A 230,686-nucleotide genomic window follows, 5' to 3' on the forward strand; every position below is an offset into this window, starting at 1 on the left:
AACACCAACGCCATCATCTTTCAACAGAGGGGAAAAACATGACGTTACATCGCCGTGATCTCTTGAAGGCCGGTGCCGCGCTGACAGCGGCCAGCGCTTTCCCGCGCTTCGCGCAAGCTCAAACCCCCACGCCCCAAACCTTCGCGCCCAAGCCCGGCACGTGGCGGAAGTTCGAGATCGTCACCCGGCTCGAAATCGCCAAGCCCGAAGGCAAGGTGCAAGCCTGGATTCCCATTCCTTCCGTCAACGAGGCTAGCTGGTTCACCTCCGGCGGCAGCAAATGGGAGACCAATGGCACCGCGGCGCTGCAGCAGGATCCGAAGTACAAAGCCGGCTTCGTGCATGCCACTTGGGAGGCCGGACAATCGCCAGTCATCGAAGTGGTCAGCACCGCCTCGACGCAGGATCGCGCCATCGATCTGAGCAAGCCCGGGACCGCCGCCGCTCTCTCCGACGCCGATCGCAAACTCTACACCGGCGCCACCGCGTTGATCCCGACCGACGGCATCGTCAAACAGACATCCGACAAGATCGTCGGCAATGCCTCCACTGACACGGATAAGGCGCGGCGGATTTTCGAATGGGTGGTCGAGAATACGGCTCGCAATGCATCAACGCGCGGTTGTGGCATCGGCGATATCGCCGCCATGCTGACCAGCGGCAATCTCACCGGCAAATGCGCCGACTTGAACGCGCTCTATGTCGGCCTGGCGCGCGCATCCGGCGTGCCGGCCCGTGATGTCTACGGCATCCGCGTAGCGCCATCGCAGTTTGGCTACAAGAGCCTGGGCGCGGGCTCCGCCAACATCACCAAGGCGCAGCATTGCCGCGCGGAGGTTTATCTCGACGGCCTCGGCTGGGTGCCGGTCGATCCCGCCGACGTGCGCAAGGTCGCCCTGGAGGAGCCGCCGGCCAATCTGCCACTGAGCGATCCTAAGGTTGCCGCCGCCCGCGCCACCCTGTTCGGCGCCTGGGAGGGCAATTGGCTCGCCTATAATTTTGGGCACGACATCGCCCTACCCGGCGCCCAGGGACCGGCGGTGGAATTCCTGATGTATCCGCAAGCCGAAACCGTGGCCGGGCGGCTCGACTGTCTCGATCCCGACACGTTCCGCTACACGATCACGGCGCGGGAAGTCAGCGTCTAACGACAGCCGGCGGGCATCGCCGTGATGCCCGCCTTGGCATTTGTGATCCACATGGATGATCCAGGCGACATGGTTCTCGATCTGCGTGGCATACGCTGCCCGCAACCGGTGCTGCGCGCCAAGAAAGCCCTGCGCAACGTCCCCATTGGCGGTGCGCTCGTGTTGGAATGCACCGATCCACTGACGGTCATCGACATCCCGCATTTCGTCAACCAGACCGGCCATCATCTGTCGGATCAAAGCCAGCACGAGCAGCTCTACATCTTCCGCATCGTCAAACAGCGTTGAGTGGTATCGGATCATGAAGCCCGTCTATCTTGACTACAACGCCACCACGCCGATCGCTCCGGACGTGCTCGACGCCATGCTGCCCTATCTGCGGGGGGACTATGGCAACCCCTCGTCGTCCTATGAACTTGGGAAGCGCGCGCGCAACGCCATTGAAACCGCCCGCGCCCAGGTGGCGAGCCTGATTGGCGCAGCGCCAGACGAAATCGTCTTTACCAGCGGCGGCACGGAAGCCAGCAATATCGCCATTCGCTCGGGCGCGCGGCGCGATGGGGCGCGCCGTGGCATCGTCACCACCAATATCGAACATCCAGCGACCGATGCCTGCTGCGCACTGCTGGCGCAGGAGGGCTATGACATTCGCCGGATTAAGGCCAACACGGACGGTCTCGTTGATCCACAGCTATTCCACTCGGCGATAGATGCCACCACGGCGCTGGTGAGCGTCATCCACGCACAGAACGAGATCGGCACCCTGCAACCGATCGCCGACATCTCGGCCATCGCCAAGGCGCACGGCGCCTTGATACACGCCGACGCCGCTCAATCGGTCGGCAAGGTGAAGGTGGATGTTCAGACGATGGGCGTCGATCTGCTGTCGATCGCCGGACACAAGCTCTATGCGCCGAAGGGCATCGGCGTGCTCTATGTGCGGCGTGGCGTCGACGTGCCTTCGGTGCTTGTAGGCGCCGGACAGGAACACGGCCGCCGGCCCGGTACGGAAAATGTCGCCTTCATCGTTGCGCTCGGCGAAGCCAGCCGTCTTGCCGAAGCAAAGCTCGCCACCACCACGGCCCATGTGGCTGAGCTCGCCGACAGGCTGCTGACGCGGCTGCGCGCCGACATCCCCGATCTCCTCCTTGCGGGACATGCGACGCAGCGCCTGCCCAATACACTGAACATTTTGTTCCCCGGCGTTTCCGGCCGCCTGCTGCTGGAAGCCTGTCCTCGGGTTTTCGCCTCCACTGGCTCCGCCTGCCATGCCGATCGCGAAGATCCGTCCGCGATCCTGCTGGCGCTGGGGTTTGCACCGGAGCGCGCGCTGGGCGCTGTCAGGCTGTCCGTCGGCCGTCCCACAACGCTCAATGACATCGACACGGCCGTATCGGGCCTCGTGGCCGCCTGGCGGCAGTTGCGCCAATCCTCGTCGGCGCGCCTCGCATCGGTTCCATAGGAGAAGATGATGAATGTTCCCCAGGTTCGACTGACCAGCCTGGCCCATGGCGGCGGATGCGGTTGCAAGTTGGCGCCCTCGGTGCTGCAGCAATTGCTGTCGTCGGCGCCCAAGCACAATCCCTATCAGCAGCTCCTCGTCGGCATCGAAACCGGCGATGATGCCGCCGTCTGGCAGGTGGACGACAACACCTGCATCATCGCCACCACCGATTTCTTCATGCCGATGGTCGACGATCCCTTCGACTTCGGCCGCATCGCCGCGACCAATGCGATCTCCGATGTCTATGCCATGGGCGGCACGCCGGTGATGGCGCTCGCCATTCTCGGCATGCCGGTCGACAAGATCGCACCCGAGACCGTGCGCAAAATTCTCGAAGGCGGATCGGCGATCTGTACCACGGCTGGCATTCCCATCGCCGGCGGCCATTCGATCGATTGTCCGGAGCCGGTCTATGGCCTGGCCGTGATCGGTACCTGCCGGCCCGAGCACGTGCGGCGTAATGCCGATGCCAAGGCCGGCGATGTCCTCATTCTCACCAAGCCGCTTGGCGTCGGCATCTATTCCGCCGCCATCAAGAAGGACCTGCTGCCGCGCGGCGGCTATACCGACATGATCGCCACGACGACCCTGCTCAATCGCATCGGCAGCGAGCTGGCGCGCAACCCCGCCGTCCACGGCATCACCGACGTCACCGGCTTCGGCCTGCTCGGGCACGGGTTGGAAATGGCGCGGGGCTCACATCTGACCTTGGTTATCCGCGCCAGCGACCTGCCCTTCCTGGCTGCAGCAGCAGCGCTGGCGCAGGAAGGCTGCATCACCGGCGCGTCGCACCGCAACTGGGCGAGCTACAGCCACGAGGTCAATTTGCCTGTCGGCTATACTGACTGGCAGCGGCATCTCCTGACCGATCCGCAGACATCGGGCGGTCTGCTCGTCGCCTGCGCACCCGAAGCGGCCAGCGACGTGGTGCAGCAGATCCAAGCGGCCGGCTATCCCTTCGCCCGCATCATCGGCCGCGCGACAGCGGGGCCAGCGTCGATCACCATCGAAGCGTGAAGAATCAAAACCTGTCACCGTCCTTCAGGGCCTTGTTGATATTTTCGGTGGCGCCGGGAGCGTTCATCTCGCCCAGGCCCTTGGCCGCCATCCGCCGCACCCAAAAGCCGCAGAGAAACATGAAAGCGCCAAGGCCGCTCAGCGCCAGTGCGAAGGAGCTGGGGCCTGGCTCCAAATAGGACACCGCAGGATTTTGCGGATCATAGGCGATATCGGCTGTTGATCCGATCGGATGACGTTCCCGCATCTTCACCGCACCGGCTGAGTTCTGCATGCCGAGGTCGTAAGGTTCGACACCACCGGCGACATATTCCTGGTCGCCGACACGATAGTGGTAGAGGACACGGAACGTGTGCCAGCTTTCTTCCTCCGCGCGACCGTTGCTGCGCGTCTCGCGCGTCGTCCGCAGCAACAACTCGGCGCTGGTGATCGTCGCGCTGGTACGGGGCCACGACAAAGTCATGGCGCCGCGCACCGTGCCATAGGCGCCCAGCGCGAAGATAGCCGTCGCCAGAACCATCAGATTGCGCCCGAAAGCCATGCCGCCAAGATTGGGCGGCTTTACCTTTATCGCTCGCGCCAAAGTCCGTGCCCCCCGGTCAACCCCGCTCATCCTATCAGGATCACGAAACAGCCGGAAAGCCGCGCATTCTTATCGTAATGCGAAATGCTCAGCGTTGAACGAGCGCCACAAACAGGCTCGCGCCGGTGGCGATGATCGCGTCGTTAAAATCATATTCCGGGTGATGGACCATCGGGCTGTCCGGCCCCTTGCCCTGCCCGACCAAGATGTAAGCGCCAGGACGCTTTTGCAGCATGAAGGCGAAATCTTCCGCCGCCATCAGCGGCGGAAAGGATTTCGCCAATCCTGTGGGGCCCAGCACGTCAGTGATCGCCCGTGCCGCGTGTTCTGCGGCTTCGGCGTCATTCACCAGCACAGGGAACTCCCGCACGTATTCGATGCGCGCCGAGGCGCCATAGGCCTCCGCGACATGGGTGACGACGCGGTGGAAGCCAGCCTCAATCCGGGCGCGAGCCGCCTCGTTCAAAGCGCGAACCGTGCCAGCGATCCGACCTTCCGAGGCGATCACATTATGAGTGGTGCCGATATGCATTTCGGTGACACTGAGAACGGCGGATTCCATCGGATCGGTCTCGCGCGAAATCAGGGCCTGCAAGGCGAGCACCGTCTGAGACATCACAACAGCCGGATCGATGGTCTTGTGCGGCATGGCGGCATGGCCACCGCGCCCGGTGATCACCACATCGAAGCGATCGAATGAGGCCAGCGCCGCGCCGGCACGCACCGCCGCCTGTCCCACCGGCAGCAACGGCATGTTGTGCAGCGCATAGATTTCATCGCAGGGAAAGCGCTCGAACAGCCCTTCCTCGACCATGACACGACCACCACCGAGCCCCTCTTCGGCCGGTTGAAAGATCAGCACTACCGTGCCGTCAAACGCGCGCGTGCGCGCGAGATATTCAGCGGCCGCGAGCAGCATCACCGTGTGACCATCGTGACCGCAGCCGTGAAAGCGACCGGGGGTCCTCGATCTCCAGGCCGGCGTGCCGAGCTCATCCATCGGCAGCGCGTCCATGTCGGCGCGCAGACCAATGCGCCGGTTGCCCGGCCGTCCTTCGATAACACCGACTACGCCCGTGTTGGCCATGCCGGTGTGGACCTCGATGCCCATGGCCTTAAGCCGATCGACGACAAAGGCCGCCGTCTTTTCTTCCTCGAACCCAAGTTCCGGCATGGCATGCAGCATGCGGCGCCATTCGGCGAGGATGGGTTGGCGCGCGGCAATCTCGGCAATGACCGGCATGGTTGCTCCTATCGCTTGGCGTGTTCCCCGCCACCTTCAATGGCCTTGAAGGTGGCGGACATGCTGAACGTACCACGGCCGACGGCATAGACTTCGCCCTTGTCGTCCGTGATCTCGATATCGGCCACCGACACCGATTTACCGGCGCGGACTACCTTGCCAGTGGCAAGCAAATCGATCTTGGCCGGCGACTTCAGAAAATCGACACGGAAATTCGCCGTCGGCGTCGGCCGGCCCACCTGTAAGCCGCAGGCGACAGCACCGGCCACGTCGATCAGCGACGCGATAACACCGCCATGAATGACGCCGGCCTCGGGAAAAATACTCAGGCTTGGATGATAGGGCAGACGCAACACGGCAATGCCCGCTTCCACATCGGCACTCTCCAGCTTCACGCCGATCACCTGATGGAAAGCGGCTGTTTCGATAATGCGCTTGAAGGCTTCGACATCGAGCATGATCTATCCTCAATCTTTTGATGTGACGTTTGAACGAAAGGCGAAGGCCGACAGTTTCTCGCGCACCAGTACGACGGCTTGCGCTGGAACCTGCACATGCACTTCCAGCCCATGCAGGGCATGCGGTTGTGCCTCGACGCGCCTGTCGGAGATGATCTCCGCCACGGCCGCATCAGCAACCCGCTGGGTGATATCGAGCTTGAGCGCTTGCTTGTAGACCTTGCCAATCGCCGTCACTGGCAGCTTCGGCAGGATGACGATTTCTTTCGGCACAGCGGCGCGCTCAAGAATGCGCGAGCGGGCGAAGTCGAGCAGAACATCAGGCGCGATTTCGGCACCTGCCTGCAATTGCACATAGGCCATCGGCAGTTCGCCGGCATAGGCATCGGGCTTGCCGATGGCGGCCACGAGCACGACGCCGGGATGGGCGTTCAGCGCATCCTCGATCATCAAGGGATCGATGCCATGGCCGCCGCGCTTGATCAGCTCCTTGGCCCGGCCAGTCACCCAGACAAAGCCATCCGCATCGACGCGGCCAAGATCGCCGGTGTCGAGCCAACCATCCTCAAAGAACGGCTGCTGCTCGACGCTGCGGTTGAGATAGCCACCAAAGACCATCGGCCCGCGAATGGCGAGCACGCCGATCTCATCGGCGGCACAATCACCAATACGGCGGCCGGCGTCATCGACGCGTACCGCTTTCACCGCGCAATAGGGCAATGGAAGCCCGACGGAACCTTGCCGGTTGACGCCATCGCGCGGCCCGGACGTTACCGCCAATGTGGCTTCCGTCAGCCCCCAGGGTTCGACCACCCAGACGCCGGTGGCGGCGCTCAGCTTTTCGCCCAGCACCCGTGGCAATGCGGCGGCGCCATTGATGAACAGCCGCAGCCGTTTCGCCCGTTGTCGATCAGGTGGCCGCGTGGCGAGCTGCGCCATGATGGTCGGCGGCCCGACGACAACGCTGACGTCCAACTTCTCGATGGTTGACGGCAGCGCCTCGACGACACCCTTGCCGCGATAGCCCAGGGGACCGAGCACGACGACTTCGCTGCCGCCGATCAGCGGAAACACCGAGCAAGCAAAGAGACCACCGACATGAAACATCGGCATGGCGCAGAGCACGCGATCATCCGTCGTATAGCCATAGCCAAAGCACGAGATGATGGAGCCAGCGGCCAGATTGCGCGCGGTCAGCGGCACGAATTTCGGTAGACCCGTGGTGCCGCCGGTATGGAAGACCGTGATGATCTCGGACAGGTCGCGGCTCGGCGGATCGTCCCCCGTACCGGCTGGCAGCGTCGCCGTGTCAATCGCGATCACCGCTAGGCCGTCCGCCCTATCGGAACGGGCGATCGCGTTCAAGACATCTGCGAGCACAGCCGGCGCTTCTTTCGGCACCAACACCACCTTGGCGCCGCTCTCGTGCAGCAGTTTCTCGATCTGCCCCTGTTCGAGAAACAGATTGATTGGCGCCAGACGCGCCACGGCAACGGCGGCGAGCGATGCCGCAATGGTTCCCGGACCGTTGGGCAGAAGCGTGGCGATCACATCGCTCGGCGCAAGACCGAGTTTGGTGAATTGCGCGGCGAAGCCAGCGATGCCGGCCTGCAATTGCCGGCGTGAGAAGACCACCTCTTCCCCATCCGCCACGCCTTCAGGCAGATAGCGGATGGCAATGGCATCGCCATCCTGCTCGGCCTGCTGGCGCAACAGCGCCAGGATATCGGCGCCACCAAGGCGCGCCTCTAGCGACGTCGCCGCGAAAGCGGCGATGTCGTCACGGCCCGTAAAGCGCGGTGCGGAAGAAGCCGTCGGCATTACGGCTTCACGATGATCTTGCCGAACACGGAGCGATCCTCGATGGCGCGCACCGCTTCAATGCCTTCAGACAAGGGCACCACCCTGTCGATCGGCGGATCGAGCTTGCCTTGCGCCACCAGATCCAGACACGCCTGCTGATCTTCTACCGCCCAGCCGGTCGAACCGACAACCGTCATCTCCGACATGAACAGATAGGGGATGTCGGTGACGGCGGCATAGCCACCCGTTCCGCCGCAGCACAGCAGCCGGCCAAAGCGCTTGACGCAACGCATGGACGGCGTCCATGTGTCACCAGCGGTGAAGTTCACCACCACATCGACGCCGCCGCCGCGCAGCAGCGAACCCGTCGTCTCGCGGATATATTTGTCGATCTTGGTCGTCGCGTAATTGATCGTTTCGTCGGCGCCCAACAGCCGCAACCGCTGGCATTTCTCGTCGCTGCCGGCAGCAGCGATGACCTTGCAACCGGCCAGTTTCGCTAGCAGAACACAGGCCGTACCGACGCCACCGGAGGCGCCGAGGATCAGGATCGTCTCGCCCGCTTTGATCTGGCCGCGCGTATGCAACATGCGATGGGCGGTGCCATAGGCGCAGGGCAAGGCCGCCGCCTTCTCGTCCGACACATGGTCGGGAATGCGCATCAACTGACTGACACGCACGGTGCAATATTCGGCCATGGCGCCATTGCGCGTCTCGCCCAGCATTTCGAAATGGCCCGTATTCCACTCGACGTGATGGGACACTGGCAGCACGCGCTCGCCGACCCGCCAGCCCTCAACGCCCTCACCCAATTTGTCGATCACACCAGCACAATCGCCGCCGGTGATGCCCGGCAATTCGACTTTGATGCCTGGCATGCCGCGGCGGGAAAACACATCGAGGTAATTGAGCCCGCATGCCTTGACCTTGAGCCTCACCCAGCCCGGCGCCGGCTCCGGCAGAGGCAGATCGCCATATTGCAACACCGACGGATCGCCATGTTCGCGGAAGAAAACTGCCTTCATTTGTGTCCTCGATGCCCAAATAAATGTCTTGCATATTCTGCATATCCTTGCAGAATGTGCAACAGCACATAATTCAAGGGGGATACGATGTTGAAGGGAATTGCATTCGCAGTGGCATTCGCTCTGGCCGCAACGTCCACGGCATCCGCGCAAACGAAGCGCGTCGCCATCGCCGGCTGGGGCCCGCATCCGACGCTCGATGAAGCCATCACCGGATTCAAGAAAGGCCTGGCGGACGAGGGTTTTACATCCGACAAGGTGGCCTTCGACGAAAGCAACGTGAACTTCGATGCCGCGCTGATCCCGCAAATGCTGACGCGTCTCGCCGGGGCGCAGCCCGACCTGATGGCGACCATCGCCACGCCCGTCTCGGTCGCCGCGCGCAACCAATTGCGCAGCCGCACCTTCCCGCTGGTCTTCCTGCCGATCGCCGATCCGGTCCATGCCGGCCTCGTGCCCTCCTGGGATAAAGGCGACCGGCTGATCACCGGCTCATCGGTGGCGCTCGACTACGCCGCCGTGCTCGACTTCTTCAAGAAGCTATTGCCGAACATGAAGCGTGTCGGCCTGCTCTATGATACGGGCGACGACAGTTCGAAGGCCGCCGTCGATGGCATGGAGGCCGATGCGGCCAAAAGCGGCCTGACCTTCGTGCGCATCGGCGTCGACAATCCCAATGAGCTGGCGCAGCGCGTGCAATCCGCCGTCGGGCGCGTCGATGCCTTGTTTACCGTTGCCTCCGGGCGCATTCAGCAAGGCATGGCCGCCGTTTCCGCCACGGCCGACCGGGCGAAATTGCCGGTGATCACTTCCATTCCCCAAGCGGTGCAGCAGCGCTATGCATTGGCCGCCTTCGCTGTGTCCTTTGGCCAATCGGGTGAAGCGGCAGGCCGCATCGCCGGGCGTATTCTGAAGGGTGAGGACCCGGCCAAGATCGCGCCCTATCGCGCCACGGCATCCGAACACAAACCGATGATCAGCGGCGCCAAGCTCAAGACCCTCGGCCTGACAGTGCCGCCGGCGCTCGCCGATTGCAATTGCGTGATTGACTGAAGTCCGATGATCGTCGCCACACAGCTTCATAAAGTATTCAACGCAGGCACAGCCTCCGAGAAGATTGCCATCGCCGGGATAGACCTCAAGGTCGCCACAGGTCAGTTTGTCGCCGTCATCGGCGGCAATGGCGCCGGCAAGAGCACGCTGCTCAATCTGCTCGGCGGCGCCATTCTGCCTGATCGCGGCCGCATCGAAATCGATGCGACCGACGTGACGCAGATGCGCGAACATGCGCGCGCCGCCTTGGTTGCGCGCGTCTTCCAGGATCCGATGGTCGGCACAGCGCCGACGCTCACCGTCCAGGAGAATATGACGCTCGCCCTGATGCGGGCCGAAGGCCGCAGGCTGCGCCCGGCCCTTACCGCCGCCCGGCGAGAACGTTTCAAACAGGCGCTCGCTATCCTTCGGCTTGGTCTCGAGAACCGGCTCGAGGCGCAGGCCGGCGAGTTGTCAGGTGGCCAGCGGCAGGCTCTGTCGCTGGCGATGGCAACGCTCTGCCCGCCAAAATTGCTGCTGCTCGACGAACATACGGCGGCGCTCGATCCGCGCACCTCCGAATTCGTGATGGAAGCCACGGTCTCCATGGTGGCCGAAGGCGCGCTGACCACGATGATGGTCACCCACAATATGCAGCATGCGCTGTCCTACGCCTCGCGCATCATCATGATGGATGCCGGCCGTATCGTCGCCGACATCGGCGCGGATGAGATCCAAGGACTGACCGTCGGCGACCTAGTCGCCCGCTTTCGCATCAAGGACGACAGAATGGTGCTCAGCACATGATCCAGGCTTTCATCAACCTCATCCCCGTCACCTTGGCGCAGAGCCTGATCTATTCCTTCGTGGCGCTGGCGATCATGGTGCCGTTTCGCACCCTGTCCCTGCCAGATCTGACGACCGAAGGCAGCTTTCCGCTCGGTGGTTGTCTGGCCGCCGCAGTGCTGACCGCTGGGCTCGATCCCTGGAGCAGCATGGCGCTGGCCATCGTCGGCGGTTTTCTGGCCGGCATTTCCACCGCGCTCATCCACCAATATTTTAAGATCAATTCGCTGCTCGCCGGCATTCTGGTGGCGACGATGATCTGGAGCGTCAATCTGCGCATCATGGGCATGCCGAACAAATCGGTGCGTCCTGAACTCACGGCCTTCGACGCCATCTCGCCGGAAATCCTTCTCGGCATCTGGCTGCAGATCGCCCTGCTCGCGGCGCTTGTGGGCCTGGTCGTCGTCGGCCTGATTGCCTTCTACAAAACGGAAGTCGGCTTGGCCCTGCGCTGCGTCGGCGCCAACATGCGCTTGTCGCCGGCCATCGGCATCAATGCCCGGCTCTATTCGATCGTCGGCTTCGGCCTCGCCAATGCGCTGGCCGCGTTCGGCGGCGCCATCGTCGTGCAGCAGCAGGGCTATGCCGACGTGACAATGGGCTTCGGCATTCTCGTCAATGGACTGGCGGCGCTGATCATCGGTGAAGCGATCATCGGCCGCGCCACCATCCAGCGCCAGGTCATCGCGCCGGTCGTTGGCTCGATTGTCTATTACCAGCTCGTCTCGCTCGGCCTGTCCACCGGCCTGCATCCGTCCGATCTGAAACTGCTGACCGGCGCTTTCGTGCTGATCACCCTCGGCCTGCCGCTTCTGACCAAGGGACGGTCGGCGGCGTCGGCTGGCGTGTGAGGCTGACATGTCGGACCACATTCGCAAGCAGCGCCGGCGCATCGGCCTGATCGGCGGCATGAGCTGGCGCTCGACGATGCTCTATTACGAACGGCTGAACACAGCCATGGAGGGCGCACTCGGCGCCCACCATAGTTTTGAAGGCGCCGTCTGGAACCTGAACTATGCCGAACTGCTGTCACACGCCGCAGCCGGCGACATGGACTCGGTGGAAGGCATTCTGGTCGATGCAGCAAAGGGACTAGAAGCCAGCGGCTGCGACGTCATCGTCCTCACCGCCGTCACCGCCCATCACTGGCACGAGACGGTTCAGCAGGCGGTGAAGGCCGATGTGCCGCACGTTCTGGCCAGCGTCGCGCAGGAACTCGATAGGAGAGCGATCGGAAACGTCGGCGTTCTCGGCACGGGCCTGACCTGCGATTCCGACTTTCTCCCGGCGTGGCTCGCCCGTTCGTCCCTCAACGGCGCGCCGCGCCGACTGAGTTTGCTCGACGGCGGCGATCAACGGGAGATCGATGCCCTCATCCAGGATGTGCTGACCGCCGGACGTCCTCCGGCGGAAGGCAGAACTGTTCTGGAAAAGGCCGTTATGAAACTCCGCGGCCAAGGCGCCGAAGCGGTGGTGCTCGCCTGCACCGAACTGCCGCTGCTGCTGCCCTTACCCAACGCCCCTCTTCCCCTGCTCGACAGCGTGCAGCTGCATGTCGATGCCCTCCGCAATCTTCTTCTGAGTGAAAAGCATGTCCAAACCCATTGAACTCATCGATCATCTTCTGACCTATGTTCACGATCTCGGCGCCGCCGCATCGCTGTTCAAGCGTATGGGTTTCACCCTGTCTCCGATCAGCAATATCGAGGCGATGGGCATTTCCAACCATCTGGTGCTGATGCCGCCGGTCAAAAAGGGCTTCGCCAATTACATCGAGCTGATGGCGGCGCGTGACCGCAGCTTGCTGCCAGCCCCCATGGCGGCCATTCTCACCGAACACGAAGGCATCAAATCCATGGTGCTCGGCGCCTCCGATGCGCAGGCCGCCCATGACGCCATGATCAGGCAGGGGTTCGCCGCGCCGTCGCCGGTGCATGTGAAGCGTGAATGGGTGGTTGCACCAGGGCAATCCGTGTTTCCGGAATTCGACGTGATCCTGCCCTTCCCGGCGCCGCTCACTTTCAACGGCTGCCGCTATTTCAACGTCGAGCTGTATCTGCGCCCGGAATGGCTTGAACATGCCAACAGCGCCTGGCGCATTGCCGGCGTGTTCGCCGTCACCGACACGCCCGAGAGCTTGGCCGACACATTCGCAGCCCTCTTCGATGAGCCGAAAACAGCAACGCAGAACTCCGTCACGGTGACCGCCGGCATGGATTTGATCGCCTTGACGCCCGCCGCGGCAAAGGCGAGATATGGCGTTGACGCGAAGCACTCGACCAACGGCGCGGCCTATCTCGGGTATGTCATCAACGTCGGATCCCTGGACACGCTGAAAGCATCGCTGTGCAAAGGCGATGTCGCGCATCGCGTCGAAGGCGACACGATCATTGTTGATCCGGCGGTGGCGCTGGGCAATCTGATCGTGTTCAGACAAGTGACGAGGCCCTGACATGGCGAAAGCCAAGGCCGTGCGCGAAGCGCGGCCGGTGAAGAAAACAAGCGAAGCGCTGTCCTCTGGCGATAAGCTGCAAGGCATCCAGTCGGTCGAGACCGGATTTGCGGTTCTCGATGCGCTTGCCGATGGCGACGGCCCGCTCAGCCTGGGCGAAGTGGCGCGCAACAGCGATCTTTCGCCAAGCCAGGCGCGGCGCTATCTCGTCAGCCTGGTGCGCTGCGGGCTGGCGACGCAGGACACGGCAACCGGGCGCTATGATCTGGGCTCGCGCTCGCTGCGCATCGGCCTGGCGGCCTTGGCGCGCGTCGATGCGATCGAACTGGCCAGCTCGGCGCTGAAGGACATGGTCGCCAAAATCCACGAAGCTGGCTCGCTGGCGGTCTGGGGCGACGAAGGTCCCACAGTTATCCGCTGGCTGCGGGGCGGCGGCATCGGCGTGACGTCGCTCGGCCTCGGCACCATCTTCCCGCTGCTCTCCTCGGCAACGGGCCATGTCTTCCTGGCGCATCTGCCCAATGACATGACGCGCGACAAGCTGCGCCGGGAGGTCAGCGGCCCGGCGTTGTCGTCCGTCGAACTGCGCGAGCGGCTTGAGACGATCAAGAGCGGCGTGCTGAAATCAGGTTATGGCTGGCTGAAAGGCCATTTCGTCGACAATATCCGTGGCGCCGCCGCACCGATTTTCGATTCCCAGGGCGAACTGATCGCCGTGCTGGCGATCGCCGGCCCCGAGCGGCGCGATGCGAAAGGCCACGACAGCTCCGTGGAAGCGCTGGTCAATGCCGCCGCCCTGGTGTCGGAGCAATTGTGCCATCGCCCGCCGTCGCTGCTCGTCGCCGCCAACGGCAAATCCAAGGACAAGAAAAACGGGCGCTAGCCAAAAGCGCGCCAAGACCTCTCGGCCTTGATCTCGCCATTGGCTAGTCGAGCCCTGGTGACTTAGTGTTTGTGGCCGCACGCCCCTGTGGCGCAGTCGTGATCCAGCTTCGCCTTCAGCGCCATCATATGTTCGAAGAAGGGGATCGGATCGTGGCCTCCCTGATGGCCGCCGAACTCGTCATAGAGCGTCTGCACATTGACCACGAGCCGTTCGGCATCGCCCCACTGGGCATAATCGCCGAGCGCGATATCGAAGGCCGCCTCGATCACGCTCATGCCCTTGTCATAGCGCTTGCGCGTCTCTTCGGTCACATAGATCAGATATCCACGCATGTTGCGCACGGCGCTTTTGTCAGTGATGCCGCCATGGCCGGGAACGACGATATCGACATCGAGTTCGAGGATCGTGTCGAGCGCCTTGATCCAGTTCGACACCGGCCCGGCCCAGGAGATCGGCGTGCCGCCGTGGAACAGAATGTCGCCGGTGTAGAGAATTTTCTCCGAGGGAATATAGACCAGCGTATCGCCCTTGGTGTGGGCCGGGCCGACTTCGATCAGCCGCACTTTCTTTGATCCAACGGTCACTTCCATCTCGCCCGAGAAGGTCTCGTCGGGCGGCGTCAGCGTGATGCCGGAGAAATCGAAAGGCCGGAAACATTCGAGCACGAATTCGCCGGCTTTTCCGAACTGATGGACATTGTCCATGATCGTTTTGAAAGCGGCCGGCGTGACATGGCTGAACTCATCGTTCGTGCCGTTGGAGGCGATGATCTTGGCGCCCTTCACCAGCTCATTGCCAAAGGTATGATCGCCATTGGCATGGGTGTTGACCAGAGTGCCGATGCTTTTGGCCTGTAGCACCGCATCACGCATCGTCTTCAACATATCGGCGGTCAATTTCAGATCGAACAGCGTGTCGACCAGCAGGCTCGCCTCGCCGTCGGTGATCAGGCCGGCATTGCTCCAGCCCCAGCCGCCATCGGGCTGCAAATAAGCGAAACAGCCATGGCCGATATCGTGAAGCCCCTTGGTGAACTGCCATTTTGCCATCGACCACTCCCTGCGATGCAAGCGCTCCCACGCCAATGGCTCATGACGGTAGCAGATTTGAACAAGTTGACAATATTTTTGATATCTAGTTCAATTTCTCCAGATCGAAGAGACCACCGATGTCCATGAGCCCCCGCGCCCGCGCCGCCAAAACCAAGCAAGCTCCGCGCGCGCGCGCCGTTGAGCCAGCGGGCCCGCCGCCACGCGCGGCCGAGGCGACGCGCGCCAAAATCCTGCGCAGTGCTGAAGATCTGTTCGGCGAACATGGCTTCGACGGTGTCTCGGTGCGCCAGATCGCACTCGCCGCCGGCGTCCCCGTCGCCCTCATCAATTATCATTTCGGCGCCAAGGAAGGGCTCTATCGCGCTATCTTCGAGATGCGGTCTCCGGCGATCGTCGATGATCGCCTCGCCGGCCTGCGGCTGGCGGAGCTTGAGCCTGATCCCGATCGCAAGCTGGAGCTGATCATCCGCGCCCTCATCGTGCCGATGATCCACCTGCGCAACACCGAAAAGAATTCCAGCTATGCGCGCATCCTGGCGCGCGAAACCTCCAGCCCGAGCCGGCACAGCAAAGAGATCATCGGCGAATTTTTCGATCCGGTGGCGCGCAAAATGATCGAGGCCATGGGCCAGGCCCTGCCCGATCGGCGGCCGGAAGAGATTCACTGGGCCTATCACATGATGATCGGCGCCATGGTGTTCTTCATGGCGGACACCGGGCGCATCATCCGGCTGAGCGATGGCAGCTGCGATCCCGACGACGAAATGACGACGGCGACCCATATGGTCGCCCTGCTCCACGCAGCCCTGAAACATGGCCGCGTGCCCGAGCCACCTTCAAGGAAAGGCAATCTGTAACCAAGCACTCGCTTTTGGGGAGGGACCTATGAAGCTTGTCACCTATCAGCACAAAGGAAAGCAGCGCGCCGGCGCCTTTATCGACGGCGACAGGAAAATCATCGATCTCGCCGAGGCGCATAGCGAAGCCTTCGGCGAGAAATACAAAAGTTTCGCCTCGGTTCTGGCGATGATCGAGGCCGGCGACGCAGCGCTCGACCGGGCCTATGAGACCCTGAAGAAGAACAAGAAGAACGGCGCCATCGATCGCAAGTCGGTGAAGCTGCTAGCGCCGATCCAGCCGCCGCCGCAAATCCGCGACTGCCTGTGCTTCGAGCAACACCTCAAGCAAGCTTTCGCCGCCGCGCGGCAGGTACGCGCCAACGCCATGCCCGATCCGAAAGCCGCACTCGCCGAATTCGAGCGCAATGGCACGTTGCAAGTGCCGAAGATCTTTTACGAGCAGCCGATCTATTACAAAGCTAATCGCTTCTCGGTGATCGGCACGGAAGAGGATGTGGTCTGGCCGGCCTATTCCAAGCTGATGGATTTCGAACTTGAGTTCGGCTTCTACATCCGCAAGAAAGGCGTCGATATCAGCCGCGACAAGGCGCGCGACTATATCTACGGCTATACCATCTTCAACGACTTCTCGGCGCGCGACGCGCAGACCATCGAAATGGCTGGGCAGCTTGGCCCCGCCAAAGGCAAGGATTTCGACAATGGCAATGCCATGGGTCCCTGCCTCGTCACCGCCGACGAACTGAAGGACCCCTACAAACTCACCATGATCTGCCGGGTCAACGGCGAGGAATGGGGCCGTGGCAGTTCCTCCACCATGCACTGGAAGTTCGAAGACCTGATCGCCCATGTCTCGCGCTCCGAGACGCTCTATCCCGGCGAATTCTTCGGCTCGGGCACGGTCGGCAACGGCTGCGGCCTGGAGCAGATGCGCTTCCTCAAACATGGCGATGTCGTCGAACTGGAGGTCGAAGGCATCGGCGTGCTGCGCAATCGAGTGTTGACGCATAAGTAGAAAGGGAGAGGGAGATGATTCAAAAGATCAAGCGCTACGTCACCGGACATGACAAGGACGGCAAGACCATCGTCACCTATGACGATCATGCGCCCAACGCCGTGCCACTCAAGGGCTGGACCGGCGCCGGCGTCACCGAAGTCTGGGTGACGGGCGAAATGCCGGTCGACAATATGGGCGCGACAGACCAATCGTTGCGGCCGCTGCAACACGATCCGGTGCGGTCGGGCACGATCTTCCGCGTGGTCGAAATACCGCCGGAGGGCAGTTCCAAGATCAACACGGCTGAAACTTTTGGCCAGCTCGGCTCCGGCAACCAGCCCTCCGCCGAAGACCAGGCAAAACATCCGACCATGCACAAGACCAATTCGGTCGATTATCTCGTGGTCATCTCAGGCGAGATGTGGATGGTGATGGAAAAGGGTGAAGTGCTGCTGAAGGCCGGCGATTGTATCGTCCAGCGCGGCACCAATCACGCCTGGAAGAATGTCAGCGACAAGCCTTGCCTGCTGGCGGCCGTGCTCGTCGACGCGCATCCAGCACCTTAAGATCTACATTGAAGCAATTCGGCCGCAGGCTTTGCCTGCGGCCGTTTGCTTTCAGGCGTTTCCCCAAACCTTGTCGGCGGTCGCCAGCAGCGCCTCGAATTTGCGCCACTGGATATCCTCCGGCAATTGCACAAGCTCCATATCGCTTGAGAAGCCGCATTGCGGGCTGATGGCCAGTTGATCCATCGGCAGATGCTTGGCCGCGTCCTCAAGCCGGCGCAGCAGGAAATCGGGCTGCTCGACCTCCATCGATTTGGTCGTCACCAGCCCCAGAACTGCTGTCGTGCCAGCGGGCACGTAGCGCAGCGGCGTGAAATCGCCAGCGCGCGGGCTGTCATATTCAAGCAGCAGCCGCTGATGCTTGACGCTTGAGAACAATTGCTCGGCGATCGCATCATAATGGCCTTCGCGATGCCACTGCGCCACCATTTCACCGGTCTTGGGATCGATAGAGCGGGTATTGCCCCGGCACAGATGCAGGCCGAAGGTGACGCCCTCAAAACCGGCGATCACGTCATTCTCGGCCTTGATCGCGCGCTCCAGATTCTTCTGCGGGTCCTCGCCACGGGCGCGCATGCGCTCCAGCGACACCTGATCCATATAGGCGGTGAAGCCCGGCGCATCGATATGGATGTAGCGGCACCCGGCGGCGATCAGCTGGGTGATCATCTGCCGCTCGATGGCAACAACATCGGCGATGAAATCATCGAGGCCTTTGTAGACGGCCTGGGATTTCTCCCAGGCGAAACGTTGCGAGATGCGGTCAGGGCCGAGCAAAGCGACCTTAACCGGCGCGGTCGTCGCCAGCGGCGCCACCTGATTGTATTCGTCAAGAATGACATTGCGCTTCAAGGCCAGCCGCGCCACGGCCGGCCGACGCGTCCGGATCGCGGGGCCGGCCAAATCAAATTTCTGCTCGGTGCGACCAAGCGGATTGACGGCCTCGCGCCAATCGGTCCGCGCCTCGGCATTCTCCGGCACGTCAAAGCCGGAGACGGCATCGGCAAAACTGTCCTGAAAATTGGCGCGCCGGAACTCGCCATCGGTCAGGATCGGCAAACCGATTTTCTCCTGCTGCCGGATGCTTGCCGCAACAGCCTTGTCTTGCTCCGCGTACAACTGCGCCGCGCTGATCTCGCCGCGGGCGAATTGGCGATGCGTCTGTTTCAGCGCATCCGGCGGCACGAGGCTGCCGACCTGATCGACTCTCAGCTTGTCGAGCGTGGCGGCGCGGCTTTCCAAAATTGTCTCACTCATCTGCTTTGTCCTGGATCTATGCGTTTCGGATTATTGCTTTGTCAGTCCCGCCTGTTTCGAGGCCCTGTCATATTTGTCGATATCGCGGGAGATGAAGGCGGTGTAGGCGGCGGCACCCTGCTCGGGCGCGAAGGTCATCCCTAACGAGTCGAGCCGCGCGGTCATGTCGGGTTCGCGCAGCGCAGTGGCAACGGCCTTTTCGAGCTTGCCGACAACAGCAGGTGGAATACCCGCCGGCCCGACAAGGCCCATCATGGTGGCGATGTCGAACTGGCCAAGCCCCTCCTCCGCCAAGGTCGGCACATTGGGCAGCGTCGGCTGGCGTTCGGCCGTGCTGACGACCAGCGGCTGTAATTTGCCGAGACGGATCGGCTCCATCACATTGGGAATGCCCGACCAGGCCGCCTGAACCTCACGGCGCAACAGCGCATCGACCATGGGCGTCCCGCCGCGATAGGCGATGTGTTCAAGCTGAATGTTCGACTGAGCGAGAAAGACCGCCATGGTGATGTGATGCACCGAGCCAATCCCCGGAGAGCCGTAATTGGTCTTGTTGGGCGCGGCACGCATGGCGGCGATAAAGGACTTCACATCCTTGAAGCCGAGATCGGGATTGACGACGAGCACTGTCGGCACGCTCGCCAGAGCGGTGATCGGCGTGAAATCCTTGCGTGGATCATAGGCAAGGCCGGCGGTGGTGGCCAGCGCAATGGCCAGGCTGCCGGAATCAGCCACAAAGAGCGTATAGCCATCAGGCGGCGACTTGACGATGGACGTCGCTGCGACGACCCCGCCGGCGCCCGGTGCATTCTCGACGATGAAAGGCGCGTTGAGGGTGACGGTCAGCTTTTGCGCCAGCGCCCGTGCAATGATGTCGGGATTGCCGCCCGGCGCCGCCGCCACGAGTATTTTCACCGCCCGTGTCGGATAGGCCACGTCTTGCGCCTGCGCCAGGGACGTGGTCGCCAGAGCCACGCCAAGCCCGGCCAGAGCCAGCGTTAAACGCTGCATGTTGCGGAGAACTGGCACCTGTCCCTCCCATGGCCTGTTTCCTCTGTTCTGATCTTTCGATTGACGGCCTTCAATTGAAAGCGACAATATTGCAATTGTCTTTTTCATTTTCTGCAAAAATGGATGCCATGGATCGATTTCTCGCCATGCAGACCTTCGTCCGGGCCGCCAGCAGCCGCAGCTTCACGCGGACGGCGGCGCAGCTCGGCATCTCGCGCTCGCTGGTGACACGACACATCGCGGCGCTCGAACAAAACCTCGGCGTCACTCTATTCAATCGCTCGACGCGCAGCATCCGCCTCACCGAGGACGGCGCGTCCTATCTGCAATCTTGCGAACGGATCCTGCTTGATCTCGAAAGCTCCGAGCGCGCGCTGGCGCAGGGGCGCGGCAAGCCTTCCGGCACGCTGAGCATCGCCGCGCCGAAATCTTTCGGCACCATGTATCTCGGCGATGCCATCATTGATTTCGCGACAGTGCAGCCGGACCTGCGCGTATCATTGACGCTGGGCGACTTCACCTTTCGCGCTCAGGATTTCGTCGACAGCGGCCATGATGTCGCCATCCGCACGGTCGACATCCGCGATTCCTCGATCATCGCGCGCCGCGTCGGCACCTTCCCATTCGTGCTCTGCGCCTCACCGCGCTATATCGCGGAGATGGGACAGCCACGAGATCTCGAGGCGCTCGCCGCGCACCGCTGCCTGGTTCATTCCAACTCCAACGAATACGACCGGCGTTGGAACTTCACCGGTCCTTCGGGCGCTGCCACCGTCAAGATCAACGGCGACTTTCTGTCCAACTCCAGCCTCGCCCTGCGCAAGGCCGCCCTGGCGCATCTCGGCATCGGCCTCGTGCCGCATTATTGCATCGTTGAAGACTTGGCGTCAGGCGCCCTCGTCCAGGTGCTGCCGGCCTACCGGCCGTTGCCGCAGCCGATTCTCGTCGCCTATCCCCATGGGGTCGCACCGCCGGCAAAGGTGCGGGTGTTCGTTGCTTTTCTGGCAAAATGGTTCGCGCAACGGCCGGAATGGGCGCAACCGAAGGCGCGGATCAGGGACAATCGCCGCAAACGCTGACCCCTGCCCTCGCTTTGTCGCCCCCTGCCGGCTATGGTCGCGGTTCAATCGAGGCATAATAACGGGGATGGAAATGGACGACGCACGACAGCCGCCAGCACCGGTACAGGCGCTTTCCGCCAAGGAGGCGGAAGAACGGCTCGCGTTGCTGCGTCAATATCCGACCGCATTCGATCTGCGCGAACGGGCGCGCAAGCGGATGCCGCACTTTTCCTTCGAATATATGGACGGTGGCGCCGGCGAAGATACCGGCATCAAGCGCAACTGGGCCTCGCTCGACGGGATCGAACTGGTGCCGCGCTATAGCCGGGTGGTCAAACCACCGCCAGCCGACACGAAACTGTTTGGCCGTGCCTATGCGGCCCCCATCGGCATCGCGCCGATCGGCGGACCTGGCACAGCCTTTCCCGGCGCCGAGACCCATTTCGCCCGCGCCGCGCAGGCGGCGCGTGTTCCCTATACGCTGGGCGTTCTGTCTGGCATCGAAGTGGAAAAGGCGGCGGAGCTCGCGCCTGACGTGCTGTGGTATCAGCTCTATCGCTTCGCCAACAACGATCACAAGATCGGACTCGACCTGGTGCGTCGCGCCCAGGCCGTGGGTGTCCATGCCCTGGTGCTCACCATCGATACGCCGGCGCGCACCATTCGCCCGCGCGAAGTGCGCAGCGGCATCGTCAATCCGTTCAAGCTGACCATGCGTCTGCGGCTCGATGCTCTGACCTCGCCGGCCTGGCTCTCGGCTCTATCGCAAGCGGGCATTCCGCGCTTTGTCTCGCTCAAGAGATACATGCCGGAGAATATCTCGCTGGCCGATGCCGCGGCTTTCATCCGTCGTGAACAAGGTGGCGCCTTCACCTGGGACGAGATCGCCAAATATCGCGAGCATTGGAAGGGACCGCTGGTGCTCAAGGGCGTGTTGCATCCAGCCGATGCGGAACGCGCCGTGGCGATGGGCGTTGACGGGCTGTTCGTCACCAATCACGGCGGTCGCCAGATCGACGCTCTGCCGACAAGCATCGACGTCCTGCCCGCCATTCGCGCTGCTGTTGGTAAAAAGGCGACGCTCATTCTCGACAGCGGCATCCGCTCGGGCATAGACGTGGCGCGCGCCATCGCTTGCGGCGCCGACGCCGCTTTTGCCGGCAAGTCTTTCCTGTGGAGCCTCGGCGCGCTCGGCGCCAAGGGGCCTGGTCATCTCATCAATGTTTATGCGGATGACCTGCGCAACACATTGGGCCAGCTCGGCTGCGCCAACGTTGATGACCTCAGCCGCGTCACCAAGCGCCATCCGAGCGCGTGGAAACGCGAGGATTTCGGCGAATAATACATTCGGGGCCGGTTCTGATTTCATCAGAACCCGCCCCGATTTGATCTAACGCATTTTCTTCACGCGAACCCACTCGCTGGAAAATGCTTATTTGTTGGTGTCCTCGCTCGCCACCTTTTCGAGGATCGGACGCCAGATCTCCTGTTCCTTCTTGACGAAGTCACCAGCTTCACTGAGCGAGGTCTTGTTGACGTAGAGACCGAGCTTGACGAAGCGCGCCAGGAGATCGGGGCTTTCAAGCGCCTTGTTCAGATCGGCACTCACCTTCTTCAGGATGTCGTCTGGCGTACCGACCGGCGCGATCAGCGCGGTCCAGCCGCTGGCGAAGAAGCCCGGCAGCGTTTCGGAGATGGCTGGCAGATCGGGGAATTCCTTCAAGCGCTCCTGCGAGCCAACGCCAAGACCCTTGATGAGACCGCCTTCGATGGCGCCGCCAATGCCCGGGTAGCCATCAACGATGATCCCGACACGGCCGGTGGTCACATCGTTCATCGCTGCCGCCGGCCCGCCGGTATAGGGCACGAAGGTCAGTTTCACGTTGGCCCGGGCCTGAAACAATTCCATCGTCAGATGGGTGAAGCGGCCACGCCCCGTCGCCGCGAAGGCGATCTCACCCGGCTTCTCTTTCGCCAGCGCCACCAGTTCAGCAACGCTGTTGACGTTGAGCTTCGGCGAGACGCCAATCAGCATCGGCTGCACCGAGATGAAACCGACAGGCAGAAAATCACGCGGCATTTCGATCGGCAGGTTGGGCGCGACGCCAGCTGCGCCCTTCAACTGCAGGAAGGTCGAGTTCGACGGCGTGTAGAAGGTGTAGCCATCGGGGGTGGCGCGCGACGCCGCCCGCGCCGAGATGCTGCCGCCGCCGCCTGGCTGATTGATGACGACAACCTGCTGCTTCCACAGAACGGTCAATTGCTCGGCGACAATGCGGGTCGCCACGTCGCTGGACAGTCCCGGCGGCGCATCGGAGATGAAGGTGATCGGGCGATCCGGATAGGTGCTCTGCGCCAATGCGGCCGGAGCGGCCGCCAGGGTCAATCCGATGGCGGCCACGAGAGGTGTGCCGCGCGCTTTCAAAAACAGTCTCAACGATTTTTCCTTTCCGGAAAATCTCCCCACTAATTCGGTAGGCTATATCGGCTTTATGGGATCCAGTTCAAGCCCCTGACCTGGAGGCATTTCCCACGCCAATTCGACGCGGGAAATGCCAAAGCGTCAGCTTAACAGGAGGCTCATTTGCCGTCTTCGCTCGCCACTTTTTCAAGGATCGGGCGCCAGACATCCTGCTCCCGCTTCACGAAAGCGCCAACCTCATCGGCGGACATCTTGCGCGGATAGGTGCCGAGCTTTTCGAAGCGCTGGATGACATCGGGGTTGTCGAGGACCTTGTTGACGTCTTCGCTGACCTTTTTCACGATATCCGCCGGCGTCCCGATCGGGGCGACAACGATATTCCAGCCGCCGGCAAAGAAGCCGGGAACAGTCTCCGCAACGGTCGGCAGATTGGGGAACTGCGGCAACCGCTCGGACGTCCCAACACCGATGGCCTTAATGAGATTGCCGTCGATGGCGCCACCGAGGCTGGAATAGCCGTCCAGAACGATGCCGACGCGCCCTGTGGTGACATCGTTCATCGCCGCCGCCGGTCCGCCGGCATAGGGCACGAAGGTGAGCTTGATGTTGGCGCGCGCTTGCAGCAGTTCCATCGTCAGATGGGTGATGCGCCCCTTGCCGGTCGCGGCGAAGGAAATCTCGCCGGGCTTTTGCTTCGCCATGGCAACGAGCTCAGCGACGGAATTGACGCCGAGCTTCGGCGACACCGCGAGGAAAATCGGCTGCACGGAAACGAAAGCCACCGGGACGAAATCACGCGGCAGCTCGACGGGCAGATTGGGCGAAGTTCCCGGGGCGCCCTTCAACGCCAGGAAGACCGAGGCCGCCGGCATATAGAAGTTGTAACCGTCCGGCGTCGCTTGCGCGGCGGTTCGGGCCGAGATGCCACCGCCAGCGCCCGGATAGTTGAGGACGACGACCTGCTGTCTCCACAGATTACCCAATTGCTCGGCGACGATGCGCACGGACACGTCATTGGAACTGCCCGGCGCCGAATCGGAAATCAGATTGACCGGCCGGTTCGGATAATTGCTCTGCGCCGATGCGGTCGCGGCAGCCGCCAGCGACATCCCGATCGCGGCAGCCCACGACAGGCCACGCGTGCTCACATGAATCTTGGACATATTCCCCCCTCACTCGGCGGCCCGCGTTATCGCGACCGCCACTCAACACAAAGTCTCTTTGCTGCCGCAACAGGCAGACGAAACGCCCGGCACGAAGGCTAGGCTCAGCCGCTTTGGCATTGCCCCGCCCAGTTTACCCCATGGACCTGACGGTCCTCAACCACGCCGAGCCGTATCCAATAGCCACGCTGACCCCACTGTCGGGGATCGTCGGCCTATACATGTTTCCACGGACCTGCGCTTTGATCCCCCGCATCGCGGCGGACGGCTTCTAAGGCTGACGCTTAAGCTATGCAACCATCGGACGGCTTTAGCCGTTAAATCCCTATAATCAGGGGGCTCAACGGATGGCTGTTCAGACGACAGAAGCAATCGGCACGCACGGAGCCACAACCCTCCCTTCGGTGATCGTCGATAGCTACAACGCCGAAATCAAAGACGACGAGGGTTTTGTCGGCGACCGAGCAAGCCGGCGCGCCTTTCACGATCTGCTGGAAAAATGGCGCAAGCCGCTGCGCAAACTGGATGCGGACCCGTTCGGCGACGAGGCCAGCGACGACATCAGCCGTAAACGGCTGGACGAAATTTTGACCAGCGGAGACCAGGACGCCAGCGGCGTGGTGCAAAGCGCCATCGAGGACTTCGCGCAGGAACTCGCCGGCGTGGCGCAGCGATTCCTGAAACTGAAAGCCTGGAGTGACACACAACGCCTGGTCATCGGCGGCGGCTTCCGCCAGAGCCGCATCGGTGAACTGGCCATCGCCCGTGCCGGCCTCATCCTGAAGGCCGAGAAAATCAACATCGATCTCGTTCCCATTCGCAGCCATCCTGACGAAGCCGCGCTGATCGGCTGCGCGCATCTGGCGCCGGCGTGGATTTTCGAGGGCCACGACGCCATTTTAACCGTCGACATTGGCGGGACGAATATGCGTGCCGGCGTTGTCGAACCCAACGTCAAAAAGGCCAAGGACCTGTCCAAGGCGCGGGTGTGGAAGTCAAAGCTCTGGCGGCACGCCGACGACGATCCAAAGCGCGACGAGGCCGTGGGCGAACTCATCGGCATGTTGCAGGATCTGGCGTCACGCGCCCAGAAGGAGGGCTATAAACTGGCGCCGTTCATCGGCATCGCCTGCCCGGGGCGAATCGAGGATGACGGCTCCATCTCGCAGGGCACGCAAAACCTGCCGGGCAATTGGCAAAGCAGCCGATTCAATTTGCCGCAGGCGATCGCCGCCGCGATCCCGGAGATCGATGAGCACGAAACCCTGGTGATCATGCATAATGACGCTGTCGTGCAGGGGCTGAGCGAGGTGCCCTTCATGCAGGATGTGGAGGGATGGGGCGCTTTCACCATCGGAACCGGTCTGGGTAACGCCCACTTCACCAACCGGACTACGACAAAAAAAGCCTAGAGTTGGGAGCGACCTAGGATCTAAACGACCCCGAAAAGAGGATCTTGATTAAATAAGTCGTATCCCCCATATTAGATGTTCGAGCTTTTGGCCGAACGACTTGGCCTTGCCGCAACCGCGGACCTGTCTGACGACATTCCCTAAATCTCGAATACACCGGTTGCGGAATTTCTTTGCGACCAACCTGCACTTGCTAAATACGGAATGATACCTATGTCACAGGGAACCGTTAAGTGGTTCAACGATCAAAAGGGCTACGGATTTATCCAGCCCGATGATGGCGGCAAGGACGTGTTCGTTCACATCAGCGCCGTTGAACGCGCCGGGATGCGCGGCCTGAACGAAGGACAGAAGATTTCGTACGAGATCGTCGTCGACAAGCGTTCGGGTAAGTCCTCTGCGGACAATCTGAAGGCTGTCTGATCAACAGACTTCGCCAAGTCTCTAGCCTTGACCACGGATGTACTGGCAAGGCCTATGACTTTTTGGCCCCGCTGCGGCTCTGCCGCGCGGGGCCTTTGCTTTTTTAACGACCCGATCGCGCGGGCCTGCAGCGGCCTCGCACGATGACAAAAACCTGCCACATCGGCATGGAACTTTTTCCGCGCACCACGCGTTAAGTCCCTGGTGTCGCGAACGTTTGAATCCTAGCCGAGCGCCTCGCGATACCAGGCCGGCCCACCGAGTTCCTCGTTCCTATCGCTCGTCATGCCTTGGTCCTCATGCCTTGGCCTTCGCGCCGCCCATATCAGGAGATCTACCTATGCATTCTCTCGACCTTGCTGTGATCGGAAACTGTTCGATCGCAACATTGATCGACAAGCGCGCGCGCATGATCTGGTCGTGCTTTCCTCGGCTCGATGGCGATCCGGCGTTCTGCAATTTGCTGATGGGCGAAGATGCCGACAAGCAGCATGACGGCCTGTTCGAGATCGAGCTTGTTGGCGGAGTATCTTGCTCGCAGTCTTATATCGAGAACACCGCTGTCCTTGTTTCCGTCTTGTCCGACGCGGCCGGTAACTCGCTTGAGATCACCGACTATGCGCCGCGCTTCATGCAGTTCGATCGCATCTACCGGCCGCCGATGGTGGTGCGTCGCATCCGCCCGCTGAAAGGCCGGCCACGCATCAGGGTGCGGGCCACGCCGAAATTCAATTGGGGTGCCGACGAGCCTGAGGTGACGCGCGGCAACAGCCACATTCGTTTCGTCGGCCCGTCGATGAGCCTGCGCCTGACGACAGACGCGCCGGTCGCCTATCTCCTCGATAGAACCCCGTTCGTGATCGACCGACCGCTGGCCTTCTTCTTCGGCGCCGACGAACCGTTGCGTGCCGGCATCGATGTGATGGGCCGGGAATTCCTTGAGAAGACCATCGCCCATTGGCAGGATTGGGTGCGTTCGCTGTCGATCCCCTTCGATTGGCAGGAAGCGGTGATCCGCTCGGCCATCACCCTCAAAATGTGCAACTTCGAGGAGACCGGCGCCATTGTCGCCGCGCTCACCACCTCCATTCCCGAAGCGCCCTCAAGCGGTCGCAACTGGGACTATCGCTATTGCTGGGTGCGTGACGCCTATTTCGTCATTCAAGCGCTGAACCGACTTGGCACGACGCGCACGATGGAAACCTACATCGGCTACATCACCGATATCGTCGATGACGAGAATTCGCGCGGCGCCAAGGATATCGGTCCCCTCTTCAGCGTCTCGCGCCTGTCCGACCGCGAGGAACGGATCGCCGAAAAGCTTGCCGGCTATCGCGGCATGGGGCCGGTGCGCACTGGCAACGGCGCCTATACGCAGGTGCAAAACGATGTTTACGGCAGCATCGTGCTCGCCTCCATGCATGCCTTCTTCGATCACCGGCTGGTGCGCGACGGCAATGAAATCCTCTTCGAACGCCTTGAAGGTCTCGGCCGCCGCGCACTCGAGGTGTTCAACCAACCCGATGCCGGCCCTTGGGAACTGCGCACGATCGCCTCGATCCACACGTTTTCGAGTGTGATGTGCTGGGCCGCTTGCGACAGGCTGGCGCGCGCCGCCAAGCGGATCGGCCGGGATGACCGCAGTGAGTTTTGGCAAAAGCACGCCGAAACGATCCATGCCGAGATCGATCGACGCGCCTTCAACGCCAAGCTCGGGACGTTCGTCTCCGCCTTCGACGGTGAAGACCTCGACGCGACCTTGCTGCTCCTGGCCGAACTCGGCTTCGTCAAAGCCGAGGATCCCCGTTTCGTCGCCACCGTCGAAGCGATCGGAAAATCATTGCGCCTTGGCGACCTCTTGCTGCGCTACGCAACACATGACGACTTCGGCCATATGACCAATGGCTTCCTCATTTGCAGCTTTTGGTATGTCGATGCGCTTGCCGCCATCGGCCATCGCGAGGAAGCGGTGGCGCAATTCGAGCGACTGCTCGCCCTGCGCAACTCCTTCGGGCTTTTGTCGGAAGACGCTGACCATCAGACCGGCGAGCTCTGGGGCAATTTCCCGCAAACCTATTCGATGGTCGGCCTGATCAATTCAGCGGTTCGGCTCAGTCGTCCCTGGGAGTAAGCTTTAGGGCCTGTCGGCCGTCTTGATCGGGAGCATTTCAGGAGCATTGGATGTGAAGTCTTATTACCGTTATGGAGCCTTTATCATTGGCGTGATCGTCGTCCTCGTGCTCGGCTTTCTGCCCCTGACCTCCATCGTCGTCGATCAATGGTCGCGGCGCGATGTCGAATTGCGTTCGCGCCTTGTGTTCAATTCCATCCAAGACCAAATTCAGTCCGATATCGTCCGCAAAGACGATGGCGCCATCTCAAAACTATTCGATCGCCTGGCCGACGACGAGCGCCTTGTCGGCATCATGTATTGCGACGAACGCGACAACCTCGTTTACCAGACCAAGAGCCTGGGCAATGACGTCGCCTGCAAGGCCTTGGCGCGCAGCGACCGGCCTAATTTCTCGACTATCAATCACGCCGGCCGCCGGCTGTTCATTGCAACGTTCCCGATCACGACCGGCGCAACCAAAGGGCATGTCGCGGTCTTACATGATCTGAGCTTCATAGAAGCGCGCGCCTCGGAAGTGCGTTTCTACTGGGTGCTCGGCATCGTCGGTGTTGGCTTTGCCATCAGCCTGCTCGCCGCCGCGCTGATGTTCTTCCTGCTGCGACAATGGCTGGCGTCGGCACGCCAAACAATTCTTGATGCGCGCAAGGGTGGCGGCGTCATGCGCGACCCCAACGGAACACCGCCGATTCTCGGGGCCGAAATCCGAAAGCTGGTCCGCGACCTGAAATCCGATGCCGCGAGCGGCGGTGAAGCGCCGATCCAGGTCGACTGGTCGCCTGAAACCCTGCGCAAGCTGATCGAAGAAGAATTGCCCGGTGTACAGGTGATCGCGGTTTCGAACCGCGAGCCCTATATCCACAACAAGAACGGCGACACCATCTCGGCGCAGACACCGGCAAGCGGCCTGGTGACGGCGCTGGAGCCGGTGATGCGCGCTTGCGGCGGCACCTGGGTGGCCCATGGCAGCGGCACGGCTGATCGCGAGACCGTCGACCGCAATGACCGTGTGCAAGTGCCCCCCGACGATCCAGCCTATACCTTGCGCCGTGTCTGGCTGTCGGAGGACGAGCAGGACGGCTATTACTATGGCATGGCCAACGAGGGCCTGTGGCCGCTGTGCCATATCTCCTTCGTGCGTCCGTCGTTTCGTGAGGCCAACTGGGTCACCTATCAGGAGGTCAACGAGCGTTTCGCCGATGCGGTCGCGCAGGAAGCGCGCGTGCCCGATCCGATTGTCCTGGTGCAGGATTATCACTTCGCCACCCTGCCCGGCATGATCCGCAAGCGGCTGCCGCGCGCCACCATCATCACCTTCTGGCATATCCCGTGGCCGAACTCCGAAACCTTCGGCATCTGCCCGTGGCGCGAGGAGATCATCCGCGGCCTTCTCGGCAGCTCCATCCTCGGCTTCCACACGCGCTTCCATTGCAACAACTTCCTGGAGACGGCTGACCGTTTCATCGAAAGCCGGATCGATCGCGAGAATGCCTCGGTCACGCTCGAAGACCAGGAGTGTCTGATCCGTCCCTATCCGATTTCGATCGACTGGCCGCCGGCGGCGATGAAGGCGCAAAAGCCGGTCGCTGAATGCCGACGCATTGTGCGCGAGCGCCTCGGCATCGATCAGAACGCCCATCTGGCCATCGGCGTCGAGCGGTTCGATTATACCAAGGGCGTGGTCGATCGGATGCACGCCGTCGACGATTTCCTGACGCGCCATCCCGAATGGATCGGTCGCTTTGTCCTGGTGCAGGTGGCGGCGCCGACCAGAACCAAACTCGACTCCTATCGCAAACTACAAGACGAAGCCGTTTTGCTGGCTGAGACGATCAATGAAAAACATGGCAACGACAGCTATAAGCCGATCATTCTCATCATCCGTCATCATGAACCGGCGGAAGTGTTCGAGCTCTTCCGCGCCGCCGACGTCTGCGTCGTCTCCAGCCTGCATGACGGCATGAATCTCGTGGCCAAGGAATTCGTCGCCGCACGTGACGACGACCAAGGGGTGCTGATCCTATCGCAATTCGCCGGTGCCTCGCGGGAACTGACCGCAGCGCTGCTGATCAATCCCTATGATGCCTACGGCACGGCGGAATCCTTCCAGCACGCGTTGACCATGCCCGAGGATCAGCAGCGCGAACGCATGCAGCTCATGCGCACGCTGGTACGGGAGCGAAATGTCTATCGCTGGGCCGCCCAAATGCTGGTCGAGGCCTCGCGGCTGCGCAATCGCCAGCGCATTCTCGAACCCGTTCAGGAGGGACGCTCGGGGGGCAGCACATGACTACTCAGACTTGGTCGCTGTTCCTCGACTTCGATGGCACATTGGTCGACATCGCCTCACGACCCGACAATGTGGTCATCGACAGCTCCCTGGTGGCAACCCTGCAAGACTTGCAGCTCACCTTGGACGGCCGCTTTGCCATTGTCAGCGGGCGCTCGTTGCAGGTGCTTGATGGCTTTCTGCGGCCGCTGATGTTCGACGCCGCCGGCCTGCACGGGCTCGAAACGCGCGCCGGCGACATCACCACTCGCTGCGATGCGACCAGCCGACCGGAGCTGATGCTGGCGGCCGACAGGGTCCGCGCGGCGATGGATCCGATCGACGGCGTCATCGTCGAGGACAAGGGCTGCGCTTTCTCGGTGCATTGGCGCAAGGCGGTCGAGTCCGAGAAACTCTGCCGCCATGCGCTCAGTGATGCGCTGAAATCGCTCGGCTCCGACTACCGATTGCAACTTGGCAAATGCGTCGGCGAAATATTGCCGGCGGAGGCGAGCAAGGGCCACGCCATCGCGGACTTCCTGAAACACCCGCTCTACCGCAACAGCCGGCCGATCTTCATCGGCGACGATCTGACCGACGAAGACGGGTTTCGCGTCGTCAACGACAATGACGGCGTGTCGATCCATGTCGGCGGTCTCGACACGATCGCCAAACACCGGCTCGCATCGCCGGCGGCCGTGCTCGATATCCTCAAATATTGGGCCCACTCCGGCCAGTTCGGATCGCTTTTCAAACTGCAGGACGGCTGATCCACCTCCCCTGTGCACGGAATGGCGCAGCCGCTTGGCCGCCAAAGCAATCGAACGATTGCCGGTGCCGTCGGTTTCTATTGAAACGCGATTTGCTCTAGGGCATCGTCGCCGCCAAAGGAAAGAGCAGCCTCCAGGAGACGGTGCACAATGGATTTCGGATTAAAGGGGAAGACGGCCTTGGTTTTGGGCGCCAGCAGCGGCCTCGGCCGCGCGATCGCCGTATCGCTCGCCGGCGAAGGGGCCAACGTGGCGGTGGCCGGGCGCCGGACTGAGAAGCTCGATGAAACGGTGAGCCTGATCACGGCCGCCGGCGGCAAGGGCCTCGCCCTCCCCTGGGATTTGAGCGACCTCTCGGTGATCGACGCCCATGTCGCCCGCGTCGAACAGGCATTCGGGCCGATCGATATCCTCGTCAACAACACCGGCGGACCGCCGCCGACCACCGCCGCCGGCCAGAAGCCGGAGCTTTGGGCGCAGCAGTTCCAAAACCTCGTCCTCAGCGTCATCGCGATCACCGACCGGGTGCTGCCCGGCATGCGCCAGCGCAAGTGGGGACGCGTCATCACCAGCGCCACCTCGGGTGTCGTCTCGCCGATTCCCAATCTCGGCATTTCCAACACCTTGCGCGCTTCGCTCGTCACCTGGTCGAAGACCTTGTCGCAGGAAGTGGCGCGCGACGGAGTGACGGTGAACGTGGTGCTGCCCGGCCGCATCACCACCGATCGTATCGCCCAGATCGACGGCAACACCGCGCAGAAGCAGGGCCGCAGCATCGAGGACGTGACGCGCGACAGCGCCAATGCCATTCCCATGGGACGCCTTGGCGATCCCAAGGAATATGGCGATGCCGTTGCCTTCCTCGCCAGCGCCCGCGCCTCCTATATCACCGGCTCGGTGCTGCGCGTCGACGGCGGCGCCATACCCAGCATCTAATTAGGAGCCTCATGTCCACTGACGTCATCATCAGCGAATGCGGCCCGCGCGACGGGCTGCAAAGCCTTTCACAGGTGATGGCGACGGCGGACAAATTGCGCTGGATCGACGCGCTTTACGCGGCCGGCCTGCGCGAGATCGAAGTCGCCTCCTTCGTGCCGGCCAAACTGCTGCCGCAGATGGCCGATGCGGCGGAGGTGGTGCGCCACGCCCGCACCCTGCCCGGCCTGAAAGTTCTGGGCCTGGTGCCGAACCTGCGCGGTGCCGAGGCCGCCATCGCCGCCGGCGTCCATGTGCTGACCATTCCGGTTTCGGCGAGTGAAGCCCATTCGCGCGCCAATGTGCGCAAAACTCCAGCCGAGATGGTGGAGGAAGTGAAACGCATCGTGGCGCTGCGCGACGCGCAAGCGCCACAGATTGGCATCGAAGCCAATATTTCAACCGCCTTCGGCTGCACCCTGCAAGGCACGGTGCCCGAAGACGATGTGATCCGCCTGGCGAACCAGCTCGCCGAAGCCGGTGCCGACGAAACCGGCCTGTCGGATACGGTGGGCTATGCCAACCCAGCACAGGTGACGCGGCTGTTCAGCCGCGCCTTCGCCGAAATCGGCAGCAAGACCGGCGCCGCCCATATGCACAACACCCGTGGCCTTGGCATCGCCAATTGCCTAGCCGCCTATGAGGCTGGCGTGCGCGCGTTCGATAGCTCGCTGTGCGGCCTCGGCGGCTGCCCCTATGCGCCGGGCGCCTCGGGCAATGTGGTGACGGAAGATCTCGTTTTCATGTTCGAGGCCATGGGTCTTTCGACCGGCATCGACCTGAAGAAACTGATCGCGGCGCGCGCGGCCGTTATCGCTGGCCTGCCTGGCGTCGAGGTCTATGGCATGACGGCGGAAGCCGGCCTGCCAAAAGGGTTCGAACAGGCCCATCATGGCTGATGCGCAGCGTCTCCTTCCTTTAGCAGGCGTCCGCGTCATCGAATTCACCCATATGGTGATGGGACCGACCTGCGGGCTGATCCTCGCCGATCTCGGCGCCGAAGTGATCAAGATCGAGCCTGTGACCGGCGACAACACGCGCAAGCTCATCGGCTCGGGCGCCGGCTTCTTTCCCACCTTCAACCGTAACAAGCAGAGCCTGGCCATCGACACCAAGGATCCGCTGGGACGCGAGATCGTGTTGAAGCTGGTGGCGACCGCCGACGTGTTCAGCGAAAACTTCAAGTCCGGCGCCATGGCCCGCCTCGGCTTCGATGCCGATACCCTGCGCAAGCTCAACCCGCGCCTGATCTATGTCTCGCACAAGGGCTTTTTGCCTGGGCCTTATGAGCAACGCACGGCGCTCGACGAAGTGGTGCAGATGATGGGCGGCCTCGCCTATATGACGGGGCCGGAAGGACGGCCGCTGCGTGCCGGCACCAGTGTCAACGACATCATGGGCGGCATGTTCGGCGCCATCGGCGCGCTCGCTGCTCTGCTGCAACGCGACCGGGCGGAAACCGGCACTGGCGTTGGCACCGACGTGCAAAGCGCGCTGTTTGAGAACAATGTCTTCCTCGTCGCCCAGCACATGATGCAATATGCGGTGACCGGCCAGAAGCCGGCGCCGATGCCAAGCCGCATCTCCGCCTGGGCAGTCTATGATGTGTTCTCCGTCGCCGAGGGCGAGCAGATTTTCCTGGCGGTCGTCTCCGACACGCAATGGGCGCTGTTCTGTAAGGCCTTCGGTTATGACGATTTGATGAAGGACGAGCGGCTCGCCAGCAACAATAACCGGGTGCGTGCCCGCGACTGGATGATGCCGCTGCTGCGCGAACGCCTCGCCGGGCTCGATGCCGATACGATCGCCCGCACCTTCGAAGCCAATGGCCTGCCCTATGCGCCGATCACCAAGCCACAGGATCTATTCGACGACGAGCATCTGGCAGCGACCGGCGGCCTAGCCCCGGTCACCATCTCTGCCGATTGCAGCGGCGCGGAACGGGCCGTGGAGACCCACACGCCCTTGCTGCCGTTAACTTTCGACGGCGCCCGGCTGCCATTGCGCGCGCCACCGCCAGCGCTGGGGCAGGACAATGCGCGTATTCTCAGCGACCTTGGCTACAGCGCCGATGACATCGCCGACCTGCAAGGCAACGGGATCGTCAGAGCCGCGGACTGACGTTGCATTTTGCAGTTTGACTAAGTCAAACGTCGCAAGGCCAAAACTAAAATTGCGTTTTTATCGAAACACAATTTGCTTTAGGCTCCCGCCCGTCTCGTTTCCCATCAGGAGGACGATATGGCCGGCAAGTTCGTGCTGAAAAAATCTTCCAATGACAAATTCTATTTTGGTCTTTTGGCAAGCAACGGCGAAAATATTCTCAAGAGCGAAATGTATGAAGCCCACGCCTCGGCCATCAAGGGCATCGAGTCCGTGAAAGCCAATGCACTGAATGACGGGCGCTACGAACGCAAAACCGCCAAAAACGGCGAGGAGATGTTCAACCTGAAGGCCGCCAATGGCCAGATCGTCGGCACCAGCGAAACCTATTCCTCGGCGGCCGCCCGCGACAAGGGCATTGAGTCCGTGAAACACAACGCCCCCGAAGCTGCCATCGACGATCACACGAAATCATAAGGCGCGTCATTGCGAGAAGTATCGCGACGAAGCAATCCAAGGCGCGCGGCAGAATACAGAAACATGCGTTGACTCCTGGATTGCTTCGCTGCGCTCGCCATGACGTGTGACGTTCACCGCTAAGAGTTTAACGCAATACTGAGAGGATCGTCATGACCAACGGAACTCCTCCCGTCCGCGAAAGCGGCAAGACGTTTAAAGTCGAGGCGGACACCACCGCCGCCTATTGGCACAACAGCGCCGACAATACTCTGCCACCACCAGACATGATGGGCGCTTACATGCGCAACCATCCGGTGCCGGCTCCGCAGGTCGAGGGCCGCAAGGCCTGGATCATCGGCAGCGGCATCGCCGGCCTTGCCGCCGCTTTCTACATGATCCGCGATGGCCGCATGGCGGGCGAGGACATCACGATCCTCGACGCCATGCATATCGAAGGCGGCTCACTCGACGGCGCCGGCAATCCGGAGGAAGGCTACATCATCCGCGGCGGCCGCGAGATGAACTGGAACTATGACAATCTGTGGGACATGTTCCAGGACGTGCAAGCACTGGAGCTGCCCCAGGGATACAGCGTCCTCGACGAATATCGGCTGGTCAACGACAACGACTCGAATTTTTCCAAATCCCGCCTCATGCACAAGCGCGGCCAGATCCGGGATTTTTCGACCTTAGGCCTTTCCAAGCCGCAACAGTGGGAACTCATCCGGCTGATGCTGAAACGCAAGGAAGACCTCGACGACATCACCATCGAGCAATATTTCAGCCCCGGCTTCCTCGAAACCAACTTCTGGTATCTCTGGCGCTCGATGTTCGCGTTCGAGAACTGGCAGAGCCTTCTCGAAATGAAGCTCTACATGCATCGATTTATCGATGCGCTCGATGGACTGACCGACCTGTCGGCGCTGGTCTTCCCGAAATACAATCAATACGACAGCTTCGTGCGTCCCCTGGTGACGCATCTGCGCGAACGCGGCGTGAAGGTGCAATTCGACACGCGCGCCTATGATCTCGACATGGCCGTCAATGGCGATGCCCGCACGGTGACCGGGATCAAAGCCAAGGTGGCTGGCGCCGATACGACCATTGCGGTCGGTCCAAAAGATGTGGTCTTCGCGCTGACCGGCTCCATGACCGAAGGCACGGCATATGGCGACATGAACACGGCCCCCGTGCTTGATCGCGGCAAGACCGATCCGGGCGACGCCAGCGATTGGGCGCTCTGGAAGAACCTGGCGAAGCAATCATCGATCTTCGGCAAGCCCGAGAAATTCTATGGCAATGTCGATGGCTCGATGTGGGAGTCGGTGACGCTGACCTGCAAGCCCTCGCCCTTCGTCGATAAGTTGAAAGAGCTTTCAGTCAACGATCCCTATTCCGGCAAGACGGTGACGGGCGGGATCATCACCTTCACCGACTCGAATTGGGTGATGAGCTTCACCTGCAACCGCCAGCCGCATTTCCCGACCCAGCCCAAGGATGTCTTGGTGGTCTGGGTCTATGCGCTGCTGATGGACAAGCAAGGCAACTTCGTCAAAAAGCCGATGCCAGCCTGCACCGGGCGCGAGATCATCGCCGAGCTTTGCTATCATCTGGGCATCGAGGATCAGCTCGATGCGGTGGTGGCCAACACCAAGGCACGCTTGGCGCTGATGCCCTACATCACATCGATGTTCATGCCGCGCGCGGCTGGCGACCGGCCACATGTGGTGCCTGCCGGTTGCACCAACCTTGGTTTGATGGGCCAGTTCGTCGAAACGGCAAACGACATCATCTTCACGATGGACAGTTCGATCCGCACCGCGCGCGTCGGGGTCTACACCCTTCTGAACCTGCGCAAGCAGGTGCCGGATATCAGTCCGACACAATACGATATCCGCTCGCTGCTGAAAGCCGCCCGCGCGTTGAACAACGGCGAGCCGTTCCCCGGCGAGCGCCTGCTCCACCGGCTGCTCGACAAAACCTACTATGCCCACATCCTGCCGCCGCTGCCTGAAGCCGATGCCGCTAAGCGTGAAACGGCAGAAGGCGAACTGACGGGACTTTTGGGCAAGGGCAATCAGGCGCTCGGCCTCGTTATCGGCTGGCTGGAACAGGTTCGCGAAAGCTTGGCCGCGCACAAGCGCTAGGTTCGCTGGCGGTTCTGAGTAATCGACCGGCCATGTTGAAGGCGGTGCGCGCCGCCTTCAACGGGCAATAGACCCGTATTGCCAAGCGCTTTGAGCCACACCTAGCGCGTCCTTGGCGCATCCTTGACCCAAACCGTCTGCCCCTTGCGGAACACATCGCGAACGATTATCGTTTGTTCATGGTTTGTTTATCGATTCGCCACAGGGTGATGCGCCCGACAGGCGGGCGAATCGACAAGGCGCCGTGGCTGGCGGCGCCAGCCCAGCGTGTTTGGGCGGAGAGGACAATTATGCTGACGAAGAAGCAGAGCGAACTCCTGCGCTTCATCAACGAACGGCTCAAAGAGGCCGGCGTGCCCCCTTCCTTCGATGAGATGAAGGATGCGCTTGATCTGCGCTCGAAGTCGGGCATCCATCGCCTGATCATGGCGCTGGAAGAACGCGGCTTCATTCGTCGCCTGCCCAACCGCGCCCGCGCGCTTGAAGTGTTGAAACTGCCGGAGGCCTCCGTGCCGGCTGGACCGCGTGGCGGCCGTTTCTCGCCAGCGGTGATCGAGGGCACCCTTGGCAAGGTCCGCGCCCCAGTCACGCCGATGGCCGACGACAGTTTCGTGCCGCCCATCTCAATTCCCGTCATGGGCCGCATCGCCGCCGGTACGCCGATCTCGGCGATCCAGTCGCGCAGCCACACCATTTCCGTCCCGCCGGACTTCCTCTCCACCGGCGATCATTTCGCCCTGGAAGTGCGCGGCGATTCGATGATCGAAGCGGGCATTCTCGATACCGATACGGTGATCATCCGCCGGCAGGAAAATGCCGAGTCCGGCGACATCGTCGTAGCGCTGATCGACGATGAGGAAGCGACCTTGAAGCGCCTGCGTCGGCGCGGCGCCTCGATCGCTCTGGAAGCGGCCAACCCGGCCTATGAAACCCGGATTTTCGGTCCCGACCGTGTGCGTATCCAAGGCAAGCTGGTCAGCCTGATCCGCCGTTACTAAGCGGCTCTTACTGCGGCTCATAGATCTCCTCTTGCGGCGGAGATTGAGATGAAGCCGCAGCCGGCGGATCGTTCTGCGCCAGGATGCGCGGCGCCGGCGACCAGGGTCGATCGAACTGGGGCGAGCGGGCGCTGCGCATGACGGCTGCGCCATCAACAGCGAAGCGAAATTCGCTGGCGCCATATTTCAGCAAATGCTCGCCATCGACGACAAGCCGCGGCCCCTTGCAGGTGCCGTTGAGCCAGAAGCGCGTGACGACAATGTCGGCACGCGGACAGTCCTCGGCGACGTTGCGTGGATCGAGGATGAGAACCACAACGCGCCCGTCCCGCAACGTCCCCGTGCAGCCGCCAACATCACACAGGCCATTGCCTTGCAGGGCTGGATCGCGCGCCGGACGCGCATCCGCATCGGCCGTCAGCCATTGCGACACGCCAAAGAAATTGCCGCGCGCATTGAGCACGGCCAGCTGGCCGTCGGCGGCGCGATAAGCCAGCGTGCCGCCTTGCCGGTCCACCATCAGATCAGGCCGCGCGCTGGTCAGCGCCAGCGCCACGCCGGCAATCGCGAAGGGCACACCACACCAGCGCAACGGCGTCTGCCACAGGGTGATCCACAACAGCCCCAGTGTCATCAGCAACAGAGCGCCAACACCGAACGCCGGCACCATGCGCGTCGAGCCGGCGAGGCTCGCGACCCATTCGGCCACGAACATCATGAAGCCGACGCCCAGCCCCATGACCCACCAGAACGGCCCGTCAAGTCCAAAGGCTGAGGCGACAAGCCCCGCCGCGCCAAAGGGCATGACGATGAATTCGACAAGTGGGATTGTCAGAACGTTACCAATGAGTCCGTAGCTAGAGATCCTGTGGAAATGAAAAACCGCATAGGGGTCGGTGGCGAGCGAGGCGATCAAGGTCGTCACCACCGCCACCGAGACGATGAAGCCGAAGCGGTTCAAGAGACCAGGCGGACCATCGCGCTTCATGCCGAAGAAGCCAGCACCGCCGCGCTTCTCGAAAGCCGCGATCATCGCTGCCACGGCCGCGAATGACATCTGGAACGACGGGCCAAGCACGGTGGCAGGCTCGCGCAGCATGACGACCAGCGCGGCGATGGCCAGATTGCGCATGGAGAACGCCGGCCGGCCAAACAGCACTGCGCCCAGCATGATGAGCACCATGACCAAAGCGCGCTCGGTGGCCACTTCCGAGCCCGAGAACAGATCGTAAGCGATGGCGCCGACCATGGCGAAGCCTGCCGCCCACTGCTTGATCGGCCTCGTCAACGCCACCGTCGGCGACAGCGCCAGCAGAGCGCGCAAGCTCCACAGCATGAGGCCCGCCGCCAGCACCATATGCAGGCCGGAGATCGACACGACGTGATAGATGCCAGCCGCGCGCAGCGCCTCGTTGGTGCTCTCTGGAATGAGCCCGCGCTTGCCGGTGACGAGCGCTGCGGCGACGGCGCCATTGGCGCCGCCAATCGCCGTGGCGATACGCTCGGTCAGGGCGTTGCGGCCACGATCGATCCAGGCGTTGAGCTTTGCTGTCAGCGGCGCTTCGAGCGCCGCGACCACCACCGGGCGCGACAGCCCGTTGCCGACTGCGCCAATGCGCTGGAACCAGGCGTCGCGGGCGAAATCATAGCCGCCAGGCTCCGAAGCACGAGGCGGCGGCACCAGCCGCACGCTCAAACTGATTGAAGCGCCAGAGACAAAATCAGGCCGTCCCCGCATGATGATGCGCACGCGCTCCGGCCGCGCGGCCTCGGCAAGTCCGTTGGCGCTCGCCAGCCGCATCAGCAGCCGGGCCGAGCCGTCGCGCAGCTCGATCGTCTCGACGAAACCGGTCGCCTTGCCGCTCCAGCTCCGATCGATGACCGGCGCCGCGACCCAGGCGGTGCGCAGGGTCGCCACCGAGAAACCGGCGAAGAGAAAGGCGAAGGCCATGGCCGCGCGATAGGCCGCCAAGCGCTCGCGACGCAGAGCCAGCACTGCGACGCCGGCGCAGAGGGCGGTTGCCGCCAGTGGCGCTGGCAGCCAAGGTTCCCGCTCGGCGGCAAAATAGAGGACGATGCCGGCCCCAAAGGCGACGGCGGCCCAAGGAAACAGCCGCCGTTGCTCCACTTCCTCGGCAAACCAGGCGGACAGGCGCGCCAGCAGCCAGGCAGGATCGCGCGGCGTTGTGGTTGCCCACGCACCGCCAACACGCGTTCCAACGCCTGCGATGGCAATACTACGCGCCCTCGCCATGATAGTCTTGAGCCCCCCGGCCGGTGCTTCCCCCGATCATTGCACAGTTTAAACGCCCCGCCGTCTACCTCCTGCCGTAAGTTGTGTGATAGATGCCCGAATTTGGCGACGGATATGACGTCCGCCGCGACCGATTTTGAACAGTTTGAGTACCGCCATGTCCGACCCCGTCGTCACCCGGTTTGCACCATCCCCGACCGGCTTCCTCCATATCGGCGGAGCGCGCACGGCGCTGTTCAACTGGCTTTATGCCCGCCACTTCGGCGGCAAGATGCTGCTGCGGATCGAGGACACGGATCGCGAGCGTTCGACCGAAACCGCCATCACCGCCATCATCGACGGCCTCTCCTGGCTCGGCCTGACCTGGGACGGCGACGTGATCTACCAGTTCGCTGGAGCCAACCGTCACGCTGAAGTCGCGCACCAGCTGCTGCGCGAAGGCAAAGCCTACAAATGTTTCGCCACCCAGCAGGAACTCGAGGAGATGCGCGAGAAGGCGCGGGCCGAGAAGCGCCAGACCCGTTACGACGGGCGCTGGCGCGACCGGTCGGCGAACGATGTCGCGGCGATGGAAGCGGCTGGCGTCAAGCCGGTGATCCGCCTGAAGGCGCCTGCCGAGGGCGACACGGTCATCGAAGATCGCGTGCAGGGCAAGGTGGTCTTCCCAAACAAGGATCTCGACGATCTGGTGCTGCTGCGCTCTGACGGCACACCGACCTATATGCTCGCCGTCGTCGTCGATGACCACGATGCGGGCGTGACCCACGTGATCCGTGGCGACGACCATCTGACCAATGCGGCGCGGCAGGCGCATATCTATCAGGCCATGGGTTGGCAGACGCCGATCTTCGCCCATATCCCGCTGATCCACGGGCCGGACGGCGCGAAACTGTCGAAGCGCCACGGCGCGCTTGGCGTCGATGCGTATCGCGCCATGGGCTATCTGCCGGCGGCGCTGCGCAATTATCTCGTGCGTCTTGGCTGGAGCCATGGCGACCAGGAAATCTTCTCGACCGAAGAGATGACGCAGTTTTTCGATCTGCCGCAGATCGGCCGCTCGCCGGCGCGCTTCGATTACGCCAAACTGGAAAATCTCAACGGCCACTATCTGCGTGCGATGCCCGAAGCGGAATTGCTCGACACGCTGATCGCCACCCTGCCCTTCCTCAAGGATGGCCCGGCGCTCGCCGCACGTCTCGATGCGCCGATGCGCGCGCGCCTGCTCGCCGCCATGCCCGGCCTGAAGGAACGCGCCAAGACGCTCAACGATCTGATCGAAGGCGGCAGTTTCCTGTTTGCCGATCGGCCCTTGCCGATTGATGAAAAAGCGACGGCAGCGCTTGAGAACGGCGGCCGCGCCCATCTCGCCGCTTTGACGCCGCGCCTCGCCAAGGCCGGCGAATGGACGGCAGCGGCGACGGAAGCGATCGTGCGCGCCTATGCGGAAGAAACCGGCGCCAAGCTCGGACAGATCGCACAGCCGCTGCGCGCGGCGTTGACGGGACGGCTGACGTCGCCAGGCATTTTCGATGTTCTGGTGGTGCTGGGCCGCGAGGAAGCCCTCGGCCGGCTCGACGACCAGGCGCGCCTCGCCGCGCTCAGCTAGAGCAAATTGCGTTTCGAACGCGTCTTTGTGGCGTTTGACTAAAGTCAAACTGCAAAACGCTCTAAGCGCGATCGCCTCAAAATAAGGCAGAGCTTTGCGCCGGCGAAACCGTCCGGTGCAAACTGCGTTATTCACATTGGCGATAGCAGCTATTCGGTGGCTCGGGACGGGTTCCTTAAAACCGTAACATACCGCTGCTTTTGTTGATCTTTTGGGCGGGCCGCCGCCTTCTTTTGGTCAGACTTGAATGCTGCCCGCCGATGCGTTAGCACACGCCCGGTTGTGGAAAACCTTCCCTCACGCCGACGCCCCCTCCGGGTTCCCGGCACACATCATGAAGGCCGAAAATATGAGCAAGACCGCGACGATCACAATCGGCAATAATACCTATGACATGCCCATACGGGGAGGCACGGAGGGGCCGGAAGTCGTCGACATCGCCAAGCTCTACGGACAGGCCAACGTCTTCACCTACGATCCGGGTTTCATGTCGACCGCGAGCTGCGAGTCGAAGATCACCTATATCGATGGCGATGCCGGCATCCTGCAGTATCGCGGTTATCCGATCGAGCAGCTCGCCGAGCACGGCGACTTCCTCGAAACCTGCTACCTGCTGCTATACGGGGAACTGCCGACCGCGAACCAGAAATCCGATTTCGATTATCGCATCACGCGCCACACGATGGTGCATGAGCAGATGTCGCGCTTCTTCTCCGGCTTCCGTCGCGACGCGCATCCGATGGCCGTCATGGTTGGCACCGTCGGCGCGATGGCTGCTTTCTATCCGGACTCCGCCGACATCAGCGACCCGCATCAGCGCATGATCGCATCGATGCGTCTGGTCGCGAAGATCCCGACCATCGCCGCCATGGCCTATAAATATTCGGTCGGCCAGCCGTTCGTGTTCCCGAAGAACGACCTCGATTACACGTCGAACTTCCTGCACATGTGCTACGCCGTGCCGTGCGAGGATTATAAGGTCAACCCGATCATCGCCCGCGCGCTCGACCGCATCTTCATCCTGCATGCGGACCACGAGCAGAACGCTTCGACCTCGACGGTGCGTCTCGCCGGCTCCTCCGGCGCCAATCCGTTCGCTTGTATCGCCGCTGGCATCGCCTGCCTGTGGGGCCCGGCGCACGGCGGCGCCAACGAAGCCGCTCTCGCCATGCTCGCCGAAATCGGCACGGTCGATAAGATCCCCGAATTCGTCTCGCGCGTGAAGGACAAGAAGGATCATACGCGCCTGATGGGCTTCGGCCATCGCGTCTACAAGAACTACGATCCGCGCGCCAAGATCATGCAGAAGACCTGCCATGAAGTGCTGCGCGAACTCGGCATCAAGGACGATCCGCTGCTCGACGTGGCGATGGAACTCGAGCGCATCGCGCTCAGCGACGAGTATTTCATCGAGCGCAAGCTGTATCCGAACGTCGATTTCTATTCGGGCATCACGCTGAAGGCGATGGGCTTCCCGGTGTCGATGTTCACCGTGCTCTTCGCCGTGGCGCGCACCGTCGGCTGGATCGCCCAGTGGAAGGAAATGATCGAAGACCCGAGCTCGAAGATCGGCCGTCCGCGCCAGCTCTACACCGGCGCGCCGAAGCGCGATTACACGCCAATCGGCAAGCGCTGAACCAACCATCCCAGATCAGGGCCGCCCTCAAGGCGGCCCTTTTCTTTTGCGCCCAACAAGGCGATTGTGCCGGAAGACATAAGGAAACTACCCACGGGGAGAGAGCGCCATGCTGCCTGATGATGCCGGGCATCTGATCGATTTCGCGCTTCGTTTCGAGCTGGATCAAGCCAACGACGGTGCGCGCGAACGGGCGCGCCTGATCGTGCTCGATACCTATGGGGCCATGCTGGCCGCCGCCTCACACCCGATCGGCGTAATCGCCCACCGGCAGGCGTTGCGGACGCAGGCGCTCAACGAAGCAAGCCTTGCCGGCCACGACCAGCGCACGGGCATGCTGGAGGCCGCTTTCGCCAACGGCATTCTCGCCAATGCGGTGGATTTCGACGAAGGCAGCCATGTGGCGACGGTGGCGCTGCCGGCAGCACTGGCCATGGCGGAGAAGATGTCGCTGTCGGGCAAAGATTTCCTGACGGCCTTCATCGTCGCTTTTGAAATTGCCTCGCGCCTGCGTGAAGCCCTCGCCCCCGCGTTGGGCCAGCGCGGCGTCTGGCATATCGGTCATATCGGGCCGTTGGCAGCAGCACTGTGCGGGGCGCACCTGCTCGGCCTCGACGCGCAAACCGCGCGCATGGCGCTCGGCATCGCGACAGCGGCCAGCGCGGGCTATCGCCGCCATCTCGGCACAATGACGAAGGCGCTCCACTCTGGCCATGCGGCGCGCGCAGGCCTCGAAGCGGCGCTGCTGGCGCGCGATGGTTTTACCGCCGACGCCGATGTGTTCGACGCCAACGATGGCTGGCTTGCGGCCCTCACCACGCCGCAAGCGCCGAAGCGCGAAGCGTTGCGCGATCTGCTGGCAGGGCCGCTGGTTCTCGATCAGCCCACGAAGATCAAGACCATGCCGGTGTGCACGCCGATCGCGCCGGCGATCGATGCTATGATCACCTGCGCTGCGCGACACGGGATCGCCGCATCCGATATCGCGCATCTCGCGGTCGATCTGAAAAGCGGCTCACTCATCCGCGACCGGCCAATCGACCTCGATGCGGCACCCTTCTCCGGCCGCTTCCTGATCGCACTTGCCGCCGTGCGTGGCGCCGTCTCGCTCGACACGCTCAACCACGATACGCTCGTGGATCAAGAGATCATCCATCTGATGGATCGCATCGACGATGCGCCGGGCGCGACATCGATCAAGATTGCGCTGAAGGACGGACGCAGCTTCGAGGCGCCGCTTGGCCCCGTCCGCCGCCTGAAAGCGCGAGATGAGATTGTTGCGAAATTCCGGGCTTGCGCAGCCCCACGCTGGACTGAGGCACGGATCGCCACTTTCGTCGATAAAGCCCTGGCTATCGAAACGCTGGCGGACATCAACCAGCTGTGGAGCCGTTAGCCGCGCGGCTGCTTCAGCACATCAAGAATGGTTTGCGCCGCCGCTTCGCTCGGCCGTTGTTGCCCCGGCAATTGCATGGCGTCAGCCAAGCGCTCCAATCCCGCCAGCTGTCGCTGGCGTGACGGGCCATCTTGCATGATGTCGGCGATGTCCATCGTCAACGCCGCAGGCGTCGCCGCGTCCTGGATCAGCTCCGGCAACAAGCGCTCGCCGAGAATGATGTTTGGCAACGCGATGTGATCGGTGGTGACGAGCCAGCGCGCGATCCATTCCTCGACTTTCGAGACCTTATAGGCAACCACCGTCGGCACCTGGGCCAAGGCCAGTTCCAAGGTGACGGTGCCGGAAGCTGCCAGCGCGGCACGGGCGCTGCGGAAGGCGGCAAATTTGTCGGCCTCTTCCGTGACGATGCGCGGCGCGATGGCCCAGTCGGCCACCCCTGCCCGCACCAGCGCCTCCACATGCGCCACCGTCGGCAACACGATCTCCAGGCCTGGCTTCTCGACTGCCAGCATCTCCACCGTTTGGCCGAACAGTTTGAGCAGGCTGCCAATCTCCGAGCGCCGCGATCCTGGCAGCACCACCAGAACCGGCGGCGCCGCCGCACGGCGACGAACGTCGTCAGCTGTCGGCAGGAGATCGTCGAGCCGTTCGATCAGCGGGTGGCCAACGTAAGTGCAGGCCGGCCCGCCAAGCCGCGCATGGGCCTCTGGCTCGAACGGCAGCAAAGCCAGCACATGATCGACATAGGCGCGCATGGCGCGCGCCCGGCCCGGCCGCCAGGCCCAGACCGTGGGGCTGACATAATCGATGATCGGCAAGGTCGGCAGCGCCTTGCGAACGCGCCGCGCCACCCGATGGGTGAAATCCGGACTGTCGATGATGACGAGCACGTCCGGCCGCGCCTCGATGACGGCCTTCGCCGTCTCATCGATCCGGCGCAACAACATCGGCAGATGGGCAATGACGGGCAAGAAACCCATCACCGCGATATCGGCCATCGGGAACAGGCTCGGTAGCCCGGCCTTGCTCATGGCGAAGCCACCGACGCCACGGAAGGTCGTGCCAGGATTGAGGCGCGTCAGGGCGCCGATGAGCTCGGCACCCAGCATGTCGCCGGACTGTTCGCCGGCGACCATGAACACATCGAGCGGCCGCGCCGCCAAGGCCTAGGCCTCGCCGTTGGTCGACAGGCGCGGCATGCAGATCGAGCGGTCGCCGCCGTCGCGAATGAAGTCGAGGATTTCATGCACCTGCGGATGGCTGGCGAATTCCGCCGCCACATCCTCAACCCGCTCCTTCAGCGTGCCTTCGGCCGCGAACAGGAGACGATAGGCGCGGCGCAGGTCGTGAATTTCCTCGCGCGAGAAGCCGCGCCGCCGCAGGCCCACGAGATTGAGGCCGGCAAGATAGGCGCGATTGCCCATGGCTAGGCCATAGGGAATGAGATCGTTTTCGACACCTGACAGGCCGCCGACGAAAGCATGGGAGCCAACGCGTGAAAACTGAATGATCGCCGCGCCACCGCCGCAGATCACATAGTCGCCCATGCGGACATGGCCGGCGAGCATGACGTTGTTCGACAGAATGATGGAGCTGCCGAGATGGCAATCATGACCGACATGGGAATTGGCCAGGAAAACGCATTTGTCGCCGATGACCGTCGCCATCCCGCCACCCTTGGTGCCAGGATTCATGGTGACGCCCTCACGAATCATGCAGTCGCTGCCGATCGACAAGGTCGAGGGCTCACCTTCGTATTTGAGATCCTGCGGCTGATGGCCGATGGAGGCGAAGGGGAAGATGCGCGTGCGCGCACCGATCGAGGTGCGGCCGTGAACGACAACATGAGAGACGAGCTCAACGCCATCGCCGAGTTCGACATTCGGGCCAATATGGCAGAATGGGCCGACGCGAACGTCCGCGCCGAGCCTTGCGCCATCTTCAACGATGGCGCTTGGATGAATGTTCATTCGTCGTCCTGCCCGTCGGAGATCATCATGGCGCTGACCTCAGCTTCACAGACGATCTGCCCATCGACGCGCGCTTCGCCGCGATACCACCACATGTTGCGACGGCGATTGAGCTTCTTCATGTGAAACTCGACCCGGTCACCCGGCACGACTGGCTTACGGAACTTCACTTTATCGATCGTCATGAAATAGACGATGCGCGGCCGTTGCGATTTGGACGCGTTGACGCACAAAGCGCCAGCCGTCTGCGCCATGCCCTCGACCAGGAGAACGCCAGGCATGACCGGCTTGCCGGGGAAATGGCCCTGGAACTGCGGCTCATTGGCCGAGACGTTCTTAATGCCGATGCAGGATTCGTCACCGTTGCATTCGATAATGCGATCGACCAGCAGGAACGGATATCGGTGCGGCAGAAACTCCAACAGCTTCTGGACATCGACTGTCGTTAGTTCGGTCATGACCGGCTGATCCATCTTCTCTTCTCTTGCCTTGACTGATCGTTCATGTTGTCCGGACTGCCATGAATGGCGCTACGAATTATCCTGGCCCGTACTTGACCGTTCGCGCGATTGGGCGACGAGGCGGTCAAGCTCCAGATGAGCGCGCCAGGTCTCCCTAATCGGTCGCGCCGGCGAACCGCCCCACTTCTGCCCCGCTGGCACGTCGTTGGCAACGCCGGATTGCGCCGCGATCTGCGCGCCCATGCCAATTTTCAGATGGCCGGTGACACCAGCCTGGCCGCCGAGAGCGACGAAGTCGCCAAGCTCGGTGGAACCGGAAATACCGACCTGGGAAACGATGATGCAGTGACGACCGACGACGACATTATGGGCGATCTGCACCAGATTATCGATCTTGGTGCCCTCGCCGATGATCGTGTCGCGATTGGCGCCGCGATCGATCGTGGAATTGGCGCCGATCTCCACATCGTTCTGGATGATCACCCGGCCGATCTGCGGCACTTTCAGATGGCCGCGCGGGCCCATGGCAAAGCCGAAGCCATCCTGGCCGATCCGCACGCCACCATGGACCAGCACGCGGTCCCCGATCAGGGCATAGAGCACGCTGGCGCCGGGGCCGATCGAACAATCGCGGCCGATACAGACGTCCGGCCCGATCACCGCATTGGCGGCGATATGCGTGCCGGCGCCGATCTGGCAACGGGGGCCCACAACAGCGCCAGGATCGACCGTGACGCCATTCTCGAGGCGAGCCTCGGCATGGACATGGGCGGCCGGCGACACGCCTGTACCGCCATAGACGGCCAGCGGCCGAGCGGAGCTGGGATAAAGCTTGGCCACCACGGTGGCGAACGCGCGATAGGGATCGGCCGCGACCAGGGCCACCGTGCCAGCCGGTACGCGGGCGGCATATTTGGCGCCGACCAGGCAGGCTGCGGCGCGGGTGCTGGCAAGCTGGTCCGCATATTTGGGGTTGTCGAGGAAAACGAGGGCGCCGGGACGGCCCTGGTCCAGCGGGGCCACGCTGGTGATCGAGACAGACAGATCACTGCCCTCCGCCACCCGCGCCCCGGTCCATTCCACGATCTCGCCGAGTGTCGGCGCGGCGGCGCGGGGAAAAAACACTGGATCGCTCATCAAAGAACCTAACATTCCCAAATCCGGCGGGCGCAGCCACCAAACTCAAAACAGGCAGCGGCATCGCATGCCGCCGCCTGTCCCGCAAGCCACAAGTGCAAGCTGTGTATGGGAAAGGCCGAACAGCTTAGCCGTTCGGCCTACATTCTGAAATCAATCATGTTTCATGAGTTTGGATCGAAGCGATCCAAACTCATGTGATCGAAGCCCTTAGAAGGTGCCGCCGCCGGAGAAGCGGAAGTACTGGGTCACGTCGCCGCCACGATAGACGCCGCCGACGTATTCGCTCCGAACGCGGGCGAACGGGATCGCGTAGTCGAACCGGATCGGTCCGAGCGGTGAGGCCCAGATCAAGCTGGCGCCAACCGACGCGCGGATCTTGTGATCGTCGCGAACGGTCAAGCAATTCGACTGGGTGTAGGCAACGCCCGTGGTCGTGAACAGCGTCGGCTGGCATGGCGTGTTGGCCGGCAGGTTGAGCGCCTGGTTGAACACCGTCTTGCCCTGATAACCGAACAGGGTGCCGGCGTCAGCGAACAGAGCGCCGCGCATGCCAACTTCCTTCGGCAGACCCCAGATCGGGAACTGCACTTCAGCCGTGGCACCGAAGTAGGTGGTGCCGCCAAGGCCGGCCGAGCGGTTGTCGATACCCGGCGAGGCGTCACGCGGGCCGATACCACCCGGGGCGAAGCCACGGACGAGGCTCGGGCCGAGGTTGAAGTTGTCGAGCAGGTTGACCTTGCTGCCACCGAAGCCGGCGATGTTACCAGCCTGCAGTTTCACGAAGCCGACCACGTCGTCGAACAGCGGGTAGTAGTAACGCAGTTCGCCAGTGGTACGGACGAAGCGCGCATTGCCACCCGCACCGGCGACATCCTGCTTCAACTCGGCGTAGAGACCGGAGGTCGGGTTCTTCGCGTTGTCGAGCGAGTTGTAGATCAGCGAATAGCCCGGCATCGAGATCAGGCGGCTCTTCAGAGCAGCGTCCTTCATAGCCACCGAGGCTTCGCCGTTGGACACGCAGGTCAGATAGGTGCCCGGCGGCGGAATGTTGGTGGTGCCATTGAAGCCAGTCGAGCCGTTCCAGCCCGGCGTATAGCCCGGGATCGGGAACTGACAGTCGCTGTAAGGACGGTTCAGATCGTTCGGAATGCTGATGCTGGTCGTGTACAGCGAATAGCGCACGCCGAACGAAATCTGGTCGGTGATCGGCAGACCGAGGCGCAATGCACCACCGGTCGTGCGGCTCTCATAGACCGAGTAAATCGAGTTCAACGTCTGCTTATGATAGAGATCGAAGCCCGCCGACATCCGATAGCCCATGAAATAGGGCTCGGTGAAGGAGAAGTCGATGCCGCGCGTGCGCTGGCCAAGGGTCAGAGCGACACGAACGAACTGGCCACGTCCCTGGAAGTTGGACTCGGACACAGACACTTCGCCGATGATACCGTCGGTCGTCGAATAACCGCCGGAGATACCGAACGAACCCGTGGGCTGATCTTCAACGTCGACCACGACGACCACGCGATCAGGCGATGAGCCCGGCTCGTTGGTGATGCGGACCTTCTTGAAGTAACCGAGGTTGTTGAGGCGGCGCTCGGCGCGTTCGATCAACACGCGGTTGTAGGCATCGCCTTCACCGATGTCGAACTCGCGGCGAATCACATAGTCGCGCGTGCGGTTGTTGCCGCGCACGACGATGCGCTCGATGTAAACGCGCGGACCTTCTTCGATCACGAAGTTCAACGCGATCGTCTGAGCGGCCGGGTTGCGATCGCCCTGCGGACGGGCCGACGAGAAGGCGTAGCCCTTGCGCGAGACTTCGCGGGTCAGGTTCTCGACCGACTTCTCGACCAGATCACCATTGTAGATGTCGCCTGGCGACAGGCTCACCTGCCGGCGCAGGGTCTCGGGATCAACGTCGGCGATGCGCGAGTCGACGTTCACCGAGCTGACGCGGTACTGCGCGCCTTCATCGACGGTGACGGTGATGACCCAGCCTTCGCGGGCGTCGTCATAATGAGCGTCGTTGCCGACGATGCGGAAGTCGGCATAGCCGTTCTTCAGATAGAAGCGACGGATGACTTCGAGATCCGAGGAGATCTTATCGGGATCATAAACGTCGGTGTTCTTGAAGAACGACAGCCAGTTCATTTCCGTCGTCTGCATCAGGTTGCGCAGACGGTAGCCGGAATAGGCCTGGTTGCCGACGAAAACGATGTCGCGGACGCCGGTCTTGCCACCTTCGTTAATGGTGAAGACCACGTCGATGCGGCCGTTCGGCAAAGCGACGGTGCGCGATGAGACGGTGGCGGCGCCACGGCCGGCACGGCGGTAGAGATCCTTGATGCGCTCGATATCGGCCTGGACGGTCGACGGATTATAGGCGCCACGGGACTTGGTCTGGATTTCCGGGAGCAGCTGCTCGCTCTTGACCTTGCTGTTCCCTTCAAAGGCGACGCGGTTGATGACGTTGTTTTCAACGACGGCAACAACGAGGCGGCCACCTTCGTGGCGCACTTTCACATCGGAGAACAGGCCAGTGGCGTAAAGATCCTTCACGCCCTGATTGATGCGACCCTGATCGGTACCACCGAAATAGGAACGAATGGTCTCAGCGTCGACGCGCTGACTCCCTTGAACCACGATCTGCTGGGCGCTGGCCGGCGCGCTGACGGAGACAGCAGCCGGGAGCCCTACCGCGAGAGCAAAGGCCAACCGGTAGAGATAAGCTCTAATGAACCGCATCTTTATAAAGTTCCCCGTCAAAACCCATACGCCTTAAGGCGCTCTGCAATCCGGCTTGCCCTACCGGTATGGTAAACGCCCTGTTAATACGCTTACGCTACAGTATGCCCATCACGGCCATAGGTTCTACAAGGTTTACACTTTCGTGCAAATGCGAAATTCCTGATTTCGCCCTTTTCAGAGACATAGTGGCACCCACGACACGATTCAGGGTAAGCAATCACTTAACCGCCGCCAGCGCCCAACCAATTTGCTAACTTTGGGCCGACATGCAGCAGGTCGTTCATGGTCGCAAACAACATCAGCGCCATGACAAGACCAAGACCAACGCGGAAACCCCACTCCTGCTTGCGCTCGCTCATCGGGCGGCCCTTCACGGCTTCGATCGCGTAATACAGCAGATGGCCGCCATCGAGCATTGGCACCGGCAGCAAGTTCAGCAAACCGATGGAAATCGACAGGATCGCCGCCAAATTCAGCAGCGCCCCGAAGCTGACTTTGGCCACGACGCCGGAGATTTCAGCGATCCGAATCGGACCGGAGATTTGATCGGTCGATTCGCGCCCGACAAACACGCCGCCGATGAAGGAAACCGTCCGCTCAATAATGAAGCTTGTCTCGTGGACCGATAGGACAGCGGCTTGTGGCAGGCTGAAGCTCTGGATACGCCAGTTTTCCGGGGTCACTAACGCCTCGACGCCAATCGAGCCGACGCGATTCTTGCCAAACGGCGTCACCAGCTCCCGCAGGCGCGGCGTCACGGTCAGGTTCACATCCTTATTGGCGCGCTGGACGACAAAGGTGAGCGGAACATCGGGCGAAATCTGAACGATTCGCTGCATCTCGCCCCAGTTTTCGATCGGGTTCCCGTTGATGGAAACCACCACGTCCCCGGACTGGAAACCGGCCGCCTCAGCCGCCTGACCGGGCTGGACCCGGTTGATCTGGGGAACATAATCGCCCCTGCCCTGGATCCAGAAGCTGCCGGTGAAGATCACCAATCCGAGCAGGAAGCTGGCCGCCGGTCCGGCGAAGACGATGGCCGCGCGTTTCCACACCGGCTGGGCGAAAAAGCTGATCTTGCGCTCCTCCGGCGACATGTTCGCCTGGATTTCGGACGCGCCCATGCTGGCCGCATTGGGATCGCCATGGAATTTCACATAGCCGCCCAGGGGAATCCAGGCGAAGCGCCAACGGGTTCCCTTCTTGTCGGTGAAGGCGACGATCTCGCGACCAAAGCCGATCGAAAAGGCATCCGCCTTGACGCCGCACCAGCGGCCGACCAGGAAATGGCCTAGCTCGTGAAAGAAAACGACAATGGTGAGGACGAACAGAAACGGGACAAGGTAACTCGCCATGCCCCAGAGATGCTGCACTAACGCCATACTGGTTCGCCTCCAGCCGTACCGCCCACTGGTCTGGAGCGCCCGGCCGCGTAGTTAATAAATCCTTACTATGGCGGCACTTTGCCGGAGTACAGTCAACGCGCCAAGAGGACGCGGCACCTTTCTCTGGAAACATGGTCAACAGCGAGGGCCTCGTCGATCGTCGCAGGCTCGCGCGCTTCGCCTGCCGCCACCGCCTGATCGCAGATTTTTTCAACGATTCCAGCAATTTCCTGAAAGCCTATCTGGCGCGACAGGAATAGTTCCACCGCCACCTCATTGGCCGCGTTTAGAACAGTCGGCAGTCCCTGCCCGTGGCGCAGGGCGTTGATCGCCACGGCCAGCGCCGGAAAGCGATCGAGATCAGGGCGTTCAAAGGTCAAGCTGCCGATTTCGGCCAGGTCGAGCCGGCGCGTCCGCGTCGTCATGCGCGCCGGATAGCCCAGACAATGGGCGATCGGCACCGCCATGTCGGGCTGGGCGAGCCCGGCCGTCACCGCGCCATCGGCAAAGGCGACGAGGCCATGAACGATCGACTGCGGGTGAACGAGCACGTCGAGGCGCTCCGCCTCAACGCCGAACAGATAATGCGCCTCGATCAGTTCGAGGCCTTTGTTCATCAGTCCGGCGGAATCGATCGTTACCTTCGGGCCCATCGCCCAATTGGGATGGGCCAGCGCCTGCTCCGGCGTCGCCGCCGCGATCTGCTCGCGCGACCAATTGCGGAACGGACCGCCGGAAGCCGTGAGAATCATCTTCTCGATGGTCGAGGGATCGGCGCCACCGAGAGCCTGGAAGATGGCGTTGTGCTCGCTGTCCATCGGCAGCACATCGCCATTGGCCCTCTGCACCGTGCGCATGAAGGGCGCGCCGGCACAAACCAGACATTCCTTGTTGGCGAGCGCGATGGCGCGACCGGCCAAAGCCGCCGCATGGGTGGGACGCACGCCGGCCGTGCCGGCAATGCCCGCGATCACGAGATCGGACGGCAGCGCCGCCGCTTCGCACATCGCCTCGACGCCGGCTGAAACAGCGATGCCCGTGCCGGAGAGCGCCTGGCGCAGCGCTTCATAGCGATCGGCGCGCGCGATCACGGCGCGATGCGCCTTCAGCGCGATGGCGGTTTCGGCGAGCGCTTCGGCGTCCTGGCCGCCGATCACCGCTTCCACCTGAAAACGGTCGGGCGCTTCCAGAATCACATCGCGCGTCGTGCGCCCGATGGAGCCGGTGGCGCCGAGAATAACAAGCCGACGCGGCGCGGTTTGCGCCGTCGTCTGAGGGGTTGAAAGAGCATTCACCGATCGCATCAGATACCGCTCACCACCAAACCAGCAAGCCACGCGCCGGCGCATAAAAGCCGTTGCGCGCGAGGCCGATGATTGCCGCAAGGGTGACGGCAACGATGAAACCATCCAGCCGATCCATCGCCCCGCCGTGGCCAGGAATGAGATGGCTCGAATCCTTGACGCCGAAATGCCGCTTCATGCCGGATTCGAACAGGTCTCCGCCCTGGGCCGCGAGACCCGCGGCAATGCCAACCAGAAACACCGGCAGCAGATTGATCTCACCGGCCGTGCGCCAATATTGCACGACACAGACACCAAGACCTGCGCCACAGACAACACCACAGATGAGGCCGGACCATGTCTTACCCGGCGAAATACGCGGCCACAGTTTCGGGCCGCCGATCAGGCGGCCGCCGAAATAGGCCATCACGTCGGTGCCCCAGACGACCGCGAAGACCCAAAGGATCGATGTCAGCCCTTCGAAAAAGGAAGAACGCAGCACGCAGACGGAAATCACCAGAGCGCCGGCGTAAACCAGTCCAGGCCCGGCCCACAGGGCTTTTTCACGTCCCGCCAGCAGCGCGACAACAATAGCGCCGACCAGAACAACAAGAAGGGCAATATCGGCGCGTAACGTCAGCGCCAGCTGTGCCGCAACGGCAAGTGCGACCGCACCGACGATGAGACGGTAGCGTTCTTGCCGGCCGCCCACCATCTTCTGCCATTCCCAGAAGACAGCGAAACCAGCGACCATCCAGAACAGCGCAAACACATGGCCGCCAAGCCAGGCACTGCCGAGCGCCAGAACAACCATTACGATCGCCGACAACAGCCGGGGACCGAGATCGCGCATCGCGCCTGTCTTTTGGGGTTCGGTTGGTGTCACGTCCGATGGTTTGTCCGACACGATCACACGCCGCTCAAGGCGACACGCCCTGGGTCCCCCGCGGCATTGACGCCGCCGAAACGCCGTTCGCGACCGGAATATTCGCGCAGCGCCATTTCCAATGCGGCCTTATCGAAATCAGGCCAGTGCAGCGGCAGGAAGACGAATTCGGCATAAGCCGCCTGCCACAGCAGGAAATTCGACAGGCGCTGTTCGCCTGACGTGCGGATGATGAGATCGGGATCGGGAATGCCCGAGGTATCGAGTTCGGCATCAAGCGCATTGGCATCGATCGACGACGCGTCGATCTCGCCGCGCAGCGCGCGTTGCGCGAGCCGTTGCGCGGCTGCCGCAATCTCCTGGCGGCTGCCATAGTTGAACGCCACCACCAGCGTCATATGCGTGTTGTGCTTGGTCAATTCCTCGGCTTCGAGCAATAGCGCTCGAATATCGCCGGCCAGCTTGTCGCGCGAACCGATGACGCGCACGCGCACGCCGCTGCGATGCAACTCGGCAAGATCGTTGCGGATGAAGCGCTTGAGAAGGCCCATCAGATCGGCCACTTCCTGCGGCGGCCGCGACCAGTTTTCCGACGAAAAGGAATAGATGGTCACATAGGAAATTCTGAGATCGCCGGCGGCGCGGATCGTGCGACGCAGCGCTTCGACGCCACGGCGATGGCCTTCAAAGCGCGGCAGGCCGCGCGAAGCGGCCCAACGCCCATTGCCATCCATAATAATGCCGATATGGCGCGGAATCCGGAGTACGTCGGCTGGCTTGGCGCCGTCGGTCGCTCCGGCCATCTGGTTCCGCATCACCTGCTCCGCGCTCATCATCGCGCCCCAATCATCCGGGGCTAAACTTGCATGATTTCCTTTTCCTTCGACGCCAGCGTCTGATCGACCTCGGCGACGGCCTTGTCGGTCGCCTTCTGCACGTCGGTGCTGAAGCGCTTCTCGTCGTCCTCGCTGATGGCCTTGTCCTTCAGCATTTTCTTCAGCTGATCGATGCCATCGCGGCGGATGTGGCGGACGGCGACGCGCGCTTCTTCCGCATATTTATGAGCGATCTTGGCCAGCTCCTTGCGGCGCTGTTCGTTGAGCTCGGGGATGCGGATGCGCAGCGTCTGCCCCTCGGTCGTCGGATTGAGGCCAAGGTTGGCGTCGCGGATCGACTTTTCGACAGCGCCGACCATGCCCTTGTCCCAGACCTGGACGGCCAGCAAACGCGGCTCCGGCACCGAGACGGTCGCCACCTGATTGAGGGGCATGGACTGGCCATAGGCCACGACCTGGATAGGATCGAGCAGGCCGGCCGAGGCGCGGCCGGTGCGCAGGCCCGAAAATTCGTGTTTCAGCGACTGGATCGAACTCTGCATCCGCCGCTGAAGATCAGCGATGTCATATGCCATGATCTATTTCCGTTATCCCTTCGGGCCGGGGCCCGCGATTACGCCATTTCAGCCGGAGCTGTTGTTCTTACGGCGCCACGACCGTGAATGTGCCCTTACCAAGCAGGGCGTTGCTGATCGCATTGGGTTCCGCGATCGAGAATACGATTATCGGAATTAGGTTCTCGCGGGCAAGGGCAAAGGCCGCCGTATCCATGATCGCAAGATTCTTGGCTATGGCCTCGTCATGGCTCAATTTGTCATAGCGGGTGGCCGTCTTGTCCTTCTTCGGGTCGGCCGAATAGACGCCATCGACCTGGGTCGCCTTCATGACCGCGTCGGCCGACAGTTCGGCTGCCCGCAGCACCGCGCCGGTATCGGTGGTGAAGAACGGGCTGCCCGTTCCGCCCGCCAAAACGGTCACCCGCCCCTTGGTCAGATGGTTCAGGGCGGCCTGGCGTGAATAGGGCTGGCAGACATAGGGCATGGGCACCGCCGACAGGGCGCGGGCCGAATGCCCGGCCTTTTCGACTGCATGCTCGAGCGCCAAGGCGTTCATCACCGTCGCCAACATACCAATGGAATCAGCGCGGGCACGGTCGATCCCCTTGGTCGCGCCCTGGATGCCGCGGAAGAAATTGCCGCCGCCGACAACGACGGCGATCTCAAAACCGGCATCGGCGGCCCGGGCCAGATCGGTGGCGATCCGCTCCAAAGTGGGCTGGTCAAGGCCATGGGTGGTCGAGCCCATCAGGGCCTCCCCCGACAATTTGACCACGACGCGCTTTAACGGACCCATTTTTCAACACCCCAACGCTTAGCTGAAATCCAGCCAAACACTGATCGCTAGCCCGATTCGAGGGCCCCTCGCCAGTGCCAGGAGCCGGTGTTCCCAGGAAATGGTCAAGGCGGCGAGGAATATCTGGACAGAAGCACCGTAACCAGCACAATGGAGAGATCAAGAAACCTCGATTTTTCAGAACTGTTCTAATCTGGCCGGAAAGTTGCATCGGCAGGGCTGTGATTTTGATCTAGATCAAATTTTGATGACAGAAACCTGGCCATAATATATAACTGAAGGTGCAAATTTTCGGGCCCGCCCAAAATGCTACAAAAGGAACTGGGAAAAGTGGCGTCTGTTAGCTCTCGTCCGCCCCTCGGAGGGATTGGTTGCGTTCCGCGCTTGGTCAGCGAAAAGCTGCGCAAGGCGGGGCTTCGTCCGACACGGCAACGTCTGGCCCTCGGCTGGCTGCTGTTTGGCAAGGGTGATCGTCACCTGACCGCCGAGCAGCTCTACGAGGAAGCTCGCGGTGCGCGGGTGAACATGTCGCTGGCGACCGTCTACAACACCCTGCGTCAGTTCACGGAAAGCGGCCTGCTGCGCGAAGTGGCCCTGTTCGGCTCCAAGGTCTGGTACGACACCAACACCGGCCCGCACTATCACTACTACGTCGAGGAACAGGACGAGCTGTTCGACATTCCCGACACGATGGTGCCGCATCTCGCCGTTCCCGGCGCGCCGGAAGGCATGATCATCGCTGGCGTCGACGTGATCGTCCGCCTGAAAAAGGCCCCGACCGCGGCCTGATGATCTGAGGTTCAATTGCCTGAGGTTCAGAAATGACAAACGGCCCCTTTCGGGGCCGTTTTCTTTTGTGCCAATGGCTGTCGTCGGCCCCCGGCTCCCATCGGGAACCGAGGCCCCTCCCCGCCTAGCGCCGCTCGAGATTGGGCAGGAACCAGGCGACCACGCCGATCAGCGGCAGGAAAGCGCAGATCCGGAACACCAGGTCCAGGCTAGTAAGGTCAGCCAGATGGCCGAGCGCCGCCGCCGCGATCCCCGACATGCCGAAGGCGAAGCCAAGGAAGAGGCCCGACAGCATGCCGGTGCGGCCCGGCACCAATTCCAGCGCGTAGACGACGATCTGCGACATCGATGAAGCCGTGATGAAGCCGATGAACACCGTCAGCACCGCCGCCCAGAACAGGCTGGCATAGGGCAGCATCAGGGTAAACGGCAGCGCGCCCAGGATCGAGAACCAGATGATGTACTTGCGGCCAAAACGGTCGCCAAGCGGGCCGCCGAAATAGACACCAGCCGCCGTCGCCCCCATGAACAGGAACAGATAGAGCTGCGCATCGCGCAGGGTCACCTGGAACTTTTCCATCAGATAGAAGGTGTAGAACGTGTTGAGGCTCGCCGAGTAAAAGCTCTTCGAGAACATCAGCAGCAACAGTATCGAGATGATGGTGATGACCTTGGTGCTGGTGAAGCCATGCACCGAGGCGCCCCCAGAGCGGCGCTTCACCTTGCCTTCGCGCTTGATCGCAGCCGCATACCAGCGACCAACCCACGCCAGAACCGCCATGGCCAAGAGAGCGACGGCCGCGAACCAGACCAGACCACGCTGACCGAGCGGCACGACGACGAAGGCGGCCAGCAGCGGTCCCGCCGCCTGACCGAAATTACCGCCGACTTGGAACGTCGCCTGAGCCGTGCCCATACGGCCGCCCGCGGCCATGCGCACCACGCGCGAGCCTTCCGGATGGAAGATCGAAGAACCGATACCGACGGTGGCCGCGGCCAGAAGCAGAGTCCAATAGCTGCCCGCATAAGCCAACAGCAGCAGACCGATCAGGGTCGCGCCCATGCCGGCAGCGAGCCCCCAAGGGGTCGGCTTCTTGTCAGTGTACATGCCGATGAACGGCTGGAAGATCGACGCCGTGATCTGGAACGCCAGAGCGATATAGCCGATCTGGGAGAAGTCGAGGCTGTAGGTGTCCTTCAGCATCGGCAAGACGGCTGACAGGAGTGACTGCAGCAGGTCGTTCAGGAAATGCGCGAAGCACATGATCCAAAGAATCGCGTGCACGGGTCCCACCGCATCAAGAGCGCCCGACGGCGCGGCCCCAACCTTGACTTCGGCATTGGCGCTCATAGCGACATAGTCCTGAAAGATCTTGAAAAGACGAAAGGTGGCGTGGGGGAGAACCCGCACGCCACCCTCCAAACGGTGACTGTAAAATAATCCAAGCTTCGGCTTGCGACAATCGCCCGGCCCGCGCCCCAGTCATGCGTGAGGGGCATGCGGACCGAAGAGATTGGGATCAGCCCTTGGACATGCTCGCGACTTCGGCGGCGAAGTCCGGAGCTTCGGTCTTCTCGATGCCCTCGCCCAACGCGTAGCGCACGAAGCCCTTCAGCGCGACCGGCGCGCCGGCGGTCTTGGCGGCTTCGTTGACGATCTGGGAGACCGTCTTGGCGGGATCATGGATGAAGGCCTGCTCGACCAGGGTCACTTCCTTGTAATAGGTCTTGAGCCCGGACTCGACGATCTTCTCCAGCACATTGGCCGGCTTGCCAGCGTTCTTCTCGCGCAGCACGTTCTTCTCGCGCTCGATGGTCGCGGGATCGATACCGGTCGCATCGAGAGCCAGCGGGGACGCGGCGGCGATGTGCATGGCGATCTTGCGGCCGAGGTCGGCGAGCGCGGCGGCGTTGCCGGTCGACTCAAGTCCGACGATGACACCGATCTTGCCTTGGCCTTCGCTGACGGCGTTATGAACGTAATGGCCGATGAAGCCCTGAGCGACCGTCACCGAAGCGGCGCGGCGCAGGGTCATGTTCTCGCCGATGGTGGCGATGGCATTCGAAATCGCGTCGGCTACGGTAACGCCGCCGGGATAATGCTGATCGCGCAGCTTCTCCACGTCGACAATGCCCTTCTCCAGGGCGACGAGCGCGATCGAACGGGCGAGCGCCTGGAATTCTTCGTTGCGCGCAACGAAGTCGGTCTCGGAGTTCACTTCGACGACAACGCCCTGATGGCCGTTGACGGCAACCGTGACGAGCCCTTCGGCCGCGACGCGGTCAGATTTCTTAGCGGCCTTCGAAAGGCCCTTCTTGCGCAGCCAGTCGATGGCCGCCTCGATGTCGCCGCCAGTCTCATTGAGCGCGGACTTACAATCCATCATGCCGGCGCCGGTCTTTTCGCGCAGGTCTTTCACCATCGCAGCGGTAATGTTCGCCATGAGCAATTTCCTTGCAGATTTCCTTAGGATCGGAACGTCTTCGCCTCAGCGTGAGCTGAGGCGAAGGATTGAGCGTCTATCGCGACGTTTAAATGTCGCTATTTGAAGTCGAGGCGGGCTGGCCTTAGACGGCGGCCAGCGTGCGGGCCTGCTCAACCCACTTGTCGCGGCCGATGCGGCCATTCAACTTGAGATCGGCATCAACCTTGGCGACATCGGCATCGGTCATCGCGCCGATCTGCCAGTAGTGGAAAATGCCACCGTCATTGAGCTTCTTGACCAGCTGCGGGCCAACGCCCTGCAACTTGGCCAGATCGTCCGGAGCGCCGCGCGGCGCCGCCAGCAGTTCGAAAGTCTCGGCCGGAATGTCATCGGCTTCGACAACCGCCGCCGGAATGGCGTGCTCGACCGGCGCTTCCATGGCGCCGAGGTCAACGCCCGACGAACCCTGGCTGCGCGAAATGCCGTCGATGGCGGCGCGCGCGATCAGGTCGCAATAGAGCGCGATAGCGCGGCCAGCGTCGTCATTGCCCGGCACCGGGAAAGCGATGCCATCGGGATCGCAGTTGGTGTCGAGGATGGCGGCCACCGGAATGCCAAGGCGATTGGCTTCCTTGATCGCCAGCTGTTCCTTGTTGGTGTCGATGACGAAGATCAGGTCGGGCGTGCCGCCCATGTCCTTGATGCCGCCCAGAGCCTTCTCAAGCTTCTCGCGCTCGCGCGACAGCATCAGACGCTCTTTCTTGGTCAAGCCAACGGCGCCGGCATTCAGCTCTTCGTCAACCTTGCGCAAGCGCTGGATCGAGCCGGAGATGGTCTTCCAGTTGGTCAGCATGCCGCCGAGCCAGCGGGAGTTGACATAATACTGGGCCGAACGCTTGGCCGCATCGGCGATGGCATCGGAGGCCTGACGCTTGGTGCCGACGAGCAGAACGCGGCCGCCCTTGGCGACGGTGTCGGACACGGCCTTCAGCGCCTGGTGCAGCATCGGCACGGTCTGGGCCAGATCGATGATGTGGATGTTGTTGCGCGCGCCGAAAATGTAGGGACCCATCTTCGGGTTCCAACGGTGCGATTGATGGCCGAAATGGGCGCCGGCTTCGAGCAGCTGACGCATGGAAAAATCGGGCAATGACATAACTGTACTTCTCCGGTTGAACCTCAGCGGACAGCGGGCCAGAATTCCGGCCACCGGAGCGCCCCTTGGATCAGGAACGCGATAAATCCGCCTGTGGAATGGGGCGCTGTTACCTGACCGAGGGTAAAAACGCAAGTCGAAAGCACGGTTGGCCTGAAATTCACAGGATTTCAGGCTGCTCCTGCCCTCGGGTAAATGAATACCCCTGCCCGCCCCTCAGTTGATGAGGCGCAGGCTGCCGCTGCCGATGCCGGCCGAAATTTGCTGGAATGCGCTGACCAGGCCGGTCGAGGAATTGGTGAAGAAGGCGCGTTTGCTGTCGCCGGCGCAGTCGGTCAGCAGTTGCTTGCCCGCGTCGTCGATCGGATCCGACTTGCCCGAGAAGCCGACCGTATAGATGGTGATCCCCTGGGCCCGGGCATTGGCGCAGGCCTCGCGCGTCAATTGATCCATCGCCGTGCGAGCCACGCTATCGGAACTGATATTCTGGTTCGCCGCCGGCAGACGCGTGTTGGCGTTGCTGTAATAGCCGTAAGCCGAATAGGTCGACTTATTGACCGCATTGGCGAGCGAACTCCAGGTGTTCTCACCATCGGTCATCAGGACGATCACCTTCATATTGTTGGCGGTGCCGTAGGCGCTGCCATCGGCGAACGGCAGGTTCGGCGAAATCGTATGCCAGCCCCACACGAAGCCCTGATGGATGTTGGTCGAACCACTGGCGGATAGTCCCGAAATCTTGGTCTTCAGGCTCGCCTTGGCCGTCTGCACCCGCACCAGCGACGCCGAGGTGCAATACCGGTTCGGGCCCCTGCTGGTCGAGGTCACCGTCCCGCTTTTATATTTGCAGAGACGCGATTCCTTGGTCGTTTCGTCAGTGAGCGTCTCGCCGCTCGGGCTCGTCGTACAGCTGCCCCCGTTATCGTTGAGATAGCTGTTGTCGTAGCTGTTGGAATTGTTGATCGTGCCTGTCGTCGTTGTGGTGACGTAACGGCCCTGGCGGTAGTCGTAATACGTCGACGTGATCGGGCCGGTATATTGCGGATCCGGCTCATCGGGCGCCAGCATCGGAACGAAATAGCTGTCAGGCGTGCTCGAGGCCGGCGCGCCGTCAGCGACGCTATAGGGATAGGCGCGCGCTTCGACGCAGCCGGTCCAATCCCACGCCGAACGCGTTGCCTTAAGCTTGGTGAACAGACCGAAGCGGCTTGTCGCGACGGATGAATCGCGTGCGAATGCCGGGCTGCGGAATGTTTCATCGGTCGCGCCGGTCAGATCGAACCATGCCGAGCCCGAATAGCTAGCCCCGACATTGACGGCCGCAGCGAATGGCACCACCGACATTTTCATGCCGACCTTGAGTGGGCTCGTATCGAACATGTAATCGACGAAGGCATTGGCGGCGGACTGCATGGCCGAAAGCTTGCTCACGCCATCGCTTGTCGAATTGCTCATCGAGCCCGTCGTATCAAGCACAAGAGCGACTTCAACAGTGCCGACACCATTGACCGTGCTGCAGGCCGAGGCGTGGATGGCAAGCGAGTCAACATTGGCGATACGCATCAAGGTCGTCGGCATGGACTTACTGGCCTTGACGCAAATCGCGTTGCCGGCCGCATTGAGCGCCGGATATCCGGTATCGAGAGACACCGTCGCATCATGCGTCAGGGCCGCCAGATAGTTGGTTGCGGTGCTGGTCAAGACCGGATTCCGCATCCCGTTCGAATAGTCCTGCATCGCCTTCAAGGCCACGGCATCGACGGAGGCCTGTAGCGATGTGCGCGACGTGATCGCGCGGCCATAGTCGAGCGAAGCCGCGATGAGCAGCAAGGCGGAGGTCGAACTGACGGTGAAAATCATCGAAACGGAAGCGCGACGGTCGGCCATAAAGCCAAGCGCGCTGCCAGCCAGATGCTGCTTCAGCCGAGCGAAGAGAGACAGGTTCATAACGGGTAGTGCCCCAGCAGAGACCCGAATGCTCAACAGGCCTTCAGGTGGATCAAGTCATGGCTCGTCAACCATCAAGCGAAAATGAAGATCATCGCTCAAGTTTGAACGAAAAGACCGCATATCGTTGAAATGATGGGGGTTCAGCCGGAAAATGAGCTGGGTACGATGCAATTTTCATCCGTTGATCGGGCAGAAAACAGCGATTTCGACGCCATTTTCGCGATCTCGGAGCGGAAAAGCGATCCGCGAAACAGGATTCGCGGATTTTAACGATGAATGAGAATTCCTCCGGGTTTCTCAGAAATTTCCGGGGACAGACCAAGAAAACGCCGAAAAAATTTTCATGCGCTTCACGATCCCTTAAGATGTCAACGCGCCCGGCATGAACGAAAAATGGGCGCGAACACAAATTGGGGGGACACCATGGGAGGAAGCACGCGCTGGCGTGCGGCTGCGGCCGTCATCATTGCATTGGCTTCGATCGCCACCACGCCTGTTCACGCGCAGACCTATCCGACACGGCCGATCAAAGCCGTCGTCTCCTACACCGCCGGCAGCGGCGCCGACATTCTCGCCCGTTATTTCACCGAAGAACTGGCGCGGCTGGTCGGCCAGCCGGTGATCGTCGAGAACCGCCCCGGTGCGGGCGGCAATATCGGCGGCAATGCCGTGGCCAAGGCGCCGCCCGATGGCTACACCATGTTCGTCACGCCCTCGGCGCCCGTCACCGGCAATTTCGTGCTCTATAAGGAGATGCCTTACCGGTTCGAGGATTTCGCGCCGGTGACGAGCCTGGTCAACGTGCCCTTCACCATTGTCGTTAAAGGCGACAGCCCAGTGAAAAACATGGCGGATCTGACCACCTTGATCCGATCGAAACAGGGCAAGGCCACTTACGGCGCGCCGACCACATCGTCGATCGCCATCACCGGCATGTATCTCGACGAGATTCAAGCCACCGGCACCCCGGTTCCTTATAAGGCTGCTCAGGAGGCCCTGCGCGACGTCGAAACCGGCAATGTCGATTTCCTGATCCTCGATCTTACGGGCGCGCTCGGCGCCCTGAACCGCGGCAGCGTGCGCGCCGTCGCCATGCTCGGCGACGAGCGCTTTCCGACCTTCCCCAACGTGCCGACCTCGCGCGAACAGGGGTTGAAGAACGTCAATTGGATCGCCGAGTTCTATGCGCTCATGCCGGCGGGCACGCCGCCCGACCATGTGGCGAAAATCGAAGGCCTGCTGAACGACATCCTCAAGCGGGATGAAACACGCGCCTTTCTGCTGAAGGCCGGCGGTATGCCCTACCCCGGCACGAGCCAGATTCTGCACGAGCGCATGCTGGTCACGATCGAGAAGTGGAAACGGGCGGCGATGATTGGAAAGATTCCGCAGCTGTAGGTTTCGCCGCCTACACCGCATTTCTAGGTGTCATATGCGTCGCCCGATGTCGCGAATGTGGCGAGAAATTTGCTTTTAAACCGCCACGAATGCCCCTCACCGGAAGGAGACCGCCCTATGCTCAATCGCCGCTCATTCTCCAAGCTCCTCGGCGCAACATCCTTGGCCAGTTGCGCCTGCGCTTTACCCAGCGGCTTCATCGCGGAAGCTGTCGCGCAGACGCCGGCAGCTCCTGTCAGTCGCGGTTCCTATCTGATCAAAAACGGCGCCGTCATCACCGTCGATCCCAAACTCGGCGTGCTGCCGCGCGCCGATGTGCTCGTGCGCAATGGCGTGATCGAAGCGGTCGGCGAGAACTTGAGCGGCACTGACGTCGAGACGATCAACGCCGAAGACATGATCGTCATGCCGGGCTTCATCGACACCCACTATCACATGTGGAGCGCGCTCGGCCGCAACTATCTCGCCGACGGCGGCTTTGAATATTTCCCGGCGAAGAACGCGACATCAGCGCTCTATACGCCCGATGATTTCTACAACAGCATCATGCTGGCGATGGCCGAACTCGCCAACAATGGCGTCACCACCGTGCACAATTGGGCGCATAACGTGCGCTCCCCGGCCCATGCCGATGCTGAACTGCGCGCCCACAAGGACTCGTTGCTGCGCGCCCGCTACGCCTATGGCCATATCGACATGCTGGCGCGCGACAAGCCGCTCGATTTCACCGATATCGACCGTGTCCAGAAAGACTATTTCTCCTCCGGGACCGCGTTCGACGGGCTGGTGCATTTCGGCGTCAATCTGCGCGCCATCGGCCAGGCGACGGAAGCCACCTTCCACGAAGACGTCGGCCGCGCGATGCAACGGAAGCTGAAGATCGCTGTCCATGCGGGCCAGGCGCCGCCCAATAATTTCGATGCCGTCGACTATGAGAAGCGCGGCTATCTGGGACCGAACTTCCTCGTCTGCCACTATCTGCCGGGCTCGGACGAGGATTATGCCGCCATGGTGCGCGCCGGCTCTCCCCTCAGCTTCGCCACCCATTCCGAACATCGTCTTGGCCTGGCCGGCGATGCCCGTGAAGCCTTCATGCGCATGCGCAAGGCCGGCCTGTCGATCTCGCTGTCATGCGACGCCAGTTCGATCACCCCGCCGAACATGCTGGAGATCATGCGTTTCACTTGGAACATGGCGATCCCCTGGCGCGGCACGAAGTCGGAGAAAGACAGCTTCCTCGGTTTCAAGGAAGTCATCGAAATGGGCACAATCAACGGCGCCAAGGCGCTTGGCCTCGGCAAGGTCACGGGATCGCTGACGCCGGGCAAGCGCGCCGACATCATTCTGATCAACACCAATGACGTGAACACCGCGCCCTTAGCCAATATCGAGGCAACCGTCGTGATGTCGGCGACGCCAGCCAATGTCGACACGGTCATCGTCGACGGTAAGATCGTCAAGCGCGGCGGCAAGCTTGTCGCCTATGACGTGCCGCGCATCGTGCGGGCGGCCAAGGAATCGTCCCTGCGCATTCGTAAAAGCGCCGGCGGGCGGCTGACGCCACCGGCCTGCTGTGGCGGCTAGCAGTCCTTGTGAGCAGCAGGCGTTTTACAGCCGCCTGCTTTTTTGCTTTGCTCGACGGAGCCGGCGATCATGGGAGTTCCCGTATGGTCAGCACCGTCGCTTTGCGAAGATATTATGCCAGCCTTGTCACGGCAGGGCTCGACGGCCGTCTGACCGAAGCCTTTGCAAAGGTTCCGCGCGAACGCTTCGTCGGCCCTGGACCATGGTACGTTTCCACTGGCACGGGTTACGTCAAGACGCCTTCCGATGACTTATGCTTCCTTTATACCAATGCCGTGCTGGCCCTGCGCGCCGATCGCACCATAAACAACGGTGAACCACGCCTGCATGGTCGCTGCCTAGCGGCCCTGGAGGTCGTAGCTGGGGAACGTATTGCTCATATCGGCGCTGGAACTGGGTACTATACCGCCATCCTCGCCGAGCTCACAGGACCGACGGGATCGGTCGCGGCCTTTGAAATCGATCCTGAACTTGCAAACCGAGCGGCCATCAATCTGGCCGGCTTTCCTCATGTCACGATATATGCCCAATCGGGCACAGAACCCTTGAGCGCGAAATTCGACGTCATCTATGTCAACGCCGGCGCGACGCGGCCGTTGGATGCGTGGCTCGACGCGCTAGATGTCGGCGGGCGGCTTCTCTTTCCCCTCACGCCCGACAGACCGATCAACGGCATGATGCTCCTCGTAACGCGTCGCGCCGACAACACTTTCGACGCGCGCTTCGCGGTCGGGCCCGTCGTCTTCATCGACTGTGAAGGTGCCCGCACGGACTGGGAAGCCGAGCAACTCCATCATGCCTTCGTGCGGGGCAATGCACATCAAGTCCGTTCGCTTCAACGCGGAAGCATGCCTGGTGACACAAGCTGGTGCGCGGGCGACGGTTGGTGGCTATCCACCCGCGCCAACATTTAAAGCCTGTGCGGCAGGAATATTTCTAAATATGCTCGACCGCGACAATGCCGGGGATGGCCTTGATGGCCCCGGCGATCTGCGGCGAGACGTGAAAGCGGCCCGGCAATTTGACTTCCACCTCACTGCGGTCGCGTTCCAGCATCAGCACGAAGGAGACTTCGCCCTCGCCCTTCGTGCCGAGGCGCTGCGCCACGGAGGCGAGCGGTGAATCATCGCGCATGAAGATGCGTAGGCCCTTCTGCACCTTGCTGGCCGCCCGATCGAGCGCCTCGACCGTGGCGATGCGGGCGCGCACATCCTCGCCTTCGAGCGAGGCTTGCACGGCCACCATCACCACCGAGCCTTTTTCCAGCAGGTCGCGATATTGATTGAGCCCTTCCTGGAACAGGATCGCCTCATATTGCCCTGAGGGATCGGACAGGGTGACGATGCCCATTTTCGATCCGGACTTGGTGCGCCGCTCCTGGCGATCGAGAACGGTGGCGGCGAGGCGACCGGCCGAGGCGCCACGCTTCACCGAGCGGGCGAAGTCGACCCAGCGCTGCACTTGCAGGCGCCCCAGCACCTGCTGGTAATCGTCGAGCGGATGGCCCGACAGGAAGAAGCCGATGGCATCGAATTCGCGCCGCAGCCGCTCCGACGGCGACCAGGGCTGCGCCTTCGGCACGATGAATGACGCAGCGCTATCGCCAAACAGCGCCGACTGGCCGGCCAGCGCCTCGGCCTGGGTGCGGTTGGCCTGGGCTAGAACGGTGTCGATCGCCGCGATGGCGCGCGCCCGCTCCTTTTCGAACACGTCGAAGGCGCCGGCAGCGGCCAGGTTTTCCAGAACCTTGCGGTTGATGGCGCGCGGATCGATGCGATTGGCGAAATCGCCGAAGTCGCGGAACGGCTTGTCGCCGCGCGCGGTCACGATCGCCTGCGCCTGGCCCTCGCCGACACCCTTCACGGCCGAGAGCGCGTAGCGGATGTGCAATTCGCCATTTGCATCGCGGCGCACGGCGAAATCGGATTCCGATTCATTGATGGAAGGCGGCTCGACCTTGATGCCGAGGCGCTGCGCCTCGTTGCGGAATTCCGCCAGCTTGTCGGTGTTGGCCTTATCGAGCGTCATCGACGCCGCCAGGAACTCGACCGGGTGGTTGGCCTTGAACCAGCCTGTCTGATAGGCGATCAGCGCATAGGCGGCGGCATGGCTCTTGTTGAAGCCGTAGTCGGCGAACTTGGCCAAGAGATCGAAAATCTCGTTGGCCTTCACCTTCGAAATCTCGCGCTCGACCGCACCGCGGACGAAACGATCGCGCTGCGCGTCCATTTCGGCCTTGATCTTCTTACCCATGGCGCGACGCAGCATATCAGCTTCGCCGAGCGAATAGCCCGACAGGAGCTGGGCGATCTGCATCACCTGTTCCTGATAGATGATGACGCCGAACGTCTCCTTCAGGATCGGCTCGATCTTGGGATGGATATAGTCCGCTTCCTGCTCGCCCAACTTCACGGCGCAATAGGTCGGGATGTTCGCCATCGGACCTGGGCGATACAGCGCGACAAGCGCGATGATGTCTTCCAGCCGGTCGGCGTGCATTTCCGTCAACGCCTTGCGCATGCCGGCGCTTTCCACCTGGAACACGCCGACCGTCTCGCCCCGGCCCAGCATCTCGTAGGTTTTCTTGTCGTCGAGCGGCAGCTTGTCGATCTCGATCTCGACATCGCGCTGGCGCAAAAGCTCGACGGTGATCGCCAAGGTCGTCAGCGTCTTCAGGCCGAGAAAGTCGAATTTGACGAGCCCCGCCGGCTCGACCCATTTCATGTTGAACTGGGTGGCGGGCATGTCCGACTTCGGATCGCGATAGAGCGGCACCAGCTCGACCAGCGGCCGGTCGCCGATGACGATACCGGCGGCGTGGGTCGAGGCGTTGGAATAAAGCCCTTCGAGCTTGCGGGCGATGTCGAGCATGGTGGCGACACGCTCGTCCTCCTTCATCGCCTCCTGCAGGCGCGGCTCGGATTCGATCGCCTGTTTCAGGCTGACAGGCGCGGCCGGATTTTGCGGCACCAGTTTGGCCAGTTTATCGACTTGCCCCAGCGGCATTTCGAGCACACGGCCAACGTTGCGCATGACGCCGCGCGCCAGGAACGAGCCGAAGGTAATGATCTGCGCCACGCGATCGACGCCATAGCGCTGGCGCACATAGCGGATCACCTCGTCGCGGCGATACTGGCAGAAGTCGATGTCGAAGTCCGGCATCGAGACGCGTTCTGGATTGAGGAAGCGCTCGAACAGCAGGCCGAACCGCATCGGATCGAGATCGGTGATGGTCAGCGACCAGGCGACCAGGGAGCCTGCGCCCGAACCACGGCCGGGACCGACCGGAATACCCTGCGCCTTCGCCCATTTGATGAAGTCGGCCACGATGAGGAAGTAGCCGGGAAACTTCATCTTGATGATGACGCTGAGCTCGAACTCGAGCCGTTCCTGATAGTCGCTCTCGCCAAAGCCATCGGCCATGCCGTGCACGGCGAGCCGGCGCGCCAAGCCTTCACGCGCCTGGCGTTGCAATTCCTCGACCTCGTCGCGCTGTTCGCCGGTCTCGGTGGTGAAGCGCGGCAGAATGGGCCCGCGTGTCGTCGGCCGATAGTTACAGCGGAGCGCAATCTCGACCGAATGAGCCAGCGCTTCGGGCACATCCGCGAACACGCCGCGCATTTCGGCGCGCGTTTTGAAGCGATGATCGGCGGTGAGTTGGCGCCGGCCCGTCTGGCCTGTGGTCGTGCCGTCGGCGATGCACAGCAACGCGTCATGGGCCTCGTGATCAGACAGCGCGGCGAAATAAGGTTCGTTGGTCGCGATGAGCGGCAGCGAGCGCCGATAGGCGAAATCAAGCAGCACCGGCTCGATCCGCTTCTCCAGCGGTGTGCCGTGGCGCTGCAATTCAACATAAAACCGGCCGGCGAAAATCCGCTCCAGTTCGGCCAAGCGCTGGCCGGCGTGTTCAGCACGACCATCGCCGATGAGACTGTCGATGGCGCCGGTGGGGCCGCCACTCAACGCGATCAGGCCCTGGGCCTGGGCCGCGAGCTTTTCGATCTGCACATGCGGCAGATCGCCAGCGGAGGGATCGATCCAAGCCGCCGAGACGATGCGCATCAGATTGGCATAGCCCTCGGCATCCTGGGCGAGCACGACGACGGCGCCACGGCCTGCGCGGGGATCGTCAGCACGACTCCCGAGGTTGCGACCATCGCCGAAATCGACGGTGAGATGACAGCCGATGATCGGCTGGATGCCTTCCTTGTAGAGTTTCTCGGAAAACTCGAGCGCCCCGAACAGATTGTTCGTATCGGTGATCGCCAGCGCCGGCATGGAATCGGCCTTGGCGAAATCGATCAATTTCGGGATCGTCAGCGCGCCTTCGCGCAAGGAAAAAGAGGTGTGCACGTGCAGGTGCACAAAACCCACTTTATCGACGATCCGCTGCATGTTCTCAGGCTGCATATTCGACGGCAATCCAGATATTTCGCGACTCACATCCCCCTTCTGGGAGACCGCGCGCATGATCAAGGAAGCCCGCGGCCGCGTCGAGCAGGAAGGGGACGTCCCTCCCGCCATCAACAGCGGCGTTTGCACTCACACGAGCGGCGCCCCGGCGCGGGTCAGAAGCAGGATCAAGGCGACGAAGGCGCCGAGGGCTGCAAGCTCGAATGTGTCGTTCAGAAAGGTGCGCATGACAATGTCCTTTTCCCGTTTCGATCACTGTAAGTTCATTATTTGTTCTCATTCTTGTAAATGCAACCCGTGAAATACGCCGGGACTGTTTCAGGGAAATTTATGGTTAATCAATACTTAAGCCGGCTGCTGGCTGAAACCGGCTGCGAGGCGCGGCCAGACAGGCCTATTCCAGCTCGACGAGCAGCCCGTCACGCAAGGTGACGCGACGGTCCATGCGGCTCGCCAGTTCCATATTGTGGGTGGCGACCAGGGCCGCGAGACCCGACGCGCGAACGATCTCGGTGAGAGCACCGAACACCAGATCGGCGGTGCGCGGATCGAGATTGCCGGTGGGTTCGTCGGCAAGCAGGATACGCGGCGTATTGGCGACGGCGCGCGCGATGGCAACGCGCTGCTGCTCACCGCCCGACAATGTTCCTGGCCGATGCTCCAGACGCTTACCAAGACCGAGGAAGGTGAGAATCTCAGTGGCGCGGCTGCGCGCTTCGGCCCGATCAAGACCGCGGATCATCTGCGGCAGCATGACGTTCTCAAGCGCCGAGAACTCCGGCAGCAGATGATGGAACTGATAGACGAAGCCAATCTCGACCCGGCGCAACGCCGTGCGCTCGGCATCGCCCATATGGGCTGTCGGCAGACCACCGACATAGATCTCGCCGGCATCGGGATGTTCGAGCAGACCCGCCAGATGCAACAGCGTCGATTTGCCGGCGCCCGACGGCGCGATCAGCGCCACCGACTGGCCGGGCCAGAGACCCAGATCCGCGCCACGCAGAATATCCAGGGTTCCCTCCCCCTGGACGTAGCGGCGTTCAACCTTGTGTAATTGCAGGGCGGGCGCAACGGTCACGGCATCACTCGTAGCGCAGCGCTTCAACAGGGTCCGTCTTGGCAGCGCTCCAAGACGGCAGGATCGTCGCCAGCAAAGACAGGCTGAGCGACAAGGTGACGATGGTGATCACGTCCGACGGCACGACGACCGAGGGCAGACGGCTTAAGAAATAATAGGTCGGGTCGAACAGGTTGAGGTTGAACACAGCGTTCAGTCCTGTGCGGATCGACTCGAGATTATGCGCCACCAAAAGGCCAAGCAGGAAACCGGCCAATGTGCCGACAATGCCGATGGCCGAGCCGGTGATGAAGAATATCCTCAGAATGGCCCCGCGCGTGGCGCCCATGGTGCGCAGGATGGCGATCGCCCTGCCCTTGTCCTTCACCAGCATGGTGAGGCCCGAGATAATGTTGAGCGCCGCGACGATGACGATGAGCGTGAGGATGAAGAACATCACGGTGCGCTCGACCTTCAACGCCTCGAAGAAGGAGCGATTGCGCTGGCGCCAGTCGGTCATGATCATCGGCCGGCCGATGACCGCATCGAGCTTGGTGCGGATGTTGTCCATGTCGTCGGGATTATCGACGAAGACCTCGATCACCGTCGCCTCGTCCTCGCGGTTGAAGAACTCCTGCGACTCGGCAAACGGCATATAGACGAAAATGCCATCGAACTCGGACACCCCGATCTGGAAAATCGCAACGACGGGATAGGATTTGATGCGTGGGGCAACGCCAAAGGGTGTCTGCGCGCCACGGGCAGTGAGAATGGACACCTTATCGCCGACGCGCACGCTCAGATTCTCAGCCAGTTTCTGACCGATGGCGACGCCTTCCGAGGTGTCGAAATTGTCCAATGTGCCGAGCTTCACATTGCCGGCAATGCCCGGCAATTGCTTGATGTCCCTCTCGCGGATGCCACGCACCAACGCGCCTGACTGCTGATAGGGCGAAGAAACACCAGCGGCGCTTTCCACCATCGGCAGCGCCACTTTAACGCCAGGCACTTTCGTGATCCGGCCGATCACCTCATCATAGTCGGTGAGCGGCGTGTCGGCGCCCTGCATGAAGATATGGCCATTGATGCCAATGATCTTGCTCATCAGCTCGATATGGAAGCCGTTCATCACCGACATGACGACGATGAGCGTGGCGACGCCCAGCGTGATGCCGAGGAAGGAAAATCCGGCGATGACCGAAACGAACCCGTTGGCCCGGCGCGAGCGCAGATAGCGCATGGCCAGCATCCATTCGAACGCGGAGAAAGGCCGCGTGCCGGATGCCGGCGCCTGCTTGTTGGGCGCCTGACTATTGCTTGCCGGGGCTGCAACGGGTGCATTCATGCAGAGAACCGCGCGCTGAGCTTGTTGAAGGCCTCATCAGGCGACAAGGTCTCGCGGACGCCACTGCGCCGCTCCTTGATCTCGACCTTGCCTTCGGCCAAGCCCTTGGGGCCGACGATGAGCTGATAGGGCAGACCGATCAGATCGAAGGTGGCGAATTTCGCGCCCGGCCGCTCGTCCCGGTCATCATAGAGCGTGTCGACACCAGCCTTGGTCAGCCGCTCGTAGAGATCCGCACAGGCGGCATCGACCGCCTTGTCGCCGACCTTCAGATTGGCGAGGCCGACATGGAACGGCGCGACGGCATCCGGCCAGATCATGCCGGCGTCATCATGGTTGGCCTCGATGATCGCGGCGGCGAGCCGCGACGGGCCGATGCCATAGGAGCCGCCGTGCACGGCGACTTCCTTGCCATCGGGACCGTTCACCACGGCGCGCATGGCCTGCGAATATTTGGTGCCGAAATAGAAGATATGGCCGACTTCAATGCCGCGCGCCGAGACCTTCGCGGCTTCGGGAAGCGCGTCGAAGGCGGCGGCGTCATGCATTTCCGACGTCGCCGCATAGAGCGAGCGCCACTTGTCGACGACGCCCTGAATGCCAGCCTTGTCGTCGAAATCGATATTGGCCGGCGGCGGCTCGAAGGACAGATAATCCTTGTGGCAGAACACTTCGCTCTCGCCGGTCGAGGCCAGGATGATGAATTCGTGGCTGAGGTCGCCACCGATCGGGCCGGTGTCGGCCACCATGGGGATGGCGGTGAGGCCCATGCGCGCGAAGGTGCGCAGATAAGCAACGAACATCCTGTTGTAGGAATGCCGGGCGTTCTCCGCATCGATGTCGAAGGAATAAGCGTCCTTCATCAGGAATTCACGCGACCGCATCACGCCAAAGCGCGGCCGCACTTCGTCGCGGAACTTCCACTGAATGTGGTAGAGATTGAGCGGCAGATCCTTGTAGGAGCGGACATAGGCGCGGAAGATCTCGGTGATCATTTCCTCGTTGGTCGGCCCGAAGAGCATTTCGCGCTCCTGCCGATCCTTGATGCGCAGCATCTCCTTGCCGTAGTCGTCATAGCGGCCGGACTCGCGCCACAGCTCCGCCGACTGGATCGTCGGCATCAGCAATTCGATGGCGCCGGCGCGGTTCTGCTCTTCACGGATGATGTCCTGGATCTTGTTGAGGACCCGCAAACCGATCGGCAGCCAGGCATAAATACCGGCCTGTTCCTGCCGGATCATGCCGGCGCGCAGCATCAAGCGATGCGAAACGATTTCCGCTTCCTTGGGTGTTTCACGCAGGATCGGCAGAAAATATCGGGACAGACGCATTCGGCATTCCAGTTGTGGCGTTGCGTGGACCTGAAAGGTAGGGACGAATCGTAGAGAAATCCGCAGTCAGTTCAGGCTCTGTTACCAATCGCACTGCGGAAAAAATTACAAGCGTGGCAGCGTTTGTTCAGGCGGTTCGTTGGGCAAATTCGGGGATCACTGTCGACGTGGGCGAGCTGAACGGTCCGACACTGGCGGAATGTTGGCGAATTCCGAGAAAATTATCCCGATTTAATGTGGGGCGTCCGGCCCGCGAAATTGGAAAAATCATTGTATACCATTATAATCAGCAGGTTATCGCAAATTTTGGGAACAATAATCGGCTCAAAAAAATCGATAGGTTGCTACTGAATTCACGTGACACGTGGTCGCACTTTAGCTAGCTTCGCGACGCCAATCCAAAAGGAGGCCGCTACCCAAATTTGGTAGTCGCAAATACCGAGTCTCGGGAGGGAGCCTGCCGCTAGCCTGCGCCGCTAAAGGCGCTGCGACCTCCACCGAGGCCGCAAAATGGACATGGCAGGTCAGCAAGAACTAAACAGCAAGGTCTCGCGGGCTGGCCCCAGCGAACCTTGCTTTTGTTTTTTGGCTTTTGCTTTTAGTGAGCCGCGCCTTATCTGACGTTTTCCTGCGCCGCCAGCTTCTTCAATTCCATGATCGACAAGCGAATGCCTTTGTCATCTCTGACGATGTATTCCAGTTCCTCTGTCAGCATCGAGGCCAGCTTCTCGATGGCTGCCGCCGCCGTTGACGCGCCTTCACGGCTCTGCAGTTCCTGCTGAGCGCCTTTCGCAAACACTTCGATATTGAATTTGTCCATTGCCGCCCCTTCGCCTACCGAGCGCGTCGTGTTTCGGTCGAAACGCAATTTGCTTTAAGCCTCGGCGTCCGTGCCCCGCGCCCATCCCTCGCGCACACCGTCGCAATAATCGGCCAGATTGCCCGTCGCGATGGCCTCGCGCATGCCCGCCATCAATTGCTGGTAGTAGGCCAGATTGTTCCAGGTCAGCAGCATCATGGCCAGAATCTCTTCTGACTTCACCAGATGGTGCAGATAGGCGCGGGTATAATCGCGACCGGCCGAAGCGGGCGAGTTCTCGTCCAGAGGCCGCTGGTCGGTGGCATATTTCGCGTTGCGCAGATTGAGCTTGCCGAAGCTGGTGAAGGCCTGCCCGTGGCGGCCAGCGCGGGTCGGCATGACGCAGTCGAACATGTCGACGCCGCGCGCCACGCTCTTCATCAGATCGTCTGGCGTGCCAACGCCCATCAGATAACGCGGCTTGGCTGACGGCAGATGCGGCTCGACCGTTTCGATCATGTCCAACATCACATCCTGCGGCTCGCCGACGGCCAAGCCGCCGATGGCCAGGCCATGGAAATCCATGTCCGCCAGCGCCCGAGCGCTTTCGATGCGCAACGGTTTATTGGCCCCGCCCTGCACGATGCCGAAGGCAGCATGGCCGTCGCCACCGCGAAAGGCCTTGCGGGAACGCTCGGCCCAGCGCAGCGACAGGCGCATGGCGCGCTCCGTCTCCGCATCGGACGCCGGCAGTTTGACGCATTCGTCGAACTGCATCTGGATGTTGGAGCCAAGCAGATGCTGGATCTCCATCGACCGTTCCGGCGTCAGCAGATGGCGCGAGCCATCGATATGCGACTGGAAGGTGACGCCGTTCTCATCGAGCTTGCGCAGCTTGGCGAGCGACATCACCTGGAAGCCGCCGGAATCGGTGAGGATCGGATAGGGCCAGTTCATGAAACGATGCAGGCCGCCGAATTCAGCGACGCGCTCGGCGCCCGGCCGCAACATCAAGTGATAGACATTGCCGAGAACGATGTCGGCGCCCAGCTCCCGCACCTGTTGCGGGTACATCGCCTTGACGGTCGCTGCGGTGCCAACCGGCATGAAGGCCGGCGTGCGGATTTCACCGCGCGGCATGATGATCCGGCCGGTGCGCGCTGCGCCTTGGGTTTTGGCAATGACGAAAGAAAAACCGTTGCTCATGAGTCCATGGTCTTGGTTGGATCGGCAGCGCGCGTCAACAGGCAGCAATCGCCATAGCTGTAGAAGCGGTAGTCCTTAGCGATGGCATGGGCATAGGCCGCCTTCATCGCGGTCAGTCCACCGAAGGCCGAAACCAGCATGAACAAAGTCGAACGCGGCAGGTGAAAATTGGTCAGCAGCATGTCGATCGCCCGGAAGCGATAGCCGGGCGTGATGAAGATCGACGTGTCCTTGGCAATCGGATGGATAACGCCCTGCTCGTCCACCGCCGTCTCGAGAATGCGCAGGCTAGTGGTGCCGATCGCCAGCAGGCGCCCGCCAGCGCGACGGGCGCGGTTCAGGGCGTCGGCCACCTCAGGGGAGATCACACCAAACTCCGCATGCATGCGGTGTTCGTCGGTATTGTCGACCTTCATCGGCAGGAAGGTCCCTGCTCCCACATGCAAGGTCACTTTGTGGATGGCGACGCCGCGCGCTTCGAGACTCGCGACAAGCTCGGGCGTGAAATGTAGCCCTGCCGTTGGCGCGGCAACCGCGCCGCTCTCGCGCGCGAACAGAGTTTGATAGTCGCTGGCGTCGTGGGTGTCCTCGCCGCGCTTCGAGGCGATATAGGGCGGCAGCGGCATGGAGCCGAGATTGACGATCGCGTCGTCGAGCGCCGCACCAGTCAACGCGAATTCAAGAAGCGCCTCTCCGCCTTCACCTTTTTCAATCACCTCGGCATCGAGGCTGGCGAGCAGACAGGCCATGCTTTCGGAACTGTCGCCAAAGCGAATGCGCTCGCCGACATTGAGTTTCTTGGCTGGACGCACGAAAGCGCGCCAGCGGCTGTCGCCTTCGCGCTTGTGCAACGTCGCTTCGATGCGCGCCACCGCTTCGCCGCGCACGCGCACGCCGCTCAAGCGGGCAGGAATAACTTTCGTATCGTTGACGACGACCACGTCGCCAGGGCGCAGGAAGGTCGGCAGGTCGCCGACGATATGATCGCGCAGCGGCGCATCGGGCTCGACGACAAGCATACGGGCGCTGTCGCGCGGCTCGGCCGGGCGCAGCGCGATGCGATCTTCCGGGAGATCGAAGTCGAAGAGGTCGACACGCAAAGAGACACTTCCTGAAACGGATCACGGCCGGATGCGAACATCCGGCCGGTCAGATTTAATCCAAGACCTTTAGTCTAAACTCAGCTGATCTTGGCCGAGACGATCTTGTCGGGTTCGCGAACGGGCTCGCCGCGCTTGATCTTGTCGACATTCTCCATGCCGGACGTGACTTCGCCCCACACCGTATATTGACGGTTGAGGAAGCTCGCGTCGCCGAAGCAGATGAAGAACTGCGAATTGGCCGAATCCGGGTTCTGCGCCCGCGCCATCGAGCAGGTGCCACGCACGTGCGGCTCGTTGTTGAACTCGGCCTTCAGGTTCGGATATTTCGAACCGCCGGTGCCGGTGCCATGTGGGCAGCCGGTCTGGGCCATGAAGCCGTCGATGACACGATGGAAGACGATGCCGTCATAGAAGCCTTCGCCGACGAGCTTCTTGATGTGCTCGACATGGTTGGGCGCCAGATCGGGGCGCATGCGGATGACGACCGAACCTTTGGTCGTTTCAAGCGTCAGGGTATTTCCTTCGTCCGACATAGTGTCTCCTGGTGTAAGAACTAAATGGCGCTGGCCGGCTTCTTGGCCGCCGGCGCGATGAAGCGGATGGCGAAACTGCGCCCCGCAATAGCCTTTCCGAACGCGGGGGTAAACCTCAGCGGCGTGCAGGCGCGAACGGCCGACAGAATGGAGGCGCGCAAGGTATCGCGCAAAACCTCGTCCCGCCCCGCCTTCACATAGGTCACGCGGGGCTCGCCGATCAGGTCTCCGATCTTCGAAAAGCTCATTCGGACAGTGACTTCGAGGTCGCCCAGCGTATTGCTCGGCGGCCGCCAGCAGGACAGGATGTGATCGGGAATATCGCGCGCCATATTGAGCCGCCCGTTGCCGTCCTCCGGCGCCGCCTGCGCGCCGTCCTGCGGCTTTTCGGCCTGCATGACGAACCCACCGCCGATCGGCGGAATAACCGTCGAAACAGGCGGCGTCAGATAGCCTTGCGGACCGCGCAGCTTGCCGAGCCATTTCGGGTTCGGCCGGATTTCGCCCAGATGTTTGCCGGGCGACGGAATCTCACCGTAGTGACGCTGGTAATAATATTGGGCCGACAGATCTTGCGCCGGCACCATGGCGAGCGCCGCAACGGCTCCGATAAAGGCCATGCGACGCAACACCATCATACTCTCCCTGTTCGGACTACTTGGCCGAACTACTTGGCCGAACTATTTGGCGTCCGAAGCCATGCGCATGCGCACGATCTTGTCTGGGCTCGAGACTTGACCGTTTTGCGACGACGAGCCCTTCTTGATCTTGTCGACGAATTCCATGCCGGAAACCACTTCGCCAAACACCGTATAATTGTTGTTGAGGAACGAAGAGTCGGCGAAGGTGATGAAGAACTGCGAATTGGCCGAATCCGGCTGCTGCGAACGGGCCATGCCGAGCGTGCCACGGCGGAACGGCGTCGCGGTGAATTCGGCGGGAATGTTGGGCAGGCTGGACTTGCCGGTGCCGGTGCCCGTCGGATCGCCGGTCTGGGCCATGAAGCCGTCGATGACGCGATGGAAAACGATACCGTCGTAGAAGCCCTGCTTCACCAGGGTCTTGATCTGCGCCACATGCTTGGGGGCGAGATCGGGACGCAGCCGGATGACGACGCGCCCGTCCTTCAAATCCAGGAACACCGTATTGTCGGGATCGCTCGCCTGAGCGAAAGCCGAGGAAGCCGTGGCGGTGGCCAGTGCCGCGAGCGTGAAGTGACGACGATCAATCTGCATAGTGTTCCCTTGTGAACGAAACGGGGCAGCCGCGCTGTCAGCGTGCGGCGAATTTGGCTTTCAGCGCCTTGGCGACCGCGGGCGGCGTGAAAGCTGAGATATCACCGCCCATGGAAGCGATCTGACGCACCAATGTCGCGGTAATATGGCGGACTGCGGGCGAAGCCGGCAGGAATACGGTTTGGACTTCCGGCGCCATTTGGGCGTTCATGCCGGCCATCTGCATTTCATAATCCAGATCGGTGCCGTCGCGCAGGCCGCGCAGCAGGATAGTCGCGCCCTTCTCCCGCGCCGCCGTCACGGCCAAGGCGGAGAATGTGGCGGTTTCAATATGACAGCCCGTTTTGGCGGCAATATCACGGGTCGTTTCGACGATCAGCGCGGCCTTCTCCTCGACCGAAAACAGCGCTGTTTTGCCCGGATTGACGCCAATGGCGACAATGATCTTGTCGCAGCAGGCGGCGCCGGCGCGCAGCACGTCGAGGTGGCCGTTGGTGATGGGATCGAAGGATCCGGTATAGAGCGCTATGCGAGTCATGGCCGGCAGACTACCTTTCTGCCGAGGTCACGCAAAGGTGCCGACCGCCCGATTTTGGGAGAATTCATGCGCAAATTCCTACGAGCCTGGCCCATTATCGTCGCCAGCCTCCTGTGCGGGACGGCGCAGGCGCAGATCGCGCCCAACCAGCAGGAACTGCTGGGATATCGCGGCCTGATGGCCGCCGCCGCGCAAGGCGATATCGGCGTCATCAGTCAGCTTGCCAAGAACCCGAACGAGCGGGAGCAGCGCGACGGCAACGGCCGGACGCCCCTACTCGTGGCGACATTCCGCAAACAGCGCGAAGCGATCAAGGCGCTGCTCGCGGCGGGGGCCAATGCGGCGGCGCTCGACCAGCAAAAATATGACGCGGTCACCATCGCCGCCGTCGCCGACGATCCGCAGACCCTGAAAATCCTGCTCGATGGCGGCGCGTCCGCCAAACTGATCACCAGCATCTACGACGGCACGGCGCTCATTGCCGCCGCGCATCTCGGCCACGAGGAGATCGTGCGCCAGCTGATCGCGGCCGGCGCACCGCTCGATCATGTCAACAATCTCGGCTGGACGGCCTTGATGGAATCCATCGTGCTCGGCGACGGCGGCGCGCGCCATCAGGCGACCTTGCGGTACCTGCTGCAAGCGCGCGCCAGTCCGAACATCGCCGATCGTCAAGGCGTGCGGCCGCTCGCCCACGCGCGCCAGCGTGGCTATACGGCGATGGCCGAGATGCTGGCGAACGCGGGCGCGCGCTAGTTCAGGCTCGTTAGTTCAGTCCTGCAGCGATCTTGTCGATCCCGGCCTGGGAGCAGACTTCATCCTTGTCGCCGCCCGGCGCGCCCGAGACGCCGATCGAGCCGACGATGTCATTGCCTGCCTTGATCGGCAGCGCGCCCTGGGCCGACGTCACCTTGTCGAGCAGCAACGGGCTTGTCGCCGTTGGATTGGCGGCGATGCGCTTGCCCATGTCACCAGACGGAATGCGGAACGTCAGCGCCGTATAGGCTTTGCGCAAGCTGTTTTCCAAAGTGTGCGGGCTGACATTGTCATCGTGCAGCACGACGCGGGTGCGGCCGCTGCGATCGAGCACCGTCACCGTGACGCGAAAACCATTCTTGCGGCAGGTTTCGAGAGCCGTGGTCGCGGCTTGAAGGGCGGCATCAAAGGACAAATTGCGCTGGCTGATCAGAGTTGACGTCTGCGCCTGCGCGCCAACAGACAAAGCGCACAGTGGAATGCCGGCACAGGCCAGCGCGAGCCGAATGGTCATGAAGATCCCTCCTCGCCCTCCCCAGGGCGACGCGTGAGCCTACCGCCTCATCAGCGGACGGCAAGCGTAATGCTAAAAGCTCGGTCAACGATATTTATGCTTCGCAAAGCTAATATCATCAGATAGCTTTTCTCCTGGGGACACAGGGAGGGCTTGGAATGGGAGTTCGATATCTTCCGATTTTGAAGTGGAAGCAGGGCGAGCGGACTGCGATTAGTCAGTTGAGCAGCGCAGGACGCAATGGTGTGACACCGCATATTGTGCTCATGCAGGCTCAATTTGGCGGCCCACGCAAGCAAAAGAAAACGACTGTATCCACGACAAAGATACCACTTTCCGCATCAGACTATTTCGCTAAGCAGGTCGAAGATGTGTGGGGGAAAACACCGTTCTACCTGGATGCAGGAAACCTTGCCGAAACAGCATCAAGCCACGACCTCGATACTATCCGAAAAAGCACGAATGGCTTAGGCCTGCACTTGATACCTTCAACACGATTGCACCGCACCCCAAGTTATAATCAAGCTATTATACGATCATTTAAGGCCGATGGGCGCGGTATCGCTCTGCGAGTCTCATTGGACCAGATGACATCCGCTGCTACCTGGGTGTCATCTTGGCCAATCCCATTGGGAGAAACCGATCTCATCGTCGATCTTGGCGGAAGCGTTGCAAGTGTCTTAGCGCTTGGAGCTCCAGTCCACGCAGCCTTTGTGGCATTGCACAAAGGGGGAGCTTGGCGTTCAGTTACGGTGTCCGGAGGCAGCATTCCAGCTACACTGTCCGGATATCCTGTCGGCAGAACCATGCTGGCCCGTTCGGAACTCGCATTATGGTCGGCGCTCCAGAAAGCTAGCCTCTCGTATCAATTGGATTTTGGCGACTACGCCACGATTGGCCCAGACGCAGCTACTGAGGGCATAGCGGGACCCGTCCCGATTAACGTGAAATACACACTGACATCAGAGTTCGCAGTGTACCACGGCGTCAGGACAAAAGGACCGGGCTCCAAGCCCAGGGATCAGCAATACCGCAGCCATGCGAAAGACATAGTGAAACTACCAAACCGTTTCCCTTTGGCTCACTGCTGGGGAGACCACATGATCGACGCCGTTGCTAACAACCCGACTGCTTCCCCTGGAAGCCCTGGGAGCTGGGTCGGCTTCAGTGTCAATAGGCATATCGAACTGACTAGGAGCCAATTGCCCTAGCCTCTGCCTAACCTTAAGTGCGTCTCGGACGTGATCCCTCAACTGACGGAATGGAATCTCGGATAGGAGGCGGGCGCTAATCTCGCCCGCTCGTTTCGAACGCCAACCGTTTGCCAGCCCGTGCTTCTCCAGCACAGCAACAGCTTCGTCCTTCCAAAGCATTTGCACGACTACCGAAGGATCAGGCTGTGGGTTTTGTCGACCTTTGCGCTTTGATTTCAGCTTGACCTTTCCATCGTGCATGCTGGCCATCACACATCCCCACCACTTCGGTATTATTCGAAGGGCTTTCTCAGCATGTTTGTCGCCGACTACCAATGTCATGTGGTCAAACACCTTTCCGTAGATCTCCACCTGATACGGAAGGCGCTCCAATGTATCGGAGTTACTTTTCAGCTCATATCCAGAGAGTTTACCGTTGACGACCGCGATATCAACCCGAACGGTGCCGGACCAAACGCCCATCTCTTCGACAACTCGCGTCGAAGGATCAGCGCCATAAATATCGGCCAGATGCGCGAGAACAGCTCGCCTTACATCTCCGTCATGCATTCGCTTACCACCGCGTTGCCCTTATAAAGCTTATGTACAAGGGATTAACCGTTCATTGATCGGATGGTCAACAAACCTAAGCCTGTTGTCGACAGACTTGCCCCGCAGCCACACGCGAATGTGAGAGTCAGGCGAGAAGCGGCTTCAACATGGCTGCATTGGCCGCGATCCGACGCGCGCCTGCCTGCTCCAGTGAAGCCTTGATCGCTGGCGACGAATGGCCGCCGCCCATGAAGCCGATCACATCCATGCCGGCACGCCGGCCGGCGGTGACACCTGCGACGGAATCTTCGATCACAACGCAGCGCGCCGGATCGGCGCCCATCTGCGAGGCGGCAAAGAGGAAGACGTCAGGCGCCGGCTTGCCGCGCTTAACCTGGGAGACCGAGAACACGCCGCGCTCAAAAAATTGGATCAGGCCCGTCTTGGCCAGGTTCTTCTGCAGCAGCGACAAACGCGTCGAAGAGGCGACGCAGCGCGGATACGAACTGGCGCGCAGGACCTCGGCCATGCCGTCGATCGCCGCCAGTTCGATATCGAAACGGCGATGGATTTCCGTATCGACCTTTTCGCGAAAACCTTCCGGCAGAGGGCGACCGCTATCGGCCTCAACCCGGCGCCAGGCTTCCGCCACCGGCATGCCGGCGTAACGGCTGGCGTAGTCATACGGCGTCATGATCAGGCCGAGCTCGGCGACCGCGTCGGCACAGACATGGCTGGCGATCTCTTCCGAATTGATCAGCACGCCATCGCAATCGAAGATGACGAGATCAAAGCCGGTTTCAACAACAGCCATTATTCCGACCCGGCGCTCGCGTCACCGTTCGCTTCGCCTTCGTCTTCGCCGTCTTCACCGATACGTTCGACCGAGACCACTTTCTCGCTCTCGTCGGTGCGGAAGACGATGACGCCCTGCGTCGCGCGGCCGGCAATGCGGATGCCCGCCACCGGACAGCGGATCAACTGGCCACCATCGGTGACAAGCATGATCTGATCGCTTTCCGAGACCGTGAGCGAAGCGACAAGCTCGCCATTGCGGGCATTGACCGCCATGGCGGCGATGCCCTTACCGCCACGGCCGGCGGTGCGATATTCATAGGACGAAGAGCGCTTGCCGAAACCACGCGACGAGACCGTGAGAATGACCTCTTCGAGCGCCGACAGTTCCACATAGCGTTCCTGCGAGAGGGTGAGCGCACCCGTGGTCTCCTCCTCCGCCTCGCCAGAATCGACGGCCTCGCCCGTCTCCTCGGTTTCCCCGGCGACGGCGCGGCGCATGCGCATGAAGGCGGCGCGTTCATCGGCGCTGACATCAACATGGCGCAGGATTTCCAGCGAGATGACGACATCGCCATCGGCCAGATTGATGCCGCGCACGCCCATGGAATCGCGGCCCTTGAACACGCGCACATCGCCGACCTGGAAGCGGATGCATTGCCCCTTGCCGGTGGTGAGCAGAACGTCGTCGTCCTCGGAACACATCTTCACATCGACGATGGCTTCGCCCTCATCGAGTTTCATGGCGATCTTGCCGGCGCGATTGACCTGCGCGAAATCGCTGAGCTTGTTGCGACGCACGGTGCCACGGGTCGTGGCGAACATGACGTCGTATTTTTCCCAGGTCGCCTCGTCCTCGGGCAAGGGCATGATCGTCGTGATCCGCTCGCCCTGATCGAGCGGCAGGATGTTGACCAGCGCCTTGCCGCGCGCCTGCGGCGCCGACAGCGGCAGACGCCACACCTTTTCCTTATAGGCCTGGCCGAGCGAGGAGAAGAACAGCACCGGCTGATGGGTCGAGGACACGAACATGCGATGGACGAAATCCTCCTCGCGCGTCTGCATGCCCGAGCGACCCTTGCCGCCGCGACGCTGCGCCCGATAGGCCGACAGCGGCACGCGCTTGACATAACCAGCGTGGGAGACGGTAACGACCATCTCTTCGCGCTGGATGAGGTCTTCATCCTCCATGTCCGCATCGGTCTCGAGAATGACGGTGCGGCGCGGCGTGGCGAACCCCTTCCTGATCTCTTCGAGCTCGTTGTGGATGATTTCCATCACACGGGCACGCGAGCGCAGGATATCGAGATAATCGGCGATTTCGGCCGCCAACTTATTCAAGGCTTCGGCGATCTCGTCACGGCCGAGCGCGGTGAGGCGCTGCAGGCGCAGTTCGAGAATGGCGCGGGCCTGGGCTTCCGACAGGCGATAGGTGCCATCGGCATTGATGCTGTGGTTCGGATCGGCGATCAATTCGATCAACGGCGCCATGTCGCGCGCCGGCCAATCGCGGCCCATCAAGGCTTCACGCGCAGCGCCTGCGTCCGGCGAGGTGCGGATGAGATGGATCACCTCATCGATATTGGCGACCGCGATGGCCAGGCCAACCTGCACATGGGCGCTGTCACGCGCCTTGCCGAGCAGGAACTTCGTGCGGCGGGTGACGACTTCCTCGCGGAAGTCGAGAAAGGCGCGCAGGAAATCCTTGAGATTGAGCGTCTCGGGACGGCCGCCGTTGAGCGCGATCATATTGGCGCCGAACGACGACTGCATCTGCGTGTAGCGCCACAGCTGATTGAGCACGACATCGGCGACAGCGTCGCGCTTGATCTCGATGACGATGCGCATGCCGTCGCGATCGGACTCGTCGCGCAGATCGGAAATGCCCTCGAGGCGCTTGTCGCGCACGAGTTCGGCGATCTTCTCGATCAGGACTTTCTTGTTCACCTGATAGGGAATTTCGGTGACGATGATGGCTTCGCGGTCCTTACGGACCTGCTCGACCTCCACCTTCGCCCGCATCAGGATCGAGCCGCGGCCGGTATGATAGGCGGCGCGAATGCCGCCACGGCCCAGGATCGAGCCCGCGGTGGGGAAGTCCGGCCCGGGGATGATCTCGATCAGTTCGTCGATCGTGATCTCGGGCTTTTCCATCAGCGCGAAAACGCCGTCGATGACTTCGCCGAGATTATGCGGCGGAATGTTCGTCGCCATGCCGACGGCGATGCCGCCAGCGCCATTGACCAACAGATTGGGGAAGCGCGCCGGCAGAACCGTCGGCTCCATATCCTTGCCGTCGTAGTTCGGCTGGAAATTGACCGTCTCTTCGTCGATGTCAGCAAGCAGCGACAGCGCGACACGCGCCAAACGCGATTCCGTGTAACGCATGGCCGCCGGCGGATCACCGTCGATCGAGCCGAAGTTGCCCTGCCCTTCGACCAGCGGCAGGCGCATGGAGAAGACCTGCGCCATGCGCACCAAGGCGTCGTAGATCGATTGGTCGCCGTGCGGGTGATATTTACCCATCGTATCGCCGACCGGCCGCGCCGATTTGACGAACGACTTGTCCGGCGTGAACCCGCTCTCGTACATCGTGTAGAGGATGCGACGATGCACAGGCTTCAAGCCGTCGCGCACGTCGGGCAACGCGCGACTGACGATCACGCTCATGGCGTAATCAAGATAGCTGCGCTGCATCTCATCGACGATGGAAACGGGGCGAATATCGGAACCGGGCTGGTCGGAGCCGGGATTTTGCGGGTCGGTAGGATCGGCCAAAGCGGGGTTGGTCCAATGATGAGAATCGAATGGTGCAATGTATCCGAACCCGCTGCGAAAAGCTAATTCGGAGCGCCGTTTCCGGCCCAAAATATTTTAATTATTTCAATATGTTATTGATAGCGAAAATGAGCGCGAAAAAGCCGCGCCCGCGATCGACTAACGGGCCAGGAATTCGGCGATTTTAGGCCCCAGTTTGGCCAGGCCGAGGACACCGTTGAGATGGCCGAAATCACCCGCGATCTCCGCCGTCTCGACCGGCGTGCCATTGGCGGCGATGGTCTGCGCCGTGCGCCGCACCCATTCGGCGGCGAAGACTTGATCATCGGGCGCGTAGAGAACGAGCGCTGGCGCCTTGATCCGCTTCAGCCCCTCGGCGGCGCTGGTGGCGCCCGCGCCTCGGCCAGGAATGAAGCTCTGGTTGGCCTTGACCAGATAAAGGAAATGATTGGCGTCGGAGACAGCAGCGCGACCGGCGGCGGCCTCCTCCAGCACCTGCTCGATACGATAGCGGTTGTCGAGCGCGGCCAGAGGATCGCGCGCCTCGTCGGCCCAGCGCGGGCCGATATATTTCTCCGCCCAGTGCCAGTGGTTGGCGTGCAGGGTGACGATTTTAAGAGCTTCGGTGAGGCCCCGCAGCGGCGGCTGGCGGCCGTAATAATCGCCGCCGTTCCAATTGGCATCGACGCGGATGGGTGAGGCCCAGACATCAAGCCAGGCGGTCAGCCAGGGGCCAGAATCTGCCGCCGCGATCACCGGGATGATGCGATCCATCATATCGGGAAAGCTGGCCGCCCATTCATAGGTCTGCAAACCGCCCATCGACGGCCCCATCACCGCATGCAGATGGGCGATGCCGAGATGATCGAGCAGCGCTTTCTGCACGCGCACGAAATCAGCGATGGTGACGAAGGGAAAGGACAGGCCGTAGGGCTTGCCGGTGGCCGGATCCGTGCTCGCAGGGCCGGTCGTCGTCACCGTGCGATCATAAGCACTGAGATTGACCAGCGTGTCGCTCGACACGACGAAATAGCGGTCGGTGTCGATCGGCTTGCCGGGGCCGATCAGATAATCCCAATAACCGGGCAACACATCGCTTTCGCGATAGCGCCCGGCGGCGTGGCTGGTGCCTGAGAAATAATGGCAGATCAGGATCGCATTGGAGCGCTCGGCATTGAGCGCGCCATAGGTCTCGTAGCCGACCCGCACATCCTGGATCGTCGCGCCGCTCACTGTTTCCAGCCGCGGCAGTTCGAAGACGCGCTTCTCGACGATCATGCCTAAACGTGACGACTAGAACGGGATGTCGTCGTCGATCGGCGCCGGGGCGCGGCTGCCACCACCGCCACCACCACCCGACGGGGCGCGACGCTGTTCCATCGGCGAGGAGCGACCAAATTCGCCGCCGCCACCACCGCCGCTGAAGGAGCCACGCTCCTCGCTGTCGCGACGGCTGTCGAGCAGGGTCAACTCGCCACGGAACCGCTGCAACACGACTTCGGTCGACTTGCGCTGGTTGCCGTCCTTGTCGGTGTATTCGCGGGTCTGCAATTGCCCTTCGAGGTAAACCTTCGTGCCCTTCTTGCAATATTGCTCGGCGATCTTGCCCAGGGCTTCATTGAAAATGACGACATTGTGCCATTCGGTCCGGTCCTTGCGCTCGCCGGTGGCCTTGTCGCGCCAGGATTCGGTCGTGGCGACGGAAAAATTGACCACCGCATCGCCATTGCCCGTGCGCCGCACTTCAGGATCACGGCCAAGATTGCCGATCAGAATGACCTTGTTGACGCTGCCCGCCATAACGCTCTCCATATTGCCAGGATCACCGTGACCTAGGATCGAAAAGATCCCCAATCGAACATGTGATCGATTTCCATCTGGAGCGGGATTGCCGTCGCATCCCGCTCTGGCGCGTCCGCTCCGCGTCGCGCCACATGCTTCTCTCGTAAACTGTCCCGATGCCGGCCGTGAGCGCCGCCTGCCAGGGGCGACCTGTTGTCCACAGCGCTCGACAGGACCGGAACAATGTTCTATATTTGTTCTAGTCGATTAGCATCCGCGTTGCAAGCACTGACAGAAACGAGCACCTATATAGGGTGAAGCTTGTGAATATCGGGGCTGCGACATGGCATTGCCCGATCCGCACCCTACATTCACGGAACCCCAATCCGCCGGACCGCCCCATGAAAGATGCTAAGCCGCGCGCTAAAACCGCGCGCAGCCCGAAAGCCCAATCGGACGCCAAATCGGTCGCCAAGCCTTCGGTCGCCAAACCATCGGCAACCAAGCCTGCCGCCGCCCCGTCCCTGCCCGGCCTCAGCCGGTCCGTTGCCGCGCCTGTCGACATGCGCTCGATTACCGTGCGCGGTGCGCGCGAGCACAATCTCAAGAATGTCGACCTGACCATTCCGCGCGACAAGCTGGTGGTGTTCACCGGCCTGTCGGGCTCCGGCAAGTCGTCGCTCGCCTTCGACACGATCTATGCCGAAGGGCAGCGGCGCTATGTGGAATCCCTGTCGGCCTATGCCCGGCAGTTTCTGGAAATGATGCAGAAGCCGGACGTCGACCAGATCGACGGCCTGTCGCCAGCCATTTCCATCGAACAGAAGACCACCTCGAAGAACCCGCGCTCCACCGTCGGCACGGTGACCGAGATCCACGACTATATGCGCCTGCTGTGGGCGCGCGTCGGCATTCCCTATTCGCCGGCAACGGGCCTGCCGATCGAAAGCCAGACCGTCAGCCAGATGGTCGACCGGGTGCTGGCGCTGCCGGATAAGTCGCGGCTCTATCTGCTGGCGCCGGTGGTGCGCGGACGCAAGGGCGAGTTCCGTAAGGAGATCGCCGAATATATGAAGCGCGGCTTCCAGCGCCTGCGGGTCAACGGCACCTATTACGAGATCGCCGACGCGCCGACCCTCGACAAGAAGTTCAAGCACGAGATCGACGTCGTGGTCGACCGTATCGTCGTGCGGCCGGATATCGCCGCGCGCCTGGCGGAATCGATGGAGACGGCGCTGGAACTGGCCGACGGCATCGCCGTCGTCGAATTCGCCGATGAGAAGGACGCCAAGGGCGAGCCCAAGCGCATCCTGTTCTCATCGAAATTCGCCTGCCCGGTCTCCGGCTTCACCATTCCGGAAATCGAGCCGCGCCTGTTCTCGTTCAACAATCCGTTCGGCGCCTGTCCGGTCTGTTCCGGCCTCGGCTTCGAGCAGAAGATCGATTCAGATCTCGTCGTGCCCGATGGCAAGGTGACCCTGCGCAAGGGCGCCATCGCGCCCTGGGCCAAGTCCTCTTCGCCCTATTATCTGCAAACCTTGGAAGCGCTGAGCAAGCAATACAAGTTCCGCCTCGACGAGCCATGGGACAGCTTGCCGAAGAAGGCACGCGATGTGATCCTGTTCGGCTCCGGCGAGGAGGAAGTTAAATTCGCTTATGACGACGGGCTGCGCGCCTATCAGGTGAAGAAGCCGTTCGAGGGCGTGGTGCGCAATCTCGAGCGCCGCTATCTCGAAACCGAAAGCGAATGGGCGCGCGAGGAAATCGGCCGCTATATGGCTGATACCCCCTGCGCCGCCTGCCAAGGCCATCGCCTGAAGCCGGAAGCGCTCGCCGTGAAGATCGACGGCAAGCATATTGGCGAGATCGCCCAGCTTTCCGTGCGCCATGCCGCGCAATGGGCGACCGACCTGCCGCAGCATCTCGACAAGAAGCGCAACGAGATCGCCGGCCGCATTCTGAAAGAAATCCGCGAGCGGCTGATCTTCCTGGTCGACGTCGGCCTCGACTATCTGACCTTGGCGCGCAATTCCGGCTCGTTGTCGGGCGGCGAAAGCCAGCGCATTCGCCTCGCCTCGCAGATCGGCTCCGGCCTCACCGGCGTGCTCTATGTGCTCGACGAACCATCGATCGGCCTGCACCAGCGCGACAACGCCCGGTTGCTCGACACGCTGCGCCGGCTGCGCGACCTCGGCAACACGGTCATCGTCGTCGAACATGACGAGGACGCCATTCTGACGGCTGATTATGTGGTCGACGTCGGGCCTGGCGCCGGCATTCATGGTGGCCACATCGTTTCCGAAGGCACGCCGCAGCACATCCTCAACGATCCAAAATCGCTGACCGGCGATTATCTCACCGGGCGCAAATCGGTGATGGTGCCGCGGACGCGGCGTAAGCCGCAGCCGGGGCGCAAGCTGAAAGTGATTGGCGCGCGCGGCAACAATCTCAAAAATGTCGATGCGGAAATCCCGTTGGGCACGTTCACCTGCATCACCGGCGTGTCGGGTGGCGGCAAGTCGACCCTGATCATCGACACGCTCTACAAGGCCGTGGCGCGCAAGCTCAACGGGGCACTCGAACATCCGGCCCCCCACGACAAGATCGAGGGCATTGAACATCTCGACAAGGTGATCGACATCGATCAGTCGCCGATTGGCCGCACGCCGCGCTCCAATCCGGCGACCTATACGGGCGCCTTCACGCCGATCCGCGAATGGTTCGCTGGCCTGCCGGAAGCCAAGGCGCGCGGCTATCAGCCGGGGCGCTTCTCCTTCAACGTCAAGGGCGGGCGCTGCGAAGCCTGCCAGGGCGATGGCGTCATCAAGATCGAGATGCACTTCCTGCCCGACGTCTACGTCACCTGCGACGTCTGCAAGGGCAAGCGTTACGACCGCGAGACCTTGGAAGTGAAATATCGCGAGCGCAGCATCGCCGACGTGCTCGACATGACCGTCGAGGAAGCCCGGCAGGTGTTCAAGGCCGTGCCGACGATCCGCGAGAAGATGGAGACGCTGGCGCGCGTCGGCCTCGATTATATCAAGGTGGGACAGCAGGCGACGACGCTCTCGGGCGGCGAGGCGCAGCGCGTCAAACTGTCGAAGGAATTGTCGCGCCGCTCAACCGGGCGCACGCTCTATATTCTCGACGAACCGACGACCGGCCTGCATTTCCACGACGTCAAGAAACTGCTGGAAGTGCTGCACGAGCTGGTCGACCAAGGCAATACGGTTGTCGTCATCGAGCACAATCTCGAAGTGATCAAGACCGCCGACTGGGTGATCGACCTAGGCCCGGAGGGCGGCGATGGCGGTGGCGAAATCGTTGCTGTCGGCACGCCGGAAGACATCATCAAAAACGCACGCTCGCACACCGGCCACTTCCTCAAGGAAGTGCTGGCGCGCCGGCCGATGGCGGTGGCGGAAAAGAACGAGAAGGTGAGCAAGGCGGCGGCGGAGTAATCGCCGCTTTAGGCAGAGGCCGAAGCCATGGTGTCATCCCGGACGCACCGCAGGTGCGATCCGGGAACCAGGGGCAAACGACGCATGCTGTTTACAGTGGCGCACCTGCAAGAGAGGTGGCCTAGCGCCCTACCGCCCCGCAGAACGTCTCAAAGCAAAACCATAAATCCGCCGCCCTCCCCTCCTATTTTAGGCTGGAGATTCGCTGCGGCGCGCAACGGGGGGAACGGCTCTTGGACCGGAAACAGAAGACCACCGTCGAGCATGTCCATCCGGGACCGGACGCCCGCGTGCGTGCCGCCTCTCTTCAGGGAGGGGGTTCAGCGCAATTCTGAGGAACAACCCCATGCAAGATCACTGTCAAGGGCACGCCTGAGATCACTTCCCTTTGCGACATGGAGGGCGATCCAATGCCCAGAGCGCGCGGCCGAATCATGGGAAGTGATTGCGGCACAAGCCTAATTTTCGACGTGGGATATGCGTCACACGCCCCCGGTTCCCGGATCACTCGCACCGCAAGTGTCCGGAATGACACGCAGGCTTCGGCATACCCCGAAGCTTCTACCGCAGCCCAGCGTTGATCTTGTCGAGCGCCACGCTGCCCGGCACCAAGTCCGCGTCCGACAGGCGATTCAACGGCTTCAACACCGTATTGAGATTGGCATGCAGATCATCGGGCTGATCATCAAGGAAGATGAGCCCTGTGGCGATCTCGCCGCGTGACTGCACCCGGTGCAGCGCGTTGATGGCGGCGCCGCGATCACGCACGTCGTGGTCGGCGGCGAGCTTGTGCAGCTTGATGGTCGAGCCATCGTGCAGCTTCACCTCTTCCACCGTGCCTGGCGCGTAATCGGCGGTGATCGGCGCCTTGCCAGTGATGAAATCGAGCGTGTTCAGCGCCGCATTATGGGCCCGCACATAGTCAAAGCTCTTGGTCGAGCCTTCATGGTTATTGAAGGCGACGCAGGGCGAAATGCAGTCGATGAAAGCCGCGCCCTTATGTTCGATCGCCGCCTTGATCAGCGGCACGAGCTGGCCCTTGTCTCCGGAGAACGAGCGCGCCACGAAGGTGGCGCCAAGCTGCAAAGCCATGGCGACGAGATCGATGGGCGAGTCCGTATTGGCGACGCCCTTCTTGCTCTTCGACCCCTTGTCGGAGGTGGCCGAGAACTGCCCCTTGGTGAGGCCGTACACGCCGTTGTTCTCGACGATATAGACCATGTTGACGCCGCGCCTGATGGCATGGGCGAACTGGCCAAAGCCGATGGAGGCGCTGTCGCCGTCACCCGACACACCGAGATAAAGCAATTCGCGGTTGGCCATATTGGCGCCGGTCAGCACCGAAGGCATGCGCCCGTGCACGGTGTTGAAGCCATGCGACTGGCCGAGAAAGTAAGTCGGCGTCTTCGACGAACAGCCGATGCCTGACAATTTGGCGACGCGGTGCGGCTCGATGCTGAGCTCGAAACAGGCCTTGATGATCGCGGCCGAAATGGAGTCGTGACCGCAACCGGCGCAGAGCGTCGAGATCGGCCCTTCATAGTCGCGATGGGTGAACCCCAGCTCATTGGTCTCGATGTCGGGATGATGGAATTTTGGCTTGGGCAGATAGGTCACGGGATCGCCCTCTCCTTGATCTGATTGACGGCTTCACCGATGGCGCGATCGATGAAGCGCGCCGTGATCGGATTGCCGTCGAAATGGACGATGGGCATGAGTTGCGCCGGGTCGATGCCACATTCGACCATCAGCAACGTCCGCAATTGCCCATCCTTGTTCTGCTCGACCACGAACACGCGCTCGTGGGCGGCAATGAAATCCGTCACCTCGCGAGAGAACGGGAAGCCGCGCACGCGCAGGAGGTCGAGGTGGATGCCGCGTGCCGCCAGCATGTTGGCGGCCTCATTCATCGCCGGCGCCGTCGAGCCGAAATAGATGACGCCGAGATCGGTCTTGCGGCTGGCCGGCCGCGCCACAGGCGCTGGCACCAAGCCTTTCGCCGTGTCGAACTTCTTCGCCAGGCGCTCCATATTGTCGATGTAGTCCGCGCCCTCCTCGGAATAGCGCGCGTAGCGATCCTTGGTGGTGCCGCGGGTAAAATAAGCGCCGCGCTTGGGATGGGTGCCCGGCAGCGTGCGATAGGGAATGCCGTCGCCATCGACATCGAGATAGCGGCCAAACTCCTTGCCGGCCTCCAGCTCTTCAGCTGTCATCACCTTGCCGCGATCGAGCTGGCGCGTGTCGTCCCATTTGAACGGCGCGCACAGGCGGTGATTGGAGCCGATGTCGAGATCGAGCATGACGAAGATCGGCGTCTGCAGCCGATCGGAGAGATCGAAGGCAAGCGCGCCGAACTCGAAGGCCTCGTAAGGATCTTCGGGGAACAGCAGCACGTGTTTGGTGTCGCCGTGAGAGGCATAGGCGCAGGACAGAACGTCGGACTGCTGGGTGCGCGTCGGAATGCCAGTCGATGGCCCGCCGCGTTGCACGTCGAACAGAACGACGGGAATTTCGGCGAAATAAGCGAGCCCCAGAAACTCTTGCATCAGCGAAATGCCGGGGCCGGACGTGGCGGTGAAGGCGCGCGCGCCATTCCACCCGGCACCAACCACCATGCCGATGGAAGCGAGCTCGTCTTCCGCCTGGACGATGGCGAATTTGTTCTGGCCCGTTTCCTTGTCAACACGCAGACGACTGCAATAGCCGGTGAAGAATTCGGCCAAGGAGGTCGAGGGCGTGATCGGATACCAGGCGCAGACACTGGCGCCGCCATAGACAGCACCCAGCGCGGCCGCTTGATTGCCTTCGACGAAAATGCGATCGCCGACATTGTCGGCGCGACGCACGCGCAGGCCGATCGGGCATTGGAAGTTCGCCAGCGCATAATCACGGCCCATATGCAGGGCCTCGTGGTTCGGCGCGATCAGCTTGTCTTTGCCCTTGAACTGCTCGCCGATCAGTTTCTCCACCTCGGCGAAATCGATGTCGAGCAACGCGGCCAAGGCGCCGACATAGACGATGTTCTTGAACAGTTGGCGCTGGCGCGGATCGGTATAGCGCTTGTTGCAAATCTCCGTCAGCGGCACGCCGATGATGGTGAGATCATCGCGAAACTGCGACTTGGGGATCGGCCGCGAGGAATCATAGAAGATATAGCCGCCCGGTTCGATGCCGGCGATATCATCGGCCCAGGTCTGCGGATTCATGGCGACCAGGAGATCGGTGCCGCCGCGCGCGCCGAGATTGCCGGCTTCGCTGATGCGCACCTCGTACCAGGTCGGCAGGCCCTGGATGTTGGAGGGAAAGATATTGCGCGGTGTGACCGGCACGCCCATGCGGATGATGGAGCGGGCGAAGAGCTGGTTGGCGCTTGCCGATCCCGAACCGTTGACGTTGGCAAAACGGACGACGAAATCGTTTACGCTCTGGATCGGCATGATGGTCCTGCGTGTGTCATTTCAAGGTAGAATTTCTGCATGTCCCAGGCGCCGGTGGGGCAGCGCTCGGCGCACAGGCCGCAATGCAGGCACATGTCTTCGTCCTTCACCATGACCCGGTGGGTCTTGAGCTGACCGGAGACATAGAGATCCTGTGTTGTATTGGGCGCGGGCGCATTGAGCCGGTGGCGCAGCTCGCCCTCCTCACCATTGGTGGTGAAGGTGATGCAGTCCATCGGACAGATATCGACGCAGGCGTCGCATTCGATGCAGAGCTTGTCGGTGAACACCGTCTGCGCATCGCAATTGAGACAGCGCTGCGCCTCGGCAAAACCGAGCTTGATATCGAAACCGAGCTCGACTTCGGTGCGAATGTCCTTGAGGGCGATCTCAGCATCCTTCAGCGGCACTTTGTAACGCAGGTCGTTGGCGACCGCGTTGTCATAGCTCCACTCGTGAATGCCCATTTTCTGGCTGATCAGATTGGTCAGCGGCGACGGGCGGTGCTCAATGTCCTCGCCATTGAGCATTTTGTCGATCGAGACAGCCGCTTCGTGGCCATGCGCCACGGCGGTGATGATGTTCTTGGGCCCGAAGGCGGCATCGCCACCAAAGAACAGGCCTTTCACCGTCGACTGATAGGTCACCGGATCGATCACAGGCATGCCCCAGTGGTCGAACGCGATGCCGATGTCCTTCTCGATCCAGGGAAAGGCATTCTCTTGGCCGACAGCCATCAGCACGTCGTCGCACGCGATCACCACGTCGGGCTCGCCGGTCGCCACCAGATCGCGCCGGCCCTTGGCGTCACGCACCGCCTTCACCTTTTCGAAGACAACGCCGATGAGCCGGCCGCCGGCATGGTTGAAGGTTTTTGGCACGAGATAATTCATAATGGGGATGCCCTCATGCTGGGCATCCTCCTTCTCCCAAGGCGAGGCCTTCATTTCCTCGTAGCCGGAGCGCACGACAACCTTCACCTCCTCGCCGCCGAGACGGCGCGACGAGCGGCAGCAATCCATGGCGGTGTTGCCGCCACCGAGCACGATGACCCGTTTGCCGATCTTTTCGATATGACCGAAGGAAACGCTCGACAGCCAGTCGATGCCGATATGGATATTGGCTGCGGCTTCCTGGCGGCCGGGCACGTCGAGGTCACGCCCACGCGGCGCGCCAGTGCCGACGAAGACCGCGTCATAGCCCTCGTCCATGATCGCTTTCAGACTGTCGATGCGCTGGTGGCGGAAGGTGATACCGAGATCGAGGATATAGCCGACCTCCTCGTCGATCACCGTTTCAGGCAGGCGGAATTTCGGAATCTGCGTGCGCATGAAGCCGCCGGCCTTCGGATCCTGATCGAAGATCGTCACTTCATAGCCAAGCGGCGCCAGATCGCGCGCCACGGTGAGGGAGGCAGGGCCAGCGCCGATGCAGGCGATCCGCTTGCCGTTTTTCTTGGCCGCGGGTGCTGGCATCATCTGCCGGACATCGCCTTTATAATCGGCGGCGACGCGCTTCAGCCGGCAGATGGCGACCGGTTGTTCCTCGACGCGGCCACGCCGACAGGCTGGCTCACAGGGCCGATCGCACGTGCGCCCGAGAATGCCGGGGAAGACGTTCGACTTCCAGTTAATCATATAGGCGTCGGAATAGCGGCCTGCGGCAATCAACCGAATATATTCGGGGACTGGCGTGTGGGCTGGACAGGCCCATTGGCAATCGACGACCTTGTGAAAATAGGCAGGGTCCGAGATTTCGGTAGGCTTCACGCTTCACCTTCTCGTCGCCGTCCCCACACCGTCTTTGTTTAGTTATTTAAATTGTCATCAAGACGGTCACGGCGCAGTTTTTGTTTGCGAATCTTTCCCACCGAACAGGTGCGCGGCGGGTTGTCGCAGGGTGTTCCAACCCCCAGGCGCAGTCAAGGCAAGGGCGTGGGCTGGGCCCATGCGGAAGGGTCACAAGCGATCACATTTGCTTCAAGAGTCTCGATGGTTCGTGATGTTGCGATGCGGGATACTCGCGTGATTGACGGGTGCGCTCCCCACAGTAATCATCGCCGCAGGTGGAGAACCACCGCATCACAATCTGGGAGGAAACATGTCATCCGCGCGCTTAACCAAACGCGTTTTCGCCTTCGCCGCCAGCCTGGCCGCCCTTGCCGCCACAGGCCTCATGCCGGCTTCGGCCCAACCGGCCGCCTGGCCGCAGCGCGCGGTTAAATTCATCGTGCCCTTCGGCGGCGGCGCTGGCGCTGACATCAGCGCCCGGCTGGCGGCGGAACGACTGCAGCAACGTTGGGGTAAGCCAGTCATCATTGAGAATCGGCCCGGCGGCGATGGGTTGGTGGCAATCAGCGCGTTCATGAGCGCTAATGACGATCATGTGCTGATGTATGCCTCCACCGGCTCGTTCACGGTGCATCCGTTCCAGTACGACAAGCTGCCCTACGACTTCAAAACCGACATGCTGCCCATCGCCCAGGTCTCGAACACCATCCTCGGCATCGGCGTTCCCGCCGAAATGAACATCACCAGCTTAAAGGAGCTGGTCGCCCAGATGAAGGCCGCGCCCGGCAAGTTCAACGTGGCGCTCGTGCCAGGCATCACCGAATTGGTCTTCGACGGCTTCCTCAAGAAGGAAGGGGTTTCGGTCACGAAAGTGCCCTATCGAAACATCGTCGAGGGCGTCAACGATCTCTCCGTCGGTCGCCTGCAAGTGATGATGGCTGCCTATGCCATCCTGCAGCCGGGCATCGAGGGCAAGACCGTGCGCCCGCTGGCTGTCGCTGGCCGAGATCGATTCTCCGGTGCGCCGGATCTGCCGACAGCGCGCGAAGCCGGCGTGCCCTCGCTGGAAATGGAAGGCCTGGTCGGCCTGCTCGGCCCGAAAACGATGCCGTTCGAACTGCGTGAGCGTATCGGCAACGATGTCGTGGACGTCATCAAGGATCCGGCGATCGCCGCCAAACTGATTGCCACCGGTCAGGCCGTCAATCCAGGCGGTGCACGCGCCTTCGAGGCTTCCATCCAGCAACAGATCGATCAGGTGACCGAAATCGCCAATCTGGTCGGCATGAAGCGAAAGTAACCGCGCTCACCCGGCACCGCCCTCATTTGGCGCCGTCCTCCTGGGGCGGCGCCGCTTTCCGCCGCGACTTTGGCTTAGATTGTTCCGTCGGCTGCTCGGCCAGAATGATCAGAGCCTTGAGAAAACCCGGCCTGAGATCGGCGGGCAGAAGCTGCATGAGCCGGCGATGCACATTATAGGCGCCGGGAACGGAGCGGCGGATCATCGCGGCGCCCTTCGGCGCGATGAAGAGCGCATCAACACGCTGATCGCTGTGCATGCGCTCCCGAACCAGCATGCCGTTCTTGACCAGGCGATCGACCATGGCGCTCAGCGTGCTGCGATCAATTCCCACTTTTTGCACGAAGTCGATCTGCGACCGACCCGGCTCCTGCATGATCGCCAGCAGCAGCGAGAATTGCGGCGAAGATATTTCACGACCGATCTCTTCCGCATAGATCGCCATCATCCGCTGCTGGGCGCGCCGGATCAGATGCCCGACATTGTAGGACAGGTCGATCTCTTCATCCTCCGGGGAGGGTTCATTGCTCCGCCGCTTCATTCGCTCTTCCAACCTCGCGCGTGTTCTTCTCAATACTTGCGCCCATGGTCGCGCGGACGCAAGAATACCGCCGGTCCCGGGAGGATCATATGAAACTTTGCAGGTTCGGCGACAACCGCCTTGGGATCGTGGATGCGGAAGCCGGCGTGATCCGCGACCTCGGCGTTGAAGGTTTGCCTAAGGTCAGTGGTTATCCCCTGTCCCGCCACGATCTGCTGATTGCCAATATGGTGACAGCCGACGAATTCGGCAGGCCCGAGGGAAAACGGCTGACGATCAAGGTCAATGGTGTGACCAAGCAGGAGTCAAACACCAGCAAGCTCATCTATGACGTGCCACGGCTGATCGAATTTGCCAGCGCCTTCTATACGTTGGAGCCAGGCGATCTCATCTATACCGGCACGCCGGCCGGCGTCAGCCCGATCCGGGAGGGCGACGTGATGGTCAGCCAAATCGATGGCATCGGCACGATGACTGTGAAGATCAAAGGCAAAAGCAGAGAGAAGAGCCCCCGCTGATCACTCCCAGATCGAGGTATCGCCGGTGGCGATAAAATCGCCATTGGCGAAGGCGTCGTCACGCTTGCCATAGAGGAAAGGCGCGCCATCAGGCTGGCGCACATCGCCGCCGGCGGCGCGCAAAATCGCATGTCCCGCCGCTGTATCCCATTCCATGGTGCGGCCGGCGCGGACATAGACATCGGCAAGGCCTTCGGCGATCTCGCAGAATTTGATCGACGAGCCGACGGGCCTGCGTTCGGCAATGGGCAGGCCGCTCAACAGACGCTCCGTCTCCGCATTCATATGCGAACGACTGGCCATGGCCACGAGCCCTTGGGCTGGGCGTTGGCGCACCTTGATATCGCGGCGATGGCGCGCCTGCGTCAGGCTCGCACCCGCCGCCACGTCCATCGTCACGGCATGATCGGCGGCAAGCCAGAGCCGCCCGCTGGCGGGCGCGAAAATCACGCCAAGGACCGGCACACGGGCTTCGATCAGCGCGATATTGACGGTGAATTGGCCGTTGCGGGCGATGAAGTCCTTGGTGCCGTCGAGCGGATCGACGAGTACGAAAACATCGTCGATCTGCGGCACACGACCGGCGGAACAGGCCTCCTCGGCGACGATGGGAATGCCCGGCAGCAGGGGCGCAAGCGCCTTCTCGATAAGGGCTTCCGCCTCGACATCGGCTTGCGTCACCGGGCTGCCGTCGCCCTTATGGGAAGCATCCGGCTTTTCGTAATGGCGCAGGATGCAGACCCCGGCCTTCAACGCGATGTCAGCCATCGCCTCCACGAGAGACCAATTCTGCCCTGTTGCCCCGCGAACGACTGCCACCGTGTTTGCCCTGTTTTCGGCGTTACGATTCGCCAAGTATGACAGAACATCAGATCGGCAACACTGGCTCATTGGTTGCGACGAGTGACAATTGTTCGGCATCGAAGCGGACGATCTTGCCGCACAAGCCGCCGGTCAGGCAGCCAAACCAAACGGCTTCGTTGAGTCCGGTGTCGCTGCGGCGAATATCGAGCGCGCCGGCGAATTCGACGAAACGATAGTTGCCGCGCACCGGATGCACCGTGACATGGGACGCCAGCTGCGCCGCCGCAACGAGCGGCGCGAACTCAGGCACGTCGAGGACGAAAAAGCCGGTCATGCCGGGTGCAACTCCTGATGAGCGATCACATGTTCGGCCTTGGCGCGCCAGAGCTGTTCGATATTGCTCCAACGGCCGGTGTCTTCCAGCTGCATCGCCGTTTCCAAGGTCAGGCTGGCGTCGATGGCATCGGGCTGCTCGACATCACGCAGGGTGCGCGAAATCTCTAGGGGGTAGAAGTTCGGATCGCGGAAATAAATCGACTCGATCACCTCATGGGTGACCGACTGGCTGACGCGCACGCCATGCTCTTCCAGCCGCTTCTGCCAGGACAGCAATTCCGTTTCACTCTCAACGCGCCAGGCGGTGTGGTTGGCCATCGCCATATAGCCGCGCGGCACCACCAGCTCCGGCGGCTGCTCGGTGCCGATGTAATAGAAGAAGGCGATGGTGCTCTCATTGCCGCTGTCGAAGAAGAAATGCAGGAAATCGGCATGCTGCTCCTTCTCGCGGCCCCAGCCTTTGGCGGTGATGGCATGCACCAGCGGCAGACCAAGGATGTCGCGATAGAAATGCACGGTCTCGCGCAGCTTCCACGTTGGGCGCGCGGTATGATCGACGCCATGCAGGCGCGGCGCGGATTGCAGGGACAAGGACATGCTGACCTCCTCCGGATCGGGGACTTGAAATCCCTCTTTACATCAGAGACGATTATTTTACAATACCGTCAAATCACCCCGAGGACTGCCCCGGGACAGCCGCCAGGAAGACCGCCTTGCCCCGCAATGCCAAGCCTGAAAATTCCTTGCCCCAAAACTCCTCGCCCGCCGCCTCGGCGGCAGTTCCCGCCAGCAAGGCTTTGCTGCGGCAATCCATTCTGACCGCAGCGTCACGGCTGTTCGCGACCAACGGCTTTGCCGGCACGAGCCTGCAAAACATCGCCGACGAGATCGGCGTCACCCGGCCGGCGCTTTATTATTATTTCCGCAGCAAGGACGAGATCCTGTCCTCCCTGGTCGAGGACATCACCATCGGCGCGCTGAAGCGCTCGGCTCAGATCGGCGCGCGCTCCGGCGAGGCGCCGACGGCCAGCCTGCACCAGATGGTCATGGCGCAGGCGCGCTGGATCATGCAGCACCCGGTCGAGTTTCGCGTGTTGCTGCGGACGGAAAACTATCTCTCCGACAAGGCGCGCGCGGTTCAAGATACCGCTAAGCGCGGCATCCTGACCGCCTTCGCCCGCGTCATCGAGGCCGGTGTCGCCAAGGGCGAGTTCCGCCCGGTCGATCCGCATATGGCGGCCCTGGCGATCCTCGGCATGTGCAATTGGTCGGCCTTCTGGTTTTCCGACGACGGCCGCAAGAGCGCCGATGACATCGCCAACATCATGGCCGAGATGGCCGTCAATTCCATCCGCCGGTCGCGCGAAAACGGCAAGGACGTTCTCAGTCTGGCGTCGCTTCTCACGCAATGGCGCGAAGACATCGACATTTTCGAGAAGGTAGCGGCCAAGCCGTAAGGAACAAGCCGTAACGCAAAGAGGCAATTCTATGTCAGATCAAGAAACAGCGGGCTTTCGCAACGCGGGCTGGACAATGCCGCATCTGCCGCCTGGTGCCAGCGTCAGCGTCCATCCCCTGGCCACGGCTGATGGAGCGGCGGTCAATGGCTTTCTCTTTCGCGCCGGCGCGTCCGACGTGGTGCTGTGTATCATGCATCCGCGCGAATTCCTGGCGACCCATTATCTGGTGCCGGAATTGTTGGAGGGCGGCTTCAACGTTTGGACACAGACCTCGCGCTCGGTCGGCAACGATCTGCGGCTTGAGCATGAAGTGGCGCTGATCGATGTCGCCGCGGGCCTGAATTTTCTGCGCGCGAGCGGCTTCAAGAAGATCATTCTCATCGGCAATTCCGGCGGCTCCAGCCTTTATGCCTTCTACAATCAGCAATCGCTGCTGGCGCCCGAACGACGCCTGACAAAGACGCCAGGCGGGCGACCGGTGAAACTCGCCAATCTATCCATGCCCGAGGCGGATGGCGTCATTCTGGTGTCGCCGCATCCCGGCCAAGGCATGCTCCTGATGAACGCCATCGACCCGGCCGTGATCGACGAGCACGATCCGCTGCGCAGTGATCCGGCGCTCGACTTCCTCAATCCGGAGAACGGCTATCGCGATGGCCCCGCGGGCTCTCACTACGCCCCCGATTTCATCACGCGCTACCGCGCGGCTCAGCGTGCCCGTGTGCAACGGCTCGACGAAACGGCGAAAAGCCTGATCGAAGAGCGGCTGGCGGCGCGCAAGCGCGCCAAGGATGGCGGTTCGACAGCCGACCGGGTGCGCGGCGCCCATTCGGAAGTGATGACCGTCTGGCGAACCGACGCGGAACTGCGCTGCTGGGATATCTCACTCGACCCCTCCGACCGGGCGGTCGGATCGCTCTGGGGCAAGGATCCCTTCACCTCCAACTATGGCGCCATGGGCTTTGCTCGCTTCTGCACGCCGGAGGCTTGGCTCTCGACCTGGTCCGGTCTGTCATCGCGCGCCAATGTCTATGAAACGGCGAAGTCGATCGAACAGCCTTGCCTGCAGATCGAATATACCGGCGACAACGCGCTGTTCCCCGCCGACGGCGAGACGATCTTCAACGCCATTCCGTCACGCGGCAAGCAGAAGCTGCGTTATCGCGGCGACCATCACGGCCGTGCGCTCGTCGAAAGCGAAACGCCCGGCCGCAAGCTGGCCGGACGTTCCATTCGTCGGTGGACCGCCGAGACTTTCGGCAGTTAAGCGTTATACCAGGCAGCAAAGCCAAGGCCGATGCCGGTTCCCGCAGGTGTGCGGCGGGCCGGCACATATTCCGACCATTGGTGCTTGAGCCCACGGAAGGCGCCACCGGCGGCGATCCAGCAACGGATTTCCGACGAGCCGCTCTTCAGGGCATTGACGGGGATGTTGCGCAGCACATCCCCGTCGTGATTTTCCAACGCAGTGAGGATCTGCCGATCAAGCTCTTCCTCGACGATGAAATGCGACAGGCCGCCGGAGCCGATAACGGCAACGCGCAGATCCATCGGAATGGCCTCGAGACTCTCCTTCAACGCCATGCCGAAATTGTAGCAGCGGCGCGGCGTCGGCGCGTTGGGCGGAAAATAGGTGTTGAGCATCACCGGCACGATCGGCACTTCGCGACCACGGAAGATGCGCTCGGCGACGAAGCCATAGGCATGGCCGAAGCCCAGCGTCTTGGGATCATCAACCCGCGCCGAAGAGCCAATGTCAAAATCGCGATCGACCAATTGTTCGATCAGCTTTTCGCCCAGCTCCGCATGCGCCGGATAGCTGTGCACTTCGTCCATGGCATACATGGCGGCAACCGTGTTGCGCCAACTACCTTCATCGTGCTTGTCGGCCTCATGCGTCAGGATTTCCTTGCCATGATAGATAGCGATGGCTGGCATGTTGGCCGGGCTGAACAGCTCATAGTGATCATCGCCGACGATCACCGCCACATCCGGCTTGAGGCGCGCGAAATCATCGGCCAGACGATCGAGCGCGTCCTGCGCCTCTTTGTCCTGGCGCACGAAGGTGTCGGTCACGGCGATGTCGGCGTAACGATCTTTCACCGTGGCGTTGACGGTGTCGTAATCAACAAAACGGCCGTCGATCGTGTTGAGACCTTTATTGGCGCGGTCGTCGTTGCCGCGCTCGACCCAGCGCTCGCCCGGCAGCGCCAGCAGCGGGCTGTGCGACATGCCTATCCCTAGAACAACTCTTGCCATTTCAGTCTCTCCCTAGGCGTGGCCGCGATGCGGACCTGTGCTTGGCCACAAGACTAGCTTTGCCGCCGCCCCGGTTCAAGTTGTGCGTTCTCCGTTGGAACGTTTCAAAACCCGCCTCAAACCATCAACAATGCGGATTGAAATCATCCTTCGTCACGATGGGAGCGAAGCCTGGATCTCGCCAATGCTGGCAATCCGAGCCACAGGCCGCAGCGCTTCGATCGACACATCATGCACCTGTTGGGAAAAAGCAGCGCAGCCATCCGCCAAGACGGTGACGGGGATATCGCGGACATGGGCGTCGCGCACGGTCGATGCCACGCCGCCATTGGTGACGATACCGCCGACGATCAGATGTTCGATGCCGATTTTACGCAGCACCCATTCGAGCCGTGTCATGTAGAAAGCCGAATAGGCGACTTTCTCGATCAGGATATCGATCGGCTGCAATTCATCGACGACCGCTTGCCCCCAGCCGCCCGGCGCGAAATCACCCTTGGCGAGAAAGGGGCGGATTTCCTTCAGATGCGGTGAGATAATCGGCTCGCCGCCGCGGCCCGGCACCAGGGTGAACTGGGTCGCCGCGATGACGCCGCCTTTCGCCCGCAGCGCCGCGGCAAGCGGGGCGATGCGGGCCGGCAAAGCGGCGATTTCGGGCGACGACTGCCCGCCGCGACCATAGGCGCCACGCGGATGCAGGAAATCGTTCTGCAAGTCGACGATCAGGAGCGCCGTCTTTGTCGGGTCCGCGAATGCTGATGCCATGGAATGTCCGCCTTGGAATACCTAGATTGGAGTTTCGAGTCGCGGCCAGCTTAGCGCGAAGCGCGTTTCCGCGTCCCGCATGCCGTGCTAGAGCTTTTTCGGTTCTGATGGAATCAGAACCGAGCTCTGGTTTTTTTGACGCATTTTCTTCACGCGAACCGGTATCCACTTCGCTCGAAAATGCTCTAAGGGAGCCCCATGAACAGCCGCGCGCCACGCACCATTATCGACAAAATCTGGGATGCCCACACCATCGTCCAGCGCGACGATGGCGATTGCCTGCTCTGGGTCGACCGCCATTTCGTCCACGAGGGCTCCCATCACGGTTTCGCCTATACCAAGGCGCGCGGCGTGCCGGTGGCGCGACCCGACCTGACATTCGCCATGGCCGACCATTACGTGCCGACGCGGGCCGGTGCGGTGCAGCCCGACGATACGCGCCGGATGATCCGGCAGTTGCAGGACAATGCGGCGCTGCACGGCATCACCTGTTTTGGCGAGGGCCACCCACAGCAAGGCATCGCCCATGTGGTGGCGCCCGAGCTCGGCATCACCCTGCCCGGCCTGCTCATCGTCTGCGGCGACAGCCACACATCGACCCATGGCGCTCTCGGCGCCTATGCGTTTGGCATCGGCGCCTCGGAAGTGGCGCACGTGCTGATGACGCAGACCATCTGGCAATCGCGGCCGAAGCGCATGCGGTTGCGGATCGAGGGTAAGTTGGCGCCGGGCCTGACAGCCAAGGACATGGCCCTGTCGATCATCGCGCGCATCGGCACCGGCTATGCGCAAGGCTGCGCCATCGAATATGCTGGCAGCGCCGTGCGCGACCTATCGATCGAAGGGCGGTTGACCCTGTGCAACATGTCGATTGAGTCCGGCTCTCGCCTCGGCCTGATCGCGCCTGACGATGTCACCTTCGCCTGGCTGCGCGGACGCCCCTATGCGCCGCAGGGGGAAGCTTTCGACGCGGCCGTCGCCGATTGGCGTCAACTGGCGAGCGACGACGAGGCCGTCTTCGACCGCGAAATCGTGCTCGATGCCAGCGACATCGCGCCAACAGCGACCTGGGGCACGAGCCCCGAACATGCCGCCGCTATCACCGCGCGCATTCCCGATCCGACGCTGGAAGCGGACCCGACGAAGGCCGAGGCCCTGCGCGATGCGCTGGCCTATATGGACCTGAAGCCCGGCATGGCGCTGACCGACATCCCGATCGACCGCGTCTTCATCGGCTCCTGCACCAACAGCCGCATCGAGGATCTGCGCGCCGCCGCCGCCATTCTGGCGGGCCGACATGCCATCGTGCCAGGCCTGGTGTCACCGGGCTCGGGCACCGTCAAACGGCAAGCGGAAGAGGAAGGGCTCGACCGCATCTTCACCGATGCGGGGCTTGAATGGGGCGGCCCCGGCTGTTCGATGTGCGTTGGCATGAACGGCGACGAGGTGCCCTCCGGCGAGCGCTGCGCTTCAACCACCAATCGCAATTTCAAAGGCCGCCAGGGCAAGGGCAGCCGCACCCATCTGATGTCGCCCGCCATGGTCGCTGCCGCCGCCGTGACCGGGCATCTCACTGACCCACGACTTTTGACGAGAGGGCGCCAGCCATGAAGCCCTTCACCACGCTCGACGCCTCCGCCTGCCCGCTCGGCCTGACCAATGTCGATACCGATCAGCTGATCCCGGCGCGCTTCATGCAGACGCCACGCTCGGCCGGTTATGGGCAATTCCTGTTTCATGACCTGCGCCGCAATAGCGACGGCAAACTGCGGCAAGATTTTCCGTTGAACGACCCGCGCTATGCCACCTGCGGCATTGTCATCGCGCGCAAGAATTTCGGCTGTGGCTCATCGCGCGAAGCTGGCGTCTATGTGCTGGTGGACCAGGGCATCACCTGCGTCATCGCGCCGAGCTTCGGCGACATCTTCGCCGCCAATTCGATCAAGAACGGTCTGTTGCCGGCGGTGTTGAGCGAAGCCGATATCGAGCTGCTACTCAACGAACCGACCGTGATCGAGGGGCGCGGTATCCGTGTCGATCTCGAACGCCAGCAGATCGTCGCCGGCAATCGCGTCTTTGATTTCGCCATTCGCGCCGACTGGAAGAAGCAGCTGTTCAATGGCTGGGACGATGTCGACATGACCCGCTCCTATGCGGCGCAGATCAAGACTTTCAATGCTGCCGACAGCAAGTCGCGGCCTTGGGCACAGCCGGCGAAACAGGGTTAGACTGCGGTCTGTCAGCTCTGGATTTCCGCGCGCACCTACGGTGCGTCGAGAATGACACGCTCAATCTTGGTGTCATCCCGGGCGCCGCAGGCGACCCGGGAACCAGGGGCCATAATTAGAGTGCCGTGTTATCTATTACCGCAACGCGGCCCTCCGCTAGCGGGATCGAGCCTCGGGCCCCTGGCTCCCGGATCACGCTTCGCGTGTCCGGGATGACACAAAGGCTTCGGCTTCAAAACTGATAACCGCAAAGCTCTAAACTCGATCAAATCGCCGGCGCGTTCATACGCTCACGCCACCATGTGCCCTTCAGCCACTTCAGCAAATCGTCACCCGACGGCTTGCCGCCATCAAGCGCGACGACATTGGCCCAGATCAGCGCGAACATGCAGGAGAGCACCGGCGTGCGGCCGAGGAAGGGCGTGCGCGCGATGGGGCCGAAGGTTGGCATGCCGGTGCCGAGCATGACGATGGCATCGAGCGAGTCGTCGGCGATCGCCTCGAGCGCCTGCTGCGCCGCGCCCGACGGCAGGCTGTAGATCGGATGGAAACTCTCGCCCGTGGCCTGAGAGGCTTTGGTTTTCGCCGCCACCGTATAACCGCGCGATTCCCAATACGGCGTCGATGCCGCATCGAGATTGCCGTCATAAGGTGAGATGAGGCCGATGCGCTTGGCGCCCAGGGCGTCGAGGGCCATGCAAACCGAGGTCGCCGCGGTCATCACCGGAATGCCAAGCGCCGCGGACATCTCGCTGAGCTTCTTGTCCTCCGCCTCCTTGCCGACGAGATAGGACATGCCCGTCGTTGCCACAGCGAGCGCGCCGATCGGCGCATTGGCGAACTGGTTCGTATAATTCTGCACAGTGGCGAAATAATCGACCAACCGCTCTTCGATGGTCTTGTGCGGGCTGAGCAGGCGGGCGTTGAGGAAGGCATAGCCCGGTGGCGTCAAGATCGCATATTCCGGTTCGACCGTGGTGTTGGCCTGCGGCGTCAGCACGCCGATCACGCCCTTCGGACCATATTCAACACTCATTGTTCTACTCCGAATTCCTGATCGCACTGTGATTGTATCAGTTGATCGCCGCCGATTGACGCAAGCCGTCGATCATCGAGGACTTCAGCAGATAATCGGTGAGCTGTTCGCGATCGGCGACGATCTTCTGCAAATCGTGCAGCATTTCGAGGCGCCGGTCCTGATCCTTCTCGCGCATGCGGGCGCGGTTGCGGTCGGCCTGGGCCAGGATCTGATCGCGCGCGATCGGGCGGCGACGGCGATCGTAGAGATCGAGCCGTTCCAGCGGCGCGCCACCATGCAGCATGTCCTTCAAGGCGCGAGCGAGTTCGAAGGCATCGTGCAGGCCGCCATTCAGGCCCATGCCGCCGGACGGTGAATTGAGATGGGCCGCATCGCCTGCAAGCGCCAGGCGACCGTTGTAATAGCGCGGCACAATGCGCTGATGGACGCGATAGTCGCGCTTCTCGCCCAGCTCCCAGGCATCACCGCGCGGCAGGATATCGTCCATGCTCTGGCGCAGCATCTTATCGCCGAGCTGTTCCTCGATCGGCAGATCTTCGCGCGGGTAGATCGAGACACGCCAGCGGCCCGGCACTTTCAGCAGGCTGAAATTGCCCCCCTTCTTCCAGCAATAGCTGACGTTCGACAGCCCTTCGAGATGATCCTCGAAGGGGAATTGCGTGGTGACGAGCAACGTGATCTCCGGATACGTTTCGCCCTCGAAACTCATCCCCATCGTCCGGCGCACCAGACTGCGCGAACCATCGGCACCGACAGCGAAGGGCGCGCGGAACGTTTCGTTGCCGCCCGCCATCTCCACGCGCACCTCGACATGATCGCCATTCTCAGTGACGCTTTCGACACGTGCGCCAAACTCGATTTTCGCATTGGGCTCTGCCTGCAGCTTCGCCAACAGCACTTGCGACAGCTTCCACTGCTCAACCTGCAGGCGGTAGGGATGGCCCGTGTAAGGCGCAAGAACCGATAGATCGAAAACAGCGCGCTCGCCAGTTGGGTGCAGGCGGACCTGCCAGTCCGGGCAGATCAAGCCCTGCGCCAGAAGCTCTTTCGTCACATCGAGCTGTTCCAGCATGTCCAGCGTCGGCGGATGGAAGGTCGACGCACGCAGATCCTCATTGACCTGGCCCTCTGCCTCGAAAATCCGCACTGTGATGCCGGAACGGGCAAGCAGCAGCGCCGTGCACAATCCAACAGGCCCGCCCCCCACGACGATAACTTCGCTATCAGCTTTCACGGCTTGAAATAACTCCCGGCGGTTGACCTTGTCCTATCGATAGGACAACTTGCGGCGGGACGTCAAAGCGCCAATCGGCGCAGGTAAGAACACCGGAGATGAGATGACCAACCGCCGCCAATTGATCAAGGCTTCCGCAGCGCTTGCGGCGACCGCCGTGACCGGCTTTCCGGGCATCGTGCGCGGCCAGGCGCGCGAATCCCTGACGATCATGACGCCGTTTGGTTTCATTCCCGACTTTATCGAGCTGATGAATGGGGTTTCCGGCGGCCACTTCGCCGCCCAGGGCCTCGACGCTAAATTGCTCGGTGGACAAGGCACGTCGCAGCCGATCCAGCAGCTCATCACCCGGCAGGTTGATTTCATTCGCGCCTCCGGCATCGACGTCATGCGCGCCGTCGCGACGACGAAGACACCGCTCGTCTCCATCGCGACCATGTATCAAGGCTCGACCTTCCACATGATCAGCCTCAAGTCCAAGCCGATCGAGAAGGCCGAGGATTTGAAAGGCAAAACCGTCGGCATCGTCTCCGTCTCCGGCACGACCGATGTGTTTCTCGATCTCATCCTGGCGAAGGCCGGCCTGAAGAAGGATGACGTCAAGCGCGAGGTCTCCGGCAACAGCCCCGGCGCGGTGCAGCTGATCAAACAGGGCCGCATCGACTGTTTCATCGCCTCGATCCAGGTGGTGGTGGCTCTGGAGCGGTTGAAGGAAGAGGTGATCGCCTGGTCGACCGACCGCTACGCGCCAATGCCTGGCCAGTGCTACGTCACCACCCGCCAGATCATCGAAGCGCGGCCGGAGGTGCTCAAGCGCGCCATGACGGCCATGCGCGCCTCGGCCGAGGAGATCATGACCCAGCCGCTGCGGCCGATTTTCGAGCGCGCCGCCAAGAATTTTGAGATTCCGGGCATCCGCGACATCGAGGCCCTGGTGGCGGTGGAGAAGGTGACGGCGGACCGGCTCTGGCTATCGGAAGGCCGGGAGAACCTGCTGCGCAACGTGCCCAAGCTTTGGCGGAGCGGCGTCGATGCCTTGCGGTCCAATAATATCGGTGATCCCGGCGAGCCGGAGACCCTCTACACGAACCAATTCCTATCCTGATTATATCAATATACGATATAAATTGACCAGTGAGTCGGCGCCGCGACAAGCCGTGAACCCCTCAGGTTCACGGATCCCAACGAGATTATAGAAAAGTTGAGACGCACGCGCCTCGGGCGTTTTTCACGTCCGTCCTCTGACCGTTGTCGCGCAATGATGCGGCTCGGCGCACGAACAAGGCACGAAAACCATCCTATTATTTTTATATTTATCAGAATGTTACAACGATACACTGATCATTTCGGACGGTCTTGGCTTGGTCGATTTGGCGCTGTTTCCAATTGGCTTCACCACGACATTCCCGAGGGCGCGCGCCGAGACAATTACAACCATCGTAGTCATCCGGTAGACGGCACGCCCGAGTTACGTTTAAGTCGCTTAGTGTTTTGAGAATTAGCCGCAATTTGGTTCGCTTTCGATTTTATGCGTGCTGATCCTGCCTCGAACTAGAGACGCCTAATGGATTCGGTAAGTTCCGACCTGGAAGAATATGCCCGCCGTCGCATGAAACTGGCCGGATTTTCGGTCATCGGATACGACCATCCCTATTTCGCCCCTCTGGACCGGTTGCGGTCCGACTTTCGCTCGCGCGGCGACGAGCTGACCACATTCGCCAATTATGACTATCTCGGCCTTTCCGAGGACGAACGCATCCGCAAGGCGGCGATCCAGTCGATCAACGAGTTCGGCGTGGGTGTCGGCGGGTCCCGCCTGGTCGGCGGCGAACGCACCTGCCACCGTGCCCTTGAATATGATCTGGCGGCTTTCATCGGTGTCGACGACACCATCGCCATGGTCAGCGGCTACGGCACCAATATCACGCTCGTCGGCCACCTGTTGACCAAGGGCGACCTGATCCTGATCGACGACCTCGCCCATAACAGCCTGGTCATGGGCACGCGCCTGTCGCGCGCCACGATCGTTGAGTTTCCGCACAACGACATGGAGCGCCTCGAGGAAATCCTCAAGGAGAAGCGCAGCCATTTCCGCCGCGTGCTCGTCCTCATCGAGGGGCTCTACAGCATGGACGGCGATGTGCCGGACCTGCCGAAGTTCCTCGAGCTGCGCAATCGCTACAACACTTGGTTGATGATCGACGAGGCGCATTCCATCGGCGTGCTCGGCAAGACCGGCCGCGGCATCACCGAGCATTTCGGCCTCGATATGAGCGATGTCGATCTTGTTGTCGGCACCATGTCGAAGGCTTTCGTCAGCTGCGGCGGCTTCATCGGCGGCAAGCAGATCATCATCGATTGGCTGCGCTTCACCCTGCCCGGCTTCGTCTACAGCGTCGGCTTGACGCCATCGGTCGCCGCCGCCGTGCGCGAGGCGCTCGACATCATTTCGCGTGAAACCTGGCGCATCGACAAGCTGCGCGAGAACAGCCGCTATTTCGCTGAACGGGCTCGCTCGCTCGGCCTCAATATCGGCGATGCGATCGCGGAAGGCGTCATTCCGATCATCTTCGACACGTCGGAGAAGACGATGATCGCCGGACGGGCGCTGCTGCGGGCGGGCTATTACGTGCCGCCGATCGTCCAGATCGGTGTGCCGAAGAACAAGCCCCGGCTGCGCTTCTTCCTCAATGCTTCGCACACCAAGGCGCAGATCGACGGCGTTCTGGAAGCGCTGGTGGCGGCCATGGATCCGTCGCGGCAACGGGCCCAGTTCTCTTCGAAACATGCGCCGGCGGCTCCGCCCAACAATGTCGTGCGTTTGGTCGATCCTGAAGCCGAGCCCGGCACAGCGCGCGGAGCGCGCTAATATTTGAGCCCCGACCGCAAGCGGCCGGGGCTTTCTTTTCCTGCACGTCAAAACCAAGATCCCCGGCCCAATCGCGTTTCTCACGAGACGCGATTTTCTTTATGGCGTTTCACAGCTCGACGAAATCGTCGAGCGCCAAATAGAAAGATCTCAGCAAAACCACGTTTCTACCGAAACGTGGTTTGCTCTAGGACGCGATCTCCTCAAGCCGGCGTCCGCGCGTTTCAATCATGCCGAGCGCCGCCACAGCGCCGATCGCGGCGACAATCGCAAACATCGCGAAGACCCAGCGTACACCGCCTTGCGCCATGATCATGCCGACCAAGGTCGGCGCGACGGCGGAGGCGATCCGCAGCCAGGAGGTCGCAAGCCCAGTGCCGATCGCCCGCAGGCGCGTCGGATAAACCTCCGGTGTGTAGAGATAAAGCACCGCATTGTTCGAGGCGATCGCCCCATAAGCCAGAGTGGCGATGACGATCACCACGGCGACGCTCGTGGCCCCATTCAGCGCCAGCACGCCCAGCAGCGCGGCGCTCAATACGAAAAAGCCCACTGTCCAATTCCGCCGCCCAATCCGGTCGATACAAAAGGCGCAGACAAGGAGCACCACGACCTGCGCAACATTGGTGAGGGAAGCCGCGCGCAAGGCGTCTTTAAACGGCAGATCATAGACCGTGTGATAGAGCGTCGGCATCCAATTGTTGAGACCGTTGGCGACGAAAAAGGCGGACGCCCAAAGCGCCCAAGCCACCAGCGTGCGCGTCCGATAGAGCGGCGAAAGCAGTTCACGCCAACGCGTCTCGGCAACGGCCCCGCTGAGCTGCGGCGGCACGGCGTTGAGCGCTGGCATCGCGTCGCCCTTCAACGGTTCGAAACCAGGAAAGCGCCGGGCCGCGCTCGCTTCAGCCTGAGCGATGACGACCTTCGCCTCGTCAAGACGGCCGCGGCTGATCAGCCAGCGCGGCGATTCCGGCAGGCGCCACAGAGCCAGAGCCACCATCAAACCCGGCACGGCGCCGACAAGAAACAGAGCCTCCCAGCCAAACGCCGGAACCAAGAACGTCGCGATTTGTCCCGTCGTCATAAGGCCAATCGGAAACAGCAATTCGTAGAGGATGAAAAAGCGGCCCGTCCGCGCGCCCGTGAGAGTTCGCTGATGTAGGCGGCCGCGACTGGCATTTCGCCCCCGACGCCGATGCCCTGCACCAAGCGGCAAGCAAAGAGCCAAGGCAGGCTGCCGGCAAAGACGCAGACAATCCCCATCACCGACATGATCGCGGTCGCGATCGCAGCGCTGGGGATACGGCCCCTGCTCTCGGCGAAGCGGCTGAAGAAAAGCGCGCCGACCAACTGCCCAACATAGCTCGCACCGATCAGCCAGCCCACGTCAACCGGGCTCAACTGCCAGAGCTTGACCAGGATCGGCATGGCGAAAGCAAGCGACAGGGCGTCGAAGGCGTCAAGAAAAGTCGCCGAGCCCATGAGGATGCGCGAGCGCCGATGCCAGGGCGAGAACGGAATATGTTCAAATCGGGTGATGAGGCGCGCCGCTTCGGGCGATTGATCGATGCTCGTCTTATCAACACCGGCCGTCGGCGCGATGTCCGACACTATGGCCTGAGCCTGCATTGTTCACTCCCGCATTTCTCGTCTGATGAGATCGAGACGGCGGCAATACATGCGGACTCTGCTGCTCCGCTTATTCATATCGTCGTCGACGTTACTTGATCGTCGACGCGACGCGGATGCTTAGCCCCGCGTCGCGTCGAGCAATGGTCGTTGGCTGCGCTCAGCTCGCCATCGTCAATTGGTCGGCGTCCACCAGAGGCACATTCCAGGCGTCATAGCCGTAGAGCCAGGACGGATCGTCATTGCCTTGCGCCATCCAAGTGTTGGCGCTCGAAATTTCCTGGATGCGCGACGTGCGCGGTTTGCGATTGGCCTCGTAGCGACGGAAAGCGCCTTCGATATCATCGTTGTCGACGCCATCAAGACAGCGCGCGAGGACCGCCGCGTCCTCGATCGAGGTCGCCGCGCCTTGCGCCATATAGGGCGTCATCGGATGGCAAGCATCGCCCATCAAAGCGACGCGACCGACGCTCCAATACGGCAGAGGCTCGCGTTCGAGGATCGCCCATTTGTGACAGTCCGGGCAGGCTTCGAGCACCATGCGCACTTCGGGATGGAAGCCTTCGTAAGCAGCGCGCAATTCATGCACATCGCCCTTGGTCGACCAGCTTTCCTGGGTCATCCATTCGGTTGTTTCAGGTACGCTGGTGACGAAGTAGAGCTCGCTGCGATCGGCCGCCGTGTAATAGATCACGATGTGACGATCCGGCCCCCACCACTTGGTGCGTGACGGCGCGATCTCGCCGCTCATCAAATTGCTCTTGAAGACGGCGCGATAGGCGATGCGGCCCTTATGGATCGGCGCATCCGGCCCGACGATGAGACTGCGGACCAACGAATGAACGCCATCGGCGCCGATCACGGCATCGGCCTGCGCTTTGCTGCCATCGGCGAAGGCGAGCGTAACGCCCTTGCCCGATTGATCCAGGCCGACCAGCTTTTTGTTGAGGTGGATAATGTCGGACGGCAGGGTCGAGACCAGCGCCTCATGCAGATCGGCGCGATGCATGCAGAGGAAGGGCGCACCATAGGCGCTTTCGGGCATCGGCAGTTCGCGCTTGATTTCGCCCGTATCCCAAACGCGGTTCAAATGCGAATAGGGCTCGAAGGCGATCTTGCGCAGACGCTCTTCGATGCCGATGCCGCGCAAGACGCGCGATGCATTCGGCAGCATCTGAATGCCGGCGCCAACGCGCAGGAATTGATGCGCCTGCTCATAAACCTGAACGTCTACACCAACCTGGCGCAGCGTCGCCGCTGCGGCCAGGCCGCCCATGCCGGCGCCAACGATTGCGATAGTGGGACGGCTACGTGCCATTGGGAGCTCCTCTCTAAATCCTTCTGAGGACGAAGATGCTCTGGCCTTATAGAAATGTAAAATATATATATTATTCTACTCAAGAACTTTAAAAATACATGAGAGCCAATATGGATCTTCGCCATTTGCGTTATTTCGTGGCTGTCGCCGAGGAGGGCAGCATGACCCGGGCGGCCGAACGGCTCGGCATCCAGCAGCCGCCGCTGGGCCAGCAGATACGTAATCTCGAAGAGGAACTCGGCGTCCAATTGTTCGATCGCCGGCCGCGCCAGATCGCCCTGAGTGCGACGGGTGCCTTTTTCGTCGAAGAAGCGCGGGCCGTGCTGCGCCATGCGGCCGAGGCGGCTCAGCGTGTGCGGCGGTTCGATCGCGGCGAAATCGGCCATCTCAATATCGGCCTCACCAGTTCGGCCTCGCTGCATCCGATGACGCCGAAGATCCTGCGCGGCTTTCACCAGACCTATCCGCAAGCCGAAGTTTCGGTCCGCGAAAGCGAGACCTATGAATTGATCCTCGCCTTGCGGGAGGGCCGGATCGATGCGGCCTTCCTGCACATTTCAACCGATCGCTATGCGGACCTGGAGAGCCACGTCCTTTCCCGCGAAGAGATGATGGCGGTGGTGCCGATCGACCATCCGTTGACGCAGTATCGCAAGCCCCTGGACTGGCCACGCCTGCTGGAAGAGGACTTCGTCATCTACCGACGCACCGACGGGCCCGGCATTTTCGATGGTATTCTCGAGACCGTCGCGGCATTCGGCGGCCAGATGAAGATCGTCGGTGAAGTGAGCCGACTGATCGGCGCCATCAATCTCGTCGCGGCGGGACGCGGCATTTCGATCGTTCCCGTGACCATGCGCGCGTTGCATCCTGAAACGGTGGCCTATCTGCCGCTCGCCGCCGGCGTGCTGCAGCCCCTGCCGTTCTATATGGCCCACAAGAAGCAGCTGGACCTTGCGATCATCGCCAACTTCGTCGCGCAAACCCTGGCCATCTCATCGCAAACCGATGGCGCTTAACCGCGTTCGGTTAAGCCAGCGCCTTACCATAGATGCGATAGGTCTTGGCCGGCGGACCAGCGGCAAGCTCCGCCAGCGCCTTCATCGGCCGATTGACGTCGAGCACCCAGGAGAACTCGACCCAATCCATCGGATGGTCCCGCTCTTCCTGGAGGAAATCCGATGTCAGCAGAGCCAGCATGGCCGCAGCCATCGGCGTGCCTTGCACTTCGCGCCGCAATCCCATCAAGGGAATGCGCGCCGACCGCCCCTGCTCCCGCCACAACCACCAGGCCAGTTTCGCCCAGTTGAACGGCAACAGGCGCCCATCGAAGGACGCTGTCGCTTCGTTGATGTTGGGCAAAGCGATCATCACGCCAACCGCTTTGCCTTTGTACATAACCATACGGCCGTACTTGGAGCGAAAGAACAGCTTCATCTCACCGATCATCGCATCGATCTCGGCGTCGCTGAACGGCACGAAGCCCCAATTGTCGTGCCAGGCATCATTGAAAATATCGATCAGCGTCAGCACTTCCTGGCGGAAATTCTTGGTGTCGATCGGGCGCACGCTAACGTCGGGGGATTTCTTCGCCATGGCCGCCAGGCGCAACAGCCGATCGGGCATTTTTGACGGCTCAAAACGATAGGCGTGCGTGTCCATACTCTTGGTCAAGCCGGCCTTCTCCAAGAGACCGGGCATCCAGGCGGTGGCGTGGGTCATCATGATGGCGGGCGGCGAATCAAAGCCCGCGATCAGCAGCCCGCACTCCTGGTTGATGGAAAAATTGAACGGCCCTTCCATGCGCTGCATGCCACGCGCCTTCAGCCAGTCACCGGCCGTTGCGACCAGCGCATCCGTCGCTTCCTGATCATCCAGGCAATCGAAGAACCCAAAATGGCCGGTGGCATTGGGGTGGCTTTCGAGATAGCGGCGATTGACCTGGGCGGTGATGCGCCCGACCGGCGTCGCGCCACGATAAGCGACGAAGAGCTGCACGTCCGAGAAGGCGAAGAACGGATTGGTTTTTGGCGTGATACGCTGCTTTTCGATGAAGTGCAGCGGCGCCACCCAGGCCGGATCGTCGCGGTAGATGGTATGCGGCAGCATCAGCCAGTCATTGCGTTGCGTCGGAGTCGTGACCGCAATCACACGCACCGGATCAGCCATCGTCATAGGGATAGTCCTTTACCAAACATCCTTGGCGCGAAAGCGCATCAGGATGAAATCCACCGCCCGTGTAGGCAGCAATCGCGCCAAACCGATGGCAAAGCGAAACTGCCAGGGAAAAATCAATTCCCCTTTTCCCGCCGCGATCGCTGACTGAATGACGCGTGCTGCTTTTTCGGCACTCCACAGAAATGGACGGTGGAATGGCAAGGAGGCACTCATGGCCGTTTCGACATAGCCGGGGCTGACCACCGTGACTCGAATGCCACGCGGCTTGAGCAAGCGGCGCAGCGCCTCGCCATAGGTGGTCGCCGCGGCTTTCGAAGCCGAATAAGACGGCGAATCCGGCAGACCGAGAAAGCCTGCCACCGAGCTGATGATGGCGATCGCCCCTGTGCCACGGGCGATAAAGCGCGGCAGCAGCGGTGTCAGCGTATTGACCACGCCGATGCTGTTGACCTCGATCACCTGTCGCGCCACGGCGCCCGGCTCTGCCTGATCCTTGGTCAAGGTGCCGGCGCCACCGATGCCGGCATTGGCGATGAGGAGATCGACGGGACGCTCATCGTCGATGCTTTCGAGCCAGCGTTGCAGCGCATCGGCCTCCGTCACATCGCAGATGCCGATCGCCACTTCCGCGCCGGCGGCGCGACAAGCACTGGCTGTGACTTCCAAACGAGCAACATTGCGGCCGCAGAGGCTCAGCCGCGTGCCGCTTTGCGCATAAGCCTGCGCCAGGGCAGCACCAATACCGCCGCCAGCTCCGGTGATCACGACGTGGCGGAACGGCATGGAGCTCAAGCCCTAAGCCTGTGCGCGGGCGAAGGCGAGCGAGACATTGAGACCGCCAAAGGCAAAGGAATTGGACAAGGCCATCTCGATGTCGCGACGGCGCGGTTCGTTCGGCGTCGCATCGACGTCGCATTCGGGATCGGCCGAGACGAAATTGACCGTCGGAGGAATCAATCCGGTCTGCAGCGCAGCGATCGTCGCCATGGCTTCCAGGGCACCGGACGCACCCATGGCATGGCCGATAATCGACTTGGTGGCCGACACCGAAATACGCTCGCGGTTGCCACTGAAAATCTCATTGATGGCGCTCGACTCGGCGCGGTCGTTGGCGACTGTTCCAGTGCCATGGGCGTTGACATAGCCGACCTGATCAGGCGCGAAGCCAGCATCCGCCAAAGCACCGCGCATCGCCATCGCCATACCGCTGCTGTCAGGCGCGATCAGATCGCCCGCATCGCTCGACATGCCACCACCGGCCAGATGGGCAAGCGGCTTGACGCCACGCGCCGCCGCCTGGCCCGCCCGTTCCAACACCAGCACACCGGCCCCCTCGCCGATGATCAGGCCTTTACGTCCGCTCGAGAACGGTCGGCAGGTTTCCGGCGAAACCGCGCGCAGGACATCCCAAACCTTGAAGTAGGATGGATAACCGCAGGAATCTGTGCCGCCGACGATGGCCACATCGACCAGTCCGGCGCGGATCATCATCATCCCCATCATGACCGCATGGTTGGTCGAGGCGCAGGCGCTCGAGACACCAAACACCGGGCCGCGGGCGCCGACCTCCTTGGCGATGCGACTCGCCGGCGCGTTCGACATCGACATGGGAATGGTCAGCGGGCGTGGCTTGCGCTGTTCCAGGTAGATTCTCTGATAGCCCTCTTCGAGGACGTCGCCGCCGCCATTGGCCGTACCGATGATGACGGCAATGCGGGCGGGATCGATCCCAGCATCAGTCAGTTTCGCCTCCGCTATGGCCTGGCGGCCGGCCACCGCGGCGAACTGAGAGAAGCGATCGAGATTGCCGAGGGTCCGCTCGTCGAAATGGGCGCTGGCGTCGAAATTGCGGATCATCGCGCCCATGGTGAAGCGCAGTTCGTTGCAGATATCGGTGATATCGCCAATCATCGTCCGCCCCGACATGATGGTCGAGGTGAAGTCCGCGATCGAGAAGCCGGCGCTACTGACCACGCCCCGGCCGGTGACATCGACCCAGTTAGGGTTCATGCGTTGATCTTCTTATCGGCCGGGACGAAATCGATCAGCGCGTTGACGAAATCACCCACGGTGGCGAATTTCGCGTCCGGCGCCATGTCCACAGTCGCGCCATATTCTTCCTCGACCTTGAAGATCACGTGGATCACATCGATCGAATCGATCTTGACCCCTTCAAGTGGCGTATCCATCGCAAACTGTGTGGACTTGTCCTGCATTTCGGACCGCATAAAGCCCATGATGCGCTGAGCAATTTCTGCACGCGTTTCAGCCAAGTCCAACCTCCTAGTTCCGCCACCGTAGGTCCGCCTGGGGTGCGTCCGACGGCCGCATCCCAAGTGTTCTATAACCCTTATGAAATCAAATCTCCAAGGGCTCAACCCCGTAGCACCGTAGGTTGCGGTTGAGAGCAGATTCTCACTGGAATCTTGTCATAATACACGGAAATCGATGAGGTTTTGGGTTCCCAAATCGAATTGTGGAAGACCATCGTGAACCGCTTGATCGGCTCTCCCGGAAGCCTCGATTTTGGGGCCGCCTCACCGGCCACAGCACAGCTGCATGATTTTCGGTCAGACGATCAAACCGGCTAAATGCCGCCCAGGCCACGCTTTCGTCGTGCTCTCCCAGCAGCCTAGACCAAGCTGCCACCTATAGCTCGTATAACGAGAATCATATTCCGCGCCGGCGCGTCGCCACAGATCTGTGCATCTGCACAAATTTTCACGCTGACCCGCGCTAATTTTGTGGGGATTGGCCAAGGAAGATGCGCTCCCATCGGCGCACCAGGCCCAGCCGTTTGTTTCTGCTGAACCTTTGCTGTTGGCACGCGACATGCTCCCGCAGTGCACACGGCATGCGTGCCATGCAACAGCGGAGTGTGGATTGAGCCAGCCAAAGCTCGCGATCAACAATGTTTCCATGGTGTTCAACACCAATGGCCAGGAATTCGTGGCCCTAGCGCCGGTCAACCTTGATGTGCCGGCTGGTCGTTTCATCTCACTCATCGGCCCTTCGGGCTGCGGCAAGAGCACGCTCTTTAACATTATCGCCGGCTTGCAAGCTCCAACCGAAGGCCGCGTGCTGATCGACGGACAGGACGCCACCGGCCTCATCGGCCAGGTCGGCTATATGCTGCAGAAGGATCTGCTGCTGCCATGGCGCACGGTTCTCGACAATGTCATCCTTGGCATGGAGATCCGGGGCGTGCCGACGAAAGAGGCGCGCGATCGCGCCTTGCCGATGTTGCTGCGTTATGGCCTCGCCGGGTTCGAACATGCCTTCCCCTCATCTCTGTCCGGCGGCATGCGCCAGCGCGCGGCGCTGCTACGCACACTCCTGATCGACATGGATGTCATCTTGCTGGACGAGCCGTTCGGTGCGCTCGACGCACAGACCAAAGGCAAGATGCAGGAATGGCTCCTCACCCTGTTCAACGACTTCGGCCGCACGGTTATCTTCGTCACCCATGATGTTGAGGAGGCGATCTTCCTATCAGACGACGTCTATGTGATGGCGAGCCGCCCTGGACGCGTCATCGACAAACTGCCTGTCGATCTGCCGCGCCCGCGCGATCGCGCCATCGTCAGCACGCCCCGCTTCGTCGCCATGAAGAAATATTGCATCGACCTTCTGCACGGCGCCGCCGTGCCGGAAGCCGCCTGATCGCGCCAACAGAAAGGGACTCTGTATGACGACGAGAACAACGACGCTTCCTGGCCTCGGCATCGGAAAGGCCCCGACCGGCGCGACAAAGCCACCGCGCCGCTTGGCGCGACGGCTGCCGGTACAACGACTGTGGTCCACCTGGGCCATCGTCGCCACTCAGTTTGGCATTCTCGCTGCGTTCGTCGCCCTGTGGGAACTCGGAGCCGCAACCGGCATTGTCGACACCTTCTTCTGGTCGCGCCCGAGCCTGATCTGGACGACGATGATCGAGTTCTTCTCGGCGGGCGACGCTTTCGTCGACATTGCCTATACGTTCCGTTCGACCATCCTCGGCTTCATCATCGGCACAACTGCTGGCTCCCTGCTCGGCCTGTCGTTCTGGTGGTCGCGCAATTACGCGCTGATCATGCAGCCCTATATCATCTGCCTGGAATCGATCCCCAAACTGGCGCTGGCGCCGCTCATCATTCTGGTCTTCGGCATGGGCCTCGCCTCGAAGGTCGCCATCGCCACGGCGCTGACCCTGATCGTCTCGACGCTTACCGCTTATTCCGGCGTCCAGGCGGTCGATAAGGATCAGGAAAAGCTTTTCTACTCGCTTGGCGCCAGCCGCTGGCAGATCTTCACCAAGCTGGTCGCCCCCTCCTGTGTGCCGTGGATCATCTCGATTCTGCGGGTCAACATCGGCCTCGCGCTCACCGGCTCCATCGTCGGTGAATTCGTCGCCTCACAACATGGCCTCGGCCGCACCATCCTTTATGCCGGATCGACCTACGAGATCTCTCTGGTCTGGGTCGCCGTCCTCGTTCTCTCAGCTCTCTCGGTCGTGATGTATCTCGGCGTGACCTGGCTGGAAAGAATCCTGCGCAAAGGCGTCGTCCGCTAGGACGCCGCCCGCAAGCCGATCACAGTCATTATGGAGAATATGATGTCTCTCGCTTTCAGAACATTGCTCATGGCCTCCGTCGTCGCGCTTGGCGCGACTGGTGCGATAGCGCAGGAGAAGAAGACCCTGATCGTCGCTGAGCCGCTGCACAGCACCGGCTATCTGCCGCTCTACGTTGCCATCCAGAAAGGCTTTCTGGCGGAAGAGAATCTCGACGTCAAAATCCTCACGGTGGAAAGCGGCGCCGGACATACCAATGCGACCCTGAGCGGCCAGGCTTTCGCCTTCATCGGCGGGCCGGAGCACAATGCCTTCGCCAAGATCAAGGGCGGCGAATTGCGCGGCATCGTCAACGTGGTCGATCGCGGCAACGTCTATTACGTCGCCAAGAAGGGCATGGAGCCGAAACCCGGCGAGTCGCTGGCGAGCTATTTCAAGGGCAAGTCGGTCGCCCTTAATTTCTATGGCGGCACGCCCTATTCGATCACCCTCTACATGCTCAACAAGTGGAAGCTCAATCCCAAGAGCGACGTGACCTTGAAGGAGATGGCGACCGGCGCGATCCTGGCGACGGTGAAAGCCGGCGCCGCTGAGATCGGCGTCACCACCGAGCCGGTGCTGACGCGCGGTGTGAATGAAGGCATCTGGAGCGAGCCGATCCTCAACGTCCCCAAGGAGCTCGGCCCCTATGCCTATTCGACCCTGAACGTGCGTCTGGCGTCGATCAAGGAGGATCCCAAGACGGTGGCGGCTTTCGTGCGCGGCATCATCAAGGGCCTGAAGTTCACCGACACCAACCACGAGGAATCCCTGGCCATCGCCAAGAAGGAATTCCCGACGATGTCGCTTGAAGATCTCAAGGCGACCATCGACCGCTCTTTCGCCGATTCCATCTGGAGCAAGGATGGGATGATTTCACCAGAATCATGGAAGACCGGCGAAGCCGTCGTGCTTGAAGCCGGCATTCTGAAAAAGCCTGTCGCCTATGACGAGATCATCGACATGCAGTTCGTCAAATCGACCCAGGCTTCGATCGCCAGGTAACTTGATCGACAAGTAGTCCGCGCACCCATCACTTCGCACTTGGAGAAAACCATGTCTGACGAACCGATCTGGAATCAGTTTCTGACCGAACGTGACAAGGCGGTGTTCGCCGCCTCCGGCTATGGCGCGCGCGGTGGCTTCGGCAAGCGCCCGGCTCTGCTCGTCATCGACGTCAACTATGCTTTCTGTGGCGATAAATCAGAGCCAATCCTTGAATCGATCAAACGCTGGCGCAATTCCTGCGGCGAGGAAAGCTGGCCGGCGGTCGCCGCCATCAAGTCCCTGTGCGATAAGGCCCATGAGAAGGGCCTGCCGGTCATCTATACGACCGGCATTCGCCGCGCCGACAACTGGGACAGCGGCTCGTGGAGCTGGAAGAACAGCCGTGGCGGTGAGCATCCCGTCGTGCCAGTGAGCAATATCGACGGCAATGAGATCGTCGAGGAGATCGCGCCTGCCTCGCAAGACATCGTCATCTACAAGCAAAAGCCGTCCGGTTTCTTCGGCACCAATATGGCGAGCTATCTGACGCTGCTCGGCTGCGACAGCGTCATCGTCACCGGCACGACGACGTCGGGCTGCGTGCGCGCCACGGTGCTCGATGCCTTCAGCCTCAACTATCGTGTCGCTCTGGCCGAGGAAGGCTGCTTCGACCGTTCGCAGGCAAGCCACGCCATCAATCTTTGCGACATGAATGCCAAATATGCCGATGTGGTGAAGACGGCTGAAATACTCGCCTTCCTCGACAGCCTCCCCTCCGATCTGTTCGACCTGCCGAAGGGCGATGCACCGCCCATGGCGAAAGCGGCCAACTTTTAGGAGGCCCCATGAACGACGGGAAAATGACCGAGAGGATTTGGGACAAATTCCTCACCGAGCGTGACAAGGCGGTGTTCAAAGCCTCAGGTTTTGGCGCCACGGGCGGCTTCGGCAAGCGCCCTGCCCTGCTCATCATCGATGTGAGCTGGGCCTTCGCTGGCGATAAACCCGAGCCCATCCTGGAATCGATCAAGCGCTGGAGCACGTCCTGCGGCGCGGAAAGCTGGGATGCGATCGCCAAGATCAAAGTCCTCGCCGAAACGTTCCGGGACCGCAAATTGCCGGTGATCTACACCACCGGCGAAGCACGCGGCGATGGCTGGGACATGGGCAGCTGGGCCTGGAAGAACCCTCGCATGAACGAGGCGTTCGACAAGCCGCAGGCGCTCGACGGTAATGAGATCGTCAGCGAGATCGAGCCCCAGCCGCAGGATCTTCTGGTCTTGAAGCAGAAGCCGTCCGGCTTCTTCGGCACCAATCTCGCCGCCTATCTCACCCTGCTCGGCGCTGACAGTGTCATCGTCACCGGCACGACGACTTCAGGCTGCGTGCGCGCGACGGTGCTCGACGCTTTCAGCCTGAACTATCGTGTCGCGGTGGCTGAAGACGGCTGTTTCGATCGCGCGCAGCTAAGCCACGCCGCCAGCCTCTGTGACATGCATGCGAAATATGCCGATGTGCTGTCGACGGCGGAAATCATCCAGCACGTCAAGACACTGCCAGACGATCTGTTTCCGAATTTGCCGAAGGGGGTTCCTGCGCATGCCCCTGTGTCCGGTACGCCAGACCTCCGATTGGTGTCTTCGGCGTAATCGTCCGGCTTCGGCCGAACGATCAATCCCTTCTCGGCAGAGCCTCGGCGCGCACCCAGTGCGCGCCGTGTGCTATCTACTTTCTATTTCATCAGCCGCAATTGCTGGTCGAGCAAAGAGCCGCCGTTGAGATCGTCGAGCAGATTGAAATGGTGCTTTCCCTCGACAATGAGCGAAGGGCCAGCATTCCACAATTCGGCGATCTCGGCCGACTGACGCTTGAACTCATTACTTTCGCCGCCGCCCACCGCGACACCGATGCGCGTGCCGGGGCGCGGCTTACGCCGGTTCGGCGACAGGCGCTCGGCGATCTCGCGGCTGGTGATGCCGAGTACCGGCCCCATGGGGATCGGCCGCAGCGCCTCCAGATCGAAAATACCGGAGAGCAGATGGGCGCTGCGGATCGGCGGCATGCCTTCGTCGCAGGCGCACATGGCTGAGAGATAGCCCCCAGCCGAATGCCCGGCCACATGAATGGCACCGGCGTCGATGTCGAGACGGTCAGCCTCGCGCACCAGGAAATGCAGGGCTTCGCGGATCTGAGCGACAATAGACTCAAGCGGCGTTTCCGGCGCCAGGCCATATTCGATATTGGCGACGGCGAAACCGGCCTTCAGCACGCCGTCGAAGAACTGCGCATGCTGCTCCTTGGTCGAGGCCTGCCAATAGCCGCCATGGATGAACACGAAGACCGGGGGATGCGCCACGCCGGTCGGCCGATAAAGATCGAGCTTCTGATCGGGATGCGCACCATAAGCAAGATCGAGCGCCGTGTGCTTGGCGCGCGCCGCCGCGCCATCCTTGGTCCACATGCGGAACATGGCGCCCATATCAGGCACCTGACTACGCGGGCTCATCTCGCGAGCGAGTTCCGCCACACCATAGTCACGGAACACCGGCGTTGTCGGCGGCGGCGTGGTCGGGATGCGCGCTGTGGCGCGCACGTGAATCTGGCCGTCGGTCGAACGCGAAATCGTCGGGTGCGGCCGGAAGCCAGCGAAGACCATACGCCATTGCTGGTCAATGGCACGACGCGACGGATGGATCGAAGCCGGATCGGGCGCGGACCACTGCATCGCGGTCAGATGCGGCGGGCCACCGCCAGCCTTCGCCAAAGCCGCGAGCGCGCCTTCGAGCGCCTGTGTCAAACCGGTTTCCGGCGACGTGGCCGGCGCGGAGCCTTCAACTTCAACGAGGCGCGTATCAGAGTCCGACATAGGTGTGCACCTTTTCCAGATCGCGATCGAGCGCGGCGCCGTCGCCGGACCAGACCGTGCGGCCCTTCTCGATGACCACGTGACGATCGGCAAGGCGGCGCAGCACCGAGACATTCTTGTCAACGACGAGAATCGACTGGCCTTCCGCCTTCAAGGTTTCCAAGCACTTCCAGATTTCGGCGCGGATCACCGGCGCCAAACCTTCGGTTGCCTCGTCGAGGATCATCAAACGCGGATTGGTCATCAACGCGCGACCGACAGCCAGCATCTGCTGCTCGCCACCCGAGAGCGTGCGCGCCCATTGCTGCTGGCGTTCATGCAGGCGCGGAAACAGATCGAACACCCGCTGCAAGGTCCAGGGCTTGGCACTCCCGCGCCGGTCGGCGCTGGTGGCGACGAGATTCTCGCGCACGGTGAGGGTCGAGAAAATCTGCCGCCCTTCCGGCACCAGACCGATGCCGCGACGAGCGATGGCTTCCGGTGCCAGCCCGGCAATGGGCTGACCGAGAAAGGCGATGCCGCCGGCTTTCGCCTCGAGCAGGCCCATGATGGTGCGAATGGTCGTGGTCTTGCCCATGCCATTGCGGCCCATGAGCGAGACGCATTCGCCTTCACCCACCTGCAACGAAATATCGAACAGAACTTGGCTGGCGCCATAAGCGGCCTGAAGGCCTTGCACATCGAGCATCATGCGTCGCCCTCGCCAAGATATGCGGCACGCACCTGCGGATCAGCCTGGATCTCTTGTGCCGTGCCGGTGGCGATCACCTTGCCGTAAACCAGCACCGAAATGCGATCGGCCAAAGCGAAGACGGCATCCATGTCGTGTTCGACCAACAGGATGGCGATACGGCCCTTCAGCGCTTTCAGCGCATCGATCATCTGGCGGCTTTCGGAAAGACCAAGGCCGGCCATCGGCTCGTCGAGCAGTAGCAGGCGCGGTTCGCTCGCCAGTGCCATGGCCAGTTCGAGCTGCTTGTGCTCGCCGTGAGACATGTCACGCACGGAAACGTTGCTGCGCGCGGCCAGGCCCGCGTCGGCGAGCAGGCGCCGGGCTGGCTCGTTCAGACTCGGATCATTGGCGGCGTTCTTCCAGAAGCGGAAGGAATGGCCCTGATGCGCCTGAATGGTGAGGGCGACATTGGCCAGCGCCGTCTCCTCATCCAGCGTCTGGGTGATCTGGAAGGTGCGGGCAATACCCAGATGCACGCGCGCGGCGGTGTCGAGCCCGTCGAGCGACTGGCCGGCGAACCGCACGGTACCGCCATCGGGCGTCAGCTCGCCCATGAGCTGGGTGATGAACGTGGTCTTGCCGGCGCCGTTCGGACCGATCAGCGCATGCACCTCGCCCGCGCGCACATCAAGCGACAGATTGTCGGTGGCGGCGACGCCGCCGAAGCGTTTACGCAGGCCCTCGACCTGCAGCAGCACGTCAGCCATCACGGCTACCCCGCAGCATGCGCACGAGGCCGGACAGACCGCCCCGGGTGAACAAGATCGCCAGCACCAGGATCGGGCCGAGGATCACCTGCCAATGTTCAGTCCAGGCGGCCAGCACGGTTTCGAGGCCGATCAGCACGGCCGCGCCGAAGGCCGGCCCCAGCAAGGTGCCAGCGCCACCGAGAATGACCATGAACATGAACTCGCCGGACTGGGTCCAGTGCAGCATATCGGGGCTGACATAGCGCATGTGATTGGCCATCAGCGCGCCAGCGAGGCCACCGCCCATGCCGGCAATGACGAAGGCGACGAGCTTATAGCGATAGGTGCGCACGCCCATCGCCGCCATGCGCCGTTCGCTCTGGCGCACGCCGACGAGAATGCGGCCGAAGCGCGAGGCGACGATGCGCGACAACAGCGCGTACCAGAGAATGGCGACCACGAGACAGATCCAATACCAGATCATCGGATCGCGCGTATCAAGACCGGGTAGCGCGTTGCGGCGGCGGATGATCAGGCCGTCGTCGCCGCCGTAGGCTTTCAGAGCCACGAAGAAGAAGAAGATCATCTGGGCGAAGGCCAGAGTGATCATGATGAACTGCACGCCGGAAGTGCGCAGCGACAGCGCACCGAAGATCGCCGCGAACAGGCCGGCGATGAGGATCGCCACCGGCACGGAGATCAGCATCTGGTCCGTGCCCAGTGTCAGGCCGAACAGCGGATCGCCGGTGACAGAGTGGCGATAGAGAATGCCGACCACATAGCCGCCAAGGCCATACCAGGCAGCGTGGCCGAAACTGGCAAGGCCGGCGTAGCCCATGATCAGATTGAGGCTGGCGGCGGCGATGGCAAGAATGATGATGCGGGTGGCGAGCGAAACCAGCGCCGGCTGCCCGATCAAAGTGGCGAGATAGGGCAGAACCGCGAGCAGCACGATGAGCTGCGCGATGAGCAGGCGCGAACGCACGTTCTTCGGTTTGGCAAGCGCTGTATTAAGGGCGGGATTATGAATTTCAGCCATTGGCGGGCAACAGACCCTTCGGCTTGATGAGAAGAACAATAGCCATCAGCAAATAAACACCCATGGCGGAAATGCCGCCGGCGAGAGCGTCGGCTTCCGAGCCGCTGGTCATGAGATGGCGCATCAGAGCAGGCAGGAAGGCGCGCATCATGGTGTCGACGATCCCCACGATAAGCGCGCCAGCGAAGGCGCCTTTGATGGAGCCGACACCGCCGATGATGATGACGACGAAGGTCATGATCAGCACATGCTCGCCCATGCCGACCTGCACCGCGCTGATCGGGCCGGTCATGATGCCGGCCAGCCCCGCCAGCATGGCGCCGAGGCCGAATACGATGGTGTAGAGCAGCTTGATGTCGACACCGAGCGCCCGCACCATGTCGCGGTTGGTGGCGCCGGCGCGGATCAGCATGCCGATGCGGGTGCGCGCGATGAGGAAATAGAGGCCGACCGCCGTCAATAGACCAACGAGGATGATGACAAAGCGGTAGAGCGGATACTGAACCCCGGCGAAGATCGGGATCGAGCCTTCGAGCCAGGACGGGATCTCAACGAACAACGGCTGCCGGCCGAAGAGAATGATGGTCATCTGGTTGAAGAACAGAATCAGGCCGAAGGTGGCCAGAACCTGATCGAGATGATCGCGTGCATAAAGGCGGCGAATGACCAGGAATTCGATCACCATGCCGGCGATGGCGGCGCAGGCCAGCCCGACCGGGAAAGCGATCAGGAACGAGCCGGTCTTGGCGGCTGTGAGCGCCGCCGCATAGGCGCCGATCATGAACAAGGAGCCGTGGGCGAGATTGATCACGCCCATGATGCCGAAAATAAGGGTGAGGCCAGCGGCGAGTAGGAACAGCGTGAAGCCGAGCTGCACGCCGTTCAGGGCCTGTTCGATCAGAAGCGCCATGACGCTCCTGCGTCGTTACGAGTGTTGCCAGAGAAACGTGAGCGCGACATCTGCAGGTCTATTTCACCGTTCAGCCGCGCCCACACGAACCTTGCCTCAGAGCTTGCAGTCTTTGGCATAGAAGTCGGCGTGATTGGTCAGCACCTTGCCCTTGGTGACGAGCACGACGTCGCCCTTGGCGTCCTTCTCAACCTTCAAGGCATACCAATCCTGGATCGGATGCTGGTTGTTGTTGAACTTGAAAGCGCCGCGAACCGAAGCGAAATCGGCTTTCAGCATGGCCGTGCGGAACGCCTTGAGATCGTCGACCTTACCGCCGGTGTTCTTCAGAGCCGCGCCGATAGCGAGTGCTGCGTCATAAGCCTGGGCGCCATAGGCGGTCGGCAGACGGTTGTACTTCTTCTGGAAGGCGGCGACGAATTCCTTGTTCGCCGCATTGTCGAGGTCCGAGTTCCAATGCGAGGAGACATTGACGCCGACAGCCGAGTCGCCCAGCGCCTTCATGATGCCGAGATCCATGGACGGCGCCGCGACAACCATCGGGATGGTCGAGAGGAGACCGGCCTGCTGATACTGGCGGGCGAAGGCGATGCCGAGACCACCGGGGTGGAACTGGAACACTGCATCCGGCTTGGCGGCGCGGATCTGGGCCATTTCGGCAGCGAAGTCAGTCTGATCGAGGCGGGTGTAGATCTCGCCCGCGATTTCACCCTTGAAATAGCGCTTGAAGCCGGCGATCGCGTCCTTGCCGGCCTGGTAGTTCGGCGCCAGCACGAAAACCTTCTTGAAGCCAAGGTTGGTGGCGTATTGGCCGGCGCTCTCGTGCAGGGTGTCATTCTGCCAGGAGACGACGAAATAGTTCGGGTGGCATTCCTTGCCGGCGAAGTTCGACGGCGCGGCGTTGTTGCTGACGTAGACCGCGTCCGAATCCAGCACTTCCGGCGCAACAGCGGCCAGCACATTGGAGAAGATCACGCCGGTGAACAGCTTCACCTTTTCGTTCTTGATCAGCCGTTCGGCGATTTCCTTGCCTTGGCCGGGCTTCAGAGCGTCGTCCTCGACCATCACCTGTACCGGCACACCGCCAAGCTTACCGCCGCCCATTTCGACCGCCAGCTGGAAGGCGTCACGGGTGTCTTCGCCAAGATAGCCGCCGGGGCCCGACAGGGTGGTGATCAGGCCAATCTTGACCGGCGCCTGCGCCAAAGCAGGAACAGCCAGACAGGTAGCGACGAGCGCCGCAGCAAACGACTTCACCAAACTCATAACGGACCCCTCCAGAGATTTTTATGGATGTGGCAGTATCATAGGCGCGAGTGTGGGCAAAATGGAACTTAGATTTTTACCCAGCCTTCAGGCGGCGTGCGGCCCGGATGAAGGGTGCCGCATTTCGGGCAAGTGCGTACTTTTTCATCGGCCCAGAACGCCTCGAAAAGCGGCGGCAGATCGCGCACGATGCTGGTCAGCAGCACTTCGACCCGGTGCACCTTCTCACCACAGTTGAAGCAGAACCATTCAAAGGCGTCCTTAACCCCTGCCGGCCGCTTGTTCTCGACCACCAGGCCGATCGAGCCTTCCTGCGGCCGCTGCGGCGAGTGGCGCACGTGCGGCGGCAACATGAAAATGTCGCCCTGACGGATCGGCACGTCATAGAACTTGCCGTCGTCGAACACTTTCAGAACCATGTCGCCCTTGAGCTGGTAGAAGAATTCTTCCACCGGATCGTCATGATAATCGGTGCGCCGATTGGGGCCACCGACGACGGTGACCATCATGTCGGCGTCTTCCCACACCTGCCGATTGCCGACTGGCGGCTTCAGCAGATGTTGGTGTTCATCGATCCATTTCTGAAAATTGAAGGCACGCAGACGACCCTCTGACATCACCCTCTCCTCTATTCGGCGGCGGATTTGGCGGCCGACAGTTGCAAGCCGCAGGAGGCGAAAGCCTCGCGGGCCGCCTGCTTCTCGGCGTCGGTCAGCTCCAGCATCGGCCGGCGGACACGTCCGTCACCGCCCTGCTGGCCAAGCAGCTGCTGCCAATATTTGCCGTGGGCCGGGGGCTTCTCTTTCGGCTGCGTGCCGCGCAAAGCCTTACGGACCGGATCGAGGCTGTTGCGCACGGCGCGCGCCTTCTCGATTTCGCCGGCAAAGGCGAGATCGGTATATTCGCGCATACGGCGATCATATTTCGTCTGCAGCAGATAGGGCGGCGACGAGCACAGATAGAGCCGCCAGCCGAGCTCAACGATGTTGTCGAACCATTCCTCTTCCGAGGCGGTCGAGACGATCAGCTTGTCGCCAACCATATGCGTGAGCTTCACGTACATCTCGCGCGGTACGCTGTATTTGATGGCGACGATATTGGGCAGTTCAGCGATGCGCGCGCACAGTTCCGGGCTCATCAGATAGCCGGAATCCGGGTGGCTCCACATGGCGATGCCGATGTTCACCTGCTCGCTGATATATTTGTAATATTGGTAGAGGGTTTCGTCCTGCGCCTTGAGGAAGCTCAACACCGGAGCATGGACGACGATGCTGGTCGCGCCGATGCTCTCGGCATATTTCGCCAGCTCAATCACCGTGTCGATGTTCTGGTCCGAACAGGACATGATCGTGCCGGACGGCTTGCCAGCGGTCTTGCGGGCCTCTTCGACACCGATCGCCATCACGCGCTTGCGTTCGTCCAGCGACAGCGACCAGAACTCGCCCTGCTTGCCAGCCAGGAACACGCCGTCGATGCCGAGATCGTCGAACCAATGGCGCAGGTTGGCCCGCAGCGCCTTCTCGTCAATCGACAGGTCGGGGGCGAAAGGGGTGAGTGCAGCGGCCCAGATGCCGCGCATGTTCTCGCGGGCGAACGCCTTAGCGTCCTGACGTGAATATGCCATCGATCAATCTCCATCAGATGGCGGCATTGCTGCGCCTGATTTCCCGCCTCGTCAATGGTCTAGGGCAATCGCGCCCGGCCGCCGCTGCGCCCTATTTGAATATAACGGCGCAGCCGCATTGGGAACCCCGTGCCGCCTGGAAACCCTTGCCATGCAAGGATAACTGGTGCACCTGCGAATTCCGTTCAGACCTGACACAGGCCGCCGTTCCACGCAGGAAACGGCCCTGCCTGCCTTCAGGCACAACCCGTTATAAATCTATAAGGAATGCGGCTATTGACCGCGCGGGGTCAGATCAACGATCCTGGCACCTTGCCGGCGTTCCTGCCCGTCATGAACGCTGATCGACGGGACCCCATGTGCCTCAAGGCCTGCCCGGCGGGTGGCGATCAGTCGATTGAACAGGGTGATCCACGGCGTCGGATCCTGCGCCTCTCCTCCCAGGCCCGGGCGTTTGCTGGTGTCCATCAAGGTGGCAACGACGAGGGCATCAAAGTCCCGCTGCACTTCATCGACCCCCTCGAGCGAATCCGCCGCAGCCAGCCTCTCCGTCAGTTGCGGCAACAGTGCTTGGAATGTTCGCTCGTCGTCGCGCCTGCGGCCGGTGGCCCAGCCCAAGAAGCCGGTGACCGAGGAGCCCGCAATACTCAGGGCAAACAGCGCCAGCCAGATTTGATCGCTGTATTTCTCAAGGAACGTTTCGGCGTCATCGTTGACCAATGCCGCCGTGCCGTCATGGGGCAGGAAGCGGCGCAGCTCGTCGACCGGCGGCGTCTCGATGTTGAAAGACATCTCCTGGTCGCGGCGCAGGCGGGTGCGCAGGTCGAGCAGGCTCTTGGTCAGCGCCGTCGCCGTCGTATCCGACATGCGCTCGGTGGCGATCAATTCATAGCTGATCGCCACCGTATTGATGGCCGCCTCGGGGCGCGGCGGCGTGCCGCCAAAAACGCCGGCGGGAATTTCCGTACTGACCAGATCGCGGAACCGAAAAGCAAGCGCCTCGGACGCGGGCATGCCGGTGAAGACCAGCGGGATTTTCAGCTTATCGGTGATCTCGGCCAGGATGCGGCGCGGCATGCGCGAGTTGGGGTCGATGACCAGGATAAAGGCATCGAGAAGACCATCGGACATGGCGCTCGCCACATCGGCCGGCCGCATTTCCTTGAGCTTCACCTCTTCGGGCGGGATCTCGTAATGGGCGAAAATGCGCGAGATCAGCGGCAGGCTGGAATCGGCTTCGCCAACGACTGCGACATTGCGGCCATGGAGATCCGTGACACCGGTGATGCCACTATCCTTGCGGACGACGACGATGATCGACCGCTTTTGCAAGATGGCGACGGATCGGCCCTCGTTTGACGTCGGGTCGTCGCTGCGCGCCACGGCGAGATCGACAAGGTGTTTGTCGAGCAGCCTGCTGGCGTCGGAAGAGTTCTTGACTGTGCGGACGTTGAGACGGAATGGCTGGCGCGTATCGATCATGGCGCGCTGTACAGCTTGGACGAAACGCGCCTGCTCCGTGCCGTCCGGCCCCACGGCAATGCGCAGGGTGGTCGGCATGGAAAGATAGAGACCGAGAGCGATAGCCAGCGCCAGGACCGTAAAGATCCCCGCCAGCAGTCGCAGGAGGACTCGCTTCTGCATTACCCCTTCCAAGCCACATCCCATTCACACCCTGAACCGATGCGGCACGATCGGTTCAGGTCACATCCTCGCCATCATAGCAATTGGCCAGAGTTCTTCAGGTTCCGTTCAATCGGCCCCTGCCTCGTTGTCTTGCCGCATCGCGTGCGGACAAGCTGGCATCCACATCGATGAAAACGCTCCGACAAGCTGCCAAGTGATTCAAGTTAAAAAAAGGCAACACGGTGTGAATTCGCGCGAACGTGAGCGGTTTCTTTGAATTTGCGAAAATCCACTTAGGAAAAATGCTCTACCCAGCCGTTAGCGCCCGCTGGAGCGCCTTGCCCTCGGGATCGGCCAATGCCGCGGCGATCGCCTGGCGGAGCCGCGGCACGGCGGCGTCCAGCTGCCCGTTGGAGAGCGCCGGCGTGACGATCTTGTCCCAGATCGCCGCATAATTGGCGCGGCCGCGCAAATGGGTATCGCCATAGCCCTTGAGCAAGCGCGGCAGTTCCGCCAAAGCGCCGGCGAAGGTCGGGGACGCTTGCAGCGCCAGACGCATCGCTGCGATCCAGCGCTCAATCGCCGCCGTTTCCTCGGCAAAGCGGAGGGAGGAGCGACGTATACGACCAAGCCCGGCCAGCGCCCGCATGGTCCAATAGCCGGTGACGCCGGTGGTCGACAGATTGACGCCACGTCCAAACGGCCACGTCTGCTTGCCCGCCTCTTGGTTCGCGACGGCGCGGCGCATCAGCACATTGCCGAGCTTGGCCGGCAGCATGGCGGCGATCTCCTCGACGCCCGGCTTGAGATATTCGACTACGTGCAAAATCTGATCATCGCGCATCTCGGCATCGCGGCGAATGCGGGCGAAACGATCCTTACGGGTTTTCAGATCGGCGACGCGCGGGATGTCCTCATAGGCCATCCACAAGGCCAGGCGGCGCACGCCCTCTTCCAGCGCATGAGCCTGACGCGGATCGTCGGTCGATCCGGCGGCATCGCGCAGCAGGCGCACGCGGTCGAGGAACAATTCGGCATAGGCCTCGTCTTGATATTCGGCGCAGCGCCCCTGCCCGAGCGCCACGACCCGACGCAAGGCCTCGGACGGCGGCGCCGGCTCAGTTGTTTCGACAGCCGTCGCAACCGGCTGCGCGAGCATGGCTTTGGTCGCAGCAAAGGCAGCGGCGAAACCTTTCAAGCTCGCTTCTGCGCCACGTCCACCGGAGCGGATCGCCGCCTCGCAGATGTCGCGTGCAAACGGAAAGGCGCCGGCCGCCGCCAAAGCGCCAAACATCGTCGCGCTGATCACCGTACCATTGTCGAGCGCAAGCCTTTCCAGATCCAGCGCGATATAGGATCGCGACAGATCTTGGCACAGCCGATCGAGGCGCTCGCCATCAAAGCGGCCATCGCCCATCTGCATTTTCTCGGCCGTCGTGTAGACGCGACTGGTGGAGGAGATCAGCACCGTGCGTTGGGGCGAGGCAAAGCCGCGTTCAAGCAGGCGCGCGGTTTCCAGATGCTCGCTCGAAATCATGTAGTCGATGCGGCCCGGCACGGGCACAAGGGCGAAGACCGGCGAAAGCCCCTGCGGCGCTGGCTCATCCATCATCTCGATGTAATAGCTGGTGGCGCCGGTGCGCTGGGCGACGCCCGGCACCGATGTCGCCTGTACCGGCCGTTTCGCCTGCAACGCGGCTGAGACGATCCATTCGGCCAACACGCCGCCACCCTCGCCGCCTAGCGCGGCGATGAGCAAAGTCCGAGGCTGCGCGCCCATCACGCCGCTCCCGCCGTCAGCGCCCGCCGAACGCCGGCCTTGGCGCGATCGATCCAGTTGGGATTGGTGACGATCTCGGCGCGGAAGAAGGATGGGCACAGGGTCGCCGCATGGGCATTGGCGCCACACAGGCCACAGCCGACGCAACCATTGGTGATATGCGCCACCGGATCGGTCTTCAGCGGATCACTTGAGGGCTTCACCGTCAGGGTCGGACAGCCCGACAGGCGAATACAGGAATGATCGCCCGTGCAGGTGTCCTCATCAACGCCAAACCGCTCGCGCACGACGCGCTTGCCTTCTCCGAGCAATTTGGCCCGCAGCGGTCGCAAGCGGCGCTGGCGCTCGAGCTGACATTCGCCCTCGGCGATGATCACCTTGAGGCCGTCAAAAGGCGTGCGCATGGCTTCCACAATGGTCTTGCGCATGTCGCCAACACGATAGTTGTTGACCGTGCGCATCCATTTCACGCCCATGCCCTTGAGCGTGTTCTCAATGGTGAGATCGCTGTCGACAGTCGAGGCGCCGGCGGCTTTTTCGCGCGCATCTACTTGTGGCGTCGAAATCACATCCTGTGTGCCCGTCGCCGACGTATAGCCGTTTTTCATGATGACCAGGATCTGGTCGCCATGGTTGAGCAGCGACGACGTGACGCCAGAGAGCAGGCCATTATGCCAGAAGCCACCATCACCCATGATGGCAATCGGCCGCTTCTGCGAAAAACCCTGCACGCCAGCGCTCGAAGCGAGACTCATGCCATAGCCGAGAATGGAATTTCCGAACGAGAACGGCTCGAAGGTCGCGAAGGCGTGACAGCCGATATCGGCGGAGACGTGAACTTTGCCGACTTCGCGCTCGGCCAGCTTCAGCGCCGCGAAAACAGGGCGCTCCGGACAACCGATGCAAAAGCCCGGCGGGCGCGGCGGCAAGGGACCAGCGAGTATCGCCTGCGCCTTGCCGCGCAGATCGGAGAGCTCGTTCGCAAACCGCGCGCCACCTGACGTGTCGATTGAGGGCGCGTGCCGCGCCAAAAGTTTGATGAGGCCAGCAACCAGAACTTCGGTCGTGTATTCGCCCGTCGGTGCGAACATATCCTTGCCGTGCAGCACGGTGTTGATATCCGCCCGGCGCAGAATGGCGCCGATCTCATGTTCTATATATTCGGGCTGGCCTTCCTCGATCACCGCGATGGCCTTGCGGCCGGCGGCAAAGGCGGTGATCTCTTCAGGCACCAGCGGATAGACCACGTTAAGCGCCAAGATCGGAATATCGGTGCGGCCATAAGCATCGGCCAAACCTATTTCCTGCAAGGCGCGAATGAGGCCGTTGTAGAGACCGCCCTGGATGATCAGGCCGACGTCGCCGTGGCGACCATCGAAGATTTCATTGAGCTTGTGATCGCGGATGAACTGGCGCGCCGCCGGCATGCGCACGTCGAACTTGAGCTTCTCGTGTTTGTAGGTGACGGGCGGATGGGCCAGCCGATCATAGAGGAATTCGGCCGGCATTTTCTGCACGTCGCGGGCTGAGATTTTCGGCGCGATATTGTCGCTCGCCGTGAAGGCACCGCGCACATGGCAAGCGCGGATGCGCAATTCCATGATCACCGGCGCATTGGAGGCTTCCGACAGTTCAAAACTCTTTTCGACCATGTTGACGATGGTCTGCAGATTGGGGCGCGGGTCCATCAGCCACATGGTGGATTTCATGGCAAAGGCGTGGGTGCGCTCCTGGATGACGCTGGCGCCCTCGCCGTAATCCTCGCCAACGACGATGAGCGCACCGCCCATGACACCAGGCGACGACAGATTGGAGAGCGCATCGGCCGCCACATTGGTGCCGACGATGGATTTCCATGTCACCGCGCCACGCACCGGATACATGATCGAGGCGCCGAGCATGGCGGCGGCGGAGGCTTCGTTGGTGCAAGCCTGCACATGGACGCCAAGCTCGCCCATCAGCTCCTTGGCTTCGACCATGACATCGAGCAGATGCGACACCGGCGCACCCTGATAGCCACCGACATAGGTGACACCCGATTGCAGCAGCGCCTTGGTGACGGCGAGAATGCCCTCGCCCTGAAACGTTTCGCCCTGCCCCAGTTTCAGCAGCTCGATTTCCTTGCTGAATGAAACCTCAGCCATGGCTTTTCCTCTCCGTTCCCAATGCGCGCATTTCACGGCAGTTGAGAATTATTTCAAGCGGGAAGCCAGGGCTGTTTTCAGCGACGACGCAGCGAGAAGGATCGATAAGCTCCTAACCGCATTCCAATTTCTCACTTATATCGCCACTCGACGCACCTTGACCTCCCTTGCTAATTGGACAACCATTGTAATTGGAAAACCATTTGCTCTTAAGGCTGGATCAGCCAGCTTATCAATAAGGGGCGGTTTGGGAGGGGGACGTCATGTCGAAGGCTTTTGCCGGGGCTTTGCTATGTTCAACGGTGTTTCTTGTTGCTGCGCCCGCCGAGGCGCAAAAGGCACAGGACACCCTGCGGGTCGCCTATAAGGTGCCGATCTCAACCACGGACATCTATTACGATCCGCAACCGGAGATGGCGCTCACATCCGCAGCTGTGTTCGACATGCTGGTCGCCTTCGATGCCAAGACCAAAACTCTGCGGCCATCGTTGGCGGAAAGCTGGAAGCAGGTCACCCCGACCGTGATCGAAATGAAACTACGCGAAGGCATCAAATTCCACGATGGTTCGCCGTTCACCGCCGACGACGTGGTCTATACGCTGACCTACATCACCGATCCGAAATCCAATCTGCGCTCGACAGCGCTGTGGAGCTTTATCGAGAAGGTTGAGAAGATCGACGACCACAACGTTCGGATCACCACCAAGAGCCCAACGCCCTATGCGCTGGCACGTCTTGCCGCTGCCACACCGATCTTTCCGAAGGCAGTGCATTCGAGGCTCGAGAACAAAGCCGACTTTGGCCGTCGCACGCCAATCGGCACCGGCCCCTACAAAGTGGTTTCGGTTGATGCTTCGAGCGGCATCAAACTTGTCCGCAACGACGACTACAAGCCGGCCGGATCGTGGAACGCGAGAGCGCGCATCAAGAATGTTCACCTCTTGCCGATGCCCGATCCGCAGACGCAGATCGCGCAGCTTCTGACCGGAGGCATCGACATCATCCTGGAGTCACCGAAGGACCAATCGGAACAGCTCACCACGATGCCGAACATCACGTCCACGGCGGTCGGAAACACGGTCTACACCTATATGCTGTTTGATGCCGCCGGCCGTTCGGGCGTGGAACCTCTGACCAAGCCGGAGGTGCGGCGCGCGCTAGCCATGGCGGTCGATCGCCCCCTGCTCGCGAAGGCGATCATGGCCGGTGGCGACATGGTGAAGGTTGTCGACGCGCCTTGCAGTCCAGCGGCGCAGGTCGGTTGCGTCGCCACACCGATCAAATTCAAACACGATCCCAAGGCGGCGCGCGACCTTCTCGCCAAAGCCGGCTATCCCAACGGCTTCGACGTGCAGATCACGACGCTGACTGGCGCCGAGAAGCTGGGCGAGGCCATCGCGGGCCAGTTGCGCGCCATCGGCGTGCGCGCCAGCATGGATCACACCACCTTCGTCGCCTTCCGCACCAAGCAGACGGCCGGCAAGTTTCAGATCCTCGTCGCCCACTACAGTTCCGGCGGCACGTCCGACGTCAACTCGGTGCTGCAGACCTATCTGGAAAACGAATCGCGCGACTATTGGCGCGACAAGGAGCTGGCCAAGCTCGCAACCGCGTCGGCGATCGAAATGGACCCAAAGCAGCGCGACGACCTGTTGCGCCAGACCTTCGACATGATGAATGACAAGACGCTGCTTTTGCCGCTGACCACGTTCCCGGCCGTGCTGGTGCACACGACCGATCTGGTCTTGCCGCAAGTCTCGACCATTTTCACCGGGCCAGAGTTCAACAACATCGCCTGGAAATAGTCGGTCGAACGCCGGAGGCGCTTCGACGAAGACGCGCATTCGCTTTTTAACAAAGGGCGGCCCCGCAAGGCCGCCCTTTTCGGTTGCCCCTGTTAACGCCTTGATGCCGTTCACCATCTCACCCGCCACTACGGACAAGCTGAGGTTTGGACCCGCAAATCGCTGCGGATGTCTTCCGGTCTAGCTGCCGACAAAACTAGACAATTATTAGCTATTTAAGTAAGAAGCCCGCCAACGCTGCGAGCGTCGGGTGCTCGCGGGTTCAAACAAGCGGTTTCAGTATTTTCGGGAGGAATCTCATGTCGAAGGCCATTGCCACCGCATTTGCATGCGTGGCGTTTCTGGCATCGCCCGCCCTGGCCCAGAAGGCACAGGATACGTTGCGGGTCGCTTACAAGGCGCCGATCGCCACCACGGACATCTATATCGATCCGCAGCCGGAAACGACGCTCACCTCGGTCGCGGTTTACGACACGCTGATCGTCTTCGACAGCCAGAGCAAAACCTTCCGCCCGTCGCTCGCCGAAAGCTGGAAGCAGGTTACGCCAACCCAGCTCGATATGAAGCTGCGCGAAGGCATCAAGTTCCATGACGGCTCGCCCTTCACCGCCGACGACGTGGTCTATACGCTGAACTACATCTCGGATCCGAAGTCCGGCCTGCGCTTCAGCGCCAACTGGGGCTTCATCGACAAGGTCGAGAAAGTCGACGACTACAACATCCGCATCATCACCAAGAGCCCGACGCCCTATGCGCTGGCGCGCCTCGCCACGACCACGCCGATCTATCCGAAGGCGGTCCATAGCAAGCTCGAAACCAAGGGCGATTTCGGCCGCCGCTCGCCGGTCGGCACCGGCCCCTACAAAGTGATTTCGATCGACTCTTCAAACGGCATCAAGCTCGTGCGCAACGAGGACTACAAACCGGCCGGCCCGTGGAATTCCAAGGCGAAGATCAAGAACGTCCAGTTGCTGCCGATCCCCGATCCGCAGACGCAGATCGCGCAATTGCTGACCGGCGGCCTCGATATCATTCTCGAGTCGCCGAAAGACCAGTCGGAACAGCTCACCTCGATGCCGAACATTACCTCGACGGCCATCGAGAACACTGTCTACACCTATATGAACTTTGACGCGGCTGGCCGCTCCGGTCTCGAGCCCCTGACCAAGCTTGATGTGCGTCGCGCCCTGTCGATGGCCATCGACCGACCGACCCTCGCCAAGGCGATCATGGCGGGTGGCGACATGGTGAAGGTGATCGACGCGCCGTGTAATGCGGCCACTCAGGTCGGTTGCGTCGTCGATCCGGCGAATATCAAATATGATCCGAAGGCGGCGCGCGAACTGCTTGCCAAGGCCGGCTATCCCAACGGCTTCGATGTCGAGATCACCACGATCCCCGGCGTCGAGAAGCTGGGCGAAGCCATCGCCGGCCAGCTGCGTGCCATCGGCGTGCGAGCCAAGCTCGAGAACACCACATTCGTCGCGTTCCGCACCAAGCAGACGTCCGGCAAATTGCAGCTGCTCGTCGCCCACTACAGCTCAGGCGGCCTGTCCGACGTCAATTCGGCGGTGGAATACTACGTCGGCTCCGAACCCCGCGACTACTGGCACGATAAGGACATCACCAAGATGGCCAATGCGGCGTCAGCGGAAATGGACCCGACCGCGCGCAACGACATGCTGCGCAAGATCTTCAACTCGATCAACGACAAGTCCCTGCTTCTGTCGCTGACCACTTTCCCGGCCGTCGTCGTGCACACCACCGATCTGGTGCTGCCCAAGGTCTCGACGATCTTCACGGCGCCGGAGCTCAATAATATCGGCTGGAAATAATCCAGCCGAATTGCGGCGGCTGTTTCGCGGCGTGGCCAGGCGCCAGGAACAGCAACCGAACTCGTAAGGGGACATTCTTCATGAATGTCTCCTTTTTCATTGTCTGGTCAGGGGCGCGCTAGCGCGCTGGCATGCCACCCGAGGAGTTGGGCGACATACTAGGCGACATGCCGCCTGACGCGGGATCGGAATCCTGCTGTTGCTGCGGCGCTGCGCCCGACTTCTTATGGTGCGCGGCCGAAGCCACCCGATGCCTGGTTTTCCGCTTGGCATGATGGCTGGGACGCTTGGCGTGGTCTGTCGTCATGCTGTCAGACGCTGGCGCCTGCGCGCTCGGATCCATCGTGGTACTACCAGCTGCTGGGGCCTGCGCGAAAGCCGGTAAGCTCATTGCTGCCACACATGCGGCAGCCATCACCATTTTCTTTATCATTGTGACTTCTCCTTGCGTCGCCCGGGAGATCAATTCCTTGTCCAATTGATCGTTCCTCAGTTTGTGGACCGACTGCGACTTTTTGCGGGTTGGGCATCCCTCGATAAAATGCCACCATCCGACATATTTTCTGAGTATCGGTGAGGCGATGAAGGGACGACCAGCACCAACGCGCGCCATGACCATCGATGGCCGGTTCATCCCGGAGGCGCTCGACGAGGCGATGATCCACGCCGTCGTGCATGGCTTCTACGATAAGATCCGCGCGGATGAATTGCTCGGGCCGGTCTTTAACAGCGCTATCGCCCCGGAAGCCTGGCCGACCCATCTCGCCAAGATGTGCGACTTCTGGTCATCGACCCTGCTGCGTACGAACCGTTTCGAGGGACATCCGCTGCGGCCGCATCTGGCTTTGCCTGGTCTGGGCGAAGAGCATTTCCGCCGCTGGCTGACATTGTTTCGCGCCACCGTCCAGGACCTGTGTCCGCCCGATGCGGCGGCGCTGTTCCTCGACCGCGCGCTGCGCATCGGCCATTCGTTCCGGCTCGCCATCGCGTTCCATCGCGGCGAGAACGCGGTGCAGATCCAGCCGATCCTTGAGGAAAGTCTCTAACTGCAGTTCAGGCGGATAACCGCCAGCCGCCTAGCCGCGTCTCCCACACCCGGATTGCTTCGTTGAACGCGACAGTGGCCACGCCAAGCAGGAGAATCATGGCGGTGGCTTCCAGCACCTTGCCGGCCTCGCTCCAGCCAAACAGCAGAACGCCGATTCCGTCGCGCGAAGAATACATTTCCGCCAGCAGCACCGAGCCGACGTTGAAGATCATCGCCAGCCGCAGCCCGGTGAGGATGGTCGGCAGCATGGCTGGCGTATAGACCTTCCAATAGATCTGTGCCGTGCTGGCGCCAAACGAGCGGCTGGCGGCGACAAGTTCGCGCGGGATCGAATGCACGGCAGCGATGGTCGTCACCGCCAGGACGAAGAAGACGTGAGTGACGCCAAAGGCGACCTTCTGGGCGAAGCCGATACCGAACATCAACAGGAAGATCGGCAGAAAGATCGATTGCGGGATGTTGAGCGCGAAACGGATGATCGGCCCGAGCCAACGATCAAGCCTGCGACTTTCCCCGACCACAAAGCCGACCAGAATGGCAGCCGGCGCACCGATGGCGAAAGCCGTGGCGACACGCCCCAGCGTCGCCCAGATGTTTTGCCGGATGATGCTATCGCCAAGCAAGCCACCGGCGGCGATAATGGCCTGGCTCGGCGGTGGCGCGAGCAGCGGATCGATCACGTGGCTACGCACCGCGATCTCCCACATCAGGAAGAACGCAGCGACAAGGCTGAGCCGAATGATCCAGATCGCATGCCGGTTCATAGCAATGCCTATTTCATCTCGGGGATGAAGGCGTTGGTAAACAGTTCGGCCATCGGCTTCTTCAGCTCGACGCCGGCCATTTTGATCGTCGCCTCCATCTCGGCTGCATCGGTCCGTGGATCGCCTTCGGTGTAGCGCAGCGACGTTTCGTACATGAAGTCGAGCACTTTCGGATCGCTCTCCTTGTAGAAGCTTTTCAAGAAATCCATGGCCCAGGCCTTGTCGGCGTGAAACTTCCGCGCTGCTTCGATCCATCCGCCCCAGAATTTTTCCAAGGTCGGACCGCCGGTCTTGATGAAGGCCTGATTGCTGGCGTAGCAGGCGGGCATGTGTTTCGGCAGTTCCTTGCCATAATCGATGAGCACGCGTGCCTGGCCGGAAGTAATGAGGTTATTGGCAAAGGCGTTGAACATGACGGCAGCTTCGACCTGCCCGGATTTTAGCGCCGCCGCCATGGTCGGCTGCGTGCCCAGCGGAATGAAATCAGCCTTGATGCCAACCTTCTGGATCGCCCAATTGGCATAGAAATCCGTCGTGCCGCCCTTGGCGACGATAGCGATCTTCTTGCCGGCCAGATCTTCGAGTTTTGTCACCGGTGACGCAGCGCTCGTCAACAGGTACCAGGCCGAAGCATTGTGGCGGATGGCGCCGACGCAGATCTGACCTGCACCTCGGTTGAGCGCGGCGACAACGCCAGGCGGACTGGCGGAAACGATGCCGACTTCGCCAGCGGCGAGCGCCTCCTGCGCCGGGCTACCGCCTTTGAACACCGTCAGTTCGACATCAAGCCCGCGTTTCTTGAAAGTACCGGCCGCGATCGCCGCCTGCAGATTGACATGAGAAATGTCGTCGAGCGCCGATATGCCGATTTTCAAAGTCTCGGCCAAAGCCATCGGCGCGTGCAACAACGGTCCTATGAAAACCGCCGTTATCGCGGCCCGGCGACACGCTGCAAATCCGATGGTCATTTCTGCCTCCCGTTCCGGTAAAGATGTATCGCCTCAAGCGCGGCGCCAATCGCCGAAGCGACGTTCAAGCCGCGTCAGCGCGATATGAACGACGGCGACGCAGCATAAAGTGAGAATGATGCCGAAATAGACGTGGCCGGTTTCAAAAACCGTGCGATGGGTTGAAATGACAAAGCCGATGCCGCCAGTCGAGGCGATCATTTCGGTCACCACCACGCCGGCGACGGCAAGGCCGATGCCGATGCGCAGGCCGGAAATGACGCCCGGCAATGCCAGCGGCAACAGAATGCGCCACACCAGATCGAACGAGGACGCTCCGAGCGAGCGACCGAGCTGAGCATAGCGCCTGTCGACCCCACGCACCGCCTGCATGGTGGTGAGCGCGATCGGAAAGACCGAAAGCATGACGCCATAGGCGACCTTCGACCCCGAGCCTATGCCAAACCAGATTAGGAGCAGTGGAAACCAGATGATGTGCGGGATGGCATAAAAGCCCGACAGAAGCGGCGCGAAAACTTCGCCCGTGCGCGTGAGTAGACCGCAAATGACACCAACGGCGATGCCACAGAAAGCCGAAATGGCGACGGTGATCGCGATTTCCAGCAAGGTCGTGCGCAGGGCGGACAAGAATTCGCCAGGCGATTGGAACGCCGCCTCGACGATCTCGGCGGGGCTCGCCAGAATGATCGGACTGACCAGTTCAGCCGAACAGATCGCCTGCCACGCGGCAAGGACGACCAGAAGCGCACCCACAAAATAGAATCGTCTGCCGCTCACGCCCGCCTGCCCTATGTCCCAGCGTGATCTTTCCCGACTTATCGGCAAAGCGCAATGATCCCATCCGTCGATTTGCGCTGATGGATTTACGGGCGCCGAGCCTGTATCTAGAGGCCGGCTGGGAGATGGGTCTATGGCAGGAAATGCAGCGCTGGAACCGACGGGCACGGGCCGCCGGAACGCGATCGAAGCCGCCGGTATCGGCATGGTCTACGAGACATTCACGGCGCTCGACAATGTCTCCTTCAATATCACCGAAGGAGAATTCGTCGCCGTCGTTGGTCCGAGCGGTTGCGGAAAGTCCACCTTGTTGCAAATTCTCGGCGGCCTTCTCAGCGCGACCCACGGCAAAGTGCTGATCGACGATGAGCCCGTGACGAAGCCACAGCCGGGCAAGATCGCCATCGTCTTCCAGGACGCGTTGCTGTTGCCGTGGAAGAGCGCGCTCGAAAACATTGAATTCCCGCTTGAGCTTCAGAAGTTTCCACGGGCCGAGCGACGCGAGAAGGCGCTGGCCATGCTCGATCTCGTCGGGCTGTCGGATTTTTCGCATGCGCAGCCACACGAAATGTCCGGCGGCATGCGTCAGCGTATCTCCATCGCCCGAGGTCTGGCGCAAGACCCGCGCATCATCCTGATGGACGAACCCTTCGGCGCGCTCGATGAGCAGACGCGCATCAAAATGGGCGAAGAGCTTCTGCGCATCTGGGAGCGGACCCGTAAGACCATCTTTTTCATCACGCACAGCCTGACGGAAGCGATCTACCTGTCAGACACCGTGCTGATCATGGGCCGCAAACCCGGCCGCATCGTCGAGACCCTGAAGGTGCAACTTCCCCGTCCCCGTCATATCGACATGATGGGTTCGGAGGAATTCGGCCGCGCTCGCAACCATATCTGGCGGCTGCTCAGCCAAGAGTAGCGAGCTAGAGGCAAGGAGCCCGTTTCCCGAACCGTTCCTGTGCCTCAAATTATCGAGGCGATGTTAGGCATTTATTGACTCCGGCTAAACGCACCCGCTTTCCGATGGGAACCAGAGCAAACATCCGAAATTGAGGACATAGCGAGGATTCCATAGGGATACCGGGCTATGGCTGTCGATCTTCCTGCCGACGAGCGCACACTCCAGGCCGCCATCATGGCGGCCGCCCTTGTCGCGGACCCGGCCGCTGCCGCCAACATTGCCAAACTGATCGAGGTCGAAAAGCTCTCCGCCCATCCGGATGAGGACGTTGTTCCCGACGACGGTTCCGGAGCGCAGAAGGAGGCAGCGCCCGCTCACGCGGATCCAACGCCCACGGGATCCGCGGAAACGCCTAACGAAGCGGCTCACAGTCCAGGACCAGAAACGCAGCCGGCACTTCTCAGCGACACGGCCTATCACGACACATCACTCGTCGCTCAAACTGACAACGCGCCCGAGGCGTCCAATAGCGCGGAACCGGTCACACCCAACGAAGTCTCCGCCGGAAGCCTCGTTGACGGCGGTGAAGGCATAGCCGTCTCTCCCGCCACTGCGCCAACGCATATGGCTGAATCGACGCCATCGCCGGACAACGATCCGTCAAGACCAGACAGCAATCATCTCGACGATCTGGTTCGCCTTCCTCACACCGATGATTTCATTCATCTGCCGGACGATCATCCGGCCACGCTGCTCTCGAACCTCACAGACAGCCTGAACCTGAAACTGGTCGACCATGTCATCGATACAGCGAGCAGTCTTGTCGGCGGTCTCATTCACGACGTTGCCATCGACACCCAGCATCTGGTCGGCTCGGCCTTGAATGCGGTCGGCGGCATTGTTGATCTTCTGCAATCGCCCATCCTGCACAATGACGGCTCCATCGAGGTCCCCTCCCTGCATGGAATGCTTCACGATAGCCTGGACGGCCTCGCCGCCGCTGTCGAAGGCTCGCCGATACCGGACCTGATTTCCCACGTTCTACCCCCGGCAAACCAGGATCACGATCCGGGTATCGCGCCGCTGATTGTCGATCACGTCCTCGATAGCCTGTCACACCATCTGCATCTTCTGTGATGGAACCATTCACTTCATGCGTGACGAGATAACAGGAGACACATGAGGGGCTGGGCCAAATTATCTTCCCATTGGGAGTCCGACGAACTCCTCGGCGTCATGAAGAAATTCAGACGGCCGCTCATCGGCGTTGCCGGAATCAGCGCGCTGATCAATCTGCTGATACTTGCCGCGCCGATCTTCATGCTTCAGGTCTACGATCGCGTGTTACCGAGCCGGAGCGTGCCGACGCTCATCAGTCTGTTTCTTCTGGTTGTCGCACTGTTCGTATTCCAAGGCTATTTCGATCGCCAACGCAGCAGAATCATGTTGCATCTTGGCCGGCGCGTCGAAGACGAGATCGGACCAAGGGCTTTCGACATTCTTCTCCGCTCCCATGAGCGGGGAACCGACGGACAGGACGGGCTGCAAGCCCAACGTGACGTCGATACTTTGCGTGAATTCATAGCCAGCCCCGCCCTCGCCGCGCTCTTCGATTTGCCTTGGATGATTTTGTACATCGGCATCTGCTTTGCGATGCACCCGCTCATCGGCGCGACGGTTCTGGTTGCGGTCATCGTTTTTATCGGCCTGACCGCGACCGGCGAAGTGCTTCTACGGCGCAAGACCCAAGAGGCGACGCTGGCCCATGCGGACAGGCGGCGATTTTCGGAAATCATGCGTCGCAACGCCGGCATTGTTCAAGCCCTTGGCTTGCATGCCGCCATGACACACCGCTGGAACGAGGAGAACGATCGCTCCCTCGACCGACAGGAAGCCAGTGTCGAGATAACGGGCAATTTCGCCGCCCTGCAAAGGGCCTTGCGGACGACCCTACAATCCGGGCTTTTGGCTCTTGGCGCGTGGCTTGTCATTCATCAGGCGGCTACCGCTGGCGTGATGCTTGCTTCGACCATCCTGGCAGCACGAGCCCTGGCTCCAGTCGACATGCTGATCGCTCATTGGAAGTCGTTTATCGCCGCGCGGCAGAGCTGGATGCGGCTCTCCCATATTTTCAATGAGACGCCCGTGTATCAGGATCGGACCGCTCTTGGCGCACCGAAGCAGGTCTTGCGCGTCACGGGTCTCGGATTAGCGACGCCAGGAACCGGCCGCGCGGTTCTCCATGACGTCGGCTTTCAAGTCGAGGCCGGCAGCGCTTTGGCCATTATCGGCCCGAGCGGTTCGGGAAAATCGTCTCTCGCACGCGCGTTGGTCGGGATCTGGAAAGCGCGTCACGGCACGATCCGCCTCGACGGGGCGCGCATCGACGACTGGCCGCGAGACGCGTTAAGTGTTCACATCGGCTATATGCCGCAAGACGTGGAACTTTTCCCCGGAACCGTGGCCCAGAACATCGCGCGTTTTCAAAAAGCCGTCGACGATGAAGCGCTGATGTCGGCGGCAAAGGCAGCCGGCGTTCACAATCTGATTCTCCGTCTTCCTCTCGCTTATGAAACGCTGGTCGGTGAAGGCGGCGAGCAGCTGTCTGGCGGTCAACGCCAGCGCATCGGCCTTGCAAGAGCGCTCTATGGCAATCCGTTTCTGGTGGTTCTCGACGAGCCAAATTCCAACCTCGATTCCCATGGCGAAGCCGCACTGACCGTGGCTATTCGGGAAGTTCGTCAGCGCCAAGGCATAGCCATTGTCATAGCCCACCGCTCAAGCGCGCTGGCTTCGGTCGACAAGGTTCTGGTCCTTAACGAAGGACGCAAGCAAGCCTTCGGCGATCGCGACAAGCTCTTCCCGCAACTGGTGCAGAGCGCGCCCGCAGCGCGTACGGGTGAGCGTTCCGCCGCTGCGCCGTCAGCCCGGACGAAAGTAAAGTCCCCCAAGGAGGGCGCGGCATGAGCAAGCGATCATCCCAAATCTCGCTCGCCCAAATCTCGCTCGAACGTCATCTGCGCAACAGCTCCATCGCGGCGATATTTCTCGTCGGCGGCATGGGCTATGTCGGCGCGACCAGCGAACTGTCCGGGGCCGTCGTTGCGATCGGCTCGCTCGTCGTCGACACCAATATCAAGAAAATCCAACACCCCACCGGTGGAATCGTCGCCGAGCTCAATGTTCGCGAAGGTGACCAAGTGCAGGCCAATCAGATTTTGATCAAGCTGGATGAAACCGTCGCTCGCGCCAGCCTGGCAACAGTCGAGAAAGATCTGCGCGAGCTGCGTGCGCGGCAAGCGCGCCTGGAGGCAGAACGGGACCAGCAGGACGAGATTCTTTTTCCCGCGGATATGGATGTCACGCCAGCTTCGGAAACCGGAAGGATTATCGAAGGCGAAATCAAGCTCTTCCACTTTCGTCGCGACGCGGCGGACGGTCAGAAACGGCAGTTGCGCGAGCGCATTACTCAGCTGAACGAAAAGATCTCCGGTCTCAAGGTCCAGTATGACGCCAAACTGGAGGAGCTGCGGCTGATCCGCAAGGAATTGGAAGGCGTGCAGGAGCTTTGGGACAAGAAGCTCGTGCCTCTCACCCGGATGATTGCACTTGAACGCAACCAGGCGCGGCTCGATGGCGAGAGCGGGCAATTGACCGCCTCGATTGCCGAGTCCCGCGGTCGCATCGCCGAAACAGAACTACAGATCATTCAGGTCGATCAAGACATGCGCAGCGATGTTGCGCGCCAGCTTGCCGATATCCGCGCCAAAATCGCCGAGCTGAACGAGCGCTTTGTGACGGCGCAAGACCAGCTCAAGCGCATAGACATTCGCTCGCCACAGTCGGGCATCGTTCATCAGCTTTCGGTTCACACACAAGGCGGCGTGATCGCTGCCGGCGAGCAGATCATGCTGATCGTTCCCGATGCCGACAAACTCGCGGTTGAAGTGAAAGTCGCGCCTTCCAGTGTTGACCAAGTGCATGTTGGACAGGATGCGGTCTTGCGATTTTCCAGTTTCAACCAGCGTTCGACGCCCGAAATCGGCGGAAAGGTGACACTGGTTTCGGCAAGCACCAGCAAGGACGACAAAGCGGAAACAACTTTCTACACCGTTCGCATCGCCATGGATCCCAAGTCGACTCCGGCCCTCGGCGATGTCCGCTTGATCCCCGGCATGCCGGTGGATGCCTATTTGCGGACCAGCGAACGCACCATCTTGTCCTACCTCGTCAAGCCTCTGAGCGACCAGATGCACCGCGCCTTCCGCGAGAGATAGAAAAGCTGCCGCTGGGATCCAGCGGCAGCTCATCACGTCAAATCCTCCCGCTTTATGACAGCAGGAAGTGACCGTTGTTGTGGTCGAGAATATCCGGGAGCAGTTGGGTGATCCCACCGACATCCGGAAGCGCAGCGCCGCCGAGATCACCCATCGCAAGCACTGGCGACAGGGGGCCGTTTTGCACCAGACCGCTGAGCGCATCGGCATGCAGGCCATCGACCAGCGGCACCTGGATCGACCCGCCGTCGAGCACATTCAGCTCGCCAAGCGAGAGCCCTGTGCCGAGATCACCCACGTTCACGTCCAAAAGGTGATTATGACCATCATCAGCACCGTGAGGATCGGTGTTGAGGATGTTCTGTAGCAGTCCGGTCTCGCCCGGTCCGCCGACACCATCCAATAGACCGTTGACGAGGCCAGCGACACCAAGAACGCCATTTGGCGCCGACAGATCGTCGCCCACGCCGTTCACCAAATTGCCCGTCGCTTCGACGATGTTACCTACGTCATGGACGAGATCGGTGAGCAACGTTCCTGTTTTACCGCTTAGGATGTCGGTTGGGGCATCGAGGACATCGGTGAGCAGATTGTCGCCACCGAGTTCGCCGAGGCCGATGGCTTCGCCGAGATGCGTGACCCCATGAACCGTTCCCGCGAGCCCAAGATCATGACTCGCCGTTTCGATCGACGCATGGAAGTCTTGAACGACGCCGTTGAGAAGACCAGCGAGGCTGCTCGAAAGCAGGCCACCGCCACCCGCGCCGCCATCACCGCCTCCGCCGTCACCACCGTTCGCAGGCGGCGTATTCGGATCGCCGCCGGCGTTAGTCGGCGGTGGATTGCCAGCCCCTCCGCCGTCCTGAGTCGGTGCTGTTCCCAATGGCGGGGGTGTCGTGCCTTTGCCACCGTCCTGTCCAGGCGCAGTGTCCATCGGCTGTGGCGGCCAGGTCATCGTCGTTACGCCGCCGTCGGAAGTTCCGGAATAGTATTGAACCATCGCGAATCTCCTTTTCTCGCCTAGGCGAACGAGGAGAGCGGACACAGGTTCATCGGATCAGGAACATTCCCGGCTTCGTGGTGGAGAATTGGTGTCTGCTTCAACACGCATTTTTCTCAATTGCCCCCCATCGGGGCGATCATCGGCAATTGTGACACCACGAAAATTGTAACGCCGGGCCGAAGCATCGAAATGCTTCAGACCCGGCGCCCTGTTTTGCTTCCTTCCCTAGATCTTGCTCCCTTAGACCTTGTCTCAGCCCTTGAACGCCTGCGCGGCCTTTTCGACCACGTCCGGTGGCGTCTTGACGATCGCGTCCGAATAGCCCTGCACCACCGTGCCCGGTGTCGGCTCGAGTTCGAGGCCGCGCTTGGCCGCCATTTCCTTCATGGCCGGATCGGCGACCATCTTGTCGAAGAGCGCGCGCAAATAAACGATCCGCTCCTCGGGAACGCGCGGCGGTGCGACGAGCGCACGGCCGATCATGGCGCCGGCCGAGGCGAATTCGATGACCTTCTTGGCCACTGGATCGTCGACGAGTTCCTGCATCAACGGCACGTCGGGCAATTCGTGATTGCGCTTCAGACCCGTCTGGATCACCGCGACGAGATCGCCTTCCTTGAGTTGCTTGGCATGGGTGACGCGCCAGGAATTCCAAGCCGAGGAGACGAGATCGATCTCGCCGCGCTCCAGCGCGATAGAATATTCACCGGCGCCGGGATAGCCGCAGATCATCTTGAACTTGAAGCCACCGAGCACTTTCAGCAAAGCCGGATATTGGAAAGACTGCGCCGTGGTGCCCGTGCAGCCGACGATCGTCTCCTGCTTCTTCATGTCCTCGGGCGTCTTGGACGGTGAATTCCTGCGGCGCACGAAGGCCGTGTTCACCGGCGAGAAAGAGCCGATATAGCTCATCTCCTGCACTTTCCATTTGCCGATTTCCGGCTCGAGCACCTGCGTATTGCCGATGGTCTCGGGCAGAACGGCGAGCACGGTGCCGTCGCGCGGCGCTTGATTGTAGAGATAGCTGGTCGCGATCAATCCGCCACCGCCCGGCTTGTTCTCGACGATCACGGCGGCGGCCTGCGGCAGATTGGCTTTCAGCATGTCGGCCGCGAGACGCGCATAAAAGTCATAGGAACCGCCCGGCGGATGCCCGACCATGATCCGCACGGTCTGGCCGCGCAGAAAATCGCCCGAGGGTTGCGCCTGCGCGGTGCAGATCGCACCAAGCAGAAAGAGAGGAGAGATCGTCCGAAGCCAGATGGCGTTCAATTGAAACATGGCGTTTTCTCCAAATGCAAAACAGGTTTAGGCGAGATCGCCGAGAACGGCGCGGCTTTCCGCGAACAGTTCGTCGACGCTGAAACGGCGTGGAATGATCTTCTGCTCATAAGCGAGTTGGATCGCCAGTTCGAGCGAAGGCGTGACTTTGTCGTAGCCAAGCGGCCGCATGTCGATGGCCCCTGGCGCAACAGGCGCTGCGTCCTTCGCCTGTTTAAAGGTGCTGTACACCTCGCGCACCAAATCCGGACGGAAACGCAGCAGATCGCGCTTGACGACGAGCATATGGTTGATCGGGATCAGGCCTGTTTTGTCATGCCAGGTGCGGCCAGCATTGGCCGCATCCGGAATGACCGCCTTGATCTTGGGATCATTCGGCAGATCATTGCCGAGAATACCAGCGTCGATCTCGCCCGCCATCAGCATGGGCAGAAGCTTGACGCCAGGCGCGGCGCGCTTGACGAACGGCGGCTCGGTATATTCGGCCAGATGCGAACCCTCGAAAATGAGCCATTCGACGGTTTCAAAATCGAGCGCATGTTCCTGAGACAGGATATTGCGCACCCAGGCGCCGGTCGTCTGCGTATAGGCGCGCACACCGATCTTCTTGCCGGGCAGCATGTCCGGCGTCAGTTCCTTGTGGAAGTCGGTGTTGTAAACAATGCAGCCGTGCTGGAAGCGCGAAGCGAGCACCACCGGCAGCAGCACAATCGGCTTGTTGTAGTTGTAAGCCTGCAGAAATGTGAAGATCGCCAGCTCGGACACATCGTAGCGCTGTTCGCGCGCCATCGGCTTGAACACGTCATGGATCGGCTCGATCTCATGAAATTCAAAGTTGAAGCGCGGCGATGCCAGCTTGCCCGACAGCAGCGCCTCGGTGGTCGGATAGCGCTTCAGAGCTGTCGAAAGCGTGGGCGTGGAGTCAACCATGGCATCTGTTCTCACTTCAAGACCGGATAGAGCCGCTGCGCCGTGCCGCTCAAAATATTGGCGCGGTCGGCCTCGGAAACGGAGGCGAGTACATGCAACGTTTCCTTGACGATGTTCGGCAGCGTGTCGTCATGGGCCGGAAAGTTTGAGCCCCAGAGCAGGCGCTGCGAGCCGAAGGTCGAAACGAGCTTGGGCATGAAGGTTTCCGGCGTCGCCTTGCCCGCCTGGCAATGCTCGACCGTGCGGCTCGTGATCTTCAGATAGATGTTCTTGTAATCGGCCAACGCCCACAGGCTCGCGGCGGCCGCATAGGGTGGACCGTCGTTGATGACCGGGCGGGCCAGATGGTCGAGCAGGAAGTTCGTCTCCGGGAAAGCCTTGACGATCTTCAGGAGCAGCGGAATGCCCTCGGCCGTCATCTGCATGGCGACGGGCAGTTGCAGCTTTCCGGCTTTCTCCCACACCGGATAGGCCCGCTCATCGTCGAGCCAGGTCTGCTGACCCGGCATGGTCGAACCTGTCGTGAAGACGCGCATCCCGGTCATGCCGAGGCCGTGCCAATGATCAATCTGCTCAAGCGCTTTTGGATCCAGCGGGTCGATCGAGAAGACGCCGGTGAAGCGCTGCGGGAAATGTTCGATGGAATCCGCCAGATAGGACGAATTGTGCCCATAGGCGGTCGAGGCCTGCACCACGGCGGCCTTGGCGACGCCGGCGACATCCATCGCCGCGAGCAATTGCTCGGGCGTCGTCGGTCGCTCCGACGACCAGTCGGATTGTTTGCCGCCGATGGGGGCGAGTGGATAGGTCTCGCGATCGGGCGAGACCACGTGGCAATGGACGTCAATGATCATTGGGCTGTTTCCGGCCACCATGATTCCTCCGAGTTGGCCTTTTCTTGAGACACAAAGTCTCTTGTTCCGACCTTATAGGTGCCGCTCCCCCTCCACCCCCTATTCAATCCGCTCCGAGGGGTCTAAATTTTTCCTAATTTCGATTTCTCGAGGACGCATGCGTAGCCCCAATACGGTCCCCAGCCTCCGACGCCTGCGCGCCTTCGATGCGGCGGCACAGACGAACTCGCTGTCCCGCGCCGCCCAGATGCTCCGCCTGACCCAGCCGGCGCTGACCCATTCCATTGCCCAGCTTGAGGCAGAGCTGGGCACCCGGCTGTTCTCCCGCGGTCCGGAGGGGGCCTTCCTGAACGAAGCCGGGCACATTTTTCAGAAACGCTCGATCCGCTTCTTCGCGCAGATCCGCAGCGCGCTCAGCACGATCGATGGCAAGCGCGCCGACGAGGTCCTGGTCGAACAGCAGGTGTCGAAACTCGCCAGTGCGCAGATGCGCAGCCTTTTGGCGATCTGGCATGCGGGCTCTTTCCGCGCCGCCGCCCGCGCGCTGCGCATCGCCGAGCCGAGCCTGCAACGCCCGGCGCGCGATCTCGAACAGATCGTCGGCACGACACTCTATCGGCGCTCTGCAGCGGGCCTGACTGTCAACGAAACCGGCGCGGAACTGGCCCGGCGGCTGGCGTTGGCCATTGGTGAAATCCGCTCCGGCGCCGAGGAGATCGGCGCCGCGTCGGACGCGCGCGCCAGCCTGCGCATCGGCGTGCTGGCGCTGGCGCCGCGCCTGTTGCTGGCGAAAGCCTCCAGTGCTGTACTGACAGAAGACGACACTCATCGTATCGAAGTGATCGAAGCGCCCTATGCGCAGATCGCGCGCGAACTGAACGATGGCGCGCTCGACCTCGTCTTCGGCGCCTTGCGGGCGCCGCCGCCCTACACCGATCTGATCGAGGAGCCGTTTTTTGAAGACCCCTACACCATCGTCTGCCGACGCGACCATCCGTTGGCCGACCAGAAAAAGGTGACGCCGACCGATCTGGCGCGATTTGACTGGTTGCATCCAACCGTCGGCCTACCCCGCCGCGATGTGCTCGATCAGCTGGCCACCGATTGGGGCCTGCCAATGAAAGTGCAATTCGAAACCAACTGCCTGACGACGATCACCTCGCTGCTCGCCTCAAGCGACCGCCTGTCGATCCTGTCGAAATGGCACATCGAACTTGATGACCGCCTGGTGTCGGTGAACCATCCGCCGATCCCGCATGCACCGCGCGAGGTCGGCCTCACCTTTCGCCGCAACTGGTTGCCGACGCCGTTTCAAGCGCAGTTTCTGGCAAGCTTGCGGCATGAGGCACGGGAGCGGGCGATGCCTGAAAGCGCGACGTCGCGGGATGCAATGCCGCTCACGGCCTAGTCTAAGGCCGGACCCGCGATCCGCAGCGGCGCTCGGCCAAGCAGTCCATAAAGCCCACCGGCGTAGGCCGCGAGATCGGCATCATGGTTCAAGAATCCCATCACTTGCAGACCAAGCGGCAGCCCCTCCACCGCGAAGACTGGCAATCCCCAGGTCGGCACACCGAGCATAGACCCGTTGACCGCGAAAGCACTGTCACCGGTATAGGCGAGACCTTTCGGCGCCGGCCCCGTGGCGCTGAGCGCCAGACTGCATCCCACCTGTCCTTGCAGCCGATGATATGAGGCGCGAATAGCTTCGCGCGCCGCCAGATCGCGCCGGTAGTCATCGAGCGTCAGATCGAAGCCAAGGACGATGCGCTCTTTAGAGGGATCGCTGAGCTTGGTTTCGTCCATATCGCGGTAGTGGTTATAGGGCCATCGCGATTCAAAGGCGTTGAGGCGGCGCGTCAGTTCGAAGCACGATTTCAGCGCTTCTTCGATATCCTCCACCAGCGGGCTGGACTTTCTGTCGACAAGGCGAACGCCCGCGCTCTTCAGTTTCGCCAGGCCTTGCTGAAAGCAGGCCTGCGCCTCAGAGGAAGCCACAGCCCAACCCGATGTCTCGAACACCGCCACGGCCGCCGGCAATGACGGCGTGGGCATCTGTTCAGGCCCCGCGATGCCAGGAAAGCCCGGATCGCCACCGGCACGCCAGGCCAGATCGCGGGCGATGATCCAGGCGTCATCTACCGACGATGCGATCAGACCCGTGCAACTTTGGCTGAGGAAGTCGTGGCTGCCACCGCGATTGATGCCGCCAATCGACGGCTTGTAGCCAATGGCCCCGCAAAAGCTCGATGGCCGCACGATGGAGCCAACGACCTGTGTGCCGAGCGCCACAGGCAGAAAGCCGGCACCTATCGCGGCGGCAGATCCACTGCTGGAACCGCCCGGCGTCCGCGTTCCATCCCACGGATTACGCGTCTTGTTGGGATGAGACGCGGCGAATTCGGTGGTTACGGTCTTGCCGACGATCACCGCGCCTGCAGCGCGCAGTGCTTTGACCACCGCTGCATCCCTGCCGCTCTTCCAGCCAGCGAACAATGGCGATCCCATCTCCGTCGGAAAGTCTTCCGTCTCAATGATGTCTTTCACGCCGATGGGCACGCCATCATAAGCCGACAGCGGCCGTCCGGCGCGCCAGCGTTCGGTTGATTCATCCGCCAGTTTGCGGCTGCGTTCAATGTCCGTGCAGACAAATGCCTCAACTTCGCTTTCGCGCGCCGCGATCTTTCCGAGGCATTGCTCAAGATAGGCCCGTGGCGTCGTTGTGCCCTCAGCGAGTTGCGGAACCAATCGGGTATAAGAAGCAGCGAAATCATCGAAAGCCAAGGCGATCTCCTTCCGTGACGGGAAAGTCGAGGAAGCAATTCCAGGCCCTTTACAGCCTATAGACAGCGCTAGGCCTCACCTTCTGGCGTAACGGGCGACCGGCGTCGTTTCAAGCACGGTTTCTGGACAGCTTTCGACATGAGGCGAAAGCGCAGGCGCTCCCGCATTGCCGCCAAAGCGCGTCAGAAGCTCGCCCAACGACGAGGCCGGCCGTGCCGGGCTGAACAGGAAGCCCTGTACCTCGGTGCAGCCCTCCATCCGCAACTGGTCTAGTTGCTCCCTGGTCTCAACGCCTTCGGCCGTCGTCGCAATACTGAGACTCTGCGCCATGCCCGAGATCGCGCGCACGATGGCGATGCAATCGGCGCGGCCTGGAAGATCGCGAATGAACGAACGGTCGATCTTGATCTTGTCGAACGGGAAACTGCGCAGATAGCTCAGGCTCGAATAACCGGTGCCAAAGTCGTCCATGGAGATCCGCACGCCAAGGCCACGGAGCTGATGCAGCGTCTGCAGGTTAGTATCGGTCTCCGCCAGCAACACGGATTCAGTGATCTCGATCTCAAGCCGATCGGCCGACAGGCCGGAATGGGCCAGCGCCGACATCACCGCGGGCACCAGATTGCGGCTCTTGAATTGCGCCGGCGACAGGTTGACCGCCACCTTGACGTCGGACGGCCATGTCGCCGCGTCGGCACAGGCGGTGCGCAATACCCACTCGCCGATTGGTACGATCAAGCCGATGTCTTCGGCGACCGGGATGAACTCTTCTGGTGACACCATGCCCCGCTCCGCATGGGGCCAGCGCAACAGGGCCTCGAACGAGGTGATGCGATCCGCCGCCAGATTGACCAGCGGCTGATAATGCAGCTCCAACTCGCCGCTGGCCATGGCAAGCCGCAGATCGACCTCCAATGCGCGGCGTGCCTGTGCCTGCCGATCCATTTCCATCTCGAAAAAGCGGTGCGCACCGCCACCGTCCGCTTTCGCCCGGTAAAGGGCCATGTCGGCGTTGCGCAGCAGCGTATCAGAGGTGTCGCCATCCAGCGGCGCAATGGCGATACCCAGGCTGGCGCCAATCGTCACCTCGCGGCCCTCGATGTCGTAGGGCACGCTCAGCGTTTCGATCAGCCGCGAAGCCCGATCGCCGGCCTCGGCTGGCCCCATGACCGGATCGAGCACCAGCGCGAACTCGTCGCCGCCGAAACGGGCCGCGAGATCGCCGATGCCGAGCGAGGCCTTGAGCCGCTGCGCCACCTGCTGCAGCAACCGATCGCCCACCGGATGGCCGAACGAGTCATTGACGTTCTTGAACATGTCGAGATCGATGCACAGCACCGCCGCCTTGCGATCGAGCCGGGCACACTGCTCCAGCGTCTGCTGCAGGCGCTGCTGCAGCATCACACGGTTTGGCAGGTCCGTCAGCGCATCATGATGCGCCATGTAGGAGATCCTCGCCTCCGCCTTGCGGCGCTCGGTGACGTCGATGATCGAGACAAGAAATGCCCCGCGCCCACCGAAGTCGACAGCACGACCGAAGGTCAGCACCTCGATATCGCTACCGTCCGCCCTGATATGCCGCCAGCTGCGTCGCGATTGATAGTTATCCTGCACGTCCTGCAACGCCTTAAGATACCCGTCACGCGCGTCGTTCGGCCAAATATCGCCGATCTTCATGCACAGAAACTGCTCGCGGCTGTAGCCATAGTGTGTGATCGCCGCATCGTTGATGTTGAGGAATTCGAACGTCTCCTCGTCGAACACCCACATCGGCATCGGATTGTTTTCAAACAGCAACCGGAACGATTGCTCGCGCCGCTTGAGGTCGGTGACATCAGTCAGGGTCGCCGACAGCAGATCGCCGATCGGGGCCACGCTGATGCGGATGTAGGTGCCATTCGACGATACCACTTCGAACCGATCGGGCGCACCACTCTCGATCACCGCGCTGAGCCGCTGCAACACCACCGGCGATGCCAGATCATGTTTTCCTTCGCTCAGCTTGCACCAGCGCAAGGCCTGCGTCGAACATTGCAGCAGGAACGAGGCGCCCTGGTTCAGATCCACAATCCGAAAGTCGACGGTAGCGTTGTTGGCGTCGCGGCAGGCCGCGAGCGCCAGGAAACCATCGTCGGTCGCGCGAAAGATGGTGTCCACCAGGCTATAGCCCTCGCCGCGCTTGCTGACATAAGCGGAGATCAGTGGCGGCCCCCAGCGACAGGCCACCGGCATGGCATAGATGTCGAAGGTGCACACAATGCCGTTTGTCACGTGATAGGTCGACGTGGCGTATGGCCGGCTGCTCGTCAGCGCATTGGCGGCGGCCTCCGACAGCACCGCCCCGTATTCGGGCGCGAGCTGGCTGACGCGGGTGTCCCATGCATCCTGGCCCAGCCACTGCCGCAGTGCCCGCCCGGTCCGTAAGATCGTCAGCGTCTCGCCGCTGCCTTGCAGGAGCACCATGTGATTGGCGAGTCGCCCCATACTGCCGAGCACCACCTCCTCATAGGCCGGAAGCGGCTCGCCGGGATGTAGCGCGGCAAACCATTTACGTCGCAGAGTGGATACGTCGCCCAATGTATCGGGGAAAACTTCTTCCTCGATCGGCCTTTCGATAACGCCCACGGTTTCTCCTTGAACTCTGCGCATGCGGAACATATGGGCGTTAATCCCGGCATGATTGACGATCAGTAAAGAGTTTGCCGCGCCGCGCTATTATGACTCTTTTAAGACAAACAATGGTTAGCGCGTGGAAATCGTTACATAAATTGCATGGAAAGAACGCTCAGCGTTCTATGCGGTAAACGCTGATTCTTTCATTCGATTGCGACGGCACCGCGCGGAGCCAGGTGGGCGGATGATCGGCCAACAAATCCGACATGAGCGAATGGGGATATGGTTTGGCGTAGACGCGCGTTTCACCCTCCCTTTTGCAAAATGCGAGATATTGAGCGGACGTTGCCATTACAATCGCGCGGGCCTGATCAGCGGGCGCGATAAATGCCGAGATGATTGTCTTCATTCCTGCTTGGTTGCGATGATGGCCCGTCGCAACCACGCTGTGATGCGTGAAAGCGAGCAGATACGAGCTAACATCGAGCGGCGCAAAGAGAAGCGTCGTGGGCAATGCGTCAAGGCGCTGAAGTGTCTCCAAGTCTCTGCAGGAAGAAGCGCCACTCCCGCTGCCGTTCGTTGGCTGTGCCGACGGAAGGAGGCTGCTGGCAATGAGCTGTGCGCCAATTGGCGTCAGCGCCACGCAGGCAACAGCGACGAATATGCGCCATGGGCTGGATAGCCGCATGGCTCGCTCAATGGCGAATAGGAACAGCCAGACACTCCCCGGGATTGCCAAGACATGGGCTATGCCGATCGCACGAAGCACCATAAGCGACACGGCGAAAGTGACCACCTGAACGAAGAGAAGCGTGATCCAACATTCGCGACGGGAGGAGTTATCATAGCGGATGGCGAGGAGCGTGCCGCCAAGCCCCAGCAACGAGGGAATGGAAACAGTAACACCCAGACTTAGTGATTGCGTCCAGACCGGCATGCCCTCGGCAATGTTGACGTACCAGAGGCGATAAAGGAGAGGATCGAGGGAGGCGAATGGCCCTCCAAGGCAGGCGCGCGAAAAGGTGAGGTAAACGGCGCTTCCGCTTGCTGCCGCCACCACCATGGCTCCAAAACGCCAGGCTATGCTCCCCTGCGGGCTGATCCATTGCGCCAGAACCAGCACGATTGTCGTTGTCCAGAGAGGCGCAAGATAGGCTGGGGAGAGCGCATCGCACCATAGCACAGAGACACGCGACCATCCCAGAGTGGCAAGGAGAAGGACAGAACCGATGCCGCTAAGTGCGGCCAGATAGGCGGCAAGGCCGCTATTTTCGTCTTCTCGACGGAGGGCGCACAGGCCAAACACCGCACCGATCGCCACGGCAAGGGGCAATCCCTCAATGGCGATGACCAGCGCAACGGCCATGGTCGCTCCAGAGACGACACCCCTTTTTATAGGCTTACCGTCGAAGCCGATGAGCGCGAGAACTGCCAATGTGCCAAGGGCGATCTGCCATCCATGATGATCGATACGTGTCGGCCGGAATTGAATGAGAGCACCGAGGGCCGTCATCAACATCAAGGCTGCAATCACGCCAGCGTATCGCCGTCCCGTCGCGCGCACAGTGGTCGCAACGAGACCGATGTACAGGACCAACAAACTGAGAAGCGGCACCGCGACAAGTGATATTTGTTCCGCGGCTACCTGATCCGTCACCAACAGCGCCAGCGCCAACAGCCCGGCAATAGGGATATCGACCAGGCGGCTCCAATGCATCGACGCACCAGCCGGAGGATGGCTGCGATATTGAGTGACATCGAACCAACTTTGGCCCGCCATCCAATCGCGCACTTCAACAAGGCGAAGAGCATCATCTGGATCGAAAAACGTGACGCCGATGGGATGGCGAACGATATAAATCATCACGGCCGCGCACAGCAGCCAGATCAGAAAGACGCTGCAGCGAAGCGTACGAGTTTGGATGTCCCAGCTGTCATTCATCCACGAAAACCACAGTACGCGTGCGCGAGCTAAGCGACCTTCACGGCTGGCGATAGATGGGTTCGCGCCGGCACCAATTTTTCGCTCGCGAGCGCAGCAAGCTCTCCCTCGTTGCCAGTTTCGTGGTATTCGGCGTCTTCATTGACGGCCCATGTATCGTAGATGCGGGCGCCAGCCTCGATATTGCGCACTGTCAGCATCGCCGTCATCATCGCATGATCTTGATTATTGTAACGATGCATGCCGTTGCGACCGACGAGATGAAGCGTGGGGTACCTCGCCTCCAACTCCTCTCGCATGGTCCGCACATTTTCGGCATAGGTGTCGTCATAGACCGGATAAGCCTTTTCCTGACGAACGACCGCGCCGCCGACGATTTCCTCGGGCTTACAAAGACCCAGGATCATCATCTCTTTCTTAGCCAGTTCAATCAGATCGCTGTCACTTGACGACCACAATCCGTCGCCCTCAAAGCAAAAATATTCCAGGCCGACACAGGCGATATCCTGATCAGGCACCATCTCCGGAGACCAACTGCGGAAATTCTGGATACGCCCGACCTTGACCTTGCTATCATGAATATAGATCCAGTTATCTGGAAACAGGTCGTCCGCACTGATCATCAAGGCGACCGTCAGAAAATCCCGATATCTTAGATTAAGCGCACTCCCGAGCGTGTGCGGCACGGGCTGCATACGGCCAGCCAGTTCGCGCATCGGCGCGGAGCTAATCACATGGGCCGCGTTGATGGTAATGGCGCTCGCATCTGCGCCCGTCGCCATGACACGCCAGCGGCCCGTCACTTGGTCTTGCGCCAGTTGCCGCAGCGCATGGCCCATAATGACTTGGTTGCCGCCCTTCACGATGTGATCGCGCGCGGCTTCCCACATCATGCCGGGCCCGAGGCGCGGATATCTGAAGGTCTCCAGCAGCGTTTTGGTCTTCATGCCGTCATTGGGCGCCCGATGAAGTCCAAGGCTCCGCTTAAGGCCATCGAACACCGCAGCGCCAAGGCTCAGTCCCTTGATCCGTTGCGCCGCCCAGTCTGCCGACATTTCGTTGCAAGGCATGCCCCACACCTTCTCGGTGTAGGTTTTAAAAAAAATCGAGAACAGGCGATAGCCGAACTGGTTGATGGTCCAGTCCTGAAAGGACCGCACATCCTTCTTAGGAAGCAGCCTGGCCTTGGCGAAGCTTGCCATGCACAGGGCCGAACGCAGGAGGCCAAGATTCCACAGTGCCTCGAAGGCGCGCAGCGGATAGCTGTAGAACTTGCCTTCGTAGTAGATGCGGCTCATGCGCGGCCGCTGAATAAAGTCGTCAGGCAGGATCTCATTCCAAAGATCCACCACTTCCTTCGACTTCGAGAAAAACCGGTGTCCACCAATGTCGAAGCGAAAGCCTTTATGCTCCACCGTTCGGCTGATGCCCCCCACATAACGGGGGTCCTTCTCGAGGACCGTGACGGCATATCCCTTTTTCGTCAGCAGATAGGCGGCGGTCAAACCCGCAGGTCCAGCGCCGATGATCACCACATCGGCACTGTGATCGGTGACAGGCATGTCCGAATGTCCCCCAGAGCGGTTCGTCACCCGACAGAATTAGTCGAAACCGCCTAAAGCCCCGTTAAAGTGATTGCCCACTTCCGCTGGAGACATGGGGCTCGGAGAGCCCCACGTCGGGATAAACGTCAATTTTATATAATTATTTCATTATATTAGATAGAAATCGACGTGGGGAGCGCGGCCTGAGAGCCGGACGAAAGAAGCAGCCACGAGGACCTATTTCTCGCTCATTGCGAAACCGGCGGCGCGCTCACCAATCATCATTGCCGGCGCATTGGTGTTGCCACCAATGATGGTCGGCATGATCGAAACATCGGCGATACGAAGACCTTCGATCCCGCGAACGCGAAGTTTCTCGTCCACGACCGCGTTTGGATCGCTGGCGGGCGCCATTTTGCACGTTCCGACCGGGTGATAGGCGGTGGTGATCGTCGAGCGCAGAAAGTCTTCCATGTCGCGGTGGCTCTGCACCTCTCGGCCTGGATTGAGCTCCCGGCCGCGAAACGGCGCGAATGCGGACGCTTCGACAAGCTGGCGCGCAAGCAAGGTGCCGCGTACCATTGTGTCAACGTCGACAGCGTTGTCGAGAAAATTGGGTTCAAGCTTCGGCTTATCTTCAGGACGAGACGAAACGAGCGAGACGCTTCCGCGGCTTTGCGGCCGCAGCAGGATCGGCATCAGCGTGAAGCCGTGTTCTCTCGGCAAGAATTGGCCGGGCGCACGCCGGGCGGGCATGAAGACATATTGCACGTCCGGACGATCGAAGTTTGATCGCGTGCGCAGGAAGCCACCCGCCTCCACGCCATTTGATGTCAGCGGGCCGCGACGCGCAAAGACATAAGAGAACACGGCAGCGGCATAGCGCGGGATTGTCTTGGCGTTAAGCGCCGCGCTCTTTCCCGATATATCTTCGTATTCGACCCAAGCCGTCGGGTGATCCTGGAGGTTCCGACCGACGCCCGGCAGGTGATGGACAGGCTCGATCCCGACCTTCTTGAGCTCCGCCGCATCCCCAATGCCAGATATCATCAGCAACTTTGGCGAGTTGTAGGCCCCAGCAGTGAGGACCACTTCACGCCGCGCGCCAAGACGCATCTCTTGACCATCTCGGCGGATGATCACTCCCGTGGCGCGTCGCTCCGTCAGTTCAATGCGCAGAATTTCAGTATCAAACGACACTGTCAGGTTAGGTCGCTTGGCGATCGGATGTAGGAAGGCGCGTGCGCTGTTCCAACGCTGACCATTCTTCTGCGTCACTTCCCACGGCCCAAAGCCGTCTTGGCTTACGCCGTTGAAGTCGTCATTCCTCGGATATTGAGTCTCCTCAGCGGCCGCAAGAAATGCCCGTGTAAGCGAATTTAACGTCCGCAGCGGCGCGACATTGAGCTCTCCGCCGGCACCATGCAGCTCATTCGCGCCCTTCTCACGGTTCTCCTGTTTGATGAAGGTCGGCAAGACATCCGACCAACGCCAACCCGGATTACCCTGCTCCGCCCATTCGTCATAGTCGCGCGGATGACCGCGCATATAGAGCATGCCGTTGACGGAACTTGATCCGCCCGAGAGACGGCCGCGATGAGAGGCGATGGAACGGCCAGCGAGTCCTGCATCGCCCGTGAAGAAATAGCCCCAATTGTAGCGGGCATGAGGCAACAACATCACTGTGCCGACAGGCAGCCGCGACTTGAACGCAACGACACCGTGGCGGTCTGATGGACCAGCCTCCAACAGACAGACGGTCACTTTCGGGTCAGCCGATAGCCTGTTCGCGACAACGCAACCGCTCGAGCCACCGCCGACGACGATGTAGTCATATTCCTGGAACATACGGCTCCGGCTCCCATCAGATCGGCGGCATACGGATCGCAACACGGATCGTCAGCCGGCGTATAAAGTCACGCACGCCCAGAAAATTCCGAACACTGTCGATCAAGTTTGCCTGACGTTTCCTGCCCAATACGAAAGTATTTCGTATACATAATATATAGTCCAAGCCAAACCGCAAGATGCCGTGCGCATGCGCTTCCGACACCGGGACATTGTGGTTTGGCACGTATGGGATCACCCACGGCGACTTAGCGGCAGGAGCGCACCCCCAAGCCTATCGCAAGTCGGTTAAGTGCCGCGCTTGCTCCTTGCACGCGGCCGCCTTTTGTCTGCGGCGGATAAACTGTCTTCTATTATCGCGGCATAGCGGCTTGTTGCTCGCGCCAAAGCGACCCATTTCTCATTTTCTTTTGCGCAAGCTCACGGTCTTCATCAGCCGCGGCGCCGGATGCGTGGACGCGCGGCCGTAACCCATCCGTCGTGAAATCTGCTCGGCGCACTCTTTCAAGGCAGCGACCGTTTGCTCATCAGGCTCGGCGGGCAGAAATTGGATCGACCCAACAACAGCGACCGAGCCGATAATCGTATCGTCTTCATCAAAGATCGGACCGGCGACCGCGTTGATGCCGAGCATGGTTTCTTCCGGCGCGGAGGCAAAACCTTGCCGCACAATTTTTCCCAGTTCCGCTTCCAGCAGAGTGCGGTCGGTGATGGTTCTATTGGTGAGCTTTTCGATATCGCGCGCCAGAATGCGTTCCTGAAAGGGCCGCGGCGAATAGGCCAAAAGAATGCGCCCCTGCGCGCTTGAGGGAAACGACAGCTCACTGCCCGGCCGCACACCGATTTCAATCGGCGACGCACTGGGAACGGCGAAATGTACGAGCGCGCCGCGCGGACTCATGGTGGACAGAACCACGGTTTGCCCGATGCTGTCGCGCAGGTCGCGCATAGGACCTTCGGCGGTCTGGATGAGATCAATTTCCGGCGCGGCGCGCGCGAGGATGCGGCTCTTCGAACCGATGGAATAGCGCGCGGTTTGCACGTTCTGTTTCAGATAACCGCGCTCGACGAGCGTCAACAGGTGGCGATGAACCGAGCCCTTGGTCAGACCGAGGCGATCGGCGATCTGCGTGACGCCAAGTTCTTCATTTGAAAAAGCGACGGTTTCCAATACGTCGAGAGCGACGCCGACCGAGCGCACGCCGCCGTCTAGTCCGTCTGACATTTCAAGCCTTTCCAATAGCTTTGGCGACCACTGGCGCGAATCGCTCCCTGTTCGCGAGGGCGAAACCCTAATTCGAGAATAAAGACATGGGAAGGCAGCAATTCCACGCCTTCTAGCGGTTGACAACGAGCTTTCATCTTATATTAGAAACGCAGTTTCGTTGTCGCGAACAATTTGGCAATTCGCACGAAGACCCCGGTCATGCGCGATTGTTCCAATTTGGCCAAGCGCCGTTTTTCGGAGCCAATTGGAACGCGCGGATGCGCCGAATAATGAAATTGAAGAGGAACGCTGATCGATGACCAGGCCGGACGCCATTCAGTTCCGTAAACGGCTTGCTATGGGAGAGGTTCTGGCCGGGACGTTCGCCAAGACGCCGACCGGCCATGCGACGGAGATCTTTGGCGATCTCGGCTATGATTTTATCGTTATCGATGAAGAGCATGCGCCATTTGACCGCCGCTCGATCGATGAGGCGATCGTCGCCGCCCGCGCCGCCAACATTGCTGCTCTGGTGCGCGTGGCGTCCAGCGCGCCCTCCAATTTATTGTCGGTCCTCGATTGTGGCGCCGTTGGCGTGCTGGTTCCCCATGTCGCCACCGTGGAGAGCGCCCGCGACATCGCCGCCGCTTGCCGCTATCGCAAGGGCAGCCGCGGCTTCTCGAATTCGCCACGGGCGGGCCGCTATGGCGGCCTCAACCTCGCCCAGCATCTAGAACATGCCGACGCCATCACAACGGTTGTTGCCCAGATCGAAGATCCGTCGGCTCTGTCCGTTGTCGAGGATATCGCGCGTGTCGACGGCATTGACGCCCTCTTCGTCGGGCGCGGCGATCTCGCCGCCGCCATGGAAGAAAGCTCGCCCGAGGCGCCCGCCGTTCGCTCTGCCGCAGAGCGCGTGGCGAAAGCCGCGCGGGCGGCCGGCAAGCCGGTTCTGTTCTTTGTCGGAAGCCTCGCAGACGCAGCTGCCATGCGCGAAATCGGCGCCAGCGGCTTCATCTACATGTCCGATCAGGGCCTGATGCGCCAGGCAGCCGCCAAAGCGCTCGCCGATCTCAAGACGCTCAAGTAGGGAGTACCACCGATGCCGATCGCCAAGCGCAAAGCAACTCATGCGCGCCACTATCAGGATCAACCGCAGACAATCGACGCGGACGGTTCGAAGCATTGGATCACCCGCGCCGCGAATTTCGTTGCCGATGTTACCGAAGCCAAGCCGGGCGCAACCCTGACGCGCGCTCAGCAAGCGGACGAATACATGGCCTTCGTGGTCACCGGCCGCGCCATCGTGGAAGCGGGATCGGAACGCCGGAACATCGAGCCCGAGACTTTACTGATCATGCCGCCTGGCGCCAGCACGATCTCGATGCCCGATGGTGGCGAGATCATTCGGATCTTTTCGAACAAGGCGACGGATCTGACCACGTCCGCTATCAACGCCGCGATCTATGCCGATGCGGCCGCAGAAGTGACGCCCATCACACCCTGGCCGCAGCCGACCGATGGCTTCAAGATCCGCAGTTATCGACTTGCCGACTTCAAAAGCCCGGACCCGAGCCCGCTGAAGATGCGGGTGTTCCGCTCGACCAATTTGATGATCAATATTTTCGAACCTTGGTCCAACCGGCGCGATCCGGGAAAGCTCAGCCCCCATTGGCACGACGACTTCGAGCAGATGTCGTTTGGTCTGCGCGGCGCATTCCGGCATCACCTGCGCTATCCGTGGGGACCGGACATGAGCAAATGGGAAGACGACGAGCATGTCACCTATGAGGCCAGCCCGTCGATCCTGGTCATTCCGGCTGGCGTGATTCACACGACACAAGACATCGGAGACGGCACCACCTGGCTTGTCGATATCTTCGGACCGCCCCGCGTCGATTTTTCATCCAAGCCCGGCTTCGTCCTTAACGAAGCGGATTATCCCATGCCGAAGCGCGACGCCTGAAGGCCATCAGCCCTCCCGCGAGATCCTGATAATCAGACAGGTGAAAGCATGACCACTCAATCGGTGAAGGACATCGAAACACGGATCGACGACATTTTGGTGGGCGCCATCGATCCGCATGTGCACTCCGGCCCGTCGATCGCGACACGCGCCATTGACCATCTTGAACTGGCGCAATTGATGTCGACGGCGCGCTTCGCCGCGGTGATCACCAAAGATCATGATTACAGCGGCGTAATGGCTGCGGCATTGATTGCCCGTCATCATCCAGAACTAATCACCAAGGTTTATTCGAGCATCGTGCTCAACAATGTCGTCGGTGGCTTTAATCCTTACGCGGTCGAACATACGGCGGCGATGGGTGGAAAGACCGTCTATATGCCGACGCTGGCGGCAGAGAACCATTTGCGTTGGGAAAAGAACGGAACCTGGGTCCACCCGGCGTCGACGCAGAAAATGCGTCCGGCCTCCGCCGTTCTTGTTCTCGACCCCTCGGGTGAAGTCCGGGATGAAGTCAAGGAAGTGCTTGATATCATCGCCGAGAACGACATGGCGCTGGCCAGCGGCCACCTTCATGTGAGCGAGACCTGGAAGGTCTTCGAGGAAGCAAAAAAGCGTGGCGTCAAACGCATGATCCTCACCCACCCCGAAGAGATTGTCGACGCGTCCCTCAATGACGTGAAGGGAATCGCCGCGATGGGCGCCTTCGTCGAACATTCTCTCTGCATGTTCCTGGAAGGCTCGAAGTTCAAGGTGGCGGGGCCTGACGACATGCGCAAGCTCATCGATGCGGCGAGCGTCGAACAGACGATCATGTGTTCGGACCTGGGCCAGCCCGGCGTTTTCAGCCCGCTCGAAGGGTTCCGTCGCGGCGTTAAAATGTGCCTCGATCTCGGCTTCACCGACGATGAAGTGCATCAGATGGTGTCGACTAACGCGGCGCGCGCCTTTGGCCTGGAAGCCGAGGTCGCGCGCGTCAAGGCCCTCCCCCATTAAGGCAGGCGCCCAGCCTCAAGCGAGACAAGTTCAAGCGAGACAAGCTCATGAGTAAACCGAATCTGGAAACACGGATTGGCTCCGTCCAGCTCAAGAACCCGGTGATCGCCGGTTCCGCCGAACATCTGATTGATGCCGACGGTGTGCGCCGCGCATTGAAAGCAGGTGCTGGTGCGGTCGTGGTGAAATCCACCAATGAATCGCAGGCAGCGCGCGATCAATTGCAGCAGGCCGAATATACGGTTTTGGATGACCAATGGCGCCCCATTCCCTGGAACGCCTCGGCGCCGAGAACCGCCTTCGTCGCCTGCCGCTCTGGCCTGACGCCGCAACCGTTCGAAGCCTGGCTCGAACAGACCTCGCGCCTCGATCGTGAAGCGCGTAGTAGCGATGCCGTCGTCGTGGCCAGCATCATCCTCTCCGATCTCGATCGCGCCGTCGCCATGGCCAAGCAGATCGAGCAGGAAGGTCTTCGGGTTCTCGAACTGAATATCGGCACGCCCTATGCGAGCCAGTCGGCCAAGGGCGCGGTCTCCACCGAGCTTCTGCCCGAGCGCATCACAACGATCGTCACAGCGGTCCGCTCGGCCGTTTCCATTCCACTTTGGGTCAAGATCACCGGACAGAGCGAACGCGTGCCGGATCTCGCCGGCGCCGCCTTCGAAGCGCGCGCCGATGCAGTGGTGATGGCCGGGCGGTTGCTCGGCCTTATTCCCGATGTCGAAACCCTTGAGCCCATTCTTGGCACCACGCTTGGTGTCGGCGGTTCATGGCACTTGCCGATGACCTGCCAGTGGCTGGCGCTGACCCGCAGCAAGCTCGGTCCAGACCGCGCTTTGATCGGCACCAATGGCGCGCAATCCGGCCTGGATGTGGCGCGCATGATGTTGGCTGGCGCATCGGCTGTGGAGATGTCGTCGCAGGTGATGCTGCGAGGCTTCGAACTTCTGGAACAGACCTTGTCCGAGCTCGAAGCCTATCTCGATCGCAAGCAGCTCAGCGCGAGCGCTCTGATCGGGAAGGCCGCGGACAGCCGCAAGACCTTCGCTCAAATGACCATGCGCCAGGACAATTGGCGCAACTACATTCCGCACTAGAGCAAATTGCGTTTCGACAGAAACGCAATTCAATCGGGATCTTTTTCGACGCGTCTTTGTGGCGTTTGACGCCGTCAAACTGCAAAACGCTATCGCAAGCAAGCATAGAACCGATGTGAAATTCGGTTCGGAGAGGGAATAGAAATGTCACTCGCCAATGAGGCTCACCCCGTCGACTCTCAGGAATTATTCCGGAAGGTCATCTGGCGCGTGGTTCCTTTGACCGTGTTGATTTACCTGATCGCCATCATCGATCGGGCCAATGTCGGCTTTGCAAAGCTGCAGATGGTGTCAGCGCTGCATATGACCGAGCAGCTCTACGGCCTGGCGTCCTCGCTTTTCTTCATCGGCTATCTGGCGCTTGAAATTCCCAGTGCCTTTGCTGTCAATCGATTTGGCGCCCGTCTCTGGCTGGCCCGTATCCTGTTGACCTGGGGCGTGTTGACGATCGCCACGGCTTGGGTGACCTCGGGCAGCCTGTTCGCGGCCCTGCGGTTTCTGGTCGGCTGCGCGGAAGCCGGCGCCTATCCGGGCATCATCTATTATTTCACGCTTTGGTTTCCCAAGGCGCATCGGGCAAAGGTGCTGGGTTTCCTCACTCTTGGCAGCGCTTTCGGCAATATGTTCGGCTCTCTTGTCAGCGGCTTTCTGCTCGATCTCGATGGCACGTTCGGGTTTGCTGGCTGGCAGTGGGTTTTCATTGTCACCGGCCTACCGGCCCTCATCCTGACGCCGTTTGTCTTACTTTGTCTGCCCAATGGCCCCGCCGACGCGAAATTCCTCTCGACGCCGGAGCGCAACTGGCTGACGGCTGAGCTAGCGAAAGAAACGCCGCCCGGACAGCATGGGAATCCGCTTGCGGTGATTTTCGATAAGCGCGTGTTGATGCTCTCGGGCGCCTATATGCTGATCCTGGTATCGCTCTACGGCGTCATCTATTGGCTGCCGACCGTCGTGCGTGGCTTCGGTGTCTCCGGGACGCAGAACGGCATTCTGAGCTCGATACCTTGGATCGTTGGCGTCTTTGCCTTGGTGACGATCCCGCCGCGCCTGCGCAAGGAGAAAACCGTTCTCCTGGCCATGATCGCGATTTGTTGCGTGGGCTTGGTCTGTTTTTACCTGAGCACGACACTGCCGCAGAATTGGATGCGCTTGGTTGCCATGTCGATCGGCACACCCTGCATCTCGCTGCTGTTCCCCTGCTTCTGGTTCCTGCCTTCGCTGTTCTTTTCGGGACAGCGCGCGGCCATGGCCATCGCGGCCATCAGCACGATCGGCAGCCTAGGCGGCTTCTTCGCGCAAAATCTCATGCCGTGGGTCGCAGGTCTTGCCGGCACTCCTGTGGCGGCCATGCTGGTCCCCGCAGCATGCTTGACCCTCGTCGGCTTGTTCGCTCTCGCGATCAAAGTCACTGGCTTTGGTAGCCAGCCGCAGGAAGCGCCGCGCGGCGCTTAACGACAAACTTCAAACGCGAGCTTCCCGATCTGCATTGTCTCATCGGGAAGCTCGTGGGCCCGCTGCCCCCATAGATCACTGGGCCAAAGATCATTGGGCCAAGGCTGCGCGCCGCCCATCATCCGTCAGCGAGTAAATGACCTGCCCGTTTGCCGGTTGTCCCGCACGGATAAAATGCGCTTTCTCCAAGTCGGCAACGAACTCCACAGGCACCTCGATCTGCCTTGCCAGAAGACCAGCTGAACTCGATCGCCCGCTTGCATCTTCACGCGCTAACGAGAAAACGTCCTGTTTTAAATCACCCTGTGGATGAGACAAGTGTCGCCGGATCACGACATCGCTTTTGGCCATAAGCTGCAAAAGTTGTGTCGTCGAAATGTGGCTGCTGAGATGCATGACATTCCCTCGAATCAAAACCGCTTCAAGGAAAATTTAAGACGTTCAATGTGGCGGAAGATTGAGGAAGCTCAGACTAACTGAGCTTCTGCTTCTTACTGCAACCGCCTCTCCACCATCTCGATAAGTTCGACGGCAGCATGACTGAGCAGCTGAAGCAAAGCCAGCTGCTCATCATTTCAGTATCAATCAAAGCTGTTTCAGGCAGCTCTCTTATCAAGCAGCCCTTTTGCCCGTGTCGAACGGAATTTCGATATCCACCGCCAGCGTCGAGACCTGAGCGCCGCGTTCCATGCGGACACTGACCTTTTCGTCGTCGATCTGCATATGTTTCGAGATGGCGCGCAAAATTTCGTCGCGCAGCTTCGTGATGAGATCGGAGTCGCCAACAGCCGCGCGTTCGTGGGCCAGTAGAACCTGGAGCCTTTCGCGTGCCGCTGGAGCGGACTGGGGACGGGAGAAAAAACGGAGCAGGTTCATGCCACTTTCCTTCCGAAGAACTTTCCGAAGAAACTGCGCTTCTCGCCGGGAATGGTAATCGGCAGAGTCTCCCCCTTGAGCCGGCGCGCGGCATCGAAATAAGCGATCGCAGGCGCACTGCGCTCGTCCGCCAGTGTTACGGGCGATCCAACGTTGGAAGCGCGCAGCACATCCATGCTCTCTGGAACGATGCCGAGCAGCGGGATCGAAAGAATCTCAAGCACATCGTCGACTTTCAACATGTCGCCGCGCTGGGCCCGGACCGGATCGTATCGGGTGAGGAGCAAATGCTTTTCGATCCGATCGCCTGTCTCGGCCTTAAGCGTCTTGGAATCGAGCAGGCCAATGATGCGGTCGGAATCGCGCACCGAAGAGACTTCCGGGTTGGTCACGACGATGGCAATGTCCGCATGGCGCATCGCCAGCGTAGCGCCCCGCTCGATGCCGGCAGGGCTGTCGCAGATGACCCAATCGAAGGCCTGTTTCAGCGCGCCAATGACGGTCTCGACGCCTTCGGCCGTCAGGTTGTCCTTGTCGCGCGTTTGCGAGGCCGGGAGCAGATAGAGCGTCTCAAGCCGTTTGTCGCGGATCAACGCCTGCGTCAGCTTGGCCTCGCCCTGAATAACGTTGACGAGGTCGTACACAACACGCCTTTCGGCGCCCATGACGAGATCGAGGTTGCGCAGCCCGACATCGAAATCAACGACCACGACCTTGTCGCCGTCGCGGGCAAGGGCTGCGCCCAATGCCGCAGAGGAGGTCGTCTTGCCGACGCCGCCTTTGCCCGATGTAACCACGATGACCTTGCCCATTGAACTCTCCTGTTTATGTGGACGCGCCATCGCCTCAGGCGAGTGATCCAACTTTGAATGTGTCGCCTTCCAGCCAGAACTGGACGGCCTTTCCGCGCAGATCGGGTTTGAGATCCTCGGCTGTCTGGTAGTAACCGTCGATGGCGATCAGCTCGGCTTCAAGCTTGCTGCAGAAGATGCGCGCTGAAGCATGGCCCATCGTTCCGGCCATCACCCGCCCTCTGAGCGTCCCATAGATGTGGACCGAGCCGCCGGCGACGATCTCCGCGCCCGAAGCGACCGAGCCGACGACTGTCACATCGCCTTCGGGAAAGATGATCGACTGCCCCGAACGGACCGGTTCTGTCATGAGCATGGACGGCAACGCCTTCAGTGGCAGCGGCGCGGCAGGAGCAGCTGCTCCCGCGGGCTTCGATTCCACACTCTCATCGCCGCTCGGCGCTTCGATGTCCGAAGCCGGACGCCCGTCCGCCATCGCCGGAGGCAGATCCGCGCCGAGCAAGGACGGACGCGCGCCCTCAATGCCCATGATTCGCACATTGCGCTCGCCGAGCTTGTCGATGAGTTCGCGCAGCTGCGACCGATCGATGTCTAACCCATTGATATCGAGAACCACGGGGCGACGCCGGAAGAAGCCGGTGGAACGCGACGCCAAATGGTCGAGCCGCTCCAGCCAGTCCTCGAAAGGCTGTTCGGGCGTCAAAGCCAAAGCAAGAAAACTGCGCCCCTTGAGGCGGATAGGCCGAGGTTGTGTTAACACGTTGGTCATCTTGGTAAATATTCAGTTGCCACGATGTACCCAGCGAATGGTTAATCGTTGGTAAATTTCAGCTTCTAGCCAAGCCGCCGACGCATCAAGCACAGCAATTTCTTTCTCCGGCGCGCTCAATGAGCCATCGTGTCAGAGATAGACTCCCAGGCCTCCTGCGCCTCGCGAGCTTGGGCGCCCGTAACGATACTTTGTAAGGCGATGGCAGTCGTCTGCGGCCTTGCCCGTAATTTCGATCCTGGCGTCGTCGGCGTGGAAGAAATGGCTCGAATTCAATTTGTTTTTCTAAGTGCCTCCAAGCGGGCCAATGCTGCGTTCTCGCTCGGCCATGAGACAAAATCTGCTGTCGTCCCGAGCCCGCTTAATGTGATAGCTTGTTATCACATTAGGCCTATCAACGCCTCTCTCCGGCGCGAGAAAACAGACCTAATATTTTCACCTTCTCCCTGAATGGCAGCACTTTCAATCACTTTCGGCATCACAAAGGGATAATCTTATAGTCTTTTATAAATTTAGATTGCCAAGCCGCCACGCATCGCCTATGCCGGTCGCCTCAGAAACGATGTCTGCGATCATGCGGAGGATGCGATGGGCAAGGGAGGCGGCGGACTACGTTCGCGCTGGGTGAAGGTGAACGGCGTCAGGACCCATTACATGGAGGCCGGCGGCGACGGCCCGGTGATCGTCATGCTGCATGGCGGCGGCCACGGCTCTTCCGGACAATCGGGCATGGGCGCGTTGATGGAAGCGCTGTCGGAACATTTCCGCGTCGTCGCGCCAGATTCCATCGGCGGCTATGGCGAAACCGACGTCTCGGCGCCGACGCCCCATGGCCTGCTCAATCGCGTTGATCAGGCGCGCGATTTCGTCGACACGCTCTGTCTCGACACTTTCACCATTCTCGGCAACTCGCAGGGCGCTTTCGCCGCCGCGCGCTACGCGCTTGAAAATCCCGAGCGCATCGAGAAAATGGTGCTGATCTCCTCGCTCACCATCGGCCAGTCCATGGGCCTAGAACAGGCGCCGACCGACGCCATGCGGGCGTTGATGGGCTATGACGGCACGCCGCAGGCGATGCGCAAAATGCTCGAAGGCCTTGTGGTCGACCGCTCCAAGATCACCGACGAGCTGATCGCCCGCCGCCAGGCCAGCGCCACGCGGCCGGGCGCCATGGAGGCCATGGATCGCTTCCTCAAAGCCACCGGCGGCCTCAACAAGCATCCGGTTCTGTCGATGCACATGAACCTGCGCGACAGCCTGCCGAAATTGACGAAGACACTGCCGACGATCTTCGTCTGGGGCAATGAAGACCCGTTCGCGTTGCCCGAAACCGGCCATAAGCTCGAGCCGCTGCTGCCTGACGTGAAATTCCACTGGATCGCCGATGCCGGCCATCAAGTGCAGACCGACAAGCCCGATGTGGTCAGCGACATCATCAAGCGCTTCGTTCTCGGCCAATAACAAGCACATTGCGGGAGGCAAACGTGGGGGCACAGCTCGATCGCCAATCCATGGCGCAATCACCCGAGGCACCCGAACGCATGGCCGGCATGGTGCCGGGCGTCCGGGCCGGTGGCTTTCTGTTTCTCTCGGCCGTACGCGGCCGCGAGCAAGGCGGCGGCATGAGCGATGATCCTCTGACCCAGGCGCGCCAGGCACTGAAGAATCTTGAAGCTATCCTTGCCGCCTCGGGCGCCACCCTGGCCCATGTAGTGAAAGTGACGCTTTACCTGCACGATCTGGAAAAGCGCACGCCGTTCCATCAAGCGTGGATGGAGTTCTTTCCCCAGGATCCGCCGGCACGCATCGCCGTCTGTGTGGCGGACGCCAATGCGGCGCCAGGCGGCAAGGCGCATTTCGCCCTCGACGTCATCGCACTGGCGCCGTGAGGAACTCGTCCGACCGTAAGGTCAGAAATTTGTAACACTGCAACATGGGTTCTGGCGGTGACCAGACCATCAGAGGAAAGCGCTATGGCGTATTACGTAGGTACGGATATTGGCGGCACGTTCACCGATCTGGTGATGCTGGACGATATCGGCGATGTCACCATCGTCAAGGCTCCCACAACACCCGATGATCGCACGCGCGGCGTGCTCGACGCCTTCACCCTGGCGGCCGAAGCCAAGGGCGTGACCCGCGACAAGCTGATCTCGGAACTGGCTTATTTCGCCCATGGTACGACGGCCGCGACGAATGCCTTCATCGAACGCAAGGGCGTCAAGACCGGCCTGCTGACGACGCGCGGCTTCCGCGACACCCTGCGCATCCAGCGTTGCATGGCGAGCTGGGCCGGCCTGTCCGATCACGAAATTGCGCATTTCTCCGAACGCTCGACGCCGCAGCCGCTGGTCGACATCGACCTGATCGAGCCGATCACCGAGCGTGTCGACTATAAGGGCGCGGTGATCATGGCGCTCGACGAGGAAGCGGCGCGCGCCAGCATCAGACGGCTGGTCGATGCCGGGGTGGAAGCCATCGCCATCACCCTGCTCTGGTCGTTCCGCAATCCCGCGCATGAACGCCGGCTCGCCGAACTGGTCCATGAGATCGCGCCGGATGTGTTCGTCACCATCTCGTCGTCGCTCATTCCCGTGCTCGGCGAATATGAGCGGACCTCGACGACCTGCATCAACTCCTATCTCGGCCCGGTCATCAACCGCTATATCAGCGGGCTTGAGAACTCGATCCGCACGGCTGGCTTCAACGGGCCGATTTCGATCATGGAATCGGGCGGCGGCGTGCTGCCGGCCAGCGAAGCGGCTTTCCAGGCGGCCAATCTGCTGACCTCGGGCCCGGCCGGCGGCGTGCTTGCCTCGCTAAAACTCGGTGAGCAGCTCGGCTACGACAATATTCTCACCACCGACATGGGCGGCACGAGTTTCGACGTCGGCGTTATCGTCGATGGCCGGCCGCTCTTAGAAAACATCCGCGAGGTCGGACGTTTCCACGTGGCCCTTCCCTCGATCAAGGTAACGGCGATCGGCGCCGGCGGCGGTTCGATCGCGCGCATCCATGCCGGCCATCTGATGGTCGGCCCGGAGAGCGCCGGCGCTGTGCCCGGCCCCGCCTGCTATCGGCGCGGCGGCACAGAGCCAACGATCACCGATGCCGACGTGGTGCTTGGCATGATCGATCCGGCTTACTTTCTGGGCGGTAAGATGGATCTCGACATCGCCGCTTCCGAGCGCGCAATCAACGATCACATCGCCAAGCCGCTCGGCCTCACTTTGCATGAAGCCGCCGCTGGCATCCGCGAGGTCGCCAACAACCAGATGGCCGACCTGCTGCGCCGCGTCACCACGCGCTCGGGCTATGACCCGCGTAACTTCGTCGTCTTCGCCTATGGCGGCGCTGGCCCGACCCATGCCTATCACTATAGCTCGGTGGCTGGCATTTCGACCGTGGTGGTACCCAAAACCGCGTCCGGCCATTCGGCCTTCGGCACGGTGACCGCCGATCGGCATCGTTCCTTCTCGCTCGCCTTCGGCCAACATGCGCCGGCTCGCTTCAAGCGTGCTTCCGATCACATCGATGCCGGCAAGCTGAACGATGGCTTCGACCAACTCGTCGCCCAATGCCGTCAAGCGCTTGGTGATGGCACGCAGATCAAGCGCCTCATCGGCATGCGCTTCCGTCAGCAGGTGCATCAGATCGAGGTCGATGTGCCATCGAGCCGGCTTGATGCGGCAGCGATCGACGCGCTCGTCGACAGCTTCGAGCAGCGCTACGAGCAGATCTACGGCAAAGGCACGGCTCTGCGCATGTCCGGCGTCGAATTCATCACCCAGCGAGTCGAAGGACTGACGCCTGTGCAGCGGCCCGATCCGCGCCGGCTGAAGGCCGGCAACGCACCGGCCAAATCGGCTGGCACGCGCCGGGTCTATTTCTACGGCGAAGGTTTCAAGGAAACGCCGGTCTATCGCTGGGAAGATTTGAGCCCGGGCCATCCCATTAAAGGGCCCGCCATCGTCGAACGGCCCGACACGACCATCGTCGTCGGGGTTGGCCATCGCGCCGAAATCGAACCGTTTGGCAATCTGCTCATTCATTTGAAGGGTTGAGACAATGAGCACCGATACACTGACGCCGCCGCGCTCCGACGTTTATGACTACGACCGGGTGAAGGTCGATCCGATCACCTTTCAGGTCATTCATCACCGCCTGACCTCGATCACCGACGAACAGGGCGCCACCTTGCAGGCGATCTCCGGCTCGCCGCTGGTCAACGAGGCGACCGACTTCAACACCGGCATTTTCCGCGCCCATGGCGAAATCGTCACCATGGGCAAGACAGTGCTGCTGCATGCAGCGTCCGTGGCGGAAATGGTGAAAAGCATCATTGCCGATTGCACAGCAAAGCCCGGCATTCGCCCCAACGACATGTTCCTGGTCAACCATCCCTATAAGGGCTCGCTGCACGCGCCCGACTTCGGCCTGGTAGCACCGGTGTTCCATGGCAACCAGCGCATCGGCTGGATTGGCGTGTGCTGTCATCAGCTCGATGTCGGCGGCATGGCGCCGGGCGGCTCCTTCCCGGAGGCGACCGATGTGTTGCAAGAGGGCATGCTGGTGCCGCCGCTGCGCATCGTTGAGGATGGCGAGTTCCGCGAAGACATTCTGGCGATGATCACCGGCATGTCGCGCCTGTCGACCAATATGAGCCTCGACTTCCGCGGCATGATGGCAGCCAACAAGGTGGCCCTGCGCCGCCTGCAGGAAACCATCGATCAATATGGCATCGACACAGTGCTGTCGGTGATGGACGAAGCCATCGACATGTCGGAGCGAGCCGTGCGCGAGCGCCTGGCCAAACTGCCCGATGGCATCTACCGCGCCCAGACCTTCCTCGATCACGACGGCAAGGAGAACAAGCTCTATCGCATCCATGTTGAGCTGACGAAGACGGGCGACGAGATCACGCTCGACTTCTCCCAATCGGCCGATCAGGCGCCGCGCTTCATGAACTGCACCGAAGGCGGCCTGCTGGCTGGCGTGCGCGCCGCCATGCTGCCGATCCTCGCCTATGATCTGCCGTGGAATGAGGGCGTGTTCCGGCCGATGAAGCTGGTGAGCCGGCCGGGCTCGATCGTCTCAGCGCGTTTCCCAGCACCTGTGAGTCAGGGGCCGCTTGGCGCCATGTGGCTGGTCGAGACCGTGGCGACGGCGGCGCTGTCGCGCCTGGCCGCCACCGACAAGGATTACATCCACGAGGCGCAGGCCTCGCCAAACGGCGGACCGGACCTTTATGCCTTCTTCGGCCACAACCAATATGGCGAGCATTTCCACGGCGCGCTGCTCGACATGATCTATGTCGGCGGCGGCGCCTATTCCCATCGCGACGGCCTGACGCCGCAGGGGCACCGTCATATTCCGGCGCTGCGCCTCCAGAACGTCGAAGCCAACGAGCAGATCGGCCCCTTCCTCTATCTCTATCGGAAGTTCACGTCCGACTCGGCCGGCCCCGGCCGCAACCGTGGCGGCGCCAGCGTCGGTGTCGGCTATGTGCTGCATGACATCGATCACATGGACCTGCGGCTTGCCTGCCATTGCTATGAATCGCCGACCTCCTTCGGCCTGTTCGGCGGCTATCCCAGCGGCTGCAACCGCCGCCGCTTCCTGAAAGACGCCCACGCCGACGAGATGATCGCCGCCGGCGAGATGCCCTTCGATACGTCCGATATCGCCGGCGAAGTGTTAACGCTGCCAGCCAAGGTGTCGGGCTCGATCCCGATCAACGCCAGCGATATCTACGAATGCGGGCCAAGCGCTGGCGCCGGCTGGGGCGATCCGATCGAACGTATCGCCAAACTCGTCGCCGAAGACGTGCACTATGGCTTTGTCTCACAAGCCATGGCGCGCACCATCTATGGCGTCGTCCTGCAAGCAAACGGCGCCGTGGATGAGGCGGAAACGCTGAAGCTGCGCGACGCCATGCGCACCGAACGTCGGTCTTGGCCAGCCCCCAAGACGCTGGCGAACAAGCCGGCGCGCGATGCCGCAGGCGATCTCGTCGCCCGTTTCGGCGATGCCGCCTCGTTCCAGCGCATCAAGGGCAAGACTTACTTCCGCTGCGACTGCGGCGAGGCCATCGCCCCTGCCGGAGAGAACTGGAAGGACTATGCCCATCAAGCAGTCACATCAGCTGAGGAGCTCGGGCCTCGCATCACCTTGCATACTGAGATCGAAGCCATGCGCTTTGCCTGCCCGCATTGCGCGCGCCTGCTCGATCTCGAAATCAAGCTGAAGGGCGAACAACCGCTCGTCGACGTCGAAATCAGGAACTGAGAGGACTTCATGGCACCGATTTTTCCCCTACCCCCGCGGTGGGACCGCAAGGTCGATTGCGGCTGGGTGGAGTTCAAGAGCGGCGGCGACGACATTCGTGGCTATCTGGCGAAGCCGAAAGGCGATGCGAAAGGATTGCCGGCGATCGTCATGGTACACGAGAACCTCGGCGTGATTGAACATCGCCAGGACGTCACCAAGCGCCTCGCCGATCTCGGCTATGTCGCCTTGACCGTCGATCTGTTCAGCCGCGCCGGCGGGCGACCGCCGCAGGATTTCGTCGATGTGGAGGATCGCCGCCGCAAGGCCTTCGTGGCAGCGCGCGACGAACAGGCCGTGCCCGATCTCGAAGCCGGTTGCGATTATCTCGCCTCGCTCGGCTGTGTCGACATGCAGCGTGTCGGCGCGCTCGGCTATTGCATGGGCGGCGGCACGATGCTCGACTGGATCTGCGGCCAGACCAACCGGGTGAAAGCAGCAGTCGCCTTCTATCCGACGGCGATCGTGCCGCCGGAATGGCGCCTCGACAACAAGCCCCGCTCACGCATCGCTGTCGCCCCGCAGCTGTCTTGCCCGCTCGACGTGCATTTCGGCGAGAAGGACACCGCGGTGCCGCCGCAGGAACAGGTGGAGCTTGAAGCGGCTCTCGCCCAGGCGAAGCAGCCGGTTCGCTTCTATCGTCATCCCGGCGCCAACCACGCCTATCACGACGATACCCATCCGAACTATCACGCCGAGGCCTCGAAGGTGAGCTGGGCTCAGACCCTCGCCTTCTTCGAGAGCCATCTCGGCAAGCCCGTGCCGGCTTGAAGACAGGCGGCATAGTCCAAATAAGAAGGCCGGGCATTGCGCCCGGCCTTTTTTGTTTGCCCCACACCGTCATTGCAAGAAGCGCAGCGACGAAGCAACTCATAGAGTCTCTGCGTAGCCACTTTCCAGGCTTTACCACACGCTCCTGGATCCCCGATCGCGCCAAGCGCGTCGGGGATGACACTGCGGCTCAAACAGCGCAGTCATAACGCTACCGAAGAGAAGGCGACACCTTGGTGTCATCCCCGACAGCCGCGGAGCGACTGAGCGGGGATCCAGGGGCGCGTGGTAGAATGCTCCATGCGTTTGAGCCACTGGCTCGCTACGACGAAGCAACGACGCAATCCAGCTACCGCTTAATGATAGCCGAACTGGTGCGGCAACCAGAGGGTGATGCTGGGGAAAGCGATCATCAGGGCGACGATCACCACTTCGGCGGCGAGGAACCAGAGCAGCCCACGGAAGATGGTCATCAGCGGCACCGTATCGCCGACCACGCTCTTGACCACGAAGGCCTGTAGGCCGATCGGCGGATGCAATAGGCCGATCATGATCAGCTTGATGACCAACATGCCGATCCAGACCAGATCGATATTGAGCTGTTTGCAAATCGGCACGATGATCGGCACGACGATTAGCAGAATGCCGATGCCTTCCAGGAACATGCCAAGCAGGATGATAACCGCGCTGATGATCAGCACGAAGCCAAGGGGCGACGGCGAATATTCAGCGACGACATTGCCGAGAAACGACGGCACGCCCGACATCGACATGAAGCGGGCGAACAGCGCCGCGCCGATGAAGATGAAGAAGATCGAGGCGGAGGCCGACGCTGATTCAACCAGGCTGCGCCACAAAACCAGCAAAGTCATCTGCCGCCGCACCATGGCGATGAGGAAAGCCAATGCAGCGCTGGCGGCGCCGGCTTCCGTCGGCGTCATCACGCCGCTGTAGATGCCGATGAAAACACCAGCGAACAGAACGGGCAGAGGCCAGGAGTCGCGCGTTGCCTCGCGCCGCTCCGCCACAGTGAAGTCGCGTTCGCCGACCGGCGCCAGCTCTGGATTGATCTTACAACGCACCACGATCATGATGCTGTAGATGAGCGCTGTGAGCAGGCCCGGAATGATGCCGGCCAGAAACAGCGCGGAGATCGAAGCTTCCGTCTCGATGCCATAGATAATGATGATGATGCTGGGCGGGATCAGCGCATCGATCGTGCCAGATGCCGCGACAACGGCTGTCGCCAGCGCCTTGTCGTAACGTCGTTGCAGCATTTCCGGGATGGCGATCTTGGCCATGACGGCGGTGACGGCAACACTGGAACCGGAAATCACGCCGAAAGCCGTGCCAGCCATATTGGTGGCGATGGCGAGGCCGCCCGGCACCCACCAGAACCACATGCGCAGCACCCGATAGACGGAAATGGTCATCCCGGAGTTGAAGGCGAAAGCCCCCATCAGAAAGAACATCGGCACGGCCGAGAGTGTCCAGCTCGCCGACAGATCAAACGGCATGCTGCCGATGGAGCCGAAAGCGGCATCCCAGCCGCGAATAAAGAAGATGCCGCCCACCGAGACGACGAAGAGCGCGACGGCGATGGGCATGCCAAGGCCGATGAAGGTCAGGAGCACCGCGATGCCGGCGAGACCGATCTGAGGATTTGTCACAGGAAATTCCGTTTCAGTGATGAGCAGCCGCAGCGGCACGTTGGCCGCCGGAACACAGGCGCAGAAGCACGGTCAGAAACATGCCGGCGCTACCGATGGGCACGAACCAACGGCTGAGCCAGACGGGAATGAGGAATTCGCCGGAGCGCCACATCTCGCCATCAAGCGTGCGCAGATAGGCCTCGCGGGCGCTGAACCAGACGAGCGCACCCATGCAGATGAGGATGATGACATCGACAAACATCTGCGCCAGCCAGCGCACGCGCATCGACATCAGATTCGTAAACACGTCGGCGGAGATATGCCCGGTGCTACGATCGATGGCGGCGAGTGGAAAAAACACTAGACTCACCATGTAATAGGCCGAAACGATCTCGATCGTGCCTTCCACCTGGGTGCCCAGGATAAAGCGACTGACCAGATCAGCGCTCACATGAACCATCATGAGTAGAGAAGAAATTGCCGCAATAGCAATAAGATAGCTACTCAGCCGGGCGACATGCCTGTCCAGCCACGATTTCACTTGGTGCCCCTCCCGTTCTAAGCGTATTAGAACAATAGTATAGGTATATATCACAATTCATCGAAACGGCTAGTCGCTCATCAACATTTGCAGGACTCAGATGATTGGGCGATAAGCAGCAACCGGACTTCTGGGGCTCTCAGTGTAATGTCAAAAGCTGCCATCAAACGTCGTGCGAAGTCAGCGGCTCCTTCGCGCCAGATCGAAGCACTGACGCGCATCGCGACCCCTATCTATATTCAGCTTGTTACGCTGTTCCGGCGCCGCATCGAAATTGGCGAGTGGGCGTTGAACCAGCAGATACCGACGCTGGACGAACTCGCCGAGGAACTCGGCGTCGCGCGCGCCACAGTCCGTCATGCCGTCGGCTTTCTCGAAAGCGAAGGCTTGATCGGCCGCTATCGCGGGCGCGGCACCTTCGTCCTGCGCAAACCCGAATCGGAAGTGTGGCTGGATATTCCCACCGAATGGGCGGAACTGACCGAAACGCGGCCCGGCATCGCGATGGAATGGCTCGATTGCGTTGTGGCCAAAGCGCCGCCCACGCCCTCGCACAGCGGCGGCCATGTCGCCGACGAGTATCAATTCCTGCGCCGCATCCATCGGCGCGGCAACGTGCCCTACCTGATCGCCAACAGTTACGTCGAGCGTAGCATTTTCAAAACCGTCGGTAAGAAGGGCTTCACCACCACAACACCGCTGCGCATCCTCAACGACCATCTCGGCAGCCGACTTGGACGCGCCGAGCAGACAGTGACGGTCGGATCGGCTGATGTGGAAGTGGCCGATCTGCTGAACGTGTCGATCAACTCGCCGATCGTGATTCTCAAGCGCTCGATTTTCGATCAGGACGAATGCCTGGTCTATGAATCCGAGGGCCTGCATCGCGGTGATTTCGTGCGCATGCGCGTGCGCCTGCGCTAACCGCGCAAACCCACCACGCCATTAATCCAATATCTTTCAATCACCTGCGAATGGGCTTCGCAGCAGCTTGCCACGCCCATAAGAGATAAAAGTATAGTCTTCTATAATTTTGTTGCATATGAGATCGGCGCGACTAAACTGCGCGCCCGAGACAACAAGACGAGACGACGAGAGATATGGGGAGGGGTCCATGAGGTTTCGCAGTCTGGTGAGATTGACGTTTGCGGCGTCTTGGGCGTTCGCCGCGTTCTGCACCACGAGCACCAGCGCCAAGGAGTTGGTCTTCGGCTCATGGGCGCCGACCAATCACGGCAGCAATTACGCGTTGGAACCGCTGTTCAAGACGATCCAGGAAAAGACCAAGGGCGACCTGACCTGGAAATTCGTGTCGGGCGGCCAGATCGTCAACCCGCGCAGCACCGGCCAGGCACTGCGCGACAATCTGATCGATGCCGGCATCATCTTGCCGACGGTCTACACCAAGGAACTGGCCGCCAATAACGCCATCTACAACCTGCTCGGCTTCGGCACAGACACGACGGCGATTGCCGGCGCGACGGTCGAGACCATCATGCTCAACTGCCCGCAATGCCTCGACGAATATCGCCGTATGGGCGCGACCTTCCTCGCCGGCTATGGCCCGACGCCTTATCGTCTGCTCTGTTCCAAGCCGGTGAAGGGGCCTGAAGACGTAAAGGGCGAGAAGGTGCAATCGCTTGGCACGGCGGCGCGTATCATCAAGGCGATGGGCGCGACACCGGTGACGCTCTCGCCCTCCGACAGCATTCCTGGCCTGCAGCGCGGCGCGCTGGGCTGCGTGCACGGCCCCTATGTCTGGGTGCGCATCTATGGGCTCGACGTCATTAAATCGATCATCGAAGCGCCTCTCGGCACGCCACGCGCCTTCGGCCTGTTCGTCATGAGCGGCGCGTCGTGGAAGAACCTGACGCCGGAGCAGAAGCAGCTCTTGTGGTCGGAAATGCCCAAGGCGACGGCGGCAGCGACGATCCGCGGCCATATCGTCGAAGATCAACACGCCATCGAGGAAGCTAAGAAACACGGCATCAGCTTCGTGCCCGGCAACTCGCTGAAGGCGGTGATGGACACGTTCAATGCCGAAGAAACCGGCATTGTTGCTGCGGAAGCCAAGTCGCTCGGCGTCAAGGATCCGGAAGCGCTCATCGCCAAGCACGTCGAACTGATCCGCAAATGGGAAGCCCTCACCAAGGACATCGGCCAGGACGAAGCGAAGTTCGCGGCGCTGCTGCAATCCGAGGTCTATTCCAAGATCGATCCGCTGAAGTGGTAAGGCGATGACTGAGACAGTGCGGCGGCGCGGCCTTGAGCGCTTTTTGTATCGCTACGACAAGGACGCAGATCTGCAACAGCGGCTTGATCAAGATCCCGCCTCGGTGGCGCGCGAATTCGCGCTTGCCGCCGAGGAGATCAGCGCTGTGGTCCGACGCGACGTCGCGCAACTTCTTACGTGGCACCTGCACCCACTGCTGATCCGCAACTTCGCCGGCTTTCAGAAGATCGACTATGTCGCTGAGTACCGCAAAGCCGGTTTTGACCCCGAGCGGTCGCACTGAGCCGTTCGACAGGAGAAAATCATGGCTGACATCGTCTGGAAAAGCTGCGTCTCCCACACGGCCGCCATGTTGCGCATGCCGCCGGGCACGGACGAGGCCCAGGCAAACCGTGTCTTTCAAGCTTTCGCGCATCTGCGCGACAGCCTGAAGGCGAGCCGGCCCGACGTTCTCGTCATCATCGCTACCGATCACATGATGACCTTCTCCTATGAAGCTGTGCCGGTCTTTGCCATCGGCACCGGCGCGGCGTTTCCTTCCTGGGGCGAGGCTGGCACGCCGGATCGGACCTTCAAAGGCATCGATGCGTTCGGCGACGATATCGTCAAACGCATGATCGACAGCGCCTTCGATGTGGTCTCGGTGGCCGAGATGAAGCTCGATCACGCGTTCGGCTGCCCGCTCAGCTTCCTGATGAAGGATCTCGATATCCCGCTGCTGCCGATCTATGTGAATTGCACGGTGCCGCCGCTCCCCAGCCACGCGCGCTGTCGCGCCTTCGGCAGGGCGCTCGGCGAAGCGCTGCGCGGACAATCGATCGCGCAACGCATCGCGATTGTTGGCACGGGCGGCATCAGCCATTGGGTCGGCCTGCCGCAGACCGGGTTGATCAATGAGACCTTCGACCAGGATTTCCTGCGCCTGTTTGAAGCCGGCGAGCTTGATGCCATCGTCGATCTCGACTCGGACAAAGTGATCGCTGAGGCCGGCAATGGCGCAGCGGAAATTCGCAATTGGCTGATCGCGGCTGCGGCTGCGCAAGCCAGCAAAGGCACGCGCCTGGCCTATGAGCCGGTTAGCGCCTGGAAAACTGGCATCGGTCTCGTCGAGCTTTCATCATAAGGGTAGAACCATGTCGGTTATCGAGACGACGGCACGCAACCTCATCGCCGCCTATGGCCAGACGCCGATCGCGCCGGTGCGCGAAAAGCTGAACGGCATCCCCGAGGCCTATGCGGTGCAGCAGGAAACCGTGCGCGACTGGCTCGCCAAAGGCCGCCGCATCGCCGGCCGCAAGATCGGCCTCACCGCCAAGGCGGTGCAGCAGCAGCTCGGAGTCGACGAGCCCGACTACGGCGTCATTTTCGCCGACATGGTGGTGCGCCATGGCGGCGAAGTGGCGAAAGACACGGTCTTGCAACCGCGGATCGAAGCGGAAATCGCCTTCGTGCTCAAGCACGATCTCTCCGGCAGCGCCGTCACGCCGGAAGATGTGATCGCTGCCACCGACTATGTCTGCCCTGCCCTGGAAATTTGCGGCAGCCGCATCGCCGATTGGAACATCAAGATCGAAGACACGGTGGCCGACAATGCCTCCGCCGGCCTGATCGTGCTGGGCGAAAAGCGCTCGACCGCCGATCTCGCGCTACTGCCTCAGATCGCCATGCAGCTTTCGCACAATGGCACTGTCACTGTCGAAGGGCGTGGCGAAGCCTGTCTCGGCAACCCGGCGATCGCCGTCGCCTGGCTGGCCCAAGCACTCGCGCGTTATGGCGAAGGCCTGAAGGCTGGCGACATTGTCATGAGCGGCGCACTGGCGCGCATGCTGCCGGCCAGCCCCGGCGACACGTTCGACGCAGACTTCGGCGCTTTCGGAAGCGTCAAAGTCTCCTTCGCGCGCTGATCGGAGCGGACATGGGACAGATCAAAGTCGCGATCATCGGCTCCGGCAATATCGGCACCGACCTGATGGTCAAGATCATGCGTCACGGGGCTCCGCTTGAGATGGCGATGCTCGTCGGCATCGATCCGGCCTCCGAAGGACTGGCGCGGGCCGGCCGGCTTGGCGTCGCCCATACGGCACACGGCATCGATGGCTTGCTTGAAAGCCCTGACTTCAAGGATATCCGCATTGTTTTCGATGCGACGTCAGCCGGCGCGCACCAGCGCCATGCCGATCTCCTGCGGCCCCACAGCAAGATCCTGATCGATCTGACGCCGGCGGCACTCGGCCCCTTCGTCGTGCCCGTGGTCAATCTTGAGGCGCATGTCCATAGTGACAATCTCAACATGGTGACCTGCGGCGGCCAGGCAACGATCCCCATCGTCGCGGCGGTGAATTCGCAATCACCTGTCGTCTATGCGGAAATCGTTGCCTCCATCGCTTCGAAATCCGCCGGCCCTGGCACGCGCGCCAATATCGATGAATTCACCGAAACGACGGCGCGTGCCATCGAGCAGATCGGCGGCGCCCAGCGTGGCAAAGCGATCATCATTCTCAATCCGGCGGAGCCGCCGGTGCTGATGCGCGACACCGTCTATTGCCTGACGCGCGACGGCGAGCCAGATCAGATTGCTCGCGCTGTCGAAGACATGGTCGCCAAGGTCGCCGCCTATGTGCCGGGCTATCGGCTGAAGCAGAGCGTGCAGTTCGAACGCATCAGCAACAACAGTCCGGTGCGCATTCCCGGCGTCGGCGATGTCAGCGGCCTGAAAACCTCGGTGTTTCTGGAAGTCGAGGGGGCGGCGCACTACCTGCCCTCCTATGCCGGCAATCTCGACATCATGACCAGCGCCGCGATGACGACGGCGCGCAATCTGGCTCTGCGACTGGAGGCGAACCATGCCTGATTTCAACCCGTCGCGAACGGTCTATGTGCAGGACGTCACCTTGCGCGATGGCATGCATGCCATCCGCCACCGCTATACGGTCGACCAGGTGCGCCAGATCGCCCAGGCTCTGGATCGCGCCGGCGTCTCGGCCATTGAGATCGCCCATGGCGATGGCCTCTCGGGCAGCAGTTTCAATTATGGCTTTGGCGAGCGCACCGATCTCGACTGGATCGAGGCGACAGCAGGCGCGGTCAAACAAGCTGTCGTCACCACGCTGCTTATTCCCGGCATCGGCACGATCCACGACCTCAAGGATGCCTATGCCGCCGGCGCGCGCTCCGTGCGCGTCGCCACCCATTGCAGCGAGGCTGATGTCGCCGCCCAGCATATCGAGGCTGCCCGCAAACTCGGCATGGATGTCTCCGGCTTCCTCATGATGTCGCATATGCTGGAACCGCTGAGGCTGGCTGGCCAAGCGAAGCTGATGGAAAGCTACGGCGCCCATTGCGTCTATGTGGTCGATTCCGGCGGCGCCCTCACCATGGCCGGCGTGGCGGAGCGGTTCCAGCGTTTCAACGACATCCTCAAGCCGGAAACCCAAACCGGCATGCACGCCCATCAAAACCTGTCGCTTGGCGTCGCCAATACGATCACGGCGCTGGAACTGGGCGCCACCCGCGTCGATGCGAGCCTCGCCGGCATGGGCGCCGGCGCCGGCAATGCGCCGCTCGAAGCCTTGATCGCTGTGATGGAACGCTATGGCTTTGCCAATGGCTGCGACCTCTTCGCCCTGATGGATGCGGCGGAAGATCTCGTGCGCCCCCTGCAAGACCGGGCCGTTCGGGTGGACCGGGAAACGCTCAGCCTCGGCTATGCCGGTGTCTATTCCAGCTTTCTGCGCCATGCGGAAAATGCCGCAGCGACCCACGGGCTAGATGTACGCTCGATCCTCGTCGAACTCGGCCGGCGTCGCATGGTCGGTGGCCAGGAGGATATGATCGTCGACGTGGCGCTTGATCTCGCAAAAGCGCGGGAAGCCTGATCGAAAAATCGCCGCTATCGGCAATGCGTGCGATCTATAGCTCATCGCGTTGCAATTAAACGTCGTGATAGCAGGCGCAGCTGTTCATCAAGCGGGCGGTTGGGGGCGAATAAGCCACGTACCCCTGCCCCTTGACCGCACTTTTCCCATCGTTCAATGAGGTACGAAGGGTACCTCGTGTCACCGAACAAGGCGCTGGGCGCATAAGAACCAGGCGGAGGAAGATCGATGGATGCCGCATCCCATCAGCGCAAACGCAATGCGATGTACAACGGCAATGCGCTGAAGATCGGCCTTTTCGGCGCCAATTGCTCATCCGGCCGCGCCGTCACCCAGATCGCCGAGCGGTGGACAGGCAATTGGCCTGACAATCGCAAACTGGCGCAGCTCGCCGACAATGCCGGCCTCGACTTCATGCTACCGATCGCCCGCTGGAAGGGCTATGGCGGTGATACCGATTATCAAGGCACCACGCTGGAAACGGTCACATGGGCGACGGCGCTCCTGTCGGCGACCAAGCACATCACCGTTTTCGGCACCGTGCATGCGCCGTTGTTCCATCCGATCATCGCGGCGAAGGAATATGTAACGGCCGATCTGGTTGGCGCGGGCCGCTTCGGGCTCAATCTCGTCGTCGGCTGGAACCAGGACGAGTTCGACATGTTCGGCGTCAGCCAACGCGAGCACGATGCCCGCTATTCCTACGGCCAGGAATGGATCGACGCTGTGAAAATGGCCTGGAGCGACGCCGAGGATTTCAATTTCGACGGCGATTTCATCAAACTCAAGAATGTACGAGCCAAACCGAAACCTTTCGGCGGCTCACAGCCGATGATTATGAATGCCGGCTCCTCTGGAGCGGGCCGTGCTTTCGCGCTGAGAAATTGCAATGCCTTCTTCACCAATGCGCCGAAAGATGAACCTGATGAAATCCGGCGGCACGTGCAGTCCGTCAAGGAGGAGGCCGCGAAAATCGGCCGCGAGATCGATGTTTACACTGTCGGCGTCATCACCTGCCGTCCCACAGCGAAGGAAGCCGAGGACTATTATCGCTACGCCGTCATCGAGAATGCCGACTGGTCGGCCGTCGATTCAATCCTGGCCAAGCGCCGCATCACGCCGCAATCCTGGGGCGAGATCGAATTCCAGAAGGAACGCCTGCATACCGCCAACGGCATGGGTGGCCTGCCGATCATCGGCGATCCTGACATGGTCGCCCGGCAGCTCATCGAGATGAGCCGCGCCGGTCTGCGCGGCGTTGGCGCCTCCTTCATCAACTATCTTGAGGAGTTGCCATACTTTTGTGCCGAAGTACTGCCGCGACTGGAGAAGGCCGGGATACGCATACCGATTGATCGGTGACGATCGTATAGTCCGGGAGATCGGGCATCATCCCGTCTCAGTTCATCGTGATGCCGCTCTCGCGCAGGATCGGTTCCCATTTCTGCCGCTCCGTCTTGACAAAGGTGGCGAACTCCTCGGGAGTCGAATTGACGGTGACGATGCCCAGGGGCAGCAGCTTGTCCTGAATGACCTTGTCCTGAGTGGCGTGGACCACCGCCTTCTGGACTTTGTCGACGATGCCGCTGGGAGTGCCCGTTGGCGCGACGACGCCGACCCAGGTCGACATTTCGCCGATATCCCTCAAGCCAGGTGTTTCACTTAATGGCTTGAGATCCGGCAAGGATGCCAACGTCCTGTTATTGAGCTTGGCGAGGGCGCGCAGCTTGCCGTCCTGGATGAGAGGCAGATGCGGCGCAACGCCATCGACCGCATAGTCGATGCTGCCGTCGAGCAGGCCCTGAACGACATCGGAACTGCCCTTGAAAGGCACGAACACCGCGTCGATTCCAGCCATCTTGTTGAAGAGCACGCCGGCGAGCCGGGTCGGAATGATACCGCCGCCGTAATTGAGTTTGCCGGGATTGGCCCGCCCTTTGGCAATCAACTCCTCAACAGTCTTGGGACCACCGGCCGGGACAACGAGGATCGAGGTGTTGACTGCAGCCATGGAGATCGTGGTGAAGTCCTCGACCTTGTAGGTAAGATTGCTCGTCGTGATTGGATTCATCACGAGCGTCGTATCCATCGCCATCAGCAGCGTGTAGCCGTCGGGCTGGGCGCTGGCGACCACTGCGGCCCCGATGGCGGAATTAGCGCCCGGTCGATTTTCAATGACAACGCCTGTTTTCCATTGCTCGGAAAGGTTCTGCCCGAGGAAGCGGGCAATCACATCGGTGGGACCGCCGGCCGGGAACGGCACGACGATCTTCACGGGGCGATCGGGATAAGACGCGATGACACTTTGCGCGCTAACATCCTGCAAAGTGATCGGGGCGGCGACAATGACGGCGGCCAGAGCCCAGGCTCGTTTCATTCTTTCCTCCCAGATGCGCTATCTTGCGGCGTTTGTAACACACTAGAACATCTCGAAATCGGCGCAAGGGAGCGGTGAAGGATTCGCATTTTCCCGGCTGAGTGGATGATCAATCGCCACCGCTAGGCTTCTTTCCAGAAGGCGTGCCATCTGGGTTCATGCCGTAACGGCGGTAGAGCGCCTGTTCGTCGTGCGCCAGTTGAGCATCCATGCGCGCGGCGGCGCTTCTCGCCAATGCGTTTCGAGCAGCCAGTCCAACTGGCGCTTTGATAAAGCTGGAAATCCCGGTCGGATCGGCTGATGCCGCGAGGCTCGCCGCGCCTTGAGCGGCCCCTAAAGCTACGGCTTCCGCATTGAGCTGCTTTTCCAGCGTTCTCGTTTCGTTAGAAAAATTCGAACCCTGAAAACTGGATTGAGAACTCTGGCAAGCCGCCAGCCCGAAGGCCGCAAAAGATACGAAAGCGATACGAAGTCCGTCGTTCCCGAACATGTTCTTAGATCCTCCGCGCGAGAACACAACGTCAGCGAATTACGCTGACGTGCGCCCTTCCCCCCTTGTTTAGTTTCTTCGGCCAGATGCGTAAGTCACGGTCATTAGGGCGCCAACCACGGTGATGTGTTCCATCGCCACGTGAAATTCCATGGTTCTTAGGGGCTCCTCCATCGTCCAAAAATGGTGGGCGATAGGAATGGTCAGAATGGTGAACACAGCCAGGACTCCAGCTCCCAGCCATGTCCAGCGGTCGAGGATGATCAGCAATGAACCGCTGAGCAAAATGACGACAGTGACAAAGTAAAACAGCCATGCCGGCTCCAAGCCGAAACGCGACATTTCGGCGAGCCCTGTATTGAAGTCGATCAACTTCGCCAGTCCGCTCGACCAGAACATGAAGGTGAAAACGACTCTGGCAAGAAAACCGAACCATGCAGCGTACAGAATGGCAGCGGCGCCACTGACCACGCCTGATGTAGACGCCGGGCTTCCGTCTCGCGTGGCCGTTTTCGAAATTTCAATGCTCATCATAAACCCATCCCTGTTTTCCGATTAAATTGATCAATGCTGGACAAAGCTTCGCCGGCGACGGGCGCGCGCACGCCCGAAGGATGAAAAATCAATTGTGTCGCTTGACGTCCCGCCCCCGCCGTCAGGTACGGCGCAGATGTCCCACAAGCCTCCTCTGGCCGCCTGCGTTCCAGACCGCCGAGATGAACCTCCGAATGAGGATCAACCTTGATTCAGCTGTAGCGGCTCCCACCCTGAGCCCGAAGGGACAATTAGCTACAATTCTTCGGCTAATTTTCTGGGGAGCCTCGGCCTCTCCGGAGGGTATGGCGCTGGCGCGATCGAATTCGAAGAATGGGCAAGCGTGACAATTATCCGACCAGGGCTCCGCAAACTGGCGGAAGACTGAAGACGCAACCGCTGATTGCGGTCTCCCGCATTTAAAGCCTAAAATGAAGCTTCCTCATCATCGGAAAGCCGCCTCGTGAAGAACGCCAAGACAACACTCCCCTCCAAGGAAGACATGGATGACGCGCTGTCTCTCGACTTGTTTTCGGAGGTAGCGCTCGATCAGGAACAGCGCGCCGTGCTCGCGTCGGATGTGTCATGGCTTGAATATCGCGCCGAATTTCGCCGGCACATGATCAAGGGCGGCTTTCTGAAGCATCCCTGGCGCAGCATCTTCGAGGCCGACATGATCTTCACCCTGATCGGCCACAAATGGCTGCAGGGAGAGATACTAACAGTGAAGCAAGTGGCGACCTATTTCGAAGCCTTCACCAGCGATGTCACCATCACCCGACATATCGACGACATGGTCGCTTCCGGCACGCTTGTGCGCACACCCGACCCCAAGGATCGCCGGCGCTTGCACCTAATTCCGACCCAGCGCCTTTTCGAGATTGGCAGGATCTTTCTGCAAGCGCGCAAGGACATCGCCCGCAAACATGGCTTCGTCTACGATCCAGAACGCGCCAAGGCAGAACAACACTCCATGGACGCCGCGCCGTTCCCGCTGCCAAATGAGCCTGCTTCATAAGGCCAGATCGCGCGCGCAACTATCGGTTTGCTTCGGTCAGCGCAATGTAAATTGACCGACAAATTGCAATCAATACGGTTTGATCCCGAATATCCCAGCCAATAGCAATGATCTTATTCCAACAATTGGGGGGGAAAGATCATGCTGAAATATTTAATCGTATGCGCATCCATGTTCGCAATTACCGCATCCCCGTCCATGGCGGTGGCCGACGATGTCGGCCTGTCCGCGGCGGAGAGAGCGGCCAACATCAAGGCTTATGCGAAACGTAAAGCACAGGGACTGGAAGAACCATCTCGCGGCAGCCGTAGGGCGGCTCAGCAACAGCCTCGCCAGCAACAGCAGCAAACGGCGCAACGCAACGGCCAGAGGTGCGAAGAGGCCATGAGAAACGCCCAAGCAACAGCAACGGGAACGGCTGTCTTCTCGGGCATCGTCGGCCTCATACCCTTTGGCGGATCGGCGGCCGGCATCGCAAGTGCGGCCACCGGCATGGGTGCGGCGGCAGCAGGCGCAATCGCCCGCCAGAATTCCGCAGCCGCCATGCAGCAAAACTGTTTATGAGCACTTTTCAGCCACCAATGTATCACGCGACGTCAAAAACATGGACTTTGAAAAAAGCCGGAACGCTCTCCTTTGGGCTTATTTTTTCCTCCCATAACCGACGACGAGGGTGACGGTCATCTCCCGTGGCGGCGGCTCGAAGGGAGCGCAGATCCGGGCGGTGGCGAGCGCACTAGCGTCGAGCTTCGGCTGGCCGCTGCTCGCCGCGATGACTAGGGTGCCGGGCTTGATCTGCCCATCAGGAGCAAGCCTGAAGGACACCGTGGCATTGCCTTGCAAGCCGGCTCTGCGGCCTTCGCTCGGATAGACGAGATTGGCTTGAACCTTTCTGGTCAGGCGTTTGATGTATTCGCGAAGGCGATCGGCTTCGCGATCACGCTCGGCTTGAAGGATCCGCGCCTCCTGCTGCTCGTCGGGATCGTCTGTCGGGGGCGCCTGTGTCAGCACCGACTGCGGCTCGGGCCGCGCTGAAGTTTGCGGCTGAGGTTCCGGCGGCTTGTCGCCGGCCTCGTCCGGTGGTTCGGGCGGCGGTGCGTGTTGTTGCTGCTGCTGTTGTTGCGACTCTGGCGGCTGTTGTCGCTGTTGCGGCGGCTTGGGCGCCTGTTGCTCGGTCCGTTCCTCGACTTGTTGATCGGAGACCGCGCCCTGCAACTCGATGGCCAGCGTCGGCAGTTCGTCGGGCAGCCGCTCCACCGGGCTCTGCACCACAAACGGCAGCGCCAGCACCGAATGCAGCGCCAGCGAGGCGGCGAAGGCATACCCGATCAGCATCCGTTTCATGACGCTTCCCGACGGGCTGGTCTCCGCCTCGCTCTCATCGCGTGGCGGGGCCGCGGCGCATCAGAATGTAAAGCCCACCTGCAGCAGGACCTTGGTGCGCTTATCATAGCTGAGCGCGCCGCCGCTTCCGCCATAGCTGTGCGCGGCCTGCGCCTTGAGCAACAATTGCCGCCCCGGCGAATATTCGTAGGTGGCATAATAGCCGATGCCGACGTCGTTGAGCCGGGTATAGGCTCTTTGAGTGGTGGTGTAGGACGGATTCGCGATCCACACAGCACCGACATCAGTGAACAGGCCGAGCGCATGGCTGTAGCCGTTGAAGCCTGGCAGCGCATATTTCAGTTCGGGCGTGATCAGATAACCATGATCTCCGGCCAGGCCCTCGTCGAACGAGCGCACGCCCCAGAAGCCTGTGAGGCCGAACTGCTCGCTGGAATCCAGGTTCCCCGACAGCGACCGCTGCGCGCGGACCGTCGTGTTCAGCGACAGGTTTTCCAGGAGGGCCAGCGTCGAGGTCGCCTGCAGATTGAGTTTGGAGAAGCCCCCCGCGGTGTCGACGCCGAGCCGGTTCGTGGCAAGCTGGGCAGGATCGGGGAAGTTCACCCGGCCCACGGTCAACGACAGCGTCGCGTTGGTGAACCACGGCAGGCCAAGAAGGCTGTCCTGGGCCTCGCGGGTGACTGCGATGATTCCCTCATCAATCACGCGATGGGAGAGAGAAAGACCGAGGATGTTGTCATTGAGCGATTTGTGCGTGTAGTTGGCCGAGACATAAATGCTCTCGTCCCGCTGGCGTTTAATCGCATAGGTCAGCGTTCCGGCTATGCCGTTAGCGGTGCCAGTGGCATCGAGGTTCTGATAGATGCCACCGAGTTTATAAGTGGTGCGAAACGCACTGATCTCGGCGCGAAGCCCATCAGAACCAAGCGGCATCGAATAAGCAACGCGGCCGTTTTTGAGTTTGGCGTTCTCCGACAAAATGCCATAGGCTGACAACCGATCCCCGAAGCCAAACGGCGAATTAAGGTTGAAGCCAGCGCTGAGACGGTTGCGCCCGGTGTAGGGCGAACCATAATTGTCGCCGAGCAGGTAGCCGTCGACGCGGCGGCCTTCCGGCACGCCGAACACGAAATCGGAGGTTTCCGGCGCCTTGCCTGGGCCTATCGCGATGCGTGGCACGCCGGCGCCGGCAAGGTCCGACATCAGCAGCATGGCACGCTCAAGCCGATCCTTATGGATATAGGTCTCGTTCTTGAGCGCGCTGTCGAGCACACTTTGCATGTACTGGTCGCGCACCAGAGACTCGTTCTTGAGCGTCACCGCGCCATATTTACCGGGCACGATCTTGATTTGCAGCGTGCCGCTTGTGGCGTTCTGCGCCGGCACATAGGCCTTGGCGACGAGATAGCCCTCGGTGCGATACAGCGTGGTGATCTTGTCCGCAGCCTCGTAAATCTCGGCAATGGTGAGCTTGCGGCCTTCGTAGGGCGCGAGAAGCGCCTGCGTCTGCGCCTCGTTAACGAGCTGCGGTCCTTCCAACTTAAAACGCCGAACGAACAGCCTCTCCTTGTCCTTGAGGACGAAGGGCGGTTCTACCAACATAGGCAATATCGGCGTGCCAACGCGCGGCTGCGGCGCGGCGTTACGCGTCGCCTCGGACTGGCGCACCGCATCGCCGATGTTAAACGGCAGTGTCTGCGCAAAGGCCTGAGGCGTAGCCAAGAGCGCGCCCACCGCAACGGGCAGCATATGCCGTGCCGATGACGTCCACGATGTCCGTACCGCGCCGCTGGTGCGCCGCCTGCGGCGCAGCGCGCAATGATCCGATCCCACCACCTCAGCCCCTTTAATCTGCCGGCAGCCCACCGGCCCCTAACGCCGTTCCGCAGGCGCGGAACGCTTTGATCTGTCTGATGGCAGACGACGCGGCCAAGCCGTGTCGGCGCTGCCGCATGCTGCTATTGCGCGCCGCCAGAAGCTGGTGCGCCGCTATTGTTGCTGCCACCCCCGCCTTCCAGATTGAAGCGCTGGCCATCAACATCGATGCTGCGGATGGTCGCGCCATAGCCCCCGCCCGATCCGCCGCCGGCACGGTTGGCGTTGGCACGCTGGACGCTGGCACGGTGGGCAGCGGCTGCCGCTGCAGCGGCTCTGGCGGCTGCCGCCTTGCGCTCGTTTTCGCGTCGCTCGTCCTCGGACGAGGCTTGCTGCTCGACCTGTTTGAAGCCAGCGTCAACCGCCTCATTATCTGCGGCGTCTCGCGTCGCCTTGATCGGTGCCGCCGTCGCCGGCGGCGCAGCGGACGACAGGCTCGGATCAGTGTTTGCGACCGTGCTGCCGGTGCGCGCCGCCTCGGACTGAAACGCTGCCCGCGCCGCGGCTTCGACGCGGGCTGTTTCGACGCGTGCAGCCTCAAGACGAGCCGCCTCAATGCGTGCGGCTTCGACGCGCGCCGCCTCAACACGAGCCGCTTCAACGCGCGCGGCCTCGATGCGTTCAGCCTCAAGGCGCTCGGCTTCCGCGCGTTGCTCTGCCTTGACATCACGATAGGTACTGTTGGTGACCGTGCCAGTATTCGTATGCGCGATATCTTGGCCACCGCCTGTTCTCGAATTTACCGAGCCGTTTGCGGTGGAATTATTGATGGTGCCCGAGTTGCTTCCAACCAGACCACCCGCGGTCTGACCCGTCACGTCACCATTGGAGCGGGAGCCGGTGATGGTGCCGCTGTTGTTTCCAACCAACCCGCCCATAGCGTCACTAATGGGACTGCCGTTTACATTTCCATTGGCGGTTGAACCGCTGATCGTGCCGCTGTTATTGCCGACCAGCCCACCGGCGTAATTGCCGCCGTTGACCGTTACATTCCCGTTGGCAAAAGAATCGGTAATGGTACTGGCACCTCCACTATTCAATCCGACTAAACCGCCGAAATTCTGAGAGACGCTGTCATTTTTTCCGGCCGTTATGTTACCCGTGGCATAAGAACCCGTGATACGGCCACCGGCCAAGTTCTGCCCCATGAGACCGCCAACGTTCATTAACCCGCCCGTGACGTTGCCAGTCGCGAAGGAATAGCTGATGATACCGGTGGCCCCGCCACCAAAGCCAACCAGACCACCAACATTTCCGGCCCCGTCATTGACCGTTATGTTTCCCGTAGCGTAGGAGTTGGCGATGGTGCCGTTCAAATTTCGGCCTGCCAATCCACCAATGTCTGTATTGCTAGTCGGCGAAGCCCCGGGCCATGCTACTGAGCCCGTGGCATGGGATGCAGTGATCTTGCTGTTGGCGCCGGTATTCCATCCGACGAGCCCACCGATGTACTGAAACGCATCATAATTAGCAGAGCCCGACACCGCAGCTGCGGAATAGGAACTCGAAATGACACCGCCACGGCCCGTGAGGTCACTACCATTGAAACCGACAAGGCCACCGACGGTGATTGCTCCCGATACCGAGCCGGTTACATAGGCTCCGTTGATCGCGCCGCCCAAATTCTCCCCGACCAGACCACCAACCCTGCTGTATGCGGTGACGTTGACATTCAGAAGGCCTATATCGCGGATCACGCTACCGCTTTGGACAGTCCCGATCAAACCAGTGGGAATGGGGATAACGGGAGCTGGGAGCGGCTCCGCAATCGTCAGATTGCTGATCGTATGACCCAGCCCAGTAAACGTGCCATCCAGGCTCGTGATCACCGCAGCGGTATAAGTGCCCGAGGAATTGAGATCCTGAGCCAGTGCAAAATATCCGCTGACGCCGCTGATGGCCGGCAGTTGCGCCATACTATGAATGAGCGTGTAGGCCTGCCCATTGATGGTCAGCCCGTTGGCATTTGCGCTGTTTGAGAACGTGATGCTGCCGTAGACGCCGCCGCTTGTATCCTGCTTAGCGACTGGGATGCCATTATCGTCTAACACCGTGCCGCTATAGCTCGCCCTAGTGCGGATATTGCAATCCGTGCCCGCCGCTGGCGTGAGCACGCTTGTCCCATTGTAGCCGCCGTAATTCATCACCAGCGTGGCATTGGCGCCCGAGAAACTGACGGCGTTGTTGATGTTGATATTGTTGCCGGCGTTCAGCGTCAGACCCGCCGCATTCCCCGTCGCGGTGATGGCTTCGTTGATATTGATATTGTTGTGCGCGTTCAGCGTCAGAATGGTGTCGGCCTGCCAGCTCACGGCGGCGTTGACGTTGATGTCGCCATTCTCAGTGCCACCCGCAACGGTGGCGATCATCACATTGCCATTGGCAAGATTATTGGCGAGCGTCGCCGCACCAATCCCACTGCCGGTCAGCGCGCCGCTGCCTGCGACGATGTTGAAATCGGTCGGATCGATCAGCCAGGTGCCGCTCCTACCCGCAGCGGCTTTTGTGGTGATGACGGCGCCATCCGCGATTTTCACCTTGGCGCCGCTGGTCTCGATAAAACCGCCGTTGCCGCCCCTGGGCGCCGAAGCATCGAGCCTGCCGGAAATATTCACCCTGCCGCCTTCGGCCAGGATTTTGATCTTACCGACGCGCACATTGCCGGAAGACGTCGTACCGCCCCTGAGCGCGCCCACCGTGCGCGCCTGCACAATACCGGTGTTGTTGACCTGAGCCGAGAGGAGCTGGTCGGCGGCCTTCGCGGTCATGATCACCTGGCCGCCATTGGCGCGAATGGCGCGCTTGTTCTCGACCAATGCGTTCAGCGTGCCCTTGTCTATGGTCACATCGAGCAACGAGTTGCCGCCGAAGTTCAGCGTCATCTTCTCGCCAGCGGCCATCGCCACCGTGCCGAGCCGGGCCGAGATCACGCCCTCGTTCGACACCGTCTTGCCGAGGAGCGCGACATAGCCGCCGCTGTGGGCGCGAATGCGACCCTGGTTGATTACCGAAGCGTTCGAGGTGCCGGAAAAAGTATAGTTCCCGGCCATGAAGTCCTGGTTGGAAATGTCGAGCGTCGACGCGACGAGGCCACCGACATTGATCTGCGATCCCCCGCCGAACAGAACGCCGGCCGAGTTGACGATGAAAACCTGGCCATTGGCGTTGATGGCCCCGTTGATCACACTAGCCTCATTGCCGATGACACGGTTGAGCGTCACCGACGAAGCACCCGGTTGGTAGAAATTGACCGTCTCGTTCGCGCCGACCGAGAAGCCCTGCCAATTGATGATGGCCCTGTTGCTCGACTGATTGATGTTGGTGGCGGCGCCCACCTGCGAGATCGCCGCGGCGCCATCGACAACCGTCCCACCTCTGGGCTCGGCCAGGACGGGGAGCGACAGCACCAGCAAGGCCGCCATGGCCGTCATCGTGACAAAGAGGTCGTAACCACGCCCAGGGTAAAAGAAGCGCGCCTGTGAACCGGCCGGCGAATACTTCGCCGCGGAGGTTTTGATTGCCAAACCTTGAGGAGAAAATGAGAGCGGCGGCTGAACAACGGCGCCCTTGCTCTGGTTCAACACACAAGCAGCACGCAGACCACGCGATTGAGCCATCACCCCAACATCCCCCGAGCGCTGCCACATATTCGCTATCGTTATATACGTATGAATATATCGCTAAACGACACCCTGCTATATGTCAAAGTTACGGCGCAAATTTAGATAAAACTTCGCGCAAGTGTCTGGATCTGCCTGTGGACAGCACTTAGTGTTCTGCAGGAATCACCTTCCAGATGGCGACCGATTAGAGCGGGGTGTGAAGGCCCATTCGGCTGCGTCTCGCGCGACATTGCGATCGCGGCGGCGTGAGGGGTGTGGGGGCGGCTGCGGTGTCGATCGCGAATAAGATCGGTTGCGAGCGGCCAGTGCGGTTCTGCACCAGCCCGCAAATAATCGATTTATGAAATAAAATCGATGAGTTAAGCAAAATCCATTTGAACATGATCGGCGACACCCCATACATTGAGCGCGATTCACCGAGGGGATTTATGTCCTTTAACCTGCCGACCGACGATGCCCGCCCCACTTCACTGTCCACGACGCTGGCAACGTCGCTCACTGCTCAGTTGCGCCACGCCATCGTCTCAGGCCAGCTAGCGCCCGGTGCTCGCCTTTCTCTCGTTCAACTGCGAGAAGAGTTCGGTGTCAGCTTGAGCCCGCTGCGCGAGGCCCTTTCGCGCTTAAGCTCCGAAGGCCTCATTCTGATCGAGGATCAACGCGGTTATCGCGTTCCTCCCATGTCCGAGGAAGACCAAACTCACGTCACCCGAATGCGGTCTGAGTTCGAGATTTTTGCGCTCCGCGAAGCGATCGCAAAGGGCGACCTGGAGTGGGAGTCCAAAGTCACGGCGGCGCTCTATATCCTGAACAAAACCGAGCGGAAAACAAAGACTGGCTTCGACGACTGGGAGCGCGCCCATCGCGAATTCCATCTCACGCTGATCTCCGCGTGCCGGATGCCCCTGTTGCTACAATTCTGCTCTGTTCTGCACGACCACAGCGATCGATACCGGCGCGTCTATCTCATTCACAGCGAAGAGAAGGCCAATACCACGGAGCACAAGGCCATTACCGAGGCGGCCTTGGCGCGGAAAGCCGATCTGGCCTGCCGGCTCCTGGAGAAGCACATCGCGCGCGCCGGGGCCAACGCGCGCAAAGCCGTTCATATCGCCGCGCAGAAAGCATCCAAATAACGGTGGCGGATCGCCGAAATCACGCAGACGCCTTCGTTGAGACGCCATCTGCAAAAGACATTTGGCGCAGGAACTCAACCAAGGGGCCACTCCACCTTTGCGCTTGCTGCGTCGAGTAGTGCCCTTTGGAATCGGCCGTCGTCGGCAATAAAACGCTGCGCGCGTTCGCAACATGGGCCAAGCCCTTGGCGACAGAACCAAGCTCCGGCGGGTTGAGCTCATCGTCTTCGAAATTGATCGTCAGGACCGTAGCCCGCACCTGATCGAGCATGGGATACGGATCGTAGTCCATCGACGACTCAACCTGATAGAGCCGGTCGTTGGCATCGCCCTTCCGCGCCTTTTCAACCATGTTGCGATAATAGGCATCCGTCGCCTCGCGTGTCGGCGCGGCATCCTGAATCCGCGCGACGCTCTGAACGAAGATGGCGCCAATCGGCAACAAGGAATAATAGCTGGGCTGGGTGACATAATCACCGCCATTCCAACCCGGGTCGTTGCGAATGGCCTCGATTGACATACGCCTTTGCAGCCAGTTTCGCCCGCTCATAGCCGTTGGCTGGCACGCAATGGGGACCAACGCATCCATCGCGTCAGGATACATCGTTCCCCACAGCCACGTCAGCATACCGCCCATCGAAAGCCCGAGAACAAGACGGAGATGGTCGATTTTCAAATGCTCAGACAAAAGCAGCTGCTGCGCGCGCACCTGATCCGCGTAACGATAGTTCGGGAAGCGAGCCCGCAGCCCGTCGCTTGGTTTGCTTGATCGACCAAAGCCAATGCAATCGGGCATCACGATATAATAACGAGATGCGTCCAGCGGTTGACCGGGGCCGAACAGGTGATCGGCCATCTCCGGTGACAGCCAGTCCGCGCCGGTGCCTGTCGTATTGTGGAGCAGCAATACGGCATTGGTAACGCGACCACGGGCGTCAAGCGTTGGCTCGCCAAGCGTCAGATAACCCTGACGCAGCTCTTCAAGAATTTGTTGGCTTCCGAATTTGAAATTCTTTGTGACGTACTCACCGCTCGTCGCCGCGTCGTTCATAGCCCTACCTTTTAAAACACTCATTCAGAGTCCAGGCGATAGCCGTCAGCAGCAAACGGGAACAGGCTTCCGGCCTCTTCGACGCGCTTGCTGGGGCCCGGCATCACGCCCCAATGATCCAGCCGACCGGGCGGCCATTTCCATTCGTCGGCTGACCGCACGTGATGGCTGTCGTCGACGGCTTGCATCTCAGACGTATACTCGATGGGAAAATCCTCGGGCCCGCAGAAGTAAGCAAAAACATTATCGCCCGGGCCGTGCCGCCCCGGCCCCCACTCAACGGCGTGCCCATGATCTCGCATCCGGCCGATTCCGCGCATAACCGATTCGAGGTCCGACAGCTCGAAGGCCACATGATTGAGATCGGAATTGCTGTCGAAGCCGAGAACCATCGAATGATGATCCTCGTTGCAGCGCAGGAAGCGAAATTTCTTGGTCTGGTCGGAAAGCTTGAAGCCAAGCACGTCACGGAAGAACTCAAATGTCGCATCATTGTCGCGGCAATTGATGTTCACGTGAGAAATCTTTCGCGGCCGGTCGATGGATGCCGACGTGTCGGCATGATCAGCAGCATCGCTCAGCACCGCGAAACTGCGCCCCTCCGGATCGCGCAGCCCAAAGCCATAACCGCCGCCCGGCCATTTCACGTCGCGCGGCGGTCCGTCCGTCGGTCGGCCGCTGGCTTGGACACGCTGCCAAAGTTCGTCGACATGTTCGCGGTTCGCAGCTCCCAAGACAACGCGAACCAGCGCCGGCTGCCCCGCTTCGCGCAGACTTATCGCGTGAAAGGGAGCGTCCGTGGCGCGAAGGTAGACTACGCCGTCTTGAAATGCGCAGTGTTGCAGTCCCCATGCGTCGACGAAGAATCGTTCCGCAGCCTTTATATCGCGAACGGCGATGTCGACGCTACGGACAGACGATACTCGGCATTCATGCATATCGCACACCTTCAGAACGAGCGGCCACCAAGCTTCAGTTGGCTTGAATCTTGGCTTCGCTGATGACGTCACGCCATTTCACCCGCTCTTCACCGATATATTTTGCAAACTCTTCCGGCGTATTGCCGACCGGCACCATTGCGCTGTCGTTAAAAAATTTCTTGATGTTGGGCTGCTGCAGCGCGTGCGCGACCGCGCCCTGCAGCTTTTTGACGATGTCCGCGGATGTGCCCGCCGGTGCGGCGAAACCGAACCAGGACGAGATTTGCCAGTCGGGCAAGCCAGCTTCAACAGACGTCGGCACATTGGGAAGCTGAGCCAGCCGCTTTTTCGCGGCGACCGCGAGCGGGGTGACGGTACCCGCCTGAATGTGATCCATCAAGATCGGAGGGTTATCGACGACACCGTCGACATGGCCGGCAACCAGATCATTCACCGCCGGAGCCGCGCCTCGATAAGGAACATGGCTCACCTCCACACGGCTCACGTGCATAAGCAGAGCTAGGCCGAGATGTCCTGTCGTCCCCACGCCGGCCGAGCCGAAATTCAAGCCGCGCGGCTTCGATCGGGCGGCGGCCAAGAGTTCCTGAAGCGTCTTAATGTCGGTCTTCTTGTGGACGAGGACCAGCATCGGCATATCAGCGACAAGGGAGATCGGCGCGAATGCCGTCTCAGGATCGAAGGACATATCCTTGTACAGGAACTGGTTGGCACTCAGAATGCCGGCCGATGTCATCATCAGCGTATAGCCGTCCGGCGTGGCCTTCGCGACCAGGTTCGCGCCGACATTGCCGCCGGCACCCGGCTTGTTCTCGGCGATCACAGGTTGGCCAAGAACTTTCGACAGCTCTTCGCCGACCGTCCGCGTCAAGACGTCGGCCAGGCCTCCAGCAGGAAAAGGAACGATGATTTGGATGGAACGGGACGGATAGGTTTGCGCCATGACAGACGCGTGGCCCAGAACCTGGCCAAGAACGAGCATGCCCAGCAGAACACGAACGATGGTCATCACGATTCTTCTCCCCTCATGAAGTCAATGATGGCGTTTGAACGTCGAAAATCTTTCAAGTCACACTGCATGGCGACGCGGGCCGCGCCCCTATTCGAACTTGACCCCCGTCTGCTTGAGCAGATCGCCCCATTTGGCGAAGTCGTTCTTGATGGCGTTGGCAAGATCCTCCGGCGTGCCGCCGCCCGGCTCGTCGCCGAACTTGGCAAACTTGTCTTTGAAGGCCTGGGAAGTCATGGCGCGGTTCACCGCGGCGTTGAGTTTATCGACGATGGGGCGCGGCATGTTCGCCGGACCAATCAGTCCGGTCCAGGTCTCGGCGACATAGCCAGGCACGCCGGCTTCCGCCACGGTCGGCAGATCGGGGAAGCTCGGCGAACGATGATCGCCGGTCACGGCGAGTGCCTTGATCTTACCTTCGTTGACGAACGGCCCGATCGATTGCAAGCTCTCGAAGATCACCTCCACATGGCCGGCGATCAAATCGTTGATTGCCATATTGCCGCCGCGATACGGCACGTGCACGATGTTCGTTCCAGCCATCATCTTGAAGAGCTCGCCACCGACATGGCCGGGCGAACCATTGCCGGACGAGGCGTTCGACAACTTGCCTGGATTGGCCTTGGCATAGGCGACCAGATCCCGCACCGAATTGATCGGCAGTTTCGGCGAGACGGCGAGTAGCATCTGCCCGCGCGTCGTCAGCGCGATCGGCGTGAAATCGCGCTGCACATCATAAGGCTGCTTGGGCACCACATGTGGCGTCATCGCCAACGCGCCGATGGGGCCGATGCCCAGCGTATAACCGTCGGGCGCAGACTTGGCGACATGGTCAAGCCCTATGGCGAAGGCGGCGCCGGGGCGATTGTCAACGATCACCTGCTGACCGAGATCCTGGCTAAGCACCTGCGCCAGCAGGCGCCCTCCGTTATCGCTGGCGCTGCCGGCCGCCTGCGGGATGATCAGGTAGATCAGGCGGTTCGGATAATTGTCTTGGGCCACGCCGGGCGTTGCGGTGAGCGCGGCCATGAATAAAGCGGCAAAGGTCGTCAGGCGCATGGATTTCCTCCCTCGATAAATCCTTTTGTCTCTTGGGTCGTCGAATAGTCGCAACGCGCTGTAGGCTTACCGCTACTCTTCTGTCTTGAACCGTTTCGCGAGACTGTCAGCCGCACGCGCCAACAAGCCAATATCGGCGCCGACAGCGACAAAGCTGTAGCCCCACGTGATAAAGCGCCGCGCTTCTTCTTCATGTGGCGTGAGAATTCCGGCCGGCACGCCAAGACGTTTAAGCCGTTGTCCGGCATCCTTGAGAGCATTCTGAACGTCGGGATGTTGCCAGTTGCCGAGATGGCCAAATGATGCAGCAAGGTCGTTGGGTCCAATGAAAACGCCATCGACACCTTCAACTTGCGCGATCGCCTCGAGTTGAGCAAGCGCCTGCTGCGTTTCGATCTGCACGAGCAGGCCAATCTCATCATTGGCTTTTTGAAAATAGTCTTTGACCCGGCCATAGCGGCTTGCTCGCCCGCTCCCCGTCACGCCGCGGATGCCGGCAGGTGGATAGCGCGTCGCCTCGACTGCTTTTCGGGCTTCGTCCGCTGTCTGCACGAAGGGAATGAGAAGCGTCTGAGCGCCGATATCGAGAAAGCGCTTGATCAAGACCGGATCGTTCGCGGCTGGCCGCACAACGCACGACACCTCGCTGCCTTGCGCGGCCTGCAGAAGCGCCAGAACATCGGGCACTTCGTTCGGCGAATGTTCGGTGTCGAACAGAAGCCAATCGAAACCGGAATGCGAGACAACCTCGCCGGCTATAGGACTGCAAAGACTGCACCACAGACCGATTTGACGGCTCTTTAGGCGAAGCGCGCGCTTGAACGTATTGGCCGGAATGTCCATGGCCATCTCACACAAATTGCACTGCGAGAGAGCCTAACGGGCCGAAATCGCCGTGCAATGTGTCGCCCTTTTTGGCGTAAACAACCCTGGTGAAAGAGCCAGCGAGAACGATGTGGCCCGCCTCCATTGAATGTCCATATTGCCCAAGCTTGTTGGCAAGCCAGGCAACACCCAGAGCCGGATGCCCCAGAACGCCGGCGGCCAGCCCCGTCTCTTCGATCTCTGAGTTCCGATACATGATCCCGCCCACCCAGCGAAGATCGACGTCCATGGGACGAACCGGACGACCACCCATAATCAGGCCGGCCGCCGCACCATTGTCGGCGACGGTGTCGAATATCTTTCGTTGGTCTTGCAGCCGCGCATCGACGATCTCAATCGCGGGCACGACATAATCGGTTGCAGCAAGGACATCCGTGAGGCCGATCCCGGGCCCCTTAAGGGCTTTCCCGAGCACGAAAGCCAGTTCGACTTCAACACGCGGCAGGCAGTAGTTTTCGTGTGGCACCTTCGCACCGTCGGCGACCAGCATGTCGTCGAGGAGGTAGCCATAATCAGGTTCGTCGATCTGAGAGGACCGCTGCATGGCCTTTGAAGTCAGCCCAACCTTATGCCCGATCAGTTTGGCGCCAGCTTCGACCTTTCGACGCATGACCTCGGTCGAGATTGCATAGGAGTCCTCGATCTCGATGGAAGGAAAAGTCGTCGACAGTTGCACAGCTTGTTTGCGATCGCGATGCGCCGCCATGAGGATATCGACGGCCTTGTGCAGATCAGTTTCAGACAGCAAGAGACATTCTCCGACGGAACAAGCGAGAAGGATAAAATCGATTATCTTAGAAAAATAGTTCTTTCAAGCCGTTTCGATTATTTCAGTTAGATCGATTCCATGATGTATCCGATAATGGGCATCAATCGAGTGAGCGGAGCGAGATTTAAACATTGGGCGGAGCCTTCGCGCGAGCGAGGCGAACCTATGCGGCGCGGTACTTTGCAGACATCGCGAAAGGCCGTGGCGGCATGGTTGTCGCGCGCGAGCATTGGCAAAAGCTCGCAGCGCAATCCTTGATCTGCTCGTCAGCCAGGAACACCCGAGCCGCTTCCGAGGCGATGTTTCAAATGATAGGGGAGATCATCGACAAAGGCGCATCGTCCGCGACGATGCTTGGTTGATGACGAAGAGGATGATCCAACACACTCGGGCGCTCTTCCTCGACAAAGCGGTCGAAGGCGCCTTCGCGCATGCGCGCTCAACTGGCGGCGCGTCTTCGATACTCAACCATTTTCTCTAATAAAATCACCACTTTAAGTGGTGAGCGCGATGGGACTCGAACCCATGACCCTCTGATTAAAAGTCAGATGCTCTACCGGCTGAGCTACGCGCTCCCGTGGGCCCAAAAGCCCAAGCGAGGCCTCGGGAACAAGCCCAAGGCCGGGCCTGAGTATCCGCCGGGGCCCCCGGGGTCAATAGCCTGCGGCACCAATCCCCTGCTCGACCCGCTGATTAAGAGTCAGAAGGCCCTCTGGCGGGCATTCCACTGCCCCCACGCTCTCAAGCGTATTCGACATAGGCCAGAAAGCCACCGAAAATGACCGCTGAAATAATAGTGGTCCAGAGTGCCTTCATCAGCAGACGCGGCGCCACCGGAGCGCCAGGATCCGTACCGTGAACGACCTCGCCCTGTTCGTGCTGGGAGCGCACGCCGAACGGCAGGACCGCGAACAGAACCGTCCACCAGATGGTGATGAAGAGGGCGATGGCGAGAGGGATCGACATGATGGATTCTCTTACTTTTCTTGACCTTGGCCTTGTGCGTCAGGCCTGTGGCCGCGGCGCGGCCGGTGCAGTTGGGTTTCCGGCCACATTTCCTGCCTTACCGCCGGAATAGCGCGACAGATTGCTCTCCAGCCGGCGCATCATCAGGCGGACCAGATAAAGGCCGAATTGCGGATTCTGGAAATAATGCTGCTCAAAATCCCGATACGCCATGCGGTATGCCCGCACAGGCCCCATGGCCCGGGCTCCGGACAGGCGGCGATTGCCGGCGGTGAACAGGCCCATTTCGCCGATCATCGCGCCAGGGCCGATGATAATGCCCAGCTCCGGCAGGTTGAGCTGGCCTTCGGCGAGCACATAGACTGCATCGGCCTCGTCGCCCTTGTTGAACAGGGCCTCGCCAGCCTCGAAGGCGACCGGCTGCATGTAGGGCGTCAGCCAACTGAAGTTGAGCTCTTCGCGATTGGCCTTTTCGGCATCGGCGAGCAGTTTGCGCATTTCCTGCAATCGCCACAGGTTGAGGGGCAAGATGAGCACGTTGGCCGCGAGAAATGGCCAGTTTCGAATCCAGGCGAAATAGACGATCGCCAGCAGGCTCGCGGCGATGGCGGCCCAGCGCAAGGGCATGATCGTCTTCGGCCAAAAAGCCAGGACGGCGAGCGCCGCCGCGGCCAAACCGCATGCCAGAGCCAATATGTCCATGTGTCCGCCCCTCGCTGACTTTCCCCAAGAGGTGACACGTGCCAGCCGGCGCATCAAGGCGGCGGGTTGTCCCGCTAAAGCAAATTGCGTTTCGATAGAAACGCAATTTTGCCTAGCATCTTTGATTTTCACGCGTCTTTGTGGCGTTTGACTTCGTCAAACTGCAAAAACGCTTTAGACCTGCTCGATCTCGACCAGGGTGCCGCAGAAGTCCTTGGGGTGCAGGAACAGCACCGGCTTGCCATGGGCGCCGATTCTCGGCTCGCCATCGCCCAGCACCCGAGCGCCCGCCGCCTTCAGGCGGTCGCGGGCGGCAAGGATGTCATCGACCTCGTAACAGACGTGATGCATGCCGCCGGCCGGATTGCTCTCCAGGAACTTGGCGATGGGCGACGATGCGCCCAGCGGCTCAAGCAGTTCGATCTTGGTATTCGGCAATTCAACGAAGACGACTGTCACGCCATGTTCGGGCAGAGCCTGCGGCGCCGACACCTTCGCACCCAGCGTGTCGCGATAGGTGCGCACGGCGGCGGCGAGATCGGGCACCGCGATGGCGACGTGATTGAGCCGTCCAATCACCTACACCTCCATCACCAGCACATGCACCGTCGGCCGCTTGCCCCACACGGCACGCACAGCGCCACGCACGGCGCGCTCGACGGCCGATTCCACCGCATCGGCATCGCGACGACGGGCGCGCGGCAAACCATCCAACACCTCGAAGACGGTCTTGTCGATGAGAGCATCCATGGCGCGGCCATCGCGCGTGCGCGCGGGAATGCCCGACATCACCACATCGGGATCGCCGGCCAGCTCGCCTTTGGCGGTCATGGCGATGCCCACTGAAATGATGCCGGCGAAGGCCAGGCCGCGGCGGTCGCGCAGCGCCTCGTCATCCGCCGTGACGATCAAATCGCCATCAGTATAGAGGCGGCCGTGATCGACCTGATCGATAATGCCGACTTCACCGGGCGCGAGATGGACAAGATCGCCATTGTTGGCGACGAGCGTCGTGGGAACGCCCTGCTCGCGGGCGAAACGCGCGTGTTCGGCCAGATGCAGGGCTTCGCCATGGGCGGGAATCGCAATGCGGGGACGAATCCACTCGTAGAGATGTTTCACTTCGCTGCGGCGTGGATGGCCGGAGACGTGGACGAGATGGGTGCGATCGGTGATGACCTCGATGCCCTGACGCACGAGGCCGTTGACGATGTCGCCAATGGCGCGCTCGTTGCCGGGGATCGGTCGCGACGAGAAAATCACTCGATCGCCCGGAACCAGATGCACCTGCGGATGGTCGTCGTTGGCGATGCGGGCCATAGCGGCCCGGCTCTCACCCTGGCTGCCTGTCGCCATGATAACGATCTTATTGCGGGGCAGATTGGCGAAACTATCCGCCGGCAGGAAATCCGGCACGCCGTCGAGATAGCCGCACTCGCGCGCCACTTCCGACACGCGGTCCATGGCACGCCCGGCGATGACCACATGGCGCCCGGCACGCGCCGCCGCCAAGGCCACGGCGCGCATGCGTGCGACGTTCGAGGCAAAGGTCGTCACCATCACGCGGTTCGGCGCTTCGGCAATCAGATTTTCGAGATTGGCGGCAACGTCGGCTTCCGACGGGCTTTCGCCGTCACGCAGAATATTGGTGGAATCGCTGATCAGCGCCAGCACGCCTTCATCGCCGATGGCGCGCAGGCGCGCCTCGTCGGTCGCCCAGCCGGCAACGGGTGTCGGATCGATCTTCCAGTCGCCGGAATGCAGCACGGTGCCCAGCGGCGTGCGAATGGCGAGCGCCGTGCTTTCGGGAATCGAATGGGCAACGGGGATCATCTCAACGTCGAAGGGCGCAAGATCGATGCGCTGGCCGGGGCTGACGATATGGATCGGTATCTTCGGTGCGCCATTCTCGTTGAGGCGGCGGACTTCGAGCAGCCCTGCGGCGAAGCGTGTCGCATAGAGCGGGCAGCCGATGCGCGGCCACAGGCGCGCCACAGCCCCGATATGGTCCTCATGGGCATGGGTGATGACCAGGCCGACGAGATCCTTGCGGTTGCGCTCGATAAACGCGAGATCGGGCAAGATGAGATCGATGCCCGGCAATTCCGGGCCGGCAAAGGCGACGCCGAGATCGACCATAAGCCATTTGCGGCGGCCCTTTGGGCCGAAGCCGTAGAGCGCGACATTCATGCCGATCTCGCCGAGGCCCCCTAGCGGGGCGAAAACTAGATCGGTGTTGCGGTCGGTCATATGCCGGGCGCTCCTATGGCTGTCCGTTTTCATGCTGCGGCCGGTTGACCGGCCCCAGGAATACATCGCCCGCGTCGATTGTCACGCGCCCATCCGCACCATCGAGAATAAGACGGCCGGCGGCGTCCATATCGGCGAAGCGCCCCTCGTGCATCTGGCCTGCCAAATTGACGCGGACCGGGCCGCCGACGCCGGCCGCACGTTCCAGCCAGGCAGCGCGGATGGCGGCAAAGCCCTCCCCCGCTGCCCACACATCGAGCCAACGCGCGAAGGCCATCGCCAGAGCCTGAAGCAACCTTGATGGCGCGATATCGTGCCCAAGCGCTTTCAAGTCAGTCGCCGCATAAGCGAGGCCATCGGGGTGGGAGGCGCAATTGACGCCGCAGCCCAGCACGCAAGCAAAGTTGCCACCCGGCAAGGACGAGCCTTCGAGCAGGATGCCGGCCATTTTGGCATTGTTGACAAGGATGTCGTTTGGCCATTTCAGCGCGAAACCGACGTCAGGCGCGAAATCGCGCAAAGCATCGATCAACGCAATGCCGGCGACGAAGCCGAGCTGCGGCGCCTTCGCTGGCGACGACGGATCGATCAGCAGCAGGCTGGCGTAAAGATTTCCCGTGGGTGACGACCAAGGCCGGTTGTGGCGACCGCGTCCCGATGTCTGCACATCGGCCGAGATCCACAGGCGGCCAGCGTCACCGCTGCGCGCCCGCGCCATCGCCGCATCATTCGTCGAAGCGATTTCAGTGAAATGTTCGAAGCGGAACGCGGCGATGGACAATGACTGGCTTTAACTCAGAACAAGGATTTGGCGGCGAGGCTCGCTGCGTTCACCAGCGGCGCCGGATAGACCCAGAACAAGACGACAAACAGGCCACCGAGCGCCACGATGGCGCTCACTTCCCAATGCACCTTGTCGAAGGGTCGCGCCGGTTCGTCGAGATACATGATCTTGACGACGCGCAGATAGTAGAAAGCAGAGACGACGCTGGCGAGCATGCCGATGACGGCGAGCCAGTAGAGGTTCGCCTGGATGGCGGCCAGGAAGACATACCATTTGGCGAAGAAGCCGGCGAGCGGCGGAATGCCCGACAGCGAGAACATCATCATCGCCATCACGAAAGCCATGAACTTGTGATTGCGCGACAGACCGGCGAGATCGCCGATATTCTCAACATAGCGATCGCCGATACGCATGGAGAGGATGACGGCGAAAGTGCCAAGCGTCATGGCGAGATAGATCGCCATATAGACCAGCACGCCGAACACGCCCTGCTCCGTGCCAGCCGACAGGCCGACCAGCGCAAAGCCCATATGGCCAATGGAGGAATAGGCCATCAGGCGCTTGATGTTGGTCTGGCCGATGGCACCGAAGGCGCCGACCACCATGGACAGGATCGAGATGAAGACGACGATCTGCTGCCATTGCAGCTTCAGACCGGGGAATGCGGTCATGATGATGCGAATGGTGATGGCGACCGCGGCGATTTTCGCCGCCGAAGCAAAGAACGTGGTCACCGGGGTCGGCGCGCCCTCGTAGACGTCGGGCGTCCACATATGGAACGGCACGACGGACATTTTGAAGGCGAGGCCGGCCATGACAAAGACCAAGCCGAAGACGACGCCGATCGACGGGCCGCCCTTCAGTGCTTCACCGATGCCGGTGAAGGACACCGTGCCGGCAAAGCCATAAAGCAGCGAAGCGCCATAGAGCAGCATGCCCGACGACAGCGCACCGAGGACGAAATACTTCAGGCCTGCTTCCGACGCCCGCAGATTGCTGCGATGGAAGGCAGCGAGGACATAGAGCGCCAAGCTCATCAGCTCGAGGCCGAGATAGAGCGCGATCAGGCTCTGCGCCGAGATCAGCATCAACATGCCGAGCGTGGCGAGCAGGACGAGAATCGGAAACTCGAACAGATCAATCCGCTGGCGCGCCATGAATTCACGCGACAGGATCAGCGAAATCATGGCGCCGCCCAGCGCCAGGAACTTCATGAAACGGCCGAAAGCATCGTCGATGAAGGCCCCGTCCCAGATGATGGCGGTGGGCCCGACCTGAAACAACATGCTCAGCGCAGCCAGACCGAGTAGCGCGATAGCGCATTCGCTGATGATCCAGTCGCCCGTCAGCCGGCGCAGCGCGCCGAGCAGCAACAGGGCGAGCGCGCCGATGGCCAGCACGATCTCCGGCAGCGAGTGGGCCAGCGCGAAGGAAAGCGGGGTCATGTCCATATCCTCAGTGCAGCGCCAGCGTGGCGGCCTTGGTAAGGCCGAGCGCCGTCTGATAATTCTTGATGAGCAGGTCGACGGAGGCCGCGCAGGCGCTCAGGATCGGGCCCGGCTGAATGCCGTAATAGATGACGAGCACGGCGAGCGGCGCGAGACAGGCGATCTCGCGGGCGTTCAGATCCTTCATCTTCATCAACGACGGCTTTTCGAGCACGCCGAAAATGACTCGACGATAGAGATAGAGCGCGTATGCGGCCGAGAGAATGACGCCGGTCGTGGCGATGAGACCGACCCAGGCATTGGCGAAGAACGTGCCCATGAGCGTCAGGAATTCGCCGACGAAGCCCGAGGTGCCCGGCAGGCCGACATTGGCCATGGTGAAAATCATGAAGGCCACCGCATAAAGCGGCATGTTGCGCACCAGACCACCATAGGCGGCGATCTCGCGGGTGTGCAGGCGATCATAGACGACACCGACGCAAAGGAAGAGCGCGCCTGAGACAAGGCCGTGGCTGACCATCTGGTAGATGGCGCCCTGCACGCCCTGCTGGTTCATGGCGAAGAGGCCCATGGTGACGAAGCCCATATGCGCCACGGACGAATAGGCGATGAGCTTCTTCATGTCTTCCTGCACCAGCGCCACGAGCGAGGTGTAGACAATGGCGATGACCGACAGCGTCCACACCAGCGGCGCGAAGTATTGCGACGCTTCCGGGAACATCGGCAGCGAGAAACGGATGAAACCGTAACCGCCCATCTTCAGAAGAATACCAGCCAGGATGACCGAGCCCGCCGTCGGCGCCTCCACGTGCGCGTCGGGCAGCCAGGTGTGCACCGGCCACATCGGCATTTTCACCGCGAAGGAGGCGAAGAAGGCGAGCCACAGCCACTTCTGCATGGACGACGGGAAGGTCGTCTTGAGTAGAACAGTGATGTCGGTGGTGCCGGCGACGCCATACATCGCCATGATGGCGAGCAGCATCAGCAGCGAGCCGAGCAGCGTATAGAGGAAGAACTTGAAGCTGGCGTAGATGCGACGCTTGCCGCCCCAGATGCCGATGATGAGGAACATCGGAATGAGGCCGCCTTCGAAGAACAGGTAGAACAGCACCAGATCGAGGGCGCAGAACACGCCGATCATCAGCGTCTCGAGCACCAGGAAGGCGATCATATATTCCTTGACGCGGAAGGTGATCGATTCCCACGAGGCCAGGATGCAGAACGGCATCAGGAAGGTGGTCAGCAGGACGAAGGGCATGGACATGCCGTCAACGCCGAGCTTGTAGATCAGACCGCTGCCGAGCCAGCTCTTTTCCTCGACAAGCTGGAAGGCAGCCGAGTTCGGATCGAACTGGCTCCAAGCGTAGAGCGACAGGAGGAAGGTGGCGACCGTCGTCAGCAGCGCCGCCCAGCGGGCATTGCTGAGGGTGGCTTCGCTCTCGCCGCGCAGCAGCAGAATGAAGGCCGCGCCAACGAGCGGCAGGAAGATCAGGCCGGAGAGAAGACCGAAGCCGAACATCAGTGGTGCACTCCGCCCAGCAGATACCAGGTGATGAACGCGGCGACGCCAATGAGCATGGCGAAGGCGTAGTGATAGACATAGCCGGTCTGCAATTTCACGACCCGGCCAGCAACGTCGATGACGCGCGCTGAGATCCCATCCGCGCCCATGCCGTCGATGATCCGTCCATCGCCCTCTTTCCAGAAGACGCGACCAAGCCAGAAGGCCGGGCGGACGAAGATCAGGTCATAAAGCTCGTCGAAATACCATTTGTTGAGCAGGAACCGGTAGAGCATGCCATGGCGTTCGGCCAGTTTGCGCGGCGCGTCGGTGTAGAAAACATACATCAGCACGGCCACGAGGAAGCCGCCGAGCATCATATAGGTCGCCAGATGGGCGACGAATTCCGGCACATTGTGCATCTCGTGCAGGATATGATTGTCCGGCGCGAAGAACAGCGCCTTCTTCCAGAAGGCATCAAAGCCATCGCCGATGAAGGCATCGCGGAACAACAGGCCCGCGAACAGCGCGCCAGCGGCGAGCACATAGAGCGGGATCAGCATGACAGCCGGCGATTCATGCGGCTGCAACGGCCCGTGGCCATGATCGTCATGCGCATGATCGTCGTGACCGTGAGCAACCGCCGGAGCAGCATGGCCGTGATCATCGGCATGGTCATTGTGCGCATCGGCGGCCCAGCGTTCCTTGCCGAAGAAGGTCAGGAACACCAGACGCCAGGAATAGAAAGAGGTCAGGCCGGCGGCGATGACCACCAGCAGGAACGCATAGAGCGCGCCCGGACGCTGCGAGGTGAAAGCCGCCTCGATGATCGCATCCTTGGAGAAGAAACCGGCGGTCAGCGGCAAGCCGGTCAGCGCGAAGGTGCCGATCGTCATCATCCAGAAGGTGATCGGGATGTGCTTGGCCAGCCCACCCATCTTCCGCATGTCCTGCTCGTGGTGCATGGCGTGAATGACCGAGCCAGCGCCCAAGAACAGCAGCGCCTTGAAGAAGGCGTGGGTGAACAGGTGGAAGATCGCCAGATTATAGGCGCCGACACCCAGGGCGACGAACATGTAGCCGAGCTGCGAACAGGTCGAATAAGCAATGACGCGCTTGATGTCGTTTTGCACCAGGCCGACCGTGGCGGCGAAGAACGCCGTCGTCGCGCCAACGATGGTGACGACCGAGAGCGCCACCGGCGCATATTCGAACAGCGGCGACATGCGGGCGACCATGAAGACGCCGGCAGTGACCATGGTGGCCGCGTGGATGAGGGCCGACACCGGCGTCGGGCCTTCCATCGCATCCGGCAACCAGGTGTGCAGCAGGAACTGGGCCGACTTGCCGCAAGCGCCCATGAAGAGCAGCAGGCAGACCAGCGTCATCGGATCGATGTCGAGGCCGAAAATATGCATCGTCTTGCCGGCAAGGCCCGGCGCGGCGGCAAAGACCTGGTCGAGCGCCACGGAACCGGTGAGCGCGAACAGGAGGAAAATGCCGAGCAGGAAGCCGAAGTCACCCACGCGGTTGACGACGAAAGCCTTAATGGCAGCGGCATTGGCCGACGGCTTCTCATACCAGAAGCCGATCAGCAGATAAGAGGCGAGACCGACGCCTTCCCAGCCAAAGAACATCTGCACCAGATTATCGGCCGTCACCAGCATCAACATGGCGAAGGTGAACAGCGACAAATAAGCGAAGAACCGCGGGCGATGCGGATCCTCGTTCATGTAGCCGACGGAATAGAGGTGCACGAGCGCCGAAACGGTGTTGATGACGACGAGCATGACAACGGTGAGCGTGTCGATGCGCAGCGCCCAATCAATCTTCAAGCCACCGGAGACGATCCAGTTGCCCAGCACGGGGACGCTGGTGCCAGCGGTGCCGAGACCGACGCTGAAGAAGGCGATCCACGACAGGGCAGCGGCCACGAACAGAAAGATCGTGGTGACGAGCTCAGACGGGCGGGCGCCGAGCTGCCGGCCGAACAGGCCAGCAATCAGAAACCCTACGAGGGGCAGAAAGACGATCGCGGTATACATGCGCCCTCAGCCCTTCATCATATTGATGTCTTCAACCGCGATGGAGCCACGGTTGCGGAAATAGGTGACAAGAATGGCCAGACCGATCGCAGCCTCGGCAGCCGCGACGGTGAGAATGAACAGGGAGAAGACCTGACCGGTGAGGTCGCCAAGGAAGCTCGAGAAGGCGACCAGGTTGATGTTCACCGACAGCAGGATCAACTCGACCGACATCAAGATGATGATGATGTTCTTGCGGTTGAGAATGATGCCCGCGATCCCGATGGTGAACAGGATCGCAGCGACGATCAGATAATGGGTGAGACCGATTTCCATGCGAACCTCTATCAGACGCCGGTCCGCGAGGGCACCTTGCGGACCTCGACGGCTTCCTCGCGCGTGCGCGCATTCTGTTGCGAAATATCCTGGCGCTTGACGCCGGGCTTGTGTTGCAGGGTCAGGACGATCGCACCGATCATCGCCGTCAGCAGGACGAGACCAGCGGCCTGGAAGAAATAGACGTGGCGCGTGTAGAGAACGAGGCCGAGCGCCTCAGTGTTGCTCAGCGCGGTGATTTGCGGCGCATTGGTCGCCCTGGCGCCAGGCGCAGCGGTCCAGCCGCCGAGTACCATGATCAACTCTATGGCAACGACGATGCCGATGAGCGCGCCGAGCGGCAGATATTGCAGGAAGCCCTGCTTCAACTCGGTGAAGTCAACATCGAGCATCATGACGACGAAGAGGAAAAGCACCGCCACCGCGCCGACGTAGACCACGACCAAGATCATGGCGAGGAATTCCGCGCCGGCGAGAATGAAGAGCCCGGCCGCATTGACGAAGGCCAGGATAAGGAACAGCACCGAGTGAACGGGATTGCGCGCCGCGATCACCATGAACGCTGAAGCGAGCATGACGGTCGAGAACAGATAGAAAAAGACGGCGGCCACGGTCATCGTTTCGTCCTCATCAATCTTTCCGCAAAGCGGAAAGAAGAATTACCTGTAAGGGGCGTCCATCGCGATATTGCGCGCGATTTCACGTTCCCAGCGCGCGCCGTTTTCGAGCAGGCGCACCTTGTCGTAGTAAAGTTCCTCGCGGGTTTCGACCGCGAATTCGGCGTTCGGTCCCTCGACGATGGCGTCCACCGGGCAGGCCTCCTGGCACAGGCCGCAGTAGATGCACTTCACCATGTCGATGTCGTAACGGGTGGTGCGGCGGGTGCCGTCGTTACCGCGCGGGCCAGCCTCGATGGTAATGGCCTGAGCCGGGCAGATCGCCTCGCACAATTTGCAGGCGATGCAGCGCTCTTCACCATTGGGATAGCGGCGCAGCGCGTGCTCGCCGCGATACCGCGGCGATTGCGGATTGCGCTCGTGCGGATAGTTCAGCGTCGCCTTCGGCTTGAAGAAGTAGCGCATCGATAGCACGAAGGCTCCGACGAACTCGGTGAGAAACAGGGCTTTTGCGGCGCGGTCGAGTTTCATGTCCAGACTCATCTACTTTGCGTGGCGTAGGGCGCGCCAACGATATAGCCGGCCAGGGGATAGATAATGAGAGCCGCCACCAGCAGTGCATAGCGGATCGGTTTCATCAGACGTTCGACATGGGCGATCGCCTCGGGCCCGGGCTTTTCCTGCTTCGCCTCGTTCGTCAGCATGCGCCGGATGACGCGCTGGATCAGGGAGAACTGGAACAGACCGAAAGCGAGCCCCAGGAGCGCGCCGACCAGGCCGGCATTGGAAAGATCGACGTTCATACGCGCCCTCCCCACCCGGTGAACTGCAGGACGGCTGCGACCAGAACGACCATGAACAGCGAGATCGGCAGGAACACCTTCCAGCCCAGACGCATCAGCTGATCATAGCGGTAGCGCGGCACGAAAGCCTTCACCATGGCGAACATGAAGAAGACGAGCGTCCCCTTCAAGACGAACCAGATGATGCCCGGCACCCAGGTGAACGGCGCGAACGGCAGCGGCGACAGCCAGCCACCCAGGAACAGCACCGTCGTCATGGCGCACATGCCGACGATGGCGACATATTCGCCGAGCATGAACAGCATGTAGGGGGTCGAGGAATATTCGACCATGAAGCCGGCGACGAGTTCGGATTCCGCTTCGGCCAGATCGAACGGCGGACGATTGGTCTCAGCCAAAGCCGAAATGAAGAAGATGATGAACATCGGGAACAGCGGCAGCCAGTACCACCCGAGCAGACCGTAGGACGTGTCCTGCGCCTTGACGATGTCGGAGAGGTTCAGCGAACCGGCGCAGAGCAGCACGGTGACGATGACGAAGCCAATCGAGACTTCATAGCTCACCATCTGCGCGGCCGAACGCAGCGCCGACAGGAACGGATATTTCGAGTTCGACGCCCAGCCGCCCATGATGATGCCATAGACACCGAGCGAGGAGATGGCGAAAACATAGAGGATGCCGACGTTCAGATCGGCAATGGCCCAGCCGTCCGCCACCGGAATGACCGCCCAGGTCGCGAGCGCCAGAAGGCCCGTGACGAAAGGCGCCAAGAGGAACACGCCCTTGTTCGCGCCCGCCGGGATCACCGGTTCCTTGAACACGAATTTGAGCATGTCGGCGAAGGACTGCAGCAAGCCCCAGGGGCCAACGACGTTGGGGCCACGGCGCAACTGCACTGCCGCCCAGATTTTACGGTCGGCATACAGAATATAGGCGACGTAAATCAGCACCGCGACGAGCATCAGCAGGCTTTTGCCGACGATGATGAGAAGGTGCAGAACCCAGGAGAAATCCATGTCCCTACTCCGCCGCCTGCTGCATGCGCCCACGCGCCAAAGCCGAACATTCGGCCATGACCGAGGAAGCGCGCGCGATCGGGTTCGTCATATAGAAATCCGTGATGGGAGACGCGAAAGCTTCCTTGCCCGGCGCGCCTGTCGCGGTGATGTTCATACTCGCGCCCGGCGCGATCTGCTCGAGACGGGCGAGATGCGGCTGCTCGGCATAGAGCGCCTTGCGCAGCGCGCCGAGGGAGTCGAACGGCAGGCGCTGGCCCAGCACATCCGAAAGCGCCCGCAGGATCGCCCAATCTTCGCGCGCATCGCCCGGCGGGAAAGCCGCGCGCGCCGCCATCTGAACACGACCTTCCGTGTTCACATAGGTGCCGCTCTTTTCCGTATAGGCCGCGCCCGGCAGGATGACGTCGGCACGATGTGCGCCACGGTCGCCATGGGAGCCCTGGTAAATGACGAAAGCGCCCGGCTTGATGTCGATCTCGTCGGCCCCCAAGTTGAACAGCACATCGACGCCGCCATTGGCCATGGCCGCCACATCGAGGCCACCTTCTCCCGGCACGAAGCCGAGATCGAGACCGCCGACGCGCGACGCCGCCGTGTGCAACACGCAGAAGCCGTTCCAGCCATCCTTCACGGCGCCAACGGCTTGCGCATATTTCGCCGCCATGGCGAGGATCGCCGCGCCATCGGGGCGCGCCAAGGCGCCCTGCCCGACGATGATCATCGGCTTCTGGCTACCCTGCGGCGGATACTCGACCAGATTGGCGAGCGATTCCGGGCCGGCGCCTTGATAGTCGTAAACATAAGTCAGGTCGGCACGTTCACCGACGACGCTGATCTTAAGACCGCCACGCAGCCAACGCTTGCGGATGCGCGCGTTGAGCACAGGCGCTTCGCGGCGCGGATTGGCGCCGACGATGAGGATCGAATCCGCTTCCTCGATGCCCGCGACCGTGGCGTTGAAGAGATAGGAAGCGCGGCCGAACTTCGGATCGAGCTTGGTGCCATCCTGGCGGCAATCGATATTGCCGGAGCCGAGCTTCTGCATCAGCGCCTTCAGCGCATACATCTCTTCCGCGGCGGCGAGATCACCGGCGATGGCGCCGATCTTCGCAGGGCTTGTCGCCTTCACCTTCGCGGCGATGGCGGCGAAAGCTTCTTGCCAGCTCGCCTGGCGTAGTCTGCCGTTCTCACGCAGATAAGGCCGATCGAGGCGCTGAGTGCCCAGGCCGTCGACGATCTGGCGGGTCTTGTCGGAAATCCATTCCTCGTTCACCGCGTCGTTGACGCGCGGCAGGATGCGCATGACCTCGCGTCCGCGCGTATCGACGCGGATGGCGGAGCCCAGGGCGTCCATCACGTCAACCGATTCCGTCTTCTGCATTTCCCACGGCCGCGCCTTGAAATTCTGCGGCTTGGGCAGCAGCGCGCCGACCGGGCAGAGATCAGCGACATTGCCTTGCAGCTCGGAGGTCATCGCCGTTTCGAGATAGGTGGTGATCTCCATATCCTCGCCGCGGCCGATAGCGCCCATGTCGCCGGTGCCGGCGACTTCCGCCGTGAAGCGGACACAGCGCGTGCAATGGATGCAGCGGTTCATCGAAGTCTTGACCAGCGGACCAATATATTTGTCCTCGACGGCGCGCTTGTTCTCGGCATAGCGCGAAGAATCGAGGCCAAAGCCCATGGCCTGGTCCTGCAGATCGCATTCGCCGCCCTGATCGCAGATCGGACAATCGAGCGGATGATTGATGAGCAGGAATTCCATCACGCCTTCGCGCGCCTTCTTCACCATCGGTGTGTTGGTGAAGACCTGCGGCGCTTCGCCGTTCGGGCCCGGGCGCAGATCGCGCACTGCCATGGCGCATGAGGCCGCCGGCTTAGGCGGTCCGCCCTTCACCTCGACCAAACACATGCGGCAATTGCCGGCCACCGACAAACGTTCGTGGAAGCAGAAGCGCGGCACTTCCGCGCCCGCGGCTTCGCACGCCTGGAGGAGCGTATACTCTCCCGGGACGTCGACTTCCGAACCGTCAACGATGATCTTGGTCATCGTGCCTTCCTGTCTCTTTCACGTTTCGCGCCGCGGTGCTCCGCCACGCAAAGTCCAAAACTGTCGTCTTATTCCGCCGCCATACGCACAGTTTCGCTGTGCGGATTGGCGGAATAATCGTCGATGCGCTTTTCGATCTCATGCCGGAAATGGGTGATGAGCCCCTGGATCGGCCAAGCCGCCGCGTCGCCGAGCGCGCAGATGGTGTGGCCTTCAATTTGTTTCGACACATCGAGCAGCATGTCGATCTCACGCTTCTGGGCGCGGCCTTCGGCCATGCGGTTAAGCACGCGCCACATCCAACCGGTGCCTTCGCGGCACGGCGTGCACTGACCGCAGCTCTCGTGCTTGTAGAAATAGGAAATGCGGGCGATGGCGCGGACGATGTCGGTCGACTTGTCCATGACGATCACTGCCGCCGTGCCGAGGCCGGAGCGCAGCTTCGACAGGCTGTCGAAATCCATCGGGCAATCGATGATCTGATCGGCCGGCACGCAACGCACCGACGAGCCGCCGGGAATCACCGCCAGCAGATTGTCCCAGCCGCCACGGATGCCGCCGCAATGCTTGTCGATAAGCTCGCGGAACGGAATGCTCATCGCCTCTTCGACATTGCACGGCTTGTTGACGTGGCCGGAGACGCAGAACAGTTTTGTGCCGGCGTTGTTCTTCTGGCCGAAGCCGAGGAACCAGCTGGCGCCGCGACGCAGGATGGTCGGCGCGACGGCGATCGATTCCACGTTGTTCACCGTCGTCGGGCAGCCATAGAGGCCCATGTTCGCCGGGAACGGCGGTTTCATGCGCGGCATGCCCTTTTTGCCTTCAAGGCTTTCGAGCAGCGCGGTCTCTTCACCGCAGATATAAGCGCCGGCGCCATGGTGAACGTAAAGGTCGAACGGCCAGCCGTGGACATTGTTGGGGCCGATGAGATTGGCCGCATAGGCCTCATCAACGGCGCGCTGCAACGCTTCACGCTCGGCGATATATTCACCGCGAATGTAGATGTAGCAGGCATGCGCGCCCATGGCGAAGGAAGCGATCAGGCAGCCTTCGATCAGCAGATGCGGATCGTTGCGCATGATCTCGCGATCCTTGCAGGTGCCAGGCTCCGATTCGTCGGCATTGACGACGAGATAGGACGGCCGCATCGGGTCGGGCTTCGGCATGAACGACCATTTAAGGCCAGTCGGGAAGCCGGCGCCGCCGCGTCCCCGCAGCCCGGAGGCCTTCATCTCGTTGATGACCCAGCTGACGCCCTGGTCGATGAGAAGCTTGGTGCCATCCCATGCGCCGCGCATGCGCGCCTCTTTCAGAGACGGCGACTGGAAGCCGTAGAGATTGGTGAAGATGCGATCCTTGTCAGCGAGCATGGTTCACCTTCAACTCTTGTTGGCCGCTTCGGCGGCCGCCTTTTCAGCAGCGGCCTTCTCGGCAGCAGCTTTTTCAGCAGCTCTTGCTTCGTCGAAACGCGCCTTCCAACTGCCAACGACGGAACCGTCATAGAGCGTCGCGTCCGTCAGTGTCGTGCCCTTCCCGGGCTCCGGTTCAGAACCGATACGGCCGATCTGCGATCCCGTCTTCACCGGGCGACCGGCGGCGAGATCGTCGAGCAGCTTTTCCATCAGTTCTGGCGTCAGATCCTCGAAGTAGTCATCGTTGATCTGCACCATCGGCGCGTTGCAGCAGGCGCCCAAGCATTCCACTTCCAGCCAAGCGAATTTGCCATCGGCTGAAACATGACGCTGTTCGCCGATGCGCTTCTCGAGCACGGCCTTGATGTCGTTGGCGCCGCGCAGGGCGCACGGCGTCGTGCCGCAGAGCTGCACGAAATGGCGGCCAACCGGTTCGAGATTGAACATCGAATAGAAGGTCGCGACTTCGAGCACGCGGATATAGGGCATGGCCAGCATGTCAGCGACTTTTTCGATCGCTTTCTGCGGCAGCCAATAATCATTCTGCGCCATCGCCTTCCACAAAAGCGGAATGACGGCGGATGCCTGACGACCAAGCGGATACTTGGCGATCTGGTCGTCGCACCACGCCCGGTTTTCCGGGGTGAATTCGAAACTGGCGGGTTGTTGTTCAGCGAGACGGCGGACTGTCATGGTTTATCTGGACCGGATCAGCGGTCCACCTCCCCGAACACGATGTCGAGAGATCCAAGGATCGCGCTGACGTCGGCCAGCATGTGCTTGCGGCACATGAAGTCCATCGCCTGCAGGTGAGCAAAACCCGGCGCGCGGATTTTGCAGCGGTACGGCTTGTTGGTGCCATCGGCGACGAGATAGACGCCGAACTCGCCCTTCGGCGCCTCGACGGCGGTGTAAACTTCGCCCGCTGGCACGTGGAAGCCTTCGGTAAAGAGCTTGAAGTGATGGATCAGCGATTCCATCGAGCGCTTCATTTCCGGGCGCATGGGCGCGACGACCTTGTGATCGACGGTGGCGACCGGGCCCTGCCCCTGCGGGCTCATCAGCCGCTCGACGCATTGCTTCATGATGCGGACCGACTGGCGCATCTCTTCCATGCGGATGACCTGGCGATCGTAGTTGTCGCCGTTGCGTCCGATCGGAATGTCGAATTCCATTTCCTCGTAGCACTCATAGGGCTGCGACTTGCGCAAATCCCAGGGCGCGCCGGAGCCGCGCACCATCACACCGGAGAAACCCCACTTCCAGCATTCTTCCAAGGTCACGACGCCGATATCGACGTTGCGTTGCTTGAAGATGCGGTTGTCGAGGAACAGCGCGGTGAGATCGTCGCAGACCTTGAGGAACGGATCGCAGAACTTGCCGATATCTTCGATCAGCTCGGGCGGGCAGTCGCGCGCGACGCCGCCGGGACGGAAGTAATTGGCATGCATGCGCGCGCCCGAGGCACGCTCATAGAAGATCATCAGCTTCTCGCGCTCTTCGAAACCCCACAGCGGCGGGGTGAGCGCGCCGACGTCCATCGCCTGCGTCGTGACGTTGAGCAGATGCGACAGCAGGCGGCCGATTTCGCTGAACAGAACGCGGATGAGCTGGGCGCGATACGGCACTTCGATGCCGAGCAGCTTTTCGATCGCCAGGCAGAACGCATGTTCCTGGTTCATCGGCGCGACATAGTCGAGCCTATCGAAATACGGCACGTTCTGCAGATAGGTGCGCGCTTCCATCAGCTTCTCGGTGCCGCGATGCAGCAGGCCGATATGCGGATCGACGCGCTCGACGATCTCGCCGTCGAGTTCCAGCACAAGGCGCAGCACGCCGTGGGCCGCCGGATGCTGCGGGCCGAAATTGATCGAGAAATTGCGGACGGGGCCCTCTTCGGCCGCCGCCCGATCTTTCATAGCCTGATCGTTCATGACGCCGCTCATCCCTTCGCCTTTTCGTCGCCGGGCAGGACATAGTCCGGCTGGCCTTCCCAAGGGGACAGGAAGTCGAACTGGCGGAATTCCTGGGTCAGCTTGACCGGCTCGTTGACGACACGCTTCTGCGCATCGTCGTAGCGAACCTCGACATAGCCGGTCATCGGAAAATCCTTACGTAGCGGATGGCCGTCGAAACCATAGTCGGTCAGCAGGCGGCGCAGATCCGGATGATCGGCGAAGAGGATGCCGAACATGTCATAGGCCTCGCGCTCGAACCAATTGGCCGACGGCCAGACCGGAATGGCGGAGGCAATCGTTTCATCCTCGCCGATGAAAGCCTTGACGCGGATGCGCCGGTTATGGCGCGGCGACAGCGCGTGATAAACGACATCGAAGCGCTTTTCCCGCTGCGGATAGTCGACGGCCGTGATGTCAACGAGATTGACGAACAGGCAGTCGGGCGCCTCGTACAAATGCTTCAGCACATCGAGAATCCGAGCCGGATTGGCGATCACATTCAGCTCGCCGAAATCGACCGAGACACGCTCGATGGCGCCTGGCAGCGCTGCGGCGATACTGTCGCCAAGGGATTTCAAACCATCGTCCATAACCAGCTCCGGTTTACGCCTGCGAGGGCAGACGCAGCCTCAGCGTTCAATCGTTCCGACGCGCCGAATCTTCTTTTGCAGAAGCAGCACGCCGTAGAGCAGCGCCTCGGCCGAGGGCGGGCAGCCGGGAACATAGATGTCCACCGGCACCACACGGTCGCAGCCGCGCACAACTGAATAAGAATAATGATAATAGCCGCCGCCGTTTGCGCACGATCCCATGGAGATGACGTAACGCGGTTCGGGCATCTGGTCGTAGACCTTACGCAGCGCCGGGGCCATTTTATTGGTCAGCGTGCCAGCGACGATCATCACGTCGGACTGGCGCGGGCTGGCGCGCGGCGCGAAGCCGAAACGCTCGACGTCATAACGCGGCATCGACAGCTGCATCATTTCTACGGCGCAACAGGCCAGGCCGAACGTCATCCACATCAGCGAGCCGGTACGGGCCCACTGAATGAGATCATCGCTCGCGGTGACGATGAAGCCCTTGTCGGCGAGCTGATCGTTAATCTGCATGAAAAACGGATCGCGCGAGCCGACCGGCTTGCCGGTCGCCGGATCAAGAATGCCCTGAGGGCTCTGTGCAACGAGGGTCTGGTTGGCCATCAATCCCACTCCAACGCGCCCTTGGTCCATTCATAGATGAAGCCAATCGTCAGGACGCCCAAGAAAATCATCATCGACCAGAAACCGAACACACCAATTTCCTTGAAGGCGACAGCCCAGGGAAACAGGAAAGCCACTTCAAGGTCGAAGACAATGAACAGCAGCGAGACGAGATAGAATCGAACGTCGAATTTCATGCGCGCGTCGTCGAAGGCGTTGAACCCGCATTCGTAGGCCGACAGCTTTTCCGGATCCGGCGACTTATAAGCCAGAAGGAAAGGCGCGATCAGCAACGCGCCCGCGATAACGGCCGCGATAGCGATGAAAACGACCAAGGGAAGGTAGGCGTTGATCAGTTCAGACATTGGTCTGTCCAGGGGCGCCAGGGGCCGGCGCGAAGCTTCCCGCATCGCCCGACGTGCGGCCCCACGCACGCCTCACCGGTAACACGGCCGGAGGACTATCCCAGCCTTCGTTGCGGCGCAAGATGAACATCGCATCACAACAGCGGCAAATCGGTGCGTAAACGGCTGGATTTCCTTCAGACAATTAACAAGATCCCCATGCGATTGGCCGCAATCCCCGCCAAGGCGCCGCCGGCGATCACCCACAGCGGATTGCGCTTCACCAGAAACATGAACGTAGCCGCTGCGGCAGTGATCAAAACGCCGATCCAGTCATGATCGGCCACCTGGGCGGTGATGAGCCCCGAGGCCAGGGTCAAGCCGACGACGCAGGGCGCCAGCGCCCGTTTCACGGCACCGAGCCAAAGTGTCTCACGTAGCCGCTCGGCCATCCGACCGACGAAAAGGGCCAACACGCTCGGTGGCCCGATAATGGCCACCGTGGAGGCCAAAAGCCCACCGATTCCTGCGATTTTCAGCCCCAGGAGGCTGACGACCAGCATATTCGGGCCTGGCGCGATCTGCGCCAAAGTGACCACATGGGCGAAATCGGCGTTGCTGAGCCAGCCGTGCACATCAACGATCTGGCGGTGAAACTCGGGAATCAGGGTGCTGCCGCCGCCAATCGACAGAAAGGCGACGCTGACGAAGGTGAACGCGACCTTCCAGACGAGCCCTGACATCATGACCGGCCTCCTGGCGGGTTCCGGCGCACCATATAAAGGGCCGTCACCACCGACAGCGGCACAATCGTCAGCACTACGACGGCCAGTGGCAGGCGGAAAATCCCGATCGACAGGAAGGTGGCCAGGCCAAACACCGCGGCGACGATTGTGCGATCCAGGCCGCGAGCCATTTTCAGGCCTGTGCCAATGATCAGGCCAGCCACCGCCGAGGCGCCGCCGGCGATCGCCGCCTTGACGTCGGGCAAATAGGAAAAATGGTCGTAAGTCGTTACGATTATGAGGAGAATGATCAGCGGCATCAACAGCAGCGAGAACAGGCACACAGCCGCTCCCAGAACGCCGTGGTGGCGGTCGCCGAGCATCACCGAAGCATTGAGAATATTGCCGCCCGGGAGAACCGACGCAATTCCGAACAATTCCACGAATTCTTTCATGGTCATCCAGCGGTTACGCTCGACGATGACGTAATTGGCGCTGGCGGCGATGCCACCAAAACCCAGCATGCCGATCAGCATGAAGCCGACAAACAATTCCCCCAGGGGAATGATGCGATCGGAGGGGGACGGATCGGGTGGCACTGGGAAATCCGGTGTGGCGGGATGCGCTTCCTCTAGCCCAGATTCGCGGGAAGTCGAATCCCCACTAGCGTCACCCGTCGGCCCGATCGCCCTCACGCACGCGCGGCATTCAGATAGTAGCTTTCGTCGATAAACTTGCCGTGATCGCCCAACTGTTTCGGCGGAAGGGCGAATTTACTGCGCAATGTCAGCACCATATCCATGCCCAGAGGGTCCAGTTTCGCGCTCGGCTCGAAACCGCCCTCGGCCGCCAGCAGCTTGCGACAGGTGACCGGGATGAGCGCAGGCGGCATTTGCGGCAGGCGAGATTGCAACAAGCCATGCGCATCCTGCATGCCACCCGCGCTGAACAACCAGCGCAGCGCCTCCAGATATCCGGCGATGAACCGCTCCAGCTCTGAGCGATGCGCGCTGGCCCAGGCCCGCCCGGCGCAGCCGACGACGCCCTGGTAATGGGGAATCAGGGTGGCGGCGCTTTGCAGGACGCGGCAACCGGCCGCTTCCGCCATCAGCTCGAAGGGCGTCAGCACCAGAGTGGCAGCAAAACGGCCCTCCTTCAGCCCCTGGAAGCGCTCGACAACGCCGCCGGCGCGCTCGAAGTTCACGTCCGAAGTCGCGACGCCATTACGCTCGAGCATTTCTCTGAGGACGAAGGCGAAGCCTGTCGTCATGGCATCGACGGCGATCTTGCGGCCCTTGAGATCGGCATAGGAGGCGATGTCAGCCGTCGCCACCAGGCTGAGGAAAGCACTGTCGCTGCCCATGAAGGCGAAGAGATCGGGCGCGCGATCGAGCTGCACTTCGCCCTGCCCTTCCTGATAGGCGACGATGTTGTCGAAGCCGGTGAGACCGATCTGGCATTTGCCGCTGACCAATGCGGTCACCTGTTCGACCGAGCTCCCGGTGTAATGCAGGCGCACGTCGAGATCGCGGGCGGCGAAGTAACCCTTATCGATCGCCGCCCAGATCGGCAGGTTGAACCCGCCCGGAAAGGCGATGACGTCGATCGTGTCAGCCATACAGAGTCCTCTATGCGCCGAGATAAAGCCGCCGGATCAGATCGCTGTTGTTGAGTTCGTCGCGGCTGCGGCCGGTGAAGGCGATCTGGCCGTGGACGATCACATAGCCGGCATCGGCGACGCGGATGGCCTGGTTGAAATTCTGCTCGGCCATCAGCACGGTGAGGTTCTTCAGCCGCTTCAACTGGTCGATGACGTCGATGGTACGCGCGACGAAGATCGGCGCGAGGCCGACGGAAGGTTCGTCAACGATAAGGATCTTCGGCTCCAGCATCAGCGCCCGCCCCAGCGCCACCATCTGCTGTTCACCGCCGCTCATCAGCGCGACCGGCTGACGACGCCGCTCGGCGAGGCGTGGAAAGGTCTCGAAGACGAAATCGAGATTGGCGACACGCTTGGCGCGTGCAGCTGGGCGATAGGCGCCAAGCAGAAGATTCTCCTCAACCGTCAGTTTCGGAAACAGGCGACGGCCTTCCGGCACCAGGCCTATGCCGAGATCGACAATCTCTTCCGTCGTCAGCTTCAGGAGATCATGGGGCTGCCCATCGATGTGGGCCTCGATCGAACCGACGCTCGGCTTGCACATGCCCATGATGCATTTGATCAGCGTACTCTTGCCGTTGCCGTTGACGCCAAGCAGCACCGCCGTCTGCCCCGAAGCGACATCGAGCGACACGTCCTCAAGGACACGGACCGCGCCATATCCCGCCGACAGGTTTCGGATGGCGATGCTATTGTCCAAGGTAGGCACTCTCTACGATCGGATCCTTCACCACCGCCTGCGGATCGCCATCGGCCACTTTCTTGCCAGAGACGAGAACCACGAGACGATCGGAAAAACTCATCACCGCCGACATGATGTGTTCGATCATGATGATCGTCACGCCATCGGTGCTCAGCTGGCGCAGGAAGGCGACGATCTCGGTGACTTCCGAGCCCGAGAGGCCCGCCATGGCTTCATCGGCGAGCAGCAGCTTCGGCTCCGTCGCCACGGCGCGGATCAGTTCCAGCTTGCGCAATTCGACCTGGGTGAGCGACGCCGGCAGCCAGTCGGCCTTGTCCTGCAAGGCGACGCGCGCCAGCAGATCATGGCAATGCTCGTCGATCGCCTTGGGCGGACTGCGGCCGTAGAGCAATGGCACGCGGACATTTTCGGCAATGGTGAGGGAGCGGAACGGCTTTGGCAGCTGGAAGCTGCGGGCAACGCCCAGGCGAGTGCGCTCGTAAGCGCGCAGGCCGCGCAGATCCTGACCGAGAAAGCGGATCGCCCCCAGTTCAGGCGAGAAGACGCCACTCAGGCAATTGACCATGGTGCTCTTGCCCGAGCCGTTGGGGCCGATCAAACCGACGCGCTCGCCCTTGCCGACCGTGATGGTGATGTTGTCGAGCG

At 61.3% G+C, this 230,686-nt stretch carries 207 protein-coding genes, 1 tRNA gene and 1 pseudogene (2 of these 209 only partly in view); 79 read left to right on the forward strand and 130 right to left on the reverse strand.

Going from position 1 to position 230,686, the window contains the following annotated elements; all coding sequences use genetic code 11:
• The 5 genes in view from BLW50_RS10485 to selD are tightly spaced (at most 42 nt apart) and all read left to right on the forward strand, a layout consistent with a single transcriptional unit that may run on beyond the window.
• Positions 1-58 carry the 3' end of a TlpA family protein disulfide reductase gene (locus tag BLW50_RS10485; RefSeq protein ID WP_139267566.1) on the forward strand. It extends 785 nt beyond the left edge of the window, so the window shows 58 of its 843 coding nt (coding positions 786-843); its start codon lies off the left edge, out of view; its stop codon occupies positions 56-58.
• Positions 39-1,148 (forward strand): transglutaminase-like domain-containing protein, encoded by a 1,110-nt coding sequence (locus BLW50_RS10490; protein WP_090701432.1) that lies wholly within the window; start codon positions 39-41, stop codon positions 1,146-1,148. Before BLW50_RS10485 ends, BLW50_RS10490 begins: the two co-directional genes overlap by 20 nt.
• A 42-nt stretch (positions 1,149-1,190) precedes the next feature.
• Positions 1,191-1,436, forward strand: coding sequence for a sulfurtransferase TusA family protein (locus tag BLW50_RS10495; RefSeq protein ID WP_348272878.1), 246 nt, complete (start codon positions 1,191-1,193; stop codon positions 1,434-1,436).
• A 13-nt stretch (positions 1,437-1,449) separates the two neighbouring features.
• The gene (locus tag BLW50_RS10500; protein WP_090701439.1) at positions 1,450-2,610 is read left to right on the forward strand and encodes a cysteine desulfurase family protein; all 1,161 of its coding nucleotides are present in this window, start codon (positions 1,450-1,452) and stop codon (positions 2,608-2,610) included.
• 9 nt (positions 2,611-2,619) lie between these two features.
• Positions 2,620-3,669, forward strand: a complete 1,050-nt coding sequence (gene selD / locus BLW50_RS10505) for a selenide, water dikinase SelD (protein WP_090708956.1) — start codon at positions 2,620-2,622, stop codon at positions 3,667-3,669.
• A 4-nt stretch (positions 3,670-3,673) separates the two neighbouring features.
• Here the strand turns inward: selD and BLW50_RS10510 are convergent, their stop codons facing one another.
• The 5 genes from BLW50_RS10510 to BLW50_RS10530 form a co-directional block, all read right to left on the reverse strand.
• A complete protein-coding gene (locus BLW50_RS10510) occupies positions 3,674-4,252 on the reverse strand; it encodes a DUF3592 domain-containing protein (RefSeq protein ID WP_170850096.1) in 579 nt (192 codons plus the stop codon).
• 88 nt (positions 4,253-4,340) lie between these two features.
• Positions 4,341-5,495 carry a M20 aminoacylase family protein gene (locus tag BLW50_RS10515; protein ID WP_090701447.1) on the reverse strand — a complete coding sequence of 385 codons (1,155 nt, stop codon included), beginning with the start codon at positions 5,493-5,495 and terminating at the stop codon, positions 4,341-4,343.
• 8 nt (positions 5,496-5,503) lie between these two features.
• The gene (locus BLW50_RS10520; protein ID WP_090701449.1) at positions 5,504-5,953 is read right to left on the reverse strand and encodes a PaaI family thioesterase; all 450 of its coding nucleotides are present in this window, start codon (positions 5,951-5,953) and stop codon (positions 5,504-5,506) included.
• Positions 5,954-5,962: 9 nt separating this feature from the next.
• The gene (locus BLW50_RS10525) at positions 5,963-7,774 is read right to left on the reverse strand and encodes an AMP-binding protein (protein WP_090701454.1); all 1,812 of its coding nucleotides are present in this window, start codon (positions 7,772-7,774) and stop codon (positions 5,963-5,965) included.
• The gene (locus BLW50_RS10530) at positions 7,774-8,781 is read right to left on the reverse strand and encodes a quinone oxidoreductase family protein (RefSeq protein ID WP_090701457.1); all 1,008 of its coding nucleotides are present in this window, start codon (positions 8,779-8,781) and stop codon (positions 7,774-7,776) included. Before BLW50_RS10530 ends, BLW50_RS10525 begins: the two co-directional genes overlap by 1 nt.
• Before the next feature lie 87 nt (positions 8,782-8,868).
• Here BLW50_RS10530 and BLW50_RS10535 point away from each other — a divergent pair, with 87 nt between their 5' ends.
• The 6 genes from BLW50_RS10535 to BLW50_RS10560 are packed head-to-tail and all read left to right on the forward strand — an operon-like array spanning position 8,869 to position 13,994.
• Positions 8,869-9,834 carry an ABC transporter substrate-binding protein gene (locus BLW50_RS10535; protein WP_090701461.1) on the forward strand — a complete coding sequence of 322 codons (966 nt, stop codon included), beginning with the start codon at positions 8,869-8,871 and terminating at the stop codon, positions 9,832-9,834.
• A 6-nt stretch (positions 9,835-9,840) separates the two neighbouring features.
• Entirely contained in the window at positions 9,841-10,620 is a 780-nt protein-coding gene (locus tag BLW50_RS10540) for an ABC transporter ATP-binding protein (protein WP_090701464.1), read from the forward strand.
• On the forward strand, positions 10,617-11,510 hold the full coding sequence (locus BLW50_RS10545; protein WP_090701468.1) for an ABC transporter permease: 894 nt from the start codon (positions 10,617-10,619) through the stop codon (positions 11,508-11,510). Before BLW50_RS10540 ends, BLW50_RS10545 begins: the two co-directional genes overlap by 4 nt.
• 7 nt (positions 11,511-11,517) lie before the next feature.
• Positions 11,518-12,267, forward strand: coding sequence for an aspartate/glutamate racemase family protein (locus BLW50_RS10550; RefSeq protein WP_090701472.1), 750 nt, complete (start codon positions 11,518-11,520; stop codon positions 12,265-12,267).
• Entirely contained in the window at positions 12,251-13,111 is an 861-nt protein-coding gene (locus tag BLW50_RS10555) for a VOC family protein (protein WP_090701475.1), read from the forward strand. Before BLW50_RS10550 ends, BLW50_RS10555 begins: the two co-directional genes overlap by 17 nt.
• Before the next feature lies 1 nt (position 13,112).
• A complete protein-coding gene (locus tag BLW50_RS10560) occupies positions 13,113-13,994 on the forward strand; it encodes an IclR family transcriptional regulator (protein ID WP_090701478.1) in 882 nt (293 codons plus the stop codon).
• Positions 13,995-14,056: 62 nt separating this feature from the next.
• Here the strand turns inward: BLW50_RS10560 and BLW50_RS10565 are convergent, their stop codons facing one another.
• Positions 14,057-15,046 (reverse strand): MBL fold metallo-hydrolase, encoded by a 990-nt coding sequence (locus BLW50_RS10565; RefSeq protein WP_090701482.1) that lies wholly within the window; start codon positions 15,044-15,046, stop codon positions 14,057-14,059.
• A 119-nt stretch (positions 15,047-15,165) separates the two neighbouring features.
• On the opposite strand from BLW50_RS10565, the gene BLW50_RS10570 reads away from it, so the two are divergent.
• Genes BLW50_RS10570 through BLW50_RS10580 form a run of 3 tightly spaced genes read left to right on the forward strand, consistent with a single transcriptional unit; the run spans position 15,166 to position 17,469 of the window.
• Positions 15,166-15,906: a TetR/AcrR family transcriptional regulator gene (locus tag BLW50_RS10570; protein ID WP_244544197.1), complete on the forward strand. Its 741-nt coding sequence runs from the start codon at positions 15,166-15,168 to the stop codon at positions 15,904-15,906.
• A 28-nt stretch (positions 15,907-15,934) separates the two neighbouring features.
• Entirely contained in the window at positions 15,935-16,921 is a 987-nt protein-coding gene (locus BLW50_RS10575; protein WP_090701485.1) for a fumarylacetoacetate hydrolase family protein, read from the forward strand.
• A gap of 14 nt (positions 16,922-16,935) precedes the next feature.
• Positions 16,936-17,469 (forward strand): cupin domain-containing protein, encoded by a 534-nt coding sequence (locus tag BLW50_RS10580; protein ID WP_090701488.1) that lies wholly within the window; start codon positions 16,936-16,938, stop codon positions 17,467-17,469.
• 51 nt (positions 17,470-17,520) lie between these two features.
• Here BLW50_RS10580 and BLW50_RS10585 read toward each other — a convergent pair whose 3' ends face one another.
• Complete coding sequence (locus tag BLW50_RS10585; protein ID WP_090701492.1) at positions 17,521-18,726, reverse strand: cobalamin-independent methionine synthase II family protein; 1,206 nt, start codon at positions 18,724-18,726, stop codon at positions 17,521-17,523.
• Between the two features lie 30 nt (positions 18,727-18,756).
• A complete protein-coding gene (locus tag BLW50_RS10590; protein WP_170850097.1) occupies positions 18,757-19,755 on the reverse strand; it encodes a Bug family tripartite tricarboxylate transporter substrate binding protein in 999 nt (332 codons plus the stop codon).
• 110 nt (positions 19,756-19,865) lie between these two features.
• On the opposite strand from BLW50_RS10590, the gene BLW50_RS30325 reads away from it, so the two are divergent.
• Positions 19,866-20,816, forward strand: coding sequence for a LysR family transcriptional regulator (locus tag BLW50_RS30325; protein ID WP_170850098.1), 951 nt, complete (start codon positions 19,866-19,868; stop codon positions 20,814-20,816).
• 73 nt (positions 20,817-20,889) lie between these two features.
• Positions 20,890-22,140 carry an alpha-hydroxy acid oxidase gene (locus BLW50_RS10605; protein WP_170850099.1) on the forward strand — a complete coding sequence of 417 codons (1,251 nt, stop codon included), beginning with the start codon at positions 20,890-20,892 and terminating at the stop codon, positions 22,138-22,140.
• A 90-nt stretch (positions 22,141-22,230) separates the two neighbouring features.
• Here BLW50_RS10605 and BLW50_RS10610 read toward each other — a convergent pair whose 3' ends face one another.
• Both BLW50_RS10610 and BLW50_RS10615 read right to left on the reverse strand, forming a co-directional pair.
• Entirely contained in the window at positions 22,231-23,235 is a 1,005-nt protein-coding gene (locus tag BLW50_RS10610) for a Bug family tripartite tricarboxylate transporter substrate binding protein (RefSeq protein WP_170850100.1), read from the reverse strand.
• Between the two features lie 143 nt (positions 23,236-23,378).
• Positions 23,379-24,383 (reverse strand): Bug family tripartite tricarboxylate transporter substrate binding protein, encoded by a 1,005-nt coding sequence (locus tag BLW50_RS10615; RefSeq protein ID WP_090701512.1) that lies wholly within the window; start codon positions 24,381-24,383, stop codon positions 23,379-23,381.
• Positions 24,384-24,730: 347 nt separating this feature from the next.
• Between BLW50_RS10615 and BLW50_RS10620 the strand changes: the two genes are divergently transcribed.
• The 11 genes from BLW50_RS10620 (at position 24,731) to lexA (ending at position 38,070) form a co-directional block, all read left to right on the forward strand.
• Complete coding sequence (locus tag BLW50_RS10620) at positions 24,731-25,795, forward strand: ROK family protein (protein ID WP_090701516.1); 1,065 nt, start codon at positions 24,731-24,733, stop codon at positions 25,793-25,795.
• A gap of 213 nt (positions 25,796-26,008) precedes the next feature.
• Positions 26,009-26,218 carry a cold-shock protein gene (locus tag BLW50_RS10625; protein ID WP_090701519.1) on the forward strand — a complete coding sequence of 70 codons (210 nt, stop codon included), beginning with the start codon at positions 26,009-26,011 and terminating at the stop codon, positions 26,216-26,218.
• Positions 26,219-26,558: 340 nt separating this feature from the next.
• Positions 26,559-28,349, forward strand: a complete 1,791-nt coding sequence (locus tag BLW50_RS10630) for a glycoside hydrolase family 15 protein (protein WP_090701522.1) — start codon at positions 26,559-26,561, stop codon at positions 28,347-28,349.
• A gap of 52 nt (positions 28,350-28,401) precedes the next feature.
• Complete coding sequence (locus BLW50_RS10635) at positions 28,402-30,639, forward strand: alpha,alpha-trehalose-phosphate synthase (UDP-forming) (RefSeq protein ID WP_090708959.1); 2,238 nt, start codon at positions 28,402-28,404, stop codon at positions 30,637-30,639.
• Complete coding sequence (otsB, locus tag BLW50_RS10640) at positions 30,636-31,388, forward strand: trehalose-phosphatase (RefSeq protein WP_090701525.1); 753 nt, start codon at positions 30,636-30,638, stop codon at positions 31,386-31,388. The genes BLW50_RS10635 and otsB overlap by 4 nt, the downstream gene beginning before the upstream one ends.
• 150 nt (positions 31,389-31,538) lie before the next feature.
• A complete protein-coding gene (locus BLW50_RS10645; protein ID WP_090701528.1) occupies positions 31,539-32,324 on the forward strand; it encodes an SDR family oxidoreductase in 786 nt (261 codons plus the stop codon).
• A gap of 11 nt (positions 32,325-32,335) precedes the next feature.
• Positions 32,336-33,262, forward strand: coding sequence for a hydroxymethylglutaryl-CoA lyase (locus BLW50_RS10650; protein ID WP_090701531.1), 927 nt, complete (start codon positions 32,336-32,338; stop codon positions 33,260-33,262).
• A complete protein-coding gene (locus BLW50_RS10655; protein WP_090701535.1) occupies positions 33,255-34,484 on the forward strand; it encodes a CaiB/BaiF CoA transferase family protein in 1,230 nt (409 codons plus the stop codon). Before BLW50_RS10650 ends, BLW50_RS10655 begins: the two co-directional genes overlap by 8 nt.
• A gap of 120 nt (positions 34,485-34,604) precedes the next feature.
• Entirely contained in the window at positions 34,605-34,943 is a 339-nt protein-coding gene (locus BLW50_RS10660; RefSeq protein WP_090701538.1) for a YegP family protein, read from the forward strand.
• Between the two features lie 152 nt (positions 34,944-35,095).
• Positions 35,096-37,072 (forward strand): oleate hydratase, encoded by a 1,977-nt coding sequence (locus tag BLW50_RS10665; protein WP_090701541.1) that lies wholly within the window; start codon positions 35,096-35,098, stop codon positions 37,070-37,072.
• A gap of 290 nt (positions 37,073-37,362) precedes the next feature.
• Positions 37,363-38,070 (forward strand): transcriptional repressor LexA, encoded by a 708-nt coding sequence (gene lexA / locus BLW50_RS10670; RefSeq protein ID WP_090708961.1) that lies wholly within the window; start codon positions 37,363-37,365, stop codon positions 38,068-38,070.
• A 7-nt stretch (positions 38,071-38,077) separates the two neighbouring features.
• On the opposite strand, the gene BLW50_RS10675 is transcribed toward lexA, so the two are convergent.
• A complete protein-coding gene (locus BLW50_RS10675; RefSeq protein ID WP_090701545.1) occupies positions 38,078-40,324 on the reverse strand; it encodes a ComEC/Rec2 family competence protein in 2,247 nt (748 codons plus the stop codon).
• Between the two features lie 157 nt (positions 40,325-40,481).
• Between BLW50_RS10675 and gltX the strand changes: the two genes are divergently transcribed.
• From gltX to BLW50_RS10690, 3 genes are all read left to right on the forward strand, one after another.
• Complete coding sequence (gltX, locus tag BLW50_RS10680) at positions 40,482-41,930, forward strand: glutamate--tRNA ligase (protein WP_090701548.1); 1,449 nt, start codon at positions 40,482-40,484, stop codon at positions 41,928-41,930.
• Positions 41,931-42,279: 349 nt separating this feature from the next.
• Complete coding sequence (gene gltA, locus BLW50_RS10685; RefSeq protein ID WP_090708963.1) at positions 42,280-43,566, forward strand: citrate synthase; 1,287 nt, start codon at positions 42,280-42,282, stop codon at positions 43,564-43,566.
• 109 nt (positions 43,567-43,675) lie between these two features.
• A complete protein-coding gene (locus BLW50_RS10690) occupies positions 43,676-44,962 on the forward strand; it encodes an MmgE/PrpD family protein (RefSeq protein WP_090701552.1) in 1,287 nt (428 codons plus the stop codon).
• Here BLW50_RS10690 and lpxB read toward each other — a convergent pair.
• The 11 genes from lpxB to pyrH all read right to left on the reverse strand — a co-directional run bounded on the left by lpxB (position 44,959) and on the right by pyrH (position 57,027).
• Positions 44,959-46,128 (reverse strand): lipid-A-disaccharide synthase, encoded by a 1,170-nt coding sequence (lpxB, locus tag BLW50_RS10695; protein WP_280141457.1) that lies wholly within the window; start codon positions 46,126-46,128, stop codon positions 44,959-44,961. The two genes, BLW50_RS10690 and lpxB, sit on opposite strands and share 4 nt — an antisense overlap.
• 3 nt (positions 46,129-46,131) lie before the next feature.
• Positions 46,132-46,935 (reverse strand): acyl-ACP--UDP-N-acetylglucosamine O-acyltransferase, encoded by an 804-nt coding sequence (gene lpxA / locus BLW50_RS10700; protein ID WP_090701555.1) that lies wholly within the window; start codon positions 46,933-46,935, stop codon positions 46,132-46,134.
• Positions 46,932-47,408, reverse strand: coding sequence for a 3-hydroxyacyl-ACP dehydratase FabZ (gene fabZ / locus BLW50_RS10705; RefSeq protein ID WP_090701559.1), 477 nt, complete (start codon positions 47,406-47,408; stop codon positions 46,932-46,934). The genes lpxA and fabZ overlap by 4 nt, the downstream gene beginning before the upstream one ends.
• 57 nt (positions 47,409-47,465) lie before the next feature.
• Entirely contained in the window at positions 47,466-48,533 is a 1,068-nt protein-coding gene (lpxD, locus tag BLW50_RS10710) for a UDP-3-O-(3-hydroxymyristoyl)glucosamine N-acyltransferase (RefSeq protein WP_090701562.1), read from the reverse strand.
• Positions 48,534-48,743: 210 nt separating this feature from the next.
• Positions 48,744-51,281, reverse strand: coding sequence for an outer membrane protein assembly factor BamA (bamA, locus tag BLW50_RS10715; protein ID WP_090701566.1), 2,538 nt, complete (start codon positions 51,279-51,281; stop codon positions 48,744-48,746).
• 224 nt (positions 51,282-51,505) lie between these two features.
• Complete coding sequence (gene rseP / locus BLW50_RS10720) at positions 51,506-52,666, reverse strand: RIP metalloprotease RseP (RefSeq protein WP_090701569.1); 1,161 nt, start codon at positions 52,664-52,666, stop codon at positions 51,506-51,508.
• Positions 52,667-52,761: 95 nt separating this feature from the next.
• Positions 52,762-53,964, reverse strand: coding sequence for a 1-deoxy-D-xylulose-5-phosphate reductoisomerase (gene dxr / locus BLW50_RS10725; protein WP_244544198.1), 1,203 nt, complete (start codon positions 53,962-53,964; stop codon positions 52,762-52,764).
• 19 nt (positions 53,965-53,983) lie between these two features.
• Positions 53,984-54,859, reverse strand: coding sequence for a phosphatidate cytidylyltransferase (locus tag BLW50_RS10730; protein WP_244544199.1), 876 nt, complete (start codon positions 54,857-54,859; stop codon positions 53,984-53,986).
• 2 nt (positions 54,860-54,861) lie between these two features.
• Positions 54,862-55,653, reverse strand: coding sequence for an isoprenyl transferase (locus tag BLW50_RS10735; protein WP_090708972.1), 792 nt, complete (start codon positions 55,651-55,653; stop codon positions 54,862-54,864).
• Positions 55,654-55,694: 41 nt separating this feature from the next.
• On the reverse strand, positions 55,695-56,249 hold the full coding sequence (gene frr / locus BLW50_RS10740; RefSeq protein WP_090701572.1) for a ribosome recycling factor: 555 nt from the start codon (positions 56,247-56,249) through the stop codon (positions 55,695-55,697).
• Between the two features lie 67 nt (positions 56,250-56,316).
• The gene (gene pyrH / locus BLW50_RS10745) at positions 56,317-57,027 is read right to left on the reverse strand and encodes a UMP kinase (RefSeq protein ID WP_090701574.1); all 711 of its coding nucleotides are present in this window, start codon (positions 57,025-57,027) and stop codon (positions 56,317-56,319) included.
• A gap of 384 nt (positions 57,028-57,411) precedes the next feature.
• On the opposite strand from pyrH, the gene irr reads away from it, so the two are divergent.
• Positions 57,412-57,816: a Fur family transcriptional regulator Irr gene (gene irr / locus BLW50_RS10750; RefSeq protein WP_244544201.1), complete on the forward strand. Its 405-nt coding sequence runs from the start codon at positions 57,412-57,414 to the stop codon at positions 57,814-57,816.
• Between the two features lie 124 nt (positions 57,817-57,940).
• Here the strand turns inward: irr and BLW50_RS10755 are convergent, their stop codons facing one another.
• The 4 genes from BLW50_RS10755 to BLW50_RS10770 form a co-directional block, all read right to left on the reverse strand.
• Positions 57,941-59,227: an MFS transporter gene (locus BLW50_RS10755; RefSeq protein ID WP_244544202.1), complete on the reverse strand. Its 1,287-nt coding sequence runs from the start codon at positions 59,225-59,227 to the stop codon at positions 57,941-57,943.
• 109 nt (positions 59,228-59,336) lie between these two features.
• Entirely contained in the window at positions 59,337-60,260 is a 924-nt protein-coding gene (tsf, locus tag BLW50_RS10760; RefSeq protein WP_090701580.1) for a translation elongation factor Ts, read from the reverse strand.
• Between the two features lie 124 nt (positions 60,261-60,384).
• Positions 60,385-61,398 carry a 30S ribosomal protein S2 gene (locus BLW50_RS10765; protein ID WP_090701583.1) on the reverse strand — a complete coding sequence of 338 codons (1,014 nt, stop codon included), beginning with the start codon at positions 61,396-61,398 and terminating at the stop codon, positions 60,385-60,387.
• Between the two features lie 216 nt (positions 61,399-61,614).
• Positions 61,615-63,345, reverse strand: a complete 1,731-nt coding sequence (locus tag BLW50_RS10770) for a pilus assembly protein TadG-related protein (protein ID WP_090701587.1) — start codon at positions 63,343-63,345, stop codon at positions 61,615-61,617.
• A 426-nt stretch (positions 63,346-63,771) separates the two neighbouring features.
• Between BLW50_RS10770 and BLW50_RS10775 the strand changes: the two genes are divergently transcribed.
• From BLW50_RS10775 to BLW50_RS10785, 3 genes are all read left to right on the forward strand, one after another.
• Positions 63,772-64,746: a Bug family tripartite tricarboxylate transporter substrate binding protein gene (locus BLW50_RS10775; RefSeq protein ID WP_170850101.1), complete on the forward strand. Its 975-nt coding sequence runs from the start codon at positions 63,772-63,774 to the stop codon at positions 64,744-64,746.
• A gap of 117 nt (positions 64,747-64,863) precedes the next feature.
• Positions 64,864-66,330, forward strand: a complete 1,467-nt coding sequence (locus BLW50_RS10780) for an amidohydrolase family protein (protein WP_090701594.1) — start codon at positions 64,864-64,866, stop codon at positions 66,328-66,330.
• 83 nt (positions 66,331-66,413) lie between these two features.
• Entirely contained in the window at positions 66,414-67,244 is an 831-nt protein-coding gene (locus tag BLW50_RS10785) for a protein-L-isoaspartate O-methyltransferase family protein (RefSeq protein ID WP_090701596.1), read from the forward strand.
• 22 nt (positions 67,245-67,266) lie between these two features.
• Here the strand turns inward: BLW50_RS10785 and dnaE are convergent, their stop codons facing one another.
• From dnaE to coaD, 11 genes are all read right to left on the reverse strand, one after another.
• On the reverse strand, positions 67,267-70,740 hold the full coding sequence (gene dnaE, locus BLW50_RS10790; RefSeq protein ID WP_244544203.1) for a DNA polymerase III subunit alpha: 3,474 nt from the start codon (positions 70,738-70,740) through the stop codon (positions 67,267-67,269).
• Positions 70,741-71,137: 397 nt separating this feature from the next.
• On the reverse strand, positions 71,138-71,824 hold the full coding sequence (locus BLW50_RS10795) for an ABC transporter ATP-binding protein (protein ID WP_244544204.1): 687 nt from the start codon (positions 71,822-71,824) through the stop codon (positions 71,138-71,140).
• Between the two features lie 4 nt (positions 71,825-71,828).
• On the reverse strand, positions 71,829-73,148 hold the full coding sequence (locus tag BLW50_RS10800; RefSeq protein WP_090701604.1) for a lipoprotein-releasing ABC transporter permease subunit: 1,320 nt from the start codon (positions 73,146-73,148) through the stop codon (positions 71,829-71,831).
• Positions 73,145-74,479, reverse strand: coding sequence for a proline--tRNA ligase (gene proS, locus BLW50_RS10805; protein ID WP_090701606.1), 1,335 nt, complete (start codon positions 74,477-74,479; stop codon positions 73,145-73,147). Before proS ends, BLW50_RS10800 begins: the two co-directional genes overlap by 4 nt.
• A gap of 613 nt (positions 74,480-75,092) precedes the next feature.
• Complete coding sequence (locus BLW50_RS10810) at positions 75,093-75,299, reverse strand: hypothetical protein (protein ID WP_090701611.1); 207 nt, start codon at positions 75,297-75,299, stop codon at positions 75,093-75,095.
• Positions 75,300-75,353: 54 nt separating this feature from the next.
• The gene (gene tgt, locus BLW50_RS10815) at positions 75,354-76,484 is read right to left on the reverse strand and encodes a tRNA guanosine(34) transglycosylase Tgt (RefSeq protein ID WP_090701614.1); all 1,131 of its coding nucleotides are present in this window, start codon (positions 76,482-76,484) and stop codon (positions 75,354-75,356) included.
• Positions 76,481-77,584, reverse strand: a complete 1,104-nt coding sequence (queA, locus tag BLW50_RS10820; RefSeq protein WP_090701616.1) for a tRNA preQ1(34) S-adenosylmethionine ribosyltransferase-isomerase QueA — start codon at positions 77,582-77,584, stop codon at positions 76,481-76,483. Before queA ends, tgt begins: the two co-directional genes overlap by 4 nt.
• 80 nt (positions 77,585-77,664) lie before the next feature.
• Positions 77,665-78,120: a peptidylprolyl isomerase gene (locus tag BLW50_RS10825; RefSeq protein WP_090701619.1), complete on the reverse strand. Its 456-nt coding sequence runs from the start codon at positions 78,118-78,120 to the stop codon at positions 77,665-77,667.
• Between the two features lie 20 nt (positions 78,121-78,140).
• Positions 78,141-78,755, reverse strand: coding sequence for a hypothetical protein (locus tag BLW50_RS10830; RefSeq protein ID WP_170850102.1), 615 nt, complete (start codon positions 78,753-78,755; stop codon positions 78,141-78,143).
• A 45-nt stretch (positions 78,756-78,800) separates the two neighbouring features.
• Positions 78,801-79,355, reverse strand: coding sequence for a peptidylprolyl isomerase (locus BLW50_RS10835; protein ID WP_090701626.1), 555 nt, complete (start codon positions 79,353-79,355; stop codon positions 78,801-78,803).
• Positions 79,356-79,392: 37 nt separating this feature from the next.
• Entirely contained in the window at positions 79,393-79,893 is a 501-nt protein-coding gene (gene coaD / locus BLW50_RS10840; RefSeq protein WP_090701629.1) for a pantetheine-phosphate adenylyltransferase, read from the reverse strand.
• Positions 79,894-79,959: 66 nt separating this feature from the next.
• On the opposite strand from coaD, the gene BLW50_RS10845 reads away from it, so the two are divergent.
• Entirely contained in the window at positions 79,960-80,649 is a 690-nt protein-coding gene (locus BLW50_RS10845) for an ankyrin repeat domain-containing protein (protein WP_090701632.1), read from the forward strand.
• A 10-nt stretch (positions 80,650-80,659) separates the two neighbouring features.
• On the opposite strand, the gene BLW50_RS10850 is transcribed toward BLW50_RS10845, so the two are convergent.
• The 6 genes from BLW50_RS10850 to ssb form a co-directional block, all read right to left on the reverse strand.
• Complete coding sequence (locus BLW50_RS10850) at positions 80,660-81,163, reverse strand: GlcG/HbpS family heme-binding protein (protein ID WP_090701636.1); 504 nt, start codon at positions 81,161-81,163, stop codon at positions 80,660-80,662.
• A 1,058-nt stretch (positions 81,164-82,221) separates the two neighbouring features.
• A complete protein-coding gene (locus BLW50_RS31035) occupies positions 82,222-82,926 on the reverse strand; it encodes a sce7726 family protein (protein ID WP_139267568.1) in 705 nt (234 codons plus the stop codon).
• Positions 82,927-83,053: 127 nt separating this feature from the next.
• Positions 83,054-83,722, reverse strand: a complete 669-nt coding sequence (locus BLW50_RS10865; protein WP_090701646.1) for an HAD family hydrolase — start codon at positions 83,720-83,722, stop codon at positions 83,054-83,056.
• Positions 83,722-86,481, reverse strand: coding sequence for a DNA gyrase subunit A (gene gyrA, locus BLW50_RS10870; RefSeq protein WP_090701650.1), 2,760 nt, complete (start codon positions 86,479-86,481; stop codon positions 83,722-83,724). The genes BLW50_RS10865 and gyrA overlap by 1 nt, the downstream gene beginning before the upstream one ends.
• Before the next feature lie 159 nt (positions 86,482-86,640).
• Positions 86,641-87,759, reverse strand: coding sequence for an E22 family MetX-like putative esterase (locus BLW50_RS10875; RefSeq protein ID WP_090701654.1), 1,119 nt, complete (start codon positions 87,757-87,759; stop codon positions 86,641-86,643).
• 15 nt (positions 87,760-87,774) lie between these two features.
• Positions 87,775-88,281 carry a single-stranded DNA-binding protein gene (gene ssb, locus BLW50_RS10880; protein ID WP_090708981.1) on the reverse strand — a complete coding sequence of 169 codons (507 nt, stop codon included), beginning with the start codon at positions 88,279-88,281 and terminating at the stop codon, positions 87,775-87,777.
• A gap of 545 nt (positions 88,282-88,826) precedes the next feature.
• On the opposite strand from ssb, the gene uvrA reads away from it, so the two are divergent.
• Complete coding sequence (gene uvrA / locus BLW50_RS10885; protein WP_244544461.1) at positions 88,827-91,724, forward strand: excinuclease ABC subunit UvrA; 2,898 nt, start codon at positions 88,827-88,829, stop codon at positions 91,722-91,724.
• 561 nt (positions 91,725-92,285) lie between these two features.
• Here the strand turns inward: uvrA and BLW50_RS10890 are convergent.
• The 3 genes from BLW50_RS10890 to BLW50_RS10900 are packed head-to-tail and all read right to left on the reverse strand — an operon-like array spanning position 92,286 to position 96,930.
• Positions 92,286-93,341 carry a 2-oxoacid:ferredoxin oxidoreductase subunit beta gene (locus tag BLW50_RS10890; protein WP_090701663.1) on the reverse strand — a complete coding sequence of 352 codons (1,056 nt, stop codon included), beginning with the start codon at positions 93,339-93,341 and terminating at the stop codon, positions 92,286-92,288.
• On the reverse strand, positions 93,338-95,161 hold the full coding sequence (locus BLW50_RS10895) for a 2-oxoacid:acceptor oxidoreductase subunit alpha (RefSeq protein WP_090701666.1): 1,824 nt from the start codon (positions 95,159-95,161) through the stop codon (positions 93,338-93,340). Before BLW50_RS10895 ends, BLW50_RS10890 begins: the two co-directional genes overlap by 4 nt.
• On the reverse strand, positions 95,143-96,930 hold the full coding sequence (locus BLW50_RS10900) for an FAD-dependent oxidoreductase (RefSeq protein WP_090701669.1): 1,788 nt from the start codon (positions 96,928-96,930) through the stop codon (positions 95,143-95,145). Before BLW50_RS10900 ends, BLW50_RS10895 begins: the two co-directional genes overlap by 19 nt.
• Positions 96,931-97,261: 331 nt before the next feature.
• Between BLW50_RS10900 and BLW50_RS10905 the strand changes: the two genes are divergently transcribed.
• Positions 97,262-98,251: a Bug family tripartite tricarboxylate transporter substrate binding protein gene (locus BLW50_RS10905; RefSeq protein ID WP_090701673.1), complete on the forward strand. Its 990-nt coding sequence runs from the start codon at positions 97,262-97,264 to the stop codon at positions 98,249-98,251.
• Between the two features lie 22 nt (positions 98,252-98,273).
• Here the strand turns inward: BLW50_RS10905 and BLW50_RS10910 are convergent, their stop codons facing one another.
• On the reverse strand, positions 98,274-98,792 hold the full coding sequence (locus BLW50_RS10910; RefSeq protein WP_090701676.1) for a MarR family winged helix-turn-helix transcriptional regulator: 519 nt from the start codon (positions 98,790-98,792) through the stop codon (positions 98,274-98,276).
• 89 nt (positions 98,793-98,881) lie between these two features.
• Between BLW50_RS10910 and BLW50_RS10915 the strand changes: the two genes are divergently transcribed.
• Positions 98,882-99,310, forward strand: coding sequence for a fumarylacetoacetate hydrolase family protein (locus tag BLW50_RS10915; protein WP_170850103.1), 429 nt, complete (start codon positions 98,882-98,884; stop codon positions 99,308-99,310).
• Here the strand turns inward: BLW50_RS10915 and cysQ are convergent, their stop codons facing one another.
• The 3 genes from cysQ to BLW50_RS10925 all read right to left on the reverse strand — a co-directional run bounded on the left by cysQ (position 99,311) and on the right by BLW50_RS10925 (position 101,047).
• On the reverse strand, positions 99,311-100,078 hold the full coding sequence (gene cysQ / locus BLW50_RS10920; RefSeq protein ID WP_244544205.1) for a 3'(2'),5'-bisphosphate nucleotidase CysQ: 768 nt from the start codon (positions 100,076-100,078) through the stop codon (positions 99,311-99,313).
• Positions 100,079-100,178: 100 nt separating this feature from the next.
• Positions 100,179-100,448, reverse strand: coding sequence for a hypothetical protein (locus tag BLW50_RS30835; protein WP_139267569.1), 270 nt, complete (start codon positions 100,446-100,448; stop codon positions 100,179-100,181).
• A complete protein-coding gene (locus BLW50_RS10925; RefSeq protein ID WP_139267570.1) occupies positions 100,445-101,047 on the reverse strand; it encodes a VOC family protein in 603 nt (200 codons plus the stop codon). The genes BLW50_RS30835 and BLW50_RS10925 overlap by 4 nt, the downstream gene beginning before the upstream one ends.
• Before the next feature lie 116 nt (positions 101,048-101,163).
• Between BLW50_RS10925 and BLW50_RS10930 the strand changes: the two genes are divergently transcribed.
• Together BLW50_RS10930 and BLW50_RS10935 are read left to right on the forward strand one after the other, a co-directional pair.
• On the forward strand, positions 101,164-101,907 hold the full coding sequence (locus BLW50_RS10930) for a TetR/AcrR family transcriptional regulator (protein ID WP_139267571.1): 744 nt from the start codon (positions 101,164-101,166) through the stop codon (positions 101,905-101,907).
• Positions 101,908-101,938: 31 nt separating this feature from the next.
• Positions 101,939-103,177: an alpha/beta fold hydrolase gene (locus BLW50_RS10935; RefSeq protein ID WP_090701690.1), complete on the forward strand. Its 1,239-nt coding sequence runs from the start codon at positions 101,939-101,941 to the stop codon at positions 103,175-103,177.
• Here BLW50_RS10935 and BLW50_RS10940 read toward each other — a convergent pair.
• Both BLW50_RS10940 and BLW50_RS10945 read right to left on the reverse strand, forming a co-directional pair.
• The gene (locus tag BLW50_RS10940; protein ID WP_090701694.1) at positions 103,174-104,169 is read right to left on the reverse strand and encodes a DODA-type extradiol aromatic ring-opening family dioxygenase; all 996 of its coding nucleotides are present in this window, start codon (positions 104,167-104,169) and stop codon (positions 103,174-103,176) included. The two genes, BLW50_RS10935 and BLW50_RS10940, sit on opposite strands and share 4 nt — an antisense overlap.
• Before the next feature lie 153 nt (positions 104,170-104,322).
• Entirely contained in the window at positions 104,323-104,934 is a 612-nt protein-coding gene (locus tag BLW50_RS10945; protein WP_090701697.1) for a cysteine hydrolase family protein, read from the reverse strand.
• Between the two features lie 198 nt (positions 104,935-105,132).
• Here BLW50_RS10945 and leuC point away from each other — a divergent pair, with 198 nt between their 5' ends.
• Entirely contained in the window at positions 105,133-106,545 is a 1,413-nt protein-coding gene (gene leuC / locus BLW50_RS10950) for a 3-isopropylmalate dehydratase large subunit (RefSeq protein ID WP_090701699.1), read from the forward strand.
• Positions 106,542-107,162, forward strand: a complete 621-nt coding sequence (gene leuD / locus BLW50_RS10955) for a 3-isopropylmalate dehydratase small subunit (protein WP_090701701.1) — start codon at positions 106,542-106,544, stop codon at positions 107,160-107,162. Before leuC ends, leuD begins: the two co-directional genes overlap by 4 nt.
• A gap of 265 nt (positions 107,163-107,427) precedes the next feature.
• Here the strand turns inward: leuD and BLW50_RS10960 are convergent, their stop codons facing one another.
• Together BLW50_RS10960 and BLW50_RS10965 are read right to left on the reverse strand one after the other, a co-directional pair.
• The gene (locus BLW50_RS10960) at positions 107,428-108,198 is read right to left on the reverse strand and encodes a maleate cis-trans isomerase family protein (RefSeq protein WP_090701704.1); all 771 of its coding nucleotides are present in this window, start codon (positions 108,196-108,198) and stop codon (positions 107,428-107,430) included.
• A gap of 37 nt (positions 108,199-108,235) precedes the next feature.
• The gene (locus tag BLW50_RS10965; protein ID WP_090701708.1) at positions 108,236-109,435 is read right to left on the reverse strand and encodes an FAD-dependent oxidoreductase; all 1,200 of its coding nucleotides are present in this window, start codon (positions 109,433-109,435) and stop codon (positions 108,236-108,238) included.
• A gap of 103 nt (positions 109,436-109,538) precedes the next feature.
• On the opposite strand from BLW50_RS10965, the gene BLW50_RS10970 reads away from it, so the two are divergent.
• Together BLW50_RS10970 and BLW50_RS10975 are read left to right on the forward strand one after the other, a co-directional pair.
• On the forward strand, positions 109,539-110,540 hold the full coding sequence (locus BLW50_RS10970; protein ID WP_090701710.1) for an ABC transporter substrate-binding protein: 1,002 nt from the start codon (positions 109,539-109,541) through the stop codon (positions 110,538-110,540).
• Between the two features lie 459 nt (positions 110,541-110,999).
• Positions 111,000-112,304, forward strand: a complete 1,305-nt coding sequence (locus tag BLW50_RS10975; protein ID WP_090701713.1) for an aminotransferase class I/II-fold pyridoxal phosphate-dependent enzyme — start codon at positions 111,000-111,002, stop codon at positions 112,302-112,304.
• Between the two features lie 187 nt (positions 112,305-112,491).
• On the opposite strand, the gene BLW50_RS31040 is transcribed toward BLW50_RS10975, so the two are convergent.
• From BLW50_RS31040 to BLW50_RS10985, 3 genes are all read right to left on the reverse strand, one after another.
• Positions 112,492-113,388, reverse strand: coding sequence for an MFS transporter (locus BLW50_RS31040; protein ID WP_244544206.1), 897 nt, complete (start codon positions 113,386-113,388; stop codon positions 112,492-112,494).
• Positions 113,385-113,933: an MFS transporter gene (locus BLW50_RS31045; RefSeq protein ID WP_244544207.1), complete on the reverse strand. Its 549-nt coding sequence runs from the start codon at positions 113,931-113,933 to the stop codon at positions 113,385-113,387. The genes BLW50_RS31040 and BLW50_RS31045 overlap by 4 nt, the downstream gene beginning before the upstream one ends.
• Before the next feature lie 160 nt (positions 113,934-114,093).
• Positions 114,094-115,251: an FAD-dependent monooxygenase gene (locus tag BLW50_RS10985; protein ID WP_090701717.1), complete on the reverse strand. Its 1,158-nt coding sequence runs from the start codon at positions 115,249-115,251 to the stop codon at positions 114,094-114,096.
• Positions 115,252-115,361: 110 nt separating this feature from the next.
• On the opposite strand from BLW50_RS10985, the gene BLW50_RS10990 reads away from it, so the two are divergent.
• The gene (locus BLW50_RS10990; protein ID WP_090701720.1) at positions 115,362-116,270 is read left to right on the forward strand and encodes a LysR family transcriptional regulator; all 909 of its coding nucleotides are present in this window, start codon (positions 115,362-115,364) and stop codon (positions 116,268-116,270) included.
• Positions 116,271-116,280: 10 nt separating this feature from the next.
• On the opposite strand, the gene BLW50_RS10995 is transcribed toward BLW50_RS10990, so the two are convergent.
• From BLW50_RS10995 to BLW50_RS11010, 4 genes are read right to left on the reverse strand one after another with little or no spacing between them, the layout of a single operon-like run.
• The gene (locus BLW50_RS10995; protein ID WP_090701722.1) at positions 116,281-117,426 is read right to left on the reverse strand and encodes a hypothetical protein; all 1,146 of its coding nucleotides are present in this window, start codon (positions 117,424-117,426) and stop codon (positions 116,281-116,283) included.
• Between the two features lie 12 nt (positions 117,427-117,438).
• Positions 117,439-118,212, reverse strand: coding sequence for an SDR family NAD(P)-dependent oxidoreductase (locus BLW50_RS11000; RefSeq protein ID WP_090701725.1), 774 nt, complete (start codon positions 118,210-118,212; stop codon positions 117,439-117,441).
• 12 nt (positions 118,213-118,224) lie between these two features.
• Positions 118,225-119,439, reverse strand: coding sequence for a beta-ketoacyl-[acyl-carrier-protein] synthase family protein (locus tag BLW50_RS11005; protein WP_090701728.1), 1,215 nt, complete (start codon positions 119,437-119,439; stop codon positions 118,225-118,227).
• Positions 119,436-119,708, reverse strand: a complete 273-nt coding sequence (locus BLW50_RS11010; protein ID WP_139267572.1) for an acyl carrier protein — start codon at positions 119,706-119,708, stop codon at positions 119,436-119,438. Before BLW50_RS11010 ends, BLW50_RS11005 begins: the two co-directional genes overlap by 4 nt.
• A 604-nt stretch (positions 119,709-120,312) precedes the next feature.
• On the opposite strand from BLW50_RS11010, the gene BLW50_RS11015 reads away from it, so the two are divergent.
• From BLW50_RS11015 to BLW50_RS11035, 5 genes are read left to right on the forward strand one after another with little or no spacing between them, the layout of a single operon-like run.
• Positions 120,313-121,092 (forward strand): ABC transporter ATP-binding protein, encoded by a 780-nt coding sequence (locus tag BLW50_RS11015; RefSeq protein WP_210186066.1) that lies wholly within the window; start codon positions 120,313-120,315, stop codon positions 121,090-121,092.
• Positions 121,093-121,117: 25 nt separating this feature from the next.
• Complete coding sequence (locus tag BLW50_RS11020; RefSeq protein WP_090701735.1) at positions 121,118-121,981, forward strand: ABC transporter permease; 864 nt, start codon at positions 121,118-121,120, stop codon at positions 121,979-121,981.
• 42 nt (positions 121,982-122,023) lie between these two features.
• A complete protein-coding gene (locus BLW50_RS11025) occupies positions 122,024-123,025 on the forward strand; it encodes an ABC transporter substrate-binding protein (RefSeq protein ID WP_170850104.1) in 1,002 nt (333 codons plus the stop codon).
• A 51-nt stretch (positions 123,026-123,076) separates the two neighbouring features.
• Positions 123,077-123,844 (forward strand): isochorismatase family protein, encoded by a 768-nt coding sequence (locus tag BLW50_RS11030; protein WP_090708985.1) that lies wholly within the window; start codon positions 123,077-123,079, stop codon positions 123,842-123,844.
• 8 nt (positions 123,845-123,852) lie between these two features.
• Positions 123,853-124,656 carry an isochorismatase family protein gene (locus BLW50_RS11035; protein ID WP_090701742.1) on the forward strand — a complete coding sequence of 268 codons (804 nt, stop codon included), beginning with the start codon at positions 123,853-123,855 and terminating at the stop codon, positions 124,654-124,656.
• Between the two features lie 83 nt (positions 124,657-124,739).
• On the opposite strand, the gene BLW50_RS11040 is transcribed toward BLW50_RS11035, so the two are convergent.
• The 11 genes from BLW50_RS11040 to BLW50_RS11090 form a co-directional block, all read right to left on the reverse strand.
• Complete coding sequence (locus BLW50_RS11040) at positions 124,740-125,873, reverse strand: alpha/beta hydrolase (RefSeq protein ID WP_090701746.1); 1,134 nt, start codon at positions 125,871-125,873, stop codon at positions 124,740-124,742.
• A complete protein-coding gene (locus BLW50_RS11045) occupies positions 125,860-126,561 on the reverse strand; it encodes an ABC transporter ATP-binding protein (protein WP_090708987.1) in 702 nt (233 codons plus the stop codon). Before BLW50_RS11045 ends, BLW50_RS11040 begins: the two co-directional genes overlap by 14 nt.
• Positions 126,561-127,313: an ABC transporter ATP-binding protein gene (locus BLW50_RS11050; protein WP_090701752.1), complete on the reverse strand. Its 753-nt coding sequence runs from the start codon at positions 127,311-127,313 to the stop codon at positions 126,561-126,563. Before BLW50_RS11050 ends, BLW50_RS11045 begins: the two co-directional genes overlap by 1 nt.
• Positions 127,306-128,334, reverse strand: a complete 1,029-nt coding sequence (locus BLW50_RS11055; RefSeq protein WP_090701756.1) for a branched-chain amino acid ABC transporter permease — start codon at positions 128,332-128,334, stop codon at positions 127,306-127,308. The genes BLW50_RS11050 and BLW50_RS11055 overlap by 8 nt, the downstream gene beginning before the upstream one ends.
• Positions 128,327-129,244 carry a branched-chain amino acid ABC transporter permease gene (locus BLW50_RS11060; RefSeq protein ID WP_090701759.1) on the reverse strand — a complete coding sequence of 306 codons (918 nt, stop codon included), beginning with the start codon at positions 129,242-129,244 and terminating at the stop codon, positions 128,327-128,329. The genes BLW50_RS11055 and BLW50_RS11060 overlap by 8 nt, the downstream gene beginning before the upstream one ends.
• Before the next feature lie 96 nt (positions 129,245-129,340).
• A complete protein-coding gene (locus tag BLW50_RS11065) occupies positions 129,341-130,510 on the reverse strand; it encodes an ABC transporter substrate-binding protein (protein WP_090701762.1) in 1,170 nt (389 codons plus the stop codon).
• A gap of 68 nt (positions 130,511-130,578) precedes the next feature.
• Positions 130,579-131,127 carry a 3-hydroxyanthranilate 3,4-dioxygenase gene (locus BLW50_RS11070; RefSeq protein ID WP_090701766.1) on the reverse strand — a complete coding sequence of 183 codons (549 nt, stop codon included), beginning with the start codon at positions 131,125-131,127 and terminating at the stop codon, positions 130,579-130,581.
• 11 nt (positions 131,128-131,138) lie between these two features.
• Positions 131,139-132,134: a dihydrodipicolinate synthase family protein gene (locus tag BLW50_RS11075; protein ID WP_090701770.1), complete on the reverse strand. Its 996-nt coding sequence runs from the start codon at positions 132,132-132,134 to the stop codon at positions 131,139-131,141.
• Positions 132,135-132,407: 273 nt separating this feature from the next.
• Positions 132,408-133,778: a TAXI family TRAP transporter solute-binding subunit gene (locus BLW50_RS11080; protein WP_170850105.1), complete on the reverse strand. Its 1,371-nt coding sequence runs from the start codon at positions 133,776-133,778 to the stop codon at positions 132,408-132,410.
• Positions 133,779-134,067: 289 nt separating this feature from the next.
• On the reverse strand, positions 134,068-135,540 hold the full coding sequence (locus BLW50_RS11085; RefSeq protein WP_090701777.1) for an indolepyruvate oxidoreductase subunit beta family protein: 1,473 nt from the start codon (positions 135,538-135,540) through the stop codon (positions 134,068-134,070).
• Complete coding sequence (locus BLW50_RS11090) at positions 135,540-137,684, reverse strand: thiamine pyrophosphate-dependent enzyme (RefSeq protein WP_090701780.1); 2,145 nt, start codon at positions 137,682-137,684, stop codon at positions 135,540-135,542. Before BLW50_RS11090 ends, BLW50_RS11085 begins: the two co-directional genes overlap by 1 nt.
• A gap of 263 nt (positions 137,685-137,947) precedes the next feature.
• Between BLW50_RS11090 and BLW50_RS11095 the strand changes: the two genes are divergently transcribed.
• The 3 genes from BLW50_RS11095 (at position 137,948) to BLW50_RS11110 (ending at position 142,370) form a co-directional block, all read left to right on the forward strand.
• Complete coding sequence (locus tag BLW50_RS11095; RefSeq protein WP_090701785.1) at positions 137,948-139,489, forward strand: ABC transporter substrate-binding protein; 1,542 nt, start codon at positions 137,948-137,950, stop codon at positions 139,487-139,489.
• 299 nt (positions 139,490-139,788) lie between these two features.
• Entirely contained in the window at positions 139,789-141,324 is a 1,536-nt protein-coding gene (locus tag BLW50_RS11100) for an ABC transporter substrate-binding protein (protein WP_090701789.1), read from the forward strand.
• Between the two features lie 581 nt (positions 141,325-141,905).
• Positions 141,906-142,370 (forward strand): group III truncated hemoglobin, encoded by a 465-nt coding sequence (locus BLW50_RS11110; protein ID WP_244544208.1) that lies wholly within the window; start codon positions 141,906-141,908, stop codon positions 142,368-142,370.
• A 7-nt stretch (positions 142,371-142,377) separates the two neighbouring features.
• On the opposite strand, the gene BLW50_RS11115 is transcribed toward BLW50_RS11110, so the two are convergent.
• Genes BLW50_RS11115 through BLW50_RS11125 form a run of 3 tightly spaced genes read right to left on the reverse strand, consistent with a single transcriptional unit; the run spans position 142,378 to position 144,881 of the window.
• The gene (locus BLW50_RS11115) at positions 142,378-143,136 is read right to left on the reverse strand and encodes an ABC transporter permease (RefSeq protein WP_170850106.1); all 759 of its coding nucleotides are present in this window, start codon (positions 143,134-143,136) and stop codon (positions 142,378-142,380) included.
• Positions 143,137-143,144: 8 nt separating this feature from the next.
• On the reverse strand, positions 143,145-144,104 hold the full coding sequence (locus BLW50_RS11120; protein ID WP_090701807.1) for an ABC transporter substrate-binding protein: 960 nt from the start codon (positions 144,102-144,104) through the stop codon (positions 143,145-143,147).
• A gap of 33 nt (positions 144,105-144,137) precedes the next feature.
• The gene (locus BLW50_RS11125; protein ID WP_170850107.1) at positions 144,138-144,881 is read right to left on the reverse strand and encodes an ABC transporter permease; all 744 of its coding nucleotides are present in this window, start codon (positions 144,879-144,881) and stop codon (positions 144,138-144,140) included.
• 133 nt (positions 144,882-145,014) lie between these two features.
• Between BLW50_RS11125 and BLW50_RS11130 the strand changes: the two genes are divergently transcribed.
• From BLW50_RS11130 to BLW50_RS11145, 4 genes are all read left to right on the forward strand, one after another.
• Entirely contained in the window at positions 145,015-145,803 is a 789-nt protein-coding gene (locus BLW50_RS11130) for an ABC transporter ATP-binding protein (RefSeq protein ID WP_090701814.1), read from the forward strand.
• 168 nt (positions 145,804-145,971) lie between these two features.
• Positions 145,972-146,922 (forward strand): hypothetical protein, encoded by a 951-nt coding sequence (locus tag BLW50_RS11135; protein WP_090701816.1) that lies wholly within the window; start codon positions 145,972-145,974, stop codon positions 146,920-146,922.
• 42 nt (positions 146,923-146,964) lie between these two features.
• Positions 146,965-148,752 (forward strand): type I secretion system permease/ATPase, encoded by a 1,788-nt coding sequence (locus tag BLW50_RS11140; RefSeq protein WP_090701818.1) that lies wholly within the window; start codon positions 146,965-146,967, stop codon positions 148,750-148,752.
• Complete coding sequence (locus BLW50_RS11145; protein ID WP_090701822.1) at positions 148,749-150,062, forward strand: HlyD family type I secretion periplasmic adaptor subunit; 1,314 nt, start codon at positions 148,749-148,751, stop codon at positions 150,060-150,062. The genes BLW50_RS11140 and BLW50_RS11145 overlap by 4 nt, the downstream gene beginning before the upstream one ends.
• Before the next feature lie 52 nt (positions 150,063-150,114).
• On the opposite strand, the gene BLW50_RS11150 is transcribed toward BLW50_RS11145, so the two are convergent.
• The 4 genes from BLW50_RS11150 to BLW50_RS11165 all read right to left on the reverse strand — a co-directional run bounded on the left by BLW50_RS11150 (position 150,115) and on the right by BLW50_RS11165 (position 154,130).
• Complete coding sequence (locus BLW50_RS11150; RefSeq protein ID WP_090701825.1) at positions 150,115-151,062, reverse strand: hypothetical protein; 948 nt, start codon at positions 151,060-151,062, stop codon at positions 150,115-150,117.
• A gap of 255 nt (positions 151,063-151,317) precedes the next feature.
• On the reverse strand, positions 151,318-152,346 hold the full coding sequence (locus BLW50_RS11155) for a Bug family tripartite tricarboxylate transporter substrate binding protein (protein WP_090701829.1): 1,029 nt from the start codon (positions 152,344-152,346) through the stop codon (positions 151,318-151,320).
• Between the two features lie 27 nt (positions 152,347-152,373).
• The gene (locus tag BLW50_RS11160; RefSeq protein WP_090701832.1) at positions 152,374-153,276 is read right to left on the reverse strand and encodes a substrate-binding domain-containing protein; all 903 of its coding nucleotides are present in this window, start codon (positions 153,274-153,276) and stop codon (positions 152,374-152,376) included.
• An 11-nt stretch (positions 153,277-153,287) separates the two neighbouring features.
• The gene (locus BLW50_RS11165) at positions 153,288-154,130 is read right to left on the reverse strand and encodes an amidohydrolase family protein (RefSeq protein WP_090701836.1); all 843 of its coding nucleotides are present in this window, start codon (positions 154,128-154,130) and stop codon (positions 153,288-153,290) included.
• A gap of 157 nt (positions 154,131-154,287) precedes the next feature.
• On the opposite strand from BLW50_RS11165, the gene BLW50_RS30340 reads away from it, so the two are divergent.
• Positions 154,288-155,538, forward strand: a complete 1,251-nt coding sequence (locus BLW50_RS30340; RefSeq protein WP_170850108.1) for a LysR family transcriptional regulator — start codon at positions 154,288-154,290, stop codon at positions 155,536-155,538.
• Here BLW50_RS30340 and BLW50_RS11180 read toward each other — a convergent pair.
• The 6 genes from BLW50_RS11180 to BLW50_RS11205 form a co-directional block, all read right to left on the reverse strand.
• Positions 155,535-156,911, reverse strand: coding sequence for an amidase (locus BLW50_RS11180; RefSeq protein WP_170850109.1), 1,377 nt, complete (start codon positions 156,909-156,911; stop codon positions 155,535-155,537). The two genes, BLW50_RS30340 and BLW50_RS11180, sit on opposite strands and share 4 nt — an antisense overlap.
• Before the next feature lie 75 nt (positions 156,912-156,986).
• Positions 156,987-159,536, reverse strand: a complete 2,550-nt coding sequence (locus BLW50_RS11185; protein WP_244544209.1) for a putative bifunctional diguanylate cyclase/phosphodiesterase — start codon at positions 159,534-159,536, stop codon at positions 156,987-156,989.
• Positions 159,537-159,696: 160 nt separating this feature from the next.
• On the reverse strand, positions 159,697-161,466 hold the full coding sequence (locus BLW50_RS11190) for a hypothetical protein (protein ID WP_090701842.1): 1,770 nt from the start codon (positions 161,464-161,466) through the stop codon (positions 159,697-159,699).
• A gap of 29 nt (positions 161,467-161,495) precedes the next feature.
• The gene (locus tag BLW50_RS11195; protein WP_090701845.1) at positions 161,496-163,028 is read right to left on the reverse strand and encodes an NAD(P)/FAD-dependent oxidoreductase; all 1,533 of its coding nucleotides are present in this window, start codon (positions 163,026-163,028) and stop codon (positions 161,496-161,498) included.
• A 219-nt stretch (positions 163,029-163,247) separates the two neighbouring features.
• Positions 163,248-164,858: a GMC family oxidoreductase gene (locus BLW50_RS11200; RefSeq protein WP_090701849.1), complete on the reverse strand. Its 1,611-nt coding sequence runs from the start codon at positions 164,856-164,858 to the stop codon at positions 163,248-163,250.
• A gap of 400 nt (positions 164,859-165,258) precedes the next feature.
• Positions 165,259-166,083 carry an IclR family transcriptional regulator gene (locus BLW50_RS11205; protein ID WP_090701852.1) on the reverse strand — a complete coding sequence of 275 codons (825 nt, stop codon included), beginning with the start codon at positions 166,081-166,083 and terminating at the stop codon, positions 165,259-165,261.
• A 298-nt stretch (positions 166,084-166,381) separates the two neighbouring features.
• Here BLW50_RS11205 and BLW50_RS11210 point away from each other — a divergent pair, with 298 nt between their 5' ends.
• From BLW50_RS11210 to BLW50_RS11230, 5 genes are all read left to right on the forward strand, one after another.
• Positions 166,382-167,155 carry an HpcH/HpaI aldolase family protein gene (locus BLW50_RS11210; protein WP_090701856.1) on the forward strand — a complete coding sequence of 258 codons (774 nt, stop codon included), beginning with the start codon at positions 166,382-166,384 and terminating at the stop codon, positions 167,153-167,155.
• Positions 167,156-167,167: 12 nt separating this feature from the next.
• Positions 167,168-168,031: a cupin domain-containing protein gene (locus BLW50_RS11215; protein ID WP_090701860.1), complete on the forward strand. Its 864-nt coding sequence runs from the start codon at positions 167,168-167,170 to the stop codon at positions 168,029-168,031.
• Positions 168,032-168,079: 48 nt separating this feature from the next.
• Complete coding sequence (locus BLW50_RS11220; RefSeq protein WP_090701864.1) at positions 168,080-169,027, forward strand: DUF6282 family protein; 948 nt, start codon at positions 168,080-168,082, stop codon at positions 169,025-169,027.
• Positions 169,028-169,074: 47 nt separating this feature from the next.
• Positions 169,075-170,124, forward strand: a complete 1,050-nt coding sequence (locus BLW50_RS11225) for a beta/alpha barrel domain-containing protein (RefSeq protein WP_090701867.1) — start codon at positions 169,075-169,077, stop codon at positions 170,122-170,124.
• A gap of 144 nt (positions 170,125-170,268) precedes the next feature.
• Complete coding sequence (locus BLW50_RS11230) at positions 170,269-171,579, forward strand: MFS transporter (protein ID WP_090701870.1); 1,311 nt, start codon at positions 170,269-170,271, stop codon at positions 171,577-171,579.
• Positions 171,580-171,669: 90 nt separating this feature from the next.
• Here BLW50_RS11230 and BLW50_RS11235 read toward each other — a convergent pair whose 3' ends face one another.
• From BLW50_RS11235 to minC, 4 genes are all read right to left on the reverse strand, one after another.
• Positions 171,670-171,975, reverse strand: coding sequence for a hypothetical protein (locus BLW50_RS11235; RefSeq protein ID WP_090701874.1), 306 nt, complete (start codon positions 171,973-171,975; stop codon positions 171,670-171,672).
• A 216-nt stretch (positions 171,976-172,191) separates the two neighbouring features.
• Positions 172,192-172,455 (reverse strand): cell division topological specificity factor MinE, encoded by a 264-nt coding sequence (minE, locus tag BLW50_RS11240; RefSeq protein WP_090701877.1) that lies wholly within the window; start codon positions 172,453-172,455, stop codon positions 172,192-172,194.
• Positions 172,452-173,267 (reverse strand): septum site-determining protein MinD, encoded by an 816-nt coding sequence (minD, locus tag BLW50_RS11245; protein WP_090701880.1) that lies wholly within the window; start codon positions 173,265-173,267, stop codon positions 172,452-172,454. Before minD ends, minE begins: the two co-directional genes overlap by 4 nt.
• Before the next feature lie 34 nt (positions 173,268-173,301).
• A complete protein-coding gene (gene minC, locus BLW50_RS11250; RefSeq protein WP_090701884.1) occupies positions 173,302-174,036 on the reverse strand; it encodes a septum site-determining protein MinC in 735 nt (244 codons plus the stop codon).
• Between the two features lie 588 nt (positions 174,037-174,624).
• Here minC and BLW50_RS11255 point away from each other — a divergent pair.
• From BLW50_RS11255 to BLW50_RS11275, 5 genes are all read left to right on the forward strand, one after another.
• Complete coding sequence (locus BLW50_RS11255; RefSeq protein WP_090701888.1) at positions 174,625-175,497, forward strand: alpha/beta fold hydrolase; 873 nt, start codon at positions 174,625-174,627, stop codon at positions 175,495-175,497.
• A gap of 23 nt (positions 175,498-175,520) precedes the next feature.
• Positions 175,521-175,925, forward strand: a complete 405-nt coding sequence (locus BLW50_RS11260; protein ID WP_139267574.1) for a RidA family protein — start codon at positions 175,521-175,523, stop codon at positions 175,923-175,925.
• Between the two features lie 84 nt (positions 175,926-176,009).
• Positions 176,010-178,100, forward strand: coding sequence for a hydantoinase/oxoprolinase family protein (locus tag BLW50_RS11265; protein WP_090701894.1), 2,091 nt, complete (start codon positions 176,010-176,012; stop codon positions 178,098-178,100).
• Between the two features lie 4 nt (positions 178,101-178,104).
• A complete protein-coding gene (locus BLW50_RS11270) occupies positions 178,105-180,324 on the forward strand; it encodes a hydantoinase B/oxoprolinase family protein (RefSeq protein WP_090701897.1) in 2,220 nt (739 codons plus the stop codon).
• A 9-nt stretch (positions 180,325-180,333) separates the two neighbouring features.
• On the forward strand, positions 180,334-181,134 hold the full coding sequence (locus tag BLW50_RS11275; protein ID WP_090701900.1) for a dienelactone hydrolase family protein: 801 nt from the start codon (positions 180,334-180,336) through the stop codon (positions 181,132-181,134).
• Positions 181,135-181,490: 356 nt separating this feature from the next.
• Here the strand turns inward: BLW50_RS11275 and BLW50_RS11280 are convergent, their stop codons facing one another.
• Positions 181,491-182,804: a TRAP transporter large permease gene (locus BLW50_RS11280; protein ID WP_090708992.1), complete on the reverse strand. Its 1,314-nt coding sequence runs from the start codon at positions 182,802-182,804 to the stop codon at positions 181,491-181,493.
• Positions 182,805-182,817: 13 nt separating this feature from the next.
• Positions 182,818-183,237, reverse strand: a complete 420-nt coding sequence (locus BLW50_RS11285; RefSeq protein ID WP_170850110.1) for a TRAP transporter small permease — start codon at positions 183,235-183,237, stop codon at positions 182,818-182,820.
• Between the two features lie 237 nt (positions 183,238-183,474).
• Between BLW50_RS11285 and BLW50_RS11290 the strand changes: the two genes are divergently transcribed.
• From BLW50_RS11290 to BLW50_RS11325, 8 genes are all read left to right on the forward strand, one after another.
• The gene (locus BLW50_RS11290) at positions 183,475-184,251 is read left to right on the forward strand and encodes a GntR family transcriptional regulator (protein WP_090701906.1); all 777 of its coding nucleotides are present in this window, start codon (positions 183,475-183,477) and stop codon (positions 184,249-184,251) included.
• Between the two features lie 190 nt (positions 184,252-184,441).
• Positions 184,442-185,560, forward strand: a complete 1,119-nt coding sequence (dctP, locus tag BLW50_RS11295; RefSeq protein WP_170850111.1) for a TRAP transporter substrate-binding protein DctP — start codon at positions 184,442-184,444, stop codon at positions 185,558-185,560.
• A 4-nt stretch (positions 185,561-185,564) separates the two neighbouring features.
• Positions 185,565-185,843 carry a hypothetical protein gene (locus tag BLW50_RS11300; protein ID WP_090701912.1) on the forward strand — a complete coding sequence of 93 codons (279 nt, stop codon included), beginning with the start codon at positions 185,565-185,567 and terminating at the stop codon, positions 185,841-185,843.
• Positions 185,844-185,864: 21 nt separating this feature from the next.
• Positions 185,865-186,683, forward strand: a complete 819-nt coding sequence (locus tag BLW50_RS11305; protein WP_090701916.1) for a DODA-type extradiol aromatic ring-opening family dioxygenase — start codon at positions 185,865-185,867, stop codon at positions 186,681-186,683.
• Between the two features lie 10 nt (positions 186,684-186,693).
• Positions 186,694-187,464, forward strand: coding sequence for a 2-keto-4-pentenoate hydratase (locus tag BLW50_RS11310; protein WP_090701918.1), 771 nt, complete (start codon positions 186,694-186,696; stop codon positions 187,462-187,464).
• A gap of 11 nt (positions 187,465-187,475) precedes the next feature.
• Positions 187,476-188,411, forward strand: coding sequence for an acetaldehyde dehydrogenase (acetylating) (locus BLW50_RS11315; RefSeq protein WP_090701921.1), 936 nt, complete (start codon positions 187,476-187,478; stop codon positions 188,409-188,411).
• Entirely contained in the window at positions 188,404-189,435 is a 1,032-nt protein-coding gene (gene dmpG, locus BLW50_RS11320) for a 4-hydroxy-2-oxovalerate aldolase (RefSeq protein WP_090701923.1), read from the forward strand. The genes BLW50_RS11315 and dmpG overlap by 8 nt, the downstream gene beginning before the upstream one ends.
• A 228-nt stretch (positions 189,436-189,663) precedes the next feature.
• Entirely contained in the window at positions 189,664-190,797 is a 1,134-nt protein-coding gene (locus BLW50_RS11325; protein ID WP_090701927.1) for an LLM class flavin-dependent oxidoreductase, read from the forward strand.
• Positions 190,798-190,834: 37 nt separating this feature from the next.
• Here the strand turns inward: BLW50_RS11325 and BLW50_RS11330 are convergent, their stop codons facing one another.
• The 3 genes from BLW50_RS11330 to BLW50_RS11340 form a co-directional block, all read right to left on the reverse strand.
• Positions 190,835-191,812, reverse strand: a complete 978-nt coding sequence (locus BLW50_RS11330) for a Bug family tripartite tricarboxylate transporter substrate binding protein (protein ID WP_090701930.1) — start codon at positions 191,810-191,812, stop codon at positions 190,835-190,837.
• A 109-nt stretch (positions 191,813-191,921) separates the two neighbouring features.
• Positions 191,922-192,302 carry a hypothetical protein gene (locus BLW50_RS11335; RefSeq protein ID WP_090701932.1) on the reverse strand — a complete coding sequence of 127 codons (381 nt, stop codon included), beginning with the start codon at positions 192,300-192,302 and terminating at the stop codon, positions 191,922-191,924.
• 69 nt (positions 192,303-192,371) lie between these two features.
• Positions 192,372-192,836 (reverse strand): DoxX family protein, encoded by a 465-nt coding sequence (locus BLW50_RS11340; RefSeq protein WP_244544210.1) that lies wholly within the window; start codon positions 192,834-192,836, stop codon positions 192,372-192,374.
• 463 nt (positions 192,837-193,299) lie between these two features.
• On the opposite strand from BLW50_RS11340, the gene BLW50_RS11345 reads away from it, so the two are divergent.
• Together BLW50_RS11345 and BLW50_RS11350 are read left to right on the forward strand one after the other, a co-directional pair.
• On the forward strand, positions 193,300-193,854 hold the full coding sequence (locus tag BLW50_RS11345; RefSeq protein ID WP_244544211.1) for a helix-turn-helix domain-containing protein: 555 nt from the start codon (positions 193,300-193,302) through the stop codon (positions 193,852-193,854).
• A 141-nt stretch (positions 193,855-193,995) separates the two neighbouring features.
• Positions 193,996-194,418 (forward strand): hypothetical protein, encoded by a 423-nt coding sequence (locus BLW50_RS11350; RefSeq protein WP_090701940.1) that lies wholly within the window; start codon positions 193,996-193,998, stop codon positions 194,416-194,418.
• 78 nt (positions 194,419-194,496) lie between these two features.
• Here the strand turns inward: BLW50_RS11350 and BLW50_RS30345 are convergent, their stop codons facing one another.
• The 3 genes from BLW50_RS30345 to BLW50_RS11365 all read right to left on the reverse strand — a co-directional run bounded on the left by BLW50_RS30345 (position 194,497) and on the right by BLW50_RS11365 (position 200,690).
• Positions 194,497-195,198 (reverse strand): energy transducer TonB, encoded by a 702-nt coding sequence (locus tag BLW50_RS30345; protein WP_139267576.1) that lies wholly within the window; start codon positions 195,196-195,198, stop codon positions 194,497-194,499.
• A 60-nt stretch (positions 195,199-195,258) separates the two neighbouring features.
• A complete protein-coding gene (locus BLW50_RS11360; RefSeq protein WP_244544212.1) occupies positions 195,259-196,920 on the reverse strand; it encodes a ShlB/FhaC/HecB family hemolysin secretion/activation protein in 1,662 nt (553 codons plus the stop codon).
• 236 nt (positions 196,921-197,156) lie between these two features.
• Positions 197,157-200,690, reverse strand: a complete 3,534-nt coding sequence (locus BLW50_RS11365; RefSeq protein ID WP_170850112.1) for a two-partner secretion domain-containing protein — start codon at positions 200,688-200,690, stop codon at positions 197,157-197,159.
• Positions 200,691-201,124: 434 nt separating this feature from the next.
• On the opposite strand from BLW50_RS11365, the gene BLW50_RS11370 reads away from it, so the two are divergent.
• Complete coding sequence (locus tag BLW50_RS11370) at positions 201,125-201,829, forward strand: GntR family transcriptional regulator (RefSeq protein ID WP_090701954.1); 705 nt, start codon at positions 201,125-201,127, stop codon at positions 201,827-201,829.
• Between the two features lie 19 nt (positions 201,830-201,848).
• On the opposite strand, the gene BLW50_RS11375 is transcribed toward BLW50_RS11370, so the two are convergent.
• The 33 genes and pseudogenes from BLW50_RS11375 to BLW50_RS11535 all read right to left on the reverse strand — a co-directional run.
• Positions 201,849-202,880 (reverse strand): alpha/beta fold hydrolase, encoded by a 1,032-nt coding sequence (locus tag BLW50_RS11375; protein ID WP_170850113.1) that lies wholly within the window; start codon positions 202,878-202,880, stop codon positions 201,849-201,851.
• A 20-nt stretch (positions 202,881-202,900) separates the two neighbouring features.
• Complete coding sequence (locus BLW50_RS11380) at positions 202,901-203,818, reverse strand: VOC family protein (RefSeq protein WP_090701959.1); 918 nt, start codon at positions 203,816-203,818, stop codon at positions 202,901-202,903.
• Between the two features lie 34 nt (positions 203,819-203,852).
• Positions 203,853-204,827 carry a Bug family tripartite tricarboxylate transporter substrate binding protein gene (locus BLW50_RS11385; RefSeq protein WP_090701963.1) on the reverse strand — a complete coding sequence of 325 codons (975 nt, stop codon included), beginning with the start codon at positions 204,825-204,827 and terminating at the stop codon, positions 203,853-203,855.
• Between the two features lie 90 nt (positions 204,828-204,917).
• Positions 204,918-205,886: a Bug family tripartite tricarboxylate transporter substrate binding protein gene (locus BLW50_RS11390; protein WP_090701966.1), complete on the reverse strand. Its 969-nt coding sequence runs from the start codon at positions 205,884-205,886 to the stop codon at positions 204,918-204,920.
• Between the two features lie 72 nt (positions 205,887-205,958).
• Positions 205,959-206,735, reverse strand: a complete 777-nt coding sequence (locus BLW50_RS11395; RefSeq protein WP_348272819.1) for an HpcH/HpaI aldolase family protein — start codon at positions 206,733-206,735, stop codon at positions 205,959-205,961.
• Position 206,736: 1 nt separating this feature from the next.
• On the reverse strand, positions 206,737-207,519 hold the full coding sequence (gene hpaH / locus BLW50_RS11400) for a 2-oxo-hept-4-ene-1,7-dioate hydratase (RefSeq protein ID WP_090701970.1): 783 nt from the start codon (positions 207,517-207,519) through the stop codon (positions 206,737-206,739).
• Between the two features lie 325 nt (positions 207,520-207,844).
• A complete protein-coding gene (locus tag BLW50_RS31245; protein WP_280141458.1) occupies positions 207,845-207,973 on the reverse strand; it encodes a hypothetical protein in 129 nt (42 codons plus the stop codon).
• A gap of 66 nt (positions 207,974-208,039) precedes the next feature.
• Positions 208,040-208,115, reverse strand: a tRNA-Lys gene (locus BLW50_RS11410).
• 166 nt (positions 208,116-208,281) lie between these two features.
• On the reverse strand, positions 208,282-208,506 hold the full coding sequence (locus BLW50_RS11415; RefSeq protein WP_090701978.1) for a DUF1467 family protein: 225 nt from the start codon (positions 208,504-208,506) through the stop codon (positions 208,282-208,284).
• A gap of 39 nt (positions 208,507-208,545) precedes the next feature.
• Positions 208,546-209,208: a Crp/Fnr family transcriptional regulator gene (locus BLW50_RS11420; protein WP_170850114.1), complete on the reverse strand. Its 663-nt coding sequence runs from the start codon at positions 209,206-209,208 to the stop codon at positions 208,546-208,548.
• A 174-nt stretch (positions 209,209-209,382) separates the two neighbouring features.
• A complete protein-coding gene (gene mce / locus BLW50_RS11425) occupies positions 209,383-209,787 on the reverse strand; it encodes a methylmalonyl-CoA epimerase (RefSeq protein WP_090701985.1) in 405 nt (134 codons plus the stop codon).
• Complete coding sequence (locus BLW50_RS11430; RefSeq protein WP_090701989.1) at positions 209,788-211,458, reverse strand: ribonuclease J; 1,671 nt, start codon at positions 211,456-211,458, stop codon at positions 209,788-209,790.
• A gap of 13 nt (positions 211,459-211,471) precedes the next feature.
• Positions 211,472-212,239: a biotin--[acetyl-CoA-carboxylase] ligase gene (locus BLW50_RS11435; RefSeq protein ID WP_244544214.1), complete on the reverse strand. Its 768-nt coding sequence runs from the start codon at positions 212,237-212,239 to the stop codon at positions 211,472-211,474.
• 14 nt (positions 212,240-212,253) lie between these two features.
• On the reverse strand, positions 212,254-213,687 hold the full coding sequence (gene nuoN / locus BLW50_RS11440; protein ID WP_090701993.1) for an NADH-quinone oxidoreductase subunit NuoN: 1,434 nt from the start codon (positions 213,685-213,687) through the stop codon (positions 212,254-212,256).
• 10 nt (positions 213,688-213,697) lie between these two features.
• The gene (locus tag BLW50_RS11445) at positions 213,698-215,209 is read right to left on the reverse strand and encodes an NADH-quinone oxidoreductase subunit M (protein ID WP_090701996.1); all 1,512 of its coding nucleotides are present in this window, start codon (positions 215,207-215,209) and stop codon (positions 213,698-213,700) included.
• Positions 215,209-217,236 (reverse strand): NADH-quinone oxidoreductase subunit L, encoded by a 2,028-nt coding sequence (nuoL, locus tag BLW50_RS11450; RefSeq protein ID WP_090701999.1) that lies wholly within the window; start codon positions 217,234-217,236, stop codon positions 215,209-215,211. Before nuoL ends, BLW50_RS11445 begins: the two co-directional genes overlap by 1 nt.
• A gap of 6 nt (positions 217,237-217,242) precedes the next feature.
• Positions 217,243-217,551 (reverse strand): NADH-quinone oxidoreductase subunit NuoK, encoded by a 309-nt coding sequence (nuoK, locus tag BLW50_RS11455; RefSeq protein ID WP_090702002.1) that lies wholly within the window; start codon positions 217,549-217,551, stop codon positions 217,243-217,245.
• Positions 217,552-217,562: 11 nt separating this feature from the next.
• Positions 217,563-218,168 (reverse strand): NADH-quinone oxidoreductase subunit J, encoded by a 606-nt coding sequence (locus tag BLW50_RS11460; protein ID WP_090702005.1) that lies wholly within the window; start codon positions 218,166-218,168, stop codon positions 217,563-217,565.
• A gap of 42 nt (positions 218,169-218,210) precedes the next feature.
• On the reverse strand, positions 218,211-218,699 hold the full coding sequence (gene nuoI, locus BLW50_RS11465; RefSeq protein ID WP_090709002.1) for an NADH-quinone oxidoreductase subunit NuoI: 489 nt from the start codon (positions 218,697-218,699) through the stop codon (positions 218,211-218,213).
• A gap of 8 nt (positions 218,700-218,707) precedes the next feature.
• Positions 218,708-218,971 carry a hypothetical protein gene (locus tag BLW50_RS11470; RefSeq protein WP_090702007.1) on the reverse strand — a complete coding sequence of 88 codons (264 nt, stop codon included), beginning with the start codon at positions 218,969-218,971 and terminating at the stop codon, positions 218,708-218,710.
• On the reverse strand, positions 218,968-219,987 hold the full coding sequence (gene nuoH, locus BLW50_RS11475) for an NADH-quinone oxidoreductase subunit NuoH (protein WP_090702010.1): 1,020 nt from the start codon (positions 219,985-219,987) through the stop codon (positions 218,968-218,970). Before nuoH ends, BLW50_RS11470 begins: the two co-directional genes overlap by 4 nt.
• A gap of 4 nt (positions 219,988-219,991) precedes the next feature.
• On the reverse strand, positions 219,992-222,040 hold the full coding sequence (gene nuoG / locus BLW50_RS11480; RefSeq protein WP_090702013.1) for an NADH-quinone oxidoreductase subunit NuoG: 2,049 nt from the start codon (positions 222,038-222,040) through the stop codon (positions 219,992-219,994).
• 68 nt (positions 222,041-222,108) lie between these two features.
• Positions 222,109-223,410: an NADH-quinone oxidoreductase subunit NuoF gene (gene nuoF, locus BLW50_RS11485; RefSeq protein WP_090702017.1), complete on the reverse strand. Its 1,302-nt coding sequence runs from the start codon at positions 223,408-223,410 to the stop codon at positions 222,109-222,111.
• A 69-nt stretch (positions 223,411-223,479) separates the two neighbouring features.
• A pseudogene (nuoE, locus tag BLW50_RS11490) lies at positions 223,480-224,145 on the reverse strand (NADH-quinone oxidoreductase subunit NuoE); the annotation flags it as partial.
• 17 nt (positions 224,146-224,162) lie between these two features.
• Positions 224,163-225,371 carry an NADH-quinone oxidoreductase subunit D gene (locus BLW50_RS11495; protein ID WP_090709005.1) on the reverse strand — a complete coding sequence of 403 codons (1,209 nt, stop codon included), beginning with the start codon at positions 225,369-225,371 and terminating at the stop codon, positions 224,163-224,165.
• A 23-nt stretch (positions 225,372-225,394) separates the two neighbouring features.
• Positions 225,395-226,000, reverse strand: a complete 606-nt coding sequence (locus BLW50_RS11500; RefSeq protein ID WP_090702025.1) for an NADH-quinone oxidoreductase subunit C — start codon at positions 225,998-226,000, stop codon at positions 225,395-225,397.
• A gap of 39 nt (positions 226,001-226,039) precedes the next feature.
• The gene (locus BLW50_RS11505) at positions 226,040-226,639 is read right to left on the reverse strand and encodes a NuoB/complex I 20 kDa subunit family protein (RefSeq protein WP_210186068.1); all 600 of its coding nucleotides are present in this window, start codon (positions 226,637-226,639) and stop codon (positions 226,040-226,042) included.
• Positions 226,609-226,974 carry an NADH-quinone oxidoreductase subunit A gene (locus BLW50_RS11510; protein ID WP_090702032.1) on the reverse strand — a complete coding sequence of 122 codons (366 nt, stop codon included), beginning with the start codon at positions 226,972-226,974 and terminating at the stop codon, positions 226,609-226,611. Before BLW50_RS11510 ends, BLW50_RS11505 begins: the two co-directional genes overlap by 31 nt.
• 176 nt (positions 226,975-227,150) lie before the next feature.
• On the reverse strand, positions 227,151-227,699 hold the full coding sequence (locus BLW50_RS11515) for a chromate transporter (protein WP_090702034.1): 549 nt from the start codon (positions 227,697-227,699) through the stop codon (positions 227,151-227,153).
• Positions 227,696-228,277 (reverse strand): chromate transporter, encoded by a 582-nt coding sequence (locus BLW50_RS11520; protein ID WP_090702037.1) that lies wholly within the window; start codon positions 228,275-228,277, stop codon positions 227,696-227,698. The genes BLW50_RS11515 and BLW50_RS11520 overlap by 4 nt, the downstream gene beginning before the upstream one ends.
• Positions 228,278-228,369: 92 nt before the next feature.
• Complete coding sequence (locus BLW50_RS11525) at positions 228,370-229,296, reverse strand: ABC transporter substrate-binding protein (protein WP_090702042.1); 927 nt, start codon at positions 229,294-229,296, stop codon at positions 228,370-228,372.
• Between the two features lie 10 nt (positions 229,297-229,306).
• On the reverse strand, positions 229,307-230,038 hold the full coding sequence (locus BLW50_RS11530; protein ID WP_090702045.1) for an ABC transporter ATP-binding protein: 732 nt from the start codon (positions 230,036-230,038) through the stop codon (positions 229,307-229,309).
• Positions 230,028-230,686, reverse strand: the 3' portion of a protein-coding gene (locus BLW50_RS11535; protein WP_090702049.1) for an ABC transporter ATP-binding protein. 55 nt of this gene lie beyond the right edge of the window; 659 of the gene's 714 nt are visible here — the last part of the coding sequence; the start codon falls outside the window, past its right edge; the stop codon is at positions 230,028-230,030. The genes BLW50_RS11530 and BLW50_RS11535 overlap by 11 nt, the downstream gene beginning before the upstream one ends.

The organism is Beijerinckia sp. 28-YEA-48 (assembly GCF_900104955.1).
Taxonomy (GTDB): domain Bacteria; phylum Pseudomonadota; class Alphaproteobacteria; order Rhizobiales; family Beijerinckiaceae; genus Terripilifer.

Excerpts from the sequence above, each read along its gene's own strand:
- BLW50_RS10620 (WP_090701516.1), top strand. The coding sequence starts at position 24,731 with ATGGCTGTTCAGACGACAGAAGCAATCGGCACGCACGGAGCCACAACC.
- BLW50_RS11380 (WP_090701959.1), bottom strand. The coding sequence starts at position 203,818 with ATGCATGAATGCCGAGTATCGTCTGTCCGTAGCGTCGACATCGCCGTT.
- dmpG (WP_090701923.1), top strand. The coding sequence starts at position 188,404 with ATGCCTGATTTCAACCCGTCGCGAACGGTCTATGTGCAGGACGTCACC.
- BLW50_RS10910 (WP_090701676.1), bottom strand. The coding sequence starts at position 98,792 with ATGAAGCGGCGGAGCAATGAACCCTCCCCGGAGGATGAAGAGATCGAC.
- BLW50_RS10940 (WP_090701694.1), bottom strand. The coding sequence starts at position 104,169 with ATGGCAAGAGTTGTTCTAGGGATAGGCATGTCGCACAGCCCGCTGCTG.
- BLW50_RS10650 (WP_090701531.1), top strand. The coding sequence starts at position 32,336 with ATGTCCACTGACGTCATCATCAGCGAATGCGGCCCGCGCGACGGGCTG.
- BLW50_RS10735 (WP_090708972.1), bottom strand. The coding sequence starts at position 55,653 with ATGCGGAACCAGATGGCCGGAGCGACCGACGGCGCCAAGCCAGCCGAC.
- rseP (WP_090701569.1), bottom strand. The coding sequence starts at position 52,666 with ATGGCGTTAGTGCAGCATCTCTGGGGCATGGCGAGTTACCTTGTCCCG.
- BLW50_RS10580 (WP_090701488.1), top strand. The coding sequence starts at position 16,936 with ATGATTCAAAAGATCAAGCGCTACGTCACCGGACATGACAAGGACGGC.
- BLW50_RS11500 (WP_090702025.1), bottom strand. The coding sequence starts at position 226,000 with ATGGACGATGGTTTGAAATCCCTTGGCGACAGTATCGCCGCAGCGCTG.
- BLW50_RS10520 (WP_090701449.1), bottom strand. The coding sequence starts at position 5,953 with ATGCTCGATGTCGAAGCCTTCAAGCGCATTATCGAAACAGCCGCTTTC.
- bamA (WP_090701566.1), bottom strand. The coding sequence starts at position 51,281 with ATGCGGTTCATTAGAGCTTATCTCTACCGGTTGGCCTTTGCTCTCGCG.
- BLW50_RS10550 (WP_090701472.1), top strand. The coding sequence starts at position 11,518 with ATGTCGGACCACATTCGCAAGCAGCGCCGGCGCATCGGCCTGATCGGC.
- BLW50_RS10830 (WP_170850102.1), bottom strand. The coding sequence starts at position 78,755 with ATGGTGTTGCGTCGCATGGCCTTTATCGGAGCCGTTGCGGCGCTCGCC.
- nuoH (WP_090702010.1), bottom strand. The coding sequence starts at position 219,987 with ATGGATTTCTCCTGGGTTCTGCACCTTCTCATCATCGTCGGCAAAAGC.
- BLW50_RS11305 (WP_090701916.1), top strand. The coding sequence starts at position 185,865 with ATGGCTGACATCGTCTGGAAAAGCTGCGTCTCCCACACGGCCGCCATG.
- BLW50_RS10995 (WP_090701722.1), bottom strand. The coding sequence starts at position 117,426 with ATGACGATGGCTGATCCGGTGCGTGTGATTGCGGTCACGACTCCGACG.
- nuoG (WP_090702013.1), bottom strand. The coding sequence starts at position 222,040 with ATGACCAAGATCATCGTTGACGGTTCGGAAGTCGACGTCCCGGGAGAG.
- pyrH (WP_090701574.1), bottom strand. The coding sequence starts at position 57,027 with ATGGGTCCGTTAAAGCGCGTCGTGGTCAAATTGTCGGGGGAGGCCCTG.
- BLW50_RS10970 (WP_090701710.1), top strand. The coding sequence starts at position 109,539 with ATGACCAACCGCCGCCAATTGATCAAGGCTTCCGCAGCGCTTGCGGCG.
- BLW50_RS11050 (WP_090701752.1), bottom strand. The coding sequence starts at position 127,313 with ATGGCTGACGTGCTGCTGCAGGTCGAGGGCCTGCGTAAACGCTTCGGC.
- BLW50_RS30835 (WP_139267569.1), bottom strand. The coding sequence starts at position 100,448 with ATGACCGGCTTTTTCGTCCTCGACGTGCCTGAGTTCGCGCCGCTCGTT.
- BLW50_RS11085 (WP_090701777.1), bottom strand. The coding sequence starts at position 135,540 with ATGGGCGCGCAGCCTCGGACTTTGCTCATCGCCGCGCTAGGCGGCGAG.
- BLW50_RS11340 (WP_244544210.1), bottom strand. The coding sequence starts at position 192,836 with ATGATGAGCATTGAAATTTCGAAAACGGCCACGCGAGACGGAAGCCCG.
- BLW50_RS10665 (WP_090701541.1), top strand. The coding sequence starts at position 35,096 with ATGACCAACGGAACTCCTCCCGTCCGCGAAAGCGGCAAGACGTTTAAA.
- BLW50_RS10500 (WP_090701439.1), top strand. The coding sequence starts at position 1,450 with ATGAAGCCCGTCTATCTTGACTACAACGCCACCACGCCGATCGCTCCG.
- leuC (WP_090701699.1), top strand. The coding sequence starts at position 105,133 with ATGAACAGCCGCGCGCCACGCACCATTATCGACAAAATCTGGGATGCC.
- cysQ (WP_244544205.1), bottom strand. The coding sequence starts at position 100,078 with ATGGCTGACATCGCGTTGAAGGCCGGGGTCTGCATCCTGCGCCATTAC.
- BLW50_RS11460 (WP_090702005.1), bottom strand. The coding sequence starts at position 218,168 with ATGACCGTGGCCGCCGTCTTTTTCTATCTGTTCTCGACCGTCATGCTC.
- BLW50_RS31035 (WP_139267568.1), bottom strand. The coding sequence starts at position 82,926 with ATGCATGACGGAGATGTAAGGCGAGCTGTTCTCGCGCATCTGGCCGAT.
- BLW50_RS10560 (WP_090701478.1), top strand. The coding sequence starts at position 13,113 with ATGGCGAAAGCCAAGGCCGTGCGCGAAGCGCGGCCGGTGAAGAAAACA.
- BLW50_RS10655 (WP_090701535.1), top strand. The coding sequence starts at position 33,255 with ATGGCTGATGCGCAGCGTCTCCTTCCTTTAGCAGGCGTCCGCGTCATC.
- BLW50_RS11420 (WP_170850114.1), bottom strand. The coding sequence starts at position 209,208 with ATGGACATATTGGCTCTGGCATGCGGTTTGGCCGCGGCGGCGCTCGCC.
- BLW50_RS10785 (WP_090701596.1), top strand. The coding sequence starts at position 66,414 with ATGGTCAGCACCGTCGCTTTGCGAAGATATTATGCCAGCCTTGTCACG.
- BLW50_RS11215 (WP_090701860.1), top strand. The coding sequence starts at position 167,168 with ATGCCGATCGCCAAGCGCAAAGCAACTCATGCGCGCCACTATCAGGAT.
- otsB (WP_090701525.1), top strand. The coding sequence starts at position 30,636 with ATGACTACTCAGACTTGGTCGCTGTTCCTCGACTTCGATGGCACATTG.
- BLW50_RS11290 (WP_090701906.1), top strand. The coding sequence starts at position 183,475 with ATGTCAAAAGCTGCCATCAAACGTCGTGCGAAGTCAGCGGCTCCTTCG.
- BLW50_RS11005 (WP_090701728.1), bottom strand. The coding sequence starts at position 119,439 with ATGAACCCTAACTGGGTCGATGTCACCGGCCGGGGCGTGGTCAGTAGC.
- BLW50_RS10800 (WP_090701604.1), bottom strand. The coding sequence starts at position 73,148 with ATGAATGCACCCGTTGCAGCCCCGGCAAGCAATAGTCAGGCGCCCAAC.
- BLW50_RS11335 (WP_090701932.1), bottom strand. The coding sequence starts at position 192,302 with ATGTTCGGGAACGACGGACTTCGTATCGCTTTCGTATCTTTTGCGGCC.
- ssb (WP_090708981.1), bottom strand. The coding sequence starts at position 88,281 with ATGGCGGGCAGCGTCAACAAGGTCATTCTGATCGGCAATCTTGGCCGT.
- BLW50_RS11470 (WP_090702007.1), bottom strand. The coding sequence starts at position 218,971 with ATGAACGTCGATCTTTCCAATGCCGGCCTGGTCGGCGCGCTCCTGGGG.
- dnaE (WP_244544203.1), bottom strand. The coding sequence starts at position 70,740 with ATGCAGCCTGAGAACATGCAGCGGATCGTCGATAAAGTGGGTTTTGTG.
- BLW50_RS11115 (WP_170850106.1), bottom strand. The coding sequence starts at position 143,136 with ATGAACCGGCATGCGATCTGGATCATTCGGCTCAGCCTTGTCGCTGCG.
- BLW50_RS11100 (WP_090701789.1), top strand. The coding sequence starts at position 139,789 with ATGTCGAAGGCCATTGCCACCGCATTTGCATGCGTGGCGTTTCTGGCA.
- selD (WP_090708956.1), top strand. The coding sequence starts at position 2,620 with ATGAATGTTCCCCAGGTTCGACTGACCAGCCTGGCCCATGGCGGCGGA.
- BLW50_RS11415 (WP_090701978.1), bottom strand. The coding sequence starts at position 208,506 with ATGTCGATCCCTCTCGCCATCGCCCTCTTCATCACCATCTGGTGGACG.
- BLW50_RS11395 (WP_348272819.1), bottom strand. The coding sequence starts at position 206,735 with ATGGCCATGGACATTCCGGCCAATACGTTCAAGCGCGCGCTTCGCCTA.
- BLW50_RS10540 (WP_090701464.1), top strand. The coding sequence starts at position 9,841 with ATGATCGTCGCCACACAGCTTCATAAAGTATTCAACGCAGGCACAGCC.
- BLW50_RS11080 (WP_170850105.1), bottom strand. The coding sequence starts at position 133,778 with ATGCAGAAGCGAGTCCTCCTGCGACTGCTGGCGGGGATCTTTACGGTC.
- BLW50_RS11065 (WP_090701762.1), bottom strand. The coding sequence starts at position 130,510 with ATGAGTTTGGTGAAGTCGTTTGCTGCGGCGCTCGTCGCTACCTGTCTG.
- BLW50_RS11035 (WP_090701742.1), top strand. The coding sequence starts at position 123,853 with ATGAACGACGGGAAAATGACCGAGAGGATTTGGGACAAATTCCTCACC.
- BLW50_RS11195 (WP_090701845.1), bottom strand. The coding sequence starts at position 163,028 with ATGCCTGTCACCGATCACAGTGCCGATGTGGTGATCATCGGCGCTGGA.
- BLW50_RS10765 (WP_090701583.1), bottom strand. The coding sequence starts at position 61,398 with ATGTCATTGCCCGATTTTTCCATGCGTCAGCTGCTCGAAGCCGGCGCC.
- BLW50_RS10775 (WP_170850101.1), top strand. The coding sequence starts at position 63,772 with ATGGGAGGAAGCACGCGCTGGCGTGCGGCTGCGGCCGTCATCATTGCA.
- BLW50_RS10945 (WP_090701697.1), bottom strand. The coding sequence starts at position 104,934 with ATGGCATCAGCATTCGCGGACCCGACAAAGACGGCGCTCCTGATCGTC.
- BLW50_RS11275 (WP_090701900.1), top strand. The coding sequence starts at position 180,334 with ATGGCACCGATTTTTCCCCTACCCCCGCGGTGGGACCGCAAGGTCGAT.
- BLW50_RS11210 (WP_090701856.1), top strand. The coding sequence starts at position 166,382 with ATGACCAGGCCGGACGCCATTCAGTTCCGTAAACGGCTTGCTATGGGA.
- BLW50_RS11160 (WP_090701832.1), bottom strand. The coding sequence starts at position 153,276 with ATGGTTGACTCCACGCCCACGCTTTCGACAGCTCTGAAGCGCTATCCG.
- BLW50_RS11000 (WP_090701725.1), bottom strand. The coding sequence starts at position 118,212 with ATGCCGTTCCGCCACGTCGTGATCACCGGAGCTGGCGGCGGTATTGGT.
- BLW50_RS10845 (WP_090701632.1), top strand. The coding sequence starts at position 79,960 with ATGCGCAAATTCCTACGAGCCTGGCCCATTATCGTCGCCAGCCTCCTG.
- BLW50_RS11385 (WP_090701963.1), bottom strand. The coding sequence starts at position 204,827 with ATGACCATCGTTCGTGTTCTGCTGGGCATGCTCGTTCTTGGCCAGGTT.
- BLW50_RS11255 (WP_090701888.1), top strand. The coding sequence starts at position 174,625 with ATGGGCAAGGGAGGCGGCGGACTACGTTCGCGCTGGGTGAAGGTGAAC.
- coaD (WP_090701629.1), bottom strand. The coding sequence starts at position 79,893 with ATGACTCGCATAGCGCTCTATACCGGATCCTTCGATCCCATCACCAAC.
- nuoN (WP_090701993.1), bottom strand. The coding sequence starts at position 213,687 with ATGACCCCGCTTTCCTTCGCGCTGGCCCACTCGCTGCCGGAGATCGTG.
- BLW50_RS11140 (WP_090701818.1), top strand. The coding sequence starts at position 146,965 with ATGAGGGGCTGGGCCAAATTATCTTCCCATTGGGAGTCCGACGAACTC.
- BLW50_RS11230 (WP_090701870.1), top strand. The coding sequence starts at position 170,269 with ATGTCACTCGCCAATGAGGCTCACCCCGTCGACTCTCAGGAATTATTC.
- BLW50_RS11235 (WP_090701874.1), bottom strand. The coding sequence starts at position 171,975 with ATGCATCTCAGCAGCCACATTTCGACGACACAACTTTTGCAGCTTATG.
- BLW50_RS10810 (WP_090701611.1), bottom strand. The coding sequence starts at position 75,299 with ATGGACAAATTCAATATCGAAGTGTTTGCGAAAGGCGCTCAGCAGGAA.
- BLW50_RS10690 (WP_090701552.1), top strand. The coding sequence starts at position 43,676 with ATGCTGCCTGATGATGCCGGGCATCTGATCGATTTCGCGCTTCGTTTC.
- BLW50_RS11060 (WP_090701759.1), bottom strand. The coding sequence starts at position 129,244 with ATGGCGCTTCTGATCGAACAGGCCCTGAACGGCGTGCAGCTCGGCTTC.
- BLW50_RS10895 (WP_090701666.1), bottom strand. The coding sequence starts at position 95,161 with ATGCCGATCCAGAGCGTAAACGATTTCGTCGTCCGTTTTGCCAACGTC.
- leuD (WP_090701701.1), top strand. The coding sequence starts at position 106,542 with ATGAAGCCCTTCACCACGCTCGACGCCTCCGCCTGCCCGCTCGGCCTG.
- BLW50_RS10545 (WP_090701468.1), top strand. The coding sequence starts at position 10,617 with ATGATCCAGGCTTTCATCAACCTCATCCCCGTCACCTTGGCGCAGAGC.
- BLW50_RS11030 (WP_090708985.1), top strand. The coding sequence starts at position 123,077 with ATGTCTGACGAACCGATCTGGAATCAGTTTCTGACCGAACGTGACAAG.
- BLW50_RS11430 (WP_090701989.1), bottom strand. The coding sequence starts at position 211,458 with ATGACCGACCGCAACACCGATCTAGTTTTCGCCCCGCTAGGGGGCCTC.
- BLW50_RS31245 (WP_280141458.1), bottom strand. The coding sequence starts at position 207,973 with ATGCGCGAAGGCGCCTTCGACCGCTTTGTCGAGGAAGAGCGCCCGAGT.
- lexA (WP_090708961.1), top strand. The coding sequence starts at position 37,363 with ATGCTGACGAAGAAGCAGAGCGAACTCCTGCGCTTCATCAACGAACGG.
- BLW50_RS10515 (WP_090701447.1), bottom strand. The coding sequence starts at position 5,495 with ATGCCGGTCATTGCCGAGATTGCCGCGCGCCAACCCATCCTCGCCGAA.
- nuoI (WP_090709002.1), bottom strand. The coding sequence starts at position 218,699 with ATGAAACTCGACCGCGCCGCAAAAGCCCTGTTTCTCACCGAGTTCGTC.
- BLW50_RS30325 (WP_170850098.1), top strand. The coding sequence starts at position 19,866 with ATGGATCGATTTCTCGCCATGCAGACCTTCGTCCGGGCCGCCAGCAGC.
- BLW50_RS10565 (WP_090701482.1), bottom strand. The coding sequence starts at position 15,046 with ATGGCAAAATGGCAGTTCACCAAGGGGCTTCACGATATCGGCCATGGC.
- BLW50_RS10675 (WP_090701545.1), bottom strand. The coding sequence starts at position 40,324 with ATGGCGAGGGCGCGTAGTATTGCCATCGCAGGCGTTGGAACGCGTGTT.
- BLW50_RS11375 (WP_170850113.1), bottom strand. The coding sequence starts at position 202,880 with ATGAACGACGCGGCGACGAGCGGTGAGTACGTCACAAAGAATTTCAAA.
- nuoK (WP_090702002.1), bottom strand. The coding sequence starts at position 217,551 with ATGGAAATCGGTCTCACCCATTATCTGATCGTCGCTGCGATCCTGTTC.
- BLW50_RS11200 (WP_090701849.1), bottom strand. The coding sequence starts at position 164,858 with ATGTTCCAGGAATATGACTACATCGTCGTCGGCGGTGGCTCGAGCGGT.
- nuoF (WP_090702017.1), bottom strand. The coding sequence starts at position 223,410 with ATGCTCGCTGACAAGGATCGCATCTTCACCAATCTCTACGGCTTCCAG.
- BLW50_RS10985 (WP_090701717.1), bottom strand. The coding sequence starts at position 115,251 with ATGGCACGTAGCCGTCCCACTATCGCAATCGTTGGCGCCGGCATGGGC.
- BLW50_RS11495 (WP_090709005.1), bottom strand. The coding sequence starts at position 225,371 with ATGAAAGATCGGGCGGCGGCCGAAGAGGGCCCCGTCCGCAATTTCTCG.
- BLW50_RS11090 (WP_090701780.1), bottom strand. The coding sequence starts at position 137,684 with ATGGCTGAGGTTTCATTCAGCAAGGAAATCGAGCTGCTGAAACTGGGG.
- BLW50_RS11070 (WP_090701766.1), bottom strand. The coding sequence starts at position 131,127 with ATGTCAGAGGGTCGTCTGCGTGCCTTCAATTTTCAGAAATGGATCGAT.
- BLW50_RS11055 (WP_090701756.1), bottom strand. The coding sequence starts at position 128,334 with ATGGCTGAAATTCATAATCCCGCCCTTAATACAGCGCTTGCCAAACCG.
- minE (WP_090701877.1), bottom strand. The coding sequence starts at position 172,455 with ATGAACCTGCTCCGTTTTTTCTCCCGTCCCCAGTCCGCTCCAGCGGCA.
- BLW50_RS11130 (WP_090701814.1), top strand. The coding sequence starts at position 145,015 with ATGGCAGGAAATGCAGCGCTGGAACCGACGGGCACGGGCCGCCGGAAC.
- nuoL (WP_090701999.1), bottom strand. The coding sequence starts at position 217,236 with ATGTATACCGCGATCGTCTTTCTGCCCCTCGTAGGGTTTCTGATTGCT.
- BLW50_RS11025 (WP_170850104.1), top strand. The coding sequence starts at position 122,024 with ATGTCTCTCGCTTTCAGAACATTGCTCATGGCCTCCGTCGTCGCGCTT.
- proS (WP_090701606.1), bottom strand. The coding sequence starts at position 74,479 with ATGCGTCTGTCCCGATATTTTCTGCCGATCCTGCGTGAAACACCCAAG.
- frr (WP_090701572.1), bottom strand. The coding sequence starts at position 56,249 with ATGGCATATGACATCGCTGATCTTCAGCGGCGGATGCAGAGTTCGATC.
- lpxA (WP_090701555.1), bottom strand. The coding sequence starts at position 46,935 with ATGAACATTCATCCAAGCGCCATCGTTGAAGATGGCGCAAGGCTCGGC.
- tsf (WP_090701580.1), bottom strand. The coding sequence starts at position 60,260 with ATGGCGAACATTACCGCTGCGATGGTGAAAGACCTGCGCGAAAAGACC.
- BLW50_RS10780 (WP_090701594.1), top strand. The coding sequence starts at position 64,864 with ATGCTCAATCGCCGCTCATTCTCCAAGCTCCTCGGCGCAACATCCTTG.
- minD (WP_090701880.1), bottom strand. The coding sequence starts at position 173,267 with ATGGGCAAGGTCATCGTGGTTACATCGGGCAAAGGCGGCGTCGGCAAG.
- BLW50_RS11515 (WP_090702034.1), bottom strand. The coding sequence starts at position 227,699 with ATGATGTCAGGGCTCGTCTGGAAGGTCGCGTTCACCTTCGTCAGCGTC.
- BLW50_RS11225 (WP_090701867.1), top strand. The coding sequence starts at position 169,075 with ATGAGTAAACCGAATCTGGAAACACGGATTGGCTCCGTCCAGCTCAAG.
- BLW50_RS11110 (WP_244544208.1), top strand. The coding sequence starts at position 141,906 with ATGAAGGGACGACCAGCACCAACGCGCGCCATGACCATCGATGGCCGG.
- BLW50_RS10835 (WP_090701626.1), bottom strand. The coding sequence starts at position 79,355 with ATGCAGATTGATCGTCGTCACTTCACGCTCGCGGCACTGGCCACCGCC.
- tgt (WP_090701614.1), bottom strand. The coding sequence starts at position 76,484 with ATGAGCAACGGTTTTTCTTTCGTCATTGCCAAAACCCAAGGCGCAGCG.
- BLW50_RS10770 (WP_090701587.1), bottom strand. The coding sequence starts at position 63,345 with ATGAACCTGTCTCTCTTCGCTCGGCTGAAGCAGCATCTGGCTGGCAGC.
- BLW50_RS11075 (WP_090701770.1), bottom strand. The coding sequence starts at position 132,134 with ATGGCATATTCACGTCAGGACGCTAAGGCGTTCGCCCGCGAGAACATG.
- BLW50_RS11325 (WP_090701927.1), top strand. The coding sequence starts at position 189,664 with ATGGATGCCGCATCCCATCAGCGCAAACGCAATGCGATGTACAACGGC.
- BLW50_RS11020 (WP_090701735.1), top strand. The coding sequence starts at position 121,118 with ATGACGACGAGAACAACGACGCTTCCTGGCCTCGGCATCGGAAAGGCC.
- BLW50_RS10825 (WP_090701619.1), bottom strand. The coding sequence starts at position 78,120 with ATGTCGGACGAAGGAAATACCCTGACGCTTGAAACGACCAAAGGTTCG.
- BLW50_RS11270 (WP_090701897.1), top strand. The coding sequence starts at position 178,105 with ATGAGCACCGATACACTGACGCCGCCGCGCTCCGACGTTTATGACTAC.
- BLW50_RS30340 (WP_170850108.1), top strand. The coding sequence starts at position 154,288 with ATGCGTAGCCCCAATACGGTCCCCAGCCTCCGACGCCTGCGCGCCTTC.
- BLW50_RS11365 (WP_170850112.1), bottom strand. The coding sequence starts at position 200,690 with ATGGCTCAATCGCGTGGTCTGCGTGCTGCTTGTGTGTTGAACCAGAGC.
- BLW50_RS11155 (WP_090701829.1), bottom strand. The coding sequence starts at position 152,346 with ATGTTTCAATTGAACGCCATCTGGCTTCGGACGATCTCTCCTCTCTTT.
- BLW50_RS10865 (WP_090701646.1), bottom strand. The coding sequence starts at position 83,722 with ATGGCTGTTGTTGAAACCGGCTTTGATCTCGTCATCTTCGATTGCGAT.
- BLW50_RS10645 (WP_090701528.1), top strand. The coding sequence starts at position 31,539 with ATGGATTTCGGATTAAAGGGGAAGACGGCCTTGGTTTTGGGCGCCAGC.
- BLW50_RS11045 (WP_090708987.1), bottom strand. The coding sequence starts at position 126,561 with ATGCTCGATGTGCAAGGCCTTCAGGCCGCTTATGGCGCCAGCCAAGTT.
- BLW50_RS11310 (WP_090701918.1), top strand. The coding sequence starts at position 186,694 with ATGTCGGTTATCGAGACGACGGCACGCAACCTCATCGCCGCCTATGGC.
- BLW50_RS11510 (WP_090702032.1), bottom strand. The coding sequence starts at position 226,974 with ATGTCTGAACTGATCAACGCCTACCTTCCCTTGGTCGTTTTCATCGCT.
- BLW50_RS10935 (WP_090701690.1), top strand. The coding sequence starts at position 101,939 with ATGTCAGATCAAGAAACAGCGGGCTTTCGCAACGCGGGCTGGACAATG.
- BLW50_RS10925 (WP_139267570.1), bottom strand. The coding sequence starts at position 101,047 with ATGTCCTTGTCCCTGCAATCCGCGCCGCGCCTGCATGGCGTCGATCAT.
- BLW50_RS11220 (WP_090701864.1), top strand. The coding sequence starts at position 168,080 with ATGACCACTCAATCGGTGAAGGACATCGAAACACGGATCGACGACATT.
- BLW50_RS11165 (WP_090701836.1), bottom strand. The coding sequence starts at position 154,130 with ATGATCATTGACGTCCATTGCCACGTGGTCTCGCCCGATCGCGAGACC.
- BLW50_RS10875 (WP_090701654.1), bottom strand. The coding sequence starts at position 87,759 with ATGATCGTCGAGAAGCGCGTCTTCGAACTGCCGCGGCTGGAAACAGTG.
- BLW50_RS10625 (WP_090701519.1), top strand. The coding sequence starts at position 26,009 with ATGTCACAGGGAACCGTTAAGTGGTTCAACGATCAAAAGGGCTACGGA.
- BLW50_RS11135 (WP_090701816.1), top strand. The coding sequence starts at position 145,972 with ATGGCTGTCGATCTTCCTGCCGACGAGCGCACACTCCAGGCCGCCATC.
- BLW50_RS11150 (WP_090701825.1), bottom strand. The coding sequence starts at position 151,062 with ATGGTTCAATACTATTCCGGAACTTCCGACGGCGGCGTAACGACGATG.
- BLW50_RS11095 (WP_090701785.1), top strand. The coding sequence starts at position 137,948 with ATGTCGAAGGCTTTTGCCGGGGCTTTGCTATGTTCAACGGTGTTTCTT.
- BLW50_RS10585 (WP_090701492.1), bottom strand. The coding sequence starts at position 18,726 with ATGAGTGAGACAATTTTGGAAAGCCGCGCCGCCACGCTCGACAAGCTG.
- BLW50_RS11040 (WP_090701746.1), bottom strand. The coding sequence starts at position 125,873 with ATGTCGGACTCTGATACGCGCCTCGTTGAAGTTGAAGGCTCCGCGCCG.
- BLW50_RS11390 (WP_090701966.1), bottom strand. The coding sequence starts at position 205,886 with ATGCGCCTGACGACCTTTGCCGCTTTATTCATGGCCGCGCTCACCGCA.
- BLW50_RS11350 (WP_090701940.1), top strand. The coding sequence starts at position 193,996 with ATGCTGAAATATTTAATCGTATGCGCATCCATGTTCGCAATTACCGCA.
- BLW50_RS31040 (WP_244544206.1), bottom strand. The coding sequence starts at position 113,388 with ATGACGACGGGACAAATCGCGACGTTCTTGGTTCCGGCGTTTGGCTGG.
- BLW50_RS30345 (WP_139267576.1), bottom strand. The coding sequence starts at position 195,198 with ATGAAACGGATGCTGATCGGGTATGCCTTCGCCGCCTCGCTGGCGCTG.
- BLW50_RS11330 (WP_090701930.1), bottom strand. The coding sequence starts at position 191,812 with ATGAAACGAGCCTGGGCTCTGGCCGCCGTCATTGTCGCCGCCCCGATC.
- BLW50_RS10975 (WP_090701713.1), top strand. The coding sequence starts at position 111,000 with ATGGATTCGGTAAGTTCCGACCTGGAAGAATATGCCCGCCGTCGCATG.
- BLW50_RS10605 (WP_170850099.1), top strand. The coding sequence starts at position 20,890 with ATGGACGACGCACGACAGCCGCCAGCACCGGTACAGGCGCTTTCCGCC.
- fabZ (WP_090701559.1), bottom strand. The coding sequence starts at position 47,408 with ATGGATCAGCCGGTCATGACCGAACTAACGACAGTCGATGTCCAGAAG.
- BLW50_RS10525 (WP_090701454.1), bottom strand. The coding sequence starts at position 7,774 with ATGCCGACGGCTTCTTCCGCACCGCGCTTTACGGGCCGTGACGACATC.
- BLW50_RS10615 (WP_090701512.1), bottom strand. The coding sequence starts at position 24,383 with ATGTCCAAGATTCATGTGAGCACGCGTGGCCTGTCGTGGGCTGCCGCG.
- BLW50_RS10570 (WP_244544197.1), top strand. The coding sequence starts at position 15,166 with ATGTCCATGAGCCCCCGCGCCCGCGCCGCCAAAACCAAGCAAGCTCCG.
- BLW50_RS11445 (WP_090701996.1), bottom strand. The coding sequence starts at position 215,209 with ATGTTCGGCTTCGGTCTTCTCTCCGGCCTGATCTTCCTGCCGCTCGTT.
- gltA (WP_090708963.1), top strand. The coding sequence starts at position 42,280 with ATGAGCAAGACCGCGACGATCACAATCGGCAATAATACCTATGACATG.
- BLW50_RS10990 (WP_090701720.1), top strand. The coding sequence starts at position 115,362 with ATGGATCTTCGCCATTTGCGTTATTTCGTGGCTGTCGCCGAGGAGGGC.
- BLW50_RS10530 (WP_090701457.1), bottom strand. The coding sequence starts at position 8,781 with ATGAAGGCAGTTTTCTTCCGCGAACATGGCGATCCGTCGGTGTTGCAA.
- BLW50_RS31045 (WP_244544207.1), bottom strand. The coding sequence starts at position 113,933 with ATGCAGGCTCAGGCCATAGTGTCGGACATCGCGCCGACGGCCGGTGTT.
- BLW50_RS10905 (WP_090701673.1), top strand. The coding sequence starts at position 97,262 with ATGTCATCCGCGCGCTTAACCAAACGCGTTTTCGCCTTCGCCGCCAGC.
- BLW50_RS10850 (WP_090701636.1), bottom strand. The coding sequence starts at position 81,163 with ATGACCATTCGGCTCGCGCTGGCCTGTGCCGGCATTCCACTGTGCGCT.
- gltX (WP_090701548.1), top strand. The coding sequence starts at position 40,482 with ATGTCCGACCCCGTCGTCACCCGGTTTGCACCATCCCCGACCGGCTTC.
- BLW50_RS11505 (WP_210186068.1), bottom strand. The coding sequence starts at position 226,639 with ATGGACCAAGGGCGCGTTGGAGTGGGATTGATGGCCAACCAGACCCTC.
- BLW50_RS11120 (WP_090701807.1), bottom strand. The coding sequence starts at position 144,104 with ATGACCATCGGATTTGCAGCGTGTCGCCGGGCCGCGATAACGGCGGTT.
- BLW50_RS11145 (WP_090701822.1), top strand. The coding sequence starts at position 148,749 with ATGAGCAAGCGATCATCCCAAATCTCGCTCGCCCAAATCTCGCTCGAA.
- BLW50_RS10535 (WP_090701461.1), top strand. The coding sequence starts at position 8,869 with ATGTTGAAGGGAATTGCATTCGCAGTGGCATTCGCTCTGGCCGCAACG.
- BLW50_RS11265 (WP_090701894.1), top strand. The coding sequence starts at position 176,010 with ATGGCGTATTACGTAGGTACGGATATTGGCGGCACGTTCACCGATCTG.
- dctP (WP_170850111.1), top strand. The coding sequence starts at position 184,442 with ATGAGGTTTCGCAGTCTGGTGAGATTGACGTTTGCGGCGTCTTGGGCG.
- BLW50_RS11300 (WP_090701912.1), top strand. The coding sequence starts at position 185,565 with ATGACTGAGACAGTGCGGCGGCGCGGCCTTGAGCGCTTTTTGTATCGC.
- BLW50_RS10915 (WP_170850103.1), top strand. The coding sequence starts at position 98,882 with ATGAAACTTTGCAGGTTCGGCGACAACCGCCTTGGGATCGTGGATGCG.
- BLW50_RS11315 (WP_090701921.1), top strand. The coding sequence starts at position 187,476 with ATGGGACAGATCAAAGTCGCGATCATCGGCTCCGGCAATATCGGCACC.
- BLW50_RS10960 (WP_090701704.1), bottom strand. The coding sequence starts at position 108,198 with ATGAGTGTTGAATATGGTCCGAAGGGCGTGATCGGCGTGCTGACGCCG.
- BLW50_RS10555 (WP_090701475.1), top strand. The coding sequence starts at position 12,251 with ATGTCCAAACCCATTGAACTCATCGATCATCTTCTGACCTATGTTCAC.
- BLW50_RS11205 (WP_090701852.1), bottom strand. The coding sequence starts at position 166,083 with ATGTCAGACGGACTAGACGGCGGCGTGCGCTCGGTCGGCGTCGCTCTC.
- uvrA (WP_244544461.1), top strand. The coding sequence starts at position 88,827 with ATGCGCTCGATTACCGTGCGCGGTGCGCGCGAGCACAATCTCAAGAAT.
- BLW50_RS10630 (WP_090701522.1), top strand. The coding sequence starts at position 26,559 with ATGCATTCTCTCGACCTTGCTGTGATCGGAAACTGTTCGATCGCAACA.
- BLW50_RS11525 (WP_090702042.1), bottom strand. The coding sequence starts at position 229,296 with ATGGCTGACACGATCGACGTCATCGCCTTTCCGGGCGGGTTCAACCTG.
- BLW50_RS10575 (WP_090701485.1), top strand. The coding sequence starts at position 15,935 with ATGAAGCTTGTCACCTATCAGCACAAAGGAAAGCAGCGCGCCGGCGCC.
- BLW50_RS11370 (WP_090701954.1), top strand. The coding sequence starts at position 201,125 with ATGTCCTTTAACCTGCCGACCGACGATGCCCGCCCCACTTCACTGTCC.
- BLW50_RS11190 (WP_090701842.1), bottom strand. The coding sequence starts at position 161,466 with ATGAATGACAGCTGGGACATCCAAACTCGTACGCTTCGCTGCAGCGTC.
- lpxD (WP_090701562.1), bottom strand. The coding sequence starts at position 48,533 with ATGAGCGATCCAGTGTTTTTTCCCCGCGCCGCCGCGCCGACACTCGGC.
- BLW50_RS10660 (WP_090701538.1), top strand. The coding sequence starts at position 34,605 with ATGGCCGGCAAGTTCGTGCTGAAAAAATCTTCCAATGACAAATTCTAT.
- BLW50_RS10490 (WP_090701432.1), top strand. The coding sequence starts at position 39 with ATGACGTTACATCGCCGTGATCTCTTGAAGGCCGGTGCCGCGCTGACA.
- minC (WP_090701884.1), bottom strand. The coding sequence starts at position 174,036 with ATGACCAACGTGTTAACACAACCTCGGCCTATCCGCCTCAAGGGGCGC.